The 230,686-nt window shown below is 30.6% G+C and carries 239 protein-coding genes, 2 other RNA genes, 2 riboswitches and 2 other annotated features (1 of these 245 running past the window's edge); of the genes, 210 read left to right on the top strand and 31 right to left on the bottom strand.

Annotated features, from left to right (window positions below):
• The 3 genes from hemB to HMPREF2561_RS04250 all read left to right on the top strand — a co-directional run.
• Nucleotides 1-942 carry the 3' portion of a porphobilinogen synthase gene (hemB, locus tag HMPREF2561_RS04240; RefSeq protein ID WP_002448944.1) on the top strand. Its footprint begins 33 nt before the window's first position, so 942 of the gene's 975 nt are visible here — the last part of the coding sequence; the start codon falls outside the window, past its left edge; its stop codon occupies nt 940-942.
• A 21-nt stretch (nt 943-963) separates the two neighbouring features.
• Nucleotides 964-2,247 carry a glutamate-1-semialdehyde 2,1-aminomutase gene (hemL, locus tag HMPREF2561_RS04245; RefSeq protein ID WP_049419703.1) on the top strand — a complete coding sequence of 428 codons (1,284 nt, stop codon included), beginning with the start codon at nt 964-966 and terminating at the stop codon, nt 2,245-2,247.
• A 103-nt stretch (nt 2,248-2,350) separates the two neighbouring features.
• On the top strand, nt 2,351-3,427 hold the full coding sequence (locus HMPREF2561_RS04250) for an AbrB family transcriptional regulator (RefSeq protein ID WP_049419704.1): 1,077 nt from the start codon (nt 2,351-2,353) through the stop codon (nt 3,425-3,427).
• Nucleotides 3,428-3,468: 41 nt separating this feature from the next.
• On the opposite strand, the gene HMPREF2561_RS04255 is transcribed toward HMPREF2561_RS04250, so the two are convergent.
• Nucleotides 3,469-4,026 carry a DNA-3-methyladenine glycosylase I gene (locus HMPREF2561_RS04255; protein ID WP_049419705.1) on the bottom strand — a complete coding sequence of 186 codons (558 nt, stop codon included), beginning with the start codon at nt 4,024-4,026 and terminating at the stop codon, nt 3,469-3,471.
• A 58-nt stretch (nt 4,027-4,084) separates the two neighbouring features.
• Nucleotides 4,085-4,311 (top strand) — a binding site (T-box leader).
• 39 nt (nt 4,312-4,350) lie between these two features.
• Here HMPREF2561_RS04255 and HMPREF2561_RS04260 point away from each other — a divergent pair.
• The 5 genes from HMPREF2561_RS04260 (at nt 4,351) to HMPREF2561_RS04275 (ending at nt 10,260) form a co-directional block, all read left to right on the top strand.
• Nucleotides 4,351-6,981: a valine--tRNA ligase gene (locus tag HMPREF2561_RS04260; RefSeq protein WP_002449015.1), complete on the top strand. Its 2,631-nt coding sequence runs from the start codon at nt 4,351-4,353 to the stop codon at nt 6,979-6,981.
• 11 nt (nt 6,982-6,992) lie between these two features.
• Complete coding sequence (locus tag HMPREF2561_RS04265) at nt 6,993-8,261, top strand: bifunctional folylpolyglutamate synthase/dihydrofolate synthase (RefSeq protein ID WP_017176149.1); 1,269 nt, start codon at nt 6,993-6,995, stop codon at nt 8,259-8,261.
• A gap of 249 nt (nt 8,262-8,510) precedes the next feature.
• Nucleotides 8,511-9,200 (top strand): prepilin peptidase, encoded by a 690-nt coding sequence (locus tag HMPREF2561_RS10575; RefSeq protein ID WP_002487997.1) that lies wholly within the window; start codon nt 8,511-8,513, stop codon nt 9,198-9,200.
• 23 nt (nt 9,201-9,223) lie between these two features.
• Nucleotides 9,224-9,901, top strand: a complete 678-nt coding sequence (gene radC / locus HMPREF2561_RS04270) for a RadC family protein (protein WP_017176150.1) — start codon at nt 9,224-9,226, stop codon at nt 9,899-9,901.
• A 77-nt stretch (nt 9,902-9,978) separates the two neighbouring features.
• On the top strand, nt 9,979-10,260 hold the full coding sequence (locus HMPREF2561_RS04275; RefSeq protein WP_017176151.1) for a hypothetical protein: 282 nt from the start codon (nt 9,979-9,981) through the stop codon (nt 10,258-10,260).
• Between the two features lie 90 nt (nt 10,261-10,350).
• On the opposite strand, the gene HMPREF2561_RS04280 is transcribed toward HMPREF2561_RS04275, so the two are convergent.
• Entirely contained in the window at nt 10,351-10,530 is a 180-nt protein-coding gene (locus HMPREF2561_RS04280; protein WP_002455241.1) for a hypothetical protein, read from the bottom strand.
• A gap of 167 nt (nt 10,531-10,697) precedes the next feature.
• Here HMPREF2561_RS04280 and HMPREF2561_RS04285 point away from each other — a divergent pair, with 167 nt between their 5' ends.
• From HMPREF2561_RS04285 to HMPREF2561_RS04395, 24 genes are all read left to right on the top strand, one after another.
• Nucleotides 10,698-11,168 (top strand): DUF4930 family protein, encoded by a 471-nt coding sequence (locus tag HMPREF2561_RS04285; protein ID WP_017176152.1) that lies wholly within the window; start codon nt 10,698-10,700, stop codon nt 11,166-11,168.
• Between the two features lie 80 nt (nt 11,169-11,248).
• A complete protein-coding gene (locus tag HMPREF2561_RS10990; RefSeq protein ID WP_017176153.1) occupies nt 11,249-11,377 on the top strand; it encodes a hypothetical protein in 129 nt (42 codons plus the stop codon).
• A 168-nt stretch (nt 11,378-11,545) separates the two neighbouring features.
• Nucleotides 11,546-12,379, top strand: a complete 834-nt coding sequence (mreC, locus tag HMPREF2561_RS04290; RefSeq protein WP_017176154.1) for a rod shape-determining protein MreC — start codon at nt 11,546-11,548, stop codon at nt 12,377-12,379.
• Complete coding sequence (mreD, locus tag HMPREF2561_RS04295) at nt 12,379-12,879, top strand: rod shape-determining protein MreD (protein ID WP_017176155.1); 501 nt, start codon at nt 12,379-12,381, stop codon at nt 12,877-12,879. The genes mreC and mreD overlap by 1 nt, the downstream gene beginning before the upstream one ends.
• A gap of 54 nt (nt 12,880-12,933) precedes the next feature.
• Nucleotides 12,934-13,017: a sequence feature (ribosomal protein L21 leader region), on the top strand.
• Between the two features lie 13 nt (nt 13,018-13,030).
• Nucleotides 13,031-13,339, top strand: coding sequence for a 50S ribosomal protein L21 (gene rplU, locus HMPREF2561_RS04300; RefSeq protein WP_002448968.1), 309 nt, complete (start codon nt 13,031-13,033; stop codon nt 13,337-13,339).
• Between the two features lie 2 nt (nt 13,340-13,341).
• The gene (locus HMPREF2561_RS04305) at nt 13,342-13,662 is read left to right on the top strand and encodes a ribosomal-processing cysteine protease Prp (RefSeq protein ID WP_017176156.1); all 321 of its coding nucleotides are present in this window, start codon (nt 13,342-13,344) and stop codon (nt 13,660-13,662) included.
• A gap of 11 nt (nt 13,663-13,673) precedes the next feature.
• The gene (gene rpmA / locus HMPREF2561_RS04310) at nt 13,674-13,958 is read left to right on the top strand and encodes a 50S ribosomal protein L27 (RefSeq protein WP_002449010.1); all 285 of its coding nucleotides are present in this window, start codon (nt 13,674-13,676) and stop codon (nt 13,956-13,958) included.
• Between the two features lie 143 nt (nt 13,959-14,101).
• Nucleotides 14,102-15,394 carry a GTPase ObgE gene (obgE, locus tag HMPREF2561_RS04315; RefSeq protein WP_019835431.1) on the top strand — a complete coding sequence of 431 codons (1,293 nt, stop codon included), beginning with the start codon at nt 14,102-14,104 and terminating at the stop codon, nt 15,392-15,394.
• 12 nt (nt 15,395-15,406) lie between these two features.
• Nucleotides 15,407-15,862 carry an ACT domain-containing protein gene (locus HMPREF2561_RS04320; RefSeq protein ID WP_017176158.1) on the top strand — a complete coding sequence of 152 codons (456 nt, stop codon included), beginning with the start codon at nt 15,407-15,409 and terminating at the stop codon, nt 15,860-15,862.
• An 11-nt stretch (nt 15,863-15,873) separates the two neighbouring features.
• A complete protein-coding gene (ruvA, locus tag HMPREF2561_RS04325) occupies nt 15,874-16,479 on the top strand; it encodes a Holliday junction branch migration protein RuvA (RefSeq protein ID WP_017176159.1) in 606 nt (201 codons plus the stop codon).
• Nucleotides 16,480-16,508: 29 nt separating this feature from the next.
• Nucleotides 16,509-17,504 carry a Holliday junction branch migration DNA helicase RuvB gene (ruvB, locus tag HMPREF2561_RS04330; protein ID WP_070468395.1) on the top strand — a complete coding sequence of 332 codons (996 nt, stop codon included), beginning with the start codon at nt 16,509-16,511 and terminating at the stop codon, nt 17,502-17,504.
• Between the two features lie 9 nt (nt 17,505-17,513).
• On the top strand, nt 17,514-18,539 hold the full coding sequence (gene queA / locus HMPREF2561_RS04335; protein WP_070468397.1) for a tRNA preQ1(34) S-adenosylmethionine ribosyltransferase-isomerase QueA: 1,026 nt from the start codon (nt 17,514-17,516) through the stop codon (nt 18,537-18,539).
• Nucleotides 18,540-18,558: 19 nt separating this feature from the next.
• Nucleotides 18,559-19,698, top strand: coding sequence for a tRNA guanosine(34) transglycosylase Tgt (gene tgt / locus HMPREF2561_RS04340; RefSeq protein ID WP_017176162.1), 1,140 nt, complete (start codon nt 18,559-18,561; stop codon nt 19,696-19,698).
• 16 nt (nt 19,699-19,714) lie between these two features.
• A complete protein-coding gene (yajC, locus tag HMPREF2561_RS04345) occupies nt 19,715-19,975 on the top strand; it encodes a preprotein translocase subunit YajC (protein WP_002448938.1) in 261 nt (86 codons plus the stop codon).
• A 194-nt stretch (nt 19,976-20,169) separates the two neighbouring features.
• On the top strand, nt 20,170-22,455 hold the full coding sequence (gene secDF / locus HMPREF2561_RS04350; protein WP_070468399.1) for a protein translocase subunit SecDF: 2,286 nt from the start codon (nt 20,170-20,172) through the stop codon (nt 22,453-22,455).
• Between the two features lie 125 nt (nt 22,456-22,580).
• Complete coding sequence (recJ, locus tag HMPREF2561_RS04355; RefSeq protein WP_070468401.1) at nt 22,581-24,854, top strand: single-stranded-DNA-specific exonuclease RecJ; 2,274 nt, start codon at nt 22,581-22,583, stop codon at nt 24,852-24,854.
• Between the two features lie 21 nt (nt 24,855-24,875).
• Entirely contained in the window at nt 24,876-25,394 is a 519-nt protein-coding gene (locus HMPREF2561_RS04360) for an adenine phosphoribosyltransferase (RefSeq protein WP_019835427.1), read from the top strand.
• Between the two features lie 333 nt (nt 25,395-25,727).
• Complete coding sequence (locus tag HMPREF2561_RS04365; protein ID WP_017176166.1) at nt 25,728-27,917, top strand: RelA/SpoT family protein; 2,190 nt, start codon at nt 25,728-25,730, stop codon at nt 27,915-27,917.
• A gap of 15 nt (nt 27,918-27,932) precedes the next feature.
• Nucleotides 27,933-28,385, top strand: a complete 453-nt coding sequence (dtd, locus tag HMPREF2561_RS04370; RefSeq protein ID WP_049420490.1) for a D-aminoacyl-tRNA deacylase — start codon at nt 27,933-27,935, stop codon at nt 28,383-28,385.
• A complete protein-coding gene (locus HMPREF2561_RS04375) occupies nt 28,382-29,257 on the top strand; it encodes an N-acetylmuramoyl-L-alanine amidase family protein (RefSeq protein WP_017176168.1) in 876 nt (291 codons plus the stop codon). The genes dtd and HMPREF2561_RS04375 overlap by 4 nt, the downstream gene beginning before the upstream one ends.
• 351 nt (nt 29,258-29,608) lie before the next feature.
• On the top strand, nt 29,609-30,886 hold the full coding sequence (gene hisS / locus HMPREF2561_RS04380) for a histidine--tRNA ligase (protein ID WP_019835425.1): 1,278 nt from the start codon (nt 29,609-29,611) through the stop codon (nt 30,884-30,886).
• Complete coding sequence (gene aspS, locus HMPREF2561_RS04385) at nt 30,886-32,652, top strand: aspartate--tRNA ligase (RefSeq protein ID WP_017176170.1); 1,767 nt, start codon at nt 30,886-30,888, stop codon at nt 32,650-32,652. The genes hisS and aspS overlap by 1 nt, the downstream gene beginning before the upstream one ends.
• Nucleotides 32,653-32,864: 212 nt before the next feature.
• Nucleotides 32,865-33,055: non-coding RNA, 6S RNA (gene ssrS, locus HMPREF2561_RS04390), on the top strand.
• An 88-nt stretch (nt 33,056-33,143) separates the two neighbouring features.
• On the top strand, nt 33,144-33,920 hold the full coding sequence (locus HMPREF2561_RS04395) for a tRNA threonylcarbamoyladenosine dehydratase (RefSeq protein WP_049419712.1): 777 nt from the start codon (nt 33,144-33,146) through the stop codon (nt 33,918-33,920).
• Between the two features lie 55 nt (nt 33,921-33,975).
• On the opposite strand, the gene HMPREF2561_RS04400 is transcribed toward HMPREF2561_RS04395, so the two are convergent.
• The gene (locus tag HMPREF2561_RS04400; RefSeq protein ID WP_017176171.1) at nt 33,976-35,244 is read right to left on the bottom strand and encodes a replication-associated recombination protein A; all 1,269 of its coding nucleotides are present in this window, start codon (nt 35,242-35,244) and stop codon (nt 33,976-33,978) included.
• An 82-nt stretch (nt 35,245-35,326) separates the two neighbouring features.
• On the opposite strand from HMPREF2561_RS04400, the gene cymR reads away from it, so the two are divergent.
• The gene (cymR, locus tag HMPREF2561_RS04405) at nt 35,327-35,749 is read left to right on the top strand and encodes a cysteine metabolism transcriptional regulator CymR (RefSeq protein WP_002448977.1); all 423 of its coding nucleotides are present in this window, start codon (nt 35,327-35,329) and stop codon (nt 35,747-35,749) included.
• 109 nt (nt 35,750-35,858) lie between these two features.
• Nucleotides 35,859-36,002, top strand: a complete 144-nt coding sequence (locus HMPREF2561_RS10735; protein ID WP_017176172.1) for an SAS049 family protein — start codon at nt 35,859-35,861, stop codon at nt 36,000-36,002.
• 98 nt (nt 36,003-36,100) lie between these two features.
• Here the strand turns inward: HMPREF2561_RS10735 and HMPREF2561_RS04410 are convergent, their stop codons facing one another.
• Nucleotides 36,101-37,105 carry an LLM class flavin-dependent oxidoreductase gene (locus HMPREF2561_RS04410; RefSeq protein WP_019835424.1) on the bottom strand — a complete coding sequence of 335 codons (1,005 nt, stop codon included), beginning with the start codon at nt 37,103-37,105 and terminating at the stop codon, nt 36,101-36,103.
• A gap of 199 nt (nt 37,106-37,304) precedes the next feature.
• Between HMPREF2561_RS04410 and HMPREF2561_RS04415 the strand changes: the two genes are divergently transcribed.
• The 32 genes from HMPREF2561_RS04415 (at nt 37,305) to holA (ending at nt 67,215) form a co-directional block, all read left to right on the top strand.
• Complete coding sequence (locus HMPREF2561_RS04415; protein WP_017176174.1) at nt 37,305-38,444, top strand: cysteine desulfurase family protein; 1,140 nt, start codon at nt 37,305-37,307, stop codon at nt 38,442-38,444.
• 3 nt (nt 38,445-38,447) lie between these two features.
• Nucleotides 38,448-39,560: a tRNA 2-thiouridine(34) synthase MnmA gene (gene mnmA, locus HMPREF2561_RS04420; protein ID WP_054105783.1), complete on the top strand. Its 1,113-nt coding sequence runs from the start codon at nt 38,448-38,450 to the stop codon at nt 39,558-39,560.
• A gap of 86 nt (nt 39,561-39,646) precedes the next feature.
• Nucleotides 39,647-40,318, top strand: coding sequence for a tetratricopeptide repeat protein (locus HMPREF2561_RS04425; protein WP_017176176.1), 672 nt, complete (start codon nt 39,647-39,649; stop codon nt 40,316-40,318).
• Between the two features lies 1 nt (nt 40,319).
• Nucleotides 40,320-42,743 carry an SF1B family DNA helicase RecD2 gene (locus HMPREF2561_RS04430; RefSeq protein ID WP_070468404.1) on the top strand — a complete coding sequence of 808 codons (2,424 nt, stop codon included), beginning with the start codon at nt 40,320-40,322 and terminating at the stop codon, nt 42,741-42,743.
• A 279-nt stretch (nt 42,744-43,022) separates the two neighbouring features.
• Nucleotides 43,023-45,653 (top strand): alanine--tRNA ligase, encoded by a 2,631-nt coding sequence (alaS, locus tag HMPREF2561_RS04435; protein WP_070468407.1) that lies wholly within the window; start codon nt 43,023-43,025, stop codon nt 45,651-45,653.
• Between the two features lie 64 nt (nt 45,654-45,717).
• A complete protein-coding gene (locus HMPREF2561_RS04440; RefSeq protein ID WP_002448947.1) occupies nt 45,718-45,978 on the top strand; it encodes an IreB family regulatory phosphoprotein in 261 nt (86 codons plus the stop codon).
• Nucleotides 45,979-46,407, top strand: coding sequence for a Holliday junction resolvase RuvX (ruvX, locus tag HMPREF2561_RS04445; protein ID WP_017176179.1), 429 nt, complete (start codon nt 45,979-45,981; stop codon nt 46,405-46,407).
• A 14-nt stretch (nt 46,408-46,421) separates the two neighbouring features.
• Nucleotides 46,422-46,736, top strand: coding sequence for a DUF1292 domain-containing protein (locus HMPREF2561_RS04450; protein ID WP_017176180.1), 315 nt, complete (start codon nt 46,422-46,424; stop codon nt 46,734-46,736).
• A gap of 260 nt (nt 46,737-46,996) precedes the next feature.
• The gene (locus tag HMPREF2561_RS04455; protein ID WP_017176181.1) at nt 46,997-47,632 is read left to right on the top strand and encodes an O-methyltransferase; all 636 of its coding nucleotides are present in this window, start codon (nt 46,997-46,999) and stop codon (nt 47,630-47,632) included.
• Between the two features lie 2 nt (nt 47,633-47,634).
• Entirely contained in the window at nt 47,635-48,558 is a 924-nt protein-coding gene (locus HMPREF2561_RS04460) for a peptidase U32 family protein (RefSeq protein ID WP_017176182.1), read from the top strand.
• 13 nt (nt 48,559-48,571) lie between these two features.
• Nucleotides 48,572-49,840, top strand: coding sequence for a peptidase U32 family protein (locus tag HMPREF2561_RS04465; RefSeq protein ID WP_017176183.1), 1,269 nt, complete (start codon nt 48,572-48,574; stop codon nt 49,838-49,840).
• Complete coding sequence (gene udk, locus HMPREF2561_RS04470) at nt 49,840-50,463, top strand: uridine kinase (RefSeq protein ID WP_017176184.1); 624 nt, start codon at nt 49,840-49,842, stop codon at nt 50,461-50,463. The genes HMPREF2561_RS04465 and udk overlap by 1 nt, the downstream gene beginning before the upstream one ends.
• Before the next feature lie 57 nt (nt 50,464-50,520).
• Nucleotides 50,521-50,997: a transcription elongation factor GreA gene (gene greA / locus HMPREF2561_RS04475; protein WP_017176185.1), complete on the top strand. Its 477-nt coding sequence runs from the start codon at nt 50,521-50,523 to the stop codon at nt 50,995-50,997.
• Nucleotides 50,998-51,333: 336 nt separating this feature from the next.
• Nucleotides 51,334-52,062, top strand: a complete 729-nt coding sequence (gene pxpB, locus HMPREF2561_RS04480; protein ID WP_048680284.1) for a 5-oxoprolinase subunit PxpB — start codon at nt 51,334-51,336, stop codon at nt 52,060-52,062.
• Nucleotides 52,052-53,056, top strand: a complete 1,005-nt coding sequence (locus HMPREF2561_RS04485) for a 5-oxoprolinase subunit C family protein (RefSeq protein WP_070468409.1) — start codon at nt 52,052-52,054, stop codon at nt 53,054-53,056. The genes pxpB and HMPREF2561_RS04485 overlap by 11 nt, the downstream gene beginning before the upstream one ends.
• Before the next feature lie 2 nt (nt 53,057-53,058).
• The gene (locus HMPREF2561_RS04490) at nt 53,059-53,499 is read left to right on the top strand and encodes an acetyl-CoA carboxylase biotin carboxyl carrier protein (protein WP_019834850.1); all 441 of its coding nucleotides are present in this window, start codon (nt 53,059-53,061) and stop codon (nt 53,497-53,499) included.
• Nucleotides 53,500-53,515: 16 nt separating this feature from the next.
• Nucleotides 53,516-54,877: an acetyl-CoA carboxylase biotin carboxylase subunit gene (locus HMPREF2561_RS04495; RefSeq protein WP_017176189.1), complete on the top strand. Its 1,362-nt coding sequence runs from the start codon at nt 53,516-53,518 to the stop codon at nt 54,875-54,877.
• Complete coding sequence (gene pxpA, locus HMPREF2561_RS04500) at nt 54,877-55,629, top strand: 5-oxoprolinase subunit PxpA (RefSeq protein WP_048680291.1); 753 nt, start codon at nt 54,877-54,879, stop codon at nt 55,627-55,629. Before HMPREF2561_RS04495 ends, pxpA begins: the two co-directional genes overlap by 1 nt.
• 12 nt (nt 55,630-55,641) lie before the next feature.
• On the top strand, nt 55,642-56,880 hold the full coding sequence (locus tag HMPREF2561_RS04505) for an NRAMP family divalent metal transporter (protein ID WP_070468411.1): 1,239 nt from the start codon (nt 55,642-55,644) through the stop codon (nt 56,878-56,880).
• Nucleotides 56,881-57,047: 167 nt separating this feature from the next.
• Nucleotides 57,048-57,734: a 5'-methylthioadenosine/adenosylhomocysteine nucleosidase gene (locus HMPREF2561_RS04510; protein WP_017176192.1), complete on the top strand. Its 687-nt coding sequence runs from the start codon at nt 57,048-57,050 to the stop codon at nt 57,732-57,734.
• Nucleotides 57,735-57,761: 27 nt separating this feature from the next.
• Complete coding sequence (locus HMPREF2561_RS04515; protein WP_017176193.1) at nt 57,762-58,289, top strand: YqeG family HAD IIIA-type phosphatase; 528 nt, start codon at nt 57,762-57,764, stop codon at nt 58,287-58,289.
• On the top strand, nt 58,290-59,390 hold the full coding sequence (gene yqeH / locus HMPREF2561_RS04520; protein ID WP_037541052.1) for a ribosome biogenesis GTPase YqeH: 1,101 nt from the start codon (nt 58,290-58,292) through the stop codon (nt 59,388-59,390).
• A 12-nt stretch (nt 59,391-59,402) separates the two neighbouring features.
• Nucleotides 59,403-60,209 carry a shikimate dehydrogenase gene (aroE, locus tag HMPREF2561_RS04525; RefSeq protein ID WP_070468413.1) on the top strand — a complete coding sequence of 269 codons (807 nt, stop codon included), beginning with the start codon at nt 59,403-59,405 and terminating at the stop codon, nt 60,207-60,209.
• A gap of 6 nt (nt 60,210-60,215) precedes the next feature.
• The gene (gene yhbY, locus HMPREF2561_RS04530) at nt 60,216-60,506 is read left to right on the top strand and encodes a ribosome assembly RNA-binding protein YhbY (protein WP_017176196.1); all 291 of its coding nucleotides are present in this window, start codon (nt 60,216-60,218) and stop codon (nt 60,504-60,506) included.
• A 4-nt stretch (nt 60,507-60,510) separates the two neighbouring features.
• A complete protein-coding gene (locus HMPREF2561_RS04535) occupies nt 60,511-61,080 on the top strand; it encodes a nicotinate-nucleotide adenylyltransferase (protein WP_002449696.1) in 570 nt (189 codons plus the stop codon).
• Complete coding sequence (gene yqeK / locus HMPREF2561_RS04540) at nt 61,070-61,654, top strand: bis(5'-nucleosyl)-tetraphosphatase (symmetrical) YqeK (protein ID WP_070468415.1); 585 nt, start codon at nt 61,070-61,072, stop codon at nt 61,652-61,654. Before HMPREF2561_RS04535 ends, yqeK begins: the two co-directional genes overlap by 11 nt.
• Nucleotides 61,655-62,008, top strand: coding sequence for a ribosome silencing factor (gene rsfS / locus HMPREF2561_RS04545; protein WP_002449779.1), 354 nt, complete (start codon nt 61,655-61,657; stop codon nt 62,006-62,008).
• 1 nt (nt 62,009) lies between these two features.
• The gene (locus HMPREF2561_RS04550; RefSeq protein WP_019834856.1) at nt 62,010-62,741 is read left to right on the top strand and encodes a class I SAM-dependent DNA methyltransferase; all 732 of its coding nucleotides are present in this window, start codon (nt 62,010-62,012) and stop codon (nt 62,739-62,741) included.
• 52 nt (nt 62,742-62,793) lie between these two features.
• Entirely contained in the window at nt 62,794-63,456 is a 663-nt protein-coding gene (locus HMPREF2561_RS04555; RefSeq protein ID WP_017176199.1) for a helix-hairpin-helix domain-containing protein, read from the top strand.
• Nucleotides 63,457-63,522: 66 nt separating this feature from the next.
• Entirely contained in the window at nt 63,523-63,987 is a 465-nt protein-coding gene (locus tag HMPREF2561_RS04560) for a ComE operon protein 2 (RefSeq protein WP_017176200.1), read from the top strand.
• Between the two features lie 176 nt (nt 63,988-64,163).
• The gene (locus HMPREF2561_RS04565; protein WP_231103772.1) at nt 64,164-66,170 is read left to right on the top strand and encodes a DNA internalization-related competence protein ComEC/Rec2; all 2,007 of its coding nucleotides are present in this window, start codon (nt 64,164-64,166) and stop codon (nt 66,168-66,170) included.
• A gap of 70 nt (nt 66,171-66,240) precedes the next feature.
• Nucleotides 66,241-67,215, top strand: coding sequence for a DNA polymerase III subunit delta (holA, locus tag HMPREF2561_RS04570; protein ID WP_017176202.1), 975 nt, complete (start codon nt 66,241-66,243; stop codon nt 67,213-67,215).
• Nucleotides 67,216-67,257: 42 nt separating this feature from the next.
• Here the strand turns inward: holA and rpsT are convergent, their stop codons facing one another.
• Entirely contained in the window at nt 67,258-67,509 is a 252-nt protein-coding gene (gene rpsT, locus HMPREF2561_RS04575) for a 30S ribosomal protein S20 (protein ID WP_017176203.1), read from the bottom strand.
• 330 nt (nt 67,510-67,839) lie between these two features.
• Here rpsT and lepA point away from each other — a divergent pair, with 330 nt between their 5' ends.
• The 19 genes from lepA to recO all read left to right on the top strand — a co-directional run bounded on the left by lepA (nt 67,840) and on the right by recO (nt 85,815).
• On the top strand, nt 67,840-69,663 hold the full coding sequence (lepA, locus tag HMPREF2561_RS04580) for a translation elongation factor 4 (RefSeq protein ID WP_017176204.1): 1,824 nt from the start codon (nt 67,840-67,842) through the stop codon (nt 69,661-69,663).
• Nucleotides 69,664-69,745: 82 nt separating this feature from the next.
• Nucleotides 69,746-70,867, top strand: coding sequence for a radical SAM family heme chaperone HemW (gene hemW / locus HMPREF2561_RS04585; protein ID WP_048681919.1), 1,122 nt, complete (start codon nt 69,746-69,748; stop codon nt 70,865-70,867).
• Between the two features lie 103 nt (nt 70,868-70,970).
• Complete coding sequence (hrcA, locus tag HMPREF2561_RS04590) at nt 70,971-71,948, top strand: heat-inducible transcriptional repressor HrcA (RefSeq protein WP_048681921.1); 978 nt, start codon at nt 70,971-70,973, stop codon at nt 71,946-71,948.
• Nucleotides 71,949-71,979: 31 nt separating this feature from the next.
• The gene (gene grpE, locus HMPREF2561_RS04595; protein ID WP_019834861.1) at nt 71,980-72,603 is read left to right on the top strand and encodes a nucleotide exchange factor GrpE; all 624 of its coding nucleotides are present in this window, start codon (nt 71,980-71,982) and stop codon (nt 72,601-72,603) included.
• Nucleotides 72,604-72,645: 42 nt separating this feature from the next.
• Nucleotides 72,646-74,478: a molecular chaperone DnaK gene (gene dnaK, locus HMPREF2561_RS04600; RefSeq protein ID WP_017176208.1), complete on the top strand. Its 1,833-nt coding sequence runs from the start codon at nt 72,646-72,648 to the stop codon at nt 74,476-74,478.
• Between the two features lie 152 nt (nt 74,479-74,630).
• On the top strand, nt 74,631-75,761 hold the full coding sequence (gene dnaJ, locus HMPREF2561_RS04605; protein ID WP_017176209.1) for a molecular chaperone DnaJ: 1,131 nt from the start codon (nt 74,631-74,633) through the stop codon (nt 75,759-75,761).
• 2 nt (nt 75,762-75,763) lie between these two features.
• Nucleotides 75,764-76,702, top strand: a complete 939-nt coding sequence (gene prmA / locus HMPREF2561_RS04610; protein ID WP_017176210.1) for a 50S ribosomal protein L11 methyltransferase — start codon at nt 75,764-75,766, stop codon at nt 76,700-76,702.
• Between the two features lies 1 nt (nt 76,703).
• Nucleotides 76,704-77,456: a 16S rRNA (uracil(1498)-N(3))-methyltransferase gene (locus tag HMPREF2561_RS04615; protein WP_070468417.1), complete on the top strand. Its 753-nt coding sequence runs from the start codon at nt 76,704-76,706 to the stop codon at nt 77,454-77,456.
• A gap of 5 nt (nt 77,457-77,461) precedes the next feature.
• Nucleotides 77,462-78,808: a tRNA (N(6)-L-threonylcarbamoyladenosine(37)-C(2))-methylthiotransferase MtaB gene (gene mtaB / locus HMPREF2561_RS04620; RefSeq protein ID WP_017176212.1), complete on the top strand. Its 1,347-nt coding sequence runs from the start codon at nt 77,462-77,464 to the stop codon at nt 78,806-78,808.
• 132 nt (nt 78,809-78,940) lie between these two features.
• Complete coding sequence (gene rpsU, locus HMPREF2561_RS04625) at nt 78,941-79,117, top strand: 30S ribosomal protein S21 (RefSeq protein ID WP_002449867.1); 177 nt, start codon at nt 78,941-78,943, stop codon at nt 79,115-79,117.
• 151 nt (nt 79,118-79,268) lie between these two features.
• Nucleotides 79,269-79,976: an NfeD family protein gene (locus tag HMPREF2561_RS04630; protein ID WP_070468419.1), complete on the top strand. Its 708-nt coding sequence runs from the start codon at nt 79,269-79,271 to the stop codon at nt 79,974-79,976.
• Between the two features lie 14 nt (nt 79,977-79,990).
• Nucleotides 79,991-80,977 (top strand): flotillin-like protein FloA, encoded by a 987-nt coding sequence (gene floA, locus HMPREF2561_RS04635; protein WP_017176214.1) that lies wholly within the window; start codon nt 79,991-79,993, stop codon nt 80,975-80,977.
• 16 nt (nt 80,978-80,993) lie between these two features.
• The gene (locus tag HMPREF2561_RS04640; protein WP_070468421.1) at nt 80,994-81,689 is read left to right on the top strand and encodes a hypothetical protein; all 696 of its coding nucleotides are present in this window, start codon (nt 80,994-80,996) and stop codon (nt 81,687-81,689) included.
• 272 nt (nt 81,690-81,961) lie between these two features.
• Nucleotides 81,962-82,909 (top strand): PhoH family protein, encoded by a 948-nt coding sequence (locus HMPREF2561_RS04645; RefSeq protein WP_070468423.1) that lies wholly within the window; start codon nt 81,962-81,964, stop codon nt 82,907-82,909.
• Nucleotides 82,910-83,371: an rRNA maturation RNase YbeY gene (ybeY, locus tag HMPREF2561_RS04650; RefSeq protein WP_017176216.1), complete on the top strand. Its 462-nt coding sequence runs from the start codon at nt 82,910-82,912 to the stop codon at nt 83,369-83,371.
• Entirely contained in the window at nt 83,367-83,714 is a 348-nt protein-coding gene (locus HMPREF2561_RS04655; protein WP_029376821.1) for a diacylglycerol kinase family protein, read from the top strand. Before ybeY ends, HMPREF2561_RS04655 begins: the two co-directional genes overlap by 5 nt.
• Nucleotides 83,715-83,727: 13 nt before the next feature.
• The gene (gene cdd / locus HMPREF2561_RS04660) at nt 83,728-84,132 is read left to right on the top strand and encodes a cytidine deaminase (protein ID WP_002455278.1); all 405 of its coding nucleotides are present in this window, start codon (nt 83,728-83,730) and stop codon (nt 84,130-84,132) included.
• Nucleotides 84,133-85,032, top strand: coding sequence for a GTPase Era (era, locus tag HMPREF2561_RS04665; protein WP_002449851.1), 900 nt, complete (start codon nt 84,133-84,135; stop codon nt 85,030-85,032).
• A 33-nt stretch (nt 85,033-85,065) separates the two neighbouring features.
• The gene (gene recO, locus HMPREF2561_RS04670) at nt 85,066-85,815 is read left to right on the top strand and encodes a DNA repair protein RecO (protein ID WP_017176218.1); all 750 of its coding nucleotides are present in this window, start codon (nt 85,066-85,068) and stop codon (nt 85,813-85,815) included.
• 72 nt (nt 85,816-85,887) lie between these two features.
• Here the strand turns inward: recO and HMPREF2561_RS04675 are convergent, their stop codons facing one another.
• Nucleotides 85,888-87,279: a glycine--tRNA ligase gene (locus HMPREF2561_RS04675; RefSeq protein ID WP_017176219.1), complete on the bottom strand. Its 1,392-nt coding sequence runs from the start codon at nt 87,277-87,279 to the stop codon at nt 85,888-85,890.
• Nucleotides 87,280-87,609: 330 nt separating this feature from the next.
• Here HMPREF2561_RS04675 and HMPREF2561_RS04680 point away from each other — a divergent pair, with 330 nt between their 5' ends.
• From HMPREF2561_RS04680 to gcvPB, 29 genes are all read left to right on the top strand, one after another.
• Nucleotides 87,610-88,233 carry a transcriptional regulator CcpN gene (locus tag HMPREF2561_RS04680; protein ID WP_072291429.1) on the top strand — a complete coding sequence of 208 codons (624 nt, stop codon included), beginning with the start codon at nt 87,610-87,612 and terminating at the stop codon, nt 88,231-88,233.
• Nucleotides 88,234-88,243: 10 nt separating this feature from the next.
• The gene (locus tag HMPREF2561_RS04685) at nt 88,244-89,056 is read left to right on the top strand and encodes a pyruvate, water dikinase regulatory protein (RefSeq protein WP_070468425.1); all 813 of its coding nucleotides are present in this window, start codon (nt 88,244-88,246) and stop codon (nt 89,054-89,056) included.
• A 63-nt stretch (nt 89,057-89,119) separates the two neighbouring features.
• Nucleotides 89,120-90,928, top strand: coding sequence for a DNA primase (gene dnaG, locus HMPREF2561_RS04690; RefSeq protein WP_017176222.1), 1,809 nt, complete (start codon nt 89,120-89,122; stop codon nt 90,926-90,928).
• Nucleotides 90,929-91,200: 272 nt separating this feature from the next.
• Nucleotides 91,201-92,307: an RNA polymerase sigma factor RpoD gene (rpoD, locus tag HMPREF2561_RS04695; protein WP_002449793.1), complete on the top strand. Its 1,107-nt coding sequence runs from the start codon at nt 91,201-91,203 to the stop codon at nt 92,305-92,307.
• A 103-nt stretch (nt 92,308-92,410) separates the two neighbouring features.
• The gene (locus tag HMPREF2561_RS04700; RefSeq protein WP_048761598.1) at nt 92,411-93,100 is read left to right on the top strand and encodes a tRNA (adenine(22)-N(1))-methyltransferase; all 690 of its coding nucleotides are present in this window, start codon (nt 92,411-92,413) and stop codon (nt 93,098-93,100) included.
• The gene (locus tag HMPREF2561_RS04705) at nt 93,090-94,193 is read left to right on the top strand and encodes a Nif3-like dinuclear metal center hexameric protein (protein ID WP_017176224.1); all 1,104 of its coding nucleotides are present in this window, start codon (nt 93,090-93,092) and stop codon (nt 94,191-94,193) included. Before HMPREF2561_RS04700 ends, HMPREF2561_RS04705 begins: the two co-directional genes overlap by 11 nt.
• A gap of 24 nt (nt 94,194-94,217) precedes the next feature.
• On the top strand, nt 94,218-95,564 hold the full coding sequence (locus tag HMPREF2561_RS04710) for a DEAD/DEAH box helicase (protein WP_017176225.1): 1,347 nt from the start codon (nt 94,218-94,220) through the stop codon (nt 95,562-95,564).
• 9 nt (nt 95,565-95,573) lie between these two features.
• Complete coding sequence (locus tag HMPREF2561_RS04715) at nt 95,574-96,464, top strand: deoxyribonuclease IV (protein WP_061544224.1); 891 nt, start codon at nt 95,574-95,576, stop codon at nt 96,462-96,464.
• Between the two features lie 120 nt (nt 96,465-96,584).
• The gene (locus tag HMPREF2561_RS04720; RefSeq protein ID WP_017176227.1) at nt 96,585-97,361 is read left to right on the top strand and encodes a metal ABC transporter ATP-binding protein; all 777 of its coding nucleotides are present in this window, start codon (nt 96,585-96,587) and stop codon (nt 97,359-97,361) included.
• A gap of 56 nt (nt 97,362-97,417) precedes the next feature.
• Nucleotides 97,418-98,263 carry a metal ABC transporter permease gene (locus HMPREF2561_RS04725; protein WP_049336102.1) on the top strand — a complete coding sequence of 282 codons (846 nt, stop codon included), beginning with the start codon at nt 97,418-97,420 and terminating at the stop codon, nt 98,261-98,263.
• A 3-nt stretch (nt 98,264-98,266) separates the two neighbouring features.
• On the top strand, nt 98,267-98,689 hold the full coding sequence (locus tag HMPREF2561_RS04730) for a Fur family transcriptional regulator (RefSeq protein ID WP_002455286.1): 423 nt from the start codon (nt 98,267-98,269) through the stop codon (nt 98,687-98,689).
• A gap of 229 nt (nt 98,690-98,918) precedes the next feature.
• On the top strand, nt 98,919-99,521 hold the full coding sequence (locus tag HMPREF2561_RS04735; protein ID WP_017176229.1) for a superoxide dismutase: 603 nt from the start codon (nt 98,919-98,921) through the stop codon (nt 99,519-99,521).
• Between the two features lie 130 nt (nt 99,522-99,651).
• Entirely contained in the window at nt 99,652-101,697 is a 2,046-nt protein-coding gene (locus HMPREF2561_RS04740; RefSeq protein WP_017176230.1) for a peptidoglycan D,D-transpeptidase FtsI family protein, read from the top strand.
• Nucleotides 101,698-101,819: 122 nt separating this feature from the next.
• Complete coding sequence (gene rpmG / locus HMPREF2561_RS04745; protein WP_002449881.1) at nt 101,820-101,969, top strand: 50S ribosomal protein L33; 150 nt, start codon at nt 101,820-101,822, stop codon at nt 101,967-101,969.
• 210 nt (nt 101,970-102,179) lie between these two features.
• On the top strand, nt 102,180-102,731 hold the full coding sequence (locus HMPREF2561_RS04750; RefSeq protein WP_017176231.1) for a 5-formyltetrahydrofolate cyclo-ligase: 552 nt from the start codon (nt 102,180-102,182) through the stop codon (nt 102,729-102,731).
• Nucleotides 102,731-104,188: a rhomboid family protein gene (locus HMPREF2561_RS04755; protein ID WP_070468427.1), complete on the top strand. Its 1,458-nt coding sequence runs from the start codon at nt 102,731-102,733 to the stop codon at nt 104,186-104,188. The genes HMPREF2561_RS04750 and HMPREF2561_RS04755 overlap by 1 nt, the downstream gene beginning before the upstream one ends.
• Nucleotides 104,172-104,375 (top strand): YqgQ family protein, encoded by a 204-nt coding sequence (locus HMPREF2561_RS04760; RefSeq protein ID WP_017176233.1) that lies wholly within the window; start codon nt 104,172-104,174, stop codon nt 104,373-104,375. The genes HMPREF2561_RS04755 and HMPREF2561_RS04760 overlap by 17 nt, the downstream gene beginning before the upstream one ends.
• Nucleotides 104,372-105,358, top strand: a complete 987-nt coding sequence (locus HMPREF2561_RS04765; RefSeq protein WP_002449785.1) for an ROK family glucokinase — start codon at nt 104,372-104,374, stop codon at nt 105,356-105,358. The genes HMPREF2561_RS04760 and HMPREF2561_RS04765 overlap by 4 nt, the downstream gene beginning before the upstream one ends.
• Entirely contained in the window at nt 105,358-105,681 is a 324-nt protein-coding gene (locus HMPREF2561_RS04770; RefSeq protein WP_017176234.1) for an MTH1187 family thiamine-binding protein, read from the top strand. The genes HMPREF2561_RS04765 and HMPREF2561_RS04770 overlap by 1 nt, the downstream gene beginning before the upstream one ends.
• A gap of 1 nt (nt 105,682) precedes the next feature.
• Nucleotides 105,683-106,309 (top strand): MBL fold metallo-hydrolase, encoded by a 627-nt coding sequence (locus HMPREF2561_RS04775; protein WP_017176235.1) that lies wholly within the window; start codon nt 105,683-105,685, stop codon nt 106,307-106,309.
• A gap of 50 nt (nt 106,310-106,359) precedes the next feature.
• On the top strand, nt 106,360-107,334 hold the full coding sequence (gene comGA / locus HMPREF2561_RS04780; RefSeq protein WP_049415532.1) for a competence type IV pilus ATPase ComGA: 975 nt from the start codon (nt 106,360-106,362) through the stop codon (nt 107,332-107,334).
• Nucleotides 107,312-108,370, top strand: coding sequence for a competence type IV pilus assembly protein ComGB (comGB, locus tag HMPREF2561_RS04785; RefSeq protein ID WP_048681721.1), 1,059 nt, complete (start codon nt 107,312-107,314; stop codon nt 108,368-108,370). Before comGA ends, comGB begins: the two co-directional genes overlap by 23 nt.
• Before the next feature lie 19 nt (nt 108,371-108,389).
• Nucleotides 108,390-108,701 carry a competence type IV pilus major pilin ComGC gene (gene comGC, locus HMPREF2561_RS04790; protein ID WP_017176238.1) on the top strand — a complete coding sequence of 104 codons (312 nt, stop codon included), beginning with the start codon at nt 108,390-108,392 and terminating at the stop codon, nt 108,699-108,701.
• Nucleotides 108,691-109,125 carry a competence type IV pilus minor pilin ComGD gene (comGD, locus tag HMPREF2561_RS04795; protein WP_049382010.1) on the top strand — a complete coding sequence of 145 codons (435 nt, stop codon included), beginning with the start codon at nt 108,691-108,693 and terminating at the stop codon, nt 109,123-109,125. The genes comGC and comGD overlap by 11 nt, the downstream gene beginning before the upstream one ends.
• Before the next feature lie 191 nt (nt 109,126-109,316).
• Nucleotides 109,317-109,814, top strand: a complete 498-nt coding sequence (locus HMPREF2561_RS04800; protein ID WP_017176240.1) for a competence protein ComG — start codon at nt 109,317-109,319, stop codon at nt 109,812-109,814.
• 164 nt (nt 109,815-109,978) lie between these two features.
• The gene (locus HMPREF2561_RS04810; RefSeq protein WP_017176242.1) at nt 109,979-110,488 is read left to right on the top strand and encodes a shikimate kinase; all 510 of its coding nucleotides are present in this window, start codon (nt 109,979-109,981) and stop codon (nt 110,486-110,488) included.
• Nucleotides 110,485-110,606: riboswitch (glycine riboswitch) on the top strand. Its footprint overlaps the gene before it by 4 nt.
• 76 nt (nt 110,607-110,682) lie before the next feature.
• Nucleotides 110,683-111,774 (top strand): glycine cleavage system aminomethyltransferase GcvT, encoded by a 1,092-nt coding sequence (gene gcvT / locus HMPREF2561_RS04815; protein WP_017176243.1) that lies wholly within the window; start codon nt 110,683-110,685, stop codon nt 111,772-111,774.
• Between the two features lie 16 nt (nt 111,775-111,790).
• On the top strand, nt 111,791-113,143 hold the full coding sequence (gene gcvPA / locus HMPREF2561_RS04820) for an aminomethyl-transferring glycine dehydrogenase subunit GcvPA (RefSeq protein WP_019835697.1): 1,353 nt from the start codon (nt 111,791-111,793) through the stop codon (nt 113,141-113,143).
• The gene (gcvPB, locus tag HMPREF2561_RS04825) at nt 113,130-114,608 is read left to right on the top strand and encodes an aminomethyl-transferring glycine dehydrogenase subunit GcvPB (protein WP_061544222.1); all 1,479 of its coding nucleotides are present in this window, start codon (nt 113,130-113,132) and stop codon (nt 114,606-114,608) included. Before gcvPA ends, gcvPB begins: the two co-directional genes overlap by 14 nt.
• A gap of 84 nt (nt 114,609-114,692) precedes the next feature.
• On the opposite strand, the gene HMPREF2561_RS04830 is transcribed toward gcvPB, so the two are convergent.
• Entirely contained in the window at nt 114,693-115,079 is a 387-nt protein-coding gene (locus HMPREF2561_RS04830; RefSeq protein WP_002449897.1) for a rhodanese-like domain-containing protein, read from the bottom strand.
• A 150-nt stretch (nt 115,080-115,229) separates the two neighbouring features.
• Between HMPREF2561_RS04830 and HMPREF2561_RS04835 the strand changes: the two genes are divergently transcribed.
• Nucleotides 115,230-116,060, top strand: coding sequence for a lipoate--protein ligase family protein (locus HMPREF2561_RS04835; protein WP_070468429.1), 831 nt, complete (start codon nt 115,230-115,232; stop codon nt 116,058-116,060).
• A gap of 51 nt (nt 116,061-116,111) precedes the next feature.
• Here the strand turns inward: HMPREF2561_RS04835 and HMPREF2561_RS10995 are convergent, their stop codons facing one another.
• Both HMPREF2561_RS10995 and HMPREF2561_RS04845 read right to left on the bottom strand, forming a co-directional pair.
• Nucleotides 116,112-116,327, bottom strand: coding sequence for an SA1362 family protein (locus HMPREF2561_RS10995; protein ID WP_017176247.1), 216 nt, complete (start codon nt 116,325-116,327; stop codon nt 116,112-116,114).
• Between the two features lie 16 nt (nt 116,328-116,343).
• The gene (locus HMPREF2561_RS04845; RefSeq protein ID WP_017176248.1) at nt 116,344-116,925 is read right to left on the bottom strand and encodes a putative periplasmic lipoprotein; all 582 of its coding nucleotides are present in this window, start codon (nt 116,923-116,925) and stop codon (nt 116,344-116,346) included.
• 100 nt (nt 116,926-117,025) lie between these two features.
• On the opposite strand from HMPREF2561_RS04845, the gene HMPREF2561_RS04850 reads away from it, so the two are divergent.
• The 17 genes from HMPREF2561_RS04850 (at nt 117,026) to HMPREF2561_RS04930 (ending at nt 132,759) form a co-directional block, all read left to right on the top strand.
• Nucleotides 117,026-118,084, top strand: coding sequence for a M24 family metallopeptidase (locus tag HMPREF2561_RS04850; protein ID WP_061544221.1), 1,059 nt, complete (start codon nt 117,026-117,028; stop codon nt 118,082-118,084).
• 27 nt (nt 118,085-118,111) lie between these two features.
• Nucleotides 118,112-118,669 carry an elongation factor P gene (gene efp / locus HMPREF2561_RS04855; RefSeq protein WP_002449752.1) on the top strand — a complete coding sequence of 186 codons (558 nt, stop codon included), beginning with the start codon at nt 118,112-118,114 and terminating at the stop codon, nt 118,667-118,669.
• 258 nt (nt 118,670-118,927) lie between these two features.
• Nucleotides 118,928-119,404: an acetyl-CoA carboxylase biotin carboxyl carrier protein gene (accB, locus tag HMPREF2561_RS04860; protein WP_070468431.1), complete on the top strand. Its 477-nt coding sequence runs from the start codon at nt 118,928-118,930 to the stop codon at nt 119,402-119,404.
• Nucleotides 119,404-120,759 carry an acetyl-CoA carboxylase biotin carboxylase subunit gene (gene accC / locus HMPREF2561_RS04865; RefSeq protein WP_017176250.1) on the top strand — a complete coding sequence of 452 codons (1,356 nt, stop codon included), beginning with the start codon at nt 119,404-119,406 and terminating at the stop codon, nt 120,757-120,759. Before accB ends, accC begins: the two co-directional genes overlap by 1 nt.
• Before the next feature lie 12 nt (nt 120,760-120,771).
• Nucleotides 120,772-121,131 carry an Asp23/Gls24 family envelope stress response protein gene (locus tag HMPREF2561_RS04870; RefSeq protein ID WP_017176251.1) on the top strand — a complete coding sequence of 120 codons (360 nt, stop codon included), beginning with the start codon at nt 120,772-120,774 and terminating at the stop codon, nt 121,129-121,131.
• 32 nt (nt 121,132-121,163) lie between these two features.
• Nucleotides 121,164-121,550: a transcription antitermination factor NusB gene (gene nusB / locus HMPREF2561_RS04875; RefSeq protein ID WP_061544220.1), complete on the top strand. Its 387-nt coding sequence runs from the start codon at nt 121,164-121,166 to the stop codon at nt 121,548-121,550.
• A gap of 20 nt (nt 121,551-121,570) precedes the next feature.
• Complete coding sequence (gene xseA / locus HMPREF2561_RS04880; protein WP_061544219.1) at nt 121,571-122,908, top strand: exodeoxyribonuclease VII large subunit; 1,338 nt, start codon at nt 121,571-121,573, stop codon at nt 122,906-122,908.
• On the top strand, nt 122,901-123,131 hold the full coding sequence (locus HMPREF2561_RS04885) for an exodeoxyribonuclease VII small subunit (protein ID WP_017176254.1): 231 nt from the start codon (nt 122,901-122,903) through the stop codon (nt 123,129-123,131). Before xseA ends, HMPREF2561_RS04885 begins: the two co-directional genes overlap by 8 nt.
• Nucleotides 123,109-123,990, top strand: a complete 882-nt coding sequence (locus HMPREF2561_RS04890) for a polyprenyl synthetase family protein (protein WP_019835216.1) — start codon at nt 123,109-123,111, stop codon at nt 123,988-123,990. Before HMPREF2561_RS04885 ends, HMPREF2561_RS04890 begins: the two co-directional genes overlap by 23 nt.
• 250 nt (nt 123,991-124,240) lie before the next feature.
• Nucleotides 124,241-124,693: a transcriptional regulator AhrC/ArgR gene (ahrC, locus tag HMPREF2561_RS04895; RefSeq protein ID WP_002449839.1), complete on the top strand. Its 453-nt coding sequence runs from the start codon at nt 124,241-124,243 to the stop codon at nt 124,691-124,693.
• A gap of 15 nt (nt 124,694-124,708) precedes the next feature.
• A complete protein-coding gene (gene recN, locus HMPREF2561_RS04900) occupies nt 124,709-126,382 on the top strand; it encodes a DNA repair protein RecN (RefSeq protein ID WP_049434811.1) in 1,674 nt (557 codons plus the stop codon).
• A 142-nt stretch (nt 126,383-126,524) separates the two neighbouring features.
• On the top strand, nt 126,525-127,949 hold the full coding sequence (gene lpdA, locus HMPREF2561_RS04905; protein WP_048787742.1) for a dihydrolipoyl dehydrogenase: 1,425 nt from the start codon (nt 126,525-126,527) through the stop codon (nt 127,947-127,949).
• Between the two features lie 13 nt (nt 127,950-127,962).
• On the top strand, nt 127,963-128,964 hold the full coding sequence (locus tag HMPREF2561_RS04910; RefSeq protein WP_017176258.1) for a thiamine pyrophosphate-dependent dehydrogenase E1 component subunit alpha: 1,002 nt from the start codon (nt 127,963-127,965) through the stop codon (nt 128,962-128,964).
• Nucleotides 128,957-129,940, top strand: coding sequence for an alpha-ketoacid dehydrogenase subunit beta (locus tag HMPREF2561_RS04915; RefSeq protein WP_049420509.1), 984 nt, complete (start codon nt 128,957-128,959; stop codon nt 129,938-129,940). Before HMPREF2561_RS04910 ends, HMPREF2561_RS04915 begins: the two co-directional genes overlap by 8 nt.
• 12 nt (nt 129,941-129,952) lie before the next feature.
• Complete coding sequence (locus tag HMPREF2561_RS04920; RefSeq protein ID WP_017176259.1) at nt 129,953-131,239, top strand: dihydrolipoamide acetyltransferase family protein; 1,287 nt, start codon at nt 129,953-129,955, stop codon at nt 131,237-131,239.
• Between the two features lie 92 nt (nt 131,240-131,331).
• Complete coding sequence (gene brxB, locus HMPREF2561_RS04925) at nt 131,332-131,769, top strand: bacilliredoxin BrxB (RefSeq protein WP_017176260.1); 438 nt, start codon at nt 131,332-131,334, stop codon at nt 131,767-131,769.
• 12 nt (nt 131,770-131,781) lie between these two features.
• A complete protein-coding gene (locus HMPREF2561_RS04930) occupies nt 131,782-132,759 on the top strand; it encodes an aromatic acid exporter family protein (RefSeq protein ID WP_017176261.1) in 978 nt (325 codons plus the stop codon).
• Nucleotides 132,760-132,910: 151 nt separating this feature from the next.
• Here HMPREF2561_RS04930 and prli42 read toward each other — a convergent pair whose 3' ends face one another.
• Entirely contained in the window at nt 132,911-133,006 is a 96-nt protein-coding gene (gene prli42, locus HMPREF2561_RS10860) for a stressosome-associated protein Prli42 (protein WP_017176262.1), read from the bottom strand.
• A gap of 168 nt (nt 133,007-133,174) precedes the next feature.
• Between prli42 and HMPREF2561_RS04935 the strand changes: the two genes are divergently transcribed.
• The 3 genes from HMPREF2561_RS04935 to HMPREF2561_RS04945 all read left to right on the top strand — a co-directional run bounded on the left by HMPREF2561_RS04935 (nt 133,175) and on the right by HMPREF2561_RS04945 (nt 137,790).
• On the top strand, nt 133,175-134,299 hold the full coding sequence (locus tag HMPREF2561_RS04935; protein WP_017176263.1) for a M20/M25/M40 family metallo-hydrolase: 1,125 nt from the start codon (nt 133,175-133,177) through the stop codon (nt 134,297-134,299).
• A 77-nt stretch (nt 134,300-134,376) separates the two neighbouring features.
• Complete coding sequence (gene gndA, locus HMPREF2561_RS04940; protein ID WP_017176264.1) at nt 134,377-135,783, top strand: NADP-dependent phosphogluconate dehydrogenase; 1,407 nt, start codon at nt 134,377-134,379, stop codon at nt 135,781-135,783.
• A 360-nt stretch (nt 135,784-136,143) separates the two neighbouring features.
• On the top strand, nt 136,144-137,790 hold the full coding sequence (locus tag HMPREF2561_RS04945; RefSeq protein WP_070468433.1) for a glycoside hydrolase family 13 protein: 1,647 nt from the start codon (nt 136,144-136,146) through the stop codon (nt 137,788-137,790).
• Between the two features lie 53 nt (nt 137,791-137,843).
• Here HMPREF2561_RS04945 and HMPREF2561_RS04950 read toward each other — a convergent pair whose 3' ends face one another.
• Nucleotides 137,844-138,710 (bottom strand): AraC family transcriptional regulator, encoded by an 867-nt coding sequence (locus HMPREF2561_RS04950; RefSeq protein ID WP_002449782.1) that lies wholly within the window; start codon nt 138,708-138,710, stop codon nt 137,844-137,846.
• Nucleotides 138,711-138,921: 211 nt separating this feature from the next.
• Nucleotides 138,922-140,406 carry a glucose-6-phosphate dehydrogenase gene (gene zwf, locus HMPREF2561_RS04955; RefSeq protein ID WP_017176267.1) on the bottom strand — a complete coding sequence of 495 codons (1,485 nt, stop codon included), beginning with the start codon at nt 140,404-140,406 and terminating at the stop codon, nt 138,922-138,924.
• 242 nt (nt 140,407-140,648) lie between these two features.
• Here zwf and rnz point away from each other — a divergent pair, with 242 nt between their 5' ends.
• Nucleotides 140,649-141,569: a ribonuclease Z gene (gene rnz, locus HMPREF2561_RS04960; protein ID WP_049415561.1), complete on the top strand. Its 921-nt coding sequence runs from the start codon at nt 140,649-140,651 to the stop codon at nt 141,567-141,569.
• 94 nt (nt 141,570-141,663) lie between these two features.
• Here the strand turns inward: rnz and proC are convergent, their stop codons facing one another.
• Nucleotides 141,664-142,479 (bottom strand): pyrroline-5-carboxylate reductase, encoded by an 816-nt coding sequence (gene proC, locus HMPREF2561_RS04965; protein ID WP_017176269.1) that lies wholly within the window; start codon nt 142,477-142,479, stop codon nt 141,664-141,666.
• Between the two features lie 107 nt (nt 142,480-142,586).
• On the opposite strand from proC, the gene HMPREF2561_RS04970 reads away from it, so the two are divergent.
• Complete coding sequence (locus HMPREF2561_RS04970; RefSeq protein WP_029376822.1) at nt 142,587-143,342, top strand: SDR family NAD(P)-dependent oxidoreductase; 756 nt, start codon at nt 142,587-142,589, stop codon at nt 143,340-143,342.
• 96 nt (nt 143,343-143,438) lie between these two features.
• Here HMPREF2561_RS04970 and HMPREF2561_RS04975 read toward each other — a convergent pair whose 3' ends face one another.
• A complete protein-coding gene (locus tag HMPREF2561_RS04975; protein ID WP_070468435.1) occupies nt 143,439-144,347 on the bottom strand; it encodes an aldo/keto reductase in 909 nt (302 codons plus the stop codon).
• A gap of 81 nt (nt 144,348-144,428) precedes the next feature.
• On the opposite strand from HMPREF2561_RS04975, the gene HMPREF2561_RS04980 reads away from it, so the two are divergent.
• The 3 genes from HMPREF2561_RS04980 to xerD all read left to right on the top strand — a co-directional run bounded on the left by HMPREF2561_RS04980 (nt 144,429) and on the right by xerD (nt 146,570).
• The gene (locus HMPREF2561_RS04980) at nt 144,429-144,971 is read left to right on the top strand and encodes an NUDIX domain-containing protein (protein WP_049420513.1); all 543 of its coding nucleotides are present in this window, start codon (nt 144,429-144,431) and stop codon (nt 144,969-144,971) included.
• Nucleotides 144,972-145,071: 100 nt separating this feature from the next.
• Nucleotides 145,072-145,518 (top strand): ferric iron uptake transcriptional regulator, encoded by a 447-nt coding sequence (locus tag HMPREF2561_RS04985; RefSeq protein ID WP_048679284.1) that lies wholly within the window; start codon nt 145,072-145,074, stop codon nt 145,516-145,518.
• Nucleotides 145,519-145,682: 164 nt separating this feature from the next.
• On the top strand, nt 145,683-146,570 hold the full coding sequence (gene xerD, locus HMPREF2561_RS04990; protein ID WP_048679287.1) for a site-specific tyrosine recombinase XerD: 888 nt from the start codon (nt 145,683-145,685) through the stop codon (nt 146,568-146,570).
• 25 nt (nt 146,571-146,595) lie between these two features.
• Here xerD and HMPREF2561_RS04995 read toward each other — a convergent pair whose 3' ends face one another.
• Nucleotides 146,596-147,099 carry a DUF309 domain-containing protein gene (locus HMPREF2561_RS04995; protein WP_048679289.1) on the bottom strand — a complete coding sequence of 168 codons (504 nt, stop codon included), beginning with the start codon at nt 147,097-147,099 and terminating at the stop codon, nt 146,596-146,598.
• A gap of 98 nt (nt 147,100-147,197) precedes the next feature.
• Between HMPREF2561_RS04995 and HMPREF2561_RS05000 the strand changes: the two genes are divergently transcribed.
• From HMPREF2561_RS05000 to HMPREF2561_RS05025, 6 genes are all read left to right on the top strand, one after another.
• Complete coding sequence (locus HMPREF2561_RS05000) at nt 147,198-147,929, top strand: segregation and condensation protein A (protein ID WP_070468437.1); 732 nt, start codon at nt 147,198-147,200, stop codon at nt 147,927-147,929.
• Nucleotides 147,922-148,455 (top strand): SMC-Scp complex subunit ScpB, encoded by a 534-nt coding sequence (scpB, locus tag HMPREF2561_RS05005; RefSeq protein ID WP_002449749.1) that lies wholly within the window; start codon nt 147,922-147,924, stop codon nt 148,453-148,455. The genes HMPREF2561_RS05000 and scpB overlap by 8 nt, the downstream gene beginning before the upstream one ends.
• Nucleotide 148,456: 1 nt before the next feature.
• On the top strand, nt 148,457-149,194 hold the full coding sequence (locus HMPREF2561_RS05010) for a pseudouridine synthase (protein WP_002449899.1): 738 nt from the start codon (nt 148,457-148,459) through the stop codon (nt 149,192-149,194).
• Nucleotides 149,195-149,400: 206 nt separating this feature from the next.
• Nucleotides 149,401-150,126 (top strand): response regulator transcription factor, encoded by a 726-nt coding sequence (locus HMPREF2561_RS05015; protein ID WP_017176279.1) that lies wholly within the window; start codon nt 149,401-149,403, stop codon nt 150,124-150,126.
• On the top strand, nt 150,107-151,876 hold the full coding sequence (locus HMPREF2561_RS05020; protein ID WP_070468439.1) for an ATP-binding protein: 1,770 nt from the start codon (nt 150,107-150,109) through the stop codon (nt 151,874-151,876). The genes HMPREF2561_RS05015 and HMPREF2561_RS05020 overlap by 20 nt, the downstream gene beginning before the upstream one ends.
• A gap of 245 nt (nt 151,877-152,121) precedes the next feature.
• A riboswitch (FMN riboswitch) is annotated at nt 152,122-152,249 on the top strand.
• A gap of 64 nt (nt 152,250-152,313) precedes the next feature.
• Nucleotides 152,314-152,859, top strand: coding sequence for an ECF transporter S component (locus HMPREF2561_RS05025; RefSeq protein ID WP_002449844.1), 546 nt, complete (start codon nt 152,314-152,316; stop codon nt 152,857-152,859).
• 83 nt (nt 152,860-152,942) lie between these two features.
• On the opposite strand, the gene HMPREF2561_RS05030 is transcribed toward HMPREF2561_RS05025, so the two are convergent.
• Nucleotides 152,943-153,191 (bottom strand): ferredoxin, encoded by a 249-nt coding sequence (locus tag HMPREF2561_RS05030; protein WP_002449743.1) that lies wholly within the window; start codon nt 153,189-153,191, stop codon nt 152,943-152,945.
• Nucleotides 153,192-153,287: 96 nt separating this feature from the next.
• Here HMPREF2561_RS05030 and HMPREF2561_RS05035 point away from each other — a divergent pair, with 96 nt between their 5' ends.
• From HMPREF2561_RS05035 to ypdA, 4 genes are all read left to right on the top strand, one after another.
• The gene (locus tag HMPREF2561_RS05035; RefSeq protein ID WP_017176281.1) at nt 153,288-154,253 is read left to right on the top strand and encodes a helix-turn-helix domain-containing protein; all 966 of its coding nucleotides are present in this window, start codon (nt 153,288-153,290) and stop codon (nt 154,251-154,253) included.
• Nucleotides 154,234-155,613: a RecQ family ATP-dependent DNA helicase gene (locus HMPREF2561_RS05040; RefSeq protein ID WP_017176282.1), complete on the top strand. Its 1,380-nt coding sequence runs from the start codon at nt 154,234-154,236 to the stop codon at nt 155,611-155,613. The genes HMPREF2561_RS05035 and HMPREF2561_RS05040 overlap by 20 nt, the downstream gene beginning before the upstream one ends.
• Nucleotides 155,614-155,760: 147 nt before the next feature.
• Nucleotides 155,761-157,287 carry an elastin-binding protein EbpS gene (ebpS, locus tag HMPREF2561_RS05045; RefSeq protein ID WP_017176283.1) on the top strand — a complete coding sequence of 509 codons (1,527 nt, stop codon included), beginning with the start codon at nt 155,761-155,763 and terminating at the stop codon, nt 157,285-157,287.
• 150 nt (nt 157,288-157,437) lie between these two features.
• Nucleotides 157,438-158,424 carry a bacillithiol disulfide reductase YpdA gene (ypdA, locus tag HMPREF2561_RS05050; RefSeq protein ID WP_017176284.1) on the top strand — a complete coding sequence of 329 codons (987 nt, stop codon included), beginning with the start codon at nt 157,438-157,440 and terminating at the stop codon, nt 158,422-158,424.
• A 62-nt stretch (nt 158,425-158,486) separates the two neighbouring features.
• Here the strand turns inward: ypdA and HMPREF2561_RS05055 are convergent, their stop codons facing one another.
• Nucleotides 158,487-159,455: an asparaginase gene (locus tag HMPREF2561_RS05055; protein ID WP_017176285.1), complete on the bottom strand. Its 969-nt coding sequence runs from the start codon at nt 159,453-159,455 to the stop codon at nt 158,487-158,489.
• A 75-nt stretch (nt 159,456-159,530) separates the two neighbouring features.
• Between HMPREF2561_RS05055 and cmk the strand changes: the two genes are divergently transcribed.
• The 25 genes from cmk (at nt 159,531) to HMPREF2561_RS05180 (ending at nt 184,381) form a co-directional block, all read left to right on the top strand.
• Complete coding sequence (gene cmk, locus HMPREF2561_RS05060; RefSeq protein WP_017176286.1) at nt 159,531-160,187, top strand: (d)CMP kinase; 657 nt, start codon at nt 159,531-159,533, stop codon at nt 160,185-160,187.
• Between the two features lie 309 nt (nt 160,188-160,496).
• Nucleotides 160,497-161,675, top strand: coding sequence for a 30S ribosomal protein S1 (gene rpsA / locus HMPREF2561_RS05065; protein ID WP_017176287.1), 1,179 nt, complete (start codon nt 160,497-160,499; stop codon nt 161,673-161,675).
• Nucleotides 161,676-161,859: 184 nt separating this feature from the next.
• The gene (gene der, locus HMPREF2561_RS05070; protein WP_017176288.1) at nt 161,860-163,170 is read left to right on the top strand and encodes a ribosome biogenesis GTPase Der; all 1,311 of its coding nucleotides are present in this window, start codon (nt 161,860-161,862) and stop codon (nt 163,168-163,170) included.
• A gap of 14 nt (nt 163,171-163,184) precedes the next feature.
• Entirely contained in the window at nt 163,185-164,183 is a 999-nt protein-coding gene (locus HMPREF2561_RS05075; RefSeq protein WP_017176289.1) for an NAD(P)H-dependent glycerol-3-phosphate dehydrogenase, read from the top strand.
• 168 nt (nt 164,184-164,351) lie between these two features.
• A complete protein-coding gene (locus HMPREF2561_RS05080; protein WP_002449794.1) occupies nt 164,352-164,624 on the top strand; it encodes an HU family DNA-binding protein in 273 nt (90 codons plus the stop codon).
• A 188-nt stretch (nt 164,625-164,812) separates the two neighbouring features.
• Complete coding sequence (locus HMPREF2561_RS05085) at nt 164,813-165,394, top strand: heptaprenyl pyrophosphate synthase subunit A (protein WP_070468441.1); 582 nt, start codon at nt 164,813-164,815, stop codon at nt 165,392-165,394.
• On the top strand, nt 165,394-166,095 hold the full coding sequence (locus HMPREF2561_RS05090) for a demethylmenaquinone methyltransferase (RefSeq protein ID WP_017176291.1): 702 nt from the start codon (nt 165,394-165,396) through the stop codon (nt 166,093-166,095). Before HMPREF2561_RS05085 ends, HMPREF2561_RS05090 begins: the two co-directional genes overlap by 1 nt.
• 29 nt (nt 166,096-166,124) lie before the next feature.
• Nucleotides 166,125-167,081, top strand: coding sequence for a polyprenyl synthetase family protein (locus tag HMPREF2561_RS05095; RefSeq protein WP_017176292.1), 957 nt, complete (start codon nt 166,125-166,127; stop codon nt 167,079-167,081).
• 120 nt (nt 167,082-167,201) lie between these two features.
• Nucleotides 167,202-167,654 (top strand): nucleoside-diphosphate kinase, encoded by a 453-nt coding sequence (gene ndk / locus HMPREF2561_RS05100; RefSeq protein ID WP_017176293.1) that lies wholly within the window; start codon nt 167,202-167,204, stop codon nt 167,652-167,654.
• A 229-nt stretch (nt 167,655-167,883) separates the two neighbouring features.
• Nucleotides 167,884-169,050: a chorismate synthase gene (aroC, locus tag HMPREF2561_RS05105; protein WP_070468443.1), complete on the top strand. Its 1,167-nt coding sequence runs from the start codon at nt 167,884-167,886 to the stop codon at nt 169,048-169,050.
• Nucleotides 169,051-169,088: 38 nt separating this feature from the next.
• Nucleotides 169,089-170,153 carry a 3-dehydroquinate synthase gene (gene aroB / locus HMPREF2561_RS05110; RefSeq protein ID WP_037541037.1) on the top strand — a complete coding sequence of 355 codons (1,065 nt, stop codon included), beginning with the start codon at nt 169,089-169,091 and terminating at the stop codon, nt 170,151-170,153.
• 10 nt (nt 170,154-170,163) lie between these two features.
• Nucleotides 170,164-171,462 (top strand): 3-phosphoshikimate 1-carboxyvinyltransferase, encoded by a 1,299-nt coding sequence (gene aroA / locus HMPREF2561_RS05115; protein WP_037541035.1) that lies wholly within the window; start codon nt 170,164-170,166, stop codon nt 171,460-171,462.
• Between the two features lie 6 nt (nt 171,463-171,468).
• The gene (locus tag HMPREF2561_RS05120; RefSeq protein ID WP_070468445.1) at nt 171,469-172,713 is read left to right on the top strand and encodes a tetratricopeptide repeat protein; all 1,245 of its coding nucleotides are present in this window, start codon (nt 171,469-171,471) and stop codon (nt 172,711-172,713) included.
• Nucleotides 172,714-172,727: 14 nt separating this feature from the next.
• A complete protein-coding gene (locus HMPREF2561_RS05125) occupies nt 172,728-173,267 on the top strand; it encodes a YpiB family protein (protein ID WP_017176298.1) in 540 nt (179 codons plus the stop codon).
• A 25-nt stretch (nt 173,268-173,292) separates the two neighbouring features.
• Nucleotides 173,293-173,910: a DUF1405 domain-containing protein gene (locus HMPREF2561_RS05130; protein WP_049420517.1), complete on the top strand. Its 618-nt coding sequence runs from the start codon at nt 173,293-173,295 to the stop codon at nt 173,908-173,910.
• Between the two features lie 27 nt (nt 173,911-173,937).
• Nucleotides 173,938-174,636, top strand: coding sequence for a zinc metallopeptidase (locus tag HMPREF2561_RS05135; protein WP_017176300.1), 699 nt, complete (start codon nt 173,938-173,940; stop codon nt 174,634-174,636).
• 200 nt (nt 174,637-174,836) lie between these two features.
• Entirely contained in the window at nt 174,837-175,154 is a 318-nt protein-coding gene (locus HMPREF2561_RS05140; protein WP_070468447.1) for a nucleotide pyrophosphohydrolase, read from the top strand.
• Nucleotides 175,155-175,176: 22 nt separating this feature from the next.
• A complete protein-coding gene (gene bshA, locus HMPREF2561_RS05145; RefSeq protein ID WP_070468449.1) occupies nt 175,177-176,295 on the top strand; it encodes an N-acetyl-alpha-D-glucosaminyl L-malate synthase BshA in 1,119 nt (372 codons plus the stop codon).
• 15 nt (nt 176,296-176,310) lie between these two features.
• The gene (locus tag HMPREF2561_RS05150; protein WP_049382029.1) at nt 176,311-177,513 is read left to right on the top strand and encodes a CCA tRNA nucleotidyltransferase; all 1,203 of its coding nucleotides are present in this window, start codon (nt 176,311-176,313) and stop codon (nt 177,511-177,513) included.
• Entirely contained in the window at nt 177,500-178,471 is a 972-nt protein-coding gene (locus tag HMPREF2561_RS05155; RefSeq protein WP_037541024.1) for a biotin--[acetyl-CoA-carboxylase] ligase, read from the top strand. The genes HMPREF2561_RS05150 and HMPREF2561_RS05155 overlap by 14 nt, the downstream gene beginning before the upstream one ends.
• Before the next feature lie 29 nt (nt 178,472-178,500).
• Nucleotides 178,501-181,209, top strand: coding sequence for a helicase C-terminal domain-containing protein (locus tag HMPREF2561_RS05160; protein ID WP_049382031.1), 2,709 nt, complete (start codon nt 178,501-178,503; stop codon nt 181,207-181,209).
• Nucleotides 181,210-181,315: 106 nt separating this feature from the next.
• Nucleotides 181,316-182,608 (top strand): asparagine--tRNA ligase, encoded by a 1,293-nt coding sequence (asnS, locus tag HMPREF2561_RS05165; protein WP_048682152.1) that lies wholly within the window; start codon nt 181,316-181,318, stop codon nt 182,606-182,608.
• A gap of 97 nt (nt 182,609-182,705) precedes the next feature.
• Nucleotides 182,706-183,392 (top strand): DnaD domain-containing protein, encoded by a 687-nt coding sequence (locus tag HMPREF2561_RS05170; RefSeq protein WP_048762449.1) that lies wholly within the window; start codon nt 182,706-182,708, stop codon nt 183,390-183,392.
• Entirely contained in the window at nt 183,382-184,041 is a 660-nt protein-coding gene (gene nth, locus HMPREF2561_RS05175) for an endonuclease III (RefSeq protein WP_048678915.1), read from the top strand. Before HMPREF2561_RS05170 ends, nth begins: the two co-directional genes overlap by 11 nt.
• Nucleotides 184,042-184,045: 4 nt before the next feature.
• Nucleotides 184,046-184,381, top strand: coding sequence for a YpoC family protein (locus HMPREF2561_RS05180; protein ID WP_048762447.1), 336 nt, complete (start codon nt 184,046-184,048; stop codon nt 184,379-184,381).
• A gap of 93 nt (nt 184,382-184,474) precedes the next feature.
• Here HMPREF2561_RS05180 and HMPREF2561_RS05185 read toward each other — a convergent pair whose 3' ends face one another.
• A complete protein-coding gene (locus HMPREF2561_RS05185) occupies nt 184,475-186,859 on the bottom strand; it encodes a transglycosylase domain-containing protein (protein WP_070468451.1) in 2,385 nt (794 codons plus the stop codon).
• On the bottom strand, nt 186,856-187,482 hold the full coding sequence (gene recU / locus HMPREF2561_RS05190; RefSeq protein WP_048762475.1) for a Holliday junction resolvase RecU: 627 nt from the start codon (nt 187,480-187,482) through the stop codon (nt 186,856-186,858). The genes HMPREF2561_RS05185 and recU overlap by 4 nt, the downstream gene beginning before the upstream one ends.
• Before the next feature lie 261 nt (nt 187,483-187,743).
• On the opposite strand from recU, the gene HMPREF2561_RS05195 reads away from it, so the two are divergent.
• From HMPREF2561_RS05195 to HMPREF2561_RS05230, 8 genes are all read left to right on the top strand, one after another.
• Nucleotides 187,744-188,097 carry a DUF1798 family protein gene (locus HMPREF2561_RS05195; protein ID WP_017176309.1) on the top strand — a complete coding sequence of 118 codons (354 nt, stop codon included), beginning with the start codon at nt 187,744-187,746 and terminating at the stop codon, nt 188,095-188,097.
• Complete coding sequence (locus HMPREF2561_RS05200) at nt 188,094-188,657, top strand: SLOG family protein (protein WP_017176310.1); 564 nt, start codon at nt 188,094-188,096, stop codon at nt 188,655-188,657. Before HMPREF2561_RS05195 ends, HMPREF2561_RS05200 begins: the two co-directional genes overlap by 4 nt.
• A gap of 11 nt (nt 188,658-188,668) precedes the next feature.
• Entirely contained in the window at nt 188,669-189,007 is a 339-nt protein-coding gene (gene gpsB, locus HMPREF2561_RS05205; protein WP_002449866.1) for a cell division regulator GpsB, read from the top strand.
• Nucleotides 189,008-189,143: 136 nt separating this feature from the next.
• Nucleotides 189,144-189,530: RNase P RNA component class B (gene rnpB / locus HMPREF2561_RS05210), an RNA gene on the top strand.
• Nucleotides 189,531-189,647: 117 nt separating this feature from the next.
• A complete protein-coding gene (locus tag HMPREF2561_RS05215) occupies nt 189,648-190,784 on the top strand; it encodes a THUMP domain-containing class I SAM-dependent RNA methyltransferase (RefSeq protein ID WP_017176312.1) in 1,137 nt (378 codons plus the stop codon).
• 178 nt (nt 190,785-190,962) lie between these two features.
• Nucleotides 190,963-191,601, top strand: a complete 639-nt coding sequence (locus HMPREF2561_RS05220) for an SDR family oxidoreductase (RefSeq protein ID WP_002455331.1) — start codon at nt 190,963-190,965, stop codon at nt 191,599-191,601.
• A 163-nt stretch (nt 191,602-191,764) separates the two neighbouring features.
• Nucleotides 191,765-195,208, top strand: a complete 3,444-nt coding sequence (locus tag HMPREF2561_RS05225) for a dynamin family protein (protein ID WP_070468453.1) — start codon at nt 191,765-191,767, stop codon at nt 195,206-195,208.
• A 14-nt stretch (nt 195,209-195,222) separates the two neighbouring features.
• On the top strand, nt 195,223-196,107 hold the full coding sequence (locus HMPREF2561_RS05230; RefSeq protein WP_048762443.1) for a 5'-3' exonuclease: 885 nt from the start codon (nt 195,223-195,225) through the stop codon (nt 196,105-196,107).
• Between the two features lie 63 nt (nt 196,108-196,170).
• Here HMPREF2561_RS05230 and HMPREF2561_RS05235 read toward each other — a convergent pair whose 3' ends face one another.
• Both HMPREF2561_RS05235 and HMPREF2561_RS05240 read right to left on the bottom strand, forming a co-directional pair.
• Entirely contained in the window at nt 196,171-196,572 is a 402-nt protein-coding gene (locus HMPREF2561_RS05235) for a ribonuclease HI family protein (RefSeq protein WP_002449811.1), read from the bottom strand.
• Between the two features lie 99 nt (nt 196,573-196,671).
• Nucleotides 196,672-197,376 carry a queuosine precursor transporter gene (locus HMPREF2561_RS05240; RefSeq protein ID WP_049382033.1) on the bottom strand — a complete coding sequence of 235 codons (705 nt, stop codon included), beginning with the start codon at nt 197,374-197,376 and terminating at the stop codon, nt 196,672-196,674.
• 199 nt (nt 197,377-197,575) lie between these two features.
• Between HMPREF2561_RS05240 and HMPREF2561_RS05245 the strand changes: the two genes are divergently transcribed.
• The 25 genes from HMPREF2561_RS05245 to brnQ all read left to right on the top strand — a co-directional run bounded on the left by HMPREF2561_RS05245 (nt 197,576) and on the right by brnQ (nt 220,477).
• Nucleotides 197,576-197,770 carry a zinc-finger domain-containing protein gene (locus HMPREF2561_RS05245; protein WP_002449911.1) on the top strand — a complete coding sequence of 65 codons (195 nt, stop codon included), beginning with the start codon at nt 197,576-197,578 and terminating at the stop codon, nt 197,768-197,770.
• 11 nt (nt 197,771-197,781) lie between these two features.
• A complete protein-coding gene (locus tag HMPREF2561_RS05250; protein ID WP_002449746.1) occupies nt 197,782-198,030 on the top strand; it encodes a NifU N-terminal domain-containing protein in 249 nt (82 codons plus the stop codon).
• A gap of 17 nt (nt 198,031-198,047) precedes the next feature.
• Nucleotides 198,048-199,163, top strand: coding sequence for a conserved virulence factor C family protein (locus HMPREF2561_RS05255; RefSeq protein WP_017176316.1), 1,116 nt, complete (start codon nt 198,048-198,050; stop codon nt 199,161-199,163).
• Between the two features lie 13 nt (nt 199,164-199,176).
• Nucleotides 199,177-199,611 carry a bacilliredoxin BrxA gene (brxA, locus tag HMPREF2561_RS05260; protein ID WP_017176317.1) on the top strand — a complete coding sequence of 145 codons (435 nt, stop codon included), beginning with the start codon at nt 199,177-199,179 and terminating at the stop codon, nt 199,609-199,611.
• A 181-nt stretch (nt 199,612-199,792) separates the two neighbouring features.
• On the top strand, nt 199,793-200,749 hold the full coding sequence (locus tag HMPREF2561_RS05265; protein ID WP_017176318.1) for a thymidylate synthase: 957 nt from the start codon (nt 199,793-199,795) through the stop codon (nt 200,747-200,749).
• 41 nt (nt 200,750-200,790) lie between these two features.
• Nucleotides 200,791-201,267 carry a dihydrofolate reductase gene (locus HMPREF2561_RS05270; RefSeq protein WP_048679885.1) on the top strand — a complete coding sequence of 159 codons (477 nt, stop codon included), beginning with the start codon at nt 200,791-200,793 and terminating at the stop codon, nt 201,265-201,267.
• Nucleotides 201,268-201,288: 21 nt separating this feature from the next.
• A complete protein-coding gene (locus tag HMPREF2561_RS05275) occupies nt 201,289-202,134 on the top strand; it encodes a DegV family protein (protein ID WP_017176320.1) in 846 nt (281 codons plus the stop codon).
• 101 nt (nt 202,135-202,235) lie between these two features.
• Nucleotides 202,236-202,763 carry a peptide-methionine (S)-S-oxide reductase MsrA gene (gene msrA / locus HMPREF2561_RS05280; protein WP_017176321.1) on the top strand — a complete coding sequence of 176 codons (528 nt, stop codon included), beginning with the start codon at nt 202,236-202,238 and terminating at the stop codon, nt 202,761-202,763.
• Nucleotides 202,756-203,184 carry a peptide-methionine (R)-S-oxide reductase MsrB gene (gene msrB, locus HMPREF2561_RS05285; protein WP_002449905.1) on the top strand — a complete coding sequence of 143 codons (429 nt, stop codon included), beginning with the start codon at nt 202,756-202,758 and terminating at the stop codon, nt 203,182-203,184. The genes msrA and msrB overlap by 8 nt, the downstream gene beginning before the upstream one ends.
• Before the next feature lie 12 nt (nt 203,185-203,196).
• The gene (locus HMPREF2561_RS05290) at nt 203,197-203,697 is read left to right on the top strand and encodes a PTS sugar transporter subunit IIA (protein ID WP_002449797.1); all 501 of its coding nucleotides are present in this window, start codon (nt 203,197-203,199) and stop codon (nt 203,695-203,697) included.
• Nucleotides 203,697-203,918, top strand: a complete 222-nt coding sequence (locus HMPREF2561_RS05295) for a YozE family protein (protein ID WP_017176322.1) — start codon at nt 203,697-203,699, stop codon at nt 203,916-203,918. The genes HMPREF2561_RS05290 and HMPREF2561_RS05295 overlap by 1 nt, the downstream gene beginning before the upstream one ends.
• 201 nt (nt 203,919-204,119) lie before the next feature.
• Complete coding sequence (locus HMPREF2561_RS05300) at nt 204,120-205,589, top strand: S41 family peptidase (RefSeq protein ID WP_070468455.1); 1,470 nt, start codon at nt 204,120-204,122, stop codon at nt 205,587-205,589.
• 17 nt (nt 205,590-205,606) lie between these two features.
• Entirely contained in the window at nt 205,607-206,110 is a 504-nt protein-coding gene (locus tag HMPREF2561_RS05305) for a GNAT family N-acetyltransferase (protein WP_019835253.1), read from the top strand.
• Between the two features lie 18 nt (nt 206,111-206,128).
• A complete protein-coding gene (locus tag HMPREF2561_RS05310) occupies nt 206,129-207,196 on the top strand; it encodes an undecaprenyldiphospho-muramoylpentapeptide beta-N-acetylglucosaminyltransferase (RefSeq protein WP_017176325.1) in 1,068 nt (355 codons plus the stop codon).
• 17 nt (nt 207,197-207,213) lie between these two features.
• Nucleotides 207,214-207,837 carry a phosphatase PAP2 family protein gene (locus HMPREF2561_RS05315; RefSeq protein WP_017176326.1) on the top strand — a complete coding sequence of 208 codons (624 nt, stop codon included), beginning with the start codon at nt 207,214-207,216 and terminating at the stop codon, nt 207,835-207,837.
• Between the two features lie 324 nt (nt 207,838-208,161).
• A complete protein-coding gene (locus HMPREF2561_RS05320; RefSeq protein ID WP_019835254.1) occupies nt 208,162-208,821 on the top strand; it encodes a response regulator transcription factor in 660 nt (219 codons plus the stop codon).
• Between the two features lie 50 nt (nt 208,822-208,871).
• Nucleotides 208,872-210,179 carry a HAMP domain-containing sensor histidine kinase gene (locus HMPREF2561_RS05325; RefSeq protein WP_371089565.1) on the top strand — a complete coding sequence of 436 codons (1,308 nt, stop codon included), beginning with the start codon at nt 208,872-208,874 and terminating at the stop codon, nt 210,177-210,179.
• Between the two features lie 170 nt (nt 210,180-210,349).
• Nucleotides 210,350-213,157, top strand: a complete 2,808-nt coding sequence (locus HMPREF2561_RS05330; RefSeq protein ID WP_017176329.1) for a 2-oxoglutarate dehydrogenase E1 component — start codon at nt 210,350-210,352, stop codon at nt 213,155-213,157.
• Between the two features lie 11 nt (nt 213,158-213,168).
• Complete coding sequence (gene odhB / locus HMPREF2561_RS05335; RefSeq protein WP_070468457.1) at nt 213,169-214,476, top strand: 2-oxoglutarate dehydrogenase complex dihydrolipoyllysine-residue succinyltransferase; 1,308 nt, start codon at nt 213,169-213,171, stop codon at nt 214,474-214,476.
• A 197-nt stretch (nt 214,477-214,673) separates the two neighbouring features.
• Complete coding sequence (locus HMPREF2561_RS10865) at nt 214,674-214,850, top strand: hypothetical protein (protein ID WP_170076340.1); 177 nt, start codon at nt 214,674-214,676, stop codon at nt 214,848-214,850.
• A gap of 305 nt (nt 214,851-215,155) precedes the next feature.
• Complete coding sequence (locus HMPREF2561_RS05340) at nt 215,156-215,965, top strand: VOC family protein (RefSeq protein ID WP_070468459.1); 810 nt, start codon at nt 215,156-215,158, stop codon at nt 215,963-215,965.
• A 34-nt stretch (nt 215,966-215,999) separates the two neighbouring features.
• The gene (locus HMPREF2561_RS05345; protein ID WP_025987180.1) at nt 216,000-216,203 is read left to right on the top strand and encodes a DUF6501 family protein; all 204 of its coding nucleotides are present in this window, start codon (nt 216,000-216,002) and stop codon (nt 216,201-216,203) included.
• A gap of 117 nt (nt 216,204-216,320) precedes the next feature.
• A complete protein-coding gene (locus HMPREF2561_RS05350; RefSeq protein ID WP_017176334.1) occupies nt 216,321-217,112 on the top strand; it encodes an ATP-binding protein in 792 nt (263 codons plus the stop codon).
• Between the two features lie 12 nt (nt 217,113-217,124).
• Nucleotides 217,125-219,014 (top strand): vWA domain-containing protein, encoded by a 1,890-nt coding sequence (locus HMPREF2561_RS05355; RefSeq protein ID WP_070468461.1) that lies wholly within the window; start codon nt 217,125-217,127, stop codon nt 219,012-219,014.
• A 119-nt stretch (nt 219,015-219,133) separates the two neighbouring features.
• Nucleotides 219,134-220,477: a branched-chain amino acid-like transporter carrier protein BrnQ3 gene (gene brnQ / locus HMPREF2561_RS05360; RefSeq protein WP_019835259.1), complete on the top strand. Its 1,344-nt coding sequence runs from the start codon at nt 219,134-219,136 to the stop codon at nt 220,475-220,477.
• A 56-nt stretch (nt 220,478-220,533) separates the two neighbouring features.
• On the opposite strand, the gene HMPREF2561_RS05365 is transcribed toward brnQ, so the two are convergent.
• The 3 genes from HMPREF2561_RS05365 to HMPREF2561_RS05375 are packed head-to-tail and all read right to left on the bottom strand — an operon-like array spanning nt 220,534 to nt 222,625.
• Nucleotides 220,534-221,673: a toxic anion resistance protein gene (locus HMPREF2561_RS05365; protein ID WP_070468463.1), complete on the bottom strand. Its 1,140-nt coding sequence runs from the start codon at nt 221,671-221,673 to the stop codon at nt 220,534-220,536.
• Between the two features lie 35 nt (nt 221,674-221,708).
• A complete protein-coding gene (locus HMPREF2561_RS05370) occupies nt 221,709-222,335 on the bottom strand; it encodes a 5-bromo-4-chloroindolyl phosphate hydrolysis family protein (RefSeq protein WP_017176338.1) in 627 nt (208 codons plus the stop codon).
• Between the two features lie 17 nt (nt 222,336-222,352).
• Complete coding sequence (locus HMPREF2561_RS05375) at nt 222,353-222,625, bottom strand: acylphosphatase (protein WP_048680155.1); 273 nt, start codon at nt 222,623-222,625, stop codon at nt 222,353-222,355.
• Between the two features lie 167 nt (nt 222,626-222,792).
• Here HMPREF2561_RS05375 and msaA point away from each other — a divergent pair, with 167 nt between their 5' ends.
• Both msaA and cspA read left to right on the top strand, forming a co-directional pair.
• Nucleotides 222,793-223,101, top strand: coding sequence for a regulatory protein MsaA (gene msaA, locus HMPREF2561_RS05380; protein ID WP_017176340.1), 309 nt, complete (start codon nt 222,793-222,795; stop codon nt 223,099-223,101).
• Nucleotides 223,102-223,306: 205 nt separating this feature from the next.
• Complete coding sequence (cspA, locus tag HMPREF2561_RS05385) at nt 223,307-223,507, top strand: cold shock protein CspA (protein ID WP_001831260.1); 201 nt, start codon at nt 223,307-223,309, stop codon at nt 223,505-223,507.
• Nucleotides 223,508-223,692: 185 nt separating this feature from the next.
• On the opposite strand, the gene lysA is transcribed toward cspA, so the two are convergent.
• From lysA to HMPREF2561_RS05420, 7 genes are all read right to left on the bottom strand, one after another.
• Complete coding sequence (gene lysA, locus HMPREF2561_RS05390; RefSeq protein ID WP_017174711.1) at nt 223,693-224,958, bottom strand: diaminopimelate decarboxylase; 1,266 nt, start codon at nt 224,956-224,958, stop codon at nt 223,693-223,695.
• 1 nt (nt 224,959) lies between these two features.
• Nucleotides 224,960-226,033, bottom strand: coding sequence for an alanine racemase (locus tag HMPREF2561_RS05395; RefSeq protein WP_017174710.1), 1,074 nt, complete (start codon nt 226,031-226,033; stop codon nt 224,960-224,962).
• A gap of 6 nt (nt 226,034-226,039) precedes the next feature.
• Nucleotides 226,040-227,191: an amidohydrolase gene (locus HMPREF2561_RS05400; protein ID WP_019835541.1), complete on the bottom strand. Its 1,152-nt coding sequence runs from the start codon at nt 227,189-227,191 to the stop codon at nt 226,040-226,042.
• Between the two features lie 108 nt (nt 227,192-227,299).
• Nucleotides 227,300-228,019, bottom strand: a complete 720-nt coding sequence (dapD, locus tag HMPREF2561_RS05405; protein WP_019835540.1) for a 2,3,4,5-tetrahydropyridine-2,6-dicarboxylate N-acetyltransferase — start codon at nt 228,017-228,019, stop codon at nt 227,300-227,302.
• Nucleotides 228,020-228,043: 24 nt separating this feature from the next.
• The gene (gene dapB, locus HMPREF2561_RS05410; protein ID WP_017174707.1) at nt 228,044-228,769 is read right to left on the bottom strand and encodes a 4-hydroxy-tetrahydrodipicolinate reductase; all 726 of its coding nucleotides are present in this window, start codon (nt 228,767-228,769) and stop codon (nt 228,044-228,046) included.
• Nucleotides 228,770-228,771: 2 nt separating this feature from the next.
• Complete coding sequence (gene dapA, locus HMPREF2561_RS05415) at nt 228,772-229,653, bottom strand: 4-hydroxy-tetrahydrodipicolinate synthase (RefSeq protein ID WP_048682768.1); 882 nt, start codon at nt 229,651-229,653, stop codon at nt 228,772-228,774.
• Between the two features lies 1 nt (nt 229,654).
• On the bottom strand, nt 229,655-230,644 hold the full coding sequence (locus HMPREF2561_RS05420) for an aspartate-semialdehyde dehydrogenase (RefSeq protein WP_017174705.1): 990 nt from the start codon (nt 230,642-230,644) through the stop codon (nt 229,655-229,657).
• Nucleotides 230,645-230,686 lie beyond the last annotated feature (42 nt).

Here is a 230,686-nt window from a genome sequence, read left to right on the forward strand (position 1 = left end):
TCAGCTACAATGAGAAGTTTAGTAAGAGAAAATCATGTTAGAAAAGAAGATTTAATTTATCCAATTTTTGTAGTAGAAAAAGATAATGTTAGAAGCGAAATTAAATCTTTACCTGGTGTATATCAAATAAGTTTAAATCTATTAGATGATGAAATTAATGAAGCATATGATTTAGGTATTAGAGCGATTATGTTCTTTGGCGTACCTAATGAAAAAGATGATGTGGGTTCTGGTGCATACGATCATAATGGCATTGTTCAAGAGGCAACACGTAGAGCAAAAAAACTTCATAAAGATTTATTAATCGTTGCTGATACTTGTTTATGTGAATATACGGATCATGGTCATTGCGGTATCATTGATGATCATACGCATGATGTTGATAATGACAAATCTTTACCATTATTAGTTAAAACAGCAATTTCTCAAGTCGAAGCTGGCGCTGACATTATTGCTCCAAGTAATATGATGGATGGTTTTGTTACCGAAATTCGACAAGGTTTAGATGAAGCTGGTTATTATAATATTCCAATTATGAGCTATGGCATTAAATATGCTTCTAGTTTCTTTGGACCATTTAGAGATGCTGCAGATTCAGCTCCTTCATTTGGAGATAGAAAAACGTATCAAATGGATCCAGCTAATCGTTTAGAAGCACTAAGAGAATTAGAAAGTGACTTAAAAGAAGGCGCAGACATGATGATTGTCAAACCAGCTTTAAGTTATTTAGATATTGTTAGAGATGTAAAAAATAACACTAATATTCCTGTTATTGCTTATAATGTTAGTGGTGAATATGCTATGACTAAAGCAGCATCTCAAAATGGTTGGATAGATGAAGAACGTGTGGTTATGGAACAAATGGTATCAATGAAACGTGCGGGCGCAGATATGATTATTACTTATTTCGCGAAAGATATTTGTCGTTACTTAGATAAATAATGGTTAAGGAGGAACAAGTTAATGACTTATGAAAAATCACAAGAAGCAATGCGCATTGCTGAAACACTTATGCCTGGTGGTGTCAATAGCCCTGTAAGAGCATTTAAATCAGTAGATACACCAGCAATTTTTATGGATCATGGTGAAGGTTCGAAGATTTATGATATAGATGGCAATGAATACATTGATTATGTATTAAGTTGGGGACCATTAATTTTAGGTCATAAAAATAAACAAGTCATTAGTAAATTACATGATGCTGTAGATAAAGGCACTAGTTTTGGTGCTTCAACACTAGAAGAAAATAAATTAGCTGAACTTGTTATTGAAAGAGTGCCTTCAATTGAAAAAGTAAGAATGGTTTCTTCAGGTACTGAAGCTACTTTAGCGGCATTAAGACTGGCTAGAGGTTACACTGGTAGAAATAAAATTGTTAAGTTTGAAGGATGCTATCACGGACATAGCGATTCATTGCTTATCAAAGCAGGTTCAGGTGTAGCAACTTTAGGTCTTCCAGATTCACCAGGAGTACCTGAAGGCACAGCTAAAAACACAATTACAGTACCTTATAATGATTTAGATGCGATTAAAGTAGCATTTGAAAATTATGGAGATGATATTGCTGGTGTGATAGTAGAACCAGTTGCAGGAAATATGGGTGTTGTACCCCCTAAAAAAGGTTTCTTAGAAGGATTAAGGGAAGTCACTAAAGAATATGGTTCTTTACTTATCTTTGATGAAGTCATGACAGGTTTCCGTGTAGGGTATAACTGTGCTCAAGGTTATTTTGGTGTGACACCAGATATCACATGCCTAGGAAAAGTGATTGGCGGTGGCTTACCTGTAGGTGCTTTTGGAGGCAAAAAAGAAATTATGGATAAAATTGCTCCAGTAGGTAATATTTATCAAGCGGGAACTCTATCTGGTAATCCTTTAGCAATGACAAGTGGTTATGAAACACTAAGTCAATTAACGCCTGAATCATATGAGCATTTCCAAAAATTAGGCGATATATTAGAAAAAGGACTTAAAGAAGTATTTGCTAAACACAATGTTCCTATTACAGTAAATAGATCTGGTTCTATGATTGGTTATTTCTTAAATAAAGGACCTGTAACCAACTTTGAAGAAGCGAATCAAAGTGATTTAGAGCTATTTAGTAATATGTATAGAGAAATGGCTAAAGAAGGTATATTTTTACCACCTTCTCAATTTGAAGGAACATTCTTATCTACCGCACATACCAAAGAAGATATTGAAAAAACGATTCATGCTTTTGATAATGCATTAAGTAGAATTGTTTAATATTTAAAAGTTAATATAATAAAAGTGGAACAAAGATGAGATAATATCATCGTTCCACTTTTTTTAATTTAAATGCTTTTAATCTAGAAAGAAGTGATGATTTTTGAGGCGAATTTGGCTAAATAATATTATATTATTAATAATAGCGATAATCATGAGTTTAATATTAAAATTATCTCATATGCTTTTACCCTTTATGTTTGGGCCCATTATAGCCTCAATTATTGTGGTTAAAGTACTAAAACTAAATATTAAATGGCCTTTTTGGATTAGTCAGATTGGCTTAATATTACTTGGAGTACAAATAGGATCTACGTTTACGTCACAAGTCATTAACGATATCAAAAATGAGTGGTTAACCATTGTGACGGTGACTGTTTTACTCATCACGTTATCATTATTGATTGCTTATTTTTTCAAAAAAATTGCAAGAGTTAATACTGAAACTGCTATCTTGAGTGTAATACCTGGCGCTTTAAGTCAAATGTTAATTATGGCTGAAGAAGATAAAAAAGCGAATATCTTAGTAGTAAGTTTAACCCAAACTTCTAGGGTTATTTTTGTAGTCGTACTTGTACCACTTATTTCTTTTTTATTTAGCAATTCATCATCAAGTGAAGAGATGATTCATAAAGCTACACCATTAACAAGAGCTTTAAATGTGCCCCAAATTGCTTTAATTATGATTGCTATAGCTTTTGTTTATTTCTTAATGTCAAAAATAAATTTTCCAACAAAACAATTACTCGCTCCAATTGTCGTTTTAATTGTTTGGAATTTATCAACTCATCTGACTTTTACTTTAGATAATTATATTCTTGCTTTTGCACAAGTGATTTATATGATTAGAATTGGTTTACAAATTGCACATTTATTAGGTGATTTAAAAGGTCGCATTGCTATAGCAATTATGTATCAAAATATAAGTTTAATTTTAGGGTCATTTTTGATGGTCTTTATTGTTCATTTGTTTACTCATAATTCATTAAACGAATTATTTTTAGGTGGAGCTCCTGGAGGAATGAGTCAAATTGTGCTAGTTGCCATAGCTACTGGTGCAGATGTTGCTAAGATATCAAGTTTTCATATCTTTAGGATATTTTTTATATTATTTTTAGTAGCACCAATAATTAATTACTTTTTAAAACGAAAAAAAGTGATAATCAATCATAAGGAGTAGAACTACGAATTCAAAATAATCTGTTCTACTCCTTTTAATATTTAATGATTAGGTTTTGAAGGACATCCTTCTAAGTGAGCATCATATAGACCAGCCGCTTCCATAAACGAGAATACAGTCACAGGTCCTAAAAATTTAAAACCATAAGCTTTTAAATCTTTTGAAAGTTGTTTTGCTCTTTCATCAACTGTAATACGTTCTGAGGGAGTTTTATAGTGCAAGTCAATAGGATGTCCATCAACATATGACCATAAAAACTTACTGAAGCTACCATATTCTTTTTCAATTTGTAAATAACCCTTAGCTTGAGATACTATGGCTTCTAATTTCTTTCTATTATGTACGATATTTGGAAAGGTCATTAAAGCATTAATATCTTTCTCTGTCATTTTAGAAATTTTTGTAGGATCAAATTGATAAAATGCTTTTTCATAAGCCTCTTTCTTTTTTAATATAGTTAACCAAGATAAACCAGCATGTTGAGATTCAAGTGCAAGTAATTTGAAAAGTGAAAGACTATTAAAATCTGGTTGTCCCCATACTTTATTATGATAATCTAAATAAATAGGGTCTGTAGTTCCAAAGGCACATGCGTTCATAAATATTCCTCCAAAAGATTGACTTATCATTGTTTTCTATTATACTATTAATTAGTAATTAAATATATTTTTTGGGAAGAGTACGTTTGATACTTATCAAAGAGAGCATATGGACGGTGTAAATATGTATAATGATCAAACTGAAGGTAGCCCACAAGTTCTTTTATTGAATACACATATAATAGTAGATAGAAGCGTGTATGAGCGTTAATCATAAATAAGTGCAAGAAGATATGGAGGTATCGTCTTGAATTTAGGTGGTACCACGGAGCATCCGTCCTATATATTAGGAAGGATGCTTTTTTATTTTAGGAGGTTATTTCAATGAAAATGGAATCAAAGTATAATCCTCGTGAAGTTGAAGCGGGGCGTTATGAAGAATGGGTAAAAAATGAATACTTTAAACCTCTAGAAGATGAATCTAGAGAAGCATATACAATTGTTATTCCGCCGCCGAATGTGACTGGTAAATTACATTTAGGACATGCTTGGGATACAACATTACAAGATATTATTACTCGAATGAAACGTATGCAAGGATACGATACGCTTTATTTACCTGGTATGGATCATGCGGGTATTGCAACACAAGCTAAAGTAGATGCTAAATTAAAAGAACAAGGTATTTCTCGTCATGATATAGGACGTGAAAAATTTTTAGAACATGCTTGGTCTTGGAAAGAAGAATATGCATCTTTTATTCGTAAACAATGGGCTAAATTAGGCTTAGGTCTTGATTATAGTAGAGAACGTTTTACTCTTGATGACGGCTTAAGTAAAGCGGTTAGAAAAGTATTTGTTGATTTATATAATAAAGGAATTATTTATCGTGGAGAGCGAATTATAAATTGGGATCCAGTCGCACGTACAGCATTGTCAGATATAGAAGTGATTCATGAAGATGTGCAAGGTCATTTTTATCATTTTAAATATCCTTATGCTGATGGTAATGGATATATTGAAATTGCCACAACTCGTCCTGAAACAATGCTAGGGGATACTGCTATAGTCGTTAATCCAAATGATGAACGTTATAAAGATGTTATAGGAAAAAAAGTGATTTTACCAATTATAGGTAGAGAATTACCAATTTTAGCAGATGAGTATGTTGATATTGAATTTGGTAGTGGAGCTATGAAAGTTACACCTGCACATGATCCTAATGACTTTGAAATTGGTCAGAGACATCATTTAGAAAACATTATCGTAATGGATGAAAATGGAAAAATGAATGACAATGCATCTCAGTATGCTGGTTTAGACCGTTTCGAATGTCGTAAAAAATTAGTAGAAGATTTAAAAGCTCAAGATTTAGTGATTAAAATTGAAGAACATATGCATTCTGTAGGTCATTCAGAACGTTCTGGTGCAGTAGTAGAACCTTATTTATCTACACAATGGTTTGTAAAAATGAAACCACTTGCGCAACAAGCACTAGATAATCAAAAAACAGATAATCGAATTGATTTTTATCCACCACGTTTTGAAAATACATTTAATCGTTGGATGGAAGAAATTAGAGATTGGACTATTTCTAGACAATTATGGTGGGGTCACCAAATTCCAGCTTGGTATCATAATGAAACAGGTGAAGTATATGTTGGAGAAGAAGCACCTGCTGATATCGAAAATTGGACTCAAGATGAAGATGTGTTAGATACATGGTTCTCAAGTGCGTTATGGCCATTCTCAACTTTAGGTTGGCCTAATGAAGAAGCAAAAGATTATCAACGTTACTATCCAACGAATGTTCTTGTAACCGGTTATGATATTATCTTCTTCTGGGTAGCAAGAATGATTTTCCAAGGATTAGAATTTACTGGTAAACGACCATTTAATGATGTACTTCTTCATGGTTTAGTAAGAGCTGAAGATGGTCGTAAAATGAGTAAATCACTTGGTAATGGTGTAGATCCAATGGATGTCATCGAAAAATACGGAGCAGATAGTTTACGCTACTTCTTAGCAACTGGTTCTTCTCCAGGTAATGACTTACGTTATTCTACCGAAAAAGTTGAATCTGTATGGAACTTTATTAATAAAATTTGGAATGGTGCTCGCTTTAGCTTGATGAATATTGGAGAAGACTTTAAAGTGGAAGACATTGATTTATCTGGTAATTTATCTTTAGCGGATAAATGGATTTTAACACGACTAAATGAAACAATAGAGACCGTTACTAATCTGAGTGAAAAATATGAATTTGGTGAAGTTGGACGTGCTTTATATAACTTTATTTGGGATGAATTCTGTGATTGGTATATTGAAATGAGTAAAATACCAATGAATGGTGAAGATGAAGCTCAAAAACAAACAACACGTTCTGTTCTAAGTTATACACTTGATCAAATAATGAGAATGCTACATCCATTTATGCCATTTGTAACTGAAAAAATTTGGCAAAGTTTACCGCATGAAGGAGAAACAATTGTAAAAGCAGCATGGCCGACAGTTAAAGAAGAGTTTGTGTTTGATGAAAGTAAACAGACAATGGAACAATTAGTTGAAATTATTAAATCTGTGAGACAATCACGCGTAGAAGTAAACACACCACTTTCTAAATCAATCCCTATTCTCATTCAAGCTAAAAATGAAGAAATTAAAACAATCTTAGAAAAAAATGCGGATTATATTCATAGATTTTGTAATCCAAGTGAATTAACCATCGATACAAATGTAGATATTCCTGAAAAAGCGATGACAGCGGTAGTAGTTGCTGGTAAAGTCATTTTACCGTTAGAAGGACTTATTGATATGGATAAAGAAATTGAACGTTTAGAGAAAGAGTTAGACAAACTTCAAAAAGAATTAGACCGTGTTGATAAAAAATTATCAAATGAGAATTTTGTTAATAAAGCACCTGAAAAAATTATAAATGAAGAGCGCGAAAAACAACAAAAATATCAAGAAAAATATAATGGTGTTAAAAACAGAATTGAACAATTAAAAGCATAGGAGAATTGTCAATGAATTACCTAGATAGCTTATATTGGATACATGAGCGCACTAAGTTTGGTATTAAACCTGGTGTTAAAAGAATGGAATGGATGCTTAACCACTTAAATAATCCTCAATTAAATATTCGCGGTATTCATGTGGGTGGAACAAATGGTAAAGGTTCTACAGTAGCTTATTTAAGAGCTGCATTAGTTGAGAATGGATATGAAGTTGGAACATTTACTTCTCCTTTTATTGAAACGTTTAATGAACGAATTAGTTTAAATGGTTATCCGATCTCAAATGACGAAATAGTTGAATTAGTAAAACGAGTTAAACCAGTAAGTGAAGCGTTAGAACAAGAAACCGAACTCGGTTCTGCAACAGAATTTGAAATTATAACAACAATGATGTTTTTATATTTTGGAGAGATACATCCTGTAGATTTTGTTATTGTAGAAGCGGGACTAGGAATTAAAAATGATTCAACTAATGTGTTTACTCCTATTCTTTCAATTTTGACAAGTATAGGATTAGATCATACTGATATTTTAGGAAGTACGTATTTAGATATCGCAAAAGATAAAGGTGCTATCATAAAACCTAATGTACCCGTCATCTATGCAGTCAAAAATGAGGAAGCTTTAAAATACATTAGAGATTTAGCGGAAAATCAGAATGCAAAGCCAATTGAACTAGATAGAGAAATCATTATTGTATCTGAAGATGATGAATTTACTTATAGATATAAAGATTATGAGTTAGAAACAATCATCTTAGATATGATAGGTGATCATCAAAAAGAAAATGCTTCATTAGCTATTACAGCTTTAATAGAGTTGAACGAAGAAAATATTATTGAATTAGATTTTAATAAAATGATTGATGCTATTGAAAGTGTTTGTTGGACAGGACGTATTGAGCAAGTTAAAGAAAAACCTCTTATTATTATTGACGGAGCACATAATAATGAAAGTGTTGAAGCATTAGTTTCAACAATCAAAAATTATTATGATCTTGAGAAAATGGATGTTTTATTTTCAGCCATTAAAGGTAAACCTGTAAACGAAATGTTAAGTAAATTACAAAATTTAGCTGGTACATTTTATTTTACTGAATTTGATTTTCATAAAGCCTTATCTAAACAAGAATTACTTGAGAGTATAGATGCTGATAACATCGAATATATTGATGATTATGTAGATTTTATAAATCATTATGATGGTGAGGGCTTATTGATTACAGGCAGTTTATATTTTATAAGTGAAGTAAAATCGAAAGTTGAATTTAATTCATAATATATAGTATGTTAAATATCTAAATATAGCTATGAAGAAAGTTACAAATTAAACTTCTTCATAGCTTTTTTATTAGTTATATAATTGATAGATTAAGAGTGGACTGATTATTTTTAATAAAGGTTTTATTCATTTTATTGAATTTAAAATGCTTTAAAGAAGATATATTTATTTATTGAAATGAATTTAATCTAATCCTCGTTATTCCATTTACTTAGACCATATTTTAGTTATAATGAATGATATGAGGTGATCAGTATAATAGTATTATTAGCATTTACGTGTAGTGTAATATTTAGTTTTTTATATCAATTTTCAAGTATAGAGAAAGTGAATCTTCAATATTTCAAGCGACGATCACAATGTGATTATTGTCATACATCATTAAAGTGGTTTGATACTATACCATTATTAAGTTTCATATTCTTAAAAGGACGCTCGAGATGCTGTTCAAATCCTTTAAAACGCTCCTATATTATAGGTGAAATATTATCGTTTCTTATTGTCCCATATTTAATATTTATCGATATACATATAAATTATTCTCTCTTTATATTAACTTGTTTAATGTTGATAACGATGTCTCTAACCGATATTCAAACATTAACAATCAACAGTAACTTAATCCTCGTTTTTTTCTTTGTCGGTATCTATATTTCTTCATTACATTTGATTTCATTTATATTTATTTTCTTTCTATTACATACATTTTTTCTGTTAAATTCTAAAAGTATAGGGTACGGTGATATTTTATTACTTAGTATACTTTCTATATTTTATACTTATGAATTTATACTTCATCTAATATTATTAACTTGTGCAATTGGTCTTATGTTTTATATCATCTTGTTTCGTTTTAAGATACGTAAAATCCCACTTATTCCTTTTATTTCAATCTCATATATTTTATTAATTAATTTTTCCAACAATATTATGTAACTAATAAAGAAAAGGTGATGTTTTTGAAAATTAAAGATATGGCCAAAAGTGAGCTTCCTAAAGAGAGACTCATTCAATATGGTGAAAAAAGTTTGTCTAACAGTGAATTATTAGCAATTTTAATTAACACTGGACGACAAGGGGTTTCAAGTATTGATATTGCAAATGAAATGATTAATAAAGTAAATAATTTAAAAGAATTAAAATTACTTTCAATACATGATTTGTTAAAAATAAAAGGTATAGGATTGCATAAAGCAGTGACACTAAAAGCCGCTTTCGAATTGGGAGAAAGAATAAATAAACGTAATTCAATTGAAAAAGTAAAGATTAAATCTCCTAAAGATGTCGCAGATATGATGATGTCTAAAATGAAAGATTTAACTCAAGAGCATTTAGTTGCTTTATTTTTAAATACTAAAAATATAGTGATAAAAGAAGAAACTATATTTATAGGAACATTAAACTCTTCAGTGATACACCCAAGAGAAGTCTTTAATGCTGCCATTAGAGCTTCATGTAATGCAGTAATTGTGATTCATAATCATCCATCTGGAGATGTGACGCCTTCAAAAGAAGATATTGCTACTACCATTAGACTTAAAGAATGTGGACAAATTCTTGGCATTGAATTACTTGACCACATTATTATCGGTGATCAAAAATTTACTAGTTTAGTAGAGGAGGGGTATTTCGTATAAAAGATTAAAAATTATTTATAGTCTCATTGTTAAAATTTTAGTATAATAAGCCTTAATTATATATTTAGAGGTGTATGATGACTTTAATTTTAATCATAGGGGTGTTAATACCTATTATTTACATAATGAGATTGAATATTAAACAAAAAACAATTCGTTTAAAAGAAACGCTTAATACCGTGTTATTATCGATTGTTGGTATTACAATTTTTTCTTTTATTGGAGTATTCGTCAACCATACGCATACTCAATTATATATTTTACTCATTAGTGATATAGTAACTGGAACGATATTTGGGTTACTATTAGCAACAATATATAAAATTTATGAATACTTGTCTCAAAGCAATCGTAAATAAAGCTAGTTAACTTTTCATACAATACAATCATAAACGAATTAATAAAGGGTAGATTGTATTAATTACATTGAAAAGTAACTAGCTTTTTCATTATCTTATATAAGCTGAAAGCACATTAAAATTTTCTAAAATCCAAAGAACACCTTGATAGGCTAAATACAGTCCGAGAATAATAAAAGCAGCAGAGATTAAAAATCTTAAAAGTGCAAATCCTACTTTAAAAAGTATAACTGCAAGCAAGATAAGTAAAATAATTGTAAGAATGTTCATTTCTCACACTCCTCTAAATTTATTTTACGAGTGATATTAATTATTATAATATATTTTAAGAAAATGTTAATCAGTCTTAAGAATTTACTTAATTTACTTCTTTAGACCGATGGATAAAATCTATTTTATATTTATAATAATTTAGATTTAAAATTGGAGGGATTTTATTGCGAATGGTTTTTAGTATTTTTAAAAATATAGTAGCAGTTATTGCAATCCTTAGTATTGTTTATTTTGCATTAAAATATGCCCCGTTTTTAAGAGAACAGGACTGGAATCCTATGAATCAACCTCCCAATAACCAATTCGAGCTCTTGCCAAGTAATCAAACATCAACACCAGTGCCTACTAATGGAAAAAGTTATACTATAGAAGAAAATCATTTACTTCAGAATATTCCTGCTAGTCAAACAAAAAATGTGTTTAAATTTATAGATAAAAAAGAATTTATGGAAGTTTCAGGTATAGTTAGAATGGGATATAATGATAATTACATTGTAGGGCAAAGAGATAATGAATTTATCATCTATAAATTCGGAAGTGATACGATTAAAGTCTTTAGTACGGAAATTGAAATGGAACAGGAATTAAATCGCCTAGGACAATCAATCACTTTAAAACCTCAGAATGAGTATTAAAAAATATAATTTGAAAAAAATAAATAAATGCGTTAATGTCTAAAATAGATACAATAATCTTTTGAAGGTTGGTGTAATGTATGTCTGAACAATCTAAAGAAAAACAGGCAAATGAACAAGCAAAAGCACAAAATTTATTTTCTAAATGGAGAAAAGACGAAACGCTCTATGAAGAAGATAAAAAAGATAAGCCGAATAAAGAATCGTAAAATTAAATAAGATGACATTTGATAGGAGCAAGTACTAGAATTCAATGAAGATTCTAACTTGTTCCTTTTTTTCTTTGAAGATAATATTTAATATTATTCTTTATTTCAATCCTAGAGTAATATAAAATAGAATATAATAATTTAAAATAAATAGTAGAGGTGTTATGAGTGTTAAATTTTTTTAAAAATAACAAGTTAATTGTTGTTTTTTGTGCAATAATTATTTTTATTGCATTGATTGGTTTGTCCATTCGTTCACAAACTCAATCACCTCCTGAGCAATATGTGGGGGACTCAGTGTCATTTGGTCAGAGAGTAATTAGTTACCCTGTCAATTTTGTGACTGGAGCTATAGGTAACTTCTTTCAATCTAACAAATCAAATCATAATGAAGTTAATCAATTAAAAGCAAAAAACGAAGCATTAGAAGCGGAAAATAAAAACTTAAAAAAAGAACTTGATATGACTGATGCTTCAAAATACGATGCAATTTCAGGTGCCATCATAGCACGTAATCCAGATCAATGGATGAATACTGTGATTATTGATAAAGGTAAAAAAGCTGGTGTAAGCAATAATATGGCAGTGTTTACTAGTGATGGTTTAATTGGAAGAGTAACTAGAGTGAATCAATTTTCTTCTCAAGTTGATTTACTTTCAACGAATACAAGAGCTGGAAAACTATCAGTCAATATTCAACATCACTCTAAAAATGTTTTTGGATTAATTGATCACTATGATAATAAAACTCAGGAATTAATTATTAGTAATATCAATAATAAGGATAAAATTTCAAAAGGTGACAAAGTAGTAACAAGTGGATTAGCCGATCAATTGCCAAGTGATTTATACATAGGAGAAGTGACGAAGGTAGAAAATGATGAATATGGTTTAGCAAAAGAAGTGAGGGTGAAAACTGGAGCAAATTTATCAGATATTCAACATGTATACATAGCGAAAAAAAGTAATAACACGGATTTCAATGAAAGAGAGACTCGATAATGAAAGCGTTCGTTTATATAATGATCGGTATCATCGTTTTTTATCTTGATACACTTATTGGTTTGGTTATTCCTTTTCATATAGGCAACCTAACATTTATCTTAGTTCCTCATTTAACTCTAATGTATTTATTACTTTTATCAATTTATAGACCATTTATGGTCACATTATTACTAAGCATTTTTTTAGGTATGATAACTGATATCTACTTTGGCAGTGTATATGGTTTATATTTGTTTGGTTATATATTCTTAATAACAATATTTAATAAGTTCTTGAAGATTTTTTACCGAGACTATATTATGGTATATTGGTTCAGTATCATTGGTGTAATGATTCTTGAAATATTTGTAGCAATTATATATTCTGTTATTAGCTATGTAGAATTTGATTTACTAAACTTTATATTACTACGTATTATCCCAACACTTATATTAAATATTATTTTATTAATTATTTTGATGCCTATATTCTTTAAATTCTTTAAAAAGCCAATATAATAGATTGACATTGAATATAAGTAATGGTAAGATGCAATAGTTGAGTAGTTTTATAGCTACATACAACCGCTCAAATACAGGTTTAAGCGTTAAAATGTTATATTTTATCACCTGTATATGGCGTGACTTATAATTATAGGAGGTGCAAGGTATGTTTGCTATTATCGAAACAGGCGGTAAACAAATTAAAGTAGAAGAAGGTCAAGAGATTTTCGTTGAAAAATTAGATGTTAATGAAGGTGATTCATTCACATTTGATAAAGTATTATTTGTAGGTGGAGATTCAGTTAAAGTTGGTGCTCCAACTGTTGAAGGAGCTACAGTAACTGCTACTGTGAACAAACAAGGTCGCGGTAAAAAAATTACTGTTTTCACTTACAAACGTCGTAAAGATTCAAAACGTAAAAAAGGTCATCGTCAGCCTTATACTAAATTAACAATTGATAAAATCAACGCTTAATTATGATTACTGTTGATATTTCAATTAATGATGAAGGTAAAGTAACAGACGTCATCATGGATGGCCATGCTAATCATGGTGATTATGGCTATGATATTGTTTGTGCAGGGGCTTCAGCTGTTCTTTTTGGAAGTGTGAATGCTATTTTAAGTTTAACTTCTGAAAATCCGGATATTGATTATGATGATGACGGTGGTCATTTTCACATTAGATCAGTAGACACTAACAATGAGCAAGCACAATTAATTCTTCAAGCAATGCTTGTGTCTTTACAAACGATTGAAGATGAATATAATGAAAATATAAGATTAAATTATAAGTGAGGTGTATCCCGATGTTAAAATTAAACTTACAATTCTTCGCATCTAAAAAAGGGGTAAGTTCTACAAAAAACGGTCGTGACTCAGAATCAAAACGTTTAGGTGCTAAACGTGCAGACGGTCAATTCGTAACAGGTGGCTCAATTTTATATCGTCAACGCGGTACTAAAATTTATGCTGGTGAAAATGTAGGTCGTGGTGGCGATGATACATTATTCGCTAAAATCGACGGCGTTGTTCGTTTCGAACGTAAAGGTCGCGACAAAAAACAAGTTTCTGTATATGCAGTAGCTGAATAATTTTTGTCTAATTAACACCAGAAGTGAAGACTTCTGGTGTTTTATTTTTGTTTAAAAATGATTATAATAGAATCTAACGTTTTAGAGTTAATGATATAATATTAGCGATGAATTAATAAAATATATAAAAAGAGGTGAGATATATGTTTGTCGATCAAGTAAAAATATCTCTAAAAGCAGGCGATGGAGGTAATGGTATTACTGCTTATCGTAGGGAAAAATATGTACCATTTGGTGGCCCTGCTGGTGGCGATGGAGGTAAAGGTGCTTCAGTCATTTTTGAAGTTGATGAAGGTTTAAGAACACTTTTAGACTTTAGATTTCAACGTCATTTTAAGGCTAAAAAAGGTGAAAATGGTCAAAGTAGTAATATGCATGGTAAAAATGCGGAAGACTTAGTTTTAAAAGTGCCTCCTGGTACCATTATTAAAAGTGTAGAAACTGAAGAAGTTTTAGCAGATTTAGTTGAAGAAGGTCAACGTGCAGTTATTGCTCGTGGAGGTCGTGGAGGTCGTGGAAATTCACGTTTTGCAACCCCTCGAAATCCAGCTCCAGACTTTAGTGAAAATGGAGAACCTGGAGAAGAACTAGATGTTACCTTAGAATTAAAGCTACTTGCTGATGTGGGACTCGTTGGATTCCCAAGTGTAGGGAAATCAACATTGTTATCTATTGTATCTAAGGCAAAACCTAAAATTGGAGCTTATCATTTTACAACAATTAAACCAAATTTAGGTGTGGTTTCAACACCTGATCATAGAAGTTTTGTGATGGCGGATTTACCAGGTTTAATTGAAGGAGCTTCAGAAGGAGTCGGTTTAGGTCATCAATTTTTACGTCATGTTGAAAGAACAAAAGTTATTGTTCATATGATAGATATGAGTGGTTCTGAAGGAAGAAATCCACTTGAAGATTATCAAATCATCAATAATGAACTGATAAATTATAAACAAAGATTAGAAGATAGACCTCAAATTATAGTGGCAAATAAAATGGATATACCGGAATCAAACGATAACCTAGAATTATTTAAAAAAGAAATTGATGAAGATGTAACTATTGTTCCAGTTTCTACAATTACAAGAGATAATATTGATCAATTACTATATACAATTGCTGATAAATTAGAAGAAGTAAAAGATATTGATTTTAGTGTAGAAGAAGACGAAGATGCAGGTGTTAATCGCGTATTATATAAACATACACCATCTCAAGATAAATTTACGATTACAAGAGATGATGATGGTGCCTATGTAGTAAGCGGTAATGCAATCGAACGCATGTTTAAAATGACAGACTTTAATAGTGATCCAGCAGTAAGACGTTTTGCACGTCAAATGCGCTCTATGGGTATTGATGATGCATTAAGAGAACGTGGATGTAGTAATGGTGATATTGTTAGAATACTTGGGGGAGAATTTGAATTCGTCGAATAGGAGGGCTTTTTAGTGGACAGCAAAGATTATAAAAAGTTTTATTTAATACGTGAAGACGTTTTACCAGAATCAGTGGTTAAAACGCTTAAAATTAAAGACGCTTTAAAAAATGATGCCACACTGTCCATTTATGAAGCAGTTAAGCAGTTTAATCTATCAAGAAGTGCTTTTTATAAATATAGAGATACTATTTTTCCTGTAGATGAAAAGATTTTTGAACACCGTGAATTCACCTTAATTCTCTATGTTAATGATATAGTAGGAATGCTTGCTCAAGTATTACAAACTATTTCAAAATTAGCGTTATCCGTTTTAACTATTCATCAAAGTGTTCCAATGGAAGAAAAAGCAACGATTACACTCTCTTTGAGTGCAAAAGATCAATCATTATCAATAGAAAAGGTCATGGGCACTTTGAGAAATATTCAACATGTTTATAAAGTTGAATTAATTAGTATGAGTATGTAAGGAAGGTATCTATGTACGCTTATATAAAAGGACATTTATCTCAATTGTTTCCAACACATATTGTTGTAGAAACGTCTAATGGTATCGGTTATGAAATTCAAACTCCAAATTCATATCGATTTCAAAAATATTTAAATCAAGAATGTAAAGTCTTTACTTCACTGATTGTAAGAGAAGACGCACAATTATTATATGGTTTTATTAGCGAAGAAGAAAAAGAGATGTTCTTAAGCTTAATAAAAGTTACAGGTATAGGCCCTAAATCAGCTTTAGCTATTCTAGCAACAAGTACACCTAACGAAGTTAAACGTGCAATTGAAAATGAAAATGATACTTATCTAACTAAATTTCCTGGTATAGGTAAAAAGACTGCACGACAAATTGTATTAGATTTAAAAGGTAAAGTTAAGATTACAGAAGAGACTAGTGAGACCTTATTACAGGTTGAGGGACAAGTTGAAGAAAATGACAATATAATTAAGGAAGCGTTATTAGCGCTTGCAGCTTTAGGATACTCTAAGAGAGAGCTTTCTAAAGTTGAGAAAGTGCTTAATAAAACATCCATCCACTCTGTTGATGAAGCAGTTAAGATTGGTTTAAAAACGCTTATATCTTAATATTATGAACGATAACTGGGGGGATAAATATGGATGATAGAATGGTAGATCAATCATTACACAATGAAGAATCTTCTTTTGAATTCTCACTCAGACCAACTAAATTAAAACAATATATTGGGCAATCATCAATAAAGAATAATTTAGAAGTTTTTATAAAAGCGGCTAAACTAAGGGATGAGCCATTAGATCATGTATTACTTTTTGGTCCTCCAGGATTAGGTAAAACAACACTTTCAAATATTATTGCTAATGAAATGGAAGTCAATATAAGAACTGTATCTGGTCCATCATTAGAGCGACCCGGAGATTTAGCGGCAATTTTATCAGGTTTACAGCCTGGAGATGTTTTATTTATTGATGAAATCCATCGCTTAAGTAGTGTAGTAGAAGAAGTTTTATACTCTGCTATGGAAGATTTTTTCTTAGATATTATTATCGGTAAAGGTGATGAAGCACGTAGTATACGTATTGATTTACCACCTTTTACTCTAGTAGGCGCGACAACACGTGCTGGAAGTCTAACAGGCCCTTTAAGAGATCGATTTGGTGTTCATTTAAGATTAGAGTACTATTCGGAATCAGATTTAAAAGAAATCATTATTCGAACTGCTGAAGTATTAGGTACAAAAATTGATGATGAAAGTGCAGTTGAGCTTGCTAAGCGTTCAAGAGGAACACCTCGTGTTGCAAATCGACTACTAAAAAGAGTAAGAGATTTTCAACAAGTAAATGAAGATGAACAAATTTATATCGAAACAACAAAGCAAGCTCTAAACTTATTACAAGTGGATGATGAAGGCTTAGATTACATTGATCATAAAATGATGAATTGTATTATTAATCAATATAATGGAGGTCCTGTGGGACTGGATACGATAGCAGTGTCAATTGGAGAAGAACGTATTACAATCGAAGATGTCTATGAACCCTTTTTAATACAAAAAGGATTTATAGAACGAACACCAAGAGGTAGAAAAGCGACATCATTTGCCTATGAACATTTCAAAAAAATTAAAGAATGAGGGAATAATATGAACGTTGAGGAGTTTGATTATCATTTACCTGAATCATTGATTGCTCAGACACCTTTAAAAAATAGAGATCAAAGTAGATTACTTGTGCTAGGTAGAAAGACCGGAAATATTGCACATAAACACTTTACAGATATTATGGATTATTTTGAACCTGGAGATACATTAGTATTAAATGATACACGTGTTATGCCAGCACGTTTATTCGGTTTAAAAGAAGAAACAGGTGCAAAGGTAGAAATGTTAATGCTTACTAGGATAGAGGACAATGACTGGGAAGTATTATTAAAACCAGCAAAACGTATTAAAGTAGGTAATACTTTATCATTTGGTAACGGCAAAATCATTGCTGAATGTATAAAAGAATTAGAACAAGGTGGGCGCATTATGCGTCTACATTATGAAGGTATTTTAGAAGAACGCTTAGATGAGTTAGGTGAAATGCCTTTACCACCTTATATTAAAGAACGTTTAGATGATCCGGATAGATATCAAACTGTGTATGCTAAAGAAAATGGTTCCGCTGCAGCGCCTACTGCAGGGTTACATTTTACAGATGAGCTTTTACAGAAAATAAAAGACAAAGGTGTCAATATTGCATTTATTACACTACACGTTGGCCTAGGTACCTTTAGACCAGTAAGTGTGGAGGATATTAATGATCATGAAATGCATAGTGAATACTATCAAATGACTAAAGAAACGGCAGATATGCTGAATAAAACTAAAGAAAATGGGCATAGAATTATTTCTGTAGGTACGACGTCTACTAGAACGTTAGAAACAATTCGTCGTGATCATGAACAATTTGTTGCTACAAGTGGTTGGACAGATATATTTATTTATCCAGGGTTTGAATATAAAGCAATTGATGGGTTAATTACTAATTTTCATTTACCCAAATCAACATTAGTAATGTTAGTCTCTGCTTTTAGTAGTCGTGAATATATTTTGAATGCTTATAAAGAAGCGGTAAAACTTAAATATAGATTCTTTAGTTTTGGAGATGCAATGTTAATAATTTAATGAATGAGAGGTACAGATTATGCCAGCAGTAACTTATGAGCACATTAAAACATGTAAGCAATCAGGTGCACGTTTAGGGATTGTTCATACACCCCATGGCTCATTTGAAACACCCATGTTTATGCCAGTAGGTACGAAAGCAACAGTTAAAACAATGAGTCCAGAAGAGTTAAGACAAATTGAAGCTAGAATTATATTAGGAAATACGTATCATTTGTGGTTACAACCTGGAAATGATATTATCAAACAAGCTGGGGGCTTACATAAGTTCATGAATTGGGATGGCCCTATTCTTACAGATTCTGGTGGTTTCCAAGTGTTTAGTTTGAGTAATCTTAGAAAAATATCAGAAGAGGGTGTCGAATTTAGACATCATACAAATGGCTCTAAGTTGTTTTTAAGTCCAGAAAAATCAATGCAAATTCAAAATGACTTAGGTTCAGATATTATGATGGCATTTGATGAGTGTCCGCCTATGCCTGCCGAATATAAATACGTAAAAGATTCAATTGAACGTACAACAAGATGGGCTAAACGATGTCTTGAAGCACATCAACGTCCAGAGGACCAAGCATTATTTGGTATTATACAAGGTGGAGAGTACAAAGACTTAAGAGAACAAAGTGCTAAAGAACTTGTATCATTGGATTTTCCTGGATATGCTATTGGTGGTTTATCTGTAGGTGAACCAAAACCAGTGATGTACGATATGGTTGAACATACGGTTCAATTTATGCCAGAAGACAAACCAAGATACTTAATGGGAGTAGGATCACCTGATGCATTAATAGAATGTAGCATTCGCGGTATGGATATGTTTGATTGTGTGTTGCCAACACGCATAGCTAGAAATGGAACATGCATGACATCTCAAGGGCGATTGGTTATAAAAAATGCTAAATATGCAGATGATTTTAGTCCTATAGATGCGAATTGTGATTGCTATACTTGTAAGAATTATACACGTGCATATATTAGACATCTAATTAAAGCAGAGGAAACGTTTGGTATCCGTCTTACTACTATTCATAATTTACATTTTCTGCTAAAATTAATGGAAGATATTAGACAGGCCATTCGAGAAGATCGTTTATTAGATTTTAAAGAAGAATTTTTCGAACAATATGGGCTAAATGTAGAGAACCCTAAAAACTTTTAATAAGGAGAACAATATAATGAATGTTTCAGCATTAATCTTGCCTATAATTTTAATTATAGTATTTTATTTCTTTTTAATTAGACCGCAACAAAAACGTGCAAAAGAACATCGTGAAATGATTAGTCGTATCGAAGCAGGTCAAAAAATTACAACTATTGGTGGAATCAAAGGAACAGTTAAAGCTGTGGATGAAACAGCAGTTGTAATCACAGTAAATGGTCATGGTACTGAAATGACATTTGAAAAACCTGCGATTAAACAAGTTGATCCATCATAAATTATAATAACAAGACATTCCAGACAACAAATTGTCGTGGAATGTTTTTTTTTAACTACCTATCTTTATTACACTAATAAAGAGGTTATGTTAAGATAGATAAGTCTTGTCACATAGATGTAATCTTTAATTCACTTGCACATGGTTTATTAAAAGATTATTCTAATTACATAAGTAAATAATGAGGTGTTCATGTGAAAAAAACAAGTAGAATAATTGCATTCATACTCATTGTAGCGCTACTGTTTGTAGGTATGGGCTTTACATATAAGAATGTAGTTAAGAATGTAAATCTAGGCTTGGATTTACAAGGTGGTTTCGAAGTATTATATCAAGTTAAACCACTTGGCGGTGATGGTAAAATCGATGATAAGGCTTTACAATCTACTGCTCAAACTTTAGAAAATCGTGTTAATGTATTAGGCGTATCTGAGCCTCATATTCAAGTTGAAGACCCTGATAGAATTAGGGTACAGCTCGCAGGGGTAAAAAATCCTGATGAAGCTCGAAAAATTTTGTCTTCACAAGCAAATCTGACTATACGTGATGCTAATGATCATGTTAAATTAACAGGTAAAGATATTGTACAAGGTTCTGCAAAACAAGAATTTAAACAAGGTACAAACGAACCTGCAGTCACTTTTAAATTAAAAGACCGCGCGAAATTTAAAAAAGTTACAGAAGAAATTTCTAAAAAACAAGAAAATATGATGGTAGTGTGGTTAGATTATAAAAAAGGTGATAGCTATCATAAAGAGTTGGACAAACCTGAAGATAAACGAAAATACGTTTCAGCCGCTTCGGTGGATCAACCTATTAATTCAGACAGTGTAGAAATTTCAGGTGGCTTCCAGGGTCAACAAGGCGTAGAACGTGCTAAGCAAATTGCAGAATTGTTAAATGCAGGTTCATTACCGGTTGATTTAAAAGAAGTTTATTCTAATTCTGTAGGTGCACAATTTGGTCAAGATGCATTAGATAAAACAATTTTTGCATCAATGATTGGTGTTGCAATTATCTATTTATTTATGGTAGGTTTTTACAGATTACCAGGTATTGTGGCAGTGATTGCTTTAACAGTATATGTTTATTTAACATTAGTAGCATTTAACTTTATTTCAGGTGTACTTACATTACCAGGTTTAGCTGCCTTAGTATTAGGTGTAGGTATGGCTGTAGATGCAAATATTATCATGTATGAACGGATTAAAGATGAACTGAGAGTAGGACGAACGCTTAAACAGGCTTATTCTAAAGCAAATAAAAGTTCTTTCTTGACGATTTTTGATTCAAACTTAACAACTGTTATAGCAGCAGCAGTGTTATTCTTCTTTGGTCAAAGTTCAGTTAAAGGATTTGCTACGATGTTATTATTAGGTATTTTAATGATATTCATCACAGCTGTCTTCTTATCAAGAGGACTATTATCACTTTTAGTTTCTTCTAATTACTTTAAGAAGAAATATTGGATGTTTGGTGTAAATAAAAATAATCGCCATGATATCAATGAAGGTGTAGATGTTCATGATTTAAAAACAGCTTTTGAAAAATGGAATTTTGTTAAATTAGCAAAACCATTAATTGGAGTAAGTATTTTAATTTTAGTAATTGGTATAATTATTCTAAGTATATTTAAACTTAACTTAGGTATTGATTTCTCATCTGGTACAAGAGTAGATCTTGATTCTGATACGAAGTTATCTCAAACTAAAGTTGAACGTACGATAAAAGATGTTGGTTTGACACCTGATCAAATTCAAATTAATGGTAATGATAATAAACAAGCAACAGTTCAATTTAAAAATGATTTATCTAAAGATGAAACTTTGAAACTTAATAAAGTTATTAATGATCAATATGGTCATAAACCGACAGTGAACACAGTTTCTCCAATGATTGGTCAAGAGTTAGCTAAAAATGCAATGAAAGCATTAATTTATGCAGCTATTGGTATTATTATCTATGTTTCATTAAGATTCGAATGGAGAATGGGGCTTTCTGCTGTCTTAGCATTACTTCATGATGTATTTATTATCGTTGCTTTATTCAGTTTATTAAGACTTGAAGTAGATATTACGTTTATCGCTGCAATCTTAACGATTGTAGGTTATTCAATAAATGATACAATTGTTACTTTCGACCGTGTAAGAGAAAATCTTCATAAAATCAAAGTCATAACAGACCCTCATCAAATTGATGATATTGTTAACCGATCTATTAGACAAACAATGACTCGTTCTATTAATACAGTTCTTACAGTCGTTGTAGTAGTTATCGCCATACTTATCTTTGGTGCATCAAGTCTGTTTAACTTCTCATTAGCATTACTTATTGGATTATTATCTGGTGTATTCTCTTCTATCTTTATTGCAGTTCCACTATGGGGCATCATGAAGAAACATCAGTTGAAAAAATCTGAGAACGGTAAGCTTGTAGTTTATAAAGAGAAAAAATCAAATGATGAAAAAATCTTAGTATAATTAAATACATGATATAAAATTAGTGGAAGAAACAAAAGAATTCTAATTGAATTCAGTGTTTCTTCCTCTTTTTATTTATTCTTTTTTTAGGTATAATTGCTTGTGGAAAAAGGAAGGATAACTTTATGATTCAATCTAAATATAAATGGCTTTATGAAGCACCTAAACAAGATATATCGTCTGAGATTATTAAGGAATTTAATTTATCTCCTATTGTAAGAAAGATTTTAGAAAGTAAATCGATTACACAGTATGATGAGATAAATACATTAATTAATGGTACAAATAAAAAGCATGATTCATGGCTAATGAGTGATATGCGAAAAGCTGTTGATCGAATTAATTTAGCGATTGATAAACATGAAAGAATATTAGTATATGGAGACTATGATGCTGATGGAGTAACATCTACAACGATATTAGTTCAAACACTGCAAAAATTGGGCGCTGAAGTCGGTTGGTATATTCCTAATCGATTTAGTGAAGGTTATGGTCCAAATAAATATGCCTTTCAAAATGCTTACGATGAAGGCGTATCTCTTATTATTACAGTTGATAATGGAATACAAGGTCATGAAGAAATTGAAATGGTACAAGCATTGGGAGTCGATGTAATTGTTACAGACCATCATGAAATAGGCCGTACATTACCAAAAGCATATGCCATTATTCATCCTATGCATCCAGAATTTGAATATCCATTTAAATATTTATGTGGAGCTGGTGTCGCATATAAATTATCGCAATGTTTAATAGATCATCCTCCAGAATATTTCATAGCGCTTGCAACTATTGGGACGATTGCAGATTTAGTGTCACTGACTGATGAAAACAGAACGATTGTTCAAGAAGGTCTTAAATATTTAAATCAATCTTGTCCATTTCAAATTCAATCATTATTAAATCAAGCAGGATTTAATGATGAAATAGATGAAGAAACAATTGGTTTCATTATTGGACCTCGTTTAAATGCGGTAGGTAGATTAGAAGATGCGTCATTAGCAGCGGAATTGCTGATGGCAGAAGATTCTGAAGAGGCGAATTTTTTAGCTGAACAAGTAGAAGCTTTTAACATTGAACGTAAAGATATTGTAGCTCAAATAACAGAAGAAGCACTATTGATGGCTAATGAAAAAGTTGAAAATGGCGACAAATTTTTACTTTTAGCTAAAGAAGGATGGCATGAGGGAGTATTAGGTATTGTGGCTTCAAAAATTGTAGAAACTTATGCTTTACCCACTCTTATTTTAAATATAGATTTAGAACAACGTCATGCAAAAGGTTCAGCTAGAAGTATTGAACAAGTGTCTATGTTCGAAATTTTAAGTGCACATCAAGACTTGATATCTAAATTTGGTGGTCATCATATGGCAGCTGGAATGACGATGGAGATTGATAATATTGATGCATTATCAAAAGGATTAAATGAATGGATGGTTCAGCTTTCTAAACATACTTCTTTAGAACCAACAAAACATATTACGACTAAACTTTCAGAAGATGAAATTACTGTATCAAATATTCATGATATTAAAATACTGAAACCGTTTGGTACTGATTTTGAAAAACCTTTATTTGAATTGGATGATACAGAAGTTAATGACGTTAAAGCGATTGGAAAAGATAAAAATCATTTAAAATTAGTAACTGGTCAAGCTAAATTACAACATTTATTTTGGAAAAATGATGATTTAATGACACAAATAGAATTAGGCCAACCTGTCAATATCATAGGACATTTACAAATAAATGAGTGGAATGGCAATCAGACACCTCAAATGATTATACAAGATTTAGCGACTCAAAATGAGCAAATATTAGATTATAGAAGTAAACGTAAACAACTTAATATTGATACGTCATCTAATAATGTTGCTTTTGTCATTCATTCTAAAAAAGAGAAGCTAGGTGAGAATTATTTCCACTATGGTGAAATAATTGATTCATCATATAATACGATTGTGTTTCGTGATTTACCAACTGATTTAGATAGTGTTACACAATCTCTAAAACATTTAGAATACTCACAACTCTATTTAGTATTACACCATCAACATTCAATTTATTTTGAGGGGTTACCGAGTGGTCATCTATTTAAACAAAGTTATAAGGCACTATTTACTAAGAAAGAAATGAACTTAGAAAAAGAAGGGTTACAATTATGTCAATACTTAAATATTAAGCCAAATACTTTAAAGTTTATTTTAAAAGTATTTCTTGACCTAAGTTTTATTTACGAAGAAAATGGTATAATTAAAATAAATGATAATCCAAGTAAACAATCTATTGAGTCGAGTCAAGTTTATAAATCGAGACAGTCAAGAATTGAAGTTGAAAAATTAATGCTTTATGATGACTTTTCACATCTTAAGAATTGGATTAAAGCTCAAAAAGCGTAACGCATAGGAGGAAATTTTTAAATGGATTTAAAGCAATACGTATCTGAAGTACAAGACTGGCCTAAACCAGGTGTTAGTTTCAAAGATATTACAACTATTATGGACAATGGTGAAGCATACGGTTATGCAACTGATCAAATTGTAAAGTATGCAAAAGATCGTAACGTTGATATTGTAGTAGGCCCTGAAGCAAGAGGATTTATTATTGGCTGTCCAGTTGCGTACTCAATGGGAATTGGATTTGCACCTGTAAGAAAAGAAGGAAAATTACCACGTGAAGTTATTCGCTATGAATACGACTTGGAATATGGGACAAATGTTTTAACAATGCATAAAGATGCAATTAAACCAGGACAACGTGTTTTAATCACTGATGATTTATTAGCGACAGGTGGAACAATCGAAGCGGCTATTAAATTAGTAGAAGAATTAGGTGGTATTGTTGTTGGAATAGCTTTTATTATTGAATTAAAATATTTAAATGGTATGGAAAAAATTAAAGACTATGATGTCATGAGTTTAATTTCTTACGATGAATAGTCATTAATTTAGTAACTAGATTAATATATATTAAAGCGAGTGTAGGAATTCAGATTGAATACTATCTCGCTTTTTTTATTATCGTTGCATCATCATTAATCTAATCACATTTATTTATTTAAAAACTTGTAGTATTATATAACTATTATTTAAACCAAAGTTAATCTTTTAGAGATTTTAATACTTTTGTTAAAATTACATTAATACTCACGCATCTTTAATTAATAGGAGTGGTACTCGGATTAATTAAGTAATGAAAAGAAATTTCTTGATTTTCAATGATTCGGTTATCGGTAGAGTATTTGAAATATTAAAAAGTCGGGGTGTCATATATTGAATAACGAGTATCCATATAGTGCTGATGAAGTACTAAATAAAGCTAAATCCTATTTATCAGCAGATGATTATCAATATGTTTTAAAAAGTTATCATATTGCTTATGAAGCACATCAAGGACAGTTTCGAAAAAATGGGCTACCTTATATCATGCATCCAATTCAAGTAGCAGGTATATTAACAGAAATGCGCTTAGATGGACCAACAATTGTAGCTGGCTTTTTACATGATGTGATAGAGGATACACCATATACATTTGAAGATGTAAAGAATATGTTTAATGAAGAAATTGCACGAATTGTAGATGGTGTAACTAAGTTAAAAAAAGTTAAATACCGTTCTAAAGAGGAACAACAAGCTGAAAATCATAGAAAGTTATTTATTGCGATAGCTAAGGATGTTCGTGTCATATTAGTTAAATTAGCTGACCGCTTACATAATATGAGAACGCTAAAAGCAATGGCTAGAGAAAAACAAATTCGTATTTCAAAAGAAACATTAGAAATCTATGCACCTTTAGCACATCGTCTAGGTATTAATACCATTAAATGGGAATTGGAAGATATTGCATTACGTTATATTGATAGTGTACAGTATTTTAGAATTGTTAATTTAATGAAGAAAAAACGTAGTGAACGTGAAGCATATATTCAAAATGCTATGGATAAAATTCAAACTGAAATGAATAAAATGAATATCCAAGGTGAAATAAGCGGTCGCCCTAAACATATTTACAGTATTTATCGTAAGATGGTAAAACAAAAAAAACAATTTGATCAAATATTTGATTTATTAGCTATACGAGTGATTGTGAATTCAATTAATGATTGTTATGCTATTTTAGGCTTGGTTCATACATTATGGAAACCGATGCCAGGTCGTTTTAAAGATTATATCGCTATGCCAAAGCAAAATATGTATCAATCATTACACACTACTGTTGTTGGACCTAATGGTGATCCTTTAGAGATTCAAATTCGAACATTTGAAATGCACGAAATTGCTGAGCATGGGGTGGCAGCGCATTGGGCATATAAAGAAGGTAAAACAATAAATTCTAAAACACAAGATTTCCAAAATAAACTTAACTGGTTAAAAGAACTTGCAGAAACTGACCATACATCTTCAGATGCACAAGAATTTATGGAATCACTTAAATATGATTTACAAAGTGATAAAGTATATGCGTTTACGCCTGCAAGTGATGTGATTGAATTACCTTATGGCGCAGTCCCTATTGATTTTGCTTATGCCATCCATAGCGAAGTGGGTAATAAAATGATTGGCGCAAAAGTCAATGGTAAAATTGTGCCTATTGATTATATGCTTAAGACAGGCGATATTATTGAAATTCGCACAAGTAAACATTCATACGGTCCAAGTAGAGATTGGTTGAAAATTGTTAAATCATCTGGAGCAAAAAGTAAGATAAAAAGTTTCTTTAAAAAGCAAGATCGTTCTTCTAATATAGAAAAAGGTAAATTTATGGTAGAAGCGGAAATTAAAGAACAAGGTTATCGAGTTGATGAGATTCTAACAGAAAAAAATATTGAAGTCGTTAACGAAAAATATCATTTTGCCAATGATGACGATTTATATGCTGCAGTAGGTTTTGGTGGTGTTACTGCTTTACAAGTAGTGAATAAATTAACGGAAAGACAGCGTATACAAGATAAACAAAAAGCATTAAATGAAGCACAAGAAGTCATTAAAACGTCACCAATTAAAGAAGATATCATTACTGATAGTGGGGTTTATGTCGAAGGATTAGAGAATGTTTTAATCAAATTATCTAAATGTTGTAATCCAATTCCTGGTGATGATATTGTTGGATATATCACTAAAGGACATGGTATTAAAGTTCATAGATCAGATTGCCCAAATATTAAAAATGAAAACGAGAGATTAATTAATGTCGAATGGGTTAAATCAAAAGATTCAACACAACGTTATCAAGTAGATTTAGAAGTCAATGCATATGATCGAAATGGGTTACTCAATGAAGTGATTCAAGCCGTAAATTCAACCGTAGGAAGTATTATTAAAATGAATGCACGATCTGATATTGACAAAAATGCAATTATTACAATTAGCGTTATGGTTAAAAATGTAAATGATGTATTTCGTGTAGTTGAAAAACTTAAACAATTGAGTGATATTTATACAGTTTCTAGAGTATGGAATTAAAAGAGGTGCTAAGATATGAAAATAGTTGTACAAAGAGTAAAACGAGCATCTGTCACTAATAAATCTATTCATAACCAAATTGAAAAAGGTTATTGTTTATTAGTAGGTGTTGGGAAAAATTCGACGGAATCTGATATAGAAGTATTAGCGAAGAAAATTGTTAATGCACGTTTGTTTGAAGATGATAACGGAAAATTAAATTTAAATATTCAACAAATTAATGGTGCGATTTTATCTATTTCTCAATTTACACTTTATGCAGAAGTTAAAAAAGGTAATAGACCAGGTTTCTCACAATCCATGCGACCTGAAGATGCCAAAATATTATACGATAAGTTTAACTCTGAACTTCAAAAGTATGATATTGATGTTCAAACTGGTGAATTTGGGACAGATATGGAAGTAGAAATTATTAATGATGGTCCCGTAACGATTATATATGAAAGTCAGGATGGCAAAGTAATATGAATAAATTAGATACATGGTTAACCAAACATGATCTAAAAAATATGTTGACGTTAGTAGTAGTGTTATTATTTATTCTTTTTATAATATTATTATTTTTGTTTATGAATCATAATGATCAAGATAGTAATAGACTAACAATAACAGAAGATGCTGAAATAAGAACAGGACCTAATGCAGGATATCCGGTGATATATAAAGTTGAAAAAGGAGATAGTTTTAAAAAATTAAAGACGTCAGGAAAATGGATTGAAGTCCAAAATGCTAAAGGAGATGAAAAAGGATGGGTTGCTGGTTGGCATACGAGTTTGAATATTAAAGCTGATGTCAGTAAACAGGAAAATCCTTTTAAGAATAAAACTGTGGTGCTTGATCCTGGTCATGGAGGGAGTGATCAGGGAGCCTCAAGTTCCACGGCTCTTAAATCTCTCGAAAAAAACTATACTTTGAAAACAGCACTTGAATTAAAACGTGCATTAGAAAAAGCAGGAGCGCATGTTAAATTGACGAGAACAGATGATAGTTATGTAAGCTTAGATAATAGAAAAGCGACAGGTGATGTATTTATAAGTATTCATAATGATTCATTAGATAGTCATAATGCTAATGGCGCTACTGTATATTGGTATCAAAATAGTCAAGAAACATTAGCAGAAGTATTAAATGCGAATATTCAAAAAAAGTCATTACTTTCTAATCGTGGTGTGCGTCAACAAAATTATCAAGTTTTAAGACAAACGAATAAACCAGCTGTGTTACTTGAATTGGGCTATATAAGTAATCCTACCGATGAAAAAATGATTAGAAATCAATTACATAGACAGGTTGTAGAAGAAGCGGTTGTAGATGGATTAAAACAATATTTTGCTTCATAATACTTGCAAACTTTTCCTAAAATCGGTATCATAATCAGTGAACTTTATAAATAATACCGTTTGTATTCTTGAAAAGACTAATGAAATAGTGAACAATCATATTGATTGTGAAGAGAAGTAATCCTAGGCTGAAAGATTACACTAGTACATTGGTATCTTTGAACACAAGAAAAGGTGCTTTGATAAAATAAAGCCGGTTTGCGTACGTTACACGTGATGAGTGGAGAATATTTTTATTCTCAATTAGGGTGGCAACACGGCATATCGTCCCTTATATAGCATGAAGCTATATAAGGGACTTTTTTATTAAAGAAATTTAATAGTTAACAACAATTTAGAAGGAGTGATTGTATGATTAAGATTCCTAGAGGAACGCAAGATATTTTACCTCAAGAGTCTGCAAAATGGCGATATATTGAAAATAAATTAGATGAATTAATGAAATTATACAATTATAAAGAGATACGTACACCAATATTTGAAAGTACTGACTTATTTGCAAGAGGTGTAGGAGATTCTACTGATGTCGTTCAAAAAGAGATGTATACGTTTAAAGACAAAGGCGATAGAAGTATTACATTAAGACCTGAAGGAACTGCAGCAGTCGTGCGATCATATATTGAAAATAAAATGCAAGGTGAACCTAATCAACCTATTAAGCTTTACTATAACGGACCAATGTTTAGATACGAACGAAAACAAAAAGGACGTTATCGACAATTTAATCAATTTGGTGTAGAAGCAATAGGAGCAGAAAATCCAAGTATTGATGCAGAAGTATTAGCAATGGTAATGCATATATATGAATCATTTGGTTTAAAACATTTAAAGCTAGTGATTAATAGTATAGGAGATCAAGCATCTCGTAAAGAATATAACGAAGCATTAATTAAGCATTTTGAACCTGTCATTGATACATTTTGTAATGATTGTCAATCACGTTTGCATACAAATCCAATGAGAATCTTAGATTGTAAGGTTGATAGAGACAAAGAAGCAGTTAAACATGCTCCAAGAATTACAGATTACTTAAATGATGAATCAAAGGCATATTATGAAGCGGTTAAACATCATTTAGATCAACTAGGTATCAATTATGTTGAAGATCCTAATTTAGTGCGTGGACTTGATTATTATACTCATACGGCATTTGAACTCATGATGGATAATCCAAATTATGACGGTGCTATTACTACACTATGTGGTGGAGGTCGTTATAATGGACTTCTTGAGTTGTTAGATGGTCCTAAGCAAACAGGAATAGGTTTTGCCCTTAGTATTGAACGATTACTTCTTGCACTTGAAGAAGAAGACATAGAATTGAATGTGGATGAAGATTTCGATTTATTTGTCGTAACGATGGGTGAAAAAGCAGAACAATATAGCGTGAAACTTTTAAATGATTTAAGAAAACATGGCGTGAAAGCTGATAAAGATTACTTAAATCGAAAAATTAAGGGACAAATGAAGCAAGCTGATCGTTTAAATGCTAAATATACGATTGTAATAGGTGACCAAGAGCTAGACAATAATAAAATTGATGTTAAAGAAATGTCTACAGGTGAAACAAAAACAATTCAATTAGATGAAGTAGTTAGTTTCTTTAATAAAGAAAAGGAGAATAAATAATGGGTAAAAGAACAACATATTGTGGTTTAGTAACTGAAGAATTATTAGGTCAGAAAGTAACACTAAAAGGTTGGGTTCATAACCGACGCGATTTAGGTGGCCTTATTTTTGTTGATTTACGTGATAGAGAGGGAATTGTACAAATTGTATTTAATCCAGATTTTTCAAAAGAAGCTCTATCTATTGCTGAAACTGTAAGATCAGAATATGTAGTTGAAGTTGAAGGTTCAGTAACTAAAAGAGACCCAGAAACAGTTAATCCAAAAATTAAAACAGGTCAAGTAGAAGTTCAAGTATCTAATATTCGTATAATTAATAAATCAGCGACACCACCATTTTCAATTAATGAAGAAAATCAAAGTGTTGATGAAAATATTCGTCTTAAATATCGCTATTTAGATTTAAGACGACCAGAATTAGCTCAAACATTTAAAATGAGACATCAAACGACTCGATCAATTCGTCAATATCTTGATAATAATGGTTTCTTTGATATTGAAACACCCGTATTAACAAAATCTACACCAGAAGGTGCGAGAGACTATTTAGTGCCATCGCGTGTACATGAAGGCGAATTTTACGCTTTACCACAATCACCACAGTTATTTAAACAATTATTGATGATTAGTGGTTTTGATAAATACTATCAAATTGTAAAATGTTTCCGTGATGAGGATTTACGTGCTGATCGTCAACCTGAATTCACACAAGTAGATATCGAAATGAGTTTTGTTGATCAAGAAGATATTATTCAAATGGGCGAGGAAATGCTTTCTAAAGTTGTAAAAGATGTAAAAGGTATTGATATTCAAACACCATTCCCTCGTATGACATATGATGAAGCAATGAAACGATATGGTTCTGATAAACCAGATACACGTTTTGGTATGGAATTGCAAGATGTGTCCCAATTAGGAAAAGAAATGGATTTCAAAGTGTTTAAAGATACTGTAGAACACGGCGGAGAAGTTAAAGCAATCGTTGCTGAAGGTGCTGCAGATAACTATACACGTAAAGATATGGATGGATTAACAGAATTTGTAAATATCTATGGTGCTAAGGGTCTAGCTTGGGTGAAAGTTGTAGATGAAGGCTTAAGTGGTCCGATAGCAAGATTCTTTGAAGAAGAGAATGTTAACACATTAAAAGAATTAACAGGTGCTAAACCTGGAGATTTAGTAATGTTTGTTGCAGATAAGCCAAATGTTGTTGCACAAAGTTTAGGTGCACTTCGAATTAAAATTGCAAAAGAATTAAAATTAATTGATGAATCAAAATTAAACTTCTTATGGGTAACAGATTGGCCTTTATTAGAATATGATGAAGATGCTAAACGTTATGTTGCTGCGCATCATCCGTTTACATCACCTAAAGAAGAAGATATTGCTAAACTAGATTCTGAACCTGAAAAAGTTCAAGCAAATGCTTATGACGTTGTATTAAATGGATACGAATTAGGCGGTGGATCAATCAGAATATCTGATGGAGAATTACAAGAAAAAATGTTTGAAGTTTTAGGATTTACTAAAGAACAAGCTAGAGAGCAATTTGGTTTCTTATTAGATGCCTTTAAATACGGCGCACCACCACATGGAGGCATCGCTTTAGGTCTAGATAGACTAGTTATGTTACTCACAAATAGAACTAATTTACGTGATACTATCGCTTTCCCTAAAACTGCTTCTGCAACTTGCTTATTAACGGATGCACCAAGTGAAGTATCAGATAAACAATTAGAAGAATTATCATTAAGAATTCGTCATTAATCTTCATTTTTAAAATAGAATAATTTAGTGCTAAATTGGGACGGGAATTGAGTTTCTGTTCCAATTTTTATATACACTAACTTAAATTTTAAATAACAATAATTATATTATGTAAACTTATATATTTAAAAATATTTTAAAAATAAACATTCTCATACAATATTTAAGGATTTATTTAATAAGCTCTTTATGATAAAATATGTCTATAAGATAGTCATCTGTGTTGTTCGTATGTTTGCTTTTTATTTGGGCCTAACACTTTTTGATCAGGGAGCCCAATAGGTTTTCTTGCAGCGCACACGCCTCATTTGGAGGACTTGCAAAACAAGAAACAGGGCACCCACCTGTATATAGCAGGCCGAATGATCAAGCTTTTTATAACTACGGCAACTACGGACTCTATCGGTACGTAAGGCTTTAGGCCTTACGTATTTTTTTTTGCTTTTTTCTGTTAATATAGTATTTATATTTGCTAAGTAAAGGAGTTAATTATGAAACATCAATTTTCTAGAAATGAATTAGCCTATGGACATGAAGGACTAGATTTACTAAAAGACAAGACAGTAGCGGTCTTAGGGGTAGGTGGAGTTGGTTCATTTGCTGCTGAAGCTTTAGCAAGAACTAACATTGGTCACATTATTCTTATTGATAAAGATGACGTAGATATCACTAATGTAAACCGTCAAATTCATGCATTAACTACTACCATAGGTCAAAGTAAAGTAACATTAATGGAAGAACGAATTAAACTCATCAATCCAAATTGTAAAGTTACATCTCTTCACATGTTTTATACTGAAGAGACATATGAAGATATTTTTAATAATTACAATATTGATTATTTTATCGATGCAAGTGACACGATTATATACAAAGTTCATTTAATGAAAGAATGTTTAGATAGAGGAATCAAGTTGATTTCAAGTATGGGCGCTGCGAATAAAATAGATCCAACACGTTTCAAAATTGCTGATATTTCAAAAACATATATGGATCCAATGGCAAAAATTATTCGTAACAAGTTGAAAAAACTTGGAATAAAAAAAGGTGTTCCTGTTGTTTTTTCAGATGAGAGTCCAATAGTTATTCGTGAAGATGTTAAGAAAACTGTTGGAGATGCAAATGCAATAAATCGAAAAGGTCAAATGCCTCCATCATCGAATGCATTTGTACCAAGCACAGTAGGTTTAATTTGTGCAAGTTATGTCGTAAATGATATTTTAAAAGATATTCCTTTACGTAGAATTAAAGATAAAGGTAATAACTAACAAAAAACCTATGGAAGAGATGAATGAAGTATTATCATCTTTTCCATAGGTTTTATTAGTTTTTATGATTTAAATTATCATACACTATTTTAAATTGTTGTTCACTTTTAGAAGTTGTTTTTGGTTCATAATATATTTTATTTTTTAAAGCGTCAGGTAAATATTGCTGTTTAATATAACCATTCTCATAATCATGAGGATATTTATAACCGATAGATCGGCCTAAGTCTTTTGCTCCTTGATAGTGACCATCACGTAGGTGATTAGGTATTTGACCAACTTTGCCTTTTCTGATATCACTTAATGCACTATCAATTGCTTTTATAGCTGAATTAGACTTAGGAGATAGTGATAATTCAATTACTGCTTGACTTAGAGGAATTCGTGCTTCAGGCAATCCGAGTCGTTCAGCTGATTGAATAGCTGCTAGTGTTCTTTGACCAGCACTTGGAGAAGCTAAGCCAATATCTTCATAACTAATGACGAGTAAACGTCGTACGATTGTTGGAAGATCACCTGCTTCGATTAGTCTCGCCAAATAATGTAAAGCAGCATTAACGTCACTTCCACGAATAGACTTTTGAAATGCACTCATGACATCATAATGCATGTCACCATCTTTATCACTGATAAAAGCACCTTTTTGTAAACAATCTTTAGCATCTTCTAAAGTAACATGACGTTGATTATTGGAAACTTTAGCACTTAATACTGCTAATTCCAAAGCATTTAAAGCGCTTCTTACATCACCATGACTTTGAGTAGAGAAATATTTTAGTGCATCTTCATCAATTTTTGGTTGATACGATTTTAAACCATTTTGATCATCATTTAATGCTCTAGTTAATGCTTGATATACATCCTTTTCATCAAGTGGATATAATTCAAAAATTTGTACACGTGAGCGAATCGCTGGATTAATTGCATGATAAGGGTTAGAAGTTGTAGCACCAATTAAAATGATTTTACCATTTTCTAAATGTGGTAATAAAAAATCCTGTTTTGCTTTATCTAAGCGGTGAATCTCATCTAATAATAAAATGACTTGTCCTGACATTTTAGCTTCTTCAACTATCATTTGCATATCTTTTTTTGTATTCGTTACTGCATTTAATTGTCTAAATTTATATTCAGTACTGCCAGCAATGGCTTTAGCAATACTAGTTTTTCCAATTCCAGGAGGTCCATAAAAAATCATAGAAGATAATTTTTTAGTTTCTACCATACGTCTTATAATGCCTCTTGGACCAACTAGATGTTGTTGTGAAATAATTTCATTTATATTTGTAGGCCTCATTCTTGAAGCTAAAGGTTCTGTATTCAATTTTTTCACACCTTTCTATTACTATATTAACTGAAAAATGATAGAATGGGACTATATTATTCGAATTAAGTGAGGTAAAACTATGAAAATATCAACGAAAGGGAGATATGGGTTAACTTTAATGATTTCCCTAGCAAAAAGAGAGGGGCAAGGGTGTGTATCATTAAAAACAATTGCTGAAGAAAATCATTTAAGTGATTTATATTTAGAACAACTCGTGGGTCCTTTAAGAAATGCTGGATTAATTCGAAGTATTCGTGGCGCTAAGGGTGGATATCAATTAAGAGTCCCATCTGAAGAAATTTCAGCTGGCGATATTATTCGCTTATTAGAAGGACCTATTACTATTGTAGAAAGTATAGATTCTGAACCACCAGCACAAAAAGAATTATGGTTGCGAATGAGAGATGCTGTTAGAGAAGTTTTAGATAATACAACATTAAAATATTTAGCTGATTTTGTAGAATCAGATAACGATTTAGATGGTTATATGTTTTACATTTAAAAATTTAAATTTATTATGTTTAAAACTTTTTTGTTGTGGTATTGGATTAATATAAGTAAAAATTATTTATTAAAAATTAAATGCTTAAATTCGAAAGGAGAATTTCAACATGGGATTCATGGATAAAGCAAAAGATGCAGCAGAGAAATTTAAAAATAGCGATAACGAACAAGTAAATAAAGTAAAAGATAAAATTAATGAATATACTGGCGGAAATAATGACAGTAAAGACGACAAAAAAGACAATAAATAATTAAAATTGTGAGTGGTGATTTTGATCATCACTCTTTTTTTATGAAAAATTTAAAACCTGTTGACAATTTATTTATATTCAACAGGTTTTAATCAATATTATTTATTTAATTTTTGAATGACTCGTTTAAAACGCTCATATGATTCAAATTGTCTATCTTGGTCATAAATATAGCTTACGACCATTATTTCATCAATATCACCATATTCCTCTAAAAATGCTTCTAATTTAGCTTTCACTGTTTCTTCAGAACCAATAAGAGAATCATCAAATCTTTGTTTTGCCATTTCATACTCTCTAGGTGTTAAAAGACCTTTTAAATCATCAGTTGGTGGTTGAACTGGTTGCATTCTTCCTCGAGCAATACTAATGAATACTTGTGCTAAAGAACTAGCTAAATATTCTGCTTCTTTATCAGTTTCTGTCACTATAGCATTTAAACATACAATCATATATGGTTTATCTAATGCTTCAGATGGTTCAAATAAGTCGTGATAAATTTCAATTGCTTCTTTCATTTGCTGTGGTGCAAAATGACCTGCAAAAACATAGGGTAGACCTTTTCTAGCTGCTAAATGTGCAGAGTCAGTTGATGATCCGAGTATATACAACGGTACATTTTTATCTACTGCAGGATAAGCCCTTACATAAGCTTGTTTATTTCCTGGACCAAAATAAGTTTGTAATTGTTCTACTTCTTCAGGGAAAGCATACACACCATTATGTTGATCTCGTCTCAATGCACTTGCTGTCATCATATCAGTACCAGGTGCTCTACCTAATCCTAAATCTACACGATTGGGATAAATGGTTTCTAAGGTACCAAATTGCTCAGCAACAACTAAAGGTGCATGGTTTGGAAGCATGATGCCACCTGAACCAACTTTAATATTATGAGTATGTTCAAGCGTATGTTGTATTAACAATGATGTAGCTGAGCTTACTAAATTAGGTGCATTATGATGTTCTGCAATCCAATAACGCTCATAATCTAATTCATCTAATTTCTGAGCTAAAGTCACCATATCATTAATTGCATCTTTATCAGTTTGACCTTCTCGTATAGGAACTAAATTTAATGCAGAAAATTTTATATCAGACATAGACTATTTCTCCTTTTTATCTTTATTATCTAATAGTTTAACAACTTAAAACGATTACAGTTATTAAATTGCTCATACTTAAAATAATTATTGAAAGAAAAATAGTTAATATATTAATTCATAAACAAGAAGGTAGAAAATTTTAGAATGAGGTGCTATTATAGGAACATTGATAATATTGTGAGGAGTGTACTTAATAATGGAAGTATATGCAGATTATGCTGCAACTACACCAGTCAAACCAGAAGTTATAGAAGCAATGATGGATATATATCAATCGCACTACGGCAATCCATCTTCTATTCATACAGTAGGTAGAGATGCTAGACGTTATTTAGATGAATCTAGAAGAAATGTAGCTCAATTACTAGGTGCTAAACCAAGCGAAGTCATTTTTACTAGTGGTGCTACAGAATCAAATAATACTGCTATTAAAGGTTTAGTCTATGCTAATGAGCATTTAGGTAATCATATTATTACTACAAAAATTGAACATCATTCTGTATTACACGTATTCGAGCAACTAGAAAAAGAAGGATATGAAGTCACATATTTAGATGTAGATGATACAGGTAAAGTTGATTTGGATCAATTGGAAGAAGCCTTAACAGATGATACTATCTTAGTATCTATTATGTTTGTCAATAATGAAGTGGGCACAGTAGAACCTATTTACGATATCGAAAACATTGTTTCTAATTCAAATGCTCTATTACATGTGGATGCAGTCCAAGCAATTAGCCATTTAGATATTAAATTTAGTGAGTTTAATATTGATACCATGAGTATTACTGCTCATAAATTTGGTGGACCTAAAGGTGTAGGTATTTTATTAGTAAAAAACAATACACCAATCGAGTATTCTCAATTAGGCGGGGAACAAGAAACTAAACGCCGTGCTGGAACGGAAAGTGTTCCACAAATAGTTGGAATGACAAAAGCTCTAGAAATAGCTACTAAAAATCGAGATCAAAATAATATTCATTTAATGCAATTAAAAGAACTATTTTTAGTAAGTTTGCAAGAACGTGCAATTCCATTTGAAGTCAATGGTTCAATGGTAGAAACGACTGGCCATATACTTAATTTATATTTTCCATTTATAGATGTAGAAACAATGTTAACTTTATTGGATTTAGCAAATATTTATGTTTCGTCTGGTTCTGCATGTACAGCTGGTTCAACAACTCCGTCACATGTACTTGCTGCTATGTATGAAGATGAAGATCGTGCAAAACATTCAGTTAGATTTAGTTTTAATGAACTCACAACCGAACAAGATATAAAATATATTGTTGCTGAAATTCATAAAATATATCATAAATTTAAGGAGGAATAGAACTTGTCAAATAAAGATATACGTGTTGTAGTTGGTATGTCTGGAGGTGTAGATAGTTCAGTCACAGCATATCTTTTAAAGGAACAAGGATATGATGTCATTGGTATCTTCATGAAAAACTGGGACGACACAGATGAAAATGGTGTATGTACAGCTACAGAAGATTATAATGATGTCATAGCTGTATGTAATCAAATTGGTATACCATATTATGCTGTGAATTTTGAAAAAGAATATTGGGATAAAGTATTCACATATTTCTTAGATGAATATAAAAAAGGTCGTACCCCTAACCCAGACGTCATGTGTAATAAAGAAATTAAATTTAAAGCATTTTTAGAACATGCATTAAAATTAGGAGCCGATTATGTGGCTACTGGTCATTATGCACGAATCCATCGACATGAAGATGGTCGCGTAGAAATGTTACGTGGGGTAGATGATAATAAGGATCAAACATACTTTTTAAATCAATTATCTCAAGAACAATTATCTAAAGTCATGTTTCCAATTGGAGACATAGAAAAAAAAGAAGTTCGTAAAATCGCTGAAGAACAAGACTTAGCAACAGCTAAGAAAAAAGATTCTACAGGTATTTGCTTTATTGGGGAACGTAATTTTAAATCATTCCTTTCTCAATATTTACCGGCACAATCTGGTGAAATGAGAACACTCAATGGTAAAAAAATGGGCATACACAGTGGTTTAATGTATTATACTATTGGCCAACGTCATGGACTAGGTATTGGTGGAGATGGAGATCCATGGTTTGTTGTTGGTAAAAATCTTGAAGATAATATTTTATATGTCGAGCAAGGCTTCCATCATGATGCATTATATAGTGATTATTTAATTGCTTCCGACGCATCATTTGTTAATCCAGTTGATTTAGAAAATGGATTTGAATGTACTGCTAAATTTAGATATCGTCAAAAAGACACTAAAGTATTTGTTCAAAAAGAAGATGAACAATCTATTCGAGTTACTTTCGACGAACCTGTTCGAGCTATTACACCAGGCCAAGCAGTGGTATTCTATAATGGAGAAGTTTGTTTAGGTGGCGCTACTATAGACGATGTATATAAAACAACAGGTCAACTTAGCTATGTTGTTTAATTTTTAGTAAACCGTTAACTCATTGTAAATGAGAATTAGCGGTTTCTTTTTAATTGCAAATTTATGTTAGAAATGGAGACATGGAAATGATTGAACAAGAAACAATATATCAGTGGATGAATAATGGTAATTATGAAGAAGCCATTAAAGCATTATTTAATAACATTGAAGAGAATCCTAACATTATTGAAAATTATATTAATGCTGGTATTATTTTAGCTGATGTTGGTGAGATTGAGAAAGCAGAAAGATTCTTCCAAAAAGCAATAACATTAGATGACAAAAATGGTGCTGTTTACTATAATTTAGCTAATCTATATTATGAACAATCTCGTTTTCAAGAAGCAATAAAACTTTATCAACGAGCTTTAAAGTATAATATGAATCCCATTGATACTAATTATATGATTGGTATGTCTTTTAGCCAACTAGATGCGCAAAGAGAAGCATTACCGTTTTTTATGACTGCTGCTGAATTAGATCAAACTTTGGACACAGAAGTTCAATTTCAATATGGTTTAACCTTATGTCATTTAGAAATGTTTCAAGAAGCCATTAAGCAATTAAACTATGTTTTATCTATTAATCCTAATCACGTAGATGCATTATATAATTTAGGTCTGGCAACGTATATGGAAACTGAGGATGCTGATGAAGCAATTCAGTATTTTGATAAAGCAATTCAAATTGATCCTAAACATTTATTAAGTCAGCATGCTAAACAAACATTTAAATCTCTAAAAAATGAGGAGGAATAATATGTCAAACCCTACACTATTTGATTACTCAATGGTTAAAGGAACAGTTGATACCATTCTATTTCAAAATAAAGATAACTTTTATACTGTTTTAAAAGTAGATTCCATTGAAACTAATGAATTATTTGATAATCTGCCTACAGTTGTAGGGTTTTTTCCTAATATTGTTGAAGGAGATGTCTATACGTTTAAAGGACAAATTGTTCAACATCCTCGTTATGGTAAACAACTTAAAGCTGAAACATTTGAAAAAGAACTGCCTCAAACTAAAGATGCCATAATAAGTTATTTATCTAGTGATTTATTTAAAGGTATTGGTAAAAAGACTGCTCAGAATATTGTAAATACATTAGGAGAAAATGCAATAAATGATATTTTAACTGATCCTTCTGTTCTCGAAAACGTTCCTAGTTTAGCAAAATCGAAACAAAAACAGATTGCAGAACAAATTAGTGCAAATCAAGAGTCAGAAAAAATAATGATTCGCTTACATGACTTAGGTTTTGGTCCAAAATTATCCATGGCGATTTATCAATTTTATCAATCAGAGACTTTAAAAATTCTAGAAAACAATCCATACCAATTAGTTTATGATGTAAAAGGTATTGGTTTTCAAAAAGCTGATACATTAGCTAGAAATAATGGTATTGCTTATAACGATTCAGAACGTTTAAAAGCTGGGTTATTATATACTCTTGAAGAAGAATGTATAAAACAGGGACATACTTATTTAGATGAAAATGCTGTATTAGAAATTACAGAAGATATGCTTTCAGATAAGCATTTAGATGAAACAATTGAACAAGAACAATTAAAACATGTGCTACAAACACTTTTTGAAGAAAAGAAAATTATTTTAGAGAATAGTCATGTTGCGATTCCAAGTTTATACTATTCAGAACTTAAAAGTGTTCAAAATTTGTATCGTATCAACACATACAAAAATCACTTTAAAATAATAGAGCAATCAGATTTACAGATACATATTGGTGAAATAGAAGATCAAAATAATGTTAATTATGCTAAATCACAACAAGAAGCACTTGAAACGGCGATGAATTCGAAAATAATGTTACTAACTGGAGGTCCAGGAACAGGTAAAACAACTGTTATTAAAGGGATTGTAGAATTGTATGCTGAAATTCATGGTCTATCTCTTAAGTATTCCGATTATCAAGAAGATGATTATCCAATCGTATTAGCCGCCCCAACTGGAAGGGCATCAAAACGTTTACAAGAATCAACTGGATTAGAAGCAATGACGATTCATCGATTAATAGGATGGAATCAAGATACTCAACCAGAAGATATTCTTGAAAATGAAATTAAAGCTAAGCTCATTATAATTGATGAAATGTCAATGGTTGATTCTTGGTTGTTCCATCAATTTTTAAGTGCCGTTCCACTAGATGCACAAATTATTCTAGTAGGCGATGAAGATCAATTGCCGTCTGTCGGTCCTGGCCAAGTATTTAAGGATTTAATTGAGTCTAAAGCATTTCCAAGAGTTAATTTAACTGAAGTTTATCGCCAACAAGATGGTTCTAGTATTATTGACTTAGCTCATCGCATGAAACATCATGAGTCAATAGATATTACAAAACGTTATCACGATAGAAGTTTTATTCATTGCAATGTAGAACAAATTCCAACCGTAGTGGAGAAAGTAGTATCTAGCGCTGTAAATAAAGGATATGATATGAGTGATATTCAAGTTTTAGCACCTATGTACAAAGGAAGTGCAGGGATAAAAAGACTTAATCAAGTATTACAAAATATTTTAAATCCTAAAGAAAAAGATACAAGAGAAATAGAGTTTGGCGATATAAAGTTTAGAAAAGGAGACAAAGTTTTACAACTAGTTAATCGACCAAATGACAATATTTTTAATGGTGATACTGGCGTCATAGTAGGTATATTTTGGGCTAAAGAAAATGCACTTAATAAAGATGTACTGATTGTCGATTTTGAAGGAAATGAAATTACATTTACTAGACAAGATTTATTAGAACTCACACATGCTTATTGTACCTCAATCCATAAATCACAAGGATCAGAATTCCCAATTGTTATTATGCCTATTGTCAAACAATATTTTAGAATGTTGCAAAGACCTATTTTATATACAGGTCTGACACGTGCAAAACAATCTTTAGTACTATTAGGAGATCCAAAAGCATTTGACATTGCCTTAAATACTCAAGGTCAAGAAAGACATACACAATTAAAAACACTAATTATAAATTATTTTGGTATGAGTCATGTTAATATAGACGTAGAAGAGAATGATGAACCGATAAATATAGATGATACAGAGGATAATAATGCAGATGAACATATTACTTTAAGTGAAGAAACAATTTATCAAATTAATCCAATGATTAATATGGGAAATGTTTCACCTTACGACTTTGTTGAACATTGACAATTTAAATAAAAATACTTAAAATAAATTTGAATTCGCATAAAGATGAGTAAACTTTTTAACTTAAGTAGAGATGTACTGGTTGGTGAAAAGTACAAGTTAATCTGTTGAACGCTACTTTGTGTTAACGTTAATATGATAATTAAGTGATGAGAAATTAAATATATTTGAAAAATATTTATTTCTTGTAACTAGGGTGGTACCGCGAAAACGTTCGTCCCTTTGTTGGATGAACGTTTTTTTATTTATAAATGTATTAATTATATTAGGAGTGAAAAAATGAAAAAACTTAAAGCAAGTGATATACGTCAAAAATATATTGATTTCTTTGTTGAAAAAGGTCATATGGTAGAACCATCTGCACCACTTGTGCCTATTGACGATGATTCGTTACTTTGGATAAACTCTGGTGTTGCAACTTTAAAAAAATACTTTGATGGACGAGAAACACCTAAAAAGCCTAGAATAGTGAACTCTCAAAAAGCAATCAGAACAAATGATATTGAAAACGTAGGTTTTACTGCGCGTCATCATACTTTCTTTGAAATGCTTGGAAACTTCTCAATTGGTGACTATTTTAAAAAAGAAGCAATTGAATTTGCTTGGGAATTTTTAACTAGTGACAAATGGATGGGGATGGAACCAGAGAAGCTATATGTAACGATTCATCCAGAAGATGTTGAAGCCTATCGTTTATGGCATGAAGATATTGGTTTAGAAGAAAGTCGTATTATTAGAATTGAAGGGAATTTCTGGGATATTGGAGAAGGACCATCAGGACCTAATACCGAAATTTTCTATGATCGTGGTGAAGCATATGGTCAAAATGATCCAGCAGAAGAAATGTATCCTGGCGGTGAAAATGAGAGATATTTAGAAGTATGGAACTTAGTATTTAGTGAATATAACCATAATAAGGATCATACTTATACACCACTTCCAAATAAAAATATTGATACCGGCATGGGATTAGAACGTATGACGTCTATTTCCCAAAATGTTCGTACCAATTATGAAACAGATTTATTTATGCCAATTATTGAAGAAGTAGAGCATATATCAGGAAAAAAACATCTTGAAAATAACGAACAAGATGTAGCATTTAAAGTCATCGCCGATCATATCAGAACAATCTCATTCGCAATCTCTGATGGTGCTTTACCTGCAAATGAAGGGCGCGGTTATGTTTTACGTCGTCTCTTACGTCGTGCTGTACGTTTTAGTCAAACGCTTGGCATTAATGAGCCATTTATGTATAAATTGGTTGATATCGTTGCTGACATTATGGAGCCATATTATCCAAATGTAAAAGAAAAATCGGATTTTATTAAACGTGTTATTAAATCTGAAGAAGAACGTTTCCATGAAACACTTCAAGAGGGTGTATCTATATTAAATCAACTCATTACGCAAGCAAAAGAATCTACACATCAGATTAATGGTTCAGATGCGTTTAAATTATATGATACGTATGGATTCCCAATTGAGTTAACTGAAGAACTAGCAAGTCAAGAAGGTATTACAGTCGACATGGCAACATTTGAAACTGAAATGGAACAACAACGTACTAGAGCGAGAGAAGCTAGACAAAGTTCACAATCTATGCAAGTTCAAAGTGATGTTTTAAAAAATATTAATACTGAAAGTCAATTTGTTGGATATGAAACAACAGAATATCAAACAATTTTAACAGATTTAATTTATAATGGTAAAACTGTTACATCTGCTGAGGCTGGAGAAACAGTTTACTTTATCTTAAAAGAAACACCATTTTATGCAGTAAGTGGTGGACAAGTTGCAGATAAAGGAACAGTAGGAAATGATCATTTCGAAATAGCCGTTCAAGAAGTTACAAAGGCACCAAATGGACAAAATTTACATCAAGGTACAGTTCAATTTGGACAAGTAAGTGTAAATAGTCATGTAGATGCAACTGTAAATAAAGAAGAACGTAAAGATATACAAAAAAATCATAGTGCCACTCACTTACTACATGCTGCATTAAAAGAGATTTTAGGTGAACATGTTAACCAAGCAGGTTCACTCGTTGAAAGTGAACGATTAAGATTTGACTTTTCTCACTTTGGTCCAATGACAGAAGAAGAGATTGATCAAGTTGAAAGAAGAGTAAATGAAGAAATTTGGAAAGGAATTTCAGTTCATATTCAAGAAATGCCTATTCAAGAAGCTAAAGAAATGGGTGCTATGGCTCTATTTGGTGAAAAATATGGTGATATTGTAAGAGTAGTCAATATGGCTCCATTTTCAATTGAATTATGTGGTGGTATTCATGTAGATAATACTGCTGAAATAGGGTTGTTTAAAATTGTAAGCGAATCAGGTACAGGCGCAGGTGTTAGACGTATTGAGGCACTTACCGGTAAAGCTGCATTCTTATATTTTGAAGATATTCAGAATAAATTTAATTCTGTCAAAGAACAACTTAAAGTAAAATCAGATAAACAAGTTTATGATAAAGTTGTTCAAATTCAAGAAAATGAAAAACAATTGAATAAGCAATTAGAGCAACGTAATAAGGAAATTACTTCACTTAAAATGGGTAATATAGAGGATCAAGTAGAAATGATTAATGGATTTAAAGTATTAGCTACAGAGGTAGAAGTATCTAATCCAAAAGAAATCCGTCAAACAATGGATGATTTTAAATCAAAACAACAAGATACAATTATTATTTTAGCAAGTCATGTTGGTGAAAAAGTTTCGTTAATTGCCGCTGTACCTAAAGAGCTTACAAGTCAGGTTAAAGCCGGAGATATCATTAAAAACATGGCTCCAATTGTAGGAGGAAAAGGTGGCGGTCGTCCAGATATGGCACAAGGTGGCGGCACACAACCTGAAAACATCTCAGAATCATTACGCTTTATTAAAGATTATATTAAAAACCTATAACTTTTTAATCAACTGGTGTAAAATTAATATGTAAGTTAATACATGTCAGAGGAGTGTCGCATCTATGGAAAATATTGATAAAACTATGAAATTCGATTATGATGAAATTCCAAAAGAAAATGTCCAAACAGTTTTAAAAAACGTACATCAAACTCTAGAAGAACGAGGCTACAATGCTGTAAATCAAATTGTTGGTTATTTACTTTCAGGAGACCCTGCATACATTCCACGTCAAAATGATGCACGTAATCAAATACGACATATTGATAGAGATGTAATTATGGAAGAACTCGTTTCAAACTACTTAAAAGAGAATAATAAATAAATGTTAAGTCATAAAATTTTAGGATTAGATGTAGGTAGTAGAACTGTAGGTATCGCAATTAGTGATTTGATGGGCTGGACTGCTCAAGGACTAGACACTCTAAGAATAAATGAAGAAAATGAAGAATTTGGTATTGATAGACTGGTTTCAATCATAAAAGACAATAATGTTGGTTCAGTAGTCATAGGATTACCGAAAAACATGAATAATTCTATTGGTTTTCGTGGAGAAGCATCTCTTAAATACAAAGAATTGCTTCAAGAGGCTTTACCAAATATTGAAATTATTATGTGGGATGAACGTTTAAGTACCATGGCTGCTGAGCGCTCATTATTAGAAGCTGATGTCTCAAGACAAAAAAGAAAAAAAGTAATTGATAAAATGGCAGCAGTTTTCATACTGCAAGGCTATTTAGATTCAATTCAATAAAGGAGAATATCATTATGACTGAACATAATCACAATCATAATACAGAATTAAATATTAGTAATGAAGAAGAATTATTAACTTTATTCGATGAAAATGGAAATGAAGTTTTATATCGAAAAATGCTAGAATTTTATCATCCAGAATTTAAAAAAGAGTATGTTATTTTAGCTGAAGAAGGTGCTCAATCTGATGATGATGACATGATTGAGCTCATTCCAATGATTAATGAACCAGATGAATCTGGTGATGGTGGTAAACTTGTTCCTATCGAAACAGATGAAGAATGGGATATGATTGAAGAAGTTGTAAATACAAATATGGAAGAATAAACAGTCTTTTGTTAATAATAAATCTCTAATCAATGTACTTTGGTTAGAGATTTTTAATATTTCAGACTTAAATTTAATTTAGAATTATGATAAAATATTTAAAGTTAAATTACTATAAGCATAAATTTTTAAATATACAGTCAGTTACTATATTTATACATTAAAATATAAAGTAAGTTTATTATTTTATTTTAAATAATGTAATATTAGTTGACTGATTTATTTTTATGCCTATTGATATTAAAAGGGAAGTTATAGAAGTGGAATCAAATCAATCCTATTTATTAAATCTTCATGAACAGTTAGATAATAATATTGAAGAGCTAAGATTTTATGCAGAAGAACATGCTGTTCCTATAGTAGATAAATTAACTTTAGACATGATAAAACAATTAATTAGAATTCATCATTCGAAAAATATTTTGGAAATTGGAACTGCTATTGGATATAGTTCGATGCAATTTGCTTCTGTTTCACCAGATATTTCTATTACTACTATTGAACGTAATGAGAATATGATAAAACAAGCAAAACTTAATTTTAAAAAATTTGAATACGAAAATCAAATTCGCCTTATAGAGGGCGATGCGCTATCACAGTACGATAAAGTGAGCAATCATTTATATGATATGATATTTATCGATGCAGCTAAAGCGCAATCTCAAAAATTTTTTGAATACTATACACCGTTATTAAAAAAAGGTGGCTTAGTTATTACTGATAACGTTTTGTATCATGGATTTGTATCTGATATAGATATTGTACGATCAAGAAACGTTAAGCAAATGGTAAAAAAGGTACAAAAATATAATACTTGGCTTATGAAACAAAAGAACTATAAAACAAATTTTTTAAATATGGATGATGGTTTAGCCATATCTATTAAAGGAGAATGAATATGACTGAATTACTTGTCACTCCAAAATCTTTAAATCATATGAAAACATTGATAGAACTCGGTGCTGATGCATTTGTGATTGGAGAACAAAAATTTGGATTGCGATTACCTGGAGAATTTAATCGTGAAGATGTTAGAAAAGCAGTTAATTTAGCACACGAACATGATAAAAAAGTATATGTGGCAGTTAATGGTATTTTTCATAATTATCATTTAAATGCCCTAGAAAACTATATTGAATTTTTACATGAAATAAGAGTGGATAGAATAATTTTTGGTGATCCTGCTGTCGTGATGTATGTTAAAAAACAAGATAATCCGATACCATTAAATTGGGATGCAGAAACAATTGTTACGAATTATTTCCAATGTAATTATTGGGGTGGAAAAGGCGCTAAAAGAGCTGTATTAGCACGTGAATTAAATCTAGATGAAATTTTAAATATCAAAAAACATGCAAATGTTGAAATTGAAGTTCAGGTTCACGGTATGACTTGTATGTTCCAATCTAAACGTATGTTATTGGGTAATTATTACACTTTTCAAGATAGACAAATGAAAATCCAACGTAGTGAAAATGATCAAGATTTATTATTGTACGATGAAGAAAGAGAAAATAAATATCCTGTTTTTGAAGATTACAATGGTACTCATATTATGTCTCCTAATGATATCTGTTTAATTGAAGAATTAGAGCCATTCTTTGAAGCAAATATCGATTCATTTAAAATTGATGGTATCTTACAAAGTGAAGCATACATTAATACTGTTACAGCACAATATAGAGAAGCCATTGACTTATATCATGAAGATCCAGAAGCTTATGAAGATGAAAAATTTATGTTAATTGATCCAATAGAAGAAATTCAACCTGAACATCGTCCGTTTGATGAAGGGTTCTTATATAAACAAACAGTATATTAAGGGAGGCGCCAGTATGAAGACATTAAATGAAATTGAAGTAAATGCTAAAAGAAAAATAAAAAAACCTGAATTATTAGCGCCTGCTGGAAACTTAGAGAAGTTAAAGATTGCGGTTCACTATGGTGCTGATGCAGTATTTTTAGGTGGACAAGAATACGGGTTACGTTCTAACGCTGATAACTTTACAATGGAAGAAATTAAAGAAGGCGTTGAATTTGCAAACCGTTATGGTGCAAAAATTTATGTTACGACTAATATTATCGCTCATGATGAAAATATAGACGGTTTAGAAGATTATTTACGTCAATTAGAAGCTACAGGTGCAACAGGAATTATTGTAGCTGATCCACTTATTATTGAAACATGTAAGAAAGTAGCTCCTAAATTAGAAATTCATCTTTCAACACAACAGTCTCTTTCTAATTACAAAGCTGTGGAATACTGGAAAGAAGAAGGACTTGATCGAGTAGTATTAGCTCGTGAAACAGGCGCTATGGAAATGAAAGAGATGAAAGACAATGTTGATATCGAAATAGAAGCTTTTATTCACGGTGCAATGTGCATTGCCTATTCAGGTAGATGTACTTTAAGTAATCACATGACAGCACGAGACTCTAACAGAGGTGGTTGTTGCCAAAGTTGTCGTTGGGATTATGATTTACTAGCTGTTGATGAAGAGGGAGAATTAGATTTATTTTATCAAGATGGCGACGTTGTGCCTTTTGCTATGAGTCCAAAAGATTTAAAATTAATTGAGTCTATTCCTCAAATGATGGATATTGGTATAGATTCTTTAAAAATTGAAGGACGAATGAAATCTATTCATTATATTGCTACGGTAGTATCAGTTTATCGTAAGGTTATTGATGCATATGCAGAAGATCCAGATAATTTTAAAATTAAACCAGAGTGGTTAATTGAATTAGACAAATGTGCTAATCGAGATACAGCACCTGCTTTCTTTGAAGGAACGCCTGGGTATGAAGAGCAAATGTTTGGTGTTCAACAAAATAAAAAGTCACCATATGATTTTTGTGGATTAGTTTTAGATTATGACGAAGCAACTCATATTGCTACAATACAACAAAGAAATCACTTTAAACCAGGCCAAGAAATTGAATTTTTTGGACCTGAAATTGAATCATTTAAACAGGTTATTGATGTCATTTATGATGAAGAAGGAAACCACCTTGATGCAGCACGTCATCCTCTTCAAATTGTTCAAATTAAAGTGGATCATCCTATTTATCCTAATAATATGATGAGAAAGGAAATTGGCTAATGACACAGACAACAATCATCGGAATCGCTGGCGGTTCAGGATCAGGAAAGACAACTGTTACAAATGAAATAATGAAAAACTTAGAAGGCCATAGTGTTGCTTTACTTGCTCAAGATTATTATTATAAAGATCAATCGCACTTAACATTTGAAGAACGTCTTGAAACTAACTATGATCATCCTTTTGCATTTGATAATGATTTACTGATTAGTAATTTAAAGGATTTACGTAATGGTCAAGCGGTGGAAGTTCCAACATATGATTATAAAAATCATACTAGAAGTGATGAAACAATTGCATTTGAACCTAAAGATGTTATTATCGTAGAGGGTATATTTGCTTTGGAAAATAAAACATTACGTGATATGATGGATGTTAAAATATACGTTGATACTGATGCTGATTTACGTATTTTAAGAAGACTTGTACGTGATACAAAAGAGCGAGGGCGCTCAATGGAATCAGTTATTAACCAATATTTAAATGTTGTCAGACCTATGCATAATCAATTTATAGAACCAACAAAAAAATATGCTGATATTATTATTCCAGAAGGTGGAAGTAATAAGGTAGCAATTGATATAATGACAACAAAAATACAAACGCTTGTTGGTAAGCATTAACGAATAATATGTATTTTTTCAGAATTAAATTAACTTGTTGAAAAGGAAGATGAACTTATGGAAAATCAAAAACAATATCCAATGACACAGGAAGGTTATGAAAAATTAGAACAAGAATTAGAAGAACTTAAAACAGTTAAACGTCCTGAAGTAGTAGAAAAAATCAAAGTTGCTAGATCTTTTGGTGACTTATCTGAGAACTCAGAATACGATGCTGCTAAAGATGAACAAGGTTTTATTGAGCAAGATATTCAACGTATTGAACACATGCTTAGATATGCTTTGATTATTGAAGACAACGGTGATAACAATGTTATTCAAATTGGTAAAACTGTTACGTTTGTCGAATTACCTGGCGATGAAGAAGAAAGCTATCAAATTGTTGGATCTGCAGAAGCAGATGCGTTTAAAGGAAAAATTTCGAATGAATCTCCAATGGCGAAAGCACTTATTGGTAAAAGTTTAAATGATGAAGTTCGTGTTCCACTTCCAAATGGTGGAGAAATGAAAGTTAAAATCGTTGATATTAAGTAACAAAAAATCCAAAAATCATTTTGATTTTTGGATTTTTTTATAGTTAAATATTTATAATTATTTAACTATTAATTAGATATAAGCAAGTACATTCATTTAATTTTTAGAACTTTCACATGACAAAAATATAAATATATGCTTAAATAACAATGTAGACAAATTATATAAATATCTTGTACTGAAAGGGGGTAAGCGATTACATCGATGCATTACTCGCCTTCTTTTATTATTGTCTATTTGAAATACATATGAAACTACTATGAATACGTGGATATTTTATATTACTAATATATAGAATGAAATACGTTATTTATAATTGAAGGAGGACCATCATCTTTGGAAATAAAGATTATTAATGAACAATCAATTGCACTTTATTTTAAAGAAGAAATATCTGAAAGTAATTACAGAGATGTTGAATCCGTTACTAAACATATACACGCTAAAAGAATAGATGGTATCAAAGATGTGATACCGTCATATAGGGCAATTATGATAAGCTTTGATAATAAAAAGCTTAATTTTAATCAATTAATAGATATATTAGATTTAAAGCAGTTAAATGGTGAACATGCTAAAGATATTTCAGATAAAACGATCATACATATTCCAGTATTATATAATTCAGAAGTCGGACCTGATTTATCATATGTAGCTAAACATAACAAACTAACTACTGATGAAGTCATTGAAATCCATACTCAAAATGAATATCTCGTTTACATGTTAGGTTTTATGCCTGGCTTTCCATTTTTAGGCGGATTAGATTCTCGTTTACATACTCCACGTCGAGATGAACCTAGAGTCAACATTGACGCAGGGTCAGTAGGAATAGCAAATAATCAAACTGGTTTATATCCTTCTGATTCACCAGGTGGTTGGCAAATTATTGGAAGAACACCATTAAAAGTATTTGATATCAATGACAATGAAATGTCTTTATATCAAGCGGGGGATTATATCAAGTTTTATTCTATTGATGAAAATACATTTAACGACATCCAAAGTGAAATAGCAGAAAATCGATTTAATAAAGAAAAGTGGGTGTTAAATCATGTCGATTAGTATTATTCAACCTGGTATGTTCACAACTGTTCAAGATGAAGGAAGATTTGGTTTTCAACACCTTGGTTTTTCAAGTGCTGGAGCTATGGATTTATATAGTTATTTAATTGGTAAGTCTTTAATTGGTAATAATGGACCCAGCCTTGAATACACTATTATCGGTCCAACACTTCAATTCAATAAAGATAATACATTTATTTTGACAGGAGCACATGTAAACGCAAAATTAAATGAAGAGACAGTTGATATTAATACTGTGATTTATGCATGTAAAGGCGATATTTTGAAAGTTGGAGCAGTGACTGCAGGCGCCCGTGGTTATATTTTCTTTGGCCATCCTTTAGATATTCAACCAATAGCAGAAAGTTACTCGACACATACTAGAAGTAAAATTGGCGGTTACAAAGGAAGACCATTATCAAAAGGAGATTTGATATGCTTAAAAGAAAATCCATCTTTCAAACAAAACTTGGGCAAAACAACAGTTTATAATGCTATTCCCGAAGATAATATAATACATATTATTACTGGCCCACAAATCGAAGCATTTTCAAAGGAAAGTATAAATAAACTCGTTAATATGGAGTATAAAGTTTCTGAAAAATCTGATAGAATGGGATATCGTCTTAATGGTGAGTGTATTCCTCCTAAAACTGGAGCAGATATTATTTCAGAACCTGTTGCTTTAGGAAGCATTCAAGTCCCAAATGATGGTAATCCTATTATCTTATTAAATGATAAACAAACTATAGGTGGCTATACGAAAATTGCTACAGTCACTCAACTGGATTTAAATAAAATTGCTCAATTTAAGCCGGGAGATTTAATTCGATTTAAGTGGTCAACGATTGAAGAGGCTACAAAGGCTCAGAAACAATATCTAAATCACTTTAATCATTTAAAAACTGAAATTAACACATCACCAACCTTTAATATGAGCGAAATGAGACCGACAGCAAAGAAATTGACTACAATCATTACAGAGGAGAGATAGTTATGGATATTAAAAAAATAGAAGAAGTCATTAAACTTGTAAAATCAAATGATGTAAAAAAATTTAAATATAAAGATAACAAAAACGAAATCGAATTAGATTTTACTGAACAAAGTAACAATCAAAATAATAGTACTCCAGTAATACAATCTGAAGGACATTCTCAAAATAAAAATATTTCAGAAAATAACCCTTCAAATGATTCAGCAAAAACAATTACTTCTCCTATGGTAGGCACATTTTTCTTACAAGATAGCAAGGAATTAACGGATCCTATAATTCAAGTAGGTGATAACATTAAATCTGGTGATGTTATCGGATATGTTGAAGCAATGAAAGTAATGAATGAAGTGACTAGTGATATAGATGGTGAGATTACCGACATTGTTATTGAACATGGTACAAACGTTGAATACGATCAAGTTCTAGTTAAAGTGAAGTAAAAGGGGGGACAGAAATATGTATCGTTGTTTAGTAGCGAATAGAGGAGAAATTGCGGTACGTATCATTCGAGCGTGTCGAGAAATGGGAATAGAAACTGTTGCAGTATACGCTAAAGGTGATGAAAAAAGTCTTCATGTAAGCTTGGCTGATCAAGCAGTTTGCATTGGAGAAGCAAATCCTTTAGATAGTTATTTAAATATAGAGCGTATTATTGGTGCAGCTGAAATCACAGGTTCTAATGCTATTCATCCTGGATACGGCTTTCTATCGGAGAGTACAACATTTGCCCAAAAAGTTGAAGAAAATGATATTCATTTTATTGGCCCTAACAAAAAAACAATGGAAATGATGGGTGATAAAATAACTGCTCGTCAAACTGTTCATTCAGCAGGAGTGCCAGTTATTCCTGGCTCAACAGATGCAGTAAATTCTGTAGAAGAAATTAAAGAATTAGCAAAAGACATAGGATACCCTTTAGTATTAAAAGCCGCAAGCGGTGGTGGCGGTAAAGGTATTCGAATTGTTAAAGAAGAAAATCAACTTGAAAAATCATTAAAAGAAGCTAAAAGTGAAGGTCAAAAATATTTTAATGATGATCGTGTGTATGTGGAAGCATTTATTCCTGTTGCAAAACACGTAGAGGTTCAAGTGATTGGTGACGGAAAAGAAAATTATGTTCATTTAGGTGAACGAGATTGTTCAGTCCAAAGAAAAAATCAAAAATTAATAGAAGAAGCACCATGTGCAGCATTATCTGAAGAACGACGTGAAAAAATATGTAATGATGCTGTCAAAGTTGCAAAAGCCTCTAATTATCGTAGTGCTGGTACTATTGAATTTTTAGTTACTGAAGATGCACATTACTTTATTGAAATGAACGCAAGAATACAAGTAGAACATACTGTTACTGAAATGCGTGCAGATAGAGATTTATTACAAGCACAATTATATTTGTTATTACATAATAAATTACCGTTTAGTCAAGAAGATATTGTATTCAATGGTCATGTAATAGAGGCACGTATCAACGCTGAAAATCCAGAAAAGAAATTCCAACCTACTCCAGGTAAAGTTAAACGTCTACACTTACCTCAAGGTTTTAATATTAGAGTAGATTCGTTATTATATGCTGGTTATCAAGTATCTCCTTACTATGATTCACTAGTTGCAAAAGTTATCGTAAAAGACTCTAATAGAACTTCTGCGATTAACAAATTAAAAGTGGCACTTGATGAAATGGTAATTGATGGTTTCACTACTACGGCTGATTTTCTATATGCAGTATTAAGTTACCCACCATATGCAAAAGGAAATGCAGAAGAAGTTGATATTAAATTCCTTGAAAAACATCAAATAGTTAAAGGAGTGAAATTATGATGAAAGTTGATTTAAACTGTGATCTAGGTGAAGCATTTGGTAACTATTCATTTGGAGGTGATAAAGATATCATTCCTTTAATTACATCTGCTAATATAGCCTGTGGTTTTCATGCGGGTGATGAAAATGTAATGAATCAAACAGTAAAATTAGCTAAAGAAAATCATGTGAGTATTGGCGCTCATCCCGGGCTTCCAGATTTAAAAGGGTTTGGTCGTCGAAAGATGGATATTAGTCCTACCGAAGTATATAACCTAATAGTTTATCAGTTAGGTGCTTTAGAAGGATTTTGTAAAGTACACCAAACACGAATAAATCATGTTAAACCACACGGTGCACTGTATAATATGGGTGCTAAAAATAAAGCAATTGCAAAAGCAATTGCAAAAGCAGTATACGATTTTGATTCTACTATAGTGCTTGTAGGTTTATCTAATTCATTATTAATATCTGAAGCTAAAGCAATCGGATTGAAAACAGCTTCTGAAGTATTTGCTGATAGACGTTACGAAGATAATGGTCAATTAGTTAGTCGTAAAGAACCAGACGCAGTCATTACTGATTCTGACGAAGCATTAAAACAAGTTTTGAAAATGGTAACTGAAAACAAAGTGATAAGTCGCAATGGAAAAGAAATTGATTTGGAAACAGATACAATATGTGTTCACGGTGATGGTAAACATGCACTAGAATTTGTTGAACAAATAAGAAAAAAATTAACGAAAGAAGGCATTGATATTCAATCCTTATAAGGGGGTTTTCTAATGAAAGAAAATTTAAATCAAAAACAAGATAAAGACAATTTTAAATTTACAAAAAGTCATAGACGCTTACTTTATGGATCTGTATTTTTAATGGCTACATCAGCGATCGGTCCTGCATTTCTAACTCAAACTGCTGTGTTTACGGCAGAATTTTATGCAAGTTTCGCTTTTGCAATCTTAATATCTATATTAATTGATATTGGAGCTCAAATTAATATTTGGCGCGTATTAGTTGTAACAGGTTTACGTGGTCAAGAAGTATCAAATAAAGTGTTACCTGGATTAGGAACTTTAATTTCAATATTGATTGCTTTTGGAGGACTTGCTTTTAATATCGGGAACATAGCTGGTGCAGGTTTAGGATTGAATGCAATGTTTGGACTTGATGTTAAATGGGGAGCAGCTATTACAGCCATTTTTGCAATTTTAATATTTGTAAGTAAAAGTGGTCAAAAAATTATGGATATTGTTTCAATGATTTTAGGAGTAATAATGATATTAGTAGTAGCTTATGTCATGGTTGTATCTAACCCTCCCTATGGTGATGCACTTGTTCATACAGTTGCACCAGAACATCCTATTAAATTAATTTTACCAATCATTACTTTAGTTGGAGGAACAGTAGGTGGATACATCACATTTGCTGGTGCACATAGAATACTTGATTCTGGAATGAAAGGTAAAGAGTTTTTACCATTTGTGAATCGTTCAGCTATTGCAGGTATCTTAACTACAGGTATTATGAGAACATTATTATTCTTAGCAGTACTTGGAGTTGTAGTGACAGGTGTCACTTTAAATGCAAATAATCCGCCAGCATCAGTATTTGAACATGCTATTGGACCAATAGGAAAAAATATTTTTGGAGTTGTTATTTTCGCAGCCGCAATGTCATCAGTGATTGGTTCAGCATATACAAGTGCAACTTTCTTAAAAACATTACACAAATCATTATTTAATAAAAATAATTTGATTGTCATTGTCTTCATCGTGATTTCAACAATAATTTTCTTATTAATTGGAAAACCAATTAGTTTATTGATTATTGCAGGAGCAATAAATGGATGGATTTTACCGATTACTTTGGGTGCAATATTGATAGCGAGTAGAAAAAAATCAATTGTTGGAGATTATAAACATCCAATATGGATGTTAGTATTTGGCATTGTAGCAGTTATTGTTACAATTATAACAGGTGTATTGTCTCTACAAGATTTAGCTACTTTATGGAAAGGTTAACCATAAATAAATATGTAATTTAAAATTTAACTGTCGACAGTGTTTAACTGTATCGACAGTTTTTTTATTAAATATTTTTCAAGATGATTTAATGAAAAAAGTTAGTCGTGATGAACTAGAAATTATGTTAGAATAACATGTGCTAAGATTAAAGTTGAGGTGTAAATATGATTGGAATTATTGGAGCTATGGAAGAAGAAGTAGCGATTTTAAAACATAAATTAGTGAATTTAAATGAGATTGAAGTAGCACATGTAAAATTTTATCGTGGGCAACTAAATAATAAAGATGTTGTCTTAACACAAAGTGGAATTGGAAAAGTAAATGCTGCAATTTCGACAACACTATTAATTGAAAAATTTAAACCTACATTGATTATAAATACAGGTTCTGCTGGTGCTTTAGATGATAGTTTATCAGTTGGAGATATTTTAATTAGTAATAATGTGATGTACCATGATGCAGATGCAACTGCCTTTGGATACGACATCGGTCAAATACCTCAAATGCCAGCTCAATTTGAAGCTAACCAACAATTACTCCAATTAACTGAAAAAGTTGTAAAACAACAAAATTTAACCGCTAAAATTGGTCAAATTGTAAGTGGCGATAGTTTTATTGGCAGTAGTGAACAGCGATTAAAAATTAAACGTCAGTTTTCAAAAGCTATGGCAGTTGAAATGGAAGCAACGGCTATTGCTCAAACTTGTTATCAATTTAATTTACCTTTTATCGTTACTCGTGCTGTTTCTGATTTAGCAAATGGGGAAGCAGAGATGTCGTTTGAAGAGTTTCTTGGTAAAGCAGCTCAATCATCAAGTAAAATTGTTGAACAGTTGGTTAATGAAATATAAAAAATAAATAACTTAAAGGTGAAATGAATGGGATTAATTAAAACATATTTTATGCCTAATGATTATGTACAATCTGTATTTCAAATTGATATTGAAAAATTAGCAAATTCTGGTTTTAAAGGTATTATTACAGATTTAGATAATACATTAGTAGGTTGGGACGTTAAAACACCAACGAAAGAAATACAAGAATGGTTTAAAAAGGCAAATGATTTAGGTTTAACGATTACAATAGTATCAAATAATAATGAAAAACGTGTTTCCGGTTTTTCGAAAGACTTAGACGTTGATTTTATCTTTAAAGCTAGAAAACCTATGGGAAGAGCTTTTAAAAAAGCGATACAACACATGAATATTAAACCAGAAGAAACAATCGTTATAGGTGACCAAATGCTTACAGACGTACTTGGTGGCAATAATAACGGTCTATATACTATCATGGTAGTTCCTGTCAAAAAGACAGATGGATTTTTAACTAGACTAAATAGAATAATCGAACGTCGATTATTAAACTATTTTAAAAGAAAAGGTTATATTACATGGGAGGAAAATTGATTGGATGAAACTTTAAAATGTATCGGTTGTGGCGCTCCTTTACAATCTGAAGATAAAAACGCACCTGGGTATGTGCCAGAACATAATTTATTTAGAGATGATGTTATATGCCAACGTTGTTTTAGATTAAAAAATTATAATGAAATACAAGATGTAGGAATGGATAGTGAAGATTTTTTAAATTTATTAAATGGATTATCCGATAGACAAGGGATTATCGTTAACGTAGTTGATGTTTTTGACTTTGAAGGATCGTTTATTAATGCTTTAAAACGAATTGTAGGAAATAAGAAAATCATTTTGGCAGCGAATAAATTAGATCTTTTACCAAGACAAATTAACCAACGTCGTGTAAAAGAATGGTTAAAAAGAACAGCTAGAAAGTATGGATTAGAAGCTGAAGAGGTGGTATTAATATCAGCTCATAAAGGATGGGGTATTGATGCACTTTTAGAATCAATCAACCGTTTTAGAAATCATCAAGATGTTTATATCGTTGGTACTACAAATGTTGGTAAATCAACTTTAATCAATAAATTAATTGAGCAAAGTGTAGGTGAAAAAGATGTCGTTACAACATCAAGATTTCCAGGTACAACATTAGATATGATAGATATTCCTTTAGATGAGAAAACTTTTATGTATGACACACCTGGCATTATACAAGCGCATCAAATGACCCATTATGTTACTGAAAAAGAATTAAAAGTGATTATTCCTAAGAATGAAATTAAACAACGTGTATTTCAATTAAATGAGGGACAAACTTTATTCTTCGGTGGATTAGCTAGGATAGATTATGTTTCTGGTGGGAAACGACCACTTGTATGTTATTTTTCTAATGATTTAAATATTCATAGAACTAAAACTGAAAAGGCAAATGATTTATGGCGAAAGCAAATAGGACATTTATTAAGTCCACCTAGTAATCCAGAAAAATTTAATATAAGTGATATGAAAGCTGTACGTCTAGAAACAGGGAAAGAAAAACGTGACATTATGATTTCTGGATTGGGCTTTATTACAATCGAAGCAGGTGCAAAAGTGATTGTCCGAGTTCCTAAAAGTGTTGATGTTGTTTTAAGACAATCTATTATGTAGGGAGGATTCATAATGAAATTTGCAGTGATAGGAGATCCGATTTCACATTCATTATCACCAGTGATGCATAATACTAATTTTAAAGTTTTAGGTTTAAATGATACTTATGAAGCATTGCATATACCGGTTCAAGATTTCGATAATATTAAAGAAATAATAACTGAAAAAAATTTAAGTGGATTTAATGTTACTATTCCTCATAAAGAACGCATCATTCCATTCTTAGATGATATTGATGAACAAGCTAAAGCTATAGGTGCAGTGAATACTGTGAAAATAGAGGGGAATAAATGGATTGGTTATAATACTGATGGTCTTGGATACGTAAAAGGATTACAACAAGTATATCCTGACTTATCTAATGCATATATTTTAATTCTTGGAGCTGGGGGCGCAAGCAAAGGTATTGCAACTGCACTTTCACAATGTGTACAGCCTAAATTAACTATAGCGAATAGAACAATGAGTCGCTTTGATAATTGGAAATTAGATATTAATGCGATTACCCTACAACAAGCTGAACAATATCTTGATGAGTTTGATATTATTATTAATACAACATCAGCAGGATTAGATAATAATAAAGAGAGTGTAATTCGTCTCAATCAATTATCACCGAATACATTGGTAAGTGATATCATTTATATTCCCTATAAAACATCATTTTTACAACAAGCTGAAGAGAAGGGTAACCCTATTTATAATGGTCTAGATATGTTTGTATATCAAGGTGCTGAGAGCTTTAAAATATGGACTGGCAAAGATGCTGAAATTAAAGAAATGAAATTAGCAGTTTTAAATCAATTAAAAGGAGAATAATATGCTATGCTAACAGGTAAACAAAAAAGATATTTAAGAAGTTTGGCGCATAACATTGATCCAATTTTTCAAATAGGTAAAGCTGGAATTAATGATAATATGATTAGTCAAATAGATGAAACACTTGAAAATAGAGAATTAATTAAAATTCATATACTTCAAAATAATTTTGATGATAAAAACGATTTAGCCCAAACGCTAAGTCAAGCTACTAATAGTGAAGTGGTCCAAGTCATTGGATCAATGATAATCATTTATAGAGAATCTCAAGAAAATAAGGAAATTTCATTACCATAATTCTATGAAAAAAATTGTTTTATACGGCGGACAATTCAATCCTATTCATACTGCACATATGTTAGTAGCTAATGAAGTATTTCATAAAATTAAACCGGATGTTTTCTATTTTTTACCAAGTTATATGGCTCCACTTAAAGAACATAACGATTACTTAGATGCTCATTATCGCATCAAAATGATTAATATGGTAATCGAGCAGTTAGGTTTCGGAAATATTTGTTATGCAGAATTAGAAAGAAAAGGTCAAAGTTATACGTATGATACATTAAAAGCTTTAATTGACCAAAATCCTTACGATAAGTTTTATTTTGTAATAGGATCAGACCAATATGATCAACTTGATAAATGGTATAAAATAGATGAATTAAAGCAAATGATTATCTTTATAGTAGTAAATAGAGAAAAAAATATTCAAAAGGTTGATGAAAATATGATTTCCATATCTATTCCAAGAATGGATATTAGTTCATCAATGATTAGACAACGTGTAAAAGATAAAAAAACAATTGATATTTTAGTCCCTCGAAATGTTAGTAAATATATTAGAGAGGAAGGATTCTATGAACACTAAAGAAGCAAAAAAACTTATCGAAAATAAATTGCCCGAAAAGCGTTTTAAACATTCTCTTAGAGTAGCTGACACAGCAGTTAAGCTTGCTGAAATCTATGATGGAGATAAAAGTAAAGCAGAGTTAGCAGGCATTTTACATGATTATTGTAAATATGATGATTTAGGAAAAATGTATCAAGTCGTTCGCCAACATGATTTAGATAGCAATTTGTTAAGTTATGGAAGTGAAATTCTTCATGGACCTGTATGTGCAGCATTAATGAAGGCTGATTATGGCATCGAAGATGAAGAAACATTATTAGCCATTAAATATCACACTACTGGTCGTAAAGAAATGACAAAAACTGAAAAATTGGTATTTATTGCTGACTATATAGAACCTGGTAGAAAAACTCCAGGAGTTGAAGAAATTAGAGATATGGCATACAATCAAGGTAGCTTAGATAAAACAATTTATGAAATATCAAAGCGAACAGTGCTATTTTTAATTGGTAAAGATATTACTGTTTATGGTTCTACGATTGAATGTTTAAATTATTATAATTATAGTGATCAAAAGATAAAGGATGATTAAATGAATTCAGAAGAATTATTAAATATTGCTGTCACAGCGACAGAAGATAAAAAAGCAGAAGATATTGTTTCTCTTAATATGCAAGGTATTAGTGATATGACTGATTATTTTGTAGTGTGTCACGGTAACAATGAACGTCAAGTTCAATCAATTGCTAGAGCAGTAAAAGAAAAAGTGCATGAAAATAATATTGAAGTAAAGCGTATGGAAGGTTATCAAAGTGCAAGATGGGTCTTAATTGATTTAGCAGACGTAGTAGTTCATATTTTCCATAAAGATGAACGCAATTACTATAATATAGAGAAACTTTATCAAGATGCTCCAATAGAATCATATAATCAGGTAGCATATTAAAATGGTGCAATACACTGAAATGAGTAAAGTTTATGATCAGCTTACTCAAGATCAACCTTATGAAGAATGGTTTAATATTGTAAAATATTATACAAGAACAATGTCTTCTAATGATTCAATGAATATTCTTGATATTGGTTGTGGCACCGGAAGTTTAACGCAATTACTTCCTTCTATTGGCACGGTTACCGGCATGGATTTAAGTACAGACATGTTATCTATTGCTGCAAATAAATCTAATCAAGTTACTTGGTTAGAAGGTGACATGACCGATTTTTCATTAAATACAACATATGATGTTGTAACAATATTTTGTGATTCCCTGAATTATTTACCTGATATTGATGATATCGTAAATACGTTTAATTGTGTATTTAATCATTTATCTGATTTAGGAATGTTTATATTCGATATTCATACGATATATAAAATGAACACAGCATTTAATAATCAATGTTATATTGATGATAATGATGACATATTTTTAGCGTGGGAAGCTATAAAAGGTGAAGAACCTTATAGTGTTTATCATGATATGAGCTTCTTTTTAAAACAGCATAATGGTAATTATCACCGTTTTAATGAATCACACTATCAAAGAACATTTGAAAAGGATTTCTATATTCGATTGTTAAAACAAACTGGATTTAATCGTATTGAAACTTTTGTAGACTTTGACATCAATAATCATAATGAAAAAGGTGACAGATTGTTTTTTGTTGCTTATAAATAAAATAAAGTAAACTCATCTTCTTATACGTTTATACATATAAGGAGATGAGTTTTTGTTTAAGTATAGAAATGAAATAATTCAATTATTAACTAAGTGGAAGACTCATATCATCATTTTAATTGCAGTAGTGTTACTTTTTATAGTGATTCTCATGCTTATGAAAAATAATGAGCCTTCAGAATATATGACAACATCTAATGCTAACAATAGCCAATTTAATAATAATGAAAAATATAATAAAAATAAAAATGATAATAATTTATCCACTTCTTCTAAAGAAAATTCAACTATTTATGTAGATGTCAAAGGAGCGGTTAAATTACCAGATGTTTATGAAATGAAAAAGAACGATAGAGTTAAAGATGTACTAAAAAAAGCTAAAGTTTCTGAAAATGCTGATATTACAAAAATCAATTTATCTGAAAAACTTACTGATCAAAAAATGATTTATATACCTAATAAAAATGAAACGAAAATAAATGCTACACCCACTAATCAAAGTGATTTAAATACTTCTGAAAGTATTAAAGTCAATCTTAACACAGCAAATGAAAGAGAATTGCTTAATGTTCCAGGTATAGGTCCAACTAAAGTGAAAGAGATTATTAAATACAGAGAGGAAAAGGGACAATTTAATAAGGTTGAAGACTTAAAACAAGTAAGAGGAATTGGAGGGAAAACTTTCGAGAAACTTAAAGATTACTTTACTACATAAATTAAATTGGAAGAATTTTTAATATAAATTATAATAGATATATATTTTTTTAAGGAGTTGAACTTTATGGATAGAATAAAATGGGACGAATATTTTATGGCACAAAGCCATTTGCTTGCATTACGTTCTACATGTCAACGACTATCAGTAGGCGCAACAATTGTAAAGGACAATAGAATAATTGCAGGAGGTTATAATGGCTCAGTAGCAGGAGAAGTTCACTGTATTGATGTAGGATGTTTAATAGAAGATGGTCATTGTATTAGAACCATTCACGCAGAAATGAATGCATTATTACAATGCGCAAAACAAGGTGTATCATCAGATAATGCAACGATATATGTCACACATTTTCCTTGTTTAAACTGTACTAAGTCTATTATTCAAGCAGGTATTAAGAAAATATACTATGCAAAAGATTATCATAATCATAAATATGCTATTAAATTATTAAATCAAGCAGGTATTGAGTATGAAAAAATACCATTTTCTGCTAATAAAATAGCTGAATTTTTAACTAAAGAATGTTAGTTGTTTTATATGCACTTTCTTTTTTAAGTGGTATATTATGGGTTCATCTTAAATTATTTTCAATTTTAATATTTGCTATTATATTAATTATTGTGTATCGAAAGAGTATTCCTTTATACCACTATTTATTAATTTTATCCTTTTTCTTTCTAGCTTTATTTCAAGTACACCATACTTTGAAAACAAATCATTTTATACTCCAAAATTTAAAAGTCCACAGTAATATAAATTCAAAAGTAACGTTTCAAAATGATATAAAACAATTCAATCAAATTATTAAAGGACAATTTCAATATAAACATAATAATTATCACTTTACTTTTAAAAGTCCACAATTGAAAGCTAAAGATTTAAAAAATCGAGAATGTAAAATTAATGGAAATATCACAAATAGTATTCATAATGAAGTCTATGTTTATATCGATCAAATAGATAATAAACATTGTACTAAAGTTAATCATATAAGTTTTATAGATAAACACCTAAATTATATTCAAAACAAGTTATACCATTCTTCGTTAAAATATCCAGAGAGAGTCTTAGCTTTAATTACTGGAGATACTAGTGCAATTGATACAGATTACTTAGATAAAGTTAAAGCGATAGGTATTTATCATTTACTTGCTGTCAGTGGATCACACGTTGCTACCATTATTTTTATCATTCAATATAGTTTGGTCAGGTTTAATATTCCAAAATTATTTATACGAGTTTTTATTATTATGATACTAATACTATTTATTTTTTATACAAATTTTGCACCGAGTGCTTTAAGAGCAGTTTTAACCGCTATTACTTTTTTTATTATCCCTAAGACTTTTAAAATTTCGTCTATAAGTGTATTATCGTTAGTCTTTTTATTTATGACAATTTGGAATATGAATTTTGCTTATGACATTGGATTTCAATTTTCTTTCATCATTACTTTTTTTATACTATTTTCTAAGCCATTATTTAATAATCAATCAATTTTAAAGAATTATATTTATATAACAATTATCGCTCAATTTTCATCCATGATTATTAGTATTTACCATTTTAATCAGTTTCAATGGATTGGTTTTATTTCTAATGTAATATTTGTCCCATTATATTCTTTCATTATTTTTCCACTTTCTATTGTTCTATTTACTTTCTATCATTTCTTTAGTGACTTGCGATGTATAAATATGGTTGCAAATCAATTATTTGAACTGCACGATAGAATAATGCAACCGTTCATTTTATTTAGAAATTACCAAATAAATATCGCTGATCAATCAAATTTAAGTCTACTCTACTGTTTCATTTTATTAACTCTACTAACTATATTTATATGTTATAAAAATTATAGAGCATTCTTAATTATAATTATCTTATTTATAATATTTATAAAATTAACTAATCAACCATTAGCGACGACGTTTACTGCTTTAAATGTTGGTCAAGGTGATAGTTTTCTTTTTCAAACAAAAAATAATGAAACTGTGATGGTAGATACTGGTGGTAAAGTAGTTCAAACGAAGATTAAAGATAATCATAATATTGCGAAATATCATATTATTCCTACTTTAAAATCTAGAGGAATATCAAAAATTGATCACTTAATTCTTACTCATCCACATAATGATCATATAGGCGAATTTCCTTATTTAGCACAAAATATAAGAATTAAAAATTTATATTTATATATAAAAAGTTATTCAGTAGATCAAATTAAAACTATACATACATTTTGTAGTATATATCATATAAAAGTTATTGATGTTTTAGAGACTAATAATATTCAGTTGAAAGAAGCTAAAATATCATTTTTAAATGCTTTTATTGATTCCAATGAAGACAAAAATGCACAAAGTATAATTTCATTAATAGAGTACAAAAATTACAAATTATTATTGATGGGCGACGCAATTGAAGAAAATGAAAATTTATTATTAAAGAAATATCATTTACCGTTAATTGATGTTCTAAAAGTTGGACACCATGGCAGTAAAACAAGTAGTTCAAAACATTTTTTAGAAATCATACAACCTAAAATTAGTATGATTTCAAGTGGAAAAAATAATACTTTTCATTTGCCTAATAACGAAACGATAGATAAATTAGAGAAAATTAATTCTCATATCTACAATACTCAAACTGATGGAGAAATTACTTTAAATCTCGATAATCAACTTATATCATCCTTTAATAGAAGTTAATGATAGAGAATAATAATTACACAATGCTATAATAACTTAATGGTATAATTTTGAAAGGGTGCAAGTTTACATGGCTAATAATATAATGGCTATATACGGAGAAGTGCCAGAACTAGTGGAGAAAAAAAGTAATGAAATCGTAGAAAGTTACTTAAATGAAAAAAAAGACGATTTTAACTATGTTAAATATAATCTTTATGATACAAGTTTTAATCAGATTATAGAAGAAGCATTAACAATGCCTTTTATTTCAGAGAAAAAAGCTATTGTTGTTAAAAATGCTTTTATTTTTACAGGTGAGAAAGTTTCAAAAGATATCCAACCGAACAACGAACAAGTAAATGAATTTTTAGAAAAATATGATGGAGAAAACTTTATCATTTTTGAAGTGTATCAAAATAAATTAGATGAAAGAAAGAAAATTACTAAGACTTTAAAAAAGACAAGCAAGCTAGCTAAAGTTGAACAGATGTCTGAACAAGAGATTAAAAATTGGATAAAAAATAAACTTCATGAAAATTTTAAAGATATTAAACAGGATGCATTAGATTTATTTATAGAATTAACTGGTATTAACTTTAATATAGTTTCGCAAGAATTAGAAAAAATTATTTTATTCTTAGGAGAGCGAACAACTATAAATAAAAAAGATGTTGAAGAGATTATTAATAGAAGTTTAGAACAAAATGTTTTTCTTTTAACTGAATATATACAAAAAGGGGAAAAATATAAAGCCATTCAACTTATTAAAGATTTAATAGTAATGAAAGAAGAACCTATTAAACTATTGGCATTAATAACAAGTAATTATCGATTATATTATCAATGTAAAATTTTAAGTCGAAAAGGATATAGCGGACAACAAATTGCTAAAACAATTAATGTGCACCCATACCGAGTTAAATTGGCTTTAAATCAAGTAAAACATTATCAATTAACTCATTTGCTAAATATTATTGATCAATGTGCAGAAACTGATTATAAGTTAAAATCTTCATATATGGATAAACAACTGATTTTAGAATTATTTATTCTTTCTTTATAAATAAAAAAAAGTTCAAGCTAATCGCTTGAACTTTTTAAATGATTATTTGCTTGAAGACATTAATTGTGATTTAATGCGGTCAGCTTTATTTGAATGAATTAAGTTACTGTGTGCAGCTTTATCAACTGATTTAATTGCGAAGTTAACTAATTCAGCTTTATTATCAGCATTATTTTCAATTGCTGATTTAGCATTTTTCACTGCAGTACGCATAGCGTTTTTTTGTGAAATATTACGTGCTTCAGCAGTTTCAGTTGTTCTTACACGTTTAATAGCAGATTTAATATTTGGCATTACTGTCACCTCCTAAAAGTGATCTAAGCATATCAAATTTTATTTTGATTACAACAAGAAATATTTTATCAAAACATGAATATTTGTGCAATCATTTATTAACATTAAACCTATTTATTTACAAAAAGAACGATATTAACTATTGGAAACCTTTATACAACACTTTATAATTGTTATGTAGTTTAAGAAAAATCTTAAAATTAAAAGTAAATAAAGAATCTTCACATGATGATTCTTTTCTCTTAAATTTGCAAATAATGATTAAAAACGATATTATGTCAAAGATGTATACATATACGGGTAAATTTACGAAAGCGAGAATGATAAGTTATGGATATGCAAGAACGCTATAACCGAAGAGATAATATAAGAAACTTTTCTATAATTGCTCATATTGATCATGGTAAATCAACGTTAGCAGATAGAATTTTAGAAAATACTAAATCTGTAGAAACTAGAGAAATGCAAAATCAATTGCTTGATTCAATGGATCTTGAAAGAGAGCGCGGTATTACAATTAAATTAAATGCTGTTAGATTAAAATATGAATCTAAAGATGGACAGACTTATACGTTTCATTTAATCGATACTCCAGGGCACGTCGATTTCTCATATGAAGTTTCTCGTTCATTAGCTGCATGTGAAGGCGCTATTTTAGTAGTTGACGCTGCACAAGGCATCGAGGCTCAAACTCTTGCTAATGTTTACTTAGCACTAGATAATGATTTAGAACTCTTACCGGTAGTAAATAAAATAGATCTACCCGCTGCTGAACCAGAAAGAGTAAAACAAGAATTAGAAGATGTTATTGGCTTAGATAAAGATGAAGTTGTGTTAGCAAGTGCCAAATCAAATATTGGTATCGATGAAATCTTAGAAAAAATTGTTGAAGTTGTTCCTCCACCAGAAGGAGATCCTAGTGCACCGCTTAAAGCTCTTATTTTTGATTCAGAGTACGATCCTTATCGAGGCGTTATTTCTTCTATTCGAGTAATGGAAGGTGTTGTAAAAGCTGGAGATCGTATCAAAATGATGGCAACAGGAAAAGAGTTTGAAGTTACTGAAGTTGGGATTAATACTCCTAAACAACTACCAATTGAAGAACTTACAGTAGGCGATGTTGGATATATTATTGCAAGTATTAAAAATGTCGACGATTCACGTGTTGGGGATACTATCACTCATGTAGATAGACCAGCAGATGCTCCGTTAAAAGGGTATAAAAAGATGAATCCAATGGTTTATTGTGGATTGTTCCCAATTGATAACAAAGATTATAACGATTTAAGAGAAGCTCTTGAAAAACTTCAATTAAATGATGCATCATTAGAATTTGAACCAGAATCATCACAAGCACTGGGATTTGGATTTAGAACAGGATTCTTAGGTATGCTACATATGGAAATTATTCAAGAGAGAATTGAACGAGAATTTGGAATAGAATTAATTGCGACTGCACCTTCAGTTATATATAAATGTGAAATGAATGATGGTTCAGAAGTTACAGTTGATAATCCATCTCAAATGCCTGAACGTGATAGAATTAAAGCGATTTATGAACCATATGTAAAAGCGACAATGATGGTGCCAAATGACTATGTTGGAGCAGTTATGGAACTGTGTCAACGTAAACGTGGCCAATTTATAAATATGGATTACTTAGATGATATCCGTGTGAATATCGTTTATGAAATTCCATTATCAGAAGTTGTATTTGATTTCTTTGACCAATTAAAATCTAATACGAAAGGCTATGCTTCATTTGATTATGAATTTATTGAAAATAAAGAAAGTAATTTAGTTAAAATGGATATTTTATTAAATGGTGACAAAGTAGATGCACTTAGTTTTATCGTTCACAGAGATTTTGCATATGAACGAGGTAAAGCTCTTGTTGAAAAATTAAAAACACTTATTCCTAGACAACAATTCGAAGTTCCAGTTCAAGCTGCAATAGGTCAAAAAATTGTGGCCCGAACTAATATTAAATCTATGGGTAAAAACGTGTTATCTAAGTGTTATGGTGGAGATATCAGCCGTAAACGTAAATTACTTGAAAAACAAAAAGCTGGTAAAGCAAAAATGAAAGCTGTTGGTAACGTAGACATACCACAAGATGCTTTCTTAGCTGTTCTTAAAATGGATGATGAATAGGTTATTAATGCGAGGCTGGAACCCAGAATCATGTGTTCCAACCTCGTTTGTGTTTTAAAAACTTAAAAATGAGGGTGTAACGATGTCAATAAAAAGTGCATATATTCATATACCTTTTTGCGTTAGGATTTGTACATATTGTGATTTTAATAAGTACTTTATTAACAAACAACCAGTAGATGAGTATATTTCTGCATTAATTAAAGAAATGAAAACAAGTGAAATTAGAAATCTTGAAACGATGTACGTTGGAGGAGGTACGCCTACAGCTTTAAATCTCAAGCAACTTGAAAGACTTTTAAAAGCAATACAGTCAACTTTTTCAATTAAAGGTGAATATACATTTGAAGCAAATCCCGATGAATTAACCTTAGATAAAGTGAAATTACTACACTCATATGGTGTAAATAGAATTTCTATGGGCGTACAAACATTTAAACCAGAATTACTAAAAATTCTAGGTAGAACACATAAAACTCAAGATATATATAATGCTGTAGAGTATGCTAGAAAAGCAAATATTGAATCGATTAGTTTAGACCTAATGTATCATTTACCAACTCAAACATTAGAAGATTTTTCAGATAGTCTTAATAGAGCAATACAAATGGATATAGATCATATTTCAAGTTATGGATTAATTTTAGAACCTAAAACTCAATTTTATAATATGTATCGAAAAGGCAAATTAAAATTGCCAAACGAAGATCTAGGAGCTGAAATGTACCAATATTTAATGAATGTTTTAGGAGAAACCTCATTTAAACAATATGAAATCTCAAATTTCGCTAAGTCTCATCATGAATCAAGGCATAATAAGACTTACTGGCTAAATGAAGAATATTATGGTTTTGGAGCAGGCGCAAGTGGATATGTAAATGGGGAACGCTATTCGAATCTCAATCCTGTTAATCATTACATCAATGCTATTAATAATCATCAACGTCCTATTTTAACTTCCAATTTTCCTACTCAATCAGAAAGAATGGAAGAAGAAATGTTTTTAGGATTAAGAATGAATAAAGGTGTCGATAAAGTTAAATTTCTTTCAAAATTTGGTACCTCTATGGATAAAGTATTTGGTGAGACAATAAATAATCTGAAAAAGAAAAATTTACTTTATGAAAGAGATAACCATATTTCATTGACCAACAGGGGAAAAATCATTGGAAATGAAGTTTTTGAAGCATTTCTATTAAATTAATAAATTTTTTTGAAAAATAAGAGCTTTAACGTTGACTTACTTTGACCAATTTGTTAAATTATAATTAGCACTTGAGACAAAGGAGTGCTAATGAGGTGAAGACATGATTACAAATAGGCAATTAAGCATTTTAAATGCAATTGTTGAAGATTATGTTGATTTAGGACAACCGATAGGTTCTAAAACCTTAATTGATAGACATAACTTAAATGTAAGCCCAGCTACTATTAGAAATGAAATGAAGTATTTGGAAGAGTTGAATTTTTTAGAAAAAATACATTCATCTTCAGGGCGTGCACCTTCTGAACAAGGTTTTAGATTATACGTCAATCAATTGTTAAAACAAACATCTCATCAAAAACAAAATAAAGTTCAACGTTTAAATCAACTTTTGATTGAGAATCATTATGATATTTCTTCAGCCCTTAGTTATTTTGCTGATGAATTATCAATAAAATCTCAATATGCAACGTTGGTTGTTCGACCTAATCACAAAACAGATATTATAAATAATGTTCATTTGATTCGTGCAAATTCGTCTATAATTATAATGGTCATCATCTATAATTCTGGACATGTAGAACATTTACATTTAAGTGAATCAATGGAGTTTAACGATGAAAGGTTAACAAGGATTTCAAATTTTCTGACTGATAATTATTATAAAAGTCAATTTGATTTTAATAAGAAATTAAAACAATTTACAAATTCTATTGCGGAACAATCCTTTATAAATGAATTAACTATCATGCTAACTTCTCATCTCCATAAACAAAGTAATAGCATTTTTATGGGTGGAAAGGTTAAACTTATTGATGCACTGAACGAAACCAATGTTTCTTCTATTCAGCCAATTTTACAATATCTAGAATCAGAAAAAATTATCGAGTTACTAGAAGATATTTCCACTTCTGAAATTAATGTTAAAATTGGCCACGAAATAGATGAAGGGTTAAGTGATATTTCAATTATAACGAGCCAGTACCATTTTGATGATGCACTAAAAGGACAAATTGCGGTTATCGGACCAACTGCGATGCATTATCAAAATGTGATTCAATTACTTAATCAAATATGGTGAATCTAATTGTAATTATATTGGAGGGCATAAAATGACAGAAAAAGACGAATCAGTGAAAAATAACACTGAACATACTGAAGAAAATGAAAACGTTAAAAACGAAGCGTCGTCTTCAAATGATGTAGAAAATAATCCTTCTGAAGAAGAATTAAATAATGAATCTACATCTGAACATGATAATGAAGATAAAAATGATCAATCTAAAGACGAAGAAATTCAACAATTACAATTAAAAGCAAATGAAAATGAAGAAAAATATTTAAGATTATATGCTGAATTCGAAAATTATAAGCGTCGAATTCGAAATGAAAATGAAACAAATAAAAAATATCAAGCTCAACCCGTGCTTACTGATATTTTACCTACTATCGATAACATTGAACGTGCACTTCAAATTGAGGGTGATGACGAATCATTTAAATCTCTCAAAAAAGGCGTTCAAATGATTCATGAAAGCTTATTAAGAGCATTAAAAGACAATGGCTTAGAAGAAATTGAATCTGAAGGTCAAGAATTCGATCCAAACTTCCATCAAGCTGTTGTTCAAGATGACAATCCTGATTTCAATTCTGGTGAAATCACTCAAGAATTACAAAAAGGGTATAAATTAAAAGATAGAGTTTTAAGACCATCTATGGTCAAAGTTAATCAATAAGATTTAAATTTGAAAAATTTTTAAAATTGGAGGAATTTTATTATGAGTAAAGTAATAGGTATTGACTTAGGTACTACAAATTCTTGCGTATCTGTATTAGAAGGAGACGAACCTAAAGTAATTCAAAATCCTGAAGGTGCTAGAACAACTCCATCAGTTGTGGCATTTAAAAATGGAGAAACTCAAGTAGGTGAAGTTGCTAAACGTCAAGCAATTACAAACCCAAATACTGTACAATCAATTAAACGTCATATGGGTACAGATTATAAAGTAGATATTGACGGCAAATCATATACACCACAAGAACTTTCAGCAATGATTTTACAAAATTTAAAAAACACTGCTGAAAGTTATTTAGGAGATAAAGTGGATAAAGCAGTAATTACTGTACCTGCTTATTTCAATGATGCTGAACGTCAAGCTACTAAAGATGCTGGTAAAATTGCTGGTTTAGAAGTAGAACGTATCATTAACGAACCAACAGCTGCAGCATTAGCTTATGGTTTAGATAAAACTGAACAAGATCAAAAAGTTTTAGTATTTGACTTAGGCGGCGGTACTTTCGACGTTTCTATTCTTGAATTAGGCGATGGTGTATTCGAAGTATTATCAACTGCAGGGGATAACAAACTTGGAGGGGACGACTTTGACCAAGTAATCATCGACTATTTAGTATCAGAATTCAAAAAAGAAAATGGTGTTGACTTATCACAAGATAAAATGGCGTTACAACGTCTTAAAGACGCTGCAGAAAAAGCTAAAAAAGATTTATCTGGTGTATCTCAAACACAAATCTCATTACCATTTATTTCAGCTGGAGAAAATGGTCCATTACACTTAGAAATCAACTTAACTCGTTCTAAATTTGAAGAATTAGCTGATTCATTAATCAGAAGAACAATGGAACCAACTCGTCAAGCACTTAAAGATGCTGGCTTATCTACTTCTGAAATTGATGAAGTTATCCTAGTTGGTGGTTCAACTCGTATTCCTGCAGTACAAGAAGCAGTTAAAAAAGAAATTGGTAAAGAACCTCATAAAGGTGTAAACCCAGATGAAGTTGTTGCAATGGGTGCTGCTATCCAAGGTGGCGTAATTACTGGTGATGTTAAAGACGTTGTATTATTAGACGTAACTCCATTATCATTAGGTATCGAAATTATGGGTGGTCGTATGAATACGTTAATTGAACGTAATACAACAATTCCAACATCAAAATCTCAAGTATATTCAACAGCAGCTGACAATCAACCAGCAGTAGACATTCACGTATTACAAGGTGAACGTCCAATGGCTTCAGATAATAAAACATTAGGTAGATTCCAATTAACTGATATTCCACCAGCTCCACGTGGTGTACCTCAAATTGAAGTAACATTTGATATTGATAAAAACGGTATCGTAAACGTTACTGCAAAAGACTTAGGTACAAATAAAGAACAAAATATCACTATTCAATCAAGTTCTGCATTATCTGATGAAGAAATTGATCGTATGGTTAAAGATGCTGAAGAAAATGCTGAAGCAGATAAACAACGTCGTGAAGAAGTAGACTTAAGAAACGAAGCAGACAGCTTAGTATTCCAAGTTGAAAAAACAATTAAAGACTTAGGTGAAAATATCAGTGAAGAAGACAAATCAAATGCTGAAAGCAAAAAAGATGCGCTTAAATCAGCATTAGAAGGTCAAGATTTAGATGATATTAAAGCTAAAAAAGAAGAATTAGAACAAGTAATTCAAGAATTATCTGCTAAAGTATATCAACAAGCTCAACAAGCTCAACAACAAGCACAAGGTAGTTCACAACAATCAAATGATAGCAATGTTGAAGACGCTGAGTTCAAAGAAGTTAAAGACGACGAAGATAAAAAATAAAGCTAATCGTTTATAACGTTTACTATGTAAACATTTATAAATGTAAGCCAAAAAGTCAAAGTCAATTGAACATTGGCTTTGACTTTTTCTTTTATAGTTAAGATACTTGAGTATGTGTTTAAATTATAAAATTTAGAAAGGGAGAGATACTTGTGGCTAAAAGAGATTATTATGAAGTTCTTGGCGTAAGTAAAGATGCTTCAAAAGATGAAATAAAAAAAGCATATCGTAAATTATCAAAAAAATATCATCCGGACATCAATAAAGAAGAAGGCGCCGATGAAAAGTTTAAAGAAATTTCTGAAGCATACGAAGTTCTAAGTGATGACAATAAACGTGCAAATTATGATCAATTTGGACATAGCGGTGCCCAAGGTGGATTTGGTAGTCAAGGATTTGGTGGACAAGACTTCAGTGGCTTCGGTGGAGGTTTTGAAGATATATTTAGCTCATTCTTTGGTGGTTCACGTCAAAGAGATCCAAATGCACCTAGAAAAGGTGACGACTTACAATACACTATGACTTTAGAATTCGATGAAGCTGTTTTTGGTACAAAAAAAGAAATTTCTATTCGAAAAGATGTTACCTGTCATACATGTCATGGTGATGGTGCTAAACCAGGCACAAGTAAAAAAACATGTAGCTATTGTCATGGTTCAGGACATGTATCTGTTGAACAAAATACAATTTTAGGACGCGTAAGAACTGAGCAAACTTGTCCTAAGTGTGAGGGTAGTGGTCAAGAATTTGAAGAACCATGTCCAACTTGTCATGGTAAAGGGACTGAAAATAAAACAGTAAAATTAGAAGTAACTGTACCTGAAGGTGTAGACAATGAACAACAAATCCGTCTTGCTGGTGAAGGTGCACCTGGTGAAAATGGCGGTCCTCATGGTGATCTTTATGTAGTATTCCGTGTTAAACCTTCTGATAAATTTAGAAGAGATGGCGATGATTTATTCTATGAACTTAACATTAGCTTCCCACAAGCATCACTTGGCGATGAAATCAAAGTACCAACTCTAAACAGTAATGTTATGCTTACAATTCCTGCTGGTACTCAAACTGGTAAACAATTCCGTCTTAAAGAGAAAGGCGTTAAAAATGTTCATGGATATGGACATGGTGATTTATTTGTTAATATAAAAGTTGTCACACCAAATAAACTAACTGATAGACAAAAAGAATTAATGAGAGAATTTGCGGAAATCAGTGGTGAAAATCCGGAAGAACAACCTTCTAATTTTAAAGACAAAGCTCGTAAATTCTTTAGAGGTGAATAATCATGAACTGGACAGAATTTGCAGTCACTGTAAATCATGAAGTTGAACCTTTAGTCACTAACATATTAGAAAACTATGGTTCAAATGGAGTAGTTATAGAAGATTCAAATGATTTAATTAATCAACCTACTGATAAATTTGGTGAAATCTACGAATTAAAAAAAGAAGATTATCCTGAACAAGGTGTGAGATTAAAAGCATACTTTAACGAATTGAAATATAACACTCAATTTAAAAATAAATTAAAAAATGAAATATTAAATTTGGACCTTATAGATGATTCAGTAGTTGAGTTTTCAGCAAAGACTATTGCTGAAGTAGATTGGGCTAATGAATGGAAAAACTATTTTCATCCTTTTAGAGCTTCTGAGAGATTTACGATTGTTCCAAGTTGGGAAGATTATTCAAAAGAATCAGAAGATGAATTGTGTATAGAATTAGATCCCGGAATGGCTTTTGGTACTGGAGATCATCCAACAACAAGTATGTGTCTAAAAGCGATTGAAACTTATGTAACACCAGATTCTTCAGTTATTGATGTAGGTACAGGTTCTGGTATATTAAGTATCGCTAGTCACTTATTAGGTGTTAAAAGAATTAAAGCCTTAGATATAGACGAAATGGCTGTTGGTGTGGCTAAGGAGAATTTTAGAAAAAATCATTGCGAAAATGCTATTGAAGCAATTCCCGGTAATTTATTAAAAGAAGAAAATGAAAAATTTGATGTAGTTATCGCAAATATTTTAGCTCATATTATTGATGAAATGATTGAAGATGCTTATAATACACTAAATGAAGATGGTTATTTTATAACTTCAGGTATTATAGAAGAAAAACATGAAGATATACTGTCACATATGAAGCGTGTTGGATTTAATATTGTATCAATCAATCATGACAATGGATGGGTTTGCATTGTTGGTCAGAAAGTGAGTGAATAATTTGCAACGATACTTTATCAATCAAAACGCTGATTCTCATCAGCGTTTTTTTATTACCAATGAAGAAGATATACATCATATCAAAAATGTAATGAGAAATACGATTGGTAACAAAATTATAATTAATTTTAATGATAAAAAAGTATTTATTACTGAAATTACACATATAAGTTCTAATCAAATTGAAGTTTTACCAATAAACCAATTAGATATTGACACTGAATTACCAGTTGATGTAACGATTTGTAGTGGTTTAATAAAAGCTGATAAATATGAATGGTTGCTTCAAAAAAGTACAGAATTGGGTGCCAATCATTTTATTTCAGTGGGTATGGATCGATCTGTAGTTAAATTACAAGAGAACAAGGTACAAAAGAAAATATATAGATGGCAAAAGATTGTAAAAGAAGCTGCTGAACAAAGTTATAGACTTGTTATTCCAGATGTTAAATTTCAGTCGAATTTAAAAGTAATTTATGATACCATAAATAATTATGACTATGTGTTAATAGCATATGAAGACGAAGCCAAGCATGGTGAAAAAAGTCGATTTAAAAATATTTTAAACAACTTTCAAACGAATGATCGTGTGTTAATCATATTTGGACCTGAAGGTGGTTTTTCCGATAAGGAAATTGATCTCTTTAGGGAGGTAAGCTTAAACATTGGTTTAGGCCCTAGAATATTAAGAGCAGAAACTGCGCCACTATATGCACTTAGTGCTATAAGTTTTGAGAAAGAATTGATGGGGTGAATTAAATGGCAACAGTAGCGTTTCATACTTTAGGTTGTAAAGTAAACCATTATGAAACTGAAGCAATATGGCAATTATTTAAAGATGCTAATTATGAAAGAGTAGATTTTGAAACTAATGCAGATGTATATGTCATTAATACTTGCACCGTGACTAATACAGGTGATAAAAAAAGTAGACAAGTCATTAGAAGAGCAATACGTCGTAATCCTGATGCAGTAGTATGTGTTACAGGTTGTTATGCACAAACATCTTCTGCTGAAATTATGGAGATTCCAGGCGTAGATGTCGTTGTTGGTACTCAAGACAGACATAAATTACTTAGTTATATTGATCAATTTAGAGAAGAACGTCAACCAATTAATGGTGTTGGAAATATTATGAAAAATCGTACATATGAAGAATTAGATGTACCTTATTTTACGGATAGAACTCGTGCATCTCTAAAAATCCAAGAAGGTTGTAATAACTTTTGTACGTTTTGTATTATTCCATGGGCACGTGGTTTAATGCGCTCTAGAGATCCTGAAAAAGTAGTTGAACAAGCAACACAATTAGTTCAATCTGGATATAAAGAAATTGTATTAACTGGTATTCATACCGGTGGATACGGTCAAGATTTAAAAAATTATAATTTAGCTCAATTACTCAGAGATCTTGAGGAAATTGATGGTTTAGAAAGAATTAGAATTTCTTCAATTGAAGCCAGTCAACTTACTGATGAAGTCATTGATGTTCTAAAAAATTCTAATAAAGTGGTTAGACATTTACATGTACCATTACAATCAGGTTCAGATACAGTATTAAAACGTATGCGCCGTAAATATACTATGGAACATTTTTCTGAAAGACTAACAAAGTTACATGATGCATTACCTGATTTAGCGGTTACAAGTGATGTTATAGTAGGTTTCCCAGGAGAAACTGCAGAAGAATTCCAAGAAACATATGATTTTATAGTTAAACATAAATTCTCAGAGTTACATGTTTTCCCGTATTCACAACGTATTGGTACACCTGCTGCACGTATGGATGATCAAATTGATGAGTCAATTAAAAATGAACGTGTACATAAACTTATTGCTTTAAGTGACCAACTTGCTAAAGAATACGCATCAAAATTTGAAAATGAAGTTTTAGAAGTGATTCCAGAAGAAGTAGGAGAAACAAAAGATACATTAGTAGGTTACGCAGATAATTATATGAAAGTTGAATTTGAGGGTAGTGAGGATTTAATCGGTGAGATTGTTAAAGTTAAAATTAATAAAGCTGATTATCCAATTAACATTGGTAGTGCAGTTAGAATCGTTAATCATGCTACTAATAAAACTGAAGAAGGCGTATTATTATAGATTTTTGAAATTATAAAGATTTATAATTGACCATAATTATTTCATATATTATACTAAATAAAGCATAGTTAATTATTTCTATGCAATTATTGACTTTAAGTTTCGTTGATATTTGGAGGGAGGGAAATACAGATGTCTAAAACAGTAGTACGTAAAAACGAATCACTAGAAGATGCATTACGTAGATTTAAACGTTCAGTATCTAAAAGTGGTACTATCCAAGAAGTACGTAAACGTGAATTTTACGAAAAACCAAGTGTAAGACGTAAGAAAAAATCAGAAGCTGCACGTAAACGTAAATTCAAATAATTAATAGCTCTGTTGACTCCCTCAACATGAATGTTAATTATATATATATTCTCTCAATTAGTTAAGCTAATTGAGAGTTTTTTTATATCATTGTAATACTATAATATAGTATTTATTTCATGTATAATTTAATTGAGAGCGAGGTGAGATAATGATAAGTATAAATTTGATACATATCGAGAATACTTTTGCTTCATTGAATCATTCATGGTTGGGTGATATGTCAAATATCATTGTTAATCCTATTGTTTTATTAATTCTTACATGTATTATCTTTTTAGGTTTTTTATATCAACTTTATTCTAAAAGGATAAATATTTTAGGTATTTTAGCTTCTCTAGCGTTACTTATTCTATTTCTAGGGTTTTTAATTAATGGCGATGTCAATTTGATTTCAATTTTATTGTTTATCATAGGTATCATCTTAGTAATAATAGAACTATTCATTGTTGGAGCAGTAATTGGAATTATAGGAATAGTGCTTATTATTGTTAGTATGATTATGTTAGGAGATAATATTTTAGTTATGCTCTTTAATGTTATTGTCGCTTTAATACTTTCTATTATAGAATGGGTGATTTTGGTGAAAGTGTTTAATCGTAAAATACCATTTTTTGATAAAGTGATATTGAATGATTCAACGAGTACAGAAGCTGGTTATAGATCTCATGATGATCGTTCTTACTTAGTGGGAAAAACTGCGTATACTACTACTGATTTAAGACCTGCTGGAATCATAACTTTAGATGACAAAAGAATTGATGCTGTTTCTGACGGTACATTTATCTTGAGAAATAAAAAAGTAAAAATTTTAGAGGTAGAAGGTAGTAGAGTAGTTGTAAGAGAAATAAAAATATAAAAGGAGTAAAGTCAATGTTAAATATTGGAATTATAATTATTGCGATTATTATAATAGTTGCTTTATTATTATTATTTTCATTTGTACCAGTCGGATTATGGATTTCCGCTATTGCTGCAGGTGTAAAAGTTAGTATTGCTACACTTGTAGGAATGCGACTTCGTAGAGTATCTCCTCGTAAAGTGATAGGTCCTCTTATTAAAGCTCATAAAGCAGGACTAAATTTAACAACAAATCAATTGGAATCTCATTATCTAGCTGGTGGTAATGTAGATAGAGTAGTGGATGCCAACATAGCAGCTCAACGTGCAGATATCAATTTACCTTTTGAAAGAGGTGCCGCAATAGACTTAGCAGGACGCGATGTCTTAGAAGCTGTTCAAATGTCTGTTAATCCCAAAGTAATCGAAACTCCCTTTATTGCCGGTGTTGCGATGAACGGTATCGAAGTTAAAGCTAAAGCTAGAATTACAGTAAGAGCTAATATTTCTAGACTTGTAGGTGGTTCTGGAGAAGAAACAATTATTGCACGAGTTGGTGAAGGTATTGTTTCCACAATTGGTTCTAGTGAACATCATACACAAGTACTAGAAAATCCTGATAATATTTCTAAAACAGTATTAAGTAAAGGATTGGATTCAGGAACAGCATTCGAAATTTTATCAATTGATATTGCAGATGTAGATATCGGTAAAAATATCGGCGCTGATTTACAAACGGAACAAGCACTCGCAGATAAAAATATTGCTCAAGCTAAAGCTGAGGAACGACGTGCTATGGCTGTTGCCTCTGAACAAGAAATGAAAGCACGTGTTCAAGAAATGCGTGCTAAGGTAGTAGAAGCTGAATCAGAAGTACCACTAGCGATGGCTGAAGCTTTACGTAAAGGTAATATTGGAGTAAAAGATTACTATAATTTAAAAAATGTAGAAGCAGATACAGGTATGAGAAACGCTATTAATAAACGTACCGAACAAAATGACGATGAATCACCAAATTAAATAGAGGGGTGATTAAATGAATATTGGAATTCTTATATTCGTTATTTCTGTGATTGTTACTGGTATTAGTGCAATGAGAGATAAAAGTCATGAACAACGAAAAAATCAAACGCCTCCACACAAAAATACACAAAGATCTACGCAAAACACACCAAGAAAAAAAGGTATTTTTGAACAGATAGAAGAAGCTTTTAATGAGATGGCATCAGAATTTGATGAAGAAGAACAAAATAAAAAAACATCATCACCAAAACCATCTTCTAAAAAAGAAACGGTTCACAGTGATAAAAATCTTAAAAAAGAAGTTAAGACTGAACATCCTCGTGGAGAATTAAAACGGTTTGAAACTAAACAATCTCATACCGAAAAAGTGCCTTCTAAAGATAGTGATTCAACTTCACGAGAGAGATCTCAAAGTGAAAAAGATATTAAAAAACAGTTAGAAGACTCGCTATCAAAAGAATTATTTAATGTGAGATCTGAAATTGACAAAGAAAAAGAAAAACAACTTTCTTTAATTGAAAAGAAAGCTAAAGAAATTATTAATGATAAGTACTTATCTGAAAAAACGAAACGTTATAAACTGAATCAATTACTCAATAGTAAATCTATTGAAAAAAATATGACACATCAAACGTTTCAATTTGACAATGACCCGATAGTTGATGGGATTATTTGGCAAGAAATACTAAATAAACCTAAAAAATTATAAGGGTTATAAATAAAAGAATAAGACAACATTTATTGTTTCATTCTGACCTTTACAAGAGACTTTCTACGTGGAAGTCTCTTTATTTATGCTCCTAATATGTTAAGATGCGCCTAAAACACATATTGTTCTTGGTACTTTTTATTATGATATATTATCTTAGGTTAATTATTCATTCAAAACATTTAAATTTGTATACTTTATCATTGTTTAGTAAAATTTATATGAAAGATTAATTATTAATGAATATGTTTTATGTGAAAAGGAGCGCTTTTATGCCAGGAATAATTCAAATAGATAACATCAACCATTCTCAAGCTTTAATTGGTAATAATGATGAACATTTAAAATCGATTGAAGAAGCATTTGATGTTATCATACATGCTCGTGGGCAAGAAATTGCAGTAAAAGGTCGAGTATTAGAGCATGTTGAAAAAGCAGAATTAGTTCTTAAAAATTTATTAAAGGTAATTGAGTTAGGACATTCAATTACATTAAAAGATGTTGAGGCTGCCATAAAGATGGCTAAAAATGACACTATTCAATATCTATTGGATTTATATGATGAAGAGATTACTAAAGATGCCTTTGGTAAAACAATTCGTGCAAAAACAATGGGGCAACGTCTTTATATTAATGCTATGAAACGTAATGATTTAGTGTTTGGTATAGGCCCTGCTGGAACAGGTAAAACTTTCCTTGCAGTTGTTTATGCTGCAAAACAATTAAGAAAAGGAACAGTAAAAAGAATTGTTTTAACAAGACCAGCTGTAGAAGCTGGTGAATCATTAGGCTTCTTACCAGGAGACTTAAAAGAAAAAGTTGATCCATATTTAAGACCTCTTTATGATGGTTTAAATACTGTCCTAGGTAGAGAACAAACAGCACGTTTTATTGAACGAGGTACAATTGAAATTGCTCCCTTAGCGTATATGAGGGGTAGAACTCTAGATGATGCATTTGTCATTTTAGATGAAGCTCAAAATACAACACATGCACAAATGAAAATGTTTTTAACTCGTCTAGGATTTGGTTCAAAAATGGTTGTAACTGGAGACCAAACTCAAATTGACTTACCAAAAGGTGTTAAAAGTGGATTAAAAGAAGCTATTAAGAACCTTCGTGGTGTTAAAGGAATAAATATAATGGAACTAGATCAAAGTGATGTAGTACGACACCCATTAGTAAGTAAAATTATCGAACGTTATGAAGGAGACAATTAAATGTTTACGATTGATTTCAATGATCATACAAACTTAGTTAAAGATGAATGGTATCATCAAATCGAAGACTTAATTAACTTTGCTAAAGAAAAAGAAAACATTCATGAAGATGCTGAATTGTCAGTTACTTTTGTAGATAAAGATGAAATTCAAGAAATAAATAAAAATTATCGAGATAAAGATAGAGTGACTGATGTTATTTCTTTTGCACTTGAAGAAGATGAACCAGATATTATTGGTTTAGATATTCCTAGAGTGTTAGGAGATATTATTATTTGTACTGATGTAGCTAAGGAACAAGCTGAATCTTATAATCATTCATTTGAAAGAGAACTTGGTTTTTTAGCTTTACATGGTTTTTTACACTTATTAGGATATGATCATATGAATGAAGAAGATGAAAAAGAAATGTTTGGACGCCAAAAAGAAATTTTAAACGCATATGGATTGACTAGAGATTAAATTTTTAAAACGATTTAAATACACTTTTGATGGTTTAAAAACACTTCTTCAAAAAGATCACAATTATCTAATACACTTAATATTCGCATTCATAGCTATCATTTTAGGAATTATCGTAAGACTTTCAACTGTAGAATGGTTGTTTATTTTGTTAAGCATCACTTTGGTACTTACGCTTGAAGCTGTGAATACAGCTATAGAATGCGTCGTAGATTTAGTTACTTCTGACTATCACGAATTAGCTAAACAAGCTAAAGATATTGCCGCCTTTAGTGTTATGGTTGTTTCAATCTTTGCACTAATTATGGGTTTAATGATTTTTATACCTCACATCTTTTTTTAAAGGGGACAATAAAATGAGTTATCAATCACATTATTTTCAAGAAGTTAGAAAAGCTCAACAACGTGCTTATGTACCGTATAGTCATTTTAAAGTAGGTGCATATTTAAAAACAAAAGACGGTCGCCATTTTTATGGAGCAAATGTTGAAAATGCAGCTTATCCAGCAACGATTTGTGCAGAACGATCTAGTTTAGTAGCTGCAATTTCAGAAGGCTATCGACCAGGAGATTTTGAATCAATAACAGTTACCGTTGACGCTGAACATCCGTCATCACCTTGTGGAACATGTCGTCAAGTATTAAAAGAACTCTGTGATGACGACATGCCTGTGTATATGACAAATCATAAAGGTGAGATGATTAAATCAACTGTAGCAGAACTATTACCTCACGGCTTTTCGGGAAAGGATTTAGAATAAATGACAGAACACAAATCAGGATTTGTATCTATTATAGGGAGACCGAATGTGGGAAAATCCACGTTTATGAATAGAGTCATTGGACATAAAATTGCAATTATGTCAGATAAAGCTCAAACAACAAGAAATAAAATTCAGGGAGTAATGACAAGAGAAGATGCTCAAATCATTTTCTTAGATACACCAGGTATTCATAAACCTAAGCATAAATTAGGAGATTATATGATGCGTGTAGCTAAAAATACACTATCAGAAATTGATGCTATTATGTTTATGGTAAATGTAAATGAAGATATTGGTCGTGGTGACGAATATATAATGGAAATGCTAAAAAATGTTAAAACACCAGTATTTCTAGTGTTAAATAAAATTGATTTAGTTCATCCAGATGCACTTATGCCTAAGATTGAAAAATATAAAACCTATATGGATTTTACTGAAATTGTGCCAATTTCGGCACTTGAAGGATTGAATGTGGATCACTTTATCGATGTACTTAAAGATTATTTACCTGAAGGTCCAAAATATTACCCTGATGATCAAATATCGGATCATCCAGAACAATTTGTAGTAGGCGAAATTATTAGAGAAAAAATCTTACATCTAACAAGTGAAGAAATCCCCCATGCAATAGGGGTAAATGTAGATAGAATGATTAAGGAAAGTGAAGAAAGAGTAAGAATTGAAGCAACTATTTTTGTTGAACGTGATTCTCAAAAAGGAATTGTTATAGGTAAGGGTGGGAAAAAACTTAAAGAAGTCGGTAAAAGAGCTCGACGTGATATTGAAATGCTTCTCGGATCAAAAGTTTACCTCGAATTATGGGTAAAAGTTCAGAAAGATTGGAGAAATAAAGTAAACTTTATTCGTCAAATGGGATATGTTGAAGATCAAGATTAACGTTTAAATTAATAGGAAAGCCGGTGAGATGCATTGTTAGAAAAACAAAAAGGAATTATCATAAAATCAGTAGATTATGGTGAATCCGATAAAATTATTACAATATTAAACGAGCATGGTGCTAAAATTCCTATTATGGTAAGACGTGCTAAGAAATCTAAAACCGGCTTGCAAGCTCATACACAACTCTTTGTGTATGGCTTATTTATTTATAATAAATGGAAAGGTATGGGAACGCTCAGTTCTATTGATGTCATAAACCAATATTATCAATTACGATTAGATATTTTTGATAGTAGTTATGCGACTTTATGCGTCGAAGCAATAGATCGATCATTAGAACCAAATGAAGTTTCTTTATATCATTATAAGTTATTAGAATTTGTACTCAATAAAATTTCAGAAGGTAATTCTGCTCAATTAATGTCGATTATCGTATTATTGAAATGTATGAATAAATTTGGTTTTGGCGCATTTTTCGATTATTGTGCAATTACTGGTGATACTGATCAATCTAAGCTTATTGCTTACAGTTTTAAATATGATGGGACCATCTCAGAAACTGTATTAAATAATGATCCTTATGCCTTAAAGCTATCCAATAAAACATTTTATTTATTGGATATTTTACAAAAGTTGCCAATTGATAAAATGAATCATTTTAATATTAACCAAGCTTTATTAGATGAAATGTCAGAATTAATGATAATGCTGTATAGAGAATATGCTGGCATGTACTTTAAAGGTCAAAAATTAATTAATCAACTTAAGCGATTAGAATAATATAAAATGTTTAAATTAATTAAAAGAACCCACTTATTACTCATAGTAAGTAATAAGTGGGTTCTTGTTATATTAAAACTTAACTTTTTCAGCTAAGAATGTTTCTAATTCTGAGATTGGCATACGAACTTGTTCCATAGAATCTCTATCACGTACTGTAACTTGATTATCTTCTAATGAATCAAAATCAAATGTGATACAGTAAGGAGTACCGATCTCATCTTGACGACGATAACGCTTACCAATTGATTGTGATTCATCAAAATCAACAGAAAACTTAGAACTTAATTGTTCAAAGATTTTAATTGCTTCTTCAGATAATTTTTTACTTAATGGTAAAACAGCAGCTTTATATGGCGCTAAAGCAGGGTGGAAATGCATTACTGTACGAGCATCTTTACTACCTTCAACGCCTTCTTCATCATAAGCATCACATAAGAAAGCTAATGTAACACGATCTGCCCCTAAAGAAGGTTCAATACAATATGGAATATATTTCTCATTTGTTTCTGGATCATGATATCTGAAATCTTCACCAGAATGTTCACTGTGCTTTTTCAAGTCAAAATCAGTACGGCTTGCAATACCCCATAATTCGCCCCAACCAAATGGGAATTTATATTCAATATCTGTAGTCGCATTAGAATAGTGAGATAATTCTTCTTCATCATGATCGCGTAATCTCATATTTTCTTCATTGATGTTTAAATCTTTTAACCATTGACTTGCAAATGTTTTCCAGTAATTTTGCCATTCAATTTCTTCACCAGGTTTACAGAAGAATTCTAATTCCATTTGTTCAAATTCTCTTGTTCTAAAAATAAAGTTACCAGGCGTGATTTCATTACGGAATGATTTACCGATTTGACCAATACCAAATGGTAATTTTTTACGCATTGAACGTTGAACATTTTTATAATTTACGAAAATACCTTGAGCAGTTTCTGGACGTAAAAATAGTTCATTAGTAGAGTCCTCAGTAACACCTTGGAATGTTTTAAACATTAAGTTAAATTGACGAATATCTGTCCAATTAGCAGTCCCACTTACAGGACATACAATGCCTTCATCATCGATAATACGTTTCATTTCCTCAAAACTTAAGCCATCAGCAATGAAATTTTCGTCACCTTTTTCATTTTGCATATAGTCTTCGATTAATTTATCTGCACGATAGCGAATTTTACTATCTTTATTATCAATCATTGGGTCGTTAAAATTACCTAAATGACCAGATGCTTCCCAAGTTTTTGGATTCATTAAAATGGCAGCATCAATCCCAACATTGTATGGTGATTGAGTAATGAATTTTTGCCACCATGCTTTTTTAATATTATTTTTTAATTCAACACCTAATGGACCATAATCCCATGTATTAGATAAACCACCGTAAATATCACTGCCTGGGAATACAAATCCTCTATGCTTAGCTAGTGATACAATAGTATCCATATCTTTAACCATAATATCTCTCCTTTTAAAATAAAAACGTCCCAAGACAATAAATAAATATAAAATAATACTTATTATTATCTTGGGACGAGTTAATAATTCATCTATATAAATATATAGTGTTAACAAAATAACCCGCGGTTCCACCCAAATTAGTGTAGACACTCGCTTTTATGTAATGATATTGATAAGCCAATTTTTGAAATGTTAAGCTTCCACCGACCTTAACTCGCTTAATCATATTTTAATTCATAGAAAATTTAATAGCAAGGATTTATATGTATTTGTAGGTATATATATAAATAGGTATAATAAAAATGAAATTAAAAGGGGTGAAGACCTATAGAATTAAGTAAAAGACAAGAACAAATAATTGAAATAGTTAAAGATGGTGGCCCAATAACAGGTGAACATATAGCAGATAAACTTAATTTAACTCGTGCTACTTTACGTCCTGATTTAGCTATTTTAACTATGTCTGGTTTTATTGAAGCTAGACCACGTGTGGGTTATTATTATTCAGGTAAATCTAAGAATAAATTAGTCAGTGATCATTTACGTCAATATATAATAAAAGATCATATGTCTCTACCTGTTATCGTTAAAGAAGATATGACAATTTATGATGCTATATGTACTATATTTTTAGAAGATACAGGAACATTATTTATTACTAATCAAAAAGATGAATTGATTGGTGTGAGCTCGCGAAAAGATTTGTTACGTGCCTCTATGATTGGGCAAGATATTCATACTATGCCTATAAGTGTCATTATGTCACGTATGCCTAATATTGTTTATTTAGAAGAAGAAGACCTCGTCATCTATGCAGCAAGTCAAATGATAGATAAGGAAATTGATTCAATTCCCGTTGTTAGAAAAAAAGAAAATAGTAAATATAAAGTTGTAGGTAGAATATCTAAAACAACAATAACAAAATTATTTGTTTCATTATTTAAAGAATAGGTGATAAACAATGGAAAATATAAAGATAATCATTGCATCTGATTCAATAGGAGATACAGCTGAGTTGGTTGCTAGTGCTTGCGTCGCTCAATTTAATCCTAAAGCTTGTAAACATGGTTTTTTGAGATATCCTTATATAGAAACCTTTAAGGATATAGATGAAGTTATACAGGTCGCTATAGATAAAAATGCAATTATTGTATATACGTTAGTAGAACCAAAAATCAAAGCATATATGAAGAAAAAAGTAGACGCTTTCTCCTTAAAAGCTGTTGATATAATGGGTCCTCTAATGACACTACTTAATCAAACGCACGATGAGGAGCCGTATAATCAGCCAGGCAGAGTTCATAAATTAGACGATGCCTATTTCAAAAAAATAGATGCAATTGAATTTGCGGTAAAATATGATGATGGCAAAGATGCGAAAGGATTACCTAAGGCAGATATTGTTTTAATTGGCATTTCAAGAACTTCTAAGACACCTCTATCTCAGTATTTAGCGCATAAAAGCTATAAAGTAATGAACATTCCTCTAGTTCCAGAGGTAACGCCACCAGACGAATTGTTTAAAATTAATCCAAATAAATGTATAGCATTAAAGATTAGTGAAGATAAACTTAATTTAATAAGAAAACAACGACTTAAACAATTAGGATTAGGTGAGCATGCTAGATATGCGACTGAAGATAGAATTAAAGAAGAAATTCAATATTTTGAAAAAATTGTCGAAAAAATAAGATGTCCTGTTATTGATGTATCTGATAAGGCTATTGAAGAAACAGCAAATGATGTTATACAAATCATTGAAAGTAAAGCATAAATATTTAAAAACCTTCTATAAAAGTGTATAATACTATGACTACTATTTAATAGGTGATATATATTGCGTATAGAACAGTCTGTAATCAACGAAATAAAGGAAAAAACAGATATTTTAGATTTAGTAAGTGAATATGTGAAATTAGAAAAAAGAGGACGCAATTACATTGGTTTGTGTCCTTTTCATGATGAAAAAACACCTTCGTTTACAGTTTCTGAAGATAAACAAATATGCCATTGCTTTGGTTGTAAAAAAGGTGGAAATGTTTTTCAATTTATTCAAGACATTAAGGACATTTCATTCGTAGAAGCAGTACAAGAACTTGGAGAACGCGTTAATATAAAAGTAGATATTGGTCATTCTAATCCATCTACAACGCAGATAGCATCTGAAGACTTAAAAATGATTGAAATGCATGAATTAATTAATGAATATTATATGTATGCATTAATGAAATCCGTAGAAGGTGAAGAAGCTTTAAATTATCTTGTAAATCGTGGTTTCACTGAAGAATTAATAAAATCTCGTGGAATTGGGTATGCCCCTAATAACGCTCACTTTTGTCATGACTTTTTACAACAAAAAGGATATGACATAGAACTAGCTTATGAAGCTGGTTTGTTATCACGTAACGAAGAAAATTTTAGTTACTATGATCGTTTTAGAGATCGCATTATGTTTCCTTTAAAAAACGCTCAAGGAAGAATTGTCGGTTTTTCTGGTAGAACTTATAACAATCAAGAGCCTAAGTATTTAAATAGTCCTGAGACACCGATTTTTCAAAAGAGACGATTACTTTATAATCTTGATAGCGCAAGAAAGTCAATTAGAAAAAATGATGAAGTAATGTTGTTAGAAGGATTCATGGATGTAATTAAAGCTGATTACGCTGGATTAAAAACAGTAGTAGCAAGTATGGGTACAGCATTATCAGAAGATCACATTACAGTGTTAAAAAAATTAACCTCTAATATAACTTTAATGTTTGATGGAGACTTTGCTGGTCAAGAGGCCATTTTAAAAACTGGAGAACATTTACTTAAACATGGATTGAATGTATTTGTAGTACAATTACCAAAAAACATGGATCCCGATGAATATATAGTTAAATTCGGTAAAGAAAAATTTATAGAATTTATAAATAATGAGAAGAAATCGTTTATTATTTACAAAGTTCAATTCTATCGAGATGAAATTGAAAATAATGATCTAGCTTATGAGCGTCACTTTAAAGAGATTACTGAAGATCTTTCATTTGTCAGATCTTCAATATTAAAAAATAAAATTGTGAATGACGTAGCTGACATTTTCAATATTGATGCCAATACTATTATGTCCAATGTACATCAACAACCTGAATTTATCTCATATGAAGAAGACTATATTGGAAATACCAATGATAACTCGAATTTAAATTCTCAAAATTTAAATATTGTTTTTACACATTTAAACAAAAGTGAAAAAGCACAAAGAGCTTTATTAAAACACTTTATGATGGATAAAGATGTATTTCTAAATTATAATCGACAACTTGAAGCAAATGATTTTACGAATAAATATTTCCAAAGTATTTTTAAAGTGCTAACCGATTATTATTCTGAAAATGATTACTATTCGATTAGTGATTTAATATTATACATTGAAGATAAAGATATTAGAGAAGCAATCATACAGCTTGATGATTATGAATTAAATCGAGAACCTTATGATTTAGAAATTGAAGAATATATCTCAACTTTAAATGAAAACAAATATGAAGATTCTATTGAAGAACTTAATCATAAATTAAAAGAAGCACTTAGAATTGGTGACGTAGAATCTCAAAAGTATTATTTACAAATGATAGTTAATAAAAACAAGCAACGCATGTAGATGAACATTTAAATTAAAGGAATATAAACAAATATTAAACTTTTAATATAGTATTTATATTTAATAACCATTACTGTATAATGGTTATTATGCTTTTTTAAAGGGTAGAGAAATAATAAGTTAAATATTTATGAAATAAGGATATCATTTTATTACCTATAGAATGATAATATTTCATGTTTATTATAAAATATACTTTTCTTATTATAATAATTTATTATATAATTAAATATCTTAATTGAAAGTTGAAAATACGATTGGGAGGCCTTTTCATGTCTGATAACCAAGTTAAAATCAAAAAACAAACAATTGATCCGACTTTAACATTAGAAGATGTTAAAAAACAATTAATTGAAAAAGGTAAAAAGGAAGGTCATCTAAGTCATGAAGAAATTGCTGAAAAGCTGCAAAATTTTGACATGGATTCCGACCAAATGGATGATTTCTTTGACCAACTAAATGATAACGATATTAGTTTAGTAAATGAAAAAGATAGTTCAGATACAGATGAAAAATTAAATCCAAATGACTTAAGTGCGCCTCCAGGTGTTAAAATTAATGATCCTGTAAGAATGTACTTAAAAGAAATTGGACGTGTAAATCTTCTTAGCGCACAAGAAGAAATTGAATTAGCTAAACGTATTGAACAAGGTGATGAAGTAGCAAAATCTCGCCTTGCAGAAGCCAACTTGCGATTAGTTGTAAGTATTGCGAAACGATATGTTGGTCGTGGTATGCTTTTCTTAGACTTAATCCAAGAGGGAAATATGGGGCTTATCAAAGCAGTAGAAAAGTTCGATTTTAGTAAAGGATTTAAATTTTCTACTTATGCTACATGGTGGATTAGACAAGCCATTACACGTGCTATTGCTGACCAAGCTCGCACCATCCGTATTCCTGTGCATATGGTTGAAACAATTAATAAGCTTATTCGCGTACAAAGACAATTATTACAAGATTTAGGTCGTGATCCTGCTCCTGAAGAAATTGGTGAAGAAATGGATTTACCACCTGAAAAAGTTCGCGAAATACTTAAAATAGCTCAAGAGCCAGTATCCCTAGAAACGCCAATAGGTGAAGAAGATGACAGTCACTTAGGAGACTTTATTGAAGATCAAGAAGCACAAAGTCCTTCTGACCATGCTGCTTATGAGTTATTGAAAGAACAATTAGAAGACGTTTTAGATACACTTACTGATAGAGAAGAAAATGTTTTACGTTTAAGATTTGGCCTTGATGACGGACGAACTAGAACATTAGAAGAAGTAGGTAAAGTATTCGGTGTTACAAGAGAACGTATTCGTCAAATCGAAGCTAAAGCGCTTAGAAAATTAAGACATCCAAGTCGTAGCAAGCGTCTTAAAGATTTTATGGACTAAGATTAATGCTAAATCTGAGTTAACGATAGATGTTATGTATAAAGAAATTTGAGGCTAAGACAATACTATGTCCTAGCCTCTTTTTATAATAAAGGAGATAACAATGATATCATTAAATCATAGATTAAAAGTTGTAAGCCAATACTTATTACCTAATTCATTAGCTGATATCGGTTCTGATCACGCTTATTTACCTATTTATGCATTACAACATCATCTATGCGATGATGCTATTGCTGGTGAAGTAATAAAAGGACCTTATACAGCTGCTAAAACGAATGTAGCACAGCATCAACTTACTCAACATATCGATGTTCGATTAGGTGATGGTCTTAGTATTCTAACTGAGAAAGATAAAATAGATAATGTCACAATTTGTGGAATGGGTGGACCTTTGATAGCGAAAATATTAGATGAGGGTAAAAATAAACTTGCACATCATCCACGTCTAATTTTGCAAAGTAATATTCAAACTGAAACCTTACGCAAGACACTTCAACATCTTAATTATGATATTATTGCTGAAGAAATTTTAGAAGAAAAAGGGCATATCTATGAAATTGTAGTTAGTGAATGGAAAGAAAATCTTAATCTTCTTAATAAGAAATCACTTAAATTTGGTCCTATTCTTTTAAATCATAAAAACGATATTTTTATAAAAAAATGGGAAAGAGAGTTAGCAGCTTTAGAGTATATTCGTAATCAATTGAATCCAATACAACATCATGAGAGACTAGAAGAGATTGAAGAAGAGATATCAATGATAAGAGAGGTGCTCTATAATGAAAATTAAAGAACTAATGTCAATTATTGACCAACATGTTCCCCTTAAAACTGCTGAAAGCTGGGATAATGTGGGTTTATTAATTGGAGATGACACTAAAGAAATAACAGGTATTTTGACAGCATTAGATTGCACAATGGAAGTAATAGAAGAGGCAATTAGCAAAGGATACAATACAATTATTGCGCATCACCCTTTAATTTTTAAAGGTGTTAAATCATTAGTTAATGATGGATACGGTAAATTGATACACATGCTTATTCAAAATGATATTCAACTTATTGCTTTACACACCAATTTAGATAATCACATTGATGGTGTCAATGAGATGCTAGCAAAAAAATTAAATTTAACTAATATTAGATTTTTAAATGAAGAAGAATCTTTTTATTATAAAGTACAAACTTACATTCCGGAAGAAAATCTAGAATCATTTAAATATCATATAAATAATATTGGTCTAGCAAAAGAAGGGAATTATGAATATTGTTTCTTTGAGTCCAAAGGTAAAGGTCAATTCAAACCAGTTGGAGACGCTCGCCCTCATATTGGAGAACTAAATCGAATTGAACATGTAAATGAAGTGAAGGTAGAATTTATGATTCGTAAAGATCAATTAAGTATTGCTAAAAATGCAATTATTAATTACCATCCTTATGAAACACCTGTATACGATTTTATTAAGATGACGACATCTGCTAATTATGGTCTTGGAAAAATAGGTGAACTAAATGAACCATTAAATTTAGAAGATTTTGCTAAATATGCTAAAGCACATTTAAATATTCCTAGCGTTCGTTATACAGGTCCTTCAGAAGCGTTAATTAAAACAGTTGCTATTATCGGAGGTGCTGGTATCGGTTTTGAAACTAGTGCTTTTAAAAAGGGAGCAGATGTTTTCGTTACTGGAGACATAAAACATCATGATGCACTTGATGCTAAAACTAATGGCATTCATTTATTAGATATCAATCATTATAGTGAGTACGTTATGAAAGAAGGACTTAAAGACTTACTAGGACGATGGTTATTTAGTAATGATAGTAAGCAGTTTAATATAGAAGCTTCAGAAATAAATACAGATCCATTTAATTATATTTAAAACAATACAAAGGAGGCCAGATGAATGGCTAATCATCCATTTGAAATATTTAATTTAAATCCAAATCTTATTGATGCAGTTAAAGATTTAAATTTTAATAAACCTACTGAAATTCAAAATAGAATTATTCCACGTATAAAAAAAGGGACTAATTTAATTGGTCAATCACAAACCGGTACTGGCAAATCACACGCCTTTTTATTACCTTTAATAGATTTAATTAATACTGACATTAAAGAACCTCAAAGTATTGTTGTTGCACCAACTCGTGAATTAGCACAACAATTATATAAAGTGGCTAGTCATCTAGCTAGTTTTCAATCAGATATTAAAGTAAGTTTATTTATTGGTGGTACTGACATAGAGAAAGATAAACAACGAACAAATCAACAACCTCAATTAGTGATTGGTACACCAACACGAATCAATGATTTAGCTCAGAGTGGACATTTGCATATTCATAAGGCATCATATTTAATTATCGATGAAGCAGATTTACTCATTGATTTAGGGTTAATAGAAGATGTGGATTATATTGCTGCTCGTTTAGATGAAAATGCTAATATTGCAGTCTTTAGTGCAACAATTCCAAAATCATTAGAACCGTTTTTAAATAAGTATCTTAGTCACCCTGAATATGTTGTAGTTGATAACAAATCCCAAAATAAAAAAAATATTGAATTTTATTTGATTCCTACTAAAGGAACTGAAAAAGTTGATAAAACTTTACAATTAATTGATATACTAAATCCATATCTATGTATTATTTTTTGTAACAGTAGAGAAAATGCAAATGAACTTGCTCAATCTCTTAATGAGTCTGGCATTAAAGTAGGTATGATTCATGGCGGTTTAACACCTAGAGAACGTAAACAACAAATGAAACGTATTCGGAATTTAGATTTCCAATATGTTATTGCAAGTGATTTAGCTTCAAGAGGAATTGATATTGAAGGCGTTAGTCATGTAGTAAATTTTGATGTTCCTAATGATATTGATTTCTTTACTCATAGAGTGGGTAGAACAGGACGTGGAAATTATAAAGGCGTGGCTATAACGTTATATAGCCCAGATGAAGAACATAATATTTCTCTTATTGAAGATAAAGGCTATCACTTTGATAATGTTGATATTAAAAATGGAGAACTTAAGCCAATCAAAGCGCACAATACACGTCATAAACGTGAACGTAAAGATGATCATTTAACAAATCAAGTAAAACATAAAGTAAGAAGTAAATCTAAAAATAAAGTTAAACCAGGCTATAAAAAGAAATTTAAACAAGAAGTAGAAAGAATGAAACGACAAGAGAGAAAGCAATACAGTAAACAACGTAGTAGACAACAACGAAAAAACAATAAAAAAGGTTAGGTGAAACAAATGTTAATTGGCTCACATGTATCAATGAGTGGTAAAAAAATGTTAGAAGGATCGGCCGAAGAAGCACATCAATTTGGTGAATCAACATTTATGATTTATACAGGTGCACCTCAAAATACAAGAAGAAAAAATATAAACGATTTAAATATTGAAAAAGGTCATAAAGTTATGGAACAATATGGTTTATCCAATATTGTTGTACACGCTCCTTACATAATAAATATAGGAAATACAACGAAGCCTGAAGTTTACGAACTAGGTGTGAATTTCCTTCAAAATGAGATTGAACGCACGCAAGCTATAGGAGCGAAAGATATTGTCTTACATCCAGGTGCGCATGTAGGTGCCGGTGCAGATAAAGGAATTAATCAGATTATTAAAGGATTAAATGAAGTATTAACACATGATCATGATGTACGAATTGCACTTGAAACAATGGCTGGAAAAGGAACAGAAATTGGACGTAGTTTTGAAGAACTTGCTCGCATTATTGATGGTGTGACACATAACGATCGGTTATCTATTTGCTTTGATACCTGTCATACACATGATGCTGGTTATAATATCAAAAATGATTTTGATGGCGTTTTGAATGAGTTTGATAAAATCATTGGAATAGACCGTATTAAAGTTGTTCATGTAAATGATAGTAAAAATGAACAAGGTGCACATAAAGACCGACATGAAAATATTGGATTTGGATATATTGGTTTTGATGCTTTGAATAATGTGGTACATCATGAAGCTTTTAAAGACATTCCTAAAATCCTTGAAACTCCTTATGTAGGAGAAGATAAGAAAAATAAAAAGCCGCCTTATCGCTTTGAAATTGAAATGTTAAAATCTCAAATTTTTGACCCCAAATTAAAAGGAAAAATATTGAATCAATAATTAAAATAAGAGTAAGATAGCATAATCTACAAAGAGCCTATCTTACTCTTATTTTAATTCGTAAACATTACTATTTACAAAAAACATATATAATTGTATAGTATTTAGCGAGGTGAAAAGATGAATCAACCTGTTTTTGAATTAAAAAATATTGATTATTATTTTGATAATAAACAAGTATTAGAAAACATTAATATCCGAATTAATAAAGGTGACTTTCTTGCAATTGTTGGTCCTAATGGAGCCGGTAAATCTACTCTTTTAAAGGTTATTCTTGGCTTGTTACCATTACAACACGGTGAAATATACATTGACGGGAAATATTATAAAAAAAATACTCAATCTGCATTAAAAATTAGTTATGTATCTCAAAAAGCCAATGCTTTTACTGCAGGATTTCCTGCTAGTGTGAAAGAAGTTGTTTTAAGTGGTTTAACTAAAACGAAAAGAATTTTTCAGTGGTTTAATAAAAGTGATGAACAACAAGTAGATAATGTTTTACATCGTTTAAACATTCATCATCTAAAGAATAAAAATATTGCAGAATTATCAGGTGGACAACAACAACGTGTACTAATTGCACGCGCTTTAATTTCAAATCCATCCGTCTTAGTATTAGACGAACCGACAAATGGGATTGATGCAAAACATGTGAATGAATTCTATGCCACCTTGCAACATTTAAAAGAAGAAGGTATAACGATTATTTTAGTTACTCATGATATAGGCGTTGTGGTAGACACAGCTACAAAAGTCGCTTGCTTAAATAAACATCTTCATTTCCACGGTTCTACTGAAGAATTTAAGTCTCTTGATGAAGTTGAAATTTCAAAAATATATGGTCATCCAATTAAATTTGTTGATCATCAACATAATCGTTCATGCTGTGAAGCATAATTTTAAATAGGAGTTAATTATGATAAGTATATGGATTGAATTAAGAGGTGAATATCATGATTGAAGCATTGTTAAATTTTGATTTTATGAGATATTCACTTTTAAGTGGAATATTGATTGGTTTTATTGCACCTTTAATTGGTGCATTTATAGTGGTAAGGCGATTATCATTAATTGCTGATGCTTTAAGTCACGTCACACTAGGCGGTATTTCGTTTGGAATGTTTATTATTACCTTATCACCAGCATTAGCATTTATAAACCCTATGTGGTTTGGTATAATCTTTGCAATAGTTGGAGCTTTACTTATAGAAAAATTAAGAACTTCATATTCAAACTATCAAGAAATTGCAATTCCAATTATAATGAGTGCAGGAATTGCATTAAGTGCAATTTTTATTTCACTAGCTGATGGGTTCAATCAAGAAATTGTTGGATTATTATTCGGATCAATTAGTGCGGTAAATTTAAGTGACCTAATCACAATTACGATTATTTCAATCGTCGTATTATTATTCATTCTTTTATTATACAAAGAATTATTTATTTTATCTTTTGATGAGGAATATAGTAAGGTTATTAATATTCCAAAATGGATTCAGTTTTTATTTATAACGATTGTTGCTATGGTTATTTCTGCATCAATGAGAGTAGTAGGAATTTTACTCGTGAGTGCATTAATTACATTACCTGTGGCTATAGCAATGCGATTAACTAAAGGATTTAAACAGTTGATTATCTTAAGTATTATTATAGGTGAATGTTCTGTTATTCTAGGGCTTACCTTAGCATTTTATATTAATATATCTCCTGGTGGTGTCATCGTGGTATTATTAGTTCTAATTTTAGGAATAACGATGTTACTACAGAAAACTAAACGAACTGCCAAAAAGGAGCATTAAATTATGAATACAAATGACGCTATTAAAATTTTAAAAGACAATGGGTTAAAATATACTAAGAAAAGAGAAGATATGATTAATATCTTTGTTAATGAAGATAAATATATTAATGCTAAATATATACAACAACAATTAGACAATGATTATCCAGGTATATCTTTTGATACTATTTATCGTAATCTTCATCTTTTTAAAGATTTAAATATTGTTGAAAGTACAGAATTAGATGGAGAAATGAAATTTAGAATCGCTTGTACTAATCATCATCATCATCATTTTATATGTGAAAATTGTGGGGATACAAAAGTAATAGATTTTTGTCCAATTGAGCAAGTTAAGCAATTCCTACCTAATGTAGATATTCATACTCATAAATTAGAGGTATATGGTATATGTGAAACTTGCCATAATAAAGGTATAAATTAAAATGAGAAATGTTCTGAGACGTAAGTAAGCGTCTCAGTTTTTTATAGGTCAAAAGTCTGAATTTCTACTAATATTGAAATATATGTTTAAAAACTACTAAAATGAGATATAAGAAGAGTATAATAAGAAATATGACAACTATGTGAATAATATTTAGAGCAAATGATTTGTTGCACATCACATAGCTTGTTATTATTTATGTAAAGATAATTTAGGAGGATGATTATTTATGGCTTTTGAATTACCAAATTTACCATATGCAGCAGATGCATTAGAACCACATATCGACAAAGAAACAATGGAAATTCATCATGACAAACATCATAACACTTATGTTACAAAATTAAATTCTGCAGTTGAAGGTACTGATTTAGAATCTAAATCAATTGAAGAAATTGTTGCAAATTTAGATAGTGTACCTGAAAATATTCAAACAGCAGTACGTAATAATGGTGGAGGTCATTTAAATCACTCATTATTCTGGGAATTATTAACTCCTAATTCTGAAGAAAAAGGTACTGTAATTGATAAAATTAAAGAACAATGGGGTTCTTTAGATGAGTTTAAAAAAGAATTCGCTGATAAAGCTGCAGCACGTTTTGGTTCAGGTTGGGCTTGGTTAGTAGTAAATAATGGAAAATTAGAAATTGTTACTACTCCAAATCAAGATAACCCTATTACTGAAGGAAAAACTCCAATTTTAGGCTTAGATGTTTGGGAACATGCTTATTACCTTAAATATCAAAATAAACGTCCTGATTATATCAGTGCTTTCTGGAATGTTGTAAATTGGGAAAAAGTAGACGAGTTATACAATGCTGCTACAAAATAATAAATAAAAAAAGTATTTATTAGTGGTCTCTTTTTGGGAGATCACTTTTTTTTATGAAAAATATAGAAAAATTATACAATTTCATATATCATTTATACGTATACATGATTAATAATTGAGGTCGGTTGTCTTGCTTAAAAGATTAAAAGAAAAATCAAATGATGAAAAAATAAAACATACGATGAATAAACGAATTAGTTTTATATTTGGTGCAATTGTTTTGATTTTCGTATTAATTGTCCTAAGACTAGGATATTTACAAATTGCACAAGGTGCACATTATAGTCAATTAGTGAAAAATGATGAGAATATTACTGTCAATGAATCCGTACCACGAGGAAGAATACTAGATAGAAATGGCAAAATTTTAGTTGATAATGCTTCGAAATTAGCAATTACCTACACTCGTTCTAGAAAAACCAGTCAACAAGATATGTTAAACACCGCTAAAAAATTAGCTAAACTCATTACAATGAATACTGATAAGATTACAAAGCGAGATAAACAAGACTTTTGGATACAAAATCATCCAAAAGAAGTTAATAAATTAATGAAAAAAGAAACAACTATGCTTAACAATGGTAGCATAAGTCAAGAACAGTACGATAAACAATTACATAGTAAAATTACAGAAACTCAATTAAATAGTTTATCTAAGCATGATTTACAAGTATTAGCTATATACAGAGAAATGTCAGCTGGATCTACACTTGATCCGCAAATGATAAAAAATGAAGATGTTAGTGAAAAGGAATATGCTGCTGTTTCTCAACAATTGGATAATTTACCTGGTGTCAATACTTCAATGGATTGGGATCGAAAATATCCATATGGTGAAACTTTAAGAAGTATATTTGGTAGTGTCTCTACACCTTCTGAGGGTATTCCTAAAGAATTAACTGAACAGTATTTAGCAAAAGGATATTCTAGAAATGACAGGGTTGGGAAAGCTTATCTAGAATATCAATATGAAGACATTCTACGTGGTAAAAAGAAACAGTTGAAATACACTACTGATAAATCTGGTAAAGTTATTAGTTCTAAAGTGATTAACCCTGGGTCACGCGGAAATGATTTACAACTAACCATTGATATTGATTTACAGAAAAAAGTTGAGTCTCTATTAGAAAATGAAATAAAAACACTGCGTAGTCAAGGAGCAACAAATATGGACAATGCTCTTGTAGTTGTTCAAAATCCTAAAAATGGTGATATTCTTGCAATGGCTGGAAGACAAATTGATAAAAAAGGTGAACTGCTAGATTATGATTTAGGTAATTTTACTGGTCAATTTGCAGTCGGTTCTTCTGTTAAAGGAGCAACCTTATTAACTGGTTATCAAAATCATACTATCAAAGTCGGTGAAGAAATGATTGATGAACCTTTACACTTTAGTGGCGGACTAACTAAACGTTCTTACTTTAACCAAAATGGCAAAGTCCTAATTAACGACAAAGAAGCATTAATGCATTCTTCAAACGTATATATGTTTAAAACTGCTTTAAGACTAGCTGGTGATCCTTACTCAAGTGGTATGAATTTACCTAATAATATTGAAGAAGCTGGTCAAAAACTGAGAAAAGGTCTAAATCAAGTAGGATTAGGTGTTAAAACAGGTATCGATTTACCAAATGAAACAATTGGTCAAATTGAACCATTAACTAATAATCCAGGCAATTATTTAGATTTATCAATAGGTCAATATGATACTTATACACCTATTCAACTTTCACAATATATATCTACAATTGCAAATAATGGTTACAGAGTACAACCACACATTGGTTTAGCTATACATGACGCAACAAATAGTGATCAGGTAGGACCTGTAAAAGATAAAATTAAAGGTAATATACTAAATAAAGTCAATAATTCTCAAGATGAGATAGATGAAGTAAAACAAGGATTCAAGATGGCTTTCAATGAAAAAGATGGTACAGGCTATGCAAGCTTCCATAAAACTGTTGTTCCATCAGCTGGTAAAACTGGTACTGCTGAAGTTTATCAAAATGGACAACCTAGAGTTAACTCAACATATATAGGTTATGCGCCTGTTAAAGATCCTAAATTAGCTTTTTCTATCGTATATACTAATCAACCTGTTCCACCACCATGGTTAAATGGGGGAGATTTAGGAAGAGATATCATTAATTACTACTTTAAAAATGAAAAATAATTTGAATAACCGTTGATAAGATGCTTTTCTATTTAACACTAGTAAAAATTAATACTTTTCAATTAATCGTCTAAGTGGTATGATAATAAAGTCGTATTTAGAAAAGGTAAGGAGGTATAATCATGCGCGTAAACGTAACATTAGCTTGTACTGAATGTGGTGACAGAAACTACATTACTACTAAAAATAAAAGAAACAATCCTGAACGTATTGAAATGAAAAAATATTGTTCACGTGATAACAAACAAACTCTACATCGTGAAACTAAATAATATTAAAAGTAAAAAGGTTGGAACAAAATTGTTCCAACCTTTTTTACTTTAGTAGCTCATTCAACTATTAATAATCCTAAATATATAATCAACAACTATATTTATTTTATATAAATTAATATAATTTTTTAACTTAAAATAATTTGAATTATCACAAATGACATCACTATATAATAACGTTATAATATATATTAAAGGATGGGAGAAAGAATGGGTAAAAAACAAATTAGAAAAAATATCTTATCACAAATGAAAGACTTTGATAAAAAAAGTAAGCATAAAGCTGATATTTGGTTAATGAAACAATTAATTGAAAACGAAAAATTCAAAAATGCACATCGTATCGGTATATTTTTGTCTATGCCACACGAGATTAATACATACAATATTATTAATTTCGCTTTAGATAATGGAAAACAAATTTTTGTGCCCAATACAGATTACAGAAGTCGTAATATGAACTTTAAACAACTATTAGATTTGTCATCAATAGCTACCGATGATAAAGGCATTAATTATGTTAATGAAGATACATCTATTAGTAATGACATGGATTTACTTATTGTACCTGGAGTAGCTTTTCAAACAAATGGTTTTCGTATAGGGTATGGAGGAGGTTACTATGATAAATTTCTAAATCAACACGATATTAACTCAATTAGTCTTATATATGACTTCCAAATATCAGATTTCGATGTGGAAAAACATGATCAACCTGTAGATAATTTAATTATATGTAACACTAAATTTGGGAGGAATTAATGAATATTGATAAACTATATTGGAAATCAATTTATTATTGGATCAAATATTTTAACTATAAATTAGAACACACAGATAAAAATACAAATGAAATTTGGTTATTCAATAAGAAAAAAGAAGAACTTATTGTATTTAGAAAAGAAGTGAGTTCAACTCAAGAGATACGCTTCGACAAATCTAAAATAAATGATCATAAAGAGAATTTACAAAAAAAGTTAGGATTTAAAATTAAAAAAGTTGAGTTCTTCTACTTTTTAGAAACATCGATGAATATTGATAATTTCGATGAAACGCATCCTACTAAGTTGATTTATCATAGTATCACTAATGAAAAAGACTTAGAAAATACAATGCCTAATTTTATTTTAAAAAAACGCGTTAATAAAAAAGATAAAAAATCATCGTTAGATTATAAAAAGCGTGTACTTAATGCGAACCTTGTTGATAAGTATATGATGATATTTTCACCAATGACTTATACACTTATAGCTATAAATGTCCTAGTATGGTTATATATGAAGATTTATCTAAATCATTTTTCAGATATTAAGCTACTAGATGTTGGGGGATTAGTACACTTCAATGTAGTGCACGGAGAGTGGTACCGTCTTATTACCTCGATGTTTTTACATTTTAATTTTGAACATATTTTAATGAATATGCTATCTTTATTCATTTTTGGTAAAATTGTAGAGACGATCGTTGGTCCATATAAAATGTTAGGTATCTATTTAATTTCTGGATTATTTGGAAACTTTGCTTCGTTATCCTTTAATATAAGTACAATATCTGTTGGTGCAAGTGGAGCCATTTTTGGTCTTATAGGGGCTATTTTAACGATGATGTACTTAAGTAAGACTTTTAATAAGAAAATGATAATACAATTGTTAGTTGTTGTATTAATATTGATTTTTGTCTCGCTATTTATGTCGAATATTAATTTAATGGCTCATTTAGGTGGTTTCATAGGTGGTATCCTTATTACATTAATAGGCTATTATTTTCATGAAAATCGTAATTTATTTTGGTTATTTTTAATTTTATTATTAGTACTTTTTGTTTTATTACAAATTAGAATATTTTCAATTAAAGAAGAAAATATTTACGATAAACTTATTAAAGACGAAATGATATCCTATAATTATGATGATGCTTTATCAATTGTTGAACATACAATCAATAAAGGATACGATGATGATGAAACATATTACTTAAAAGGTTTAATAACTGCTACTAAAAGTTCTAAAGCAGAGGCAATGGCTGATTGGGAAAGAGGCCTAAGAAGTCATCCTAACTCTGCATTATTAAACTATGAATTATCCATAGCTAATAGAGCATTAAATGATAACGATAAATCTTTAAAATATATAAAAAAAGCTTTGAAAATTGATGCCAATAACCAAAGCTATAAAAATTTAGAAAAAGAATTGAAAGATAGTAATGAATCGAAAAATTAACAATTTTTATGATGTCTTGCAACTTTTGAAACGTTATGGTTTTATTATATATTTTAAAGATAAAGAAGATATGTATGAAATGATGCAACAAGAAATACGTTCTCTTTACAATTATGATCTTTTAACAAATGAAGAATATCTAAAATGTATTTTAATAATTAATCAAAGAAGGAATGAGCATAAATGAAAAATATTATTTTAGCAGCTGATATAGGTGGAACAACATGTAAACTTGGTATCTTTGATACAAAATTAGAACGATTACATAAATGGTCTATTGAAACCGATACTTCAGACCATACAGGTCGAACTTTATTAAGGCAAGTCTTTGATTCTTTTAAAGAAGCAACTGAATCTTATCATTTTGATCTTCAAAATGTTATCGGAGTTGGTATAGGAGTTCCTGGTCCTGTTGATTTTGAAACGGGAATCGTACATGGGGCTGTTAATTTACATTGGCCTGGAAATGTAAATGTGAGAGAGATTTTTAGTGAATTTATAGATTGTCCTGTATATGTGGATAATGATGCAAATGTAGCTGCACTGGGTGAAAAGCATAAAGGTGCTGGTCAAGGTGCAAATGATGTAGTTGCTATTACACTTGGTACTGGTCTTGGTGGAGGCATCATTTCAAATGGTGAAATTGTACATGGTCATAATGGTTCAGGTGCAGAAATAGGTCATATTAGAACTGATTTTGATCAACGTTTTAATTGTAATTGTGGCAAATCAGGATGTATTGAAACTGTTGCTTCAGCTACTGGAGTGGTTAATTTAGTCAATTTTTATTATCCTAAACTAACTTTTAAATCATCTATTTTATCACTTATAAAAGAGAATAAAGTAACTGCTAAAGCTGTATTTGATGCAGCAAAAGCAGGAGATCAATTCTGTATATTTATAACAGAGAAGGTCGCAAATCATATCGCTTATTTATGTAGTATAATTAGTGCTACAAGCAATCCTAAATATATTGTTTTAGGTGGAGGAATGTCTACAGCTGGATTAATATTAATTGAAAATATTAAAACAGAATATCATAATTTAACATTTACTCCTGCTCAAAAAGATACTGAAATTGTCCAAGCAAAACTTGGAAATGATGCTGGTATCACTGGTGCTGCTGGACTAATAAAAACATATATAATTGAAAAGGATGGTGTTAAATAATGGCTATTATTGATGTAGTTGTTATACCAGTCGGAACGGAAGGTCCTAGTGTTAGTAAATATATTGCAGAAATCCAAACGAAACTAGAAGCATTTAAAAAGCAAGGTAAAATTGACTATCAATTAACCCCTATGAATACGCTTATCGAAGGTGATCTTAAAGATTTATTTGAAGTAGTTCAAGCAATTCACGAATTACCATTTGATAAAGGATTAGATAGAGTATGTACAAATATCCGTATTGATGATAGAAGAGATAAGTCTCGTAAAATGAATGATAAATTAAAATCTGTTCAAAAACATTTAGATAAACAAGGTGAATAATATGAGAATTTCTAATTTATCTTTAGGATTAGTTGATACAAACGCGTATTTTGTAGAAAGCGATAACAGTGTATTATTAGTTGATCCTGCTGGAGAATCTGATAAAATATTTAAGAAATTAAATCAAATCAATAAACCTTTAAAAGCAATACTACTTACACACGCTCATTTTGATCATATTGGTGCTTTAGACGATGTATTATCCAAATATGATGTACCTGTTTATATGCATAAAGAAGAATTTTCTTTCTTAACTGATCCTGAAAAAAATGGTTCTTCAAAATTTAAACAATATGGTATGCCACTCACTACTAGTAAAGCTCAACCAATTGCTTTAGATGAAGGTAATTTTACAATCGATGAATTTAAATTCAATGTTCTTCATACACCAGGTCATTCGCCAGGAAGTTTAACTTACGTTTTTGACGATTTTGCAGTAGTAGGAGATACATTATTTAATAACGGTATTGGAAGAACAGACTTATATAGAGGAGACTATGAAACATTAGTAGACTCAATTAAGGATAAATTATTTGAATTAGACGGAGATTTGCCTTTATTCCCAGGTCATGGTCAATACACTACGGTAGATGACGAACAACTCAATCCATATTTAGATGGACAATAAAAAAGTAATTTAAACACCTCTTACGTTTATATATGTAGGAGGTGTTTTTTTTGAAATTATTATTTCAAGAAATAATTAATAAAGCAATTTCAAAAAATGCAAGTGACGTACACTTTATTCCTTCAGAGGATAAAGTACATATTAAATTCAGAGTGAATGATATATTAGAGACATATGAAATGTTTAGTAATGACATTTATGAAAAATTATTAATTTATATGAAATTTAAAGCAAATTTAGATGTATCAACACATCAAATAGCTCAAAGTGGTAGATATACTTATCATGCTAAATCAATATTTTATTTAAGAATTTCTACTTTACCTTTGTCATTAGGAATAGAAAGTTGTGTTATTAGACTTATCCCTCAATATTTCACTTCTAAAAGAGAGTATAAGGACTTTAATGACTTTAAATCTCTAATGAATAAAAAGCAAGGTCTCATTTTACTTACTGGTCCAACAGGTTCAGGTAAAAGTACTTTGATGTATCAATTAGTACTCTATGCTTTTCAAGAATTAAATTTAAATGTTATTACAATTGAAAATCCTGTTGAACAATTATTAAAAGGCATAACACAAGTGTCAGTAAATCATAAAGCCGGTATAGATTATGTTAGTTCATTTAAAGCAATATTAAGATGTGATCCAGATGTTATTTTAATTGGTGAAATTAGAGATGCTGAAGTGGCAAAATGTGTTATTCAAGCAAGTTTAAGTGGTCATTTAGTGTTAACTACTATGCATTCAAGCAATTGTAAGGGCGCAATACTCAGATTGTTAGAGATGGGGATTAGTGTTCAAGAAATTTCACAAGCAATAAATGTTATTTCAAATCAAAGATTAGTTACAACTACTTCAAATCAAAGAAAGCTTGTTTGTGAGTCTATTACAAATAATCAAATTCAATATTTTTTTGAACATAACCATACGCTTCCTAAGACATTTAATAATTTAAAAGAAAAATTGTTATCGCTATCGAAAGAAGGTCTTATATGTGAAGATGTGGTTGAAAAATATATTTAACAAACATTCTAAAGTTCTTAATGAAAACCAACAAATTATACTTCTAAATAATTTGAATAACTTACTTAAAAGTGGATTTACATTATTAGAAAGTTTTAATTTTATAAATTTGTATTTTAATTATAAAAATAAAGATATAGCAAATAAGATAGTTAAAATAATAAAAACAGGAGGAGAATGCGATCAAATATTAGAATTAATAGGCTATCCTAAATCTATTATCACTCAAATTCAATTTGCGCAGAAATATGGGAATATAAATGAAGCACTAGAGGAAGCAATGAATTATTTAAAAACAAATCTTCAAGCTAAACAACGAATATTAAAAGCTATTCAATATCCCATCATTTTAATTGCAATATTTATAACTATGTTAAGTATATTAAATTATACAGTTTTACCTCAATTTGAACATCTGTATTCAATGATGGATGTTAAACTCAATTTATCACAAACTATTATTACATATTTAATTAGTCATTTACCGCAAATTTTTCTTTTTGTTTTTTTTACTTTACTAACTTTATCCATCATTATATTTATCTTTCTTAATAAATTAGATATATCCAAAAAACTTACATTCATTTCTTACATACCAATTGTACGTTTTTATTATTCGACTATAAAAACATATCAACTTGCTAATGATTTAGCTTTATTTTATAAAAATGGTATTAGTATTCAACAAGTCGTAGATATGTACATTCATCTACAAAACAACTCATTTTTGAATTATATTGGTATCGTTATTCAAAATGAACTAAATAGAGGCATTAATTTACCCAATATTTTGATTAAAATACCATGTTATCAATATGATTTAATACAGTTTATTAAGCAAGGTGAGAAAAATAATAAATTAGATATTGAGTTGAAAATGTATTGTCAAATATTAATTCAAAGGCTCCAACAAACAGCTTTAAAACAGTCAAAAATTATCCAACCTATCGTATTTATATTCTTAGGAGCCTTTATAGTCAGCTTGTATCTAGTGATTATGTTACCCATGTTCCAACTTATGCAAAATATTAAGTAAAGTAAAATGGAGGTTTTTTATGAAAAAATTCAAAAATAAATTAAAAGCTTTTACTTTAATTGAGATGTTACTTGTACTATTAATAATTAGTGTTTTACTCATTCTTATTATTCCGAATATAGCTAAACAAATGTCACATATTCAATCAACAGGATGTGAAGCACAAGTGAAAATGGTCAATAGTCAAATTGAAGCTTATACTTTAAAACATAATAGAGTTCCTAATTCTATTGAGGACTTAGTAACTGAAGGGTTTATAAAACAAGGGCAATCATCTTGTAAGTCTGGAGAAACTATCAGTATTAAAAATGGAGAAGCAGTTGCAGAGTAAGAATATTAAAGCATTCACTTTTATAGAGAGCTTGTTAATCATTTTGATTTTAACAATCTTACTTAATGCAACTTTAAGGGTAAATGTATTTAACAATATTTCTTTGTCAGACGATTTAAAAGCAACACAATTTGTTAATCAATTAGAATATTTTAAATCTAAAGCGATGCGTGATCATCAATCTATTACATTGTTAATTTCAAAACATTCCTCAATTATAAAAGTAATAGAAGCACATGGTGGGCGGTACAACTACAATATTGAAGATGGAAAAATAGTTGAAGTTAGAAATTTAGAGAAAATTACTTTTAATAAAGAAGGAAGAATAAATCAGTTTGGCTCTTTAATATTGAAAATCAATCAACATCAATATAAGTTGATTATTAATATTGAAAAAGGAAGAATTAGATATTTTAAAATTTAAAGCAGTGTTACTCATCGATAGTTTATTTAGCTTGTATATATTCACTACTATAGTTTTTACTTTAATTCCACTACTAATCAGTTTAAATCATACATTAAAAAGAGAATACCAAATTATTGAAATCAAGCAAACCATAATGAGTAGTATCAACCATTATGATAAAAAAACCCTTTCAAAAGGTATAAATTTAGGTGATTATCATATTAAACTTTATTCCAACAAAATATGTGGACTTCACAAAGAAACTGAAATCGAATCATGCGTTAAATATTAAATTAAAATCATTCACTTTAATAGAAATGTTAGTTTCATTATTTTTAACAACAATGATGTTAACATTTTTTCCTCAATTAATTAAATTGACTCATTCCTATTTATACGAGTCATATAATAGTTATCAAACAGAATATGCTTTTTTTCAGACAAATATAACTCAAATTATTTCGAAAAAACATCATGCCCTTATAATTAAGGATAAACATACAATTATCATTGATAATGAATCGTCTAAAGATTATATAGAATTTAAAAACAACAAACTATTTTACAAAATTAATGGGAATGGCAATATCGTTTTACTAAATAACGTCATCAATGCAGAATTTCAAATTTTACCTTCTAACATCATAAAATTAAAACTAAAAATAGGTGATAAAAACGACTACTATGAAAAAAACTTATTTTTATAAAATGAAAGGATATATAAGTAGCTATACATTATTTATTCTTAGTATATATTTGATAATTATATCTACTTATTCTGCTCAATATAGTATAAAATTAAAAACAATACATAATATTCAAATATATTATGATAGTATAATAAGTGATAAACTTAAGAGAGGTGATTAGGATGACTCATTCTTATTTACCACTTATATTAACAGGCTTTATGGGTACTGGTAAAAGTACTATTGGCAAATATTTGGCTTCAAAATTACACTATTCATATATTGATTTAGATACATATATAGAAATGAAAGAATTTAAAACAATACCAGATATTTTTAATGAAATTGGTGAAAAAGGATTTCGTAAGTTAGAGTATAAATATTTAAATGATTGTATTGGTAAATATGATATTATATCAACCGGGGGAGGAATTATAGAAAACGATAATTCTATCTCACTTTTAAAAAATAAAACAGTTATTTGGTTAGATTGTGATATAGATATTATCTATAATAGAATTGCTAATGATCCACATAGACCAAATGCGAAAAACAAAAGTGAAAAACAATTAAAAGACTTGTATTTATCGAGAGTTTCAAGATATAATGAAATCGCATCCAAAAAAGTAGATAGTAGTAAAACAATTGAATGTGTATATAAAACAATTTTAAATCATATACCATGCGAATGATCAGTATTAGAGAGAATAACTTGAACTGATTCTATAGTTGTTTTGAAATTATGTCATGTTATCGCCGAAGGTGCAAGTAAACTACGAAACTCTCAGGCAAAAGGATAATACTGTTACGCAGTCCTGGATTTGTTATTTAGACAGGGTAGCTTCTGCTACTCTGCTTTTTTTATAAAAAAATAGGGGGTTTTTAAATGACAAACGAATTAAAAAAGACACCATTATATGAAACTTATGTAAATAGTGGTGCTAAAATAGTTGAATTCGGTGGGTGGGCTATGCCTGTTCAATTTACTAGTATTAAAGAAGAACATAACGCAGTTAGATACAAAGTAGGTATGTTCGATGTAAGTCATATGGGAGAAATTTTAATAGAAGGTGAAAATGCTAGTAAATTTGTTCAATATTTACTTTCGAATGATACTACTAATTTATCTGAAACTAAAGCTCAATATACAGCTTTATGTAATGATGAGGGTGGTATTATTGATGATTTAGTAACATATAAAATTGCTGATAACAAATACTTATTAATTGTTAATGCAGCCAATACTGATAAGGATTTCGAATGGATTCAAAAACATCAATCTAAATTTAATGCTACTGTAACAAATGTGTCTGAACAGTATGGTCAATTAGCGGTTCAAGGCCCTCAAGCAAGAACTTTAGTAAGTGAACTTGTTGATATTGATGTAAGTGAAATGAAGCCTTTTGAATTCAAACAAAATGTAACTATTTTTGGAAAAAATGTTATCTTATCTCAATCTGGATATACAGGTGAAGATGGTTTTGAAATTTATTGTAATTCAAATGATACAGTTGACATTTGGAATGGTTTTATTGATAAAGGCGTTGTACCTTGTGGTTTAGGTGCAAGAGATACACTTAGATTAGAAGCTGGTTTACCTCTTCATGGTCAAGATCTCACTGAATCAATTACGCCTTATGAAGGTGGAATTGCTTTTGCTGCTAAACCTTTAATTGAAGATGAATTTATTGGTAAATCTGTTTTAAAAGATCAAAAAGAGAATGGGTCAAAACGACGTACTGTAGGTTTAGAACTTATAGATAAAGGCATTGCAAGAACGGGTTATACAGTAATGAATCTTGACGGAAAAGAAATAGGTGAAATTACTTCAGGAACTCAATCACCTTCTTCAGGAAAATCAATTGCTATGGCTATCATTGATCGTGATGAATTTGAGTTAGGTAAAGAATTACTAGTTCAAGTTCGTAAAAGACAATTAAAAGCTAAAATTGTTAAGAAAAATCAAATCGAAAAATAACTAAGGGGTGTGCAATGTGAGTCATCGTTATATACCATTAACTGATAAAGATAAAAAAGAAATGTTAGAAACAATTGGAGCAAATTCAATTACCGAGCTCTTTGGAGATATTCCAAAAGATATTTTACTTAATAGAGATTTGAATATAGATAGTGCAGAAGCTGAAACTTCACTTTTAAGAAGATTGAATACTATTGCAAATAAAAATATTACTAAAGAAACACATGTGAGTTTTTTAGGTGCAGGAGTATATGATCATTACACACCTGCAGTAGTAGACGCTATGATTTCTCGTTCTGAATTTTATACTGCTTATACACCTTATCAACCTGAAATTTCTCAAGGTGAACTACAAGCAATTTTTGAATTCCAAACATTAATTTGTGAACTTACTCAAATGGATGTCGCAAATTCGTCTATGTATGATGGCATAACTAGCTTTGCCGAAGCTTGTATATTAGCTTTTAATCATACTAAAAAGAACAAAATTGTAGTATCTAAAGGTCTCCATTATCAGGCTCTACAAGTATTAAAAACGTATATTAAAGTAAGAAAAGAATTTGAAATTGTTGAAGTTGATTTAAATGGAACGATTACTGACCTAGAAAAATTAGAACAAGCAATTGATGATGATACTGCAGCAGTTGCTGTACAATATCCTAACTTCTATGGATCAATTGAAGATTTAGAAAAAATTCATTCTTATATTGAAAATAAAAAAGCGTTATTCATTGTTTATTCTAACCCATTAGCATTAGGCGTTTTAACACCTCCAGGCCAATTTGGAGCAGATATTGTTGTTGGTGATACACAACCATTTGGTATTCCTACTCAATTTGGCGGTCCTCATTGTGGTTACTTTGCTACTACTAAAAAGTTAATGCGTAAAGTTCCTGGCAGATTAGTAGGACAAACGCAAGATGATGAAGGTAATAGAGGTTTTGTTCTTACTTTACAAGCTCGTGAACAACATATTCGTCGTGATAAAGCCACATCAAATATTTGTTCAAATCAAGCATTGAATGCTTTAGCATCCTCAATTGCTATGTCAGCTCTTGGTAAACAAGGTATTTATGATATTGCGGTTCAAAACTTAGAACATGCTAATTATGCTAAAAATCAATTTAAAAACAACGGTTTTGAAGTCCTAGATGGTACATCTTTTAATGAATTTGTTGTTAAGTTTAATCAACCTATCAAAGATGTAAATAAAAAATTAGCAGAACATGGTTTCATCGGAGGCTTTGACTTAGGTGAAGCTTCATCAGACTTTGACAATCATATGTTAATTGCTGTTACTGAATTAAGAACGAAAGAAGAGATTGATACATTTGTTGAGAAAGCAGGTGAGCTAAATGGTAGTAAGTAAATCTAGTCCATTAATTTTTGAAAGATCTAGAGAAGGTAGATATGCATATTCTTTACCACAAAGTGATATTAAAACAGACTCTGTTGAGAGTATTTTAGATAATAAATTTATTCGTAAAAATAAAGCAGAGTTTCCTGAGGTGGCAGAATTAGATTTAGTACGTCATTACACGGAACTTTCGAATAAAAACTTTGGGGTAGATTCTGGATTTTATCCCTTAGGTTCTTGTACTATGAAATATAATCCAAAAATCAACGAAAAAGTTGCTCGTATTTCTGGATTTGCAGAATCTCATCCACTACAAGAGGAAGAACAAATTCAAGGTTCATTAGAAATTATTTATAGTTTACAAGAAGAACTAAAAGAAATTACAGGTATGGATGAAGTAACTCTACAACCAGCAGCAGGTGCTCATGGTGAGTGGACAGCTTTAATGATTTTTAAAGCATATCATATAAAAAATGGTGAGGGCCATCGTAATGAAGTTATTGTTCCAGACTCTGCACATGGTACAAACCCTGCATCAGCTTCATTTGCCGGATTTAAATCAGTAACTGTTAAATCTAATGAACGCGGTGAAGTTGATATCGAAGACTTAAAGCGTGTCGTTAATGAAAATACTGCTGCTATTATGCTAACTAACCCAAATACTTTAGGTATCTTTGAGAAAAATATTATGGACATCCGTGAAATTGTTCATGAAGCAGGCGGGTTACTCTATTACGATGGAGCAAACTTAAATGCTATTATGGATAAAGTTCGTCCTGGAGACATGGGATTTGATGCTGTGCACCTAAACTTGCATAAAACATTCACAGGTCCTCATGGCGGTGGTGGCCCTGGTTCAGGCCCAGTCGGCGTAAAAAAAGAATTAGCAAGTTATTTACCAAAACCAATGGTGATTAAAGACGGTGATACATTTAAATATGATAATGATATTGAAAATTCAATCGGTCGAGTAAAACCATTTTATGGTAACTTTGGTATTTATTTAAGAGCTTATACGTATATTAGAACAATGGGTGCACAAGGATTAAAAGAAGTGTCTGAAGCAGCTGTCTTAAATGCGAACTACATTAAAGCTCGATTAAAAGATCGTTATGAAATCCCTTATGAACAATATTGTAAACATGAATTTGTCTTAAGTGGATCTAAACAAAAAGAATATGGTGTCCGTACTCTAGATATGGCAAAACGTTTACTAGATTTTGGCGTACATCCACCAACAATTTACTTCCCGCTAAATGTGGAAGAAGGTATGATGATTGAACCAACCGAAACTGAATCTAAAGAAACTTTAGACTACTTCATTGATGCAATGCTTCAAATTGCAGATGAAGTTGAAAGTGATCCTGATAAAGTATTAGAAGCACCTCATACAACTATCATTGATAGATTGGATGAAACAACTGCAGCTCGTAAACCAATTCTTAAATTTGAAGATTTACATCAAGAAAAACTTTAATATTGTAAATAATTTAATGAATGATTTAATTATCAGAAATAATAAAACTCTCAAGAAATTTCTTGAGAGTTTTATTTCTGATAATTATTTTTTAGTTTTAATTTTACCAGTCCATTTTTTATAGCCGCCTTTAAGCATGTATAAATCTTTATATCCATTTTTTTTCAAAATGCGAGCAGCACGATAACTGGCAATACCATTTGCATCACAAAGATATACAGGTTGATCTTTACGTAAACCTTGAAATCTTTGTCTAAACATAGATATTGGAATATTGCGAGCACCATTAATATGACCATAATCATAATCAACTTTTTCACGTACATCAATGACTTGAGCTTTTCTTAAACCTTTATGAAATTCGTTTTGATCTAGTTCAGTTACAGCTCGTCGATTAAGAAAGAAATTTCCAACCATGTAAAGGATTATTAAAACTATAATTATTAATGCTATAATCAAAGATACATTCATATTGCATCCTCCCTAATTAACCGTTATTATTAATTATAAAGGTGTTAGCTCAATTTATCAAAAATTTTTTATTGTTTCATATTTCTAATACATTCTAAAGTAACATTAACGTTGAATTTATATAAATTAAGTTGTGATTGGAGTTTTTATATGACTGAAACATGGAATTTTATCAATACTGGGAGCCATGATCCTTATTATAATATGGCAATGGATGAAGCCTTATTAAATTTTGTTTCAAGAGGGGAAATTGATCCTGTAGTTAGATTTTATACTTGGAATCCTGCTACCTTATCTGTAGGTTATTTTCAAAGATTAAAAAAAGAAATTGATATCGATAAAGTGAAAGAAAAAGGATTTGGTTTAGTTCGCCGTCAAACTGGTGGTAGAGGCGTTCTACATGACAAAGAATTAACATATAGTGTTATCGTACCTGAATCTCATCCAAATATGCCTTCTACAATTACTGAAGCCTACCGTGTCATTTCAGAAGGACTTTTAGAAGGCTTTAAATTATTAGGATTTGATGCTTATTTTGCTATTCCACGTTCTAAAGAAGAGAGAGAAAAATTAAAACAACCAAGAAGTGCCGTTTGCTTTGATGCCCCAAGTTGGTATGAATTGGTCGTTGAAGGACGTAAAATTGCAGGTAGTGCACAAACACGTCAAAAGGGTGTTATTCTTCAACATGGGTCACTACTTCAAGATGTAGGTGTAGACGAATTATTTGATATGTTTATTTTTAAGAATGATCGCTTGAAAGAAAAAATGAAAAAAGCTTTTGTAGATAAAGCTGTAGCAATAAATGATATATCAGATAGACACATCTCTATTGAAGAAATGGAAAAAGCATTTGAAGAAGGATTTAAAAAAGGTTTAAATATCGAATTTAAACCACTATCTCTAACTGAAAATCAATTAGCCGAAGTAAAAGTTCTTGAAGAAAAATATCGTTCAGAAGAGTGGTTATATAAAAAATAGATATAAAACAAGGAGGCTTAAGAGTACTAATACTCTTGAACCTCCTTGTTTTTATTTTCTTTGTCTTTTTTTATATTTTCGGACTGCTCTTCGATATTTTCTCTGATCTTCTGTAAGGAAGAAGAAATAATAGATAAAGTAAATAATAAGAGCAATCATTATAAGTGTGAAAATTGTTTTCATGAACGACATTACAAAAATATTTAGATTTAGCAGTAAACCTATAGCTGCTATAATTAAAACGAAATAAAATATAATATTTTTCAACTAAAAAACTCCTATTTTATGAACTACTAGAAACATTAATTTGTGATAACTTCATCTTACCTTGATTTATTTTCTTTTTATTGTTAGATTCATAGCCATTTTTAATATCTTTAAAAGCAGATTGAAGATTTTTGTTTATTTGTTTAATAGTTTTATCTTCGTTAGTATTATCATTTGATATATTACTTTTATCTGTATCACTTTTATATTTGCTATAGGCATCATCTATATCATTTGATAATGAATTTAGCTTTTCAAGATTTTGATTTTTATCATCTTTTTTAGTTTTATTTAAATCAAGTTGATTAAATTTATCGATAATCTTAGCAATATCTTGATAATAATTTGAAGAAGCTTGTAAAAAATTAGCTTCATTATTATTATCAACAGTTTTAGATACATTCTTTTTATCTTTATTTAATGCTTCTAACTGAGATTTTTGATTATTTATATCTTGATTTAGTTGTTGAATTTTTAATTTTAAATTATGATTCTCATCTCTTAAATTAGTTGTTTTATCTTCTAAAGGTCCTAAATTTTGAGAGCCACAGCCAACCAAAAACAAAGAAGCTCCTAAAATCGTTAATAATCTTTTCATGTAAATCTCCCTAAATCAAAATATCTTTAATATTTTAAGTATGTTATTATTTTAATGTATATAATAAAAATGTACAAACGTTATACAAGGAGTGGGTTAAATGGATAAATTAGCTAAAGTTCGTCATATATTAGAAAGTGAAAATCTTGATGCTCTTGTTATATTATCTGACTATAATAGACGTTATATTTCTGATTTCACTGGAACAAGTGGCGCTTTAATCATTTCTAATAATGAAAATAAGTTGATTACAGATTTCCGTTATATTGAACAAGCCACAAATCAAGCCACTCACTTTGAAATTGTAAATCGACGTAGTGGGATTATTGATGAGATAAAAGAAATTATAAAAAACAAGCAGTATAAAACAGTAGGTTTTGAAGGTCATTTAGTTAGCTATGATACGTTTCAAGAATTAAGCCAAATTGATACGAAGTACGTAAGTATAGGCAATGCCATTGAAAAAATTAGAGAAATTAAATCACCTGAAGAAATCGCTAAAATAAAATATGCGGCTAAGATCGTGGATGATACTTATAACTACATTTTAAATATTGCAAAAGTTGGAATGACTGAAAGAGAGTTAAAAGCATTGCTTGAAAGTAAAATGTTAGAACTAGGCGCTGATGGTCCATCATTTGATACAATCGTTGCTTCTGGTTATAGAGGGGCTTTGCCTCATGGAGTTGCTAGTGATAAAGTAATCGAAAAAGGTGACATGATTACTCTTGACTTTGGTGCATATTATAGAGGATACTGTTCAGATATTACTAGAACATTTGCGATTGGTGAACCTGATAAAAAATTGAAAGAAATCTATAATATCGTGCTTCAATCTCAAATAAAGGCAATTGAAGAAATCAAGCCAGGTATGACAACTAAGGAAGTTGATGCATTATCTAGAGATTATATTAAAGCACATGGTTATGGTAATGAATTTGGTCATTCTTTAGGTCATGGTATTGGTTTGGATATTCATGAAGGTCCAGTATTATCTAAAAATACTAATGATACAGTTCAAGTTAATAATTGTGTTACTATTGAACCAGGTATTTATGTAGATGGTCTTGGTGGAGTGCGTATAGAAGATGACATTTTAATTACTGAAAATGGGTGTGAAGTCTTTACTAAATGCACAAAAGACCTTATTATTTTATAGTAAGCGTATAATTGAGGAGGAAACTGAATGATTTCGGTTAATGATTTTAAAACAGGTTTAACTATTTCAGTAGATAATGGAATTTGGAAAGTAATTGATTTCCAACACGTAAAACCAGGTAAAGGTTCTGCTTTTGTTCGTTCTAAATTACGTAATTTAAGAACAGGCGCTATTCAAGAAAAAACTTTCCGAGCTGGTGAAAAAGTAGAACAAGCGATGATTGAAAATCGTCGTATGCAATATTTATATGCTGATGGAGATACTCATGTCTTCATGGATAATGAAACATTTGATCAAACAGAATTATCTGGCGATTACTTAAAAGATGAATTAAAATATTTAAAAGCGAATATGGAAGTTCAAATTCAGTCATATGAAGGTGAAACGATTGGTATTGAATTACCAAAAACTGTTGAACTTGAAGTTACTGAAACAGAGCCAGGTATTAAAGGTGATACTGCAACTGGTGCTACAAAATCTGCTACAGTTGAAACCGGTTATACTTTAAATGTACCATTATTCGTTAATGAAGGCGATGTGTTAGTTATTAATACAAGCGATGGTAGTTACATTTCAAGAGCATAATTAATAATTTTAAAATTTTAAATTAAAACAGGTTAATGCATATTTAATTATGGATTAACCTGTTTTTATATAAATAATGAAAAAGAATAATCAATATTTTAGTATCTAAGTTTTAATATAAATTTACTATATTATAATTACTTATATACTTTTTTAATCATAAGTTAGATCTCAGTTAAATGAACACGCTTGAATTGATTTTCACACTCAAGTAAAATAGACGGGTAGATGAAAACTAAGTCGAGGAGTCATTAAATTATGAACTTTAAAGAAATTAAAGAATTAATTCAAATTCTTGATGAATCAAGTTTAACTGAAATTAATATAGAAGATAATAAAGGTAGCGTAGTTAATTTAAAAAAACAAAAAGAAACTGAAATTATTACGCCTCAATATTCACAACAACCAACAGTGATGGCATCTCAACCATCTGTACAAACACCAATGGCAAATGAAATATCTCAAACTAGTGAAGTAAACCAAGAAAATGAAACGTCAAACTACGAAACAATTAATGCCCCGATGGTAGGGACTTTTTATAAATCTCCATCACCTGAAGAGGAAGCTTATGTACAAGTTGGGGATAAAGTCACTAATGATTCAACTGTATGTATCTTAGAAGCCATGAAATTATTTAATGAAATTCAAGCAGAAGTCACAGGAGAAATCGTTGAAATTTTAGTGGAAGACGGACAAATGGTAGAGTATGGCCAGCCGTTATTTAAGGTGAAATAATGAAAAAAGTATTAATCGCAAATCGTGGTGAGATTGCAGTTAGAATTATTAGAGCTTGCCATGATTTAGGTATTCAAACTGTTGCTATATATTCTGAGGGAGATAAAGATGCATTACATACTCAAATCGCTGATGAAGCATATTGTGTCGGTCCAACTCAGTCTAAAGATTCATATTTAAATATTCCAAACATCCTATCTATAGCGACTTCAACAGGATGTGATGCAATTCATCCAGGTTATGGCTTTTTAGCAGAAAATGGTGATTTCGCTGAACTTTGTGAAGCTTGCCAATTAAAATTTATTGGACCAAGTTATCAATCCATTCAAAAAATGGGTATTAAAGATGTAGCTAAAGCTGAAATGATAGCAGCTAACGTGCCTGTAGTACCAGGAAGTGATGGATTAATTGATTCGATTGAAGATGCTAAAAAAGTGGCTAAACAGATAGGATATCCAGTTATTATTAAAGCTACTGCTGGTGGCGGAGGTAAAGGAATTCGCGTTGCACGAAATGAGAACGATTTAGAAAATGGTTACCGTATGACACAACAAGAAGCGCAAACAGCTTTCGGTAATGGTGGATTATACTTAGAAAAATTCATTGAAAATTTCCGTCATATTGAAATTCAAGTGATTGGTGATCAATTCGGTAATGTAATTCATTTAGGCGAACGTGACTGCACAATTCAAAGACGTATGCAAAAATTAGTAGAAGAGTCACCTTCGCCAATACTTACAGATGAAAAACGTAAAGAGATGGGTAAAGCCGCTATTCGCGCAGCTAAAGCAGTGAATTATGAAAATGCTGGTACTATAGAATTCATATATGATTTAAATGAAAATAAATTCTATTTTATGGAAATGAATACACGAATTCAAGTAGAACATCCAGTTACTGAAATGGTAACCGGTGTAGACTTAGTGAAATTGCAATTAAAAGTTGCTATGGGAGAACCGCTACCTTATAAGCAAGATGATATTACAATAAATGGCCATGCCATTGAATATAGAATTAATGCTGAAAATCCTTATAAAAATTTTATGCCTTCACCAGGTAAAATTACACAATATCTTGCGCCAGGAGGATACGGAGTAAGAATCGAATCAGCATGTTATACAAACTATACGATTCCACCTTATTATGACTCAATGGTAGCAAAATTGATTGTGCATGAACCTACCAGAGATGAAGCAATAATGACTGGGATTCGAGCACTAAGTGAATATTTAATTCTAGGAATAGATACAACAATTCCATTCCATCTTAAATTAATGAATAATGATATTTTTAAATCTGGAGATTATAATACAAACTTTTTAGAAAAGTATAATATTATGGCTGAGAGTGAATAGGAGGATAAAACAATGGTAAATGTAGCAGATTATTCACATGCTAATTTAGGTAAAGTAGAAATTGTACCAGAAGTTATTTCAGTAATAGCAAGTATTGCTGTTTCTGAAGTTGAAGGAGTGACTGGGCATTTTTATGAACTAAGAAAGAGTAATATTGAAAAAATAAGTCGTAAAAATTTAAATAAAAATTTAAAAGTTAATACTAAAGATGATGGTATTCATATTGATGTTTATTGCTCTATTAAACATGGAATAAAAATAGCTAAAGTTGCAAGTAAAATTCAGACTTCTATTTTTAATTCCATTAAAACAATGACTGCTATCGAACCCAAAGAAATTAACATTCATATCATGCACATTACAGCTGAATAAATCAAAGTTACCATAATACAAAGGAGTTTCTTATGAGTCGTAAAGAATCAAGAAAACAAGCATTTCAGACATTGTTTCAACTAGAAATGAAAAATACAGATTTAACAATCAATGAAGCTATAAATTTTATAAAAGACGATTATCCAGACTTAGATTTTGAGTTCATTCATTGGCTTGTTACAGGAGTGAAAGATCATGAACAAGTTTTAGATCAAACAATTGAACCAAAATTAAAAGACTGGTCTATACAACGATTATTAAAAACGGATCGTATTATTTTAAGAATGGCTACCTTTGAATTGCTTCATAGTGATACGCCCCCTAAAGTCATCATTAATGAAGCAGTAGAGCTAACAAAACAATTTAGTGATGAAGGTCATTATAAATTTGTAAACGGTGTCTTAAGTAATATAAAATAAACATATTTGAGTGATGAATCATGTCAGAATATTTAAGTGTCTCTACTTTAACTAAATATATTAAATATAAATTTGATCAAGATCCCCACTTACAATCTATCCTCTTAAAAGGTGAACTCTCAAACTTTAAAAAACATTCTAGTGGTCATCTTTATTTTAATGTGAAAGATAAAATTAGTGTGATAAGTGCTATGATGTTTAAGGGAAATGCTTCTAAACTAACATTTGATCCTAAAGAAGGAGACGAAGTTTTATTAGAAGCTCGAGTTTCAGTTTATGAACGTAGAGGAAATTATCAAATTTATGTTAATAAAATGGAAATTGATGGTATAGGAAATTTATACCAAAAGCTAGAGCAATTAAAAGAAAAACTAAATAAGCAGGGAATTTTTAATCAAAATCATAAAAAAGCAATCCCTAGATTTCCTAAAAAAATTGCTATTCTTACAGCTGATACTGGAGCAGCAATCAGAGATATTCACACTACCATAGATAGTAGATACCCTCTAGTAGAAAAAATATCAATTAGTACATTAGTGCAAGGTATTAATGCTAAAAATGACATTATTGAAAAAATTAAGTATGCAGATACTTTAGGAGTAGATACCATCATTTTAGGCCGTGGAGGCGGCTCTATTGAAGATTTATGGAATTTCAATGAAGAAGAAGTTGTTCGAGCTATATATGAGTGTCATACACCAATTATCTCAGCTGTAGGACATGAAACTGATTTTACTCTTAGTGATTTTGTAGCAGATATGAGAGCAGCAACACCTACTCAAGCTGCTGTTATCGCTACACCAGATCAGTACGAACTCATTCAACAAATACATCAGTATCGATTTTCTCTTACTAAAAGTATTAAACAACTAGTAGAAAAACAACATAAACAATTAGATTATTTGTCATCATATTATAAATTTAAGCAACCTACATTATTATATGATCAACAGATTCAACGAAGAGACGATTTAGAGAAAAAACTAACACAACGTTTAACGTTAAATATTGAAAAAAATAGAAACAATATCACTGTATTGCGTCAACATTTTAATATAAGAAGATTAAATGATTTAATTGTACAATATCAAAAAATGAGCCGTAATAATGAAAATAGATTAATAAATTTAACATATAACTTAATTAATCATAATAAAGCTAATTTAAAAAATAAAATTGAGCAATTAAATCAACTTAGTCCAACTAATACAATGTTAAGAGGATATTCAATTGTTAATAAGGATAATAAAGTCATTACAAGCACACACGATTTAAATGAACAAGATGAAATCACATTATCAATGAAAGACGGTAATATAGATGCTATAGTTAAGAAAGTAAGGTGTGAAGATGAGTAAAGAACAACAAAGTTTTGAAGAAATGATGAAAGAATTAGAAAGTATAGTTCAAAAGTTAGATAATGAAACTGTTTCATTAGAAGAATCTCTTGATTTATATCAACGTGGTATGAAATTATCATCTGCTTGTGACAAAACTTTGAAAGATGCTGAAAATAAAGTAAATCAATTAATCAAAGAAGAAACAAAGGATGAAGATGATGTTGAAGAAATCAATGAATGAATTGATTGAAATTATAAATAATAATCTTGACGGTATTATAAAATCGTCTCCATTAAATACTAAACTAGAGGAAAGTATGCAATATTCACTTGATGCTGGTGGTAAAAGAATTCGTCCAGTGCTTGTATTACTCACTTTAGAAGTGTTAAATGAAAATTATAAAAAAGGGTTACAAACCGCACTGGCATTAGAAATGATTCATACTTATTCACTTATACATGATGATTTGCCTGCAATGGACAATGATGATTTTAGAAGAGGAAAATTAACAAATCATAAAGTGTACGGAGAATGGAAAGCGATTTTAGCGGGAGATGCCTTACTAACAAAAGCATTTGAACTAATTGCAAATGATAAAAACTTAGAAGCTGAAACAAAAGTAAAAGTTATTTCAAGACTAGCACATGATAGTGGCAATCTCGGCATGGTCGGTGGCCAAACCTTAGATATGGATAGTGAGAATACTCCAATAGAATTACATACTCTAGAGCAAATTCATAAGGCAAAAACTGGAGCTCTTTTAAAATTTTCTATTTTAAGTGCTGCGGATATTGCCAATGTAAATGATGAAACTTTAAATACATTAGATTGTTTCAGTGAACACTTAGGCCTAATGTTTCAAATAAAAGATGATTTATTAGATGTTTATGGTGACGAGAAAAAATTGGGTAAAAAAGTGGGAAGCGATGTAGAAAACCATAAAAGTACTTATGTTTCTTTACTTGGTAAATCAGGCGCTGAAGAAAAACTAAAATATCATAAAGATGCTGCAATAGATGCAATTAATCAATTGAAATCACAATATGATGTTGAACCGCTTCTAGAAATTGTAGATTTATTTTATTCACGTGACCATTAATAGTTAGAGTTTTTCTCTTTAAAGATTACTAAAACAATAATCTTTAAAGAGTTTTTTGTTTTAGTAATCTACTTTTAATGATTTATAATGCATAAATGTATATAAATTTAAATAGAAAATATGATAATACGTATCATAAATAATAATATCTTTCTTCAAATCAACCTTTCTAAAGGATAACTTTAGTAGTAGTTAAAATAACGTTGTGTTAAAATCATTGTATAAATATTCGAAAATAGGAGTGTTCATAATGGCAAAAAAATCTGTAAGACATATAAAAATAAGAGAGATTATTTCAAGTGAACAAATTGAAACACAAGATGAACTTGTAAAACGTCTAAATGAATACGACCTAAATGTTACTCAAGCGACTGTCTCTCGTGACATTAAAGAATTGCAATTAATTAAAGTACCTGCTTCATCAGGACAATATGTATACAGCCTCCCCAACGATAGAAAGTACCATCCTTTAGAAAAATTAGGTAGATACTTAATGGATTCATTTGTAAATATTGAAGGAACAGGAAACCTACTCGTACTAAAAACGCTTCCTGGTAATGCTCAATCTATCGGAGCAATCTTAGATCAAATTGATTGGGATGAAGTATTAGGAACTATTTGTGGTGATGATACCTGTCTATTAATATGCAGAGATGAAGAAGCAAGTCATACAATTAAAACAAGAATTTTCAATTTATTATAAGGATGCGATTAATCTATGTTACAAACCTTATCAATAAAGCAATTTGCAATTATAGATGAACTCGAAATTCATTTTTCTGATGGTTTAACTGTGCTTAGTGGTGAAACTGGATCTGGTAAATCAATTATTATAGATGCAATAGGCCAACTTATTGGTATGCGTGCCTCTTCTGATTTTGTAAGACATGGAGAGAAAAAAGCAATTATCGAAGGGATTTTTGATATTGATAATAGTAAAGAGGCCATTTCAGTTTTAAATGAGTTAGATATTGATATTGATGAAGACTTTCTATTAGTAAAAAGAGAGATTTTTAGTTCGGGAAAAAGTATTTGTCGTATTAATAATCAAATTGTTACGCTTCAAGATCTAAGAAAAGTGATGCAAGAACTTTTAGACATACACGGCCAACATGAAACGCAAACGTTATTAAAACAAAAATATCATTTAAAATTATTAGATGATTATGCTGAAAATCAATATAGCCGTGTTAAAGAACAATATGAAACGACATTTAATGAATATAAAGAAAAGAAAAAAGAACTTGAAGAATTACAGTCTGCTGATCAAGCATTATTGCAACGTCTTGATTTAATGAAGTTTCAATTTGAGGAATTGCAAGAAGCTTCTCTAAAAGAAGGTGAAATTACTCAATTAGAATCTGATATAAAACGAATCCAAAATTCTGAAAAATTAAGTTTAGCATTAAACAATGCGCATGTCACACTTACAGATGAACATGCTATCACCGACCGTTTATATGAATTAAGTAATCATTTACAAACTATTGATGACATTATTCCAGGTAGATTTAAAAAACTTAAAGCAGATATTGATCAGTTCTACTATACCTTAGAGGATGCTAAACACGAACTATACGATGAAATGTCAAATACTGAATTTGATGAACAATTACTTAATGAATTAGAATCTAGAATGAACTTACTGAATAATCTTAAACGTAAGTACGGTAAAACTATTGATGAACTTATTACTTATCAATCTAAATTAGAAAGTGAAATTTCTAAGATTGAAAATTATGAAGAAAGTACTTCTCAATTAAAAGAAGAAATTGACTTGCTTTATGAAAAAGTAATAAAATATGGACAGTCATTATCGAAGGAAAGACGAATTGTAGCTCGAACGTTACGGGATCATATCGTGGCTGAAATTCAAAATTTACAAATGAAAGATGCTAACCTCGAAATTTCATTTCAGCCCTTAGAAACTCCTACAATAGAAGGAATTGAGTTTGTAGAGTTTCTAATTAGTCCTAATAAGGGAGAACCACTTAAAAGTTTAAATAAAATAGCTTCTGGCGGAGAACTTTCTCGTATTATGCTAGCGTTAAAAAGTATATTCGTTGAATCAAGAGGTCAAACTGCTATTTTGTTTGATGAAGTTGATTCGGGGGTTTCTGGTCAAGCAGCTCAAAAAATGGCTGAAAAAATGAGAGATATTGCAAAATATATTCAAGTTATCTGTATATCTCACTTACCGCAAGTAGCTTCTATGAGTGATCATCACTTATTAATTAGTAAAATGACTAAGAATGATCGTACAACAACTCAAGTGAAAGAGTTAAAAAAAGAAGATAAAATTGACGAAATTGCTCGTATGATTTCTGGAGCAAGTGTAACTGAATTAACAAGAGAAAATGCTAGAGAAATGATTGCTCAAAATCATAAATAGTTTATAATTGAATAATTTAAATTAAGGTTGGATGTCGAAAAGAAATAGAACATACTGAGTATAATGTTATTTTTTATATTCAAATTGTTTATTCACACTTTTCAATTCTAACCTTTAAATCTGATTAATAAGGAGTAGCAAAATGTCTGAAAAACAATATGACTTAGTTGTTTTAGGTGGTGGGACAGCAGGATACGTAGCAGCGATTCGTGCTTCTCAATTAGGAAAAAAGGTAGCAATTGTAGAGAAATCTTTATTAGGTGGCACATGTTTACATAAAGGGTGTATTCCTACTAAAGCGCTACTTAAATCTGCTGAAGTGACTCGTACTGTTAGACAATCTTCAGAATTTGGTATAGACACAAACGATTTACATATTAATTTTGAAAAAATGATGAATCGAAAAACGGATATTGTTAATCAAATGCATAATGGCGTTCAAAGTTTAATGCAAAAAAATCATATTGATATTTATAATGGTATAGGACGTATTATGGGAACTTCTATATTTTCTCCACAAAGCGGAACAATTTCTGTTGAATACGAAGATGGCAGCTCAGAGTTACTTCCAAATCAATTTGTACTTATCGCTACAGGGTCACGTCCTCAAACATTACCATTTTTAGAAATTAATCATCAGAATATTTTATCGAGCGATGATATATTACAAATTGATACACTTCCAGACAGTATTGCTATTGTCGGGGGCGGTGTGATTGGCCTTGAATTTGCTTCCTTACTAACTGATTTAAATGTAAATGTTAAAGTGATTGAAGCAGGTAAACGTATATTACCTTCTGACAGTAAATCCATTTCTACATTTTTAAGAGATAGTTTAATTGAACGAGGTGTAGAATTTTTTGAGGATTGCCAACTAAGTGAAGAGAATATCATACATAAAAATGATGTCATTCAAATAAATATAAATGAAAAAACTACTATTACAGTTGATAAAATATTAGTTGCAGTAGGTCGTGTACCTAATACAAGTGATATTGGTATTCAGAATACTAAAATTCAATTAGATACTCATGGGTATATCAAAGTAAATGAATTTCAACAAACGAGTGATAAGCATCTTTATGCGGCAGGTGATTGTATCGGAACATTACAATTAGCTCACGTAGCTTCTAAAGAAGGAATCACTGCAGTTGAACATATGTTTAATGATCATCCGCTTCCAGTGAATTATCATTTAATGCCCAAATGTGTTTATACTTATCCAGAAGTCGCATCTATCGGTTTAAATATAGAAACTGCTAAATCTCAAAATATTAAGGCAACAAGTTATAAAGTTCCTTTTAATGCTATTGGAAAAGCAGTTATTGAAGAAACTAAAAATAAACGTGGTTTTTGTGAAATTATATTAAATAAAGATAATGGAGATATTATTGGAATAAGTATGGTAGGCCCACATGTCACAGAGTTAATAAATGAAGTTGCTTTATTACAATTTATGAATGGATCAACATTAGAATTAGGATTAACGACTCATGCACATCCGTCATTGTCTGAAATATTGATGGAACTTGGGCTAAAGGCTGAAAACAGAGCGATCCACGTTTAAAGGAGGAAGTAAAATGATTGACTACAAATCTGTGGGACTTACAGATGAAGATTTGAGAGAAATATATAAATGGATGGACCTAGGACGAAAACTAGATGAACGCCTATGGTTACTTAACCGTGCTGGAAAAATACCCTTTGTAGTAAGTGGTCAAGGACAAGAAGCCACTCAAATTGGTATGGCGTATGCAATGAAAGAAGGAGATATTTCATCTCCGTATTATAGAGATTTAGCTTTCGTTACATATATGGGGATTTCACCTTATGATACAATGTTAGCTTCTTTCGGTAAAAAGGATGACATTAATTCTGGAGGAAAACAAATGCCTTCTCATTTTAGTCATAGAGAAAAAGGTATTTTATCTCAAAGTTCTCCGGTAGCAACACAAATCCCTCACTCAGTAGGCGCAGCATTAGCATTAAAAATGAATCAACAATCTAATATAGCAACTGCTACTGTAGGAGAAGGTAGTTCTAATCAAGGAGATTTTCATGAAGGATTGAATTTTGCTGGAGTCCATAAATTACCGTTTGTATGTGTAATTATTAATAATAAATACGCAATTTCAGTCCCTGATTCATTACAATATGCAGCAACGCATCTATCTGATAGAGCAATAGGTTATGGTATTCATGGAGAAACTGTAGATGGAAATGATCCAATTGCGATGTACAAAGCAATGAAAGAAGCAAGAGAAAGGGCACTTAATGGCGAAGGAGCAACGTTGATTGAAGCTATTACTACTCGAATGACTCCTCATTCTTCTGATGATGATGATACATATCGTTCTAAAGAAGAAAGAGATGCTTTCAAGACATCTGACTGTAATCTTAAATTCAAAAATGAATTACTCGATTTAGGCATTATTGATGAAGATTGGTTAAACGAATTAGATAATGCACATAAATCTATTATAGATAAAGCTACAAAAGATGCTGAAAATGCTCAATATCCAGATGTAGAAGAAACATATCAATATGTGTATGATCCGGAAGGAGATATTTTCAATGACTAAAATGAGTTATATAGAAGCCATTCAAAATGCACAAGACTTGGCTATAGAAAAAGATAATAATATTTTTATATTAGGAGAAGATGTAGGACGAAAAGGTGGTGTATTCGGTGCGACACGTGGTTTGCAAGAAAAATATGGAGAACTGCGTGTAATTGATACGCCTTTAGCAGAATCAAATATTATCGGTACTGCAATTGGTGCAGCAATGCTTGGCAAACGCCCTATAGCTGAAATTCAATTCGCAGATTTTATTTTACCAGCAGTTAATCAAATTATTAGTGAAGCTGCTAAAATGCGATATCGTTCTAATAACGATTGGCAATGTCCTTTAACTGTTCGTGCACCATTTGGTGGTGGCGTACATGGTGGTTTATATCATTCTCAAAGTATTGAGAGTATCTTTGCGTCTACACCTGGATTAACAATTGTAATTCCTTCAACTCCATATGATGCGAAAGGTTTATTATTATCTTCAATTGAATCAAATGATCCAGTATTATTTTTTGAACATAAAAAAGCATACCGATTTTTAAAAGAAGAAGTACCCGATTCTTACTATACTATCCCTTTGGGTAAAGCTGATGTTAAACGTGAAGGTGATGATATTACAGTTTTCACTTATGGTTTATGTGTTAACTATTGTATTCAAGCAGCCGATATTTTAGAGGCAGATGGCATTAATGTTGAAGTAGTTGACTTAAGAACAGTTTATCCATTAGATAAAACAACGATTATTGAACGTGCTAAACGAAATGGTAAGATTTTGCTTGTAACTGAAGACAACCTTGAAGGTAGTGTTATGTCTGAAGTTTCAGCAATCATAGCCGAACATTGTTTATTTGAATTAGATGCACCAATTATGCGGTTAGCTGGTCCTGATGTTCCATCAATGCCATTTTCTCCTAACTTAGAAAATGAAGTAATGATGAATCCTGATAAGATATTAAAAAAAATGCGTGAGTTAGCACAATTTTAGGGAGGTAACATAATGGATGTTAAAATGCCAAAATTAGGAGAAAGTGTCCATGAAGGTACAATCGAACAATGGTTAGTTTCTGAAGGGGATCATGTGGATGAATATGAACCACTATGTGAAGTAGTTACAGATAAAGTAACAGCAGAAGTTCCTTCAACTATTTCTGGTACAATTACAGAGTTAATTGCTACTGAAGGTGAAACGATTGAAATCAATCAAACCATTTGTAAAATTCAACCCGATGATACATCTTTAAATTCTAATCAAGACGATACTAACGAAACTAATGAAACACCCAGTCAAACACAAAGTAATTCTGTAAAGAGCCAGTCTAAGCCTTCTAACACAAATCAATCATCTAAGCATTCGATCAATAATGGAAGATTTTCTCCAGTCGTATTTAAGATAGCTTCAGAAAACGATATTGATTTATCACAAGTCCCAGGCACAGGATTTGAAGGTAGAGTAACCAAAAAAGATATTGAAACTTATATTCAAGAAAATAACCAACAAAATTCAAAAGAAACATATACCACTCAGATAACGAATCATTCCGAAACAACTTCAAGAAATAATAACGCTTCATCAAATGAACCATTAGACGATTATACAATATCAGTTAAAGGCGTGCGAAAAGCAATTGCCCAAAATATGGTTACCAGTGCCACTGAAATTCCACATGGCTGGATGATGATAGAAGTCGATGCTACAAATCTTGTGAAAACTAGAAATCATTATAAGACTGTGTTTAAAAAACAAGAAGGATATAATTTAACTTTCTTTGCTTTCTTTGTAAAAGCTGTAGCAGAAGCTTTGAAATCTAATCCATTACTTAATAGCAGTTGGGATGGTAATGAAATTATAATTCATAAAGACATCAATATTTCAATAGCTGTAGCTGATGAAGATAAATTATATGTTCCTGTAATTAAAAATGCTGATGAAAAATCAATTAAAGGTATTGCTAGAGAAATCAATCAACTAGCACAAAAAGCTCGAAATCAACAACTGGCTCAAGAAGACATGACTGGTGGTACTTTTACAGTTAATAATACTGGTACATTTGGTTCTGTATCTTCAATGGGTATTATTAATCATCCTCAAGCAGCAATTTTACAAGTAGAATCAATTGTTAAAAAACCTGTTGTCATCGACGATATGATAGCTATAAGAAATATGGTTAATTTATGTATTTCAATTGATCATCGTATTTTAGATGGTGTTCAAACTGGACGATTTATGTCGCAAGTAAAAAATCGAATTGAAAGCTATTCAATTGAAACAACAAATATTTATTAAAAGTTTGTTATATTACAACCAACCTATTTGAACTATATGTTGTAAATTAGTAAAATGACAATAAATAATAATTGACTGAAAGGTGATTCTAAATGGATTTAAATTTTGATTTATATATGAATGGTGTTGTAGAACAAGCTAGAAATGAAATTGAATCTGCTGGTTATGAACAATTAACTACTTCAGATGAAGTTGATAAAGTATTTAAACAAGATGGCACTACACTCGTAATGATAAATTCTGTTTGTGGATGTGCAGGAGGTATAGCGCGTCCAGCAGCAAGTCACGCACTTCATTATGATAAGTTACCTAATAGATTGGTTACTGTATTTGCTGGTCAAGATAAAGAAGCAACTCAGCAAGCAAGAGACTATTTTGAAGGATACGCACCTTCAAGTCCTTCATTTGCACTGATGAAAGATGGTAAGATTACTGAAATGATAGAACGCCATCAAATAGAAGGTCATGACGTAATGGATGTTATCAATCAACTTCAAAAGTTATTTGATAAGTATTGTGAAGAAAGATAAGAGGAACAATACATGCTAACTTTAAATCCTTATAGAATTGGATTTAGAACACTTAAAACAGCTGTAGGAATTACTTTAGGTGTTATTTTAGCTAAATGGATAGGGCTTGATAACTATGCTTCAAGTGCTATCCTCATTGTTCTATGTATTAAACATACTAAGGTTCACTCACTACAAGCAATTGGTTCTCGATTCGTTTCGTGTTTATTAATGTTATTTTTTGGTTCATTTATTTTTAATTTACTTGGTCAAAATGCAATCGTTTTAGGATTAATTGTTTTATTATTTATTCCACTTACAGTGATGTTGAATGTTCAAGAAGGTGTAGTGACAAGTTGTGTCATTTTACTTCACGTATTTAATGCCAAAGTTATTGGGCTTCATTTAATTATTAATGAAATTTTACTTCTTATCATTGGCTTAGGAATAGCATTTTTAATGAATTTAATTATGCCTAGTCTAGATAATACATTAGGTAATTTTAAGAAAGAAATTGAAAATGAAATTAAAACAATATTTACACAATATAGTGAAGCATGTTTAAATATTAATAAACAATTGTCAATTTCTTTTGATACATTAGAAAACAATATTCGTAAGGCTAAATCTATTGCTTTTAGAGACGTTAAAAATCACTTTGTGCGAAATGAAAACTCATATTATCACTATTTTGATATGAGAGAAGAACAACTAGAAATACTACGCAGAATCCAAACATTAATTCATAATACTTCAGCTAATGATCCTTTGTTAGAGACTGTTGCCCATTTAATGGCTGAAATTGGAGATAATGTTAATAGTAATGATTATACTGTATTAAGACTACATTCATTATATGAGATACGTTTAAAATTAGACGAATTGCCATTGCCAGAATCACATCAATCTTTAAAATCAAGAGCAAGTATGATGCAAATTTTAAATGAATTAGAAGAATATTTAAATATTAAATCTCAATTCGGCTCTTTAAAATTACATAGTGAAATATAACATCTAAGATTAACTTCTAATCAAAGTAAAAAGACAAACTTTCTTTAAATACAAAAAGTTTGTCTTTTTTATTTGCATAATTTTAAGAAATAATAATAAAAACTATCGTCAAATTCGAATTTTTGTCGATAGTTTTTAATCTAATTAATTTTTAATGCATGAGAGGAACAAGACTTGTAAGTAACAATGCAGCTACAACTGCAATTAACATGATAATGATAATAATCTTTAGCACTTTATTATTCAATGTAAACGCTCCTTGAAACCTTTAAAATAATTTGATTATTCGTTATATTAATAACTTATAGTATATAAAATAACCTTAAATGATTTCGATAAAAATGGCAATCAATTTATTTACTCTAATTGTCAAAGTCAGTTAAAATATTATCTATATAAGAAAGGGGTTTTCATAATGATTAATAGTCGCCGTTTACTTAATACTTTTTTAGAGTTAGTGCAAATTAATTCTGAAACTGGGAATGAAGAAACGATACAACCCATTCTAAAAAAGAAATTTATAGATTTAGGATTAAAAGTTGTAGAAGATAATGCGTCTAAAAGAGAATGGTTAGGTGCAAATAATTTAATTTGTACCTTACCAAGTAGTAAAGGAAAAGAACATGTTTCTAAAATCTATTTTACTAGCCATATGGATACGGTTGTTCCAGGTATTAACGTTAAACCGATCCTTAAAGAAGATGGCTATGTATATTCAAATGGCACAACTGTATTAGGAGCAGATGATAAAGCAGGTATAGCTGCTTTGTTAGAAATGATTCAAACTATAAACGAACAACAATTACCTCATGGACAAATTCAATTTATTATCACTGTAGGAGAAGAAGCAGGTTTAAAAGGTGCTAAAGAATTAGATCAAAACTTGATAGATGCGGAGTTCGGCTATGCTGTCGATGCCAGCCAAGCGGTTGGAACAACAGTGGTGGGTGCTCCAACTCAAATGATTATCAATACAACTATTTATGGGAAAACAGCACATGCTAGTAAACCCAACCAAGGTATAAGTGCAATTCATATTGCAGCTAAGGCGATTAATAAAATGCATTTAGGTCAGATTGATCAAGATACCACAGCGAATATTGGTAAATTTTATGGTGGTTCTGCTACAAATATTGTTGCAGATAAAGTCATTTTAGAGGGAGAAGCTCGTTCGCATAATGATAAAAGTTTAGAATATCAAGTCAACCATATGAAAGAGACTTTCGAAACGACAGCAAAAGAATTAGGGGGTAAAGCAAACGTTGAAATTTCTAAGAGTTATCCTGGTTTTAGAAGAAACGATTCTGAGACTGTAACTCAATATGCTATAAAAAGTGCGAAAATTTTAGGCCTTTCAGGTAAAACTGTTATTGCTGGCGGAGGTTCAGATGGAAGTATTATTAATACGTATCATATTCCAACTGTTATATTAGGTGTAGGATATGAACATATTCATACTACTTCTGAACGTATTCCTGTAGCTGCTTTAAATCAACTTACGAATCAATTGATTAAAATTGTTGAATTAGTAGCGAAATAATATTTTACTTTAGTGAAGTCATTTATATTTTTGTGATACAATACTAATGAAATTATTGAATAAGAGAGGTAAGTAATATGACTCAACAAATAGGTGTAGTAGGTTTAGCTGTTATGGGTAAAAACCTAGCATGGAATATCGAATCACGTGGTTATAGCGTATCTGTTTATAACCGTTCTAGTGATAAAACAGATTTAATGATTAAGGAATCAGAAGGTAAACAAATTCATCCAACGTATTCTTTAGAAGATTTTGTAAACTCTTTAGAAAAACCACGTAAAATATTATTAATGGTTAAAGCTGGTCCTGCTACAGATGCAACAATTGATAGCTTATTGCCTTTATTAGATGACGATGACATTTTAATTGATGGCGGTAATACAAACTATCAAGATACAATTCGTCGTAACAAAGCACTTGCTGAAAGTGGTATCAACTTTATTGGAATGGGTGTTTCTGGTGGTGAAATCGGAGCGTTAACTGGTCCATCTTTAATGCCTGGTGGTCAACAAGAAGCTTACAACAAAGTAAGTGATATTTTAGATGCCATTGCTGCTAAAGCAAAAGATGGTGCTGCATGTGTAGAATATATTGGACCAAATGGTGCAGGACATTATGTAAAAATGGTTCATAATGGTATCGAATATGCTGATATGCAATTAATTGCTGAAAGTTATGCAATGATGAAAGAATTATTAGGTATGTCTCATGAAGAAATTTCTAAAACGTTTAAAGAATGGAATGCTGGAGAATTAGAAAGTTATTTAATTGAAATAACAGGCGATATTTTCACTAAATTAGATGAAAATAATGAACCTCTTGTAGAAAAAATTCTTGATACTGCGGGTCAAAAAGGAACTGGTAAATGGACATCAATTAATGCATTAGAATTAGGTATACCATTAACAATCATTACTGAATCTGTATTTGCACGTTTCATTTCTTCAATTAAAGAAGAACGCGTAAATGCATCGAAAGTATTAAGTGGCCCTAAATCAAACTTTGATGGCAATAGAGAAGACTTCTTAGAAAAAATCCGTAAAGCGTTATATATGAGTAAAATTTGTTCATACGCTCAAGGTTTCGCCCAAATGCGTAAAGCGAGCAATGAAAATGAATGGAACCTTAAATTAGGTGATTTAGCAATGATTTGGCGTGAAGGTTGTATTATTCGTGCTCAATTCTTACAAAAAATTAAAGACGCATATGACAATAATTCAGGTCTTCAAAACTTATTATTAGACCCTTATTTCAAAGGTATTGTTACTGAATATCAAGATGCACTTAGAGAAGTAGTTGCTACTGGTGTTAAAAATGGCGTACCAACACCTGGTTTCTCAGCAAGTATCAGCTATTATGATAGCTACCGTTCAGAAGATCTACCTGCTAATTTAATTCAAGCTCAACGTGATTATTTTGGTGCACATACGTATGAACGTAAAGATAAAGATGGTATTTTCCATACTCAATGGACTGAAGAATAATCATTGTAGAATTAAAAATCTGGGACATCATTAAGTGTCTCAGATTTTTTTATTATGACAGTTTTGTATAGATGTCTTAATACATATAGCCTTGCTATTTAATTTACATTTAATCGATATATCCCAAGTTGACATTTAGAGACTCGATTAGTACGATAAATATAGGTGTAAACGTTTTCTAAATAACTGGATTATCGCTATATAATGCTATTACATATTATTTTATATTTATATAAATCCAGAAAAATTTAGATTATATATTGAAGACTAACATTGACTATTAAATATTTAACTCGAATATTATGATTAATTATTTCAAAGTTAATTGATTTACATAATACTTTCAAAGGAGCGATATAAATGGAAAAAAATTGGTGGAAAGAAGCCGTAGCATATCAAGTGTATCCGAGAAGTTTTAATGATAGCAATAATGATGGTATTGGTGATTTACCAGGGATGGTAGAAAAATTGGACTATCTGAAAGATTTAGGTATTGATGTCATTTGGCTTAGTCCAATGTATAAATCTCCAAACGATGATAATGGTTATGATATTAGTGATTATCAAGATATTATGGAAGAATTTGGAACAATGGAAGACTTTAATCATTTATTATCTGAGACTCATAAGCGTGGAATGAAATTAATTTTAGACCTTGTTGTTAACCATACATCTGATGAACACCCATGGTTTATAGAATCTCGTTCTAGTAAAGATAATCCTAAACGAGATTGGTATATTTGGGCAGATCCTAAATCTGACGGTTCTGAACCTAATAATTGGGAAAGTATTTTCAATGGTTCAACATGGGAATATGATGACACAACAAAACAGTATTATTTCCACTTATTTAGTAAAAAGCAACCTGATTTAAATTGGAGTAATCCTGACGTTAGAGAAGCTGTTTTTAAAATGATGAATTGGTGGTTCGAAAAAGGAATTGATGGCTTTAGAGTCGATGCGATCACACATATCAAAAAAACATTTGAAGCTGGTGATTTACCTGTTCCAAAAGGAAAACAATACGCTCCAGCATTTGATGTTGATATGAATCAACCAGGCATTCAAGATTGGCTTCAAGAAATGAAGGACAAATCACTTAGCCATTATGACATTATGACTGTTGGCGAAGCAAATGGCGTAAATCCAGATAATGCAAAAGAGTGGGTTGGAGAAAAAGAAGGTAAATTCAATATGATTTTCCAATTTGAACATTTAGGTTTATGGAGTACTGGAGACTCTAAATTTGATGTTTTATCTTATAAAAATGTATTAAACCGTTGGCAAAAACAACTAGAGAGTATAGGATGGAATGCACTATTTATTGAAAATCATGATCAACCTAGACGTGTTTCTACTTGGGGAGATGATACAAAGTATTGGTTTGAATCTGCTACTAGCCATGCAGTGGTATATTTCTTACAACAAGGCACACCTTTTATTTATCAAGGTCAAGAAATTGGTATGACAAACTATCCATTTGAAAGTATTGAAACATTTAACGATGTTGCTGTAAAAACAGAATATCAAATTGTTAAATCTCAAGGTGGAGATGTTAATCAGTTATTAGATAAATATAAAATGGAGAATCGTGATAATTCTAGAACACCTATGCAGTGGACTAATGAAGTAAATGGAGGTTTTACTGAAGGTACGCCATGGTTCCCAGTCAACCCTAACTATAAAACAATAAATGTAGCACAACAATCCGAAGATTCAGATTCCGTTCTTAATTTTTATAAACGTCTAATTAAATTAAAAAAATCCGATGATATATATACTTATGGTGAATTTAATTTAATCGATGATGCGAATGAGAATATTTTTGCTTACACACGTAAACTTAATAATAAGACAGTTCTAGTTGCAGGAAATTTAACAGATCATGTTGCATCATTAAATTTACCATTTGAAGTTGAAACATCTCAAATTAAGCTACACAATTATAAAAATGATTTAGATATCACTAATATGAAACCTTTTGAAGCATTCGTAGCCGAACTTTAATAGTAAAGCGTTAGATGACATAAGTTTAATAACTTAGTCATCTAACGCTTCTTTTATTCTATATCATAAGTTTCTTGTTTAATAGGTAGCCATAATTGTATTTTAGTGAACGGGTCCTCGAATGAGAGATCAAAAGGATAAATTTCAACATATAAGCTATTTTTTTCATAGGGTAGAGTAAGTTGTAAGCTGGATTCAATATAATACCAAGCTTCATTAACAGTATAATCCACTTGACCTTGCAAATTAAATTTTGCATAGTGTCGCCCTGGTAACAATCGGCTTTCTAAGTGAGCTGGATAACGTTCACTAGGTACGCCCACAAATAATTCTACACCTTCATCTAAAGGACATGTAATAACAAATAACTCATATGGACTTATATTATTATATCGTTTTAATTCTTTTATTTTACCATCTAAATATAAATCTTCTAAAAAGTCAGGAACTTTGTAAGGGTTAGATAGTTGATTAGCCTCAATATATTTTACATATCCAACTAAAGGTGTGTCTTTAGTCGTTTCTAGTCTGTAAGGGTATGGTGCTCTTTCTGTAGTTGTTAATTTAATATACAAGCGTTCATTCATTTTTAGTTCTTCTTTTTTAGTAGAAGCTTGAATAGGAGATATTCCATGAAAATCACTAAAATCATTTGCAAAGTCATTTGAACTTAAATAATTATAGCGTTTTGCTACATCAACTAATCTCGAAGAACTTTGTATCATTTCTTTAGCAGCTTCAGTCATTTTTCGAGAGTGAGCATAACTTTCAGGAGGTTGTCCAACAATCATTTTAAACGATTGATCAAGATGGTAAGGAGAGAGACCAACGTAATCACTTAAATCTTGCAAATTAAAAGGCTCTAATAAATGATCTTCTATATATACAATTGCCTGTTGTATCTGCTTGATAACGTCCAAAACTTTCACTCCAATAAATTTACAATCAATACTAATATTTTACATTATTTTATAAAAATATACATCAATAATATAAAATTAAATTAAATTTTTAAATGACTCTTTCGATATTCAATTTAAAAAGGACAAGACCTTATTTTCAATGAGTGAAAATAATATAATGTGTCTTATCCTTTATACATTTATCACATGAAACGTCTAGTATATCTGTTTATTGAATATCGTCCCACCAATGATTTCCGTCTCTGCTTAATAATAAATCACTTTCGATAGGGCCATTTGTCCCTGATTTATAGTTAGGGAAGTTTGGATCAATCATAGTCCAATGTTCTTGAATAGCGTCTACAAATTTCCATGTAGATTTAAGTTCTTCCCAATGTGTAAAGTTCGTTGCATCACCTTTAAGACAATCGAATAACAAGTTTTCATATGCATCTACTGTGTTCATTTTATCTTGTGCACTCATAGCATAAGACAGTTGAACAGGCTTTGTTTCGATACCTTGAATACTTTTCTTAGCATTTAAGTGTAATGAAATACCTTCATTAGGTTGAATATTAATAACTAATAAATTAGAATCTAGTAATCGATCCGTTTGATAATATAAATTCATAGGAACTTCTTTAAATTCTACAACAACTTGTATACATTTAGACTTCATACGCTTACCAGTACGAATGTAGAATGGTACACCAGCCCAACGGAAGTTATCGATAGTTAATCTTCCAGAAACAAAGGTTGGTGTATTGGAATCAGATGCAACACGATCTTCATCTCTATAAGCGATAACACGTTGGTCATTAATAGTTCCTTCTCCATATTGTCCACGCACAAAGTTTTGATTGACTTCTTCAGGTTTTAATTGTCTTAAAGATTTTAATACTTTCACCTTTTCAGCTCGAATATCTTCACTTTTAAGACTAATAGGTGCTTCCATTGCTAGTAATGCAACCATTTGTAACATATGGTTTTGTACCATATCTTTTAATGCACCGCTCGATTCATAATAACCTCCACGATCTTCAACACCTAGTATTTCTGAAGAAGTGATTTGTATATTAGAGATATACTTATTATTCCAAAGAGGTTCAAACATCGCATTAGCGAATCGTAGAACTTCGATATTTTGCACCATATCTTTACCAAGATAGTGATCAATTCTGTATATTTCTTCTTCTTTAAATGATTGTCGTAATTGATTATTTAATTTTTCAGCAGATTTAAAATCACTACCAAATGGTTTTTCAATTACAAGGCGTTTAAATCCTTTAGTTTCAGTTAAGCCAGAAGCTTTTAAATAATCAGAAATTGGTCCAAAGAATTGAGGTGCCATTGCTAAATAGAATAGGCGATTACCTTCTAATTTAAATGTATCATCAAGTTCATTAGAGAATGCTAATAATTCATGATAACTTTCTTCTTCATTGACATCATTTTTAAAATAAAAAACATGTTCTATGAATTCATCGAGTCGATCAGTATCTTTGACGTGCGTTTGAATAGATTGTTTAACTTGTTCACGGAAAAAGTCGTTAGTATAATCTCTTCGACCAACGCCAATAATGGCAATATGTTCATCTAAATTATCTTGTTGATATAAGTGGAATAAAGAAGGGAATAATTTTCTATGACTCAAATCTCCAGTTGCGCCAAATATAGTAATTAAACAAGGGATATGTTTAGTGTGTGTGTTCAAATTCAAAACCTCAATTCTTTAATTGCTATGATTAATTCATTATAAATTAAAACTGTTTTTCTTGATATGTTTTTGCCTAAAATTGTTGATAATATTTACAACATTAAACTAAATAACATACAATTTATTTTTTATAAGTTACATTATACCCTAAATTCTGATAAATTCATTTATTTTATTTCATATGATAACAAACTTATAGACGTATGATAAAATATATTGAAGAAAGAGGAGGCAAATGCATGGAAGTTACATTTTTTGGAACGAGTGCGGGTTTACCTACTAAAGATCGTAATACTCAAGCGATTGCTTTAAACCTAGAACCTTATTCAAATTCAATATGGTTATTCGATGTAGGAGAGGGGACTCAACATCAAATTTTGCATCACTCGATAAAATTAGGCAAAGTTGATCATATTTTTATCACGCATATGCATGGCGACCACATTTTTGGATTACCTGGATTATTAACAAGTCGTTCATTCCAAGGTGGAGAAGATAAGCCATTGACGTTAATAGGGCCAACAGGTTTGCAACAATTTATTGAAACCGCTTTGAAATTATCTGAATCTCATTTAAACTATCCTATTACATATATTGAAATTGATAATAATTTTACATATCATCATAATGGCTTTACAGTTTCATCAAGGTTATTAAATCATGGTATACCTTCATATGGTTATCGAATTGAGGCTCCTACAACACCAGGTACAATTGATGTAACTGCATTAAAGGCCATTGGACTAGAACCGGGTCCTAAATATCAAGAAGTAAAAATGTTTGATACTTTTGAATATAATAATCAAATTTATCTTTCTAAAGACTTTAAAGGTCCAGCCAAACCAGGACCTATTGTTACTATTTTTGGAGATACGAAACCATGTGATAACGAATATATACTTGCAGAAAATGCGGATATTATGATTCATGAAGCAACATATATTGACGGTGACAAAATTTTAGCAAATAACTATCATCATAGTCACATTGACGATGTATTTAGGTTAATTCATCAGTCTAATGTGAAGAAAAGTTTTATTACCCATCTAAGTAATCGATATAATTTAGAAGATATAGAAGAGATAAACCGTGCATTAAAAGAAATGAAAGATACACCAAATTTTGAGTTTGTTAAAGACTTTGATACATTCAAATTTTAAATAATAATAGCGTTTTAAATGCTACGTAAAAACTAAAAAATAGCTATAACGATATGTATGACTTAATTTTCGTTATAGTTATTTTTAATATTTATTACTCATCTTCACTTTTAGAAAGGGCGATACTTCTATGAACTGCAGCATCTAGACAGGCTTTAAAAATACTCTCAATATCATGTCGATCAAGTTCATTTAATCCAGCTTGTGTTGTGCCACCTTTAGAGGTAATATTTTTTCTAAGTTGTTCCATACTTAAATCCGATCGTTCAATCATCTTACTTGTTCCAATAATGAGATTCTTAATGGATTCTTCAACTTGTTTTTTTTCAAGACCTAATGATGTTCCTGCTTTAACATATTGTTCAAATACATGATATAAAAAAGCTGGTCCGCTTCCTGTAATAGCCGTCACTTGATGTAAATATTCTTCGTCAACTTCAATAACTGAGCCAAAAGCACTAATTAATTCTGTTACTTCATCTTTAGAATGAGGATCGAAATTACCAGAAAAACTAATACCTGTTACTGAATGACCTACCTGTGCATTTGTATTGGGCATAATTCTAGCAACGGGATTATTCGTTTCTAACTTTTCTCGGATATAATTTATCGATAAACCAGCCATAATAGATATAAAACGATGGTCTGATTGTATATGTGATTTAATACGTGATGCGACCGTTTCAAAATCATGAGGCTTAGTACCTAGAAAAACATAATCTGCATCTTTTAATAAAAATGCATCATCGTAACTATATTTTACTCCTAATTCTTTCGCAAATGATTTTAACGTATTTTCATTTGATTTATTTGTTAAATAAATATCGTTATGATTTAATATTTTAGAATCAATAATTCCTTTAAAAATGGCTTGTGCCATGTTACCAGCGCCATAAAATACTAACTTCATAAAACAGCACCATCCTTACCCTTAATTGATAAAACTATAGTAACATATTCAATATAATTATTATCAAAAATTAACTATACTTGTTAGATAGGAGAGAGTCATCCGTGATTGTAGGTAAACATTTCATCGTAACTGGAGGAACTAGTGGCTTAGGTTTAGAAATAACGAAAGAATTATTAAAAAAAGGCGCATATATTACCCTCATTGTTCGTAGTACGGAGAAATTCGAAAATATTAATTTTAATCCGTACAAACATCGTGTTTCAATGATTAAATGTAATTTACAAGATATTTCACAAATAGATAATATTTCTAAATCTCTTTGTTATCCGATTGACGGAATCATTTATAGTGCAGGTTTAGGCTTTTTTAAATCAATACAATCTCATTCGTTAGAAGAAATCATGGAAACTTATGATGTAAATGTGCTTGGTTTTATTACATTATTTAAAACTGTTAAACCCTATTTAACAATGAACGCTTCTATAGTGGCTATTTCAAGTCAGGCAGCATTTGTAACGCAAGCGAATGCTGCATTTTATGGCTCATCTAAAGCTGCTTTAAATGGCGTATTAAATGCTCTAAGAATTGAGGAACAAGACTTTCATGTAATGACTGTTAATCCAGGTCCCATTAATACACCATTTCATAAAAAAGCAGATCCATCATTGAAGTATGCTAATAAATATGCATCACTAATGATAGATCCCAAAATACTCGCAGAAGACATCGTTAAAGGTATCATCACTCGTAAAGTAGAAATTAACAAGCCGCTATGGATGAATCCACTATTAAAACTTTACCAATTAGCTCCTAGAAAAATTGAAAAATATTTTACTTCATTGTTTAAAAATAAAATATAATTTAACCTAAAAAAGTGATGAAGCATTCATCATAGATACTTCATCACTTGTACTTTACATCAACGATTGTTTATAAGAATTTATAATAATGATTCCTTACTCAAGATGCTGAGTATATTCCAAATCTTTCACACGGTGACGTGCAGATTTAATTTGATCCAAACTTACTGTTTTATTAAAATTAGCAATATTATCTTTTAATTGTGAAACAGAACTTGCACCAACAATAATAGAACCTAATGCATCATGGGATTTTAAATATTCGAATGATAAAGCACTTAAATTACTTTCAACTTCCTTAACAGAAGCAATCGTTTCTCCTAATTCATGATAATTATAGTCAAAAATACCATCAGAGAATTTCTGATCAAGTACATTAACACTATTTGAAGTAAGTAACCCTTTAAACATGGGACCACGTGCTAAAACTTTTACGCCATGAGAATGAATATGATTTAAAAGACGTTCTGGACGATTATCAATAAGATTAAATTGAGACATAATCGTTTCTATTTGACTGTGTTTTAAATAATACTCAATCACGTTAGGTCTAATAGAAGAGATTCCATAAGCTTTGATTACACCTTCTTTTTTCAGTTCATCGAATGCACTAATCGTCTCATCTAGGGGATCATCAATTGTACCTCCGTGAAGTTGATAAAGATCTAACTGTTCTAAGCCTAAACGTTTTAAAGAACTTTTAACACTTTCTTTAATATATTTTTTTGAAGGATCCCAAGTAGTACTACCATCATTAAGTGGTCTATTTCCTACTTTTGTTCCTATAACAATATCATCTCTATTTTGATATTTCTTTAAAGACTTTCCAACAATGTCTTCATTGACCCCTCTATCATAAATATCTGCGGTATCAAAATATGTGATACCATTTTCAATTGCACACTCAATAATTTCTTCTGCATGATGATATTCTGTGCCTAAACTCATACAGCCTAAACCTAGTTCCGAAATTTCAATGCCACTTTTTAATATATTTTTTTGCATGAACAATCTCCTTCCGATACACTTTAGTTAACGCATTTATCTTATCAATTTATTAACTTAATGAAAAGGGACGTGGATATAATGGACTTTAATGAAAAAACTTTTGATAGAACAGTCATTTATAATGGTAAAATTATCGATCTAGAAATACACGATGTGGAATTACCAGACGGAAAAACTTCCAAGAGAGAAATTATCAAGCATAATGGTGCTGTGGCAATTTGCGCTATTACTCCAGAAAAAGAAGTATTATTGGTTAAACAATATCGTAAACCTATTGAAAAACCCTTGTTAGAAATTCCAGCAGGTAAACTAGAAGAAGATGAAGAAAGAGAAGAAGCAGCTAAACGCGAATTAGAAGAAGAAACTGGCTACAAAGCTAATCATCTAACGTTCATCACTCATATGTATGGTTCTCCAGGATTTTCAAATGAGAAACTAACTATTTATTTTACTGATCATTTAAGTGTAGGAGAATTAAATTTGGATGATGACGAATTTGTAGAATTGCATAAAATACACTTAGACGATATCCATGCACTTTTAGAAAATCATGAAATTGAAGATGCGAAAACAATGATTGCTTTACAATATGTATTATTAAATTATAATCATTCTAAATAAGATGTGATAACTACTTGATTTTCACTAAATTTATTGGTAATTTATTAATTGAAATAATTTAGTTTAAAATGATTATAATTAATTGAGGAGTGATGCTCCCGTGGAAGAACGTCTAAATAGAGTAAAACAACAATTACAGCAATCTTCTTATAAATTAACACCTCAACGCGAAGCAACAGTTCGTGTGTTAATTGAGAATGAAAAAGATCATCTCAGTGCTGAAGATGTATATTTAAAAGTAAAAGATAAAGCACCTGAAATAGGTTTAGCTACTGTTTATCGAACTTTAGAACTACTTGCTGAATTAAAAGTAGTAGATAAAATTAATTTTGGTGATGGCGTAGCGCGATTTGATTTGAGAAAAGAAGGTGCTAAACATTTTCATCATCACTTAGTTTGTATGGAATGTGGTAAGGTAGATGAAATTCATGAAGACTTACTACCAAAAGTAGAAGAACGTGTTGAATCAGAATATCAATTTAAAATTTTGGATCATCGCTTAACATTTCACGGTATATGTTCAGAATGCCAAGCTAAAGGTAAATAATAAGTTAAACCTAATAAAGTGTTGTATCAACTCTATATACAAATGCTTGAAGAACTTTTCAAGATAAAAAAGTAATATGTAATAATTAATCGATAGAAGGTGTGAAATTAAGAATCAACTTTGAATTCTATTTCATACCTTTTTTATATAAACAGAGGTGTAATATGAAGACGATTATTGAAGAATTCTTAAAATTTATTCAAATTGAAAAGGGATTGAGTGAAAATACTATCGGCGCATATCGACGTGATTTAGCTAAATATGAAGAATACATGAAAGAACATAAAATTGCTCATATCGATTTTATTGATCGCCAAGTTATACAAGAATGCTTAGGATATTTAATAGACCAAGGTGCTTCTGCTAAATCAATGGCGCGTTTTATCTCTACAATTCGCAATTTTCATCAATTTGCACTTAGAGAAAAATATGCCGCTAAAGATCCAACTGTCTTAATTGAGACTCCGAAATATGAGAAGAAGTTACCCGATGTTTTAGAAGTTGAGGAAGTCATTCAACTTTTGGAAACACCGGACTTAAATAAGAAAAATGGGTATCGTGATCGTACAATATTAGAATTATTATATGCGACTGGCATGCGTGTTTCTGAACTGATACAAATTAATATTGAGGATATAAATCTTATTATGGGATTTGTTAGAGTATTTGGTAAAGGTAATAAAGAACGAATTATACCATTAGGAGACACTGTGATTGAATTTCTAGATACGTATTTAGAAAAGATACGTCCTCAACTTTTGAAAAAGACTATTACGAATGTATTGTTTTTAAATATGCACGGTAGACCTTTAACTAGACAAGGGATATGGAAGATGATTAAACAATATGGTTCAAAGGCCAATATTAATAAAACTTTAACTCCTCATACGTTGAGACATTCATTTGCTACACATCTTTTAGAAAATGGGGCAGATTTAAGAGCAGTTCAAGAAATGCTTGGTCATTCAGATATTTCAACAACGCAACTTTATACACATGTGTCTAAATCTCAAATACGACAAATGTATAATCAATTCCATCCTAGAGCTTAAAATAAAAGAAAGAAAAGTGAATGATTTAACTTTTCTTTCTTTTATTTTTAAGTGCTTTTTTTCTAGCTGCAATGATATCGCTTCTATCTCTTAGACGATGACAATGAACAATCATGTCATCATTGTTAATTTGTGTCTTATATTCATAATTAGGATATAAATTGATAATTTTCCTTTCTACCGCAGATTTAATTGGCAACTGTATTGGTTGAAATGTCTGATCATGTTTCACTTTTTCTATTTGATTTTGAATCAATAAAGTAAATTCATTGACCTTTAAACCAAGTGTCTCTTTATCTTTTGCATGCTTAAATGTATATAACGCTTTTTTAAAGCTTTTTAATGCACCTAACTTATTACATCGTCTATAGTGATACATTGCAGTTGAAAATAGTATTAAACTAACTACAGCATCTTTCTTAGAAAAATTAGGTTTTGACTTCCATAATTCTTCTAAAATATCATGACATAAAAAATAATGTTGGTGTGTATGAAATTGATAGTAGAAGTGACTTAATGCTTTATTCATGAATACTCATCCTTAATTTAATTCTAATATATATTCATGCTATAATATTTAAGTGAATTATGCACAATTTAGATTTTATAATACAAGGAAGTTAATTTATGTACGAAGTTAAATTAGATGCTTTTAATGGCCCATTAGATTTACTTCTTCATTTAATTCATAAATATGAAATAGATATTTATGATATACCAATGAAAGCTTTAACTGAACAATATATGCAATATGTTCATGCAATGAAAGAAGTTGAAATTAATATTGCAAGTGAATATTTAGTGATGGCTTCAGAGTTATTAATGATAAAAAGTAGATTATTATTGCCACAACAAGAAACTGAAAATGACTTAGAAGAAGATCCTCGTGAGGAACTTGTAGGTCGTTTAATCGAATATCAAAATTATAAAGAATATTCTTTACTATTAACAGAATTAAAGAAAGAACGAGAATTATATTATACTAAATCACCAGCTGATTTATCTCACTTAGAAAAAGAAACGCATTGGGACAAAAATCAAACGATTGATTTGACTCAACTGATTGTTGCATACCAAAGAGTAAAAAATAGAGTAGCATTAAATACGCCAAAAGTAGTTGAAATTTCAAAAGATACTTTTACAATTCAACAAGCTACTGAAGTGGTTGCTAAACATTTAGAGAAACAAACAGCATTTAACTTCTTTAGTTTATTTAACTTTAATGAACCTGTGAGTAAAGTCGTTACACATTTCTTAGCAATATTAGAAATGGCTAAAGCAGGTCTTATTAATATAGAACAGTCAAATAACTTTGAAGACATCAATATCATTAGAGGAGTGAACTATGCGATTGGATAACCTTGGAATTATAGAGTCCTTATTATTTACTGTAGGCGATGAAGGACTGGAAGCACGTCAGCTTGCAGATATTTTAAAAATGGATTTAGATGAACTTGATCAATTAATTTCGACGTATCATTCAAAAGGTCTTGAAATACAAAGATATGGTTCCATTTATATGTTAACCTCCAAAAAAGAGTGTGCACCTTTTATCGAAGTACTAGTGAAGCAAAAAGCAAACATGAAATTATCTCAAGCTGCTATGGAGACACTATCAATTATTGCTTATAATCAACCATTAACTAGAAGTGATATCGAAATAACAAGAGGTATCAATTCTGATGGTGCAGTGAGAACATTAATTGCTAGAGGACTTATTGAAGCAAAAGACATGGAGAATTCGCGGAGTCATTTACTCATGACTACTGATTTATTTTTAAATGTTTTTGGAATGAAATCAATAGAAGAATTACCATCTACTGAAGAAGATAACGAAGAGATTGAGAATTTCTTTAGTACACTTACAAATCAAAAGGAGAAATAAAATGAATAAAGATTTAGAAAGACTTCAAAAACGAATTGCTAACAGTGGATATACCTCTCGAAGAAAGGCAGAAACTTTAATCACTGAAGGTAAAGTGAAAGTAAATGGTCAAGTAGTTACAGAACTTGGAACGAAAGTTAAATCTTCAGACACTGTTGAAGTTGAAGGAATTAAAATTGAGCAAGAAGATAAAATTTATATTCTGTTCTATAAACCAACGCAAGTGATTACTAGTGTTTCAGATGATAGAGGTAGAACGGTTGTAACAGATTATTTTAAAGATTTAGAAGCAAGAATTTATCCAGTTGGACGATTAGACTATGATACTTCAGGGTTATTATTACTTACAAATGATGGTGAATTTACTAACCTAATGACTCATCCCAGATATCATATTCAAAAAAAATATGTTGCAAAATTAAAAGGGTATTTAATGAGAGAAGAAGTTAAATCATTAGAACAAGGAATTGAATTAGAGGATGGTTTTACACAACCTGCTCAAGTTAAAATAAAAAATCAAAATAAAGAAAAAAATACGACACTGGTTGAAATAACTATTAGCGAAGGTAGAAATAGACAAGTTCGACGTATGTTCGAACATTTTAATCACACCGTCGATAAATTAATACGAATCGAATTTGGAAATCTTAATTTAAAAGGATTAAATGCAGGTGAAGGTAGAGTATTAACACCTCATGAGGTGAAAATATTAAGACATATGGCTGAAAATGGTAATTAATTCGAAATAACTTAACAATACAAAGTATTTTCTCAATTACAATGTGTATCTTTTTTTATTTATTCACTGTAATTATAAATCATAGGTCCTACATCAAAAAAGATATTTTGCTATTTTTTTCACAAAGTCAATTGAATCGAAAGCTTTAATATAGTGAATATGCTATAATTAAAATGGTATAGAGCATGTGTAGGAGGTATATTGTAATGATGAATGAAATATTAATTGTAGACGATGAAGATAGAATCAGAAGATTATTAAAGCTTTACTTAGAAAGAGAATCGTTTACTATCCATGAAGCAAGTGATGGTAGAGAAGCATATGAACTTGCTATGGAAAATGACTATGCGTGCATTCTTTTAGATTTAATGTTGCCTGAAATGGATGGTATTGAAATGTCATCAAAATTACGTGAGCATAAAGATACGCCTATTATTATGCTTACAGCTAAAGGCGAAGAAACCAATCGTGTGGAAGGATTCGAATCAGGTGCAGATGATTATATAGTGAAGCCTTTCTCTCCCCGAGAAGTCGTATTAAGAGTGAAAGCATTACTGCGTAGAACTCAAACATCTAAACCAGAACAAAACGAACCACATGCAAGAGATGTCATTGAGTTTAATCATCTTATTATCGATAATGATGCACATCGTGTATTAGCGGATCAACAACAAGTGAATTTAACTCCAAAAGAATATGAGCTATTAATATACTTAGCAAAAACACCTAATAAAGTATTTGATCGTGAACAACTATTAAAAGAAGTTTGGCATTATGAATTTTATGGTGATCTAAGAACTGTAGACACACATGTTAAACGATTAAGAGAAAAATTAAATCGAGTTTCTGAAGAAGCAGCACATATGATTCAGACCGTTTGGGGTGTCGGTTACAAATTTGAGGTCAATACAAATGATGAATCGACTAAATAGTGTTGTTATAAAACTGTGGTTAACTATAATATTTATAGTAACGACAGTTTTAATTTTATTAAGTGCAGCATTAATTACATTTATTCAATATTATTACACCCAACAAACAGAAAATGCTATAAGAGAAGATGCTTCAAGGATTAGTCATCTTGTTGAAAAAGCTGATAACAAGTCACTTGCCATACAACATAGTCAGGAATTGATTGATGGTACAGGTGGCGTTATTATTATGTCTAATAAAAATATGTCAGCAGAAAAATCATATAATCTGATTAAAAAAAGAATGTTAAAAGAAATTCAAAACAACGACAACTTTAATAAAGTATTTGATACAGGGAAATCTGCCACACAAAACGTCACAATAAGTGAAAAAGGAGCTTCCCATTCTTATATTCTTTTAGGATATCCGATGCAATCTCAAGATCGTAAACATACTAAGTTTAGTGGCGTATTTATATATCAAGATTTAAAAACAATTGAAGATACTAATAATGCAATTACCATTATTATTTTAATTACTGCCATTGTATTTTTAATTGTTTCAACGATTTTTGCGTTCTTTTTATCTAATCGTATCACTAAGCCACTTAGAAAATTAAGTACACAGGCAATCAATGTATCGAATGGAGATTACTCTCAAAAAACAACAGTAAATACGAAAGATGAAATTGGTGAACTTTCTTATACGTTTAATAATATGAGTTATAAAATTCAAGAACACATTGAAGCTTTATCTACTCAAAAAAATATTCGTGATCGTTTATTTAATTCTATGATTGAAGGTGTAGTGGGTTTAAATGATAAAAGTGAAATTATTTTATCTAACAAAATGGCAGACCAAATACTACCGACAATTGATAAATCTATTTATTCAGAAATTAAAAATCAAATTAATGCCACATTTCATTCAAAAGGTACAGAGTTTAATGAATATACAATAAACTCTAAGTATTATGTGTTTATAATGAGCTATATTGATCGTATTCAACAAGATGGTCGTAGCGGGATTGTAACCATCATAAGAGATATGACAAATGAACATAATCTTGATCAAATGAAAAAAGATTTTATCGCAAACGTATCCCATGAACTCCGTACACCGATTTCGTTATTACAGGGTTATACTGAATCGATAGTCGATGGCATTGTAACAGAACCTAACGAAATCAAAGAATCACTATCAATTGTATTAGATGAAACAAAACGACTTAATCGCCTTGTCAACGAGCTTTTAAATGTTGCAAGAATGGATGCGGAAGGATTAGCCATTAATAAAGAAATACAGCCTATAATGCCATTATTACGTAAAATACAACTTAAATATCGTCAACAAGCACAAGATTTAGAACTAAACATAGACTTGTTACCAAATATTAATGAAGATGATTTATGGAATTACGATGCTGATCGAATTGATCAAGTACTCACAAACTTAATTGATAATGCAACACGCTATACACATCCTGGAGATTCAATTACGATTACTGCTAATAAAGATAGTCAGTACCAAATTTTAAATATAAAAGACACAGGTAGCGGCATTGCTCCCGAACATCTTGATCATGTATTTGATCGTTTTTATAAAGTAGAAGCTTCTAGAACTAGAGGTAAACAAGGAACTGGTTTAGGATTATTTATTAGTAAGATGATTATTCAAGAGCATGGCGGAATTATTTCTGTAGAAAGTACAGTGAATAAAGGCACAACCTTTATTATTAAATTACCTAAACCTTCTATAGATTCTAAATAATTAACTTTCGACAAAATAAGATTAAATATCCAAATTATTTGAGATTATGCTCTTCAAAGTTAAAGATAAAACTTTGAAGAGCGTTTTTATATCTATAGTTTTTTTAAATTAATATTTCATTTCATATTAATTTAAAATCAGTCGACGAAATTGATGAACCATATCTCTCATTTTTATAAATAAACAGAGATATTGCAATGAAGGAGTTATTCATGTAATATAAATTTTAAATGATAAATTCAATAATTCATCTTCGGGGTAGGGTGTAATTCCCAACCGGCAGTAATTTGAGCCTGCGACCCGCTTCAATGGAAGTGGCTGATTCAGTGTAAATCTGAAGCCGACAGTATAGTCTGGATGGGAGAAGGTGGAGGTTTTTTGTTGTGTAAAAGTATCCTCCAATTCTTAGTAAGATGAATGGAAGGAGAAAACTGAATATGCAACAAAATAAACGTTTAATTACCATAAGTATGTTGAGTGCAATTGCATTCATATTAACATTTTTGAAATTTCCATTACCATTTTTGCCTCCATACTTAACATTAGATTTTAGTGATGTACCGACTTTATTAGCTACTTTTATTTTTGGTCCTTTATCTGGTCTTCTTGTAGCATTAATTAAAAATATATTAAATTTCTTATTTAATATTGGCGATCCTGTTGGGCCTGTGGCAAATTTTTTAGCAGGGGCTAGTTTTTTACTAACAGCTTATTTTGTTAGTCATCGTAAACAATATTCATCTCGTCGTTCACTAATTATAGGATTAGTTGCCGGCACTATTGCAATGACTATCGTTTTAAGTATTTTAAATTATTTTGTCTTACTACCTTTATATGGCATGATATTTAATCTTGGTGATGTATTTACTAATTTAAAAGTAATTATTTTATCTGGTATTATTCCTTTTAATATTATTAAAGGATGTGTAATATCGATTATTTTTATCTTGCTATATCGCCGTTTAAAAAAAGTATTGAAATAAAATCAAAACCTCCGATGACTTCTTAGTAGGAATCATCGGAGGTTTTATATTATAATTATGGTAATGCAATTTTATTTACGGATTTATTCAAATTTTAAGGCATCTCCATCAAAAGGCTCTTCTTCAATTTTAATTGAATCAGTTGGACAGCCTTCAAGAGCATCTTCCATATCTTCATATAATTCTTCTGGTACTTCTGCAGTACCTTGATTATCGTCAAGGATTACGAAAGCAATACCTTCGTCATCATAATCGTAAATATCTGGTGCAGCAGCGCCACAAGCACCACAAGCAATACATGTATCCATATCAACGATTGTGTACTTTGCCATTTTATTCGCCTCCTTTGATAAAAATGCTACACTAGTCATAATAAATAATTTTATTATATTCTAGATATAAAAGTTCTATAAAAGAGGAGTTCACTCATGCAAGAAATGATTAGTTATGTTAAACATCACTCATTCAATTATAAAACTAATAAAAGTATATATAATATTTTAAGTGGAAAAAAGTCACATCAAACGTTTTTTGATGCGAGCTCTCAACAACTTTTATCATTATATCATAGTTTACCTAAATTAAAATATCAGACATTTGAACGACTTTTAAATAAAAATGATATAAAAGAATTAAATATCAAGGTGCATCCTCGATTCACTTATGATAGTCTTAATAATACTTTTAAATGTATTCAATTATTAATTCAGACGATATCTCAATATCTCCATCATCAACTTAAATTCGTACCAATGAACCAACAGGTTATTATTCAAAATAAAGTTAAAAAGGTTTATGGAACTATTATTGAAAATGATTTAATAAAAGACTTTGAAAATGAAGTGACTGATTTATTTCAAGCAATCAGTTTAAATAACAATAATAAGTGTTACCTTCATTATTATTTGCATGGTTATGATGAGCCTATGTATACAAGACAACAGGTAAGTTTGATTGAGAATATTTCTATTTCAAAATTATATACATTAGAATTGAATAATTTAGTCACCTTAGGAAGTGAAATTGAAAATAAACAACGTTATCCTATATTGTCTGAATGTATTATTCTTTCATCATTATTAAATAAAACATCTATTACTCAACAATATCTTCATCAAGGTTTGAGTTTAAATGAAATCGCAATTGCACAGAATGTTAAACTTAATACAATAGAAGATCATATTTTAGAATTATTTATTAAAGGTTATGAGAAAAATTACGAAAATTATGTGGGAAAAAAAGATATTTTTCAATTTACTCAATACTATACAGAGCATAAAGGAGAAAGATTAAAACGATATAAACAAGAGTTTGATCATTTATCATACTTTGAAATTAAACTCATGATTGTTGGGATAGAAAGAGGTGAAATGAATGTTAGAGAACAATCTTAAACAATGGTTTGGACATGAAAGTTTTCACCCAGGTCAGAAAGAGGTCATAGAAAGTGTATTACAAGGCAATCATACACTTGGTGTTTTGCCAACAGGTAGTGGGAAAAGTCTGTGTTATCAATTTCCAACTTATATGCAACAAAAACCTACTCTTATTATTTCACCGCTAATTTCTTTAATGGATGACCAAGTGATGCAACTTAAATCTCAAGGTGAACGAAGGGTTGTGTGTATTCATTCAGGTATGGATGAACAAGAAAAAAAAGAAAATATCAATGTATTAAATCAAAGTCGTTTTATATTTCTAAGTCCTGAATTTATTCTTCAATCTCATCATTTCAATTTAATTAAAAACATTCCATTTGGTTTAGTAGTATTAGATGAAGCACATTGCTTATCAGAATGGGGATATGATTTTAGACCGCATTACGCACTTATTGGTCAAATCACTCATCATTTTAAATTAGCGACTATTTTAGCATTAACTGCTACTGCACCGCCACATTTAACAAGTGATTTAGAACATATTTTAAAAGTTAAATTAAACACTATACAAACTACTATGAATCGTAAAAATATTTCGTTATCACATTTTAATTTCAAGGATGACGACGAAAAAATAGAATGGTTATTGAAATTTATTGAATCTTCAGGTCCCACAATTATTTATGTATCATCTAAGAAAATATGCTTACAACTCGCAAAACTCATTTATCAACATGGATATTTAACTGGTATTTATCATGGGGATTTAACTTATCAAGAACGTCAAACTGTTCAAAATCAATTTATTAATAATTTTATTCCAGTTATTGTAGCTACTAGTGCTTTTGGAATGGGGGTTAATAAAAAAGACATTCGGACTGTTATTCATTTTCATTTATCATCTAGTCCTTCAAATTATTTACAAGAAATTGGACGAGCTGGGAGAGATGGAAAACAAAGTCAAGCGATTAGTCTATATCAACCAGACGATGCTTATATTCTAGAGACGTTACTCTTTAATGATGCTATCGTATCAGAAGATGTCGAAACTTTTGAGTTAGGCGCATTCCTTCCACCTAATAAAGAAGAAATTTTAACAGTATTACACCAAAATTATACATTTAAAGAATTGAAACACATTTTTAAAACCTCATATATACGTAAACAAGCTGGTTATCAAAGAATCATAGGTTATACTCGTATAGATCAATGTAGAAGAAAATTTTTACTGGAATTTTTTGGAGAATCTCCTAATCAATCTAATGAATGTTGTGACAATGATTCAGATTTAAGTAAAATTGAGTGTTACAACAGAAAAAAAGTTAAAAGACAATTTACTTTCAATGAAAAAATTAAAAACTTATTTAGAGTTTAGTGACTTTACTTTACTAAAATATTTTATACAGGATATAATTAAATTACAAAATGATTTATAAGAAATTTAAAAAATGATACATATTTATGCATTACTTGGGTATAAATAATGTGACAATTAAAATAAGAAAAAGAAAGGATGTTGACTATGTCTAGAGATAATTTTAAGGATGATTTTGAAAAAAATCGACAATCGATAGATTCAAACGATCAATTCGATCGTGTAAATAATGAAACTAACGATGAAATAGACAATTTTAACAATGAAACTGATCAACAGTTTCCACCAAGAAATGCACAAAGACGACAAAGAAGAAGAAACCAATCTTCTAGTCGTAACAAAAAATTTAACGATCAGGTTAATGATTATGAAGAAGGTTCATTAGATGACCGTTATGATGAGGAAACATTTGACAAAGTACATAACGAAAGTAACTCTCATCATAATCACGAGAATGATGAGAATAATCAACGTTCCAATATAGATGAGCATTATGATGAACGCAACCGTCATTCTAATTTAAATGATCGTCATAATAATGATGATCGTCGTAATAATTCTAATCATCGTTTTGAGGACGATAGTTATGAAAATGATGATAATAGTGATGATAGAATGAATAGTGATCATCGTCGTCATCGTGATTTTGATCAAGATAATGATAGACATGAAGATCATCATTCCAAAATCGGAAAAGATGCAACCATTGCTGGAGGAGCTGCTGCTACTGGAGCTGTTGGAGCAAAAGCATCACGTAATAAAAAACGTAAAAATAATCGTCATGATGAGGAAAATTATAGAGATAATGAAAATAGAAGTGTTCAACATGACAACGAAGATAATAATGAACTAGATAATAAACATCACAGAAAAAAAGGAAATAAAGGCAAAAAAGCTGCTGCAGTCGGTGCTGGCGCAGCTGGAGCAGGTGCTGCTGGTGCTGCTGCTTCTAAACATAAACATCATAATGAACATAACAATCTAAATCATCATGATGATGATAAACATCGTGAATACGAAGATAATGATGGTTTCCAAGCACATAACGGTAAGAAAAAACGTGGTTTAATGGGAATTTTACTTCCACTCATAGCTTTATTACTTATTTTAGCTGCTCTAGCTATTTTTATTGGCATGTATCTTAACAATGACCATAAAGATAAGAATAATAACACTGCAGATAATAAAACAGAACAAACTGAGAACAAAGATAAAGATAAAGACAAAGACAATGCTACAAATGAAAAAGACCAATCAAATGAAACAGCAACAACAAAAGAAGATAAATCAAGTGAATCAGATAATAGCACTAAAAAAGATAGTGATGAGTCAAATGAAGTAGCTACAACAGAAAACAGTACATCAAATGATAATAATGATAAAAATTCTACTGAAAATGCAACATCTGAAAATGATAACAATAAATCAAATGTATATAATAATTCATCAAGTTCAGATAATAACTCAAATTCTCAATCAACTCAAAATAACACACAATCAAGTAATAGTGTTGGCCAACAAACTCACGTAGTATCTGGTAATGATAATTTATATCGTATTGCAATTCAATACTATGGTGAAGGTACAGTTGAAAATGTAAATAAATTAAAACGAGCTAATGGCTTAACTAGTAATAATATTGTAAATGGTCAAAAATTAGTTATTCCTCAATAATATCTGAATGTATTAAAAAAGATACACCTAAAATGGTGTATCTTTTTTATGTTCATTTGAAGATAAGTAAATAATAATGTAAATATTTTTATTTAGAAATATATCAGTAAACTGATATAATATGTTAGTGATTAAAGGAGGCCATTAAACATGCAAACAATTGAAAGTATTATTATTGGTGGAGGCCCATGTGGTTTAAGTGCAGCCATTGAGCAAAAGAAAAAAGGCATAGAAACACTAGTAATTGAAAAAGGTAATATTGTAGATGCCATTTATCATTATCCTACGCATCAAACTTTTTTCTCTTCTAGCGATAAATTAAGTATTGGCGATGTGCCATTTATTGTAGAGGAAAGTAAACCTCGTCGTAACCAAGCACTTGTCTATTATAGAGAAGTAGTAAAATTTCATCAGTTGAATGTACATCCTTTTGAGGAAGTATTAACAGTTAAAAAAATTGGAAATAAATTTACAATTACAACAACTAAAGACGTGTATGAATGTAAATTTTTAACAGTTGCGACTGGTTATTACGGTCAACATAATACTTTAGATGTTAAAGGTGCGGATTTATCTAAGGTTAAACATTACTTTAAAGAAGCACATCCATACTTCAATCAAGATGTTGTGGTTATTGGAGGTAAGAATTCTGCAGTAGATGCAGCTTTGGAATTGGAAAAGGCTGGGGCAAATGTGACTGTATTATATCGTGGAGATCGATATTCAGCAGCAATTAAACCTTGGATTTTACCAAATTTTGAATCTTTAGTTAACCATGAAAAAATCGATATGGAATTTGATGCAAATGTTACTGAAATCACTCAACATTCAGTAACTTATGAAAAAAATGGTGAAACAGTAACAATACCAAATGACTTTGTTTTTGCAATGATTGGTTATCATCCAGACTATGAGTTTTTACAATCTATTGGTATAGATATTCATACTAATGAATTTGGAACAGCTCCAATTTATAACAAAGAAACGTATGAAACAAATGTGGAAAACTGTTATATTGCTGGTGTTATAGCAGCTGGTAATGATAATAATTCAATTTTCATTGAAAACGGTAAATACCATGGTGGCATTATCGCTCAAAATATTTTAAGAAAAAAACAAACTCCACTAGAAAGTTAAATTTCATTTATTTTAATTAAAAGAGAGAAACAATGAGTGCATCATCATTGTTTCTCTCTTTTTTAAGTTTCAAAGTATTCTTTCAATTCCTTGTGATTCATATGATTACTTAAACCAATTAAAAGTTTTAATCTTGCTTTAGGGCCATTTAATCCGTTAGAAAAAATAAGTCCCTCTTCAGCTAATCGAAAACCTCCACCTTCATAATCATATACTGGACTTACAATGCCATTAAATGAGCGAGACACAAGTACGATAGGAATATCTTTTTTGACACACGATTCAATACCTTTTAAACAACTTGGGGGTAAGTTACCTTGGCCTAACGCTTCAATAATTATACCTTGAACATTTTGTTGAGCATAAAATTCTAAAACATCCTTAGTCATCCCCATATACGCTTTAATTAATGGCACATTTAAACTCTCATCTATTCTTGGAAATACTGTTTGTCGATATGGACGATTATAGAATTGAACACGATCTTTAGTTAAGATACCTAAAGGGCCTTGATTAGGACTCTGAAAGGTATTGATATTCGAAGTATGTGTTTTAGTAACATTTCTCGCAGTATGTATTTCGTCATTAAATACGACCATCACGCCTTTATCAGAAGCTTCTAATGAAGTTGCAACTCTAATTGCTGAAATAAAATTATATAGCCCATCTGAACCAATCTCGTTTGATGAACGCATCGCACCTGTTATAACAATAGGTTGACTTATATCGATTGTTAAATCGAGCAAATAAGCTGTTTCTTCTAACGTATCTGTGCCATGTGTAATCACACATCCATCATAATGATTCTTAGAAAATTCCTTAATAATGATGTCTTTTAACTTTATTACATGAGAAAGTGTGATATGTGGTGATGGGACATTAAAGGGACTTATTTCATATACATTTGCATATTGACCTATGATGTTTTTATGTAATGAAATAGGATTGATGTCATTTGTAACGACCTGATTGAGTTGATTTTGAGACATACTAATTGTTCCACCTGTATGAATAACAAGTATTTTTTTCATTAAACTCCTCCTATTTTTAAAATATATATTTATGATAAAATAATACAGATAAAACAACAAGAAAGGAAAAATGTTATGAATCCAATTAATATTGCATTAGATGGTCCTGCTGCTGCTGGAAAAAGTACAATTGCAAGACAAGTGGCTAGTAAATTATCAATGATTTATGTCGATACTGGTGCAATGTATCGTGCAATAACGTATAAATATTTAAAGCAAGATGCTCCTGAAGATTTTCAAAATTTAATTAATCATACTTCTTTAGAATTAACTTACAATCCATCAAAAGGACAACGAATTATTTTAGATAACGAGGATGTGACAGACTATCTAAGAGAAAATGATGTCACGCAACATGTTTCATATGTTGCATCAAAAGAACCTGTACGCACATACGCCGTACAAAAACAAAAAGAATTAGCAATAAAAAAAGGAATTGTTATGGACGGTAGAGATATTGGTACCGTCGTTCTTCCAGATGCTGAGTTAAAAGTATATATGATTGCCTCTGTAGATGAAAGAGCTGAAAGAAGACAAAAAGAGAATGAATTACGTGGCATTTCTTCCACTTTAAATCAATTAAAAAAAGAAATTGAAGAAAGAGATCATTACGATATGAATCGTGATATTTCACCTTTAAGAAAAGCGGAAGATGCTATAACAGTGGATACAACGAGTAAAACTATAGAAGAAGTAACTGAAGAAATATTAAAATTAGTAGAGAATCTGTAATTTTTGTACATAGCTATTTAATTTAATTCGTCAAATGACTAAAATATAAGCGAATTATTTTAAATAGCTATTTTAGTTATATATAATTAATTATGGAAATATAAACAATAAATTTTCTTAATCTTATATTCAATCATAAGTTTCGATTTTTATTGATATTAATAAATATATTTTTCTATTGCTCAATATTAAATAATTTTAAAAAATGATATATTTTTTAAAAACTTATGAAACTAAAGGGGTATTTCTTGACAATTCCTTGTGTTTATAAGATGTTATAGTTATGTAGTGTATAAGGAGGCAAACATGATGACTGAAGAATTCAATGAATCAATGATTAATGATATTAAAGAAGGTGACAAAGTCACTGCAAAAGTTCAACAAGTTGAAGATAAACAAGTAGTAGTTCATATTGATGGGGCTAAATATAATGGAATTATTCCAATTAGCCAACTTTCAACTCATCACATTGAAAATCCAAGTGAGATTATTTCAGAAGGTGATGAAATTGAAGCATATGTAACCAAAATTGAAATTGACGAAGAAAATGAATCAGGCGCTTACATTTTATCAAAACGTCAACTTGAAACCGAAAAATCATATGAATATTTACAAGAAAAGCTTGATAATGACGAAGTAATCGAAGCTAAAGTTACTGAAGTAGTTAAAGGTGGCTTAGTTGTGGATGTGGGCCAAAGAGGATTCGTTCCTGCGTCACTCATTTCAACTGATTTCATTGAAGATTTCTCTGTATTTGAAGGACAAACAATTCGTCTTAAAGTAGAAGAATTAGATCCTGAAAATAATAGAGTCATTTTAAGCCGTAAAGCAGTTGAACAAGCTGAAAATGACGTTAAAAAAGCATCGTTATTAGATTCACTTAATGAAGGGGACGTTATCAAAGGGAAAGTTGCTCGTCTTACTAACTTTGGTGCTTTTGTAGATATTGGTGGCGTTGATGGATTAGTTCACGTATCAGAATTATCACATGAGCATGTTCAATCTCCTGAAGACGTGGTAAGCGTTGGACAAGAAGTGGACGTTAAAGTTAAATCTGTTGAAAAAGATTCTGAGCGTATTTCTTTATCTATTAAAGATACTTTACCAACTCCATTCGAAAATATTAAAGGTAAATTCCACGAAAACGACGTTATCGAAGGTAAAGTAATTCGCTTGGCTAACTTTGGTGCTTTTGTGGAAATTGCTCCTGGTGTTCAAGGACTTGTACACATTTCAGAAATTGCTCATAAACATATTGGTACACCAAGTGAAGTGTTAGAACCAGGACAACAAGTGAGCGTTAAAATTTTAGGTATTGATGAAGAAAATGAGCGTATTTCTTTATCTATTAAAGCTACATTACCAAATGAAGATGTGATTGAAAGTGACGAAGCTACAACTCAATCATATTTATCTAATGAAACAGATGAAGACAATCCAACATTAGGTGACGTTTTTGGTGATAAATTTAAAAACTTAAAATTCTAATATTAAATATTTTATTATTTAATTTAATGATGAGAGCAAGAAAAGATATTCAAATAGAATTCTTTCTTGCTCTTTTTTATTTATCTTTACTCACTATCTATCGTATGACAATATATACTTGTTTTTAAATCATCATTGCATATGATAAAATTATAGAGATTTTAGAAAGAGAGGAAGTTAGCTTATGACTAAACCTATTGTAGCAATTGTAGGTAGACCTAATGTGGGTAAGTCTACAATTTTTAATAGAGTAGTAGGTGAACGTGTATCAATTGTTGAAGATACTCCAGGTGTTACGCGTGATCGTATTTATTCTTCAGGCGAATGGTTAACACATGAATTTAATATCATTGATACTGGAGGCATCGAAATCGGAAATGCACCTTTCCAAACACAAATAAGAGCTCAAGCAGAAATCGCTATTGATGAAGCAGACGTAATTATCTTTATGGTAAATGTAAGGGAAGGTCTCACTCAAAGTGATGAAATGGTAGCTCAATTACTTTATAAATCAAAAAAACCTGTTGTTTTAGCAGTAAACAAAGTAGATAATCCTGAAATGAGAAGTGATATTTTTGATTTTTACTCTTTAGGTTTTGGCGATCCTTATCCAATTTCTGGTTCACATGGTTTAGGTCTAGGTGATTTATTAGATGAAGTCGTTAAACATTTTAAAGAAGAAGATAGTGATCCATATGATGATGACACTATTCGTTTATCTATTATTGGTCGTCCAAATGTGGGCAAATCTAGTTTAGTAAATGCCATTTTAGGTGAAGAACGTGTTATTGTATCAAATGTAGCAGGTACAACTCGAGATGCTGTAGATACTGAGTATAGCTATGATGGACAAGATTATGTGTTAATAGATACAGCAGGTATGAGAAAAAAAGGTAAAGTATATGAATCAACTGAGAAATACTCTGTATTAAGAGCTTTAAAAGCAATTGAGCGTTCAAATGTGGTGTTATTAGTTATTGATGCCGAAGAAGGAATTATTGAACAAGATAAGCGTGTTGCTGGATATGCTCATGAAGAAGGAAAAGCAATGGTGATTGTCGTAAATAAATGGGATGCTGTAGAAAAAGATACTAATACCATGAAAAAATTTGCTGACGATGTACGTAATCAATTTCAATTTTTAGATTATGCACCTATCGCTTTCGTATCGGCAAAAGAGCGACTACGATTAAAAACACTTTTCCCTTATATTAGAGAAGCAAGTGAAAATCACAAAAAACGTGTTCAAAGCTCAACACTTAACGAAGTAGTAACAGATGCTATTTCAATGAATCCTACACCTACAGATAAAGGTAGACGTTTAAATGTCTTCTATACTACTCAAGTGGCTATTGAACCACCAACATTTGTTGTATTTGTAAATGATGTTGAGTTAATGCATTTTTCTTATAAACGCTATCTCGAAAATCAAATTAGAGATGCATTTGGTTTTGAAGGAACGCCTATTCATATCATCCCTAGAAGAAGAAACTAAGAGGAGAGATTAAGATGACTAAGATTACGGTTTTTGGTACAGGAAGTTTTGGTACTGCATTAGCAAATGTTTTAGCAGAGAATGGCCATTCAGTTTTAATGTGGGGGAAAAATGAAAATACTGTAGATGAAATCAATCAATCTCATCAAAATAAACGGTACTTGAAAGACGTAACATTAAATGAAACGATTAAAGCAACAAGTCAATTAGAACAAGCAGTTAATTTTTCAGATATATTTTTAATTGCTTTACCTACAAAAGCAATTAGGAATGTTGTGACTGAAATTGATCAACATATTAAAACTAAAAAAACGTTTATTCACGTTGCAAAAGGTATTGAAAATGAAACATTTAAACGTGTATCAGAAATGATTGAAGATTCAGTATCTAAGAACCATAAAAATGGCGTAGGGGTACTATCTGGACCAAGTCATGCTGAAGAAGTTGTAATTAAACAACCCACAACTGTTGCAGCTTCGTCAAAAGATGAACACATAAGTAAACTTATTCAAGATTTATTCATGAATGATTACTTAAGAGTATATACTAATAATGATTTGATAGGAGTAGAACTAGGTGGTGCACTTAAAAACATTATTGCTGTAGCAAGTGGTATTGTTGCTGGAATGGGTTATGGTGATAATGCTAAAGCGGCTTTAATGACAAGAGGTTTAGCTGAGATTAGTCGACTAGGTGAAAAGCTAGGGGCTGATCCTATGACTTTTCTAGGTCTTGGTGGCATTGGTGATTTAATTGTAACGTGTACGTCTACTCATTCAAGAAATTATACTTTGGGATATAAATTAGGAAAAGGTAAAACGACTGAAGAAGCACTTAACGAAATGAATATGGTTGTTGAGGGAATTTACACAACAAATTCAGTATATCATTTAGCGAAGTCTCAAAATGTTGATATGCCAATAACCAATGCTTTATACAAAGTATTATTTGAAGATAAACCAGTGAAAGATAGCGTGAAAGATTTAATGGGGCGAGATAAAAAAGCTGAATAAAGTGTAATTTTGCTATTTAACACAAATATTTTATAAAATTATTCACGAAATACTGACAATTCAACGTTTTAAGTATATAAATCGTTGCGGTAAAGGGAATTATTGTGTTAAAGTCATACCATAATGATATAAATTTATCATTATCATTCATCCGGAGGTGAACTCATAATGAATAAAACTGACTTAATCAATGCGGTTGCAGAACAAGCTGATTTAACTAAAAAAGAAGCTGGTTCAGCAGTAGATGCTGTTTTCGAATCAATTCAAAACTCACTTTCTAAAGGTGAAAAAGTTCAATTAATTGGTTTCGGAAACTTCGAGGTACGTGAACGTGCTGCACGTAAAGGACGTAACCCTCAAACAGGTAAAGAAATCGAAATTCCTGCAAGTAAAGTTCCAGCATTCAAAGCTGGTAAAGCATTAAAAGATGCTGTAAAATAATTTACTTAAAAAAGCCCTATAAGGGCTTTTTATTTTATATATTGTTTAATTCTAAATACATATGTTTTATTTATAATTGTACAATTCACTGTGAAGCGACTATGAAGTTATTTTCGTCATAAGCACTATATTTTATTTTTATGAATATAATGTTAATATGTATATTGATACTAACGTGAGGTGTGAACATGGAAAGAACATTAAGCAAATTAAATAGACAAATTACTCAAAGGCTTAAAGGAATTAATGAATATGAAGCAATTCACATTAATAAAGGATTAAGTGATATTTTAGATCATTTTAATATTCCAGAAAATGCTAAACTTGCCTGCCTCACTATTGATACTTCAATGAAGCATCTAGATGATATTTCTAAAAATAAATTATCTAAGAAATCAATTCTAATTGGTGACTTATTAAGTGCTCATTTTTATACTTTAATATCTGAAATTGGTGATGTATCATATCAAAGACTAATGAGTGAAGCGATTATCAAATCTAATGAGCTTAAAACTTCATTGCATCATCATTCACTCGAGCGTCATGATATATATAAGGCTGTGTTAGATATAGAAACACTTTTCCCTTTTATAACTATTTCTCATTTTACAGATATTGAGATCTCTCAATATGAAATATTTGAAAAATTATTTAATGGGGTACATCAATATTATCCCTCTTATTTAAGTGAATATGATGAAGATGAAATCAACCAAATTATTAAACATATAAAGCAAAGCGATAAAGAGAAAAGTAGAGGTAATAATTAATGACTGAAAATAATGCAAAAAAAGAACAAGTTCATACGGTTTTTCAAAATATTTCTAAAAAATATGATCGATTGAACAATATAATAAGCTTCGAACAACATAAAATATGGCGTAAACATGTAATGAAAGATATGAATGTGTTACCTGGAAGTAAAGCACTTGATGTATGTTGTGGTACAGCAGATTGGACCATTGCTTTAAGTAGAGCAGTAGGACCTAATGGAGAAGTTACAGGTTTAGATTTCAGTGAAAATATGCTTGAAGTTGGTAAAGAAAAAACTAAATCAATGCCTAATATTCACTTAGTGCACGGCGATGCTATGAATTTACCATTTGAAGATAACACATTCGATTATGTAACCATTGGTTTCGGTTTAAGAAATGTGCCTGATTATTTAGCAACATTAAAAGAATTAAATCGCGTATTGAAACCAGGCGGTATGATTGTATGTTTAGAAACAAGTCAACCAACATTACCCGTATTTAAACAAGTTTATAAACTTTACTTTAAATTTGTGATGCCTATTTTCGGGAAGTTGTTTGCTAAATCTAAGGAAGAATATGAATGGTTACAACAATCTACATTCAATTTTCCAGATAAAACTAAATTAAAGCGTTTATTTGAACAGGCTGGTTTCAGTCATGTAAAAGTTCGTAGCTTTACAGGTGGCGTTGCTGCAATGCACCTTGGCTATAAATAGAAAGTTCTACTAAATAAAAGGTGATTAATGTGGCAAAGTTAAGTATGAATAGTGAAATTAAAAATGTTGAAAAGCGTTTAAAAAATGCTATTAAAAGTAATGATTCTGTATTACAAGAAGCAGCATTTCATTTATTATCTTCGGGTGGCAAACGAGTGCGTCCAGCATTTGTTCTTCTTAGTAGTCAGTTTGGACCAAAAAAAATTACTGAAGATACGTATCATGTTGCAGTAGCTTTAGAATTAATTCATATGGCAACACTTGTGCACGATGATGTGATTGATAAAAGTGACAAACGTCGTGGTAAATTGACGATTGAAAAAAAATGGGATGTTACTACCGCTATCCTAACTGGCAATTTCTTACTAGCTTTAGGTTTAAAACAACTTTCTAAAATTGAAGATCATCGTGTTCATACTATTATTTCTAACGCAATTGTTGATGTTTGTAGAGGCGAGCTCTTCCAATTCCAAGACCAATTTAATAGTCATCAAAATATTACGAACTATTTGAGACGTATTAATAGAAAAACGGCGTTGCTTATTCAACTTTCAACGGAAGTTGGTGCAATAACATCACAAGCTGATAATGAGACGATTCGAAAATTAAAAATGATTGGTCATTATATTGGAATGAGTTTTCAAATTGTAGATGATATTTTAGATTTTACAAGTACTGAGAAAAAATTAGGTAAACCTGTGGGTAGTGATCTAATGAATGGCCATATTACATTACCAGTTTTATTAGAGATGAAAAAAGACCCAGTTTTCAAAAAACAAATTGCTGAGTTATCACACCTGACAAATAAAAATCAATTTGGCCCACTTATTGATCAAATCAAGAATTCAAATAGTATCACACAATCTCAAGAAGTGAGCGATCACTATTTAAATAAAGCACTCGACTTAATTGATCAATTAGAGGAACCAAATGCTCAAAATTTATTTAGAAAGCTTATTAAAAGAATGCGATCTAGAAACACTTAAAAATAGAAAAAAGTTGAAAGCGCTTTAACAACCTGTTAGTATTTAGTAGTAGTAGGTTGTTTTCTATTAAATGTATTTATACATATTAAATCAATTTTTTTAATTAGGGGGATTTGTATAATGGAACGCACTTTTTTAATGATTAAGCCAGATGCAGTACAACGTAATTTAATAGGAGAAATTATTTCTAGAATTGAAAGAAAAGGTTTAAAAATAGTTGGCGGTAAATTTATAATTCCAACTAAAGATACTGTTAACGTACATTATGCTGAACATACAGAGAAGCCGTTTTTTCATAAACTTGTTTCATTTTTAACTTCTGGACCTGTGTTTGCCATGGTTGTTGAAGGAGAAGACGCAGTTGCGGTATCTAGACATATTATCGGAAAAACAAATCCCACTGAAGCCGATCCCGGTACTATAAGAGGCGATTATGGTTTAACAGTAGGGAGAAATATTATTCACGGATCAGACTCTGTAGAATCTGCTGAAAGAGAAATCAATTTATGGTTTAATGATGATGAAATATATAGCTACGAAGCTATTAGGGAAAATTGGCTTTATGAAGAATAATTTTTTAAAAGTGGAATAAACTGGAATTTATTTTCCATTCAACCATTGACTGCCAACATGTTAGAAAGTACCTAAGACAACAGTTGTCTTAGGTACTTTTTTATATGAAATTATTTGAATTTTCAAACACCAATTATTCTACACTAGTTATGTAATTTCGTTGAATATGATATGATAACAAATAATACATAATACTATTTAAAGTGGTAAAGGAAAGGAGCTATTATTCATGAGATATTTAACTTCAGGAGAATCCCATGGTCCACAACTAACAGTAATTATTGAAGGTGTTCCAGCTAACTTAGAAATGAGAGCTGAGGAGATAAATAAAGAAATGTTTAAGCGTCAAGGTGGCTACGGTAGAGGACGTCGAATGCAAATTGAAAAAGATGCAGTAGAAATTGTTTCTGGTGTAAGAAATGGCTTTACTTTAGGTAGTCCAATTACAATTGTAGTTAAAAATGATGATTTTACTCATTGGAGAAATATTATGGGTATTGAACCAATTAGTGACGAAGCACGAGAAAATATGAAACGTACAATTACAAAGCCAAGACCTGGTCATGCAGACTTAATTGGCGGTATGAAATATAATCATCGTGATTTGAGAAATGTACTTGAACGTTCTTCTGCAAGAGAAACAGCTGCACGCGTAGCTGTAGGAGCAGTGTCCAAAATTTTACTTTCTCAACTAGACATTCATATGTATAGTCGTGTTGTAGAAATTGGTGGAATTAAAGATGAAGGGTTATACGATACAGAAACATTTAAACAAAATATCGATAAAAATGATGTACGTGTGATTGATGAATCGATTGCTCAAAAAATGAGAGATAAAATTGATGAAGCTAAAAAGGAAGGCGACTCTATAGGTGGCGTAGTTCAAGTTATGGTTGAAAATATGCCAGTTGCAGTAGGTAGCTACGTGCATTATGATCGTAAACTCGATGGACGTATTGCGCAAGGTGTTGTAAGTATTAATGCCTTCAAAGGTGTCAGCTTTGGTGAAGGGTTTAAAGCTGCTGAAAAACCTGGAAGCGAAATTCAAGATGAAATTTTATATCATTCTGAAAGAGGTTATTATAGAGGATCTAATCATTTAGGTGGCTTTGAAGGTGGAATGACTAATGGTATGCCTATCATTGTAAATGGCGTTATGAAACCTATTCCAACTTTATATAAACCTTTAAATTCTATAGATATTAATACTAAAGAAGAATTTAAAGCAACTATAGAACGTTCAGATAGTTGTGCAGTTCCAGCAGCAAGTGTTGTTTGCGAGCATGTCGTTGCTTTTGAAGTTGCTAAAGCTCTTTTAGAAGAATTCCAATCTAATCATATCGATCAACTTAAAGAACAAATTGAAGAACGTAGAAAGTTAAATATAGAATTTTAAACATCTTTTTTAATTAACCTTTAGAAATGAGGTATATCATGCAATTACAAACCACATATCACAGTAATAATTATCCAATTATTGTAGAACATCATGCATTTAAATATTTATCCGAATATATTCAAGATTACGATAAAGTATTCTTAATTATAGATGAATTTGTTGATTTTAATTTTAGAGATAAATTTGAAACAATATGTCACAATTCAAACATTCAAAAAGTTATCGTTCCTGCCGGCGAAAAAATGAAAACGTTTAATCATTATCAAGCTATCATGGAACAACTACTAGGAATGAATCTTACTCGTAATACTTGTTTAGTTGCTATAGGTGGTGGAGCCACAGGAGATTTTACAGGATTCTTAGCTTCTACTTTATTAAGAGGTGTTGATTTTATACAAGTACCTACAACAATATTAGCGCATGACTCAAGTGTAGGAGGTAAGGTTGGAATAAATTCTTCCCATGGTAAAAATCTTATAGGCGCATTTTATAGACCTAAAGCAGTCATATATGATTTGGATTTTTTAAAAACTTTACCTTATCATGAAATTTTAAGTGGATACGCTGAGGTGTATAAGCATGCTTTATTGACTGGCACAGTTGCTACAGAAGATATTGAAAAACACTTTTCAGATAGAAAAACACTTGAATCACTTAAAGATATGGATCAATTTATTTTTAAGGGCATAAAAACAAAACTAAACATTATTATAAAAGATGAAAAAGAAAGTAATGTTAGAAAATATTTAAATTTAGGTCATACCTTTGGACATGCAGTAGAATATAAGTATAAAATACCTCATGGTCATGCCATTATGATTGGGATGATTTATCAATTTATTGTGGCAAATCATCTTCTTGGCACACAATTTGATATTCAACATTATATTAATTATATGAATCAATTAAATTATCCGCTGGATTTAATCCAGCAGATTGATTTTGAAGAAATGTATCAATATATGTTATCAGATAAAAAGAATAATGGTGAAGGTATTCAAATGGTTCTACTCGAGAAATTAGGCAAACCTAATGTATATCATGTAGAAAAAAATATATTGAAGCAATCATTTAAACAACTACAATTATTAGTAGAGTAGGTGAAATACTGTGACAACAAGTCAAATAATAGATATTCATGGTCCATTAAAGGGTGAGATAGAAGTACCCGGAGATAAATCTATGACGCATAGAGCAATTATGCTATCGTCACTCGCTAAAGGTAAATCAATTATTGAACAACCGCTTCTAGGTGAAGATTGTTTACGTACGATTGAAATTTTTAAACTCTTAGGTGTGGAGATTGAAATTGAAGAACATCGTCTTATTGTTAATTCTCCAGGATATCAACATTTCAATATACCACATCAAACGTTATATACTGGAAATTCTGGTACAACAACGCGCTTACTTGCTGGTCTTTTAAGTGGATTGGGCATAGAGTGTGTTTTATCTGGAGATGCATCGATAGGAAAACGACCTATGAATCGTGTTTTAAGACCTTTAAAATTAATGAATGCAAATATTAACGGTATTGAAAATAACTATACACCACTTATTATTAAGCCTTCAGCCATTAATGGCATCAATTATCAAATGGAAGTCGCAAGTGCTCAAGTTAAAAGTGCAATTTTGTTTGCAAGTCTATTTTCAAAAGAAGCATCACAAATTACAGAATTAGACATAAGTAGAAATCATACTGAAACGATGTTTAAACATTATCAAATTCCAATACAAGTAAATCAAAAAGTGATTACAACATCTCCTTATGCTATAAGCAATATTCAACCTAAAGACTTTGTAGTACCAGGAGATATTTCTTCGGCCGCTTTCTTTATTGTAGCTGCTTTGATTTCTCCTGGAAGTGATATTACAATTCATAATGTTGGCATCAATCCTACACGTTCAGGTATTATAGATATCGTTGAACAAATGAATGGTAACATTGAGTTATTTAATGTTACAGAATCTTCAGAACCAACTGCGTCGATTAGAGTTCAGTATACGAACAACTTGAAACCCATCACAATTGAAGGAGATTTAATTCCTAAAGCAATTGATGAATTGCCAATTATTGCTTTGTTATGCACTCAAGCTTCTGGTACAAGTATGATTAAGGACGCAGAGGAATTAAAGGTAAAAGAAACTAATCGTATTGATACAACTGCAGATATGCTTAATTTACTAGGTTTTAAATTACAAGCTACTGAGGATGGATTAATTATTCATCCCTCTAAATTAACTAGAAATGCTATAGTAGATAGCTTAACTGACCACAGAATTGGCATGATGCTTGCAGTCGCATCTATTTTAAGTGATTCACCATTAACGATACGTCAGTTTGATGCAGTAAATGTATCATTCCCTGGTTTCTTGCCGAAATTAAAGCTTTTAGAAAATGAGGGATAAAATATTATGGAAGATATCTATAAATTAATAGACGATATCAATCTTCAAAAATTAGATCATTTAGATACACGTGTAAATGAAGCATTAACTTCCAATAATGATGATGCTTTATTTATTTTAGGAGAAACATTATATCACTTTGGATTAACACCTCAAGGTCTTGAAGTGTTTAGAACGTTATATCATAAGTATCCAGATGAAAGTGAACTATTAATTTATTTTATCGAAGGGCTTATGTCTGAAAATCAGACAGACGAAGCATTAGAATATTTAAATCAAGTTGAATTGTCACCTGAAAAATTAATGTTAGAAGCCGACTTATATCAACAAATCAATATGACTGAAGTTGCTATTGATAAATTAACTGAAGCGCGTGAATTAGAACCTAATGACCCAATTATTCATTTTGCTTTAGCAGAATTACTTTATTTTGATGGACAATACCTTCGTGCTACACGAGAATATGAAGTTGTTTTAGATACAGGCGAATATGAAATAAATGGAATTAATTTATTTTCAAGAATGGCTGATTGTGCGTTACAAAGTGGAAATTATAGTGATGCTATACAGTTATTTGATGAGATTAGTGAAGATGAAATGATCTCTGATGACTTTTTCAAAAAAGCTATCGCATATGAAAAAAATGATCTAACTCAAGAAGCTATAAAAATTATGACTACACTTCTTTCTAAAGATCCAGACTTTATTCAAGGTTACTTTTATTTACAATCTTTATATGAAAATGAAAAAAATTATCCAGATGCGATTGAAACAGGTAAAGAAGGGTTACGTCTTAATCAATTTTATAAAGAGCTCATGGTTTCTACCGGTAGTTTAGAAATTGAACATGGAGATGCGAATGAGGGGGTAGAACTTCTTAAAAAAGCACTTGAAGTAGATAATGCTTACCATGAACCTTTACTTATCTTAAGTGATTTATTCCGCCAAGAAGAAGATTATGAAGCCATCATTTCACTCCTATCTTATGTAGATGAAGAAGATCTTGACCCTGTTTTTATGTGGCACTTAGCACATGCATATGGGGAAGAAGAAAGAGATACTGAAGCCCAACATTTCTATGAATTGGCTTATCCGACATTGAAATCTCAGAGTTTATTCTTAAGCGATTATTATTTTTATTTAATTGAAATTGGCCAAAAAGATAAAGCTAAAGTATTGCTTAACGAGTTATTAATCATTGATCCAACTAATGAAACTTGGAATGAAGAATTGAGTAGATTGAATGACTAGAGTGGGTGTTAAAATTGAATGACACATTAGTTAAAATGAAACAAAGCTATATTGAATATGCTTTGTTTCATTATCATTTTAAGTCCAGAATTAGTGTGTGGCTATTAAATTATTTAAAAGCTTCACCGCTAAAATTAAATTGTAGTCATTTTGTAAATAAGAAAATTAAAAGTCATATAACCCTTGAAATTGGCCTAAAACACTCCAATTTTTCTGCAATTAAATTAACAAAAGACGATCAAACATTAATTAATACAAATGAAATATTCAATTATATAGCTTCTAAAGATATTTGTATTGATATATTCATTCACTTTGAATACAACGATGAGCAAGATTGGCGATTAAATGAGCTCATAATTCAACAATTAATATATTCTGATCAATATCTTGCATATCTTAATAATATATATCACTTAAATCTTGATCTAAATAAAAAGTATTCATTAATCGAACAATTAGAACATCATATCGATGTAAGTTTACAAATGAAAGATCAACAACGCTTTTATCAATTATCACAAATTTTGAGTGTATTAACTCATCACTCATAGATCAAAATTAAAGGAATTATAACTTATGCCTACTTTAAGACAACTATGGGAATTATCATTATATCAACGTTCCATACTCGTAATATTGCTTATATGTAATGTTTTAGGTACCATTTATGGTTTTATATGGTATGGTGATCAATTACTTAAGACACAATGGCATTATCTAATTTTTGTACCAGATAGTCCTATTGCATCGCTATTTTTATGTATATCAATTTGTTTAATAATTTTAAATAAACAAAATAGTATTATTGAAGGACTAGCATTTGTAACTTTATTTAAATATGGTTTATGGGCTGTCATTATGAATTTTATAATGATAATTAATAATGATGATATAACTATTATGAATGTATTTTTAATTATTAGTCATGGAATTATGGTACTTGAAAGTATCTATTTTTATCCACGATTCAACATCTCTATGCTCAGTTTGTTTATCTCTATGATATGGGTATTTAACAATGATTATGTAGATTATATATTAAAGAAATATCCTTATTATGATTTTATACAGCAACACGTTCATTTAGTTGCTTTTATCGCGCTATGGCTAAGTATTATATCACTTATGCTTTATTATAATTTTAATAAATTAATAAAGGTTAAATTATTTGATAAAAAAATCGATAGTCAGTAGAATATGATTAAAGGAGAGTGAAATTGATTGTCTATAGTGTCTTATATTATATATATCGTCATTATTATGCTCATTCCAATGTGGGCTCAACACAAAGTAAAATCAAATTATGAAAAATATTCACAGGTAAGATCAACAAGTGGTAAAACTGGTCGTGAAGTAGCAGAAGAAATTCTTCATGCTAATGGAATTTATGATGTAGATGTAGTTAAGGGCGAAGGCTTTTTAACAGACCACTATGATCCAAATAAGAAAGTAGTTTGTTTATCTCCTGCAAACTTTGACCGTCCTTCAGTAGCTGGTACAGCTATTGCGGCACACGAAGTTGGACACGCTATTCAACACCAACAAGGTTATGCATTTTTACGTTTTAGAACTGCTTTAGTACCGTTAGCAAATATTGGTAGTTCATTAAGCTACATCGTTATTATGGCTGGTATCTTTTTAACAGCATTAGGTAGCGCTTTTGGCTCAACTGCATTATGGATTGGTGCTGGGTTAATGTCATTAGCAGTTTTATTCTCAATCGTGACATTACCAGTTGAATTTGATGCAAGCTCAAGAGCTATGAAACAAATTACTGCACTTAATATTGTGAATGAAAAAGAATATAAACATGCGAGAAAGGTATTATCAGCAGCAGCTATGACTTATGTAGCAGCAACAGCTACAGCTGTAGCCGAACTTGTTAGAATTATTTTACTGGCACGTGCAAATGATAACTAAACTACCTTTATAAACTAACTTAAGTTTAAATCTTGTATAATAACATTTAAGATTTTCAAATAGTTATACCGAGCGAAATATGAATTCAAAAATGAATTCTGTTTCGCTCTTTTTTATACCCCATAGAATAGAATTGATAAAATGCATTAACAAGTAATTTGAGATATACTTAGTAAGAAACGGAAAAAAGGAGAATGATGATGAAATCTTTAAATCAAATGCAAAAAGAAGTAGATGACTATATTAGTCAATTTAAAGCGGGTTATTTTTCTCCATTAGCTAATTTAGCCCGTCTAACAGAAGAAGTGGGCGAACTTGCAAGAGAAATCAATCATTATTACGGTGAAAAGCAAAAGAAACCAACGGAAGAAAAAAACTCTGTTAAAGCTGAATTAGGAGATAATTTATTTGTTTTACTTTGCATTGCTAATTCCCTTGGTATTGATATGACAGAAAGTTTTAATGATACAATGGAGAAATTTAATACTAGAGATAAAAACCGATTTGAACGTAAATAATGGATAGAAAGGTGGTTATTTTATGAAAATAGGTATTACATGTTATCCGTCAATGGGTGGCTCAGGTATCATAGCAACTGAATTAGGTATTAAAATGGCAGAAAGGGGACATGAAGTTCACTTTATTACGTCAAATATTCCTTTTAGAATTCGTAAGCCGTTGCCTAACATTACTATCCATCAAGTCGAAGTAAATCAATATGCAGTATTTCAATATCCACCGTATGATATTACATTGAGCACAAAAATATCTGAAGTCATTAAAGAGTATGATTTGGATATCTTGCATATGCATTATGCTGTACCACATGCTGTATGTGGTATTTTAGCACGTCAAATGGCTGGAAAAGATATAAAAATTATGACAACATTACATGGTACTGATATCACAGTGTTAGGCTACGACCATTCACTTAAAGGTGCTATTAAATTTGGCATTGAACAAAGTGACCTCGTGACTAGTGTCAGTCAGTCATTAGCTAAACAAACACAATCAATTATTGAAACAGATAAAGAGATTATTCCTATTTATAATTTTGTTCGAGAAAAAGAGTTTCCTACACAACATGAAAATCAATATAAAGAGCTTTACGATATAAAGCCTGAGGAAAAAGTTCTTATACATGTATCAAACTTTAGAAAAGTCAAACGTATTGACACTATTTTAGAAACTTTCGCTAAAGTCCATAAACATATACCAAGTAAGTTGATCTTATTAGGTGATGGCCCAGAACTTTTAGATATGCGTAAAATAGCAAGATCATTACATATCGAAGATGATGTATTATTTTTAGGTAAACAAGATCAAGTTAGTAAATTTTATCAAATGGCTGATTTAGTTTTACTGTTAAGTGAAAAAGAAAGTTTTGGTCTTACACTATTAGAGGCAATGACTACGGGAGTAGTACCTATAGGTTCAAATGCTGGAGGTATTAAAGAAGTCATCAAACATGGTGAAACAGGTTATATTGTAGATGTAGGAGATAGTGAACAAGCAAGTGATTATGCACTAAAATTATTAACAGATGAGCAACTCTATCAAAGATTACAAAGTAATATGCTTAAAGATATTAAACAACGATTTAGTTCTGAACTTATCGTCGATCAATATGAATATTACTATAAAAAAATGTTGAATTAAAAAAAGAGGATTAATATGGGTAATGAATTATTTGAAAAAGCTCTGCCAATTCTTAATCAAATAGAAACACATCATTTCGAAGCTTATTTTGTAGGCGGGGCAGTCAGAGATTACATTATGCATCGTACAATTCATGATATTGATATCACTACAAGTGCGATGCCAGATGAAATTGAAGATATATTTGAACACACTATTCCAATTGGAAAAGAGCATGGAACAATCAATGTTGTTTTCAACAATGAAAATTACGAAGTGACGACATTTAGATCAGAAGGTGATTATTTAGATCACCGTCGTCCAAGTGAAGTTCATTTTGTGAGAAATCTCTATGAAGATGTACAACGTAGAGATTTCACTATCAATGCTATTGCTATGGATAAAAATTATAAAATATTTGATTACTTTGGTGGTCAAAAGGATATACAATCAAAATTAATACGTACAGTAGGGAATCCAAGTGAACGATTTAAAGAAGATGCATTAAGAATTATTCGTGGACTTAGATTTCAGTCACAACTTACATTTGATATTCATACTGAAACCTTTGAAGCAATGCAATTAACTTGTTCGGACATTGAATATTTATCAATCGAACGAATTGTTGTAGAATTTAAAAAATTAATCTTAGGAAGTAATGTTAAACAGAGTTATCATAATTTATTATCTTTAAAACTTTTTAATCATATTCCATTTTTTAATGAATTAGATATGACATGTGTTTACATCAATGAACCTCTTGAATTTGAACAATGGTTAGCCATTTTACTTATAAAAAATGATACGTTTCCTTCTTTAAAGCAATTAAAAATTAGTAATAAAGAAAAATCAGATATACATACATATATTGATATTATTGAAACATTACCTCAAATTACTTCTAAAGATGCTTTAAAATTATTTGTTTATGATTATAGTGACTATTATATCTTAAAGGTTTTAAATATTTATTCTGTACTTCAAAATAATCAAATTCCTACCGCTTCAGAACTTATTATCAATTCTCTTTCTATTAAACAAGTCGTTCAACACCTCCAATTACATGAACGTAAAGAAATGGATGTGAATGGAAAAGATTTACTTGACCATTTTAATAAAAATGGTGGCCCTTGGTTAAAAAATGTATTGAGAGAAATAGAATGTGCGATAGTTACTGATAAAATCAAAAATAACAAAGAAGAAATTTTGAAATGGGTGAATGAAAATGTCAAAATATAGTCAAGATGTCGTTAAAATGTTATATGAGCATCAATCAGAATATATTTCTGGTCAATACATTGCGAATCAGCTTAATATATCGAGAGCTGCTGTAAAAAAAGTAATTGATCAATTAAAAGCAGATGGATGTGATATTGACTCAATTAATCATAAAGGACATAAGCTTAATGCATCGCCAAATCGTTGGTATAGAGGCATTATCAATAAAGTACTAGAGTCTAATCATTTAGTATCCAAAATTGAAGTATATGATAGTGTTGAATCTACTCAAACTATTGCTAAACAAAGCCTTGTTGATAATCAATACACCATGTTAATTTTAAGTGATGAGCAAACAAAAGGTCGTGGTCGTTTCAATCGTAATTGGTCTTCTTCAAAAGGAAAAGGGTTATGGATGTCTGTTGTTTTAAGACCTAATGTCTCATTTGCAATGATTCCAAAATTTAATCTTTTTATAGCTTTAGGAATTAGAGATGCTATCCAAGCATTTTCTAAAGACAAAGTAGAGATTAAATGGCCAAATGATATTTATATTAATGATAAAAAAGTATGTGGATTTTTAACAGAAATGGTAGCAAATGCTGATGCAGTTGAGGCTATAATATGTGGTATTGGTATTAATTTAAACCATCAAGAAGAAGATTTTTCTGATATTATACGTCATCGTGCTACAAGCATTCGCTTGCACTATTCAGAAGAAATCAATCGATATCAATTTTTAAAACGTTTAATTGAGGAAATTGAAAAGCGTTACCATCAATTTCTTAATTCTTCATTTGAAACGATTAGAGATGAATACATTCGTACATCTAATATTTGGCATCGTAAGTTAACATTTACTGAAAGTGGAGAACAATTTATAGGTGAAGCTATTGATATTGATAATGATGGCTTTTTAATTGTCAAAGATGAAGATAATCAGATGAGACGACTGATAAGCGCAGATATAGATATATAAGCATACGGATAGAATTAGGAGAGATAGATATGGCATATACAAGTTTTGCGGTAGTAGATTTAGAAACAACCGGAAACCAACTTGAACATGATGAAATTATACAAATTGGTATTACATTTGTACGTGATAATAAAATATCAGGAACTTATCATTCAATGATTCGTACTGATTTGGAAATCCCACCATTTATCCAAGCTTTGACTTCTATCGAAGAAACTATGCTAGAACAAGCACCGTATTTTTATGAAATTGCTGATGACATATACGAACAACTCAAAGATTGTATATTTGTAGCACACAATGTTGACTTTGATTTAAATTTCATTAAAAAGGCATTTGAAAAAAGTAATATTCATTTTAAACCTAAAAAGGTGCTTGATACCCTGGAATTATTTAAAATTGCATTTCCTACTGAAAAAAGTTACCAATTAAGTGAATTAGCAAATGCTCATAATATACCTCTGACAAATGCACATCGAGCAGATGAGGATGCAACAACAACGGCCTATTTAATGATTAAAGCTTTTAAAAAGTTTGAGTCATTACCTATAGATACCTTAAAGCAATTATATTATTTAAGTAAGCATTTAAAATATGATTTATTTAACATTTTATTTGAAATGGTCAGACAACATCATAATCATGATATAGATTATCAGTATGCTCAATTTGAACAGATTATCTATAAAAAACAACAAGACTTAAAAGTACCACAAATTGAATTTAAAGGTTCATTAAAAGATTTATATCTAGAAGTTACAACAGCACTTGAACTTACTTATCGCCCACAACAACTCTATTTGTCAGAAATTATTTTAGAGCAGTTAATGCATAATGATAAGGCACTTATTGAAGCACCTTTAGGAAGTGGTAAATCACTAGCATACTTATTAGCTGCATTGATGTATAACATTGAAACAGGCAAACATGTAATGATTTCAACAAACACAAAATTACTTCAACATCAATTACTTCAAAAAGATATTCCTAGTATTAATCGCGCGCTAGATTTCAAAATTAATGCTGCACTTATCAAAAGTAAAACAGACTATATTTCACTAGGATTGATAAGTCAAATTTTAAAAGATGATACAGCTAACTATGAAGTGAATATTTTAAAAATGCAATTACTTATATGGATATTAGAAACAAATACTGGAGACATACAAGAGTTAAATTTAAAAGGTGGTCAGAAAATGTATTTTGACCAAAAATTAGAAACTTATGTTCCAGTAAGGCACGATATTCATTACTATAATTATATAAAACGTAATGCTCAAAATATTCAAATTGGTATTACTAATCATGCGCATCTTATTCATTCAGATCAAGAGAATTCAATCTATCAGTTATTTGATGATTGTATCATTGATGAAGCACATCGTTTACCTGATTATGCTCTTAATCAAGTGACCAATGAATTAAACTATTCTGATATCAAATATCAGTTAGGTTTAATAGGGAAAAATGAAAATGAAAAGCTTCTTAAATTAGTAGATCATTTAGAGCAACAACGTATTTTAGAACGATTAGATATTCCACCTATTGACGTGTTTGGTCTAAAATCTAATATTTCTGATTTACACGAACTAAATGAAACCCTATTTAATCATATTTTTGATATTGTTCAACACTCAGACGTACATGATGATGATGTACATCGATATCATTATGTATTCGACTTTGATGCTACACGTATTCTAAAAGATTTGCATGCAATTGTAGACAAAATCAACAAAACTTTAGAATTTTTTAATGGTATTAACCATAAAACAATCAAATCTATACGTAAGCAATTACTTTACATTAACGATAATTACAGACATATAGAACTAAGTTTAAAACAAAATCATACTGCCTTCATATCTATCAAAAATTTGAATCAAAAATCGACCATACGTCTAATTGTAAAAGATTATGAAGTCCGTGATATTTTAACAAAGCAAGTGCTCGAGAAATTTAAATCATTAACATTTATTTCAGGCACACTTACATTCAACCATTCGTTTGAGGCATTTAAAAACTGGTTTAAAGAAGATGTAGAATTTAATACTTATGAAGTACAGTCATCACTTCAAAATCATAAATCAACAAATATTTACATTCCAAGCGATGTTGTTTCTTATGATTTTAAAAATACAGAAGATTATGTAGCATCTATTGTAGACTATATTCAAGAGTACGTCACTGTAACACAATCTAAATGTCTCGTACTTTTCACAAGTTATCGAATGATGCATATGGTACAAGAGCTATTAAATGAATTACCGATATTTGACGATTATGTTATTTTGACCCAACAACAAAATCAAAACTATAAAATTGTTCAACAATTTAATCATTTTGATAAAGCTATTTTGTTAGGTACATCAACATTCTTTGAAGGATTTGACTATCAATCTAATGGTATTAAATGTGTGATGATTGCTAAATTACCATTCATGAATAAATATAATACAAAGCATTGGTTAATGGATTCAGAATTTGAATCTACATTTAAAGATTATGTCTTACCTGATGCTGTAACGCGTTTTAGACAAGGTCTAGGTAGATTGATTCGTAACGAAGATGACAAGGGGCTCATTGTTTCCTTTGACGATCGTTTAACAAATAGTAACTATAAGCGTTTTTTTGAACAATCGTTAGAATCTTATTCCCAAAAAAAAGGGAATATTCAACAATTTAGTAAATTACTTCACCGCATGCAGGCGAGTAAACTGAAAAATAGAAAAAAATAGATTATTTTAAATGATGAGAACACTATTCAGGTGCTAGAAGTTCACTTTCTATTTTGATAAAATAAATAAGTATTGTATAAAAAGAAAATAAAGTAGGAGTTTGATTATGAAAACAACAATTAAACAAGCAAAACAATACATTAATCAAGAAGTCACAATTGGCGCTTGGTTAACAAATAAACGTTCAAGCGGTAAAATTGCATTTTTACAATTACGTGATGGTAGTGGATTTATGCAAGGTGTTGTCGTTAAATCAGAAGTTGACGAAGAAACATTTAAACTTGCTAAAGACATTACACAAGAATCATCATTATATGTCACAGGTACAATTACAGAAGATAATCGATCTGATTTAGGCTATGAAATGCAAGTAAAATCAATTGAAGTCATTCATGAAGCTCATGATTATCCAATCACACCTAAAAATCATGGTACAGAATTCTTAATGGATCATCGTCATTTATGGTTAAGATCTAAAAAGCAACATGCAGTAATGAAAATTAGAAATGAAATTATTAGAGCAACATATGAATTCTTTAATGAAAATGGCTTTACTAAAATTGATCCGCCTATCTTAACTGCAAGTGCACCAGAAGGTACTAGTGAATTATTCCATACTAAATACTTTGATCAAGATGCATTTTTATCTCAAAGTGGTCAATTATATATGGAAGCTGCAGCTATGGCACACGGACGTGTTTTCTCATTTGGACCGACATTTAGAGCGGAAAAATCTAAAACAAGACGTCATTTAATTGAATTCTGGATGATTGAACCTGAAATGGCATTTACCAATCACGAAGAAAGTTTACAAGTTCAAGAACAATATGTATCACATATCGTAAAATCTGTATTAGAACATTGTAAATTAGAATTAAAAGCGCTAGATAGAGATACGAGCAAATTAGAAAAAGTATCTGCGCCATTCCCACGCATCTCTTATGATGATGCTATCAAATTCTTAAAAGAAGAAGGATTTGATGACATTGAATGGGGTGAAGACTTTGGTGCGCCTCATGAAACAGCTATAGCTAATCATTATGATTTACCAGTATTTATTACAAACTATCCAACTAAAATTAAACCATTCTATATGCAGCCTAACCCTGACAACGAAGACACAGTTTTATGTGCAGATTTAATTGCACCAGAAGGTTATGGTGAAATTATTGGTGGTTCTGAACGTATCAATGATCTAGAATTATTAGAACAACGTATCGATGAACATCAACTTGATACAGAAAGTTATAACTACTATTTAGACTTACGTCGTTATGGTAGTGTGCCACACAGTGGTTTCGGTTTAGGTTTAGAACGTACAGTTGCATGGATTTCAGGCGTTGAACACGTGAGAGAAACATCACCATTCCCACGTTTATTAAATCGTTTATATCCATAAAAATATCACGTTTTATAAATCATACTTGGGGAGTGAGACTAAATGATGTTATTCATGTCTCACTCCCACTTTTTACAATAAGAAAGAGAGGGGTATCATGGACACACATCAACTTAAAACTCGTCCTGTTGTAGTTAGAAGGGAACTTTTCGATCATTACAATGAATTAGGTTTAAATGAAAAAGATTTAGTCATTTTGATTAAGTTGATTTATGCCGCTGAAGTTTCTAATAAACAACCCTCAATAGAATTTTTGCAAAAAGGTTCAAATATGGAGCCGAGAGAAATAACATCAATTATTCAAAATTTAATTCAGCGTGATTTACTTGCACTGCATGTAAGTAAAGATGAGGAAGGAAAATTTACTGAATATATGAATTTAAATCGTTTTTACGAAAAGTTAAGTGATATTTTAACTCAAGAAAAAAATGAAACTACACATCATCAAACGCAACAAAACTTTAAGGATTTATTTCAATATATTGAACAGTTGTTTTCGAGACCCTTATCACCATATGAAATCGAAACGCTCAACCAATGGATTGATATAGACCAACATGATTACACTTTAATACGTGCTGCATTAGATGAAGCATATAGTCATGATAAATTAAGCTTTAAATATGTTGATCGTATTTTATTAAATTGGAAGAAAAACAATGTAACAACTTTAGAAGAATCTAACAAAGTGAGAGAAAAATTCAATAAACCTAAATTAACTCATACTGTAAAACATATACCTAAATTTGACTGGTTAAATGGAGAGAATCTAGATGGTAAGTAAGAAAAAAGCATTAGAAATGATTGACGTTATTGCAGATATGTTTCCCGATGCAGAATGTGAATTAAAACATGATAATCCGTTTGAATTAACAATAGCTGTATTATTATCTGCGCAATGTACAGATAATTTAGTTAATAAAGTAACACGTTCACTTTTTAAAAAATATAAAACACCTGAAGATTATTTAAAAGTAGATATAGAAGAATTGCAGAATGATATAAAATCCATAGGTTTATATCGTAATAAAGCAAAAAATATTAAAAAATTATGCCAATCTTTACTCGACCAGTACGATGGACAAGTTCCTCATACACATAAAGATTTAGAAAGTTTAGCTGGAGTCGGACGAAAAACAGCGAACGTTGTCATGAGTGTAGCTTTTGATGAGCCTTCTTTGGCAGTAGACACACATGTTGAACGTGTTTCAAAGCGTCTAGGTATTAATAAGTGGAAAGATAATGTTAAACAAGTAGAAGAACGTTTGTGTGATATTATTCCAAAAGAAAGATGGAGTAAAAGTCATCATCAACTTATCTTTTTTGGACGTTATCATTGTATTGCTCGAAAACCAAAATGTGATATTTGTCCATTACTTGAGGATTGTAGAGAAGGGCAAAAACGCATGAAAGCAATGAAAAAGGAAGTCTAATCAAATGATTAATAAATCACAATTTGAATCGCTAGAAAATGAACTTGATGTCTATGCTAAGAAAAGACAACTAAATTCTGATTTAGCAAAACAATATATCGATGATTATTTTGAACTACTTCTTTTGTTTTTTAGACAAATTAATGAAATAGAGTCTATTGATTTAAATCAGTTAGACCAATATCCAGTTGTTCCTATGAATTTTTTAGAACGATATCAATATATGTTAAAAAGAAAATACCACTTTATGGGGTATAGTCAAATGAAAACTTTGAAAAATGAACTTATTAAAATGAACGCTTCATATCAAATTAGAAGAAAAAATCAAAATAATAATTAATATGAAAGATAGTCTAGAGCAAAGTTGTTCTAGACTTTTTTTAGTTAAAAAAACGACATAGCCTTATAAAAGACTATGTCGTTTTTAAAGCTATTACGACGCTTTTCTAAAATTAAAAATCGTATTTGCTTTAAATATGTTAGATAAACTACTATTGTTATTTGTATTATCATTATTATTATTTTGTTGAGTTGATGTGGTACTATTGTTAGCACTGTTGTTCGTAGTTGAATTATTTACTGAGTTATCAGTTGTATTACCTGTATTCGTTGTAGTATTACTGTTCGTTGTTGATGTAGTATTTGAGTTGTTATCACTGGTAGAATTAGAATTGCTTGAACTATTTCCTGTACTACTAGAATTACTTGATGAGCTACTATCTGAATTGTTAGTAGACATATTATCATATTTACTTCCTGATGTTGTATTATTATCTGGATGATCTTTAACTGATAATGTACTTGCACCTGAACCAACAACTGAATCAGGTTTTTTGAAGTCTCCATCATTACTTGAAGTAATATCTGACATCACATCTTTATATAGATATTGTGCATATTCTTGTTCAGAATGTCCTAAGAATGAATCTTCACCGCCTGGTTTAATTTGGCTGAAGCCCATCCAAATTGACATTGTATATTTAGGTGTGAAACCATTCATCCAGATATCTTTGGCTGCATTGTCAGGTAAGTTATATTGATTATTAACTTCTGTGCCATAAGTACTTGTACCTGTTTTAGCCCCCATATTAACGCCAGCAACACCATGACCGTAAGCAGAACCATATGGTTTAAATGTACCAGTTAACATTTCTGCAAGCATATAAGCAGTATAATCTTCCATCGCTTTATGACTTGTATGATCAAATTCGATAGTTTCATCATCAGATGTTACAACTTTGCGAATTGAATGAGCATTATTGTAAGTACCACCATTAGCTATTGATGCGAATGCTGATGCTAATTGAGTAGGTGAGAATTCAGAAGCACCACCACCTAAAATTTCAGATGGTCCTAAATCAATGTCATAATCTAAACCAACTTTAGACGCAAACTCTTTTGGAGCATCTTTACCTGCACTTGATGATACTTGTTGCCAAGCTTTTAAGGCAGGAATATTAAAACTTTGTCTTAATGCATCATATGCAGATACTGTACCATGACCTTGACTATCATAGTTACGGAATGTACCGCCATCAATGGAATAACTTGATTCATCTTGAATTGCATGGTTTGTAGCCCATTGCATATTTTCAATTGCTGGACCATATGATAAGAATGGTTTAAGTGATGAACCAGTCAAGTGTGTATCTGTAGCAGCGTTACGATCAACGACATCTTTATAATTTCGTCCACCAGAAATGGCTACAATGCCTCCTGTTTTACTATCAAGAATGGTTGAACCCACTTGTTGATCATCATTTTTATAGTAATTACCATTATCAATGCGATCTTGAAGCGTTTTTTGCACGTCCTTATCCATATTTGTATAAATCTTAATACCACTTTGCATTAAATCACTATAGTTTTTATTTTTAAAGTGTTTATTGCCTATTAATTCAGCTTTAACAAAATTAACGTAAGAATCATACTCAGTATCAGAATCATTATTAGATATTTGACGTTCTTTTGTTGTACGTTTTACTAAATTATCTTCTAATGAAGTAGCTTTAGCTTCTTTCCACTGTTTATCAGAGATTCTATGATGGTAGTGCATTAAGTATAAAACAGTTTCTTTACGGTTTTCAGCTTCTTTTGGGTTATCATAAATGTTATAAAGGTTAGGAACTTGTGGTAAACCAGCTAGATAGGCTTCTTCAGCTAAATTAAGTTCATTTAAATTCTTATTAAAGTAATATTTAGCTGCAGCCCTAACGCCATATACACCGTCTGAGTAATAAATTTTATTTAAGTACATTTGGAAAATATCATCTTTACTGTACTCTTGCTCTAAACGGTAAGATAGATAAGCTTCTTGCGCTTTACGTCCAATAGATTTCTTTTCTGAAAGGAATGAACGCTTAACCACTTGTTGTGTTAAAGTAGATGCCCCTTGAGAACCAAAACCACCAGTTACGTTCTTACCAATAGCACCAAATAAACGTTTATAGTCTAAAGCACCATGTTCATAGAAGCGATTATCCTCAGTTGCTAACACGGCATTTTTCATATTTTTAGGAACATCTTTCAAATCAACATGTTCTCTACGTGCACCATTGTCTAATTTCTTAACCAAGTCACCGTTCTTATCATAAATTTCAGCAGGCTTTGGATCTTGTAATTTAGACTCATTAAATGCTGGAGCTTTCCAAGCATAATATGCAAATAGAAGTATACCGAGTAGAAGTAACACGATAAAGGCAATGAATAAAAAGCCTATAATCTTAATAATCGTTCTTTTTACATTCTTATTCTTTTTTGATTTGGATTTCCCATTTTTACCTTTATTTGGTTGGGAAGATCCTTTATTTTCCGTCATACGCGGTCCTCACTTTCATCTAATATCAACTTATCAACAGCCTTGAGATAGTTCAATCTAGGTTGATACTGATAAGGAATATAGTAACTATTTTTTTTGATTTCTTCAACTGTTATTGATTTTTTTATTTCCTTTTTATATCTTTCCCAAAAAGGTTCAAACTTCGAAAAAGGTAATAGATATACCTCATCAAGCATTTTAAATCTAATCAGTAAAAAGACGAGTCCCTTTTGTAGAAAACAACTTTTCATATGTTCTACTTGATGATCATGGATATTATTTAAAGGGAAAGACGTTTTATTTTTCGTTTCTTTCGCTTCAAAATCAATGTAATAGCCTCGATAAACGCCATTATAATCAGTTGTAGAAGGTGTTCGAAAGTATGCTTCATTAATTACAGCTTTACTTCTTTTAGGATAATGAACATTTACAATTTGAATAGGAGTAGGTTTCTTATGTATAACAGCCACACCATGCTTAAAATAGTAATTGTTAGATTGTTCAATATCTTTTTCGAGAGTCATACCTCGTCCACCATATTTAATGTTACTAGAAGCATCACTTTGATTACTTCCAACCTTAGTAGGATTTAGTTTGAATGGTTTTCCATTTGGATAATTTATCATACTCACCACACAAATTTAATATTACACTTTCAATTTCTCAGAGAATAATATTAAACTATAATACGATAATAATGAAATGAGCATAATATTTATATTATACTACACATAATTAAATATATTCATTAATTATCTATTCTATTTTAACGTGCTTTAACAGTGAAAACAATATGTTTAAAAATTTGTAATAATGTAAAATTTATATCTAAACAATACTATAAAATAATTGTAATAAATTGTAAGAATATAGGAGGCCTCGTTATGTACACATTAATTAATGAAATACTTAAAGAACTACAGTACATGGCGTCAAGCTATAATGAAATAAAATTGACACAGTCAGAGAAGCAATTTCATCGAGATGTTGTTCCTTATGTAAAAAAAATTGATGGTTTAACTGAAGAATTATCTCATTATCATGATGAACTAATTCAATTTCCTTATATGAATAAGGAAAAATTAGAAATTTTAGTTAAACATATTAAGGAATTATCTGTAGAGTGTCACTACAATAAAACAAGTAAGAAGTTATTTAATGAAAAATTGAAATCTGCTAATTATGATCTTACCAATTTGCTTAAACATATAAAAGATAAAGAGGAATCAATACATTGAAAACAGTATATGTGACTGGATATAAATCATTTGAGTTAAATATATTTAAAGATGATATGAAAGAAGTGGATTATCTTAAACAATTTATAGAACATAAATTATTACAGTATATTGACGAAGGGCTAGAATGGGTACTCATTCAAGGACAAATTGGTATTGAATTATGGGCAGCTGAAGTAGTATTAAAATTACAAGACACATATCCTGAGTTAAAATTAGGTATTATCACACCATTTTATGGTCATACCTCCAAATGGAATGAACACAATATAGCAAAGTATGAATCTATTGCTAGTAATGCACAATTTCTAGAAAGTGTATTTCATTCTGAATATCAAGGACCTTTTCAATTTAAACAAACAGACCAGTTTATATTAGATCATACAGATATGACGTTATTAATTTATGATGATGAACAAGAAGGAAGTCCAAAATATTTTAAGAGGATGTTAGTTGATTTTATGGAAAAAACGACTTATAATTGTGATATTGTGACATTTGATGAACTTACTGACTTTATTAACGATTTACAATGGCAACAAGACCAAAGTTTTGAATGAGGTGGAAATTAATGGCAGATGTTTCTTTAAAGCTTTCAGCAAAAGATATCTATGAAAAAGACTTTGAAAAAACGATGGCTCGCGGTTATCGTCGTGAAGAAGTTGATGCTTTTTTAGATGATATCATTACTGATTATCAGAAAATGGCTGATATGAATAATGAAGTAGTCAGACTATCTGAAGAAAATAATAAACTTAAAAAAGAAGTTGAAGAATTGAGAATCAGAGTTGCAACTTCACGTCCTTCTGATAATAAGTCATTTGCTTCAAGCAATTCGAAATCAGCGAATAACAACGTAGACATTTTAAAAAGAATTTCTAATCTTGAAAAAGCTGTTTTTGGCAAATAATACATTGATATCTTAAAGATATAAGCTTGTTACGAAGCATGTTTGATTGCTATTATGTTTGATTTTGATAGCTAATTATTTATCTATTTAAAATTCTATTAAATATTTTAAAATTATGTTATACTCACAAAAGTGATATTTTGGGTAATCGCTATAGAAATATAGAGGAAAGTCCATGCTCACACAATCTGAGATGATTGTAGTGTTCGTGCTTGATGAAACAATAAGTCAAGGCATTAATTTGACGGCAATGAAATAACCTAAGTCATTCATTGATATGGTTAAAATAGTTTGAAAGTGCCACAGTGACGTAGCTTTTATAGAAATATAAAAGGTGGAACGCGGTAAACCCCTCGAGTGAGCAATCCAAATTTGGTAGGAGCACTTGTTTAGCGGAATTCAACGTATAAACGAGACATCTTTACTCGCATAGTAAAGATCTGTAGACAGATGATTACCACCAAAGTACCAGTACAACTAGTGTACGTTATGAGTACAATGGTACAGAACATGGCTTATAGAGATATCACAGACTAGTTTAGCTCTCCCTTTTTATGGAGAGCTTTTTTTATTTTGTATACATAATTATTTTAATATTTGTTAATATACTAATATGATATGAGACAAAGGAGATGAAATAATGTATCAATTATTAGCCGTGTGTCCAATGGGTCTTGAAGCCGTAGTTGCTAAAGAAATACAAGAACTTGGTTATAATACTCAAGTTGAAAATGGACGCATTTTCTTTGAAGGTGATGCTAATGCCATTGTAAAATGTAATTTATGGCTACGTACAGCTGACCGATTAAAAATAGTAGTAGGACGCTTCAATGCTAAAACATTCGATGAACTTTTTGAAAAGACAAAAGCATTACCTTGGGAAACAATTATCGATAAAGAAGGACAATTTCCTGTCCAAGGTCGTAGTGTAAAATCTACACTTCATAGCGTTCCTGACTGTCAAGCCATTACTAAAAAAGCTATCGTTGAACGTCTTAAAAAAGCTTATAATGAAAAAGGATGGTTAAACGAAAGTGGTGCGAAATATCCTGTTGAAGTAGCTATTCTTAAAGATAATGTCCTACTTACCATTGATACGTCAGGTTCAGGACTAAATCGTAGAGGGTATCGTATTGCACAAGGTGAAGCACCTATTAAAGAAACATTAGCAGCTAGCTTAGTACGTTTAGCAAATTGGAAGGGTGATACACCCTTTATTGATCCATTTTGTGGTTCTGGAACCATTGCTATTGAAGCATGTTTAATTGCTCAAAATATTGCGCCAGGTTTTAATAGAGAATTTGTATCAGAGGAATGGAATATTATGCCTCCTAATATTTATGACGTCATGCGTGACGAAGCTGATCAACAAGCTGACTATGATAAAGACATTCAAGTGTATGCGTCTGATATCGATCCAGAAATGGTTGAAATTGCTAAACGTAATGCTGAAGAAGTAGGCCTAGGTGATATTATTCAATTTAGTGTTAAGGATGTTAATACATTAACTATCGACCAAGAAGGACCTGTAGCGTTAGTTGGTAACCCGCCATACGGCGAGCGTATTGGAGGTAGAGCTGAAGTTGAAGAAATGTATCGATATGTAGGTAAACTAATGAAACAACATCCTTATTTATCAACATATATCCTTACAAGTAATAAAGAATTTGAGTATTTAGTAGATCGTAAAGCAACTAAACGTCGAAAACTTTTTAACGGTTATATCGAATGTACGTATTATCAATACTGGGGAAAAAAGCCTAATATTGATAAATAAATTTGACTTGAAGATTTATTTGAAAATAATTAATTTTGTAAATTTTTCTTAATAAATTGGATAATATTTATTTAAAATTTATGTATTTATTAGCACTATAATAGTGACTATTGTAAAGTTATTAGTAAGCGTGTTAAAAACATAGCACATTTAAACAGTATAGTAAGGAGAATAAGTTATGCAAACAGTTTTAATTGTAGGGGCTAACGGAAAAGTATCAATTGAAGCAACTAAAATTTTCTTAGAGAATTCTAGTTTTAACGTTGATTTATTTTTAAGAAATGCCCACCGTATTCCTGATTACGCATCTAATCGTATCACTGTCTTTGAAGGTGATGCTAAAAATGTTGAAGATTTAGAAAAAGCATTAGATCAAGTAGATATTGTTTTTGCAAGTTTATCAGGATCACTAGATAGAGAAGCACAAGCCATTATAGATGCCATGAACAAAAAGAATGTTAAACGTTTAATATTTGTGGCAGCTCCTGGTATTTATGACGAATTACCAGATAAATTCAATACATTTAACAAAGAACAATTTGGTGAAAAATTAACTAAATATCGTAAAGCAGCTGATTTAATTGAAGCGTCTGACTTAGATTATACAATTATTCGTCCTGCTTGGTTAACATTTAAAAATGAATCAGATTATGAAATTACTCAAAAAGGTGATACCTTTAAAGGAACAGAAGTTTCTAGAAGAAGTGTAGCCAATTTAGCAGTGCGTATAGCGAAACAACCTGAACTTTATTCTAGACAAAATATTGGAGTAAATAAACCAAATACTGATGGCGATAAACCAGCTTGGTTTAACTAATTCATTCTATATAGGTTTTTATTATTTCTTATGATAAAATTTAATAAACATAGCTAAAGATATTTTAGTTTTATCACCCTAAAAGTGAGGTTATAATTCTTTTTAGTTTTATAACCTTAATTTTTTTATATTTTAGAGTGAGTGAAATAAAGGGGATAGCATTATGCAAAATAATGAACAATTAGATGTATTATACAAATTAAAAAAAGAAATAGAAAAATCGAATAACGAAGCATTAGTACATACAATAAATCAAGTGATTAAAAAAGTATATTTAAATCAATATACTTTATCATTTGTTGGACATTTTTCAGCTGGTAAGTCAACATTAATCAATTTATTATTAGAACAAGATATATTGCCTAGCTCACCTGTACCAACAACGAGTAATACGGCTATAGTTTCTGTTTCAAAAGAAGAAGAAATTATTGCTAATTTAGAATATCAAAAATATGCTAAGTTAAAAACGTATGATGATGTAAAAATAATGAACCGATTAAATATTGATGTGGAATCTATTGAAATAAAGTTTCCTTCAAATAAGTTTAATCTTGGTTTTACATTACAAGACACTCCAGGAGTAGATTCAAATGTTTCTACACACCAATCCACTACTGAACAATTTTTATATACAAGCAATATGATTGTGTATACAGTTGATTATAATCATGTTCAGTCTGCACTCAATTTCCAATTTATGAAACGCATGAATCAAGTAGGCATACCTATTATTTTTGTTATCAATCAAATTGATAAGCATAATGAGAATGAAATTTCTTTTGATACATTTAAACAAAAAGTAGAACAATCTATACAAGATTGGGATATTAAAGTCGATCAACTATTTTATGTTAGTAAATTTGATCATCCAAACAATCAACTTCATTTATTCTCAGAGTTTTTAGAAGAAAAAGATAAACTACGTGAACCTATTGAAGATTTTGTAACACGTATCATTGAATTTATACATCGTACTCAGCTTTCATATATTCAAGAGCATATGCAAAATATACTTGACGCTTTAAATATCAATGAATCCGAATTTGAAGAATCCTATAAACAATTTCAACAGAATCAAGCTATAAGTGAAGAAGCACAATTATTAAATCATTCTTCTCAATTATTAACGTACTTAAAAGAAAAACGGAAAAATATATTAGATAATGCTTATATTATGACTCATGATATGCGAGAAGATATTCGTTATTATCTTGAAAGCATGGCTTTAGACTTCAAAGTGGGCGGTCTTCTAAATAAAAAAAAGAAAACGGAAGAAGAGAGAGCAAAACGTTTACAAATTGTTGTAGACCGTTTACAAGAAAAAGTGAATCGACACATTCGTCAACCAATGCGTGAAGATTTATCTTTTGTAACTCGCTTTATTCATCATTCTGAAGTAAATCAACGAATTTTAAATCAACATTATGAAATTGAACCTACTTTAATTTCTAATTTATATCAAGTACAAACAAGCATTAATAATACCTATGTGCTCACATTTAGTGATGACGTTTTAAAAGCAATTGCACGTGCTATCGAAAAACAATCAGATTCATTATTTAAAGACATTATTGAACATACTGAAGCAACGGAATTATCTAACATAGAAGATAATGATGCACATTTATATGAACAGTATCTTGAGTTCAAGAATTTAAAACAGTCATTAACAACTGAAAATTATAAACATTATTATATTCATATAAATGACTCACTCGATAAATTAATTGATCGAACAGAAACACATTATAAACTTAATCAATCAACCATATCTTCAACAAATGATTTAGACGAAGATATTACATCAACTAAGGATACGACAACTCATCACTTTGATATTCAGAAAGCTCTGGCTATCATTGAACCTGTTCCTTTATTCAATAAAACTAAGCAAGACATCAAAGCAACATTGCAACGCATAGATAATAAAATTGTAAAAATAGGCGTCTTTGGTACATTTAGTGCAGGAAAAAGTAGCTTGATTAATGCTTTACTTGGAGATCATTATCTTGTAAGCTCACCTAATCCAACAACAGCAGCTACGACTGAAATCTCATATGGTCATGATAGTCAAATTACTTTGAAAACAAATACGCAATTGTTAAATGAATTAAACCAATTACTTGAATATCAAAACGTTTCTTTTAACTCGTTAGAAAAATTTATGAATAGTAATATTGAGTCTTTAAAACAACAATTAGAAAAAAATCAATTGGCTTTTATAACATCAGTAGAGAAGCACTTTTCAATGTACCAAGATATGCTAACAGAAGGTATAACACATACTATTTCACAAAATGAAATTAAGCAATGGAGTGCTGAAGACGAATACGCTACATTTGTTAAAACCGTTCATATACAACTTCCACTGGATTGGTTAAAAGACAAAATTATCGTTGATTCATTAGGGTTACATTCTAATAATCAACGACATACAAATGAAACTGAACGCATCTTAACTTCTTCAGATCTAATTTTATATGTGAGCTATTTTAATCACTCATTTACTGATAATGACAAAGCATTTATTGAACATATGAAAGATATTAACCAATTAAATGAAGCACAGACATTTAAAATGATTATTAATGCGATAGATTTAGCTGAAACTAATGAAGATTTAATAGCAGTGGAGCAGTATGTAAAAGATGCTCTATCTCAAGTGAATCTGCCATCTGAATTATTCGGTGTATCAAGTAAACGTGCATTGGAGACTAAAGATGAAGGCATTCTTAAATTAAAAGAAAGTATTAATCATTTTGTCGAAACTGAATCGAAAACGATTTTAGAGAAGCAAATGATTCATCAAATCGAGCAAATGCGCGATAACTTTAATCAAATCATCTATGAATTTAAAACAAATCAAACACGTATGTTAGAACAACAACAACAACTTGAAACTTATAAAAATAAAACACCATTAACTAACCAAATTATTCATACAAGTGAGCAGCATACTAAAAATGAGGTTGAAGAACAAATCTATCATTTAAATAAACGATTACAGCTTCAATTATTAGATGAGGTTAAAAAAGTATATAATAGTCAAATGACACAAAATAATGATTTTAATGATGAAAAGAAACGTGCTACGAAAATGTACTTAGATCAAGTTCATCAACGATTATATTTAGAACAAACTTTATTAGTCGAAAGAATAAAAACATACTTTACTTCTCAATTAGATCAACAAATAGCACCAACAATTCAAAAATTAAACTCAGTTCATGTACTTATCCAACCTCATTTTAAAATAACAGCGCCGTTTACTGATGATGCACTATTACGTATTAGTTTAGAAGAGATGCTTTCAGTTTTACCTAAACAGTTGTCTAAACGTAAAATTTTAAATGCAAATGCGCAAAGAGAACTGCAAGAAATGATTTGTACAAATACACTAGAACTGCTACAACCATCACTAAACGTATTAAAACAACAATTAAATTATTATGTATCTAACTTAACTCACGACGCGAACATCGAACTTAATCAGTTAAATAATAATGTTTTAGAGCAAATCAATGACTTATTATCTAAACGTATCGATAATTCACTCATTGAACAATTAGAAACAGTAAATCAACAATTGGAACCACTTTTAAATTAGAAAGAAGGATTAATATGACTCAACGTGTCTTACTTGTAGATGGAATGGCACTCTTATTTAGACATTTTTATGCTACAAGTCTACACAATCAATTTATGTATAATTCTAAAGGTATGCCAACCAATGGGATTCAAGGTTTTGTTAGACATATCTTTACGGCAATTAAGGATATTAAACCAAGCCATGTTGCGATATGTTGGGATATGGGGCAAGCAACCTTTAGAAATGCTATGTATACTTCTTATAAACAAAATAGACCTGCGCCACCAGAAGAATTGATACCTCAATTCGATTACGTAAAAGACATTTCAGAACAATTTGGTTTTGTGAATATCGGTGTTGCAAATTATGAGGCAGACGATGTCATAGGAACACTCGCTAAAATATATTCAAAAGATAATGAAGTACATATTGTAACTGGAGATAGAGATATTTTACAATGTATCAATGAACAAGTAGAAGTCTGGTTAATCAGAAAAGGTTTTAATATTTATCATCATTATACTCTTAATCGTTTTAATGAAGAGTATGCATTACATCCACTTCAACTTATTGATATTAAAGCATTTATGGGAGATTCAGCAGATGGGTATCCTGGTGTTAAAGGTATTGGGGAAAAAACCGCCATTAAATTAATACAATCTTATGGTAGCGTTGAAAACGTACTAGACCATATCGAATCACTTACACCTGGTCAACAGAAAAAAATTGCAACTGATAAAGAAAATTTGATTTTATCCAAACAATTAGCGGAAATCTATACGGATGTGCCTATCGATACAACTGCATTATATAAAGAAATGGAATATACACATTCATTGAATCATATTCTTTCAATTTGTAATGAACACGAACTTTATGTCTCTGGTAAATATCTTGCTTCAAAAATTTTAATGTAAAACAGATAAAAAAAGAAGATAAAAGAATTCAACATAAATTCTTTTATCTTCTTTTTTACATTATTATTGTTTATTCTTAATTAATTTGTATAGAGCTTGTTGTGCTAATTGATTTGCTTCTTTATTTTTATCTCTTGGAACCCATTTTACAAATAGCAAATCAAAACTTGCTTCTAAAATCTCCATATTTTCAAAAAATGGTTTGAAACGCGCATTTTTTACATAACCTTGATTCACGCTATCTTCTATCAATTTAGAATCTGTATGCAATAAAGCATTTGAAACATTTAATTCACGAGCATGTTCTAATGCATGAATGAATGCAGACCATTCAGCACTATGGTTGTCCAATTCTCCTAAATCATGTGTATACGTATATTTAATATCATTTTCTTTAATTACTATCCCACACGTACTACGTCCCGGATTGCCACTCGTCGCAGCATCAAAAAATATTTTAGCCATTAAAAACACCTCTAGTTTAAGCATTAATTAAACACTATTTGTCTATTTAAAAATAGCATATTGCTTAGTAAACCTAAACAATATGCATGTATGATTGTTTTAATAACCTTCGTCTAATTTTTGAATTTTTCCTTTTCGATAGAAAGACTTCGCAATATAACCAAATGGAACATTGAAAATCGTTGAGACTAATTTTAAAACATACGTAGTAATAAAGATTTCAAATACAACACTTGCAGGCAATGTACCGATAAATGCGATAGTTACAAATAATGCAGTATCAATAATTGAACTTAATACCGTACTTCCATAAGCTCTAATAATAAATGTTTTATCTGATTGGAAAACTTTTTTTATCATTGAAAAGATGAACACATCTACATGTTGCCCTATAATATAAGCAATAATTGAACCTAAAGCAATTCTCGGCACTAAATCAAAAATCGTAGATAATGCTTTTTGAGATATATCTTCTGGTGCGGGTATAAAATGTAATGACATTTGCATTACAATTATCATAACAAGAGTTGATGAGAAGCCTAACCATACAGCACGTTTAGCAACTTTTCGTCCATAAATATCATTTAAAATATCTGTAGCTAGGTAGATAGAGGCAAACATTACATTACCTAAAGTTGCTGAGATACCAAAAATATCAACCGTTTTGATGACTTGGATATTAGCAATAATTGTACCGATAGCTACCCAAGCGATAAGACCTTGTTTACCAAAACAACGATACATTAAAACCATTACAATAAATGTTACAAAAAAAGTAGCAATACCAAAAAATTCATTATACATCATTTATTCCTCCTAAATTTTGATAATGCGGGTGTTTAGAAACCGCTAAGCAACTTTAATATTTTATAGTAAAAGTAATTCAAATTCAATACTCATTAATCAATTCATATTATAAATAATAAAAAATAAAATCGATTATTTTAAAATGATCATCATATAAGTTATAATAACTCCATATTTATAAAATTAAGTATAAGGAGTGAAAGTTATACTTACACATTCCGAACAAAATGCAATAGAAAAAATTGATGAATTAATGAATACTTATTGTGATAAATGTTTACTGAAAACACACATTAGAAAAACAGAAGGAAAAACACAAGCACATCATTTTTGTATTTCTGAATGTTCAATAGGTAAGCAAATTAAGCAATTAGGCAATGAACTTCAATAGGAGGGAATTTTATGCATATAAAGTCAATTGAAGACACACCAAATTATAATACGATTAAAATTAATTTAAGTGAAAAACGTAAAGATAATCAATCAAATACGTATACATCTGCTCAAGATGGGCAACCTGATTTTATTAATCGATTATTTGATATCGAAGGAGTAAAGTCAGTTTTTTATGTCATGGATTTTATTTCAGTAGATAAAGAGGAATATGCCAATTGGGATGATCTTGTACCTAAAATTGAAGACACATTTTAATTTTAGGAGGAACAGTAGTGGAAATATTAAAAATTGAACCAACACCAAGCCCAAATACAATGAAAATCGTTTTAAGTGAAAAGCGTGCTGATAATCAGTCGAACACATATACAGAAGTCAAAACATCTCAACCTGATTTTATTAATGACTTATTACAAATTAAAGATGTTAAATCTATATTTCATGTAATTGACTTTTTAGCTATTGATAAGTATCCGAAAGCAAATTGGGAAGAGGTATTACCTCAAATTACTGCGTCACTTCAAAAAGAGGAAACTATTAGTCAATCATCTCAGTTTGATGAACACTATGGAGAAGTGAAAGCAGAGATACTCACTTTTAAAAATATCCCATATCAAATTAAATTAACAAATGCTCATGAAGAAGTACGTAAACAACTACCTGATATCTTTATTAATAGTATGCTTAAAGCACAAGAAGATGATGATAATGTTATTTTTCTTAGAAAATGGAAAGAGCTTGGTTTACGTTATGGAGAACTTTCTCTAGTTATGGAAGAAGTTTATGAAGAAATCATTGCATTATATCCAAAAAGTCGATTGGAACAATTAGTCGTTCAAGCTTTATCTACACAAACGAAAAGTACATCTCATTTTTATCAACATGTTTCATACGAGGAGTACTTGAATGAATCAGACTGGAAAGTACGTCTCAGAATGTTAACAGAATTCCCAACACCAACACTTGAGGATATTCCACTCTTAGAGCAAGCCCTAAATGAAAATAAGTTACCATTAAGACGTCAAGCGATTGTTTTATTTGGTATGATTGAAAGTAAAGAAATATTGCCATATTTGTATAAAGGATTAAATGATCAGCATCCAGCTATTCGACGTACAGCTGGAGACTGTATCAGTGATTTAGGTTATAAAGAAGCTTTGCCAGAAATGGAAAAAGCACTTGATGATCCACAAAAAATTGTTCGTTGGAGAGCTGCAATGTTTTTATTTGAAGAAGGTGGCGAAGCGCAACTAGCATCTCTAAGAGCGCATGCAAACGACAATGCTTACGAAGTAAAACTTCAAGTGAAAATGGCAATTTCTAGAATTGAAAATGGCGATGAAGCATTAGGTTCCGTATGGAAACAAATTGCTAATCGTAATAAACATTAAAGGAGTTTTTTATATGAATCCGTATGAACAATATATGCATGAACTAGCACAACAAATGCGTTCTGAATTAACTGATAATGGTTTTACAAGTTTAGAATCAAGTGAAGATGTATCAAACTATATGAACAATGTTAAAGATGACGAAACAACATTTGTTGTTATTAATTCTACATGTGGTTGTGCTGCTGGTTTAGCGAGACCTGCTGCTGTAGCAGTTGCTGATCAAAATGATAAAAAGCCAACACATAAAGTCACAGTATTCGCTGGACAAGATAAAGAAGCAACGCAAACAATGCGCGATTATATCCAACAAGTACCTTCAAGCCCTTCGTATGCTTTATTTAAAGGTACAGAATTAAAGCATTTTATTCCGCGTGAACATATTGAAGGTAGAGATATTCAAGATATTTGTATGGATATTAAAGATGCTTTCGACGAAAATTGTTAATATGATTATATTAAATTAATCTATCTTAATATGCATCTCCAATAATAAATTATCTCAGTTTGATAATTTATTATTGGAGATTTTTAAATATAAAAATGTTTTGAAATAATATAATTCATTCAATATCTTTCTATTTTCTAGTATAATGATAATTAATATAAAATTTAGGAGAGATGTACATATGCTCAATCCTTTTGATTCGGCGTATCACGATTTATGTAATGACATTTTAGAAATTGGTAATCAACGTGATGATAGAACACATACAGGTACCATTTCTAAATTTGGACATCAAATCCGCTTCGATTTAACGAAGGGATTCCCTTTACTCACTACAAAAAAAATATCTTTCAAACTTATTGCTACTGAGTTATTGTGGTTTATAAAAGGAGATACTAATATTCAGTATTTATTAAAATATAATAATAATATTTGGAATGAATGGGCTTTTGAAAAATATATTCAATCTGAAGATTATCATGGTCCAGATATGACAAATTTTGGACATCGTTCTCAAGAAGATGAAAATTTCAATAAAATGTATCAACAGGAAATGAAAAAATTTAAAGAGAAAGTGTTGAATGATGATACTTTTGCTAAAAAATATGGTGATTTAGGAAATGTCTATGGAAAGCAATGGCGTGATTGGGTAGATCAATATGGTAATCATTTCGATCAGCTTAAAACAGTTATTCAGCAAATTAAGACAAACCCTAATTCGAGAAGACACATAGTTTCAGCATGGAATCCCACTGAAATTGATACTATGGCATTACCACCATGTCATACAATGTTTCAGTTCTACGTACAAGATGGCAAATTAAGTTGTCAACTTTATCAACGTAGTGCAGATATTTTCCTAGGTGTGCCTTTTAATATTGCAAGTTATGCATTACTTACGCATTTAATTGCTAAAGAATGTAACTTAGAAGTTGGAGAATTCATTCATACTTTTGGAGATGCACATATTTATTCTAATCACATAGAGGCAATTAAGACTCAACTTTCTAGAGAAGGTTTTGCACCTCCTACATTAAAAATAAATTCTGAACACTCAATCTTTGATATTAATTATGAAGATTTAGAACTTGTAGACTATCAATCTCATCCAGCAATTAAAGCGCCCATTGCTGTGTAATCTATCTTTAATTAAAAATAAACTAAAAGGGGATATGATAAATGACCTTATCAATTTTAGTGGCACATGATCAACAACGTGTCATTGGTTATAAAAATGCTCTACCATGGCATATTCCAAATGATTTAAAACATGTAAAACAACTCTCAACTGGCCATACACTTGTAATGGGTAGAAAAACATTTGAGTCCATTGGCAAACCATTACCAAATAGAAAAAATGTAGTTTTAACTCGTGATAACAATTTTAAACCTGATGGCGTTGAAGTGATTCACACAATTGATGATATCTACAACTTAGAGGGTCATGTATTTATTTTTGGTGGCCAAACATTATTTGAAGTAATGATTGATAAAGTTGACGATATGTATATCACTGTAGTAGATGGAAAACATCAAGGTGATACATTTTTCCCTCCCTATACATTTGAAGATTGGACGGTTGTATCTTCTGAAGAGGGTCAACTTGATGGAAAAAATACTATTCCACATACCTTTTTACATTTAGTACGAAAATAAAATAAATTAACAGGAGAAATTATGACTAAACAAGTAATCGTTACAGACTCTACCTCAGATTTATCAGCTGAATATTTAAATCAACATAACATCCATGTTGTTCCATTAAATTTAACCATTGATAAAGAATCATTTGTAGATCAAGTAGATATCTCATCCGAGGAGTACATTAAACGTATTGAAGAAGACGCTGACGTTAAAACGAGTCAGCCATCAATTGGTAAATTTATTGAATTATATGAACAACTTGATAAAGACAATGACGATGTAGAAATCTTTAGCATTCATATGTCTTCAGGATTAAGTGGAACATATCAGACTGCTTTACAAGCGAGCAATATGATTGAAGCAAAAGTAAATGTGATTGATTCAAAATCAATTTCTTTTGGATTAGCATACCAAATTCAACGTTTAGTAGAACTTGTAAACACTAATCTTTCAAGTGCAGAAATTATTAAACATATTTCAGAATTGCAGAAAAATATTAAACTATTTGTTGTTATTGGCCAACTCAATCAATTAATTAAAGGTGGACGCATCAGTAAAACAAAAGGTTTAATCGGAAATATTATGAAAATAAAACCGATAGGAACACTTAGAGAGGGATATTTAGAAATCGTACATAATTCTCGTACACAAAACTCTAGTATTCAATATCTAAAAAAAGAAATTGCTAAATTTATTGAAAATCATACTATTCAATCGATTGGTATTGCACATGCAAATACGATTGAATTCATTGAAAAAGTAAAACATCAATTTAATGAAGCATTTGGACAACAAAATTATGATGTTAATGTAACGACACCAGTCATTTCTACACACACTGGTCAAGGCGCTATCGGTCTTGTCGTAGTTAGAGGATAATAGATAATAATAGGTGACTTAAGTTATTGATCTCTGAGTTAATTACTTTAATTTCATATCATTATATCGTAAATTTAAAGAAAGATAGAGGAGGTAATATAATGGCATATGCAACTTTAGCAGGAGGATGTTTCTGGTGTATGGTTAAACCTTTTACATCTTACCCAGGTATTGAAGATGTCGTATCAGGTTATAGTGGCGGAAATATAGAAAATCCAACGTATGAACAAGTATGTTCAAATCAAACTGGTCATAGAGAAGCAGTTCAAATTACTTATAATCCAGATATTACGTCATTTGAAAATATTTTGGATGTTTACTTTAAACTATTTGACCCGACAGATAATAAAGGGCAATTTTTTGATAGAGGCGAAAGCTATGAACCAGCAATATTTTATCATGATGAACAACAAAAAAAAGCTGCTGAATTAAAAATCCAACAACTAAATGAAGAAGGTATTTTTAAAAAACCAATCATCACACCAGTTCTTCCTTACAAAAACTTTTATCCAGCGGAAGATTACCATCAAGACTATTATAAAAAAAATCCTATGCATTATGAGCAATATCAACGCGGTTCTGGTAGAAAAGCATTTATAGAATCACATTGGGGGTCTCAAAATGATTAAAAAAGATAAAAGCGAATTAAATGATATGGAGTATCTCGTTACTCAAGAAAATGGTACAGAACCTCCTTTTCAAAATGAATATTGGAATCATTTTGACAAAGGAATATACGTAGATAAAATTTCTGGTAAGCCTTTATTTACTTCTGAAGAGAAATTTGAATCTGATTGTGGTTGGCCAAGTTTCTCAAAAGCATTAGACGATGATGAAATTGTTGAACTCGTAGATAAATCATTTGGTATGATTCGAACTGAAGTTAGATCAGAAGATGCTAACAGTCATTTAGGTCACGTATTCAATGATGGCCCAAAAGAAAGTGGCGGATTGCGTTATTGTATTAATTCTGCAGCTATTCAATTTATTCCATACGAAAAATTAGAAGAATTAGGATATGGCGATTTGATACAACATTTTAATAAATAGGAGCGATGAATAATGTTTAAAAAATTATTTGGTAAAGATAAAGAAGTCAATAAGGAAACTCAACTATATGCACCATTAACAGGTGAATATGTCAAAATTGAAGATATACCAGATCCTGTATTTGCCCAAAAAATGATGGGTGAAGGTTTCGGTATTAATCCTACTGAAGGTGAGGTAGTTTCCCCAGTTGCTGGAAAAGTTGATAATGTTTTTCCAACAAAACATGCAATTGGTTTAAAAACTAAAAATGGTCTTGAAATTTTAGTACACATTGGATTAGATACTGTTCAGTTAGACGGAGAAGGATTTAATGTACTGGTTAGCAGTGGTGACACAGTACAAGTAGGCGACCCTTTACTCAAATTCGATTTAGAATTTATTAGAAATAATGCCAAATCAGTTATTTCACCTATTATTATTACAAATTCTGATCAAACAGAATCTATTTCACTCGATGATGTTAAAGCTGTTATTAAAGGCGAAACTAAAGTTGTCGATGTGACAATGAGCTAATGAAAGATCATTCATTTTATCAATTTGCCTTAACGGCTAGAGGACGTAAAGATGATAAAGGTGAATTAGCCGAAGACATTTTCAATGACTTATCGTTTCCAAAACATGAAAGTGACTTCAACGTATTATCAGACTATATCGAAATGCAAAGTGACATTACGTTACCTATGTCCGTATTTGATGATTTATATGAAGAATATACAGAATGGTTAAAATTCTAATTTAAATTCATTTTATGTCTAAATATGATATGGAGTGGTGTTATAAAATCTTAATTTTAGATTTATATGCCACTCTTTTTATTTTTATCTAATTAAGAATACAATTTCTTATAATTTGCGTTTGCTTAAAAATAAAGACATACTAGGTATGTCTTTATATAAAATGATAAGAGACAAGATGTAATTAGAGGAAGTGATTTTATGAATAATCATTCTGAGGAGCACCATGACGGACAATCAGATGAAAAAAGACATGCATCTCCTAAAAAAAAGATGCATTTGAAAATATGGCAGTTTATCTTAATTTTATTAAGTGTTATTATCATTACAACAATTATAGCTGTATTTGCAACGATAGGAATCAGTCATAAGTTAAGTGGTTTAACTAAAGAAGAGCGTCAAGAAATGAAAAAAATAGAATTTGCATATAAAACGTTAGATACAGACTATTACAAAAAACAAAACTCAAGTAAACTTTCTGAAGCTGCAATTAATGGTATGGTAAAAGAATTAAAAGACCCATATTCTGAATACATGACAAAGTCTGAAACAAAGAGCTTTAATGAAGATGTATCTGGAGATTTTGTAGGTATTGGTGCAGAAATGCAAAAGAAAAATAAAGATATTATGATTACAAGTCCTATGAAAGATTCTCCTGCTGAAAAAGCTGGCCTTCAACCTAAAGATGTTGTCACAAAAGTTAATGGTAAGTCTGTAGTAGGTAAACCTTTAGATCAAGTTGTTAAAGTGGTAAGAGGTAAAGAAGGCACAAATGTTAGGTTAACTATTAAACGCGGTTCTGAAGAAAAAGATATTAATATTAAACGTGGTAAAATTCATGTCAAAAGTGTGGAGTATAAGAAAAAAGGTAACATAGCTGTATTTACGATTACTAAATTCCAACAAAATACTGCGGGTGAATTAAAATCTGCAATTATAAAAGCTCATGATGCTGGTATTCGAAATATCATCTTAGACTTGCGTAATAATCCAGGGGGATTATTAGATGAAGCAGTTAAAATGGCTAATATTTTTATTGATAAAGGTCAAACTGTTGTTCAACTTGAAAAAGGCAATGATAAAGAAGCAATTAAAACTTCAAATGATGCTTTAAAAGATGTTAAAGATATGAAAGTGAGTATTTTAGTAAATGAAGGTTCCGCAAGTGCGTCAGAGGTCTTTACAGGGGCAATGAAAGATCACCATAAAGCTAAAGTGTATGGTTCAAAAACATTTGGTAAAGGAATCGTTCAAACCACACGAGAACTTAAAGATGGGTCATTATTAAAATATACACAAATGAAATGGTTAACACCTGATGATCATTATATTCATGGAAAAGGTATTAGACCAGATGTTACAATTGATTCTCCTAAGTATCAATCATTAAGTGTTATTCCGTCTGATAAAACATATTCTGTTGGCGATAATAATAAAAACGTTAAATCGATAAAAATTGGTTTAGATGCTTTAGGTTATTATAACGGAGATGAATCAAACCAATTTGATAATCAATTAGCTAATGCTATTAAACTATTCCAATCAGATAATCAACTATCTGAAACGGGAAAATTTGACACCAAAACAAATGAAAAATTCACTCAATTATTAGTTGAAAAATCAAATAAAGAAGACACAGTCTTAGACAAATTATTAAAATTAATAAAATAGAAAGGAATAACTATTATATGATTAGACTAGGTAAACATGAAGATATTAATCAAATCGAAACATTAGTGTCAGAAGCAAAAGATTTAATGAAATCATTTGGGAATAATCAGTGGGACGATAAATACCCAGCTACTGAACATTTTAAGGAAGATATTGATACAGAGACGTTATATGTTTTAGAAGAAAATAACACTATTTATGGATTTATTGTTGTCGACCAACAACAATCAGAGTGGTATGATGATTTAGAATGGCCAGTTGATAGAAATAACGCTTATGTTATTCATAGATTAGCTGGTTCTAAAGATTATAAAGGTGCAGCAACTCAATTATTTGATTTTGCAGTTAAATTAGCAGAAGAACATCATATCCATGTGATTCTGACAGATACTTTTGCATTAAATAAACCCGCTCAAGGTTTATTCGAGAAATTTGGTTTCCAAAAAGTAGGAGAAACAGAAATTGACTATCATCCATTCGATAGAGGCGCACCATTCTATGCATATTATAAAAACATATAAGAATAGAGGTTAATAATCATGTCTAAAATTGCGTTTACCGGAGGCGGCACAGTAGGCCATGTGTCTGTGAACTTAAGTTTAATTCCAACTGCATTAGAAAAAGGACATCAAGTTTTTTATATTGGTTCTAAAAACGGAATTGAACGAGAAATGATTGAATCACAACTTTCGAATATTAAATATTACCCAATTTCAAGTGGTAAATTACGTCGTTATTTATCATTTGAAAATGCAAAAGATGTTTTTAAAGTATTAAAAGGTATCTTAGATGCCCGTCGCGTTCTAAAAAAAGAAAAGCCTGATTTATTATTTTCTAAGGGGGGATTTGTTTCTGTTCCTGTTGTTATAGCAGCACGTTCATTGAATATTCCTACTATTATTCATGAATCAGATTTAACTCCTGGTTTAGCAAACAAAATATCTTTAAAATTTTCAAAAAAAATATATACAACATTTGAAGATACACTTAAATATCTACCTAAAGATAAAGCTGATTTTGTAGGGGCAACCATTAGAGAAGATTTAAAAGAAGGTAATCAACAAAAAGGTTATGAAATAACAGGGTTTGATTCAGATAAAAAAGTATTACTTGTTATGGGTGGTAGCCTAGGTAGTAAAAAATTAAATGATATTATTAGAGAAAATCTTGAAGCTTTACTACATGATTATCAAATCATTCATTTAACAGGGCATGGATTAGTAGATGAGTCTTATAAACAAAAAGGATATATTCAATATGAATTTGTTAAAGAAGAATTAACGCATTTATTATCTATTACAGACACAGTCGTAAGTCGTGCAGGTTCTAATGCTATCTATGAATTCTTGACTTTAAGAATCCCAATGTTGCTCATACCACTAGGACTTGATCAATCTAGAGGGGATCAAATTGACAATGCTAAATATTTTGAATCCAAAGGATATGGAAAAATGATTCCAGAAGATCAACTTACACAATTCAAATTACTCGAACAATTAAAACAAATTGAATCTCACCGTACTGATATTACTCATCAAATGGAATCTTATAAAGAAAGTTATACTAAAGAAGACTTATTTAATAAAATCTTGAACGACGCGCTTTAATATAGGAGGACCAATTGATGAATAGAACGAAACGCATTACATTGCTCATTGTTTTTACATTAATCTTTGGCATCATTGCATTTTTCCATGAATCACGTTTAGGCAAATGGATTGATAATGAAGTATATGAATTTATTTATGCATCGGAGAGTTTTATTACTACATCTATTTTATTAGGTGCAACAAAAATTGGAGAAGTATGGGCAATGGTTTGTTTGTCATTAATGCTTGTTGCTTATTTAATGCTTAAACGTTACAAAATTGAAGCTTTATTTTTTGTTATCACAATGTCACTATCAAGTATATTAAATCCCTTACTAAAAAATATTTTTGATCGTGAACGTCCAACATTACTACGTTTAATTGATATTTCTGGATTTAGTTTTCCTAGTGGACATGCAATGGGTTCGACTTCATTTTTTGGAAGTGCAATGTATATTGCTCAGCGTAGAGCATCAGGAAGTACAAAAGGCGTCATTATTGGACTATGTGCGGCACTTATTTTACTCATTTCTATTTCAAGAGTTTATTTAGGCGTGCATTATCCAACTGATATTATTGCAGGAATCATTGGAGGTGCTTTCTGTATCGTTCTTTCAACTTTAGTATTAAAAGGATTACATGAGCCTACAACCTTATAAATAATAAATAAGTGCGCCTTATTTGGCGCACTTATTTATTATTTACGTCTCGTTTTAAAACGAACGTTTATTAGTATTTACGGACATATAAATTAAGGGGGGAATGGCTTGAAAATGATTATAATTCTAAGTATTTTAAATTATGGGGGAAACTTAGATTTAATTGATAATCATTTTCAATTAATATTATAACTTATTGATAACGATTGTCAATTAAAATCTTACTTTTATTTTATTCATTCTATTAACAAATAATTTTTGTGATAGAATATTGGTTATGTTATGAGAAGTCATACGTTTATTAAAAAAGAGGTGTCTGAAAAAATGACTAATATTTTAATCGTCGAAGATGAACAAAATTTAGCCAGATTTCTTGAATTAGAATTAACACATGAGGGTTATAAGGTGGACATCGAATATGATGGGGAACCTGGTTTAGAAAAAGCATTAAATAACGATTTTGATTTGATTATTTTGGATTTAATGTTACCAAATATAAATGGCCTAGAAATTTGTAGACGTGTACGCCAAGTGCAATCAACACCAATTATTATCATCACTGCTAAAAGTGATACTTACGATAAAGTGACTGGATTAGATTATGGTGCAGATGACTATATAGTAAAGCCCTTTGAAATTGAGGAGCTTTTTGCAAGAATTCGTGCTGTATTACGTCGTCAGCCTCATAAGGATATTATCGATATTAATGGTATCAGAATAGATATTGATGCATTTAAAGTAACTGTTGATGGTAAGCAATTAGATTTTACTAAAACTGAATATGATTTATTGTATCTATTAGCAACGAATCGCAATCACGTACTACAACGTGAACAAATTTTAAATCATGTATGGGGATATAATAGTGAAGTAGAAACGAATGTGGTTGATGTATACATCAGATATTTAAGAAATAAATTGAAACCTTTCAATAAAGAAAAAGTCATTGAAACTGTTCGTGGTGTAGGATACGTGATTCGATAATGAAAAATCATACATTACAATATAAATGGATGACTATCACTACATTGATTATGTTTACGACAATTATTTTATTTTGTCTTATTATTATATTCTTCTTAAAAGATACTTTAAGAGAAGGAGAAGTGGATGAAGCAGAACATAGTTTAAGTGATATTGTCAATTTAATTCAAACGCGTCCGATTAATAATATATCGATATTAGATTTAAGTGCTTCATTAGAAAATTATGAAGAAGTCATTATTTACAATCATACAGGTCAAAGAATAATGAAATCATCTAATGAAAGTACGATTCAGTTTATACCTAATAATAATTTACAAAAGACCGATCGAATTCAAGTAATGCGAAATAATGGAAAAGAGTATTTAGTTATTACTGAACCACTTCATAGTCCAAACTTTAAAGGTTATAGCGTACTCATTCATTCTCTTGAGCATTATAACAACTTAGTAAAATCACTTTATATTATTGCTGTTGTTTTTGGTCTACTTGCTACAGTGATTACTGCATGTATTAGCTATTTCATTTCTAAAAATATTACAAAACCGCTAGTAACAATGTCTAATAAAATGAATCAAATACGACGCGATGGTTTTCAAAATAAATTAGAACTTGATACAAGTTATGAAGAAACAGACAATTTAATAGAAACTTTCAACGAAATGATGTATCAAATTGAAGCCTCTTTTAATCAACAAAGACAATTTGTTGAAGATGCTTCTCATGAGTTAAGAACACCACTTCAAATCATTCAAGGCCATTTAAATTTAATTAAACGCTGGGGTAAGAAAGATCCTGCTATTTTAGAAGAGTCTTTAAATATTTCACTAGAAGAAATGAATCGAATTACAAAGCTAGTAGAAGAATTATTATTATTAACCAAAGATAAAGTAAATATGCAATCCTTAGAAAAAGAGGACGTTGATATCAATGAAGAAATTCAATCACGAATTAAGGCACTTCAACAATTGCATCCAGATTATCTATTTGAGATTGAATTAGAACAAAAACCTTTAGTTTTACAAATTAATCGTCATCAATTTGAACAATTAATCTTAATTTTTATAGACAATGCTATGAAATATGATAAAGAGAGAAAGCATATATGTATTAAAACACAATTGCGTAATAAACAAATAAGTATTGAAATTACCGATCATGGCTTAGGCATACCAAAAGAAGATCAAGAATTTATTTTCGATCGTTTCTATAGAGTAGATAAATCTAGAGCAAGAAGCCAAGGTGGTAATGGCTTAGGGCTTTCAATTGCCGAAAAGATTGTGAGTCAATATGGAGGTTACATTTCTGTAGATAGTGAACTTAATAAATTCACAACATTCAAAATCAATTTTAAATAAAAACACAGATGATTATCATCTGTGTTTTTTTATTAATATAAAATTAAAAAAGTTTATCTTTATTGAATTTTTTCTTTTTACATAATATTCAGTCAATAGTCTTTATCAATAGTTAAAATAGTGCTATGATGGTTTTGTAAGCGGTTTAACTATTTTGTGGAGGGTATAATATGGCAAAGGATAAAAGGGATGTTACAGAAGCTCCAGTAAATTTTGGGGCAAATTTGGGTCTTATGCTCGATTTATATGATGATTATCTTCAAGACCCAACTTCTGTCTCAGATGATTTACAAGTGCTTTTTAGTACAATAAAAAATGGCGAAGCACAAGTTAAAGCTAAGTTTACCACAGATGGGAGTGGTACTTCAGCAGATGATAGCACAATCAAACGTGTCATGCGATTAATTGATAATATTAGACAATATGGTCATCTAAAGGCTGATATTTATCCTGTAAATGCGCCTAAAAGAACGCATATCCCAAAATTAGAAATTGAAGATTTTAATTTAAATAAAGAGACATTAAAAAATATTTCATCTGGTATCGTATCAGATCACTTTAGTGATATATACGATAATGCTTATGAAGCGTTAAAGCGTATGGAAAAGCGTTATAAAGGCTCTATTGCGTTTGAGTACAATCATATTAACAATAATAAAGAACGTACTTGGTTAAAACGTCGTATTGAAACACCTTATAAAGCTACCATTAATAGTGATGAAAAAATTAACTTATTTAAAACACTTGCTCATGTTGAAGGTTTTGAAAAATATCTACATAAGAATTTTGTTGGAGCAAAACGTTTCTCAATTGAAGGTGTAGATACATTAGTGCCAATGTTACAACATACATTGAAGCGTGCTGCTCAAGAGGACATTCAGAATATTCAAATTGGAATGGCACATAGGGGACGTCTCAATGTTTTAACACATGTATTAGAAAAACCTTATGAAATGATGATCTCAGAATTTATGCACACGGATCCAATGAAATTCTTACCTGAAGATGGCAGTTTAAAACTTACTGCTGGTTGGACAGGAGACGTTAAATATCACTTAGGTGGCGTTAAAACTACTTCTTCATATGGTATTGAACAATGTATTTCTTTAGCAAACAATCCAAGTCACCTAGAAATTGTAGCACCTGTAGTTATAGGAAAAACACGTGCTGCTCAAGATGATACACATCATGCGGGTGGACCAACTACAGATTTCCATCACGGTATGCCAATTATTATTCATGGAGATGCTGCATATCCTGGTCAAGGTATCAATTTTGAAACAATGAATTTAAGTAATTTAAATGGTTATTCAACTGGCGGAGCACTACATATAATTACAAATAACCGAATTGGTTTTACAACTGAACCTATTGATGGTCGTTCTACAACGTATTCATCAGATATCGCTAAGGGGTACGATGTACCTATTCTTCATGTGAATGCAGATGATGTAGAAGCGACAATTGAAGCAATTGATATTGCTATGGAATTTAGAAAAGAATTCCATAAAGACTTTGTCATTGATTTAGTAGGTTATCGTCGATATGGACATAACGAGATGGATGAACCATCTATTACAAATCCAACGTTATATCACAATATTAGACAGCATGATTCAGTTGAAGTGATTTATGGAAATAAACTTGTAGATGAAGGTATTTTAACGAAAGAACAAATGTCTGAAATCATTGATTCTGTACAAAAAGAAATGCGTACTGCTCAAGATAAAATTGATAAATCAGATAAAATGAATAGTACTGTAATGAATAAACCTGAATCGCTTCAGTTACCTTTACAAAGTGATAAAAAAGAGTTTAGCTTTGAACATTTGAAAGAAATTAATGATGCAATGTTGAACTATCCTGAAGATTTCCAGGTATTTAGAAAATTAAATAAAGTATTAGAAAAACGTAGAGAACCTTTTGAAAATGAAAATGGCCTAGTTGATTGGGCTCAAGCAGAACAATTAGCTTTTGCAACAATTGTTCAAGATGGCATATCAATTCGTTTGACAGGTCAAGATAGTGAACGTGGCACATTCAGTCACAGACATGCTGTACTACATGATGAAGACAATGGCAATACGTATACACCGCTTCACCATGTACCAAATCAAAAAGCAACATTTGAAGTGCATAACAGTCCATTATCAGAAGCTGCAGTCGTAGGCTTTGAATATGGATATAATGTTGAAAATAAAAATAGTATGAATATTTGGGAAGCCCAATATGGAGATTTTTCAAATATGGCACAAATGATTTTTGATAATTTTATGTCATCTGCCAGAGCCAAATGGGGCGAGCGTAGTGGTCTAACTTTATTCTTACCACACGCTTTTGAAGGTCAAGGTCCTGAACATTCATCAGCACGTTTAGAAAGATTCTTACAACTGGCGGCTGAAAATAATAGTACAGTGGTCAATCTATCAAGTTCTAGTAACTACTTCCATTTATTACGTGCACAAGCTAAAAGTTTAAATACTGAAGCGATGAGACCATTAATTGTGATGTCACCTAAGAGTTTGTTAAGAAATAAAACAGTGGCTAAGCCAATTAGTGAATTTACAACTGGCAGTTTCAAACCAATTATTGTTGAAGATGCTCAAAAAGCTAAAGTAACAAAAGTCATTTTAGCTTCTGGAAAAATGTTTATTGATTTAAAAGAAACATTAGCAAAAGAACCTAATGAAAATATACAACTTATTGCTGTGGAAAGATTATATCCTTTCCCAGAGGAAGACATTAAAAAAGCTTTAGAAGAATTACCAAATTTAGAATCTGTTGCTTGGGTTCAAGAAGAACCTAAAAACCAAGGCGCATGGTTATTTGTTTACCCATATCTTAAATCTATTGTTGGACATCAATATAATTTAAGTTATCAGGGTAGAATACAACGTGCAGCACCTGCCGAAGGTGATGGAGAAATTCACAAACTTGTTCAACATAAAATTATTGAAAATAGTGTCAAAAATAACTAGGGGGAAATATAATGGCAGAGGTAAAAGTTCCAGAATTAGCAGAATCAATTACAGAAGGTACAGTTGCAAAGTGGCTAAAAAACATAGGGGATAATGTTGAAAAAGGAGACGCTATTCTTGAATTAGAAACTGACAAAGTGAATGTTGAAGTTGTATCTGAAGAAGATGGTATACTTCAAGAACAACTTGCATCTGAAGGCGACACTGTAGAAGTGGGCCAAGCTATTGCAATTGTCGGTGAAGGTAAAGGTAGTACAAGTAGTTCAAGCAAATCACAAAATAACGATTCAACTTCTGAAAATGAAAACATAAAAACAGATTCTGCAGAAACTAATCATTCAACACCACGCACTTCTACTGAAGCACAAGGTAGCGATACAAGTTCAAATGACGACTCAGAATCAATCAATAATAAAAGAGTGAATGCAACGCCATCAGCACGTCGTCATGCTCGTAAAAATGGTATTGATTTAAATGAAGTAGCTGGAAAAGGTAGCGATGTGATAAGAAAAGAAGATGTTGATAATCGTCAAAAAACAAGTCAATCTAATCAAAATACTCAACCTAATTCACAACAAGAAACATCTAAAAAATCAACTGCTAATACGCCTAATAAACCAGTGATTCGTGAAAAAATGTCTAGAAGAAAGAAAACAGCTGCAAAAAAATTATTAGAAGTATCTAATAATACCGCAATGCTCACAACATTTAATGAAGTTGATATGACAAATGTAATGGAATTAAGAAAACGTAAAAAAGAACAATTTATTAAAGATCATGACGGCACTAAATTAGGATTTATGTCATTCTTTACTAAGGCAGCAGTAGCAGCACTCAAAAAATATCCAGAAGTTAATGCTGAAATTGATGGAGACGATATGATTACTAAACAATACTATGATATTGGTATTGCTGTTTCAACAGATGATGGATTATTAGTACCATTCGTTAGAGATTGTGATAAGAAAAACTTTGCTGAACTAGAAAAATCAATTGCAGATTTAGCAGTAAAAGCACGTGATAAAAAACTTGGATTAGATGATATGGTAAATGGTTCATTTACAATCACTAATGGTGGTGTATTTGGTTCTATGATGAGTACACCAATTATTAATGGTAATCAAGCTGCTATCTTAGGTATGCATTCAATTATCACTCGTCCAATTGCTATTGATAAAGATACAATCGAGAACAGACCAATGATGTACATTGCATTAAGCTATGACCATAGAATTATTGATGGCAAAGAAGCAGTTGGATTCTTAAAAACAATTAAAGAGCTGATCGAGAGCCCAGAAGACTTATTATTAGAATCTTAATTTCATTTATTAAAGCGCTAAATATATTGAAATCTTAATCATAAATTGATAAAGAGTAGAATAAGTTCATAATGAATTTATTCTACTCTTTTTAAGTTTTAGTTATATTAGCATTAAAAAAATTACGCTAGAATATTTCGATATTATCATTAGTTAAAAATAAATATGTAATATAGAAATAAAAGAAGATAACGTAAATGTATCCTAATAATGAGAATATAAAAAATAGCAGAGAAGCGCATCCCTCATTATCCATTTATGACTTTTCCAAAGCAGATGCTAACATGTATAAAAATGATAAATTAAGTATTATATTTGGACAAAAAACAACAAATATTCTTAAGAGTATTACAAAAGAATCTATTAAAAAATAATAATTATTAAAACTACAATAAGTTAAAAACGAACTTTATATAATTTATCAAGTTTATTTTTAGACAATTAAATAACCTATGATATACCCCCTACCTTTATAAAACAAGGTAGGGGAGGGGTATATCATATATATTATCTTATATATATGTTATTTATTATACAAACTTTAATCATTTATAATATTTTTATTTACGTATATTTTATAATAAAAAACAATACTCTTATTTAAGCGTTCAACATATTATTCATATATAAAATACGTTATAATGTTTAAGAAAAGATATATAAATGGGAGTGTCGATGAATGAGTGGACTAAGAAGTGTTACGATTGGAACAAGTGATCTCTCAAAAACACAGAATTTATTTCATAATATTTTAGGTCTTAATGTTGCAACAAAAAGACAGGCATTACGTTTTGGTGATGCTGAATTAAATCCTGGTACAAGACTTCACTTTGTAGAAGTTCCTAATCCTAATTATAGAAATGTACATATATCAAGCGTGGGATTAAGAACACCATCGAATGCTGGTTTAGAAGAATATCAACAAATATTAGAAAAAAATAATATTCAATTTAGTTCAATCACTGAATTAAACGGTAATCAGCACTTTAATTTTAAAGATGATAATCATCAAATTTTTGATATCTATTCTAATGAACTGAATGTTGGTATTGGATTAGGCACACCTACTTTTGAAAGTGCTGTTAATCCTCTTCACCAAATTCAAGGGTTGGGACCAGTAATTATTAAAGTAAACGAATTATTGGTTACAACTTCTATCTTTAAAAATGTATTTAATTTAACGCATTATGCTGAATATGAATCTACTGAATTTCCTGATCAAACTGTCCAGGTATTTAAAATCGGAGATGGTGGACTTGGTGGAGAAATTCATTTATATCAATCTAATGAACAAGTTGAATTAAAAGAAGAAGGAATTGTGGAACAAATTGAATTCAGTATAAATTCAACTGAAGACTTTGAACATGCACGAAAAGAACTGGATGAAATTGGTATTCCTTATCAAATATTAAATCAAGGTGATGCTCAATCGTTACGCATTACTGAAGGTAGCGGCATCTCTTTCATATATACTTTAGAAAAAAAATAATATAATTCATTTTATTGGAGGATTTAAAATGGCAATGTTACATGAAGATTGGAAATCACGCACACCAATTAAACAAGTGATGGTAGTTAATACTGATGCAAAAAAATTCACAGTATCAGATATGCTTACTATTGGAAAACAATATGATGTCATCAATGAAACTGAAGAATATTATCAAATCATTGATAACTCTGGTCTAGTAGGTGGTTATTACAAAGATTATTTTAAAGAAGTTTAAATACATTCAATTTCTAAAAGATAACGATTAAATTAAGACTCAGAGTGATGTACCAATATCTATACATTTATACACGCTCTCGGTCTATTTTTTCATCTTATAAAGGAGAATATTAAAATGCCAAATAATCATTATATCAATTCAGATCAATCTGTATTCAATGATGCACAAGCATTGTTTAATTTAAATAAAAATATTTTATTAAAAGGCCCTACAGGCTCTGGTAAAACACGATTAGCTGAAACTTTAAGTGAAGTAGTCCAAACGCCGATGCATCAAGTTAACTGTTCTGTTGATTTAGACGCAGAGAGCTTATTAGGTTTTAAAACAATAAAAACAAATGAACAAGGTCAACAAGAAATTATTTTTATTGACGGCCCAGTTATAAAAGCCATGCGAGAAGGTCATATCTTATATATTGATGAAATCAATATGGCTAAACCTGAAACATTACCTATTTTAAATGGCGTATTAGACTATAGACGTCAGTTAACCAATCCATTTACTGGAGAAGTAATTAAAGCAGCCCCTGGTTTCAATGTAATTGCTGCGATAAATGAAGGCTATGTTGGTACATTACCAATGAATGAAGCATTAAAAAACCGCTTTATTGTCATACAAGTTGATTACATTGGAGGAGACATTCTTAAAGATGTCATTAAACAACAAAGCCAGCTTCAAGATGATGATATAATTAAAAAAATCATTAAATTTAATGAAGACTTACGTACAATGTCAAAACAAGGACAAATTTCAGAAGAAGCAGCTAGTATTCGTGCGTTAATTGACTTAAGTGACTTAATTACAGTTATGCCAATAGAGAGAGCAATTCAGCGTACAATTATCGATAAACTTGAAGATGAACGCGAACAGCAAGCCATCAGAAATGCAATCGAACTAAACTTTTAGAGAGGGATTATTATGAGTGATCGTTTTATAAAATTTAATGATGAGCAGCTAGATGCTAAGCAAGTCATGATGTTACAAGATTTAGCGCGCTTACTACTGAAAAACGAACAAACTAAAGTAAAAATTCAAAAGTTCCCTTATTATGATCCTATTAATAATACTTTAATTACAAGTTGGTTTTGGTCTCATCGTCCAAAAGATATTGAAAGTGCAGGGTTAAAAACAGATGTCATGCTCGCTGCATACGGTTATAAAATGATGGACGAAGCTATCGTAAATGAAGTTCTTCATGATAATGAATTTAGCCATCCCAAATTTTATCATCAACTCTTTAGATTGCTAGAAGATATGCGCGTTTTTAATTTTATTAAAGAGGAGCGACCTAGCACTGCTAAACAAATTGATTTAAGAGTAAAAACTCGATTATCTTATACGGAATCACAAATTAAATTCTATAAAACAAAAACGGTATATACAGATTTACTTTTCTTATATTTAGAGCACGCATTTTTAAGTCAAAACTTCTTTGATATACCCACGATACATCCACAATTAGATGACATATTAAATCACATGTTTCAATATTTACCTGATTTTTTCCAAAATGAATCATCTGAAGATAATATGTATCTTGCACAACGTATCATGTTCCAAATCGATGAAATGTTATCACATGATATGTTAAATGAATATTATCATCTTCCTAGAAAAGTATACGAAGCTATTCACGAAATGTCTTACGAGGATATTAAACGTATGGATGCAAGTAATGTTGATGGCCAAGATAATACAAACGAAGAAACTGACACTACATCAGCCGAAGCTGAAACAAACGCTCAAGATAGTAAATCTGAAGGTGGCGCTTATCTTGAAATGGAATTACATGAAGGTGAAAATAGTGATGTTATGAGTGATAACGACACTGCACGTGAAGGTGATTCAACTGATGATATGACAGATATGATGACGAAAAAAGGACGTGGCTCTAATCATTCACTTGATCGTGATGAAGGCGGTTCTATAGGTTCTAATCCATCATTTGCTTTACGTGGTATTAATGAAAATGTCGAAATAGAATGGAAAGTGCCTGATATAGAGCCAGAGTATATTTCAAGCTACCAGCAAGTTAAAAATGAAGTACAATTTGAAACTAAAGATTTAATTCAGATTATAAAGAAAACCATCGATAGAGAACATGTTGACGAACGTCATAATTTGACTAAAGGTCGTCTTCAACGTGATTTAACCAATTGGTTTATTGATGATCAATATAAATTGTTTTATAAAAAACAAGACCTTAGTAAAACATTCGATGCGACTTTTACATTACTGATTGATGTATCTGCTAGTATGTTTGATAAAATGGAAGAAACGATTAAAGGCGTCGTATTATTTCATGAAACATTAAAAGCACTCAACGTTAAACATGAGATACTTGCTTTTAACGAAGATGCTTTTGACTCTGATGATCGAAAACAACCCAATATCATTGATGAAATCGTTCATTACGATCGTTCAATTATGGAAAAAAGCGGACCACGCATTATGTCATTACATCCTCAAGATGATAATAGAGATGGCGTAGCTATACGAATTGCAAGTGAACGTTTATTAAGAAGAAGTCATCAACAACGTTTCTTAATTATCTTTTCAGATGGGGAACCTTCAGCATATAACTATGCTCAAGACGGTATTTTAGATACGTATGAAGCTGTGGAAATGGCGCGTAAATTTGGAATCGAAGTATTTAATGTCTTTTTAAGCCAAGATCCTATTACTGAAGATATTGAAGAAACCATTCATAATATTTATGGACAATTTGCATTATTTGTAGAAGGTGTTGAAAATTTACCGAGTCACTTATCACCATTGCTAAAAAAATTATTATTAAAATCTTTCTAATAATTAAACTGTATATTGATTTATAATATTCAAATTTTTGTGACATACATAGACTTGTCAATTCTTTTTGTGCTAGAATGTTAAATATTGCAAACATATACATAAAAAGGAGCAATTCTATGAATAAACATACTTGGATTATCGGCTTTACGCTATTTGCTATGTTTTTTGGCGCAGGTAATCTAATTTTTCCTCCTAATTTAGGACAAGAAAGTGGTGCCTATTTCTGGCCAGCAATTTTAGCTTTTTGTTTGACTGGAATAGGCTTACCATTACTTGGAGTAGTCGTTGGGGCACTTGATAAACAAGGATATATTGGTGCCTTTAATAAACTGTCACCGAGATTTTCAGTTATCTTTCTCATTATTATTTATTTAACCATTGGACCTCTATTTGCTATACCACGTACTGCATCTACGTCTTTTGAAATGACTATTACACCCATTACGCATTCAAATAGTAATATGTCTTTATTCATTTTTACACTTATTTATTTTATTGTTGTTTTATATTTATGTATTAATCCTGGTAAAATAGTAGATCGAATTGGATCTTTATTAACTCCTTTATTATTAATTACAATTTTGGCCATGATTATTAAAGGATTTGTAGATTATAAGGGACACAGTTCATCTCATGGAAATCCAGAGATATATTCTTCAAATATAGAAAGTTTTTCACACGGCTTTATTGAAGGGTATTTAACAATGGATGCAATTGCAGCAATTGCATTTTCAATGATTGTGGTTAATGCCATTAAAGCAACAGGAGTTAAACACACCAATCAAATATTTAAACAAACAGTTATAGCTGGATTTATTGCCGCTTTAGCATTAATTTTTATATATGTTTCTTTAGGCTATATTGGTAATCATATGGGAATAAGTCAAAATACGATTACATCTCTAATGGCTAAAAATCAAAATATAGGAACTTATTTACTTACTACCATGGCTACAAACGGCTTTGGTATTCTAGGAAAATACTTACTAGGTATCATTGTTGCTTTAGCTTGTTTAACTACAGCTTGTGGACTTATTGTATCTGTGAGTCAATACTTTTATAGTATATTTTCAAAAATTAGTTATAAGGTATATGTTATAGGTTTTACAATTATCAGTTTTATATTGGCTAATTTAGGATTAAATACTGTTATAAACATGTCTGTTCCTGTGTTAAGTATTATTTATCCTGTAGCCATTACTATGATTATTTTAATTTTACTTGCGCGTTTTATTCCAACTAAACCTATTGCGCAACAAATACCTATTATTATTGTTAGTCTTGTTTCAATTGTAAGTACAATAAATACATTAGGTTTAATAAAATTAAATGTTATAAATCATTTACCCCTTAAGCAATATTCTTTAGAATGGTTACCTATAGCTATCATTTCAATCATAATGGGGTATATCGTATCTAAGTTTATAAATCAATCGTATATTGTTTATCAAAAGGAATAGATATACTAAACACCGGTTACTTCTTTAAATGAGAGCAATCGGTGTTTTAATTTTATCTATTCTTTTTTCATAGTAAGTAAATGTTCTTTTAATTCATTCTCGAGTTGTGATAATTCTCTTTCAGCTTGTTGACGTTTTTGACGTCCATTATATTGAATTTGCAGTGTTTGTTCAATCGTTTCAATGATGTCATTTTGAGTCGCTTTAAGCGTTTCAATATCTACGATACCACGTTCATTTTCAGTAGCCGTTTCAATTGCATTTTGTTTTAACATGGCTGCATTTCGTGTAAGTAAATCATTTGTGGTATCAGTAACTGCACGCTGAGCTGTTACAGCATTTTTTTGTCTCATTAAAGTGAGGGCAATAGCCATCTGATTTTTCCATAAAGGAATACTTGTGAGAATAGAACTTTGAATTTTTTCAGCTAATGCTTGATTCACATTTTGAATCATACGAATTTGCGGCGCTGTTTGAATTGCAATTTGACGTGATAATTGTAAGTCATAAATTTTTTTATCTAATCGATCAACAAATTGCTCCATATCAGCGACACTTTGAATATCCATTTGATTACCAGATTGTTCTGCATGTTGACGCAATTTAGGCAATTCATTAGCATTTATTTCTTGTTTTTTACGCTGTGCAGCAGCAATGTATAGAGAAACATCCTCAAAATATACTTTATTTTGTTCATAAAGATGATCGAGTAACTGAATGTCTTTAGTTAAATTTCCTTTATGCTTATCCAATTGAATGGTGATTCTATCAACTTGTGAACTTACAGATTGCATTCTAGAAAATACTTCATTTATTGAAGCTTTTGTTCGTCTAAATAAACGTTTAAGTTTAGATTGATTGTCTTGATTCAAGTCATCAGGATTAACTTCTCTTAACTTAGACATTAATTGATTTAAAGTATCACCAATAGGACCCACATCTTTCGATTGAACTTCATCTAACATTTGATGTGAAAATTGAGACATGTTCTGTTGTAGATGTGTCCCAAAAGATAATAGGCCTTCACTATCTAGTGGTTTGATTTGTTGACTAATTGAATCAATTTTTTTAAAATCTTGTTCGTTAAATTGTTGTTCAAAGTCTTGCTTAACATTTTGAGTTGAAACATCATGCGTTTGATGATCTATATAATCATCTAATGGATGTGAGTTAATAAATTGGTCTTTTTGATTCATTTAAAAATTCTCTCCATTCTTATCTTAACTTTAAATTAGTATTTTTTATATCGCTTGTGTTGTAACCGATTAAGTTCCATTTCAATATCTAAACGCTCATAATCATCTTCATTAAGTCTTTTTAAATCTGCAATAAGTGTACGTTTCACCTCATCTAAAGTAATACGTGTTTGCTCTAATTTTTGCTTTTCTTCAGCAGATTTTTTTGGCATTTTAGATAAACGGGTATATGCATCAATTAAATTTAGTGCATTATCTATATGCGAATAAAAGAAACTTTCTACTTTGAAAAATGATGAAGGTCTCTGTTTAACAGCAAAATGAATAGACTTAGAAATTTTATAAATATCATTAATTTGACGAAAATCTTTAATCGATCTGATATTAATATATGATTTTAAAATATTACGAATTTTATTATGTGATTGATTGAGTTGTTGATTAACAAAACGATAGTCTCTACGTGATAATCCAATTTCATTTAAATATTTTTTGGATGTCAATCTTTGAGTAGGAAAATAAGATACAAAAAACATTCCAATACCTATTAGGGCATCAAGTATAAAGGATAAATCAAATCCAAATACACTTGTCACCCATGAGATAATAGCTATTGGAATTCCTACTAAAACACCCAGAAGCCGAGAAAGGTTATATCTCAATATTCATCTTCCTTTATTTAATAAATCGTTTTAAATTCTGAGTATCTATTTGTTACGTCTAAATCTTCAATACTATAATCAGAAACTGAAGATGCAGGAGAAGCACCAGCAATCACTTTATTAATAAATGATTTTATTTTTTCCTCGTCACCTTGAGCATATATATCTACATAATCCTCAACATTTTGAACAGTACCAAATATATCAAGTTTTTTTGCAATTAATTCAGTATGATGACGGAACCCTACACCTTGGACAGTTCCAAATACTTGTATATGTTTATGTTGCATCATTATCACCTCTACATTATATTATACGTATTTTTCCTACAAAAAACTAATAATTAATATACATATCATCTTTATCTCAATTAAAAGAACGGAGTCTTTAAGCTTGAATTCGTCTAAAAAAAAGTTACAATATTTATTAGAGTTTTAATTTGAGAGGGGACTTAGTCATGTGGACAGTTGCAAAGATTCGTGCAGACTACGAGGGATGGTGGTTATTTAGCGACTGGACAGAAAAAATCGTAGAACAACATCATTATAGTAACTATGAAGAAATGTTAGAAGATTATCAATCAATTATTAAAAAAAGTAAAAAATATTATAATAATTATGTTATTGGGAAATATAATATTTATGCATTTTATAATAATTGTGATTTAAATTTTTGTGAAGATTGTGATGAAGATTTACAAATATTTTATAGTTTTATTGTTTTAAATAATAAAGAAGTTTATTATAATCTACCAAAAATTAATTAAAAGAGAATTTTCTATAATTGTATTGCAATTTAGTTCAAACTAACATATAATAGTTATCAAGCAATAGTTTTATTCCATATTGCAAAGAATATCTGTAATATTGATTGATAGCATTTTGTTATTTATACATATTTATAACACGTATTTTTTGTAATATGCGAATAATGCATATTGAATGAATTTTAGTCTTGGAGGTTTCACAATTATGAAACAAGGTACAGTTAAATGGTTTAACGCTGAAAAAGGTTTTGGCTTCATCGAAGTTGAAGGAGAAAACGACGTATTCGTACACTTCTCAGCAATTAACCAAGAAGGTTATAAATCATTAGAAGAAGGTCAATCAGTTGAGTTTGAAGTAGTTGAAGGCGATCGCGGTCCTCAAGCTGCAAACGTTGTTAAACTATAATTTATAGATTGCAAAAATTGACTTTAGTAACACCTTACCAAGATGTAGGGTGTTTTTTATATATAAATGAGGCTGGGACATAAATCTCAGAAAAAATAGCCAGTAAAAGAGTTTTTAAAAACTCTTTTACTGGCTTCTTTATTATGGTGCAACTTGAACGGGTAAATATAAACTTTCTCGTTATTTTATTTTGTATCATTAATTATTAATTGACGTAATGATTGACGTTTGATAACTTCACGTGCTTTTCCATCTTTTAAGAAGAAAACAGGTGGTTTTTGCATTTGATTATAATTAGATGCCATAGAGTAATGGTATGCGCCAGTAGATAAAATGGCTAAATAATCTCCACGTTTTACAGAAGAAGGTAACATAGCATCTCGGATAATAATATCTCCAGATTCACATAATTTTCCGGCAATAGTTACCGTTTCGTCTGCCTTCTCATGACGATTTACAAGTAATGCTTGATATTTGGCTCCATATAAAGCAGTTCTAATATGATCACTCATACCACCATCAATAGAAACATATTTATTTACTTCAGGAATGTCTTTAATTGTTCCAACTTCATATAACGTAATACCCGCTTCGCCAACAATTGAACGTCCTGGTTCAATACCAATTTCAGGAACGTCATAGTTTAATTTTTCTGATTCAGATTTAATCGCATCTGTAATTTCAGCAATACCTTCTTCAATAGGGAAGCTTACATCACCTTCGACATATTTAATACCAAAACCGCCACCTAAGTTAAGTAATTCAACTTGGATATGATGCTCGTTAAGCCAATTTAAAACAATTTTAGCTGTTTCAATCATAGCTTCAGTACCCTCAATTTGTGATCCTACATGGAAATGTATTCCTTTTAAATGAAGATGTTTTGATGCTTCGACTTTTTCAACTGCTTGAATTGCAAGACCATGGCGAATTGAAAGACCAAATTTACTATCTTCTTGACCAGTTTGAATAAATTCATGGGTATGCGCCTCTACGCCAGGATTCACACGAATGACAACATTAACTCTATCACTTGCATAGCGATCGATTAATTCAATTTCTTCTAAAGAATCAATAACAAAGTAGCCAACGCCACTTTCTAAAGCATATTGTATTTCACGTTTCGTTTTATTATTGCCGTGGAAGTGGATGCGACTAGGATCAAATTTAGCCTCTAATGCTGTATAAAGTTCGCCTTCAGATACGACATCTAATTGTAAGTTTTCTTCTTGAACTAACTTTACCATTTGAATGCAAGTAAAGGCTTTAGAAGCATATGAAATATTGTATTTTAATCCACTTTTTTGAAAAGCATTATGAAATCGACGCATTTGATTGCGAATTTCATCTTCATCATAAACAATGGTAGGCGTACCAAAACTTTGAGCTAGTGTTTTCAAACTTGTACCCGCCATTGTTAATTCACCGTAATCATTATATTTAACTGACATTTTATCTAAACTCCTTTATAAGAGAATCGTGATTCATCGCACTAAGTTGTTCTGAATTAGCGCCAACACCTTTGAATGTGTATTCATCAATGCGTATATCATTATTATATAGTATCACTTCATCTTGTGCATGAACATCATCATCGACTTCAACAAACATATGACTCATCATTAATGCTCGAATAGGGTAACGTTTACCATTAATTAATGCTTCGTGTGTTGCACGTTTTTTTAAAATACCATCACCATAGCCAATATCAACAACTGCAAGATGTGTATGATCATGCGTTGCTTCAAATGCAAAACTATAACCACAATAATCACCTTTATTTACTTCACGAACTTGAATTACATTTCCTTTTACGGTTAAGGCTTGTTCAATCTCATGTTCATCTAATTTGCTATATGGTCTTGAACCATATAAAGCGATACCTACACGTGCATGTGTATGATAGGGAAGAAGTTGTTGTCCTTCACGATAATAACTCGCACTATTTTGCGCATGGATAAGTTCAAATTGGTATCCTTCATTTAATAATGTATTAACGACGTTTAACCATGCTTCACGTTCAATCCCATATTCTGGAACATCAAATTCATCTGCATATCCAAAATGTGTCCATAGGCCAACGATATTCATTTCACTTCCATTATCATTTTCATGATGATGAAGTACTTCTTTAATTTCATCAAGATTTTTGAAACCTGAACGATGGAGTAAATTTTCAAATTCTAAGTGAACATTAATATCTTTTAATTCACTTTTGTACTGATAATAATATTCTAAAGAGGGAAGCGTCATTTGAATATTATTATTTCGAACTGTATCAAAGTCATAAACTGCATTCATTAAAAAAATTGTAGCATGAGGTGCAAGTTTACGAACTCTCACTGCTTCTTTTAAGGAAGTCGTACTAAATGTATGGATACCTGCTTCTAAAAATGTTCTTACTGCAAACTCTAATCCATAATGATAAGCATTATTTTTTACAACTGCCATTATTGATTGATTATTCTTTACTTTAGTTGCATTTCTTAAAAAGATTTTTGAATCAACTGACCAAACTGCTGTCAATTTAATTTACTCCTTTCCATAATGGTTCAATATTTGTTCATAGTAATTGGCAACATCAATAAGCACTTTTTCGTCAAAATTTAAATGCGATGTATGTAAGCCTGTGATAAAGCCTTTATCTTCATTTCGAGTTCCTACAAAAGCAAAGTAAGACGGTGCTAATTGTTGGCCATAAAAACTAAAGTCTTCGCCGAATAAAAATGGCAGAGGCTTTTCAATAACTTTTAAATTAGCAGATAGAATAGATTGTTCAACGATATGACGTAGTTTAGGACTATTCATTGTAGCAGGATATCCTTCTTCAAATTTGACTTCACAATCAACATTGAATAATAATTTCACACTTTTTGCAATTTTATTCATTTGATTTTTCACGATATTTAAATCAGTGGCATCATAAGTACGAATAGTTCCTTCTAAATAACCATTACTAGGAACCGTATTAATTGCTTCACCTGCATTAAAGTGGCCCATATGAACAATATTACGTTTTAGTCCATTTAAATGATATTGCTGTATTTGACCAACTTGATTTAAAACATGAATCAGTGCTTCGCCACATGAATGACCTTGCTCTTTATCAGCTACATGACTAGATAATCCTTTTAAGAAAAAACGATATTCAGTGGCACTTGCTGTAATTTCTTCATCGCGTATCACGACTTGTCCTTCGTCAGCGAAAGGATTTACATGAATGCCAAATACTGCTTCAATAGGATATTGATTAAAAGCACCGGCTTTAATTAAGCGATTTGCGCCACCGCCTGTTTCTTCAGCTGGTTGGAAGATAAACACGACATTATGAGGTAATTGATGTTGATCAGCCATCGCCTTACATCGTTTAACAAATAACATCAATGCTGTTGTATGACCATCGTGACCACAAGCATGCATCACATTATCTGTTTGACTACGATAATCGACATTATTTTCTTCAAAAATGGGTAGGGCATCAATGTCTGCCCGAAATGCAATTGTATGGTCACTATTACCTTCTAAATATGCAATAGCACCCGTTTCAAGAGGTTGCTCGTAAGATACATTTAATTCATCTAAAAATCGAGTAATATATTGAGTTGTCTCAAATTCATGAAGACTTAATTCTGGATGTTGATGTAAATGTCTTCTATGTTGTGTGACAAATTCTAATTCGCTCATCTTAATCAATCCTTTATTCATTTATTATTCAACTTATGTATTCATTTAATCGTAAAGGCTGAGAACATGTTGTCCCAGCCTTTAGCATTCAATTATTCAAGTTTGTCATTAATCATTTAATTTTCTTAACGCTGCAACGATTTCTCGTTTAGAGTCTTGAACTTCAGATGTTTGTTTAATGACTTTAGCAGGTGTACCAGCTACAACCGCACCAGCAGGAACATCTTGAGTCACGATAGCACCAGCAGCTACAATAGCGCCTTCGCCAACTCTTACACCTTCTAGAATAACTGCGTTTGCGCCAATTAATACATTATCTTCGATTACTACTGGAGAAGCACTAGGTGGCTCAATAACGCCCGCTAATACTGCACCGGCACCTACATGAACATTTTTACCTGTTGTCGCACGACCACCTAATGTTGCATTCATATCAATCATAGTACCTTCACCTACAACAGCGCCAATATTGATTGTTGCTCCCATCATCACAACGGCACCGTCTTCGATAATAGCTTGTTCACGAATGAATGAACCTGGTTCAATACGTGCATTTGTATTAGTTAAGTCTTTTAAAGGAATAGCAGAATTACGACGGTCCATTTCAATTTCTAAGTCAGTAATATATGATTGATTGGTTTCATAAAATGTTTTCCAATCATCCGCTTCACAAAATATTACTTTTGAATCATCAGATCCGAATACTTTAAATGTATTAGGAAAAGTGACGTCATTGAATTGTCCATTTACGTATACTTTTAATGGTGTTGATTTTTTAGCATCACTAATATATTGAATAATTTCTTGTGCAGATAAGTGTTGTACCATAGTTTAGAGTCTCCTTAAGTTATTTTATAAGTTGTCAAATGTATAGAAACCATTTGATTTTGTGTTTAATTTTTCAGCAGCTGTAATTGCGCCATTTGCAAAAATGTCCTTAGATTGCGCTTTATGAGAAATGGTAATTGTTTCATCTGTGCCAGCAAATAAAACATCATGTTCGCCTACAATTGTACCGCCACGAACTGAATGAATACCGACTTCATCTTTTTCACGTTTTTCAGTTCGCTCATGTCGATCGTAAACAGGCGTTACATTTTCACGTAATTCTTTAATAACATCATAAAGTTTGACGAGTGTGCCACTTGGCGCATCCACTTTTTTATTATGATGAGCTTCAGTTAACTCAATATCATAATCTTGTAAAAGGGGAACAGCTGCTTCTAGAATTTTAGTTAATGCATGGACGCCATAACTCATATTTGCACTGAAGAAAACAGGCATACGTTCGCTTAATTGTTCTAATTTTTGAATCAGTTTTTCTTTTTCACCAGTAGTAGCAATCACTAAAGGTAATTCAAACTCTTCATCTAATAAAGGTAATAATAGATTAGGATTAGAGAAGTCGATCGCTACATCGGCTTCATTTTGTGCGTCTGCAATATGATGATAAGCTTTATATGGTGAATGTTGATGTTCTTCTGGCTCAATTGTACCAACAATCTCATGACCTTTTTCTTCTGCTAATCTGGCAACGCGTTGATTCATTGTGCCATATCCAATGAGTAAAATTTTCATTTTTATTCCTCCGTTTTAAATGCTTTATAAGCATTCACTAATACATTTGCTTTTTCTTTCTCTAGTGGTAATAAAGGTAATCTTAATTCATAATTTCCAAATCCTAAATGACTTGTTAGAGCTTTAATTGGAATAGGGTTGACATCAACTGAAAGTGCATCTAACAATTGACCTATCGGTTCAAAGTCTTTCTCAATTTCTTTCCCATTTTGTTTAGCATCATAAAGTGCTTGAAATTCTTTCGGAATAACGTTAGCAATGACAGAAATTACGCCATTACCTCCACGATTATAGAATTCTACGACATTATCATCATTACCACTGTAAAAAGCAAATTCATCTTGATGAATACGTTTTTTCACTTCTTCGTAATAGTTAAAGTCATTTGTAGCATCTTTAATAGCTACAATGTAATCATTATGACTTAATGTTTCGACTGTTTCAGGATCAATTGTCATATTCGTTCTTGAAGGTACATTATATAAAACAACAGGTAACTTAACTTCATTCGCGATGGTTTCAAAATGTTTAATTAAGCCACGTTGATTCGTTTTATTATAGTAAGGTGTGATTAACATAATACCATCTACACCTAATTCTTTAGCACGTAATGAAGCTTGAATAGATTTAGCTGTATTATTTGTACCAGTTCCAGCGATAATAGCCACTTGATGATTAACTTGTTTAATCACCGCTTGAAGTACTGTTTCTTTCTCTTCTTCTGTTAAAGTAGGGCTCTCTGCTGTAGTGCCGTTTACAATAATTGCTTTAACATTATTATCAAGTAAAAATTGAACATGTCGTTCTAATGCTTTATAGTCAACTTCATTATTAGTAAATGGAGTAGCAAGCGCTACACCTACACCTTCAAAAATATGTGCCATATTATCTAGCTCCTTTTAATTTAATGACTTGTTCTAACACTTGAACTGCATTTAAAGCTGCACCTTTAAGTAGGTTATCTGAAGTACACCAAACATGGAAAGTATTATCAAGTGAGTCATCACGACGAATTCTACCTACAAACACTTCATCTTTACCTGTTGAATTAATAGCTAAAGGATATTCATTATTTTCAGGATTGTCTACTAAAACAACACGATTATCGTTTTCAAATAAATCTTTAATTTCTTGAACTGTTGCCTCTTTATCAAGAGTAACATCAATTTCTACGCTATGACTATCTTGAACAGGTACACGTGCACATGTTGCAGTCACACGTAAGTCAGGTTGTCCTAAAATTTTTCGTGTTTCATCAATCATTTTTTGCTCTTCTTTTGTATATCCATCTTCTAAAAAAACATCAATATGTGGTAAAACATTATTATAAATAGGATGTGGATAAGCTTCTGGAGCTTTACCATTCGCACCTTCAGCTAAGTCTCTCTTACCTTTAACCCCTGAACCCGAAACTGCTTGATATGTTGTATAAGCTACACGTTTTAATCCAAAAGCATCGTATAAAACTTTAAGTGGCACGACCGACTGAATTGTTGAGCAGTTAGGATTAGCAATGATACCACGTTTAAATTCTGGTTGGTTAACTTCTGGTACAATTAAATCCACATCGTTTGTCATACGCCATTGACTTGAATTATCAATAACAATTGCTCCAGCTTTTTCGAAAATAGGGGCAAATTGTTTACTTGTTCCGCCACCTGCACTCATTAGCACGTAATCAAATTTTTCACTTGCTGCTTCTTCTGTAAGTTCTTGAACTGTATATGTTTTCCCTTGAAACTCAATTTCTTTACCTGCTGATCTTGCTGATGAGAATAATACCAACTCATCAAATTGGATATGTTTACGATCAATTGTTTCTAACATTTTTGTTCCGACTAATCCTGTTGCTCCAACTACTGCTAATCTTGTCATAAAAGAATCACTCCATTTAAATATTAATTGAATTTTGAATTA

The sequence above is a fragment of the Staphylococcus sp. HMSC069E10 genome (assembly GCF_001809205.1).
Taxonomy (GTDB): domain Bacteria; phylum Bacillota; class Bacilli; order Staphylococcales; family Staphylococcaceae; genus Staphylococcus; species Staphylococcus hominis.

Coding starts and splice junctions, on each gene's coding strand:
- HMPREF2561_RS05170 (WP_048762449.1), top strand. CDS start 182,706: ATGGACACACATCAACTTAAAACTCGTCCTGTTGTAGTTAGAAGGGAA.
- rpsU (WP_002449867.1), top strand. CDS start 78,941: ATGTCTAAAACAGTAGTACGTAAAAACGAATCACTAGAAGATGCATTA.
- HMPREF2561_RS10735 (WP_017176172.1), top strand. CDS start 35,859: ATGGGATTCATGGATAAAGCAAAAGATGCAGCAGAGAAATTTAAAAAT.
- HMPREF2561_RS05275 (WP_017176320.1), top strand. CDS start 201,289: ATGACTAAACAAGTAATCGTTACAGACTCTACCTCAGATTTATCAGCT.
- HMPREF2561_RS04305 (WP_017176156.1), top strand. CDS start 13,342: ATGATTACTGTTGATATTTCAATTAATGATGAAGGTAAAGTAACAGAC.
- HMPREF2561_RS04265 (WP_017176149.1), top strand. CDS start 6,993: ATGAATTACCTAGATAGCTTATATTGGATACATGAGCGCACTAAGTTT.
- HMPREF2561_RS05315 (WP_017176326.1), top strand. CDS start 207,214: ATGAATAGAACGAAACGCATTACATTGCTCATTGTTTTTACATTAATC.
- xseA (WP_061544219.1), top strand. CDS start 121,571: ATGTCAGAATATTTAAGTGTCTCTACTTTAACTAAATATATTAAATAT.
- rsfS (WP_002449779.1), top strand. CDS start 61,655: ATGAATTCAGAAGAATTATTAAATATTGCTGTCACAGCGACAGAAGAT.
- HMPREF2561_RS05320 (WP_019835254.1), top strand. CDS start 208,162: ATGACTAATATTTTAATCGTCGAAGATGAACAAAATTTAGCCAGATTT.
- HMPREF2561_RS05350 (WP_017176334.1), top strand. CDS start 216,321: ATGCCAAATAATCATTATATCAATTCAGATCAATCTGTATTCAATGAT.
- nth (WP_048678915.1), top strand. CDS start 183,382: ATGGTAAGTAAGAAAAAAGCATTAGAAATGATTGACGTTATTGCAGAT.
- rpsT (WP_017176203.1), bottom strand. CDS start 67,509: ATGCCAAATATTAAATCTGCTATTAAACGTGTAAGAACAACTGAAACT.
- yhbY (WP_017176196.1), top strand. CDS start 60,216: ATGCTAACAGGTAAACAAAAAAGATATTTAAGAAGTTTGGCGCATAAC.
- HMPREF2561_RS05365 (WP_070468463.1), bottom strand. CDS start 221,673: ATGAATCAAAAAGACCAATTTATTAACTCACATCCATTAGATGATTAT.
- HMPREF2561_RS04890 (WP_019835216.1), top strand. CDS start 123,109: ATGTTGAAGAAATCAATGAATGAATTGATTGAAATTATAAATAATAAT.
- HMPREF2561_RS04935 (WP_017176263.1), top strand. CDS start 133,175: ATGATTAATAGTCGCCGTTTACTTAATACTTTTTTAGAGTTAGTGCAA.
- HMPREF2561_RS05265 (WP_017176318.1), top strand. CDS start 199,793: ATGCTCAATCCTTTTGATTCGGCGTATCACGATTTATGTAATGACATT.
- HMPREF2561_RS05195 (WP_017176309.1), top strand. CDS start 187,744: ATGTACACATTAATTAATGAAATACTTAAAGAACTACAGTACATGGCG.
- hisS (WP_019835425.1), top strand. CDS start 29,609: ATGATTAAGATTCCTAGAGGAACGCAAGATATTTTACCTCAAGAGTCT.
- hemW (WP_048681919.1), top strand. CDS start 69,746: ATGTCAATAAAAAGTGCATATATTCATATACCTTTTTGCGTTAGGATT.
- alaS (WP_070468407.1), top strand. CDS start 43,023: ATGAAAAAACTTAAAGCAAGTGATATACGTCAAAAATATATTGATTTC.
- HMPREF2561_RS04415 (WP_017176174.1), top strand. CDS start 37,305: ATGGAAGTATATGCAGATTATGCTGCAACTACACCAGTCAAACCAGAA.
- cspA (WP_001831260.1), top strand. CDS start 223,307: ATGAAACAAGGTACAGTTAAATGGTTTAACGCTGAAAAAGGTTTTGGC.
- HMPREF2561_RS05420 (WP_017174705.1), bottom strand. CDS start 230,644: ATGACAAGATTAGCAGTAGTTGGAGCAACAGGATTAGTCGGAACAAAA.
- HMPREF2561_RS05290 (WP_002449797.1), top strand. CDS start 203,197: ATGTTTAAAAAATTATTTGGTAAAGATAAAGAAGTCAATAAGGAAACT.
- msrB (WP_002449905.1), top strand. CDS start 202,756: ATGATTAAAAAAGATAAAAGCGAATTAAATGATATGGAGTATCTCGTT.
- recN (WP_049434811.1), top strand. CDS start 124,709: ATGTTACAAACCTTATCAATAAAGCAATTTGCAATTATAGATGAACTC.
- HMPREF2561_RS04425 (WP_017176176.1), top strand. CDS start 39,647: ATGATTGAACAAGAAACAATATATCAGTGGATGAATAATGGTAATTAT.
- efp (WP_002449752.1), top strand. CDS start 118,112: ATGATTTCGGTTAATGATTTTAAAACAGGTTTAACTATTTCAGTAGAT.
- dapA (WP_048682768.1), bottom strand. CDS start 229,653: ATGGCACATATTTTTGAAGGTGTAGGTGTAGCGCTTGCTACTCCATTT.
- dtd (WP_049420490.1), top strand. CDS start 27,933: ATGAAAATAGTTGTACAAAGAGTAAAACGAGCATCTGTCACTAATAAA.
- HMPREF2561_RS04505 (WP_070468411.1), top strand. CDS start 55,642: ATGAAAGAAAATTTAAATCAAAAACAAGATAAAGACAATTTTAAATTT.
- HMPREF2561_RS05325 (WP_371089565.1), top strand. CDS start 208,872: ATGTTTACGACAATTATTTTATTTTGTCTTATTATTATATTCTTCTTA.
- grpE (WP_019834861.1), top strand. CDS start 71,980: ATGACAGAAAAAGACGAATCAGTGAAAAATAACACTGAACATACTGAA.
- HMPREF2561_RS05310 (WP_017176325.1), top strand. CDS start 206,129: ATGTCTAAAATTGCGTTTACCGGAGGCGGCACAGTAGGCCATGTGTCT.
- hrcA (WP_048681921.1), top strand. CDS start 70,971: ATGATTACAAATAGGCAATTAAGCATTTTAAATGCAATTGTTGAAGAT.
- HMPREF2561_RS05295 (WP_017176322.1), top strand. CDS start 203,697: ATGAAAGATCATTCATTTTATCAATTTGCCTTAACGGCTAGAGGACGT.
- HMPREF2561_RS04980 (WP_049420513.1), top strand. CDS start 144,429: ATGGACTTTAATGAAAAAACTTTTGATAGAACAGTCATTTATAATGGT.
- aroE (WP_070468413.1), top strand. CDS start 59,403: ATGAAATTTGCAGTGATAGGAGATCCGATTTCACATTCATTATCACCA.
- era (WP_002449851.1), top strand. CDS start 84,133: ATGACAGAACACAAATCAGGATTTGTATCTATTATAGGGAGACCGAAT.
- HMPREF2561_RS04760 (WP_017176233.1), top strand. CDS start 104,172: ATGAATCGAAAAATTAACAATTTTTATGATGTCTTGCAACTTTTGAAA.
- HMPREF2561_RS05240 (WP_049382033.1), bottom strand. CDS start 197,376: ATGTATAATGAATTTTTTGGTATTGCTACTTTTTTTGTAACATTTATT.
- aroB (WP_037541037.1), top strand. CDS start 169,089: ATGCAATTACAAACCACATATCACAGTAATAATTATCCAATTATTGTA.
- HMPREF2561_RS05080 (WP_002449794.1), top strand. CDS start 164,352: ATGAATAAAACTGACTTAATCAATGCGGTTGCAGAACAAGCTGATTTA.
- HMPREF2561_RS05130 (WP_049420517.1), top strand. CDS start 173,293: ATGCCTACTTTAAGACAACTATGGGAATTATCATTATATCAACGTTCC.
- HMPREF2561_RS04255 (WP_049419705.1), bottom strand. CDS start 4,026: ATGAACGCATGTGCCTTTGGAACTACAGACCCTATTTATTTAGATTAT.
- HMPREF2561_RS04770 (WP_017176234.1), top strand. CDS start 105,358: ATGGCTATTATTGATGTAGTTGTTATACCAGTCGGAACGGAAGGTCCT.
- HMPREF2561_RS10990 (WP_017176153.1), top strand. CDS start 11,249: ATGTCTGAACAATCTAAAGAAAAACAGGCAAATGAACAAGCAAAAGCA.
- HMPREF2561_RS05150 (WP_049382029.1), top strand. CDS start 176,311: ATGGGTAATGAATTATTTGAAAAAGCTCTGCCAATTCTTAATCAAATA.
- HMPREF2561_RS05180 (WP_048762447.1), top strand. CDS start 184,046: ATGATTAATAAATCACAATTTGAATCGCTAGAAAATGAACTTGATGTC.
- HMPREF2561_RS05250 (WP_002449746.1), top strand. CDS start 197,782: ATGCATATAAAGTCAATTGAAGACACACCAAATTATAATACGATTAAA.
- cmk (WP_017176286.1), top strand. CDS start 159,531: ATGAATCCAATTAATATTGCATTAGATGGTCCTGCTGCTGCTGGAAAA.
- HMPREF2561_RS04725 (WP_049336102.1), top strand. CDS start 97,418: ATGATTGAAGCATTGTTAAATTTTGATTTTATGAGATATTCACTTTTA.
- brnQ (WP_019835259.1), top strand. CDS start 219,134: ATGAATAAACATACTTGGATTATCGGCTTTACGCTATTTGCTATGTTT.
- ruvB (WP_070468395.1), top strand. CDS start 16,509: ATGGATGATAGAATGGTAGATCAATCATTACACAATGAAGAATCTTCT.
- HMPREF2561_RS04915 (WP_049420509.1), top strand. CDS start 128,957: ATGACTAAAATGAGTTATATAGAAGCCATTCAAAATGCACAAGACTTG.
- HMPREF2561_RS05120 (WP_070468445.1), top strand. CDS start 171,469: ATGGAAGATATCTATAAATTAATAGACGATATCAATCTTCAAAAATTA.
- HMPREF2561_RS04830 (WP_002449897.1), bottom strand. CDS start 115,079: ATGAATGTATCTTTGATTATAGCATTAATAATTATAGTTTTAATAATC.
- yqeK (WP_070468415.1), top strand. CDS start 61,070: ATGAACACTAAAGAAGCAAAAAAACTTATCGAAAATAAATTGCCCGAA.
- HMPREF2561_RS04280 (WP_002455241.1), bottom strand. CDS start 10,530: ATGAACATTCTTACAATTATTTTACTTATCTTGCTTGCAGTTATACTT.
- HMPREF2561_RS04765 (WP_002449785.1), top strand. CDS start 104,372: ATGAAAAATATTATTTTAGCAGCTGATATAGGTGGAACAACATGTAAA.
- HMPREF2561_RS05300 (WP_070468455.1), top strand. CDS start 204,120: ATGAATAATCATTCTGAGGAGCACCATGACGGACAATCAGATGAAAAA.
- HMPREF2561_RS04430 (WP_070468404.1), top strand. CDS start 40,320: ATGTCAAACCCTACACTATTTGATTACTCAATGGTTAAAGGAACAGTT.
- gcvPB (WP_061544222.1), top strand. CDS start 113,130: ATGGTAGTAAGTAAATCTAGTCCATTAATTTTTGAAAGATCTAGAGAA.
- HMPREF2561_RS04870 (WP_017176251.1), top strand. CDS start 120,772: ATGGTAAATGTAGCAGATTATTCACATGCTAATTTAGGTAAAGTAGAA.
- HMPREF2561_RS04920 (WP_017176259.1), top strand. CDS start 129,953: ATGGATGTTAAAATGCCAAAATTAGGAGAAAGTGTCCATGAAGGTACA.
- HMPREF2561_RS05160 (WP_049382031.1), top strand. CDS start 178,501: ATGGCATATACAAGTTTTGCGGTAGTAGATTTAGAAACAACCGGAAAC.
- HMPREF2561_RS04735 (WP_017176229.1), top strand. CDS start 98,919: ATGGCTTTTGAATTACCAAATTTACCATATGCAGCAGATGCATTAGAA.
- HMPREF2561_RS05215 (WP_017176312.1), top strand. CDS start 189,648: ATGTATCAATTATTAGCCGTGTGTCCAATGGGTCTTGAAGCCGTAGTT.
- HMPREF2561_RS05000 (WP_070468437.1), top strand. CDS start 147,198: ATGTACGAAGTTAAATTAGATGCTTTTAATGGCCCATTAGATTTACTT.
- HMPREF2561_RS04705 (WP_017176224.1), top strand. CDS start 93,090: ATGAAAATTAAAGAACTAATGTCAATTATTGACCAACATGTTCCCCTT.
- HMPREF2561_RS04375 (WP_017176168.1), top strand. CDS start 28,382: ATGAATAAATTAGATACATGGTTAACCAAACATGATCTAAAAAATATG.
- mreD (WP_017176155.1), top strand. CDS start 12,379: ATGAAAGCGTTCGTTTATATAATGATCGGTATCATCGTTTTTTATCTT.
- cdd (WP_002455278.1), top strand. CDS start 83,728: ATGAGTTATCAATCACATTATTTTCAAGAAGTTAGAAAAGCTCAACAA.
- HMPREF2561_RS05375 (WP_048680155.1), bottom strand. CDS start 222,625: ATGCAACATAAACATATACAAGTATTTGGAACTGTCCAAGGTGTAGGG.
- HMPREF2561_RS04755 (WP_070468427.1), top strand. CDS start 102,731: ATGAATATTGATAAACTATATTGGAAATCAATTTATTATTGGATCAAA.
- HMPREF2561_RS04885 (WP_017176254.1), top strand. CDS start 122,901: ATGAGTAAAGAACAACAAAGTTTTGAAGAAATGATGAAAGAATTAGAA.
- ebpS (WP_017176283.1), top strand. CDS start 155,761: ATGTCTAGAGATAATTTTAAGGATGATTTTGAAAAAAATCGACAATCG.
- accC (WP_017176250.1), top strand. CDS start 119,404: ATGAAAAAAGTATTAATCGCAAATCGTGGTGAGATTGCAGTTAGAATT.
- HMPREF2561_RS05155 (WP_037541024.1), top strand. CDS start 177,500: ATGTCAAAATATAGTCAAGATGTCGTTAAAATGTTATATGAGCATCAA.
- comGB (WP_048681721.1), top strand. CDS start 107,312: ATGTGGTTGAAAAATATATTTAACAAACATTCTAAAGTTCTTAATGAA.
- rplU (WP_002448968.1), top strand. CDS start 13,031: ATGTTTGCTATTATCGAAACAGGCGGTAAACAAATTAAAGTAGAAGAA.
- brxA (WP_017176317.1), top strand. CDS start 199,177: ATGAATCCGTATGAACAATATATGCATGAACTAGCACAACAAATGCGT.
- HMPREF2561_RS05305 (WP_019835253.1), top strand. CDS start 205,607: ATGATTAGACTAGGTAAACATGAAGATATTAATCAAATCGAAACATTA.
- rpmA (WP_002449010.1), top strand. CDS start 13,674: ATGTTAAAATTAAACTTACAATTCTTCGCATCTAAAAAAGGGGTAAGT.
- ypdA (WP_017176284.1), top strand. CDS start 157,438: ATGCAAACAATTGAAAGTATTATTATTGGTGGAGGCCCATGTGGTTTA.
- HMPREF2561_RS04450 (WP_017176180.1), top strand. CDS start 46,422: ATGACTGAACATAATCACAATCATAATACAGAATTAAATATTAGTAAT.
- HMPREF2561_RS05140 (WP_070468447.1), top strand. CDS start 174,837: ATGAAATCTTTAAATCAAATGCAAAAAGAAGTAGATGACTATATTAGT.
- ybeY (WP_017176216.1), top strand. CDS start 82,910: ATGTTTACGATTGATTTCAATGATCATACAAACTTAGTTAAAGATGAA.
- xerD (WP_048679287.1), top strand. CDS start 145,683: ATGAAGACGATTATTGAAGAATTCTTAAAATTTATTCAAATTGAAAAG.
- HMPREF2561_RS10865 (WP_170076340.1), top strand. CDS start 214,674: ATGTATCCTAATAATGAGAATATAAAAAATAGCAGAGAAGCGCATCCC.
- greA (WP_017176185.1), top strand. CDS start 50,521: ATGGAAAATCAAAAACAATATCCAATGACACAGGAAGGTTATGAAAAA.
- proC (WP_017176269.1), bottom strand. CDS start 142,479: ATGAAGTTAGTATTTTATGGCGCTGGTAACATGGCACAAGCCATTTTT.
- HMPREF2561_RS05055 (WP_017176285.1), bottom strand. CDS start 159,455: ATGAAAAAAATACTTGTTATTCATACAGGTGGAACAATTAGTATGTCT.
- HMPREF2561_RS04995 (WP_048679289.1), bottom strand. CDS start 147,099: ATGAATAAAGCATTAAGTCACTTCTACTATCAATTTCATACACACCAA.
- HMPREF2561_RS04685 (WP_070468425.1), top strand. CDS start 88,244: ATGGAAAATATAAAGATAATCATTGCATCTGATTCAATAGGAGATACA.
- HMPREF2561_RS05040 (WP_017176282.1), top strand. CDS start 154,234: ATGTTAGAGAACAATCTTAAACAATGGTTTGGACATGAAAGTTTTCAC.
- dnaK (WP_017176208.1), top strand. CDS start 72,646: ATGAGTAAAGTAATAGGTATTGACTTAGGTACTACAAATTCTTGCGTA.
- lpdA (WP_048787742.1), top strand. CDS start 126,525: ATGTCTGAAAAACAATATGACTTAGTTGTTTTAGGTGGTGGGACAGCA.
- HMPREF2561_RS05230 (WP_048762443.1), top strand. CDS start 195,223: ATGACTCAACGTGTCTTACTTGTAGATGGAATGGCACTCTTATTTAGA.
- prmA (WP_017176210.1), top strand. CDS start 75,764: ATGAACTGGACAGAATTTGCAGTCACTGTAAATCATGAAGTTGAACCT.
- HMPREF2561_RS04810 (WP_017176242.1), top strand. CDS start 109,979: ATGACTCATTCTTATTTACCACTTATATTAACAGGCTTTATGGGTACT.
- HMPREF2561_RS04495 (WP_017176189.1), top strand. CDS start 53,516: ATGTATCGTTGTTTAGTAGCGAATAGAGGAGAAATTGCGGTACGTATC.
- lysA (WP_017174711.1), bottom strand. CDS start 224,958: ATGTCAGTTAAATATAATGATTACGGTGAATTAACAATGGCGGGTACA.
- HMPREF2561_RS04910 (WP_017176258.1), top strand. CDS start 127,963: ATGATTGACTACAAATCTGTGGGACTTACAGATGAAGATTTGAGAGAA.
- HMPREF2561_RS05340 (WP_070468459.1), top strand. CDS start 215,156: ATGAGTGGACTAAGAAGTGTTACGATTGGAACAAGTGATCTCTCAAAA.
- HMPREF2561_RS04845 (WP_017176248.1), bottom strand. CDS start 116,925: ATGAAAAGATTATTAACGATTTTAGGAGCTTCTTTGTTTTTGGTTGGC.
- hemL (WP_049419703.1), top strand. CDS start 964: ATGACTTATGAAAAATCACAAGAAGCAATGCGCATTGCTGAAACACTT.
- HMPREF2561_RS05235 (WP_002449811.1), bottom strand. CDS start 196,572: ATGGCTAAAATATTTTTTGATGCTGCGACGAGTGGCAATCCGGGACGT.
- HMPREF2561_RS04460 (WP_017176182.1), top strand. CDS start 47,635: ATGACTGAATTACTTGTCACTCCAAAATCTTTAAATCATATGAAAACA.
- HMPREF2561_RS04630 (WP_070468419.1), top strand. CDS start 79,269: ATGATAAGTATAAATTTGATACATATCGAGAATACTTTTGCTTCATTG.
- HMPREF2561_RS04700 (WP_048761598.1), top strand. CDS start 92,411: ATGATATCATTAAATCATAGATTAAAAGTTGTAAGCCAATACTTATTA.
- accB (WP_070468431.1), top strand. CDS start 118,928: ATGAACTTTAAAGAAATTAAAGAATTAATTCAAATTCTTGATGAATCA.
- bshA (WP_070468449.1), top strand. CDS start 175,177: ATGAAAATAGGTATTACATGTTATCCGTCAATGGGTGGCTCAGGTATC.
- odhB (WP_070468457.1), top strand. CDS start 213,169: ATGGCAGAGGTAAAAGTTCCAGAATTAGCAGAATCAATTACAGAAGGT.
- HMPREF2561_RS04850 (WP_061544221.1), top strand. CDS start 117,026: ATGGATAAATTAGCTAAAGTTCGTCATATATTAGAAAGTGAAAATCTT.
- HMPREF2561_RS05345 (WP_025987180.1), top strand. CDS start 216,000: ATGTTACATGAAGATTGGAAATCACGCACACCAATTAAACAAGTGATG.
- nusB (WP_061544220.1), top strand. CDS start 121,164: ATGAGTCGTAAAGAATCAAGAAAACAAGCATTTCAGACATTGTTTCAA.
- dapD (WP_019835540.1), bottom strand. CDS start 228,019: ATGGTACAACACTTATCTGCACAAGAAATTATTCAATATATTAGTGAT.
- HMPREF2561_RS04715 (WP_061544224.1), top strand. CDS start 95,574: ATGTTAATTGGCTCACATGTATCAATGAGTGGTAAAAAAATGTTAGAA.
- brxB (WP_017176260.1), top strand. CDS start 131,332: ATGGATTTAAATTTTGATTTATATATGAATGGTGTTGTAGAACAAGCT.
- HMPREF2561_RS05035 (WP_017176281.1), top strand. CDS start 153,288: ATGCAAGAAATGATTAGTTATGTTAAACATCACTCATTCAATTATAAA.
- HMPREF2561_RS05015 (WP_017176279.1), top strand. CDS start 149,401: ATGATGAATGAAATATTAATTGTAGACGATGAAGATAGAATCAGAAGA.
- HMPREF2561_RS04465 (WP_017176183.1), top strand. CDS start 48,572: ATGAAGACATTAAATGAAATTGAAGTAAATGCTAAAAGAAAAATAAAA.
- HMPREF2561_RS04720 (WP_017176227.1), top strand. CDS start 96,585: ATGAATCAACCTGTTTTTGAATTAAAAAATATTGATTATTATTTTGAT.
- mtaB (WP_017176212.1), top strand. CDS start 77,462: ATGGCAACAGTAGCGTTTCATACTTTAGGTTGTAAAGTAAACCATTAT.
- HMPREF2561_RS05225 (WP_070468453.1), top strand. CDS start 191,765: ATGCAAAATAATGAACAATTAGATGTATTATACAAATTAAAAAAAGAA.
- HMPREF2561_RS05185 (WP_070468451.1), bottom strand. CDS start 186,859: ATGACGGAAAATAAAGGATCTTCCCAACCAAATAAAGGTAAAAATGGG.
- ruvX (WP_017176179.1), top strand. CDS start 45,979: ATGTTAAGTCATAAAATTTTAGGATTAGATGTAGGTAGTAGAACTGTA.
- rpsA (WP_017176287.1), top strand. CDS start 160,497: ATGACTGAAGAATTCAATGAATCAATGATTAATGATATTAAAGAAGGT.
- rnz (WP_049415561.1), top strand. CDS start 140,649: ATGGAAGTTACATTTTTTGGAACGAGTGCGGGTTTACCTACTAAAGAT.
- pxpA (WP_048680291.1), top strand. CDS start 54,877: ATGAAAGTTGATTTAAACTGTGATCTAGGTGAAGCATTTGGTAACTAT.
- ruvA (WP_017176159.1), top strand. CDS start 15,874: ATGTACGCTTATATAAAAGGACATTTATCTCAATTGTTTCCAACACAT.
- comGC (WP_017176238.1), top strand. CDS start 108,390: ATGAAAAAATTCAAAAATAAATTAAAAGCTTTTACTTTAATTGAGATG.
- HMPREF2561_RS04675 (WP_017176219.1), bottom strand. CDS start 87,279: ATGGTTAAAGATATGGATACTATTGTATCACTAGCTAAGCATAGAGGA.
- gpsB (WP_002449866.1), top strand. CDS start 188,669: ATGGCAGATGTTTCTTTAAAGCTTTCAGCAAAAGATATCTATGAAAAA.
- HMPREF2561_RS05010 (WP_002449899.1), top strand. CDS start 148,457: ATGAATAAAGATTTAGAAAGACTTCAAAAACGAATTGCTAACAGTGGA.
- HMPREF2561_RS05075 (WP_017176289.1), top strand. CDS start 163,185: ATGACTAAGATTACGGTTTTTGGTACAGGAAGTTTTGGTACTGCATTA.
- HMPREF2561_RS04360 (WP_019835427.1), top strand. CDS start 24,876: ATGGATTTAAAGCAATACGTATCTGAAGTACAAGACTGGCCTAAACCA.
- HMPREF2561_RS04975 (WP_070468435.1), bottom strand. CDS start 144,347: ATGCAAAAAAATATATTAAAAAGTGGCATTGAAATTTCGGAACTAGGT.
- HMPREF2561_RS04835 (WP_070468429.1), top strand. CDS start 115,230: ATGACTGAAACATGGAATTTTATCAATACTGGGAGCCATGATCCTTAT.
- HMPREF2561_RS04510 (WP_017176192.1), top strand. CDS start 57,048: ATGATTGGAATTATTGGAGCTATGGAAGAAGAAGTAGCGATTTTAAAA.
- aroC (WP_070468443.1), top strand. CDS start 167,884: ATGAGATATTTAACTTCAGGAGAATCCCATGGTCCACAACTAACAGTA.
- HMPREF2561_RS04535 (WP_002449696.1), top strand. CDS start 60,511: ATGAAAAAAATTGTTTTATACGGCGGACAATTCAATCCTATTCATACT.
- HMPREF2561_RS04490 (WP_019834850.1), top strand. CDS start 53,059: ATGGATATTAAAAAAATAGAAGAAGTCATTAAACTTGTAAAATCAAAT.
- yajC (WP_002448938.1), top strand. CDS start 19,715: ATGAATGTTTCAGCATTAATCTTGCCTATAATTTTAATTATAGTATTT.
- der (WP_017176288.1), top strand. CDS start 161,860: ATGACTAAACCTATTGTAGCAATTGTAGGTAGACCTAATGTGGGTAAG.
- HMPREF2561_RS04710 (WP_017176225.1), top strand. CDS start 94,218: ATGGCTAATCATCCATTTGAAATATTTAATTTAAATCCAAATCTTATT.
- HMPREF2561_RS04945 (WP_070468433.1), top strand. CDS start 136,144: ATGGAAAAAAATTGGTGGAAAGAAGCCGTAGCATATCAAGTGTATCCG.
- HMPREF2561_RS05355 (WP_070468461.1), top strand. CDS start 217,125: ATGAGTGATCGTTTTATAAAATTTAATGATGAGCAGCTAGATGCTAAG.
- obgE (WP_019835431.1), top strand. CDS start 14,102: ATGTTTGTCGATCAAGTAAAAATATCTCTAAAAGCAGGCGATGGAGGT.
- aspS (WP_017176170.1), top strand. CDS start 30,886: ATGGGTAAAAGAACAACATATTGTGGTTTAGTAACTGAAGAATTATTA.
- recJ (WP_070468401.1), top strand. CDS start 22,581: ATGATTCAATCTAAATATAAATGGCTTTATGAAGCACCTAAACAAGAT.
- HMPREF2561_RS05030 (WP_002449743.1), bottom strand. CDS start 153,191: ATGGCAAAGTACACAATCGTTGATATGGATACATGTATTGCTTGTGGT.
- HMPREF2561_RS04485 (WP_070468409.1), top strand. CDS start 52,052: ATGTCGATTAGTATTATTCAACCTGGTATGTTCACAACTGTTCAAGAT.
- HMPREF2561_RS05020 (WP_070468439.1), top strand. CDS start 150,107: ATGATGAATCGACTAAATAGTGTTGTTATAAAACTGTGGTTAACTATA.
- dapB (WP_017174707.1), bottom strand. CDS start 228,769: ATGAAAATTTTACTCATTGGATATGGCACAATGAATCAACGCGTTGCC.
- floA (WP_017176214.1), top strand. CDS start 79,991: ATGTTAAATATTGGAATTATAATTATTGCGATTATTATAATAGTTGCT.
- HMPREF2561_RS04550 (WP_019834856.1), top strand. CDS start 62,010: ATGGTGCAATACACTGAAATGAGTAAAGTTTATGATCAGCTTACTCAA.
- msaA (WP_017176340.1), top strand. CDS start 222,793: ATGTGGACAGTTGCAAAGATTCGTGCAGACTACGAGGGATGGTGGTTA.
- ndk (WP_017176293.1), top strand. CDS start 167,202: ATGGAACGCACTTTTTTAATGATTAAGCCAGATGCAGTACAACGTAAT.
- HMPREF2561_RS04730 (WP_002455286.1), top strand. CDS start 98,267: ATGAATACAAATGACGCTATTAAAATTTTAAAAGACAATGGGTTAAAA.
- udk (WP_017176184.1), top strand. CDS start 49,840: ATGACACAGACAACAATCATCGGAATCGCTGGCGGTTCAGGATCAGGA.
- HMPREF2561_RS04395 (WP_049419712.1), top strand. CDS start 33,144: ATGAAACATCAATTTTCTAGAAATGAATTAGCCTATGGACATGAAGGA.
- rpoD (WP_002449793.1), top strand. CDS start 91,201: ATGTCTGATAACCAAGTTAAAATCAAAAAACAAACAATTGATCCGACT.
- HMPREF2561_RS04260 (WP_002449015.1), top strand. CDS start 4,351: ATGAAAATGGAATCAAAGTATAATCCTCGTGAAGTTGAAGCGGGGCGT.
- msrA (WP_017176321.1), top strand. CDS start 202,236: ATGGCATATGCAACTTTAGCAGGAGGATGTTTCTGGTGTATGGTTAAA.
- asnS (WP_048682152.1), top strand. CDS start 181,316: ATGAAAACAACAATTAAACAAGCAAAACAATACATTAATCAAGAAGTC.
- HMPREF2561_RS05085 (WP_070468441.1), top strand. CDS start 164,813: ATGGAAAGAACATTAAGCAAATTAAATAGACAAATTACTCAAAGGCTT.
- HMPREF2561_RS05270 (WP_048679885.1), top strand. CDS start 200,791: ATGACCTTATCAATTTTAGTGGCACATGATCAACAACGTGTCATTGGT.
- cymR (WP_002448977.1), top strand. CDS start 35,327: ATGAAAATATCAACGAAAGGGAGATATGGGTTAACTTTAATGATTTCC.
- HMPREF2561_RS04930 (WP_017176261.1), top strand. CDS start 131,782: ATGCTAACTTTAAATCCTTATAGAATTGGATTTAGAACACTTAAAACA.
- gndA (WP_017176264.1), top strand. CDS start 134,377: ATGACTCAACAAATAGGTGTAGTAGGTTTAGCTGTTATGGGTAAAAAC.
- ahrC (WP_002449839.1), top strand. CDS start 124,241: ATGGCAAAAAAATCTGTAAGACATATAAAAATAAGAGAGATTATTTCA.
- HMPREF2561_RS05220 (WP_002455331.1), top strand. CDS start 190,963: ATGCAAACAGTTTTAATTGTAGGGGCTAACGGAAAAGTATCAATTGAA.
- HMPREF2561_RS04410 (WP_019835424.1), bottom strand. CDS start 37,105: ATGTCTGATATAAAATTTTCTGCATTAAATTTAGTTCCTATACGAGAA.
- tgt (WP_017176162.1), top strand. CDS start 18,559: ATGCCAGCAGTAACTTATGAGCACATTAAAACATGTAAGCAATCAGGT.
- HMPREF2561_RS04645 (WP_070468423.1), top strand. CDS start 81,962: ATGCCAGGAATAATTCAAATAGATAACATCAACCATTCTCAAGCTTTA.
- HMPREF2561_RS04275 (WP_017176151.1), top strand. CDS start 9,979: ATGACTTTAATTTTAATCATAGGGGTGTTAATACCTATTATTTACATA.
- holA (WP_017176202.1), top strand. CDS start 66,241: ATGGCTAATAATATAATGGCTATATACGGAGAAGTGCCAGAACTAGTG.
- HMPREF2561_RS05400 (WP_019835541.1), bottom strand. CDS start 227,191: ATGAGCGAATTAGAATTTGTCACACAACATAGAAGACATTTACATCAA.
- HMPREF2561_RS04560 (WP_017176200.1), top strand. CDS start 63,523: ATGGATAGAATAAAATGGGACGAATATTTTATGGCACAAAGCCATTTG.
- HMPREF2561_RS04515 (WP_017176193.1), top strand. CDS start 57,762: ATGGGATTAATTAAAACATATTTTATGCCTAATGATTATGTACAATCT.
- HMPREF2561_RS05025 (WP_002449844.1), top strand. CDS start 152,314: ATGCAACAAAATAAACGTTTAATTACCATAAGTATGTTGAGTGCAATT.
- gcvT (WP_017176243.1), top strand. CDS start 110,683: ATGACAAACGAATTAAAAAAGACACCATTATATGAAACTTATGTAAAT.
- HMPREF2561_RS04775 (WP_017176235.1), top strand. CDS start 105,683: ATGAGAATTTCTAATTTATCTTTAGGATTAGTTGATACAAACGCGTAT.
- HMPREF2561_RS04750 (WP_017176231.1), top strand. CDS start 102,180: ATGGGTAAAAAACAAATTAGAAAAAATATCTTATCACAAATGAAAGAC.
- lepA (WP_017176204.1), top strand. CDS start 67,840: ATGGATATGCAAGAACGCTATAACCGAAGAGATAATATAAGAAACTTT.
- queA (WP_070468397.1), top strand. CDS start 17,514: ATGAACGTTGAGGAGTTTGATTATCATTTACCTGAATCATTGATTGCT.
- HMPREF2561_RS05330 (WP_017176329.1), top strand. CDS start 210,350: ATGGCAAAGGATAAAAGGGATGTTACAGAAGCTCCAGTAAATTTTGGG.
- HMPREF2561_RS04640 (WP_070468421.1), top strand. CDS start 80,994: ATGAATATTGGAATTCTTATATTCGTTATTTCTGTGATTGTTACTGGT.
- HMPREF2561_RS04440 (WP_002448947.1), top strand. CDS start 45,718: ATGGAAAATATTGATAAAACTATGAAATTCGATTATGATGAAATTCCA.
- HMPREF2561_RS05090 (WP_017176291.1), top strand. CDS start 165,394: ATGACTGAAAATAATGCAAAAAAAGAACAAGTTCATACGGTTTTTCAA.
- rpmG (WP_002449881.1), top strand. CDS start 101,820: ATGCGCGTAAACGTAACATTAGCTTGTACTGAATGTGGTGACAGAAAC.